The 230,686-nt window shown below is 31.9% G+C and carries 208 protein-coding genes and 1 tRNA gene (1 of these 209 cut by a window edge); 99 read left to right on the top strand and 110 right to left on the bottom strand.

Features of this window, described 5'->3' with window-relative positions; translation table 11 throughout:
• Positions 1–31: 31 nt before the first annotated feature.
• The 10 genes from DFQ07_RS05845 to DFQ07_RS05800 all read right to left on the bottom strand — a co-directional run bounded on the left by DFQ07_RS05845 (position 32) and on the right by DFQ07_RS05800 (position 12,373).
• Positions 32–1,012: an acyl-ACP desaturase gene (locus DFQ07_RS05845; protein WP_133535329.1), complete on the bottom strand. Its 981-nt coding sequence runs from the start codon at positions 1,010–1,012 to the stop codon at positions 32–34.
• Between the two features lie 40 nt (positions 1,013–1,052).
• Complete coding sequence (locus DFQ07_RS05840; RefSeq protein WP_133535328.1) at positions 1,053–1,781, bottom strand: lysophospholipid acyltransferase family protein; 729 nt, start codon at positions 1,779–1,781, stop codon at positions 1,053–1,055.
• Positions 1,782–1,844: 63 nt separating this feature from the next.
• A complete protein-coding gene (locus DFQ07_RS05835; RefSeq protein ID WP_133535449.1) occupies positions 1,845–2,267 on the bottom strand; it encodes a hypothetical protein in 423 nt (140 codons plus the stop codon).
• Between the two features lie 97 nt (positions 2,268–2,364).
• Positions 2,365–4,908, bottom strand: a complete 2,544-nt coding sequence (locus DFQ07_RS05830) for a TonB-dependent receptor (RefSeq protein ID WP_133535327.1) — start codon at positions 4,906–4,908, stop codon at positions 2,365–2,367.
• 205 nt (positions 4,909–5,113) lie between these two features.
• Positions 5,114–6,685, bottom strand: a complete 1,572-nt coding sequence (gene pgi / locus DFQ07_RS05825) for a glucose-6-phosphate isomerase (protein ID WP_133535326.1) — start codon at positions 6,683–6,685, stop codon at positions 5,114–5,116.
• Positions 6,686–6,687: 2 nt separating this feature from the next.
• Positions 6,688–7,965, bottom strand: a complete 1,278-nt coding sequence (locus tag DFQ07_RS05820; RefSeq protein WP_133535325.1) for a peptidoglycan DD-metalloendopeptidase family protein — start codon at positions 7,963–7,965, stop codon at positions 6,688–6,690.
• A 96-nt stretch (positions 7,966–8,061) separates the two neighbouring features.
• A complete protein-coding gene (locus DFQ07_RS05815) occupies positions 8,062–8,835 on the bottom strand; it encodes a DUF3108 domain-containing protein (protein ID WP_208107675.1) in 774 nt (257 codons plus the stop codon).
• Between the two features lie 101 nt (positions 8,836–8,936).
• A complete protein-coding gene (locus tag DFQ07_RS05810) occupies positions 8,937–9,854 on the bottom strand; it encodes a tryptophan 2,3-dioxygenase family protein (protein ID WP_133535324.1) in 918 nt (305 codons plus the stop codon).
• A gap of 180 nt (positions 9,855–10,034) precedes the next feature.
• Positions 10,035–11,195: a 4-hydroxyphenylpyruvate dioxygenase gene (hppD, locus tag DFQ07_RS05805; protein ID WP_133535323.1), complete on the bottom strand. Its 1,161-nt coding sequence runs from the start codon at positions 11,193–11,195 to the stop codon at positions 10,035–10,037.
• A gap of 20 nt (positions 11,196–11,215) precedes the next feature.
• Positions 11,216–12,373, bottom strand: coding sequence for a homogentisate 1,2-dioxygenase (locus DFQ07_RS05800; RefSeq protein WP_133535322.1), 1,158 nt, complete (start codon positions 12,371–12,373; stop codon positions 11,216–11,218).
• 359 nt (positions 12,374–12,732) lie between these two features.
• Here DFQ07_RS05800 and DFQ07_RS05795 point away from each other — a divergent pair, with 359 nt between their 5' ends.
• The 4 genes from DFQ07_RS05795 to DFQ07_RS05780 all read left to right on the top strand — a co-directional run bounded on the left by DFQ07_RS05795 (position 12,733) and on the right by DFQ07_RS05780 (position 19,018).
• Positions 12,733–15,141 carry a TonB-dependent receptor gene (locus DFQ07_RS05795; RefSeq protein ID WP_133535321.1) on the top strand — a complete coding sequence of 803 codons (2,409 nt, stop codon included), beginning with the start codon at positions 12,733–12,735 and terminating at the stop codon, positions 15,139–15,141.
• A gap of 419 nt (positions 15,142–15,560) precedes the next feature.
• Positions 15,561–15,863 carry a hypothetical protein gene (locus DFQ07_RS05790; protein WP_133535320.1) on the top strand — a complete coding sequence of 101 codons (303 nt, stop codon included), beginning with the start codon at positions 15,561–15,563 and terminating at the stop codon, positions 15,861–15,863.
• Complete coding sequence (locus tag DFQ07_RS05785) at positions 15,863–17,938, top strand: PepSY-associated TM helix domain-containing protein (protein WP_133535319.1); 2,076 nt, start codon at positions 15,863–15,865, stop codon at positions 17,936–17,938. The genes DFQ07_RS05790 and DFQ07_RS05785 overlap by 1 nt, the downstream gene beginning before the upstream one ends.
• A gap of 111 nt (positions 17,939–18,049) precedes the next feature.
• Complete coding sequence (locus DFQ07_RS05780; RefSeq protein WP_133535318.1) at positions 18,050–19,018, top strand: helix-turn-helix domain-containing protein; 969 nt, start codon at positions 18,050–18,052, stop codon at positions 19,016–19,018.
• Here DFQ07_RS05780 and DFQ07_RS05775 read toward each other — a convergent pair.
• The 19 genes from DFQ07_RS05775 to DFQ07_RS05685 all read right to left on the bottom strand — a co-directional run bounded on the left by DFQ07_RS05775 (position 18,990) and on the right by DFQ07_RS05685 (position 37,691).
• Positions 18,990–19,955, bottom strand: coding sequence for a sterol desaturase family protein (locus DFQ07_RS05775; RefSeq protein ID WP_208107674.1), 966 nt, complete (start codon positions 19,953–19,955; stop codon positions 18,990–18,992). The two genes, DFQ07_RS05780 and DFQ07_RS05775, sit on opposite strands and share 29 nt — an antisense overlap.
• A 2-nt stretch (positions 19,956–19,957) precedes the next feature.
• Positions 19,958–20,986: an alpha/beta hydrolase gene (locus tag DFQ07_RS05770; protein WP_133535317.1), complete on the bottom strand. Its 1,029-nt coding sequence runs from the start codon at positions 20,984–20,986 to the stop codon at positions 19,958–19,960.
• Between the two features lie 2 nt (positions 20,987–20,988).
• Positions 20,989–22,089, bottom strand: a complete 1,101-nt coding sequence (locus DFQ07_RS05765; protein ID WP_133535316.1) for a heparan-alpha-glucosaminide N-acetyltransferase domain-containing protein — start codon at positions 22,087–22,089, stop codon at positions 20,989–20,991.
• A complete protein-coding gene (locus DFQ07_RS05760; protein ID WP_133535315.1) occupies positions 22,090–23,922 on the bottom strand; it encodes an IucA/IucC family protein in 1,833 nt (610 codons plus the stop codon). It abuts the gene before it with no gap.
• On the bottom strand, positions 23,912–24,502 hold the full coding sequence (locus tag DFQ07_RS05755; protein ID WP_133535314.1) for a GNAT family N-acetyltransferase: 591 nt from the start codon (positions 24,500–24,502) through the stop codon (positions 23,912–23,914). The genes DFQ07_RS05760 and DFQ07_RS05755 overlap by 11 nt, the downstream gene beginning before the upstream one ends.
• A 2-nt stretch (positions 24,503–24,504) precedes the next feature.
• Complete coding sequence (locus DFQ07_RS05750) at positions 24,505–26,922, bottom strand: GNAT family N-acetyltransferase (RefSeq protein ID WP_133535313.1); 2,418 nt, start codon at positions 26,920–26,922, stop codon at positions 24,505–24,507.
• A gap of 3 nt (positions 26,923–26,925) precedes the next feature.
• Complete coding sequence (locus tag DFQ07_RS05745) at positions 26,926–28,119, bottom strand: MFS transporter (RefSeq protein ID WP_243743940.1); 1,194 nt, start codon at positions 28,117–28,119, stop codon at positions 26,926–26,928.
• A complete protein-coding gene (locus DFQ07_RS05740) occupies positions 28,106–29,428 on the bottom strand; it encodes a lysine N(6)-hydroxylase/L-ornithine N(5)-oxygenase family protein (RefSeq protein ID WP_133535312.1) in 1,323 nt (440 codons plus the stop codon). Before DFQ07_RS05740 ends, DFQ07_RS05745 begins: the two co-directional genes overlap by 14 nt.
• A gap of 5 nt (positions 29,429–29,433) precedes the next feature.
• A complete protein-coding gene (locus tag DFQ07_RS05735) occupies positions 29,434–30,942 on the bottom strand; it encodes a pyridoxal phosphate-dependent decarboxylase family protein (RefSeq protein ID WP_133535311.1) in 1,509 nt (502 codons plus the stop codon).
• A gap of 168 nt (positions 30,943–31,110) precedes the next feature.
• Positions 31,111–31,443, bottom strand: a complete 333-nt coding sequence (locus DFQ07_RS05730) for a 2Fe-2S iron-sulfur cluster-binding family protein (protein WP_133535310.1) — start codon at positions 31,441–31,443, stop codon at positions 31,111–31,113.
• Positions 31,444–31,445: 2 nt separating this feature from the next.
• A complete protein-coding gene (locus DFQ07_RS05725; protein ID WP_243743939.1) occupies positions 31,446–32,342 on the bottom strand; it encodes a sterol desaturase family protein in 897 nt (298 codons plus the stop codon).
• A gap of 5 nt (positions 32,343–32,347) precedes the next feature.
• Positions 32,348–32,923: a GrpB family protein gene (locus tag DFQ07_RS05720; protein WP_133535309.1), complete on the bottom strand. Its 576-nt coding sequence runs from the start codon at positions 32,921–32,923 to the stop codon at positions 32,348–32,350.
• A 7-nt stretch (positions 32,924–32,930) separates the two neighbouring features.
• Positions 32,931–33,986, bottom strand: a complete 1,056-nt coding sequence (locus DFQ07_RS05715) for an NAD(P)/FAD-dependent oxidoreductase (RefSeq protein WP_133535308.1) — start codon at positions 33,984–33,986, stop codon at positions 32,931–32,933.
• A 191-nt stretch (positions 33,987–34,177) separates the two neighbouring features.
• On the bottom strand, positions 34,178–34,414 hold the full coding sequence (locus DFQ07_RS05710; RefSeq protein WP_133535307.1) for a NifU family protein: 237 nt from the start codon (positions 34,412–34,414) through the stop codon (positions 34,178–34,180).
• Positions 34,415–34,420: 6 nt separating this feature from the next.
• Positions 34,421–35,551, bottom strand: coding sequence for an Mrp/NBP35 family ATP-binding protein (locus DFQ07_RS05705; RefSeq protein ID WP_133535306.1), 1,131 nt, complete (start codon positions 35,549–35,551; stop codon positions 34,421–34,423).
• Between the two features lie 184 nt (positions 35,552–35,735).
• Entirely contained in the window at positions 35,736–36,281 is a 546-nt protein-coding gene (locus DFQ07_RS05700) for a DUF4269 domain-containing protein (RefSeq protein WP_133535305.1), read from the bottom strand.
• Complete coding sequence (locus tag DFQ07_RS05695) at positions 36,278–36,601, bottom strand: MGMT family protein (protein ID WP_133535304.1); 324 nt, start codon at positions 36,599–36,601, stop codon at positions 36,278–36,280. The genes DFQ07_RS05700 and DFQ07_RS05695 overlap by 4 nt, the downstream gene beginning before the upstream one ends.
• A 184-nt stretch (positions 36,602–36,785) precedes the next feature.
• Positions 36,786–37,457, bottom strand: coding sequence for a tRNA (guanosine(46)-N7)-methyltransferase TrmB (gene trmB, locus DFQ07_RS05690; RefSeq protein WP_133535303.1), 672 nt, complete (start codon positions 37,455–37,457; stop codon positions 36,786–36,788).
• Between the two features lie 12 nt (positions 37,458–37,469).
• Complete coding sequence (locus DFQ07_RS05685) at positions 37,470–37,691, bottom strand: DUF6341 family protein (RefSeq protein ID WP_133535302.1); 222 nt, start codon at positions 37,689–37,691, stop codon at positions 37,470–37,472.
• Positions 37,692–37,733: 42 nt separating this feature from the next.
• Between DFQ07_RS05685 and DFQ07_RS05680 the strand changes: the two genes are divergently transcribed.
• Positions 37,734–38,639 (top strand): DUF6427 family protein, encoded by a 906-nt coding sequence (locus DFQ07_RS05680; protein WP_243743938.1) that lies wholly within the window; start codon positions 37,734–37,736, stop codon positions 38,637–38,639.
• Positions 38,640–38,645: 6 nt separating this feature from the next.
• On the opposite strand, the gene upp is transcribed toward DFQ07_RS05680, so the two are convergent.
• Positions 38,646–39,299, bottom strand: coding sequence for a uracil phosphoribosyltransferase (upp, locus tag DFQ07_RS05675; RefSeq protein WP_133535300.1), 654 nt, complete (start codon positions 39,297–39,299; stop codon positions 38,646–38,648).
• Between the two features lie 40 nt (positions 39,300–39,339).
• Complete coding sequence (locus DFQ07_RS05670) at positions 39,340–40,113, bottom strand: alpha/beta fold hydrolase (RefSeq protein WP_133535299.1); 774 nt, start codon at positions 40,111–40,113, stop codon at positions 39,340–39,342.
• 39 nt (positions 40,114–40,152) lie between these two features.
• Between DFQ07_RS05670 and brnQ the strand changes: the two genes are divergently transcribed.
• On the top strand, positions 40,153–41,436 hold the full coding sequence (gene brnQ / locus DFQ07_RS05665; RefSeq protein WP_133535298.1) for a branched-chain amino acid transport system II carrier protein: 1,284 nt from the start codon (positions 40,153–40,155) through the stop codon (positions 41,434–41,436).
• A 108-nt stretch (positions 41,437–41,544) separates the two neighbouring features.
• On the opposite strand, the gene DFQ07_RS05660 is transcribed toward brnQ, so the two are convergent.
• From DFQ07_RS05660 to DFQ07_RS05645, 3 genes are all read right to left on the bottom strand, one after another.
• Positions 41,545–42,048: a hypothetical protein gene (locus tag DFQ07_RS05660; protein WP_133535297.1), complete on the bottom strand. Its 504-nt coding sequence runs from the start codon at positions 42,046–42,048 to the stop codon at positions 41,545–41,547.
• Positions 42,049–42,264: 216 nt separating this feature from the next.
• On the bottom strand, positions 42,265–44,373 hold the full coding sequence (feoB, locus tag DFQ07_RS05650; RefSeq protein ID WP_166627732.1) for a ferrous iron transport protein B: 2,109 nt from the start codon (positions 44,371–44,373) through the stop codon (positions 42,265–42,267).
• Positions 44,374–44,598, bottom strand: a complete 225-nt coding sequence (locus DFQ07_RS05645) for a FeoA family protein (protein WP_133535294.1) — start codon at positions 44,596–44,598, stop codon at positions 44,374–44,376. It lies immediately after the preceding gene.
• A gap of 122 nt (positions 44,599–44,720) precedes the next feature.
• Between DFQ07_RS05645 and DFQ07_RS05640 the strand changes: the two genes are divergently transcribed.
• The 4 genes from DFQ07_RS05640 to DFQ07_RS05625 are packed head-to-tail and all read left to right on the top strand — an operon-like array spanning position 44,721 to position 48,637.
• Positions 44,721–45,872 (top strand): DNA polymerase III subunit, encoded by a 1,152-nt coding sequence (locus tag DFQ07_RS05640; RefSeq protein ID WP_133535293.1) that lies wholly within the window; start codon positions 44,721–44,723, stop codon positions 45,870–45,872.
• 2 nt (positions 45,873–45,874) lie between these two features.
• Positions 45,875–46,384: a hypothetical protein gene (locus DFQ07_RS05635; RefSeq protein WP_133535292.1), complete on the top strand. Its 510-nt coding sequence runs from the start codon at positions 45,875–45,877 to the stop codon at positions 46,382–46,384.
• 50 nt (positions 46,385–46,434) lie between these two features.
• Positions 46,435–47,847: a sensor histidine kinase gene (locus DFQ07_RS05630; protein WP_133535291.1), complete on the top strand. Its 1,413-nt coding sequence runs from the start codon at positions 46,435–46,437 to the stop codon at positions 47,845–47,847.
• 7 nt (positions 47,848–47,854) lie between these two features.
• Complete coding sequence (locus DFQ07_RS05625; protein WP_133535290.1) at positions 47,855–48,637, top strand: enoyl-CoA hydratase/isomerase family protein; 783 nt, start codon at positions 47,855–47,857, stop codon at positions 48,635–48,637.
• 200 nt (positions 48,638–48,837) lie between these two features.
• On the opposite strand, the gene DFQ07_RS05620 is transcribed toward DFQ07_RS05625, so the two are convergent.
• A complete protein-coding gene (locus DFQ07_RS05620) occupies positions 48,838–49,491 on the bottom strand; it encodes an HD domain-containing protein (RefSeq protein ID WP_133535289.1) in 654 nt (217 codons plus the stop codon).
• Between the two features lie 65 nt (positions 49,492–49,556).
• Entirely contained in the window at positions 49,557–50,564 is a 1,008-nt protein-coding gene (locus DFQ07_RS05615) for an aspartate-semialdehyde dehydrogenase (protein ID WP_133535288.1), read from the bottom strand.
• Between the two features lie 226 nt (positions 50,565–50,790).
• Here DFQ07_RS05615 and trhO point away from each other — a divergent pair, with 226 nt between their 5' ends.
• From trhO to dinB, 4 genes are all read left to right on the top strand, one after another.
• Positions 50,791–51,822 (top strand): oxygen-dependent tRNA uridine(34) hydroxylase TrhO, encoded by a 1,032-nt coding sequence (gene trhO, locus DFQ07_RS05610; protein ID WP_133535287.1) that lies wholly within the window; start codon positions 50,791–50,793, stop codon positions 51,820–51,822.
• Entirely contained in the window at positions 51,822–53,069 is a 1,248-nt protein-coding gene (locus DFQ07_RS05605; protein ID WP_133535286.1) for a peptidase U32 family protein, read from the top strand. Before trhO ends, DFQ07_RS05605 begins: the two co-directional genes overlap by 1 nt.
• Positions 53,069–53,299 carry a ferredoxin gene (locus DFQ07_RS05600; RefSeq protein WP_047787972.1) on the top strand — a complete coding sequence of 77 codons (231 nt, stop codon included), beginning with the start codon at positions 53,069–53,071 and terminating at the stop codon, positions 53,297–53,299. The genes DFQ07_RS05605 and DFQ07_RS05600 overlap by 1 nt, the downstream gene beginning before the upstream one ends.
• 74 nt (positions 53,300–53,373) lie before the next feature.
• Positions 53,374–54,456 carry a DNA polymerase IV gene (gene dinB, locus DFQ07_RS05595; RefSeq protein ID WP_133535285.1) on the top strand — a complete coding sequence of 361 codons (1,083 nt, stop codon included), beginning with the start codon at positions 53,374–53,376 and terminating at the stop codon, positions 54,454–54,456.
• On the opposite strand, the gene DFQ07_RS05590 is transcribed toward dinB, so the two are convergent.
• The 4 genes from DFQ07_RS05590 to rplU form a co-directional block, all read right to left on the bottom strand.
• Positions 54,453–56,375, bottom strand: a complete 1,923-nt coding sequence (locus DFQ07_RS05590) for a tetratricopeptide repeat protein (protein WP_133535284.1) — start codon at positions 56,373–56,375, stop codon at positions 54,453–54,455. The genes dinB and DFQ07_RS05590 overlap by 4 nt on opposite strands.
• Positions 56,375–57,109 (bottom strand): LytR/AlgR family response regulator transcription factor, encoded by a 735-nt coding sequence (locus tag DFQ07_RS05585; RefSeq protein WP_133535283.1) that lies wholly within the window; start codon positions 57,107–57,109, stop codon positions 56,375–56,377. Before DFQ07_RS05585 ends, DFQ07_RS05590 begins: the two co-directional genes overlap by 1 nt.
• Positions 57,110–57,480: 371 nt before the next feature.
• A complete protein-coding gene (gene rpmA, locus DFQ07_RS05580) occupies positions 57,481–57,741 on the bottom strand; it encodes a 50S ribosomal protein L27 (RefSeq protein WP_028891690.1) in 261 nt (86 codons plus the stop codon).
• Between the two features lie 22 nt (positions 57,742–57,763).
• Positions 57,764–58,249, bottom strand: coding sequence for a 50S ribosomal protein L21 (gene rplU / locus DFQ07_RS05575; RefSeq protein WP_133535282.1), 486 nt, complete (start codon positions 58,247–58,249; stop codon positions 57,764–57,766).
• Positions 58,250–58,460: 211 nt separating this feature from the next.
• Between rplU and DFQ07_RS05570 the strand changes: the two genes are divergently transcribed.
• Both DFQ07_RS05570 and DFQ07_RS05565 read left to right on the top strand, forming a co-directional pair.
• Entirely contained in the window at positions 58,461–59,777 is a 1,317-nt protein-coding gene (locus DFQ07_RS05570) for a M16 family metallopeptidase (RefSeq protein WP_133535281.1), read from the top strand.
• A gap of 20 nt (positions 59,778–59,797) precedes the next feature.
• Positions 59,798–61,855, top strand: coding sequence for a M16 family metallopeptidase (locus DFQ07_RS05565; protein WP_133535280.1), 2,058 nt, complete (start codon positions 59,798–59,800; stop codon positions 61,853–61,855).
• 81 nt (positions 61,856–61,936) lie between these two features.
• Here DFQ07_RS05565 and DFQ07_RS05560 read toward each other — a convergent pair whose 3' ends face one another.
• A complete protein-coding gene (locus DFQ07_RS05560) occupies positions 61,937–62,809 on the bottom strand; it encodes a DMT family transporter (RefSeq protein ID WP_133535279.1) in 873 nt (290 codons plus the stop codon).
• A gap of 89 nt (positions 62,810–62,898) precedes the next feature.
• On the opposite strand from DFQ07_RS05560, the gene DFQ07_RS05555 reads away from it, so the two are divergent.
• The 3 genes from DFQ07_RS05555 (at position 62,899) to DFQ07_RS05545 (ending at position 64,931) form a co-directional block, all read left to right on the top strand.
• A complete protein-coding gene (locus DFQ07_RS05555) occupies positions 62,899–63,402 on the top strand; it encodes a cation transporter (RefSeq protein WP_243743936.1) in 504 nt (167 codons plus the stop codon).
• Between the two features lie 87 nt (positions 63,403–63,489).
• A complete protein-coding gene (locus DFQ07_RS05550) occupies positions 63,490–64,500 on the top strand; it encodes a COX15/CtaA family protein (RefSeq protein ID WP_133535278.1) in 1,011 nt (336 codons plus the stop codon).
• Positions 64,501–64,523: 23 nt separating this feature from the next.
• Positions 64,524–64,931, top strand: a complete 408-nt coding sequence (locus tag DFQ07_RS05545) for a DUF3997 domain-containing protein (protein WP_133535277.1) — start codon at positions 64,524–64,526, stop codon at positions 64,929–64,931.
• A 2-nt stretch (positions 64,932–64,933) separates the two neighbouring features.
• Here the strand turns inward: DFQ07_RS05545 and gldD are convergent, their stop codons facing one another.
• Genes gldD through mutY form a run of 4 tightly spaced genes read right to left on the bottom strand, consistent with a single transcriptional unit; the run spans position 64,934 to position 68,350 of the window.
• Complete coding sequence (gene gldD, locus DFQ07_RS05540; RefSeq protein WP_133535276.1) at positions 64,934–65,485, bottom strand: gliding motility lipoprotein GldD; 552 nt, start codon at positions 65,483–65,485, stop codon at positions 64,934–64,936.
• Positions 65,478–66,815 carry a gliding motility-associated protein GldE gene (gene gldE, locus DFQ07_RS05535; protein ID WP_166627729.1) on the bottom strand — a complete coding sequence of 446 codons (1,338 nt, stop codon included), beginning with the start codon at positions 66,813–66,815 and terminating at the stop codon, positions 65,478–65,480. Before gldE ends, gldD begins: the two co-directional genes overlap by 8 nt.
• Positions 66,816–66,834: 19 nt before the next feature.
• Positions 66,835–67,266: a single-stranded DNA-binding protein gene (locus DFQ07_RS05530; RefSeq protein ID WP_133535275.1), complete on the bottom strand. Its 432-nt coding sequence runs from the start codon at positions 67,264–67,266 to the stop codon at positions 66,835–66,837.
• Positions 67,267–67,303: 37 nt separating this feature from the next.
• Positions 67,304–68,350 carry an A/G-specific adenine glycosylase gene (mutY, locus tag DFQ07_RS05525; protein ID WP_133535274.1) on the bottom strand — a complete coding sequence of 349 codons (1,047 nt, stop codon included), beginning with the start codon at positions 68,348–68,350 and terminating at the stop codon, positions 67,304–67,306.
• Positions 68,351–68,482: 132 nt separating this feature from the next.
• Here mutY and DFQ07_RS05520 point away from each other — a divergent pair, with 132 nt between their 5' ends.
• Positions 68,483–68,773, top strand: coding sequence for an HU family DNA-binding protein (locus tag DFQ07_RS05520; RefSeq protein WP_028891679.1), 291 nt, complete (start codon positions 68,483–68,485; stop codon positions 68,771–68,773).
• Between the two features lie 292 nt (positions 68,774–69,065).
• Positions 69,066–70,607: an Rne/Rng family ribonuclease gene (locus DFQ07_RS05515; RefSeq protein WP_133535273.1), complete on the top strand. Its 1,542-nt coding sequence runs from the start codon at positions 69,066–69,068 to the stop codon at positions 70,605–70,607.
• A gap of 58 nt (positions 70,608–70,665) precedes the next feature.
• On the opposite strand, the gene DFQ07_RS05510 is transcribed toward DFQ07_RS05515, so the two are convergent.
• Together DFQ07_RS05510 and uvrC are read right to left on the bottom strand one after the other, a co-directional pair.
• Positions 70,666–72,855: a patatin-like phospholipase family protein gene (locus tag DFQ07_RS05510; RefSeq protein WP_133535272.1), complete on the bottom strand. Its 2,190-nt coding sequence runs from the start codon at positions 72,853–72,855 to the stop codon at positions 70,666–70,668.
• Positions 72,852–74,648, bottom strand: coding sequence for an excinuclease ABC subunit UvrC (uvrC, locus tag DFQ07_RS05505; protein WP_133535271.1), 1,797 nt, complete (start codon positions 74,646–74,648; stop codon positions 72,852–72,854). The genes DFQ07_RS05510 and uvrC overlap by 4 nt, the downstream gene beginning before the upstream one ends.
• A gap of 70 nt (positions 74,649–74,718) precedes the next feature.
• Between uvrC and DFQ07_RS05500 the strand changes: the two genes are divergently transcribed.
• The 5 genes from DFQ07_RS05500 (at position 74,719) to DFQ07_RS05480 (ending at position 80,831) form a co-directional block, all read left to right on the top strand.
• Positions 74,719–76,491 (top strand): MutS-related protein, encoded by a 1,773-nt coding sequence (locus tag DFQ07_RS05500; protein WP_133535270.1) that lies wholly within the window; start codon positions 74,719–74,721, stop codon positions 76,489–76,491.
• 90 nt (positions 76,492–76,581) lie between these two features.
• Positions 76,582–77,574 (top strand): GTP 3',8-cyclase MoaA, encoded by a 993-nt coding sequence (gene moaA / locus DFQ07_RS05495; protein ID WP_133535269.1) that lies wholly within the window; start codon positions 76,582–76,584, stop codon positions 77,572–77,574.
• Positions 77,575–77,746: 172 nt separating this feature from the next.
• The gene (locus DFQ07_RS05490; protein ID WP_133535268.1) at positions 77,747–78,937 is read left to right on the top strand and encodes a molybdopterin molybdotransferase MoeA; all 1,191 of its coding nucleotides are present in this window, start codon (positions 77,747–77,749) and stop codon (positions 78,935–78,937) included.
• Positions 78,938–79,243: 306 nt separating this feature from the next.
• The gene (moaC, locus tag DFQ07_RS05485; protein WP_133535267.1) at positions 79,244–79,720 is read left to right on the top strand and encodes a cyclic pyranopterin monophosphate synthase MoaC; all 477 of its coding nucleotides are present in this window, start codon (positions 79,244–79,246) and stop codon (positions 79,718–79,720) included.
• Entirely contained in the window at positions 79,713–80,831 is a 1,119-nt protein-coding gene (locus tag DFQ07_RS05480) for an NTP transferase domain-containing protein (RefSeq protein ID WP_133535266.1), read from the top strand. The genes moaC and DFQ07_RS05480 overlap by 8 nt, the downstream gene beginning before the upstream one ends.
• Positions 80,832–80,864: 33 nt before the next feature.
• Here DFQ07_RS05480 and DFQ07_RS05475 read toward each other — a convergent pair whose 3' ends face one another.
• Positions 80,865–81,845: a GlxA family transcriptional regulator gene (locus DFQ07_RS05475; RefSeq protein ID WP_133535265.1), complete on the bottom strand. Its 981-nt coding sequence runs from the start codon at positions 81,843–81,845 to the stop codon at positions 80,865–80,867.
• Between the two features lie 139 nt (positions 81,846–81,984).
• On the opposite strand from DFQ07_RS05475, the gene DFQ07_RS05470 reads away from it, so the two are divergent.
• The 5 genes from DFQ07_RS05470 (at position 81,985) to DFQ07_RS05450 (ending at position 85,038) form a co-directional block, all read left to right on the top strand.
• On the top strand, positions 81,985–82,410 hold the full coding sequence (locus DFQ07_RS05470; protein WP_133535264.1) for an SRPBCC domain-containing protein: 426 nt from the start codon (positions 81,985–81,987) through the stop codon (positions 82,408–82,410).
• A gap of 135 nt (positions 82,411–82,545) precedes the next feature.
• Positions 82,546–82,827: a VOC family protein gene (locus DFQ07_RS05465; protein ID WP_208107673.1), complete on the top strand. Its 282-nt coding sequence runs from the start codon at positions 82,546–82,548 to the stop codon at positions 82,825–82,827.
• A gap of 318 nt (positions 82,828–83,145) precedes the next feature.
• Entirely contained in the window at positions 83,146–83,715 is a 570-nt protein-coding gene (locus DFQ07_RS05460; RefSeq protein ID WP_166627728.1) for a Crp/Fnr family transcriptional regulator, read from the top strand.
• 151 nt (positions 83,716–83,866) lie between these two features.
• The gene (locus tag DFQ07_RS05455) at positions 83,867–84,283 is read left to right on the top strand and encodes a 4-oxalocrotonate tautomerase (RefSeq protein WP_133535262.1); all 417 of its coding nucleotides are present in this window, start codon (positions 83,867–83,869) and stop codon (positions 84,281–84,283) included.
• A gap of 80 nt (positions 84,284–84,363) precedes the next feature.
• A complete protein-coding gene (locus DFQ07_RS05450; RefSeq protein WP_133535261.1) occupies positions 84,364–85,038 on the top strand; it encodes a type 1 glutamine amidotransferase domain-containing protein in 675 nt (224 codons plus the stop codon).
• Positions 85,039–85,180: 142 nt separating this feature from the next.
• Here the strand turns inward: DFQ07_RS05450 and DFQ07_RS05445 are convergent.
• Positions 85,181–85,264: transfer RNA gene (locus DFQ07_RS05445), tRNA-Leu, on the bottom strand.
• Between the two features lie 110 nt (positions 85,265–85,374).
• Between DFQ07_RS05445 and DFQ07_RS05440 the strand changes: the two genes are divergently transcribed.
• The 3 genes from DFQ07_RS05440 (at position 85,375) to pth (ending at position 87,618) form a co-directional block, all read left to right on the top strand.
• Positions 85,375–86,316 (top strand): ribose-phosphate pyrophosphokinase, encoded by a 942-nt coding sequence (locus tag DFQ07_RS05440; RefSeq protein ID WP_133535260.1) that lies wholly within the window; start codon positions 85,375–85,377, stop codon positions 86,314–86,316.
• A 21-nt stretch (positions 86,317–86,337) separates the two neighbouring features.
• Positions 86,338–86,913: a 50S ribosomal protein L25/general stress protein Ctc gene (locus tag DFQ07_RS05435; protein ID WP_133535259.1), complete on the top strand. Its 576-nt coding sequence runs from the start codon at positions 86,338–86,340 to the stop codon at positions 86,911–86,913.
• 138 nt (positions 86,914–87,051) lie between these two features.
• Positions 87,052–87,618 (top strand): aminoacyl-tRNA hydrolase, encoded by a 567-nt coding sequence (pth, locus tag DFQ07_RS05430; protein WP_133535258.1) that lies wholly within the window; start codon positions 87,052–87,054, stop codon positions 87,616–87,618.
• A 33-nt stretch (positions 87,619–87,651) separates the two neighbouring features.
• On the opposite strand, the gene DFQ07_RS05425 is transcribed toward pth, so the two are convergent.
• The 4 genes from DFQ07_RS05425 to DFQ07_RS05415 form a co-directional block, all read right to left on the bottom strand.
• Complete coding sequence (locus tag DFQ07_RS05425; protein ID WP_133535257.1) at positions 87,652–88,104, bottom strand: 6-pyruvoyl trahydropterin synthase family protein; 453 nt, start codon at positions 88,102–88,104, stop codon at positions 87,652–87,654.
• A gap of 190 nt (positions 88,105–88,294) precedes the next feature.
• Entirely contained in the window at positions 88,295–88,468 is a 174-nt protein-coding gene (locus DFQ07_RS15510) for a hypothetical protein (protein ID WP_166627727.1), read from the bottom strand.
• Between the two features lie 2 nt (positions 88,469–88,470).
• Positions 88,471–89,238: an enoyl-CoA hydratase/isomerase family protein gene (locus DFQ07_RS05420; RefSeq protein WP_133535256.1), complete on the bottom strand. Its 768-nt coding sequence runs from the start codon at positions 89,236–89,238 to the stop codon at positions 88,471–88,473.
• A gap of 21 nt (positions 89,239–89,259) precedes the next feature.
• Positions 89,260–90,594: an MATE family efflux transporter gene (locus DFQ07_RS05415; protein WP_133535255.1), complete on the bottom strand. Its 1,335-nt coding sequence runs from the start codon at positions 90,592–90,594 to the stop codon at positions 89,260–89,262.
• Between the two features lie 182 nt (positions 90,595–90,776).
• On the opposite strand from DFQ07_RS05415, the gene DFQ07_RS05410 reads away from it, so the two are divergent.
• Positions 90,777–92,699 (top strand): tetratricopeptide repeat-containing sensor histidine kinase, encoded by a 1,923-nt coding sequence (locus DFQ07_RS05410; RefSeq protein WP_133535254.1) that lies wholly within the window; start codon positions 90,777–90,779, stop codon positions 92,697–92,699.
• Between the two features lie 3 nt (positions 92,700–92,702).
• Here DFQ07_RS05410 and mutS read toward each other — a convergent pair whose 3' ends face one another.
• On the bottom strand, positions 92,703–95,312 hold the full coding sequence (gene mutS, locus DFQ07_RS05405; RefSeq protein WP_133535253.1) for a DNA mismatch repair protein MutS: 2,610 nt from the start codon (positions 95,310–95,312) through the stop codon (positions 92,703–92,705).
• 104 nt (positions 95,313–95,416) lie between these two features.
• Here mutS and DFQ07_RS05400 point away from each other — a divergent pair, with 104 nt between their 5' ends.
• From DFQ07_RS05400 to DFQ07_RS05370, 8 genes are all read left to right on the top strand, one after another.
• Positions 95,417–95,947, top strand: a complete 531-nt coding sequence (locus DFQ07_RS05400) for an RNA methyltransferase (RefSeq protein ID WP_133535252.1) — start codon at positions 95,417–95,419, stop codon at positions 95,945–95,947.
• Positions 95,948–96,284: 337 nt separating this feature from the next.
• A complete protein-coding gene (locus DFQ07_RS15820) occupies positions 96,285–96,413 on the top strand; it encodes a hypothetical protein (RefSeq protein WP_262708952.1) in 129 nt (42 codons plus the stop codon).
• A 204-nt stretch (positions 96,414–96,617) separates the two neighbouring features.
• Positions 96,618–98,477, top strand: a complete 1,860-nt coding sequence (locus DFQ07_RS05395; protein WP_166627726.1) for a tetratricopeptide repeat-containing sensor histidine kinase — start codon at positions 96,618–96,620, stop codon at positions 98,475–98,477.
• Complete coding sequence (locus tag DFQ07_RS05390; RefSeq protein WP_133535250.1) at positions 98,446–99,123, top strand: response regulator transcription factor; 678 nt, start codon at positions 98,446–98,448, stop codon at positions 99,121–99,123. Before DFQ07_RS05395 ends, DFQ07_RS05390 begins: the two co-directional genes overlap by 32 nt.
• A gap of 664 nt (positions 99,124–99,787) precedes the next feature.
• On the top strand, positions 99,788–101,272 hold the full coding sequence (glpK, locus tag DFQ07_RS05385) for a glycerol kinase GlpK (RefSeq protein ID WP_133535249.1): 1,485 nt from the start codon (positions 99,788–99,790) through the stop codon (positions 101,270–101,272).
• A 12-nt stretch (positions 101,273–101,284) separates the two neighbouring features.
• The gene (locus tag DFQ07_RS05380) at positions 101,285–101,827 is read left to right on the top strand and encodes a pyridoxamine 5'-phosphate oxidase family protein (protein ID WP_133535248.1); all 543 of its coding nucleotides are present in this window, start codon (positions 101,285–101,287) and stop codon (positions 101,825–101,827) included.
• 85 nt (positions 101,828–101,912) lie between these two features.
• Entirely contained in the window at positions 101,913–102,470 is a 558-nt protein-coding gene (locus DFQ07_RS05375; RefSeq protein WP_166627725.1) for a Crp/Fnr family transcriptional regulator, read from the top strand.
• An 86-nt stretch (positions 102,471–102,556) separates the two neighbouring features.
• Positions 102,557–103,201, top strand: coding sequence for a LysE family translocator (locus tag DFQ07_RS05370; protein ID WP_133535246.1), 645 nt, complete (start codon positions 102,557–102,559; stop codon positions 103,199–103,201).
• A gap of 416 nt (positions 103,202–103,617) precedes the next feature.
• Here DFQ07_RS05370 and DFQ07_RS05365 read toward each other — a convergent pair whose 3' ends face one another.
• Entirely contained in the window at positions 103,618–104,790 is a 1,173-nt protein-coding gene (locus DFQ07_RS05365; RefSeq protein WP_133535245.1) for an acyl-CoA dehydrogenase family protein, read from the bottom strand.
• Between the two features lie 78 nt (positions 104,791–104,868).
• Between DFQ07_RS05365 and rnpA the strand changes: the two genes are divergently transcribed.
• The 4 genes from rnpA (at position 104,869) to purD (ending at position 110,011) form a co-directional block, all read left to right on the top strand.
• Positions 104,869–105,252 carry a ribonuclease P protein component gene (gene rnpA, locus DFQ07_RS05360; RefSeq protein ID WP_133535244.1) on the top strand — a complete coding sequence of 128 codons (384 nt, stop codon included), beginning with the start codon at positions 104,869–104,871 and terminating at the stop codon, positions 105,250–105,252.
• Entirely contained in the window at positions 105,242–106,867 is a 1,626-nt protein-coding gene (locus DFQ07_RS05355; protein ID WP_133535243.1) for a S41 family peptidase, read from the top strand. Before rnpA ends, DFQ07_RS05355 begins: the two co-directional genes overlap by 11 nt.
• A 40-nt stretch (positions 106,868–106,907) precedes the next feature.
• A complete protein-coding gene (locus DFQ07_RS05350) occupies positions 106,908–108,587 on the top strand; it encodes a DUF6909 family protein (RefSeq protein ID WP_133535242.1) in 1,680 nt (559 codons plus the stop codon).
• 149 nt (positions 108,588–108,736) lie between these two features.
• On the top strand, positions 108,737–110,011 hold the full coding sequence (purD, locus tag DFQ07_RS05345) for a phosphoribosylamine--glycine ligase (RefSeq protein WP_133535241.1): 1,275 nt from the start codon (positions 108,737–108,739) through the stop codon (positions 110,009–110,011).
• 36 nt (positions 110,012–110,047) lie between these two features.
• On the opposite strand, the gene DFQ07_RS05340 is transcribed toward purD, so the two are convergent.
• Both DFQ07_RS05340 and DFQ07_RS05335 read right to left on the bottom strand, forming a co-directional pair.
• Positions 110,048–111,094 (bottom strand): sensor histidine kinase, encoded by a 1,047-nt coding sequence (locus DFQ07_RS05340; protein ID WP_133535240.1) that lies wholly within the window; start codon positions 111,092–111,094, stop codon positions 110,048–110,050.
• A 120-nt stretch (positions 111,095–111,214) separates the two neighbouring features.
• On the bottom strand, positions 111,215–111,913 hold the full coding sequence (locus DFQ07_RS05335) for a response regulator transcription factor (RefSeq protein WP_133535239.1): 699 nt from the start codon (positions 111,911–111,913) through the stop codon (positions 111,215–111,217).
• Between the two features lie 174 nt (positions 111,914–112,087).
• Here DFQ07_RS05335 and DFQ07_RS05330 point away from each other — a divergent pair, with 174 nt between their 5' ends.
• From DFQ07_RS05330 to DFQ07_RS05320, 3 genes are read left to right on the top strand one after another with little or no spacing between them, the layout of a single operon-like run.
• On the top strand, positions 112,088–113,848 hold the full coding sequence (locus tag DFQ07_RS05330; protein WP_166627724.1) for a DUF4153 domain-containing protein: 1,761 nt from the start codon (positions 112,088–112,090) through the stop codon (positions 113,846–113,848).
• The gene (locus DFQ07_RS05325) at positions 113,838–114,554 is read left to right on the top strand and encodes a 3'-5' exonuclease (RefSeq protein WP_133535237.1); all 717 of its coding nucleotides are present in this window, start codon (positions 113,838–113,840) and stop codon (positions 114,552–114,554) included. Before DFQ07_RS05330 ends, DFQ07_RS05325 begins: the two co-directional genes overlap by 11 nt.
• Entirely contained in the window at positions 114,554–114,910 is a 357-nt protein-coding gene (locus DFQ07_RS05320) for a hypothetical protein (protein WP_133535236.1), read from the top strand. Before DFQ07_RS05325 ends, DFQ07_RS05320 begins: the two co-directional genes overlap by 1 nt.
• Here the strand turns inward: DFQ07_RS05320 and DFQ07_RS05315 are convergent.
• The 4 genes from DFQ07_RS05315 to DFQ07_RS05300 all read right to left on the bottom strand — a co-directional run bounded on the left by DFQ07_RS05315 (position 114,888) and on the right by DFQ07_RS05300 (position 127,832).
• Entirely contained in the window at positions 114,888–116,750 is a 1,863-nt protein-coding gene (locus tag DFQ07_RS05315; protein WP_133535235.1) for an ABC-F family ATP-binding cassette domain-containing protein, read from the bottom strand. The two genes, DFQ07_RS05320 and DFQ07_RS05315, sit on opposite strands and share 23 nt — an antisense overlap.
• Before the next feature lie 75 nt (positions 116,751–116,825).
• Positions 116,826–121,073, bottom strand: coding sequence for a GEVED domain-containing protein (locus DFQ07_RS05310; RefSeq protein ID WP_133535234.1), 4,248 nt, complete (start codon positions 121,071–121,073; stop codon positions 116,826–116,828).
• 221 nt (positions 121,074–121,294) lie between these two features.
• Positions 121,295–125,062 (bottom strand): M4 family metallopeptidase, encoded by a 3,768-nt coding sequence (locus tag DFQ07_RS05305; RefSeq protein WP_133535233.1) that lies wholly within the window; start codon positions 125,060–125,062, stop codon positions 121,295–121,297.
• A 73-nt stretch (positions 125,063–125,135) separates the two neighbouring features.
• Positions 125,136–127,832 (bottom strand): GEVED domain-containing protein, encoded by a 2,697-nt coding sequence (locus tag DFQ07_RS05300; protein WP_133535232.1) that lies wholly within the window; start codon positions 127,830–127,832, stop codon positions 125,136–125,138.
• Positions 127,833–128,152: 320 nt separating this feature from the next.
• Here DFQ07_RS05300 and DFQ07_RS05295 point away from each other — a divergent pair, with 320 nt between their 5' ends.
• From DFQ07_RS05295 to DFQ07_RS05270, 6 genes are all read left to right on the top strand, one after another.
• Positions 128,153–129,814 carry an ABC transporter ATP-binding protein gene (locus DFQ07_RS05295; RefSeq protein WP_133535231.1) on the top strand — a complete coding sequence of 554 codons (1,662 nt, stop codon included), beginning with the start codon at positions 128,153–128,155 and terminating at the stop codon, positions 129,812–129,814.
• A gap of 56 nt (positions 129,815–129,870) precedes the next feature.
• The gene (locus DFQ07_RS05290) at positions 129,871–130,887 is read left to right on the top strand and encodes a sugar phosphate nucleotidyltransferase (RefSeq protein WP_133535230.1); all 1,017 of its coding nucleotides are present in this window, start codon (positions 129,871–129,873) and stop codon (positions 130,885–130,887) included.
• Entirely contained in the window at positions 130,865–131,863 is a 999-nt protein-coding gene (locus tag DFQ07_RS05285) for a tetratricopeptide repeat protein (protein WP_133535229.1), read from the top strand. The genes DFQ07_RS05290 and DFQ07_RS05285 overlap by 23 nt, the downstream gene beginning before the upstream one ends.
• 26 nt (positions 131,864–131,889) lie before the next feature.
• Positions 131,890–132,657, top strand: a complete 768-nt coding sequence (locus DFQ07_RS05280) for a DUF4292 domain-containing protein (RefSeq protein ID WP_133535228.1) — start codon at positions 131,890–131,892, stop codon at positions 132,655–132,657.
• Complete coding sequence (locus DFQ07_RS05275) at positions 132,657–133,874, top strand: murein hydrolase activator EnvC family protein (RefSeq protein WP_133535227.1); 1,218 nt, start codon at positions 132,657–132,659, stop codon at positions 133,872–133,874. The genes DFQ07_RS05280 and DFQ07_RS05275 overlap by 1 nt, the downstream gene beginning before the upstream one ends.
• A 136-nt stretch (positions 133,875–134,010) precedes the next feature.
• Entirely contained in the window at positions 134,011–135,045 is a 1,035-nt protein-coding gene (locus DFQ07_RS05270) for an AI-2E family transporter (protein WP_133535226.1), read from the top strand.
• 6 nt (positions 135,046–135,051) lie between these two features.
• Here DFQ07_RS05270 and DFQ07_RS05265 read toward each other — a convergent pair whose 3' ends face one another.
• Both DFQ07_RS05265 and DFQ07_RS05260 read right to left on the bottom strand, forming a co-directional pair.
• The gene (locus DFQ07_RS05265) at positions 135,052–135,564 is read right to left on the bottom strand and encodes an acyl-CoA thioesterase (RefSeq protein WP_133535225.1); all 513 of its coding nucleotides are present in this window, start codon (positions 135,562–135,564) and stop codon (positions 135,052–135,054) included.
• Between the two features lie 59 nt (positions 135,565–135,623).
• Positions 135,624–136,523 (bottom strand): HU domain-containing protein, encoded by a 900-nt coding sequence (locus DFQ07_RS05260; RefSeq protein WP_133535224.1) that lies wholly within the window; start codon positions 136,521–136,523, stop codon positions 135,624–135,626.
• Positions 136,524–136,616: 93 nt separating this feature from the next.
• On the opposite strand from DFQ07_RS05260, the gene dprA reads away from it, so the two are divergent.
• Positions 136,617–137,714: a DNA-processing protein DprA gene (dprA, locus tag DFQ07_RS05255; protein WP_133535223.1), complete on the top strand. Its 1,098-nt coding sequence runs from the start codon at positions 136,617–136,619 to the stop codon at positions 137,712–137,714.
• A 48-nt stretch (positions 137,715–137,762) separates the two neighbouring features.
• Here dprA and DFQ07_RS05250 read toward each other — a convergent pair whose 3' ends face one another.
• A complete protein-coding gene (locus DFQ07_RS05250) occupies positions 137,763–139,145 on the bottom strand; it encodes a PKD domain-containing protein (RefSeq protein WP_133535222.1) in 1,383 nt (460 codons plus the stop codon).
• A 60-nt stretch (positions 139,146–139,205) separates the two neighbouring features.
• On the opposite strand from DFQ07_RS05250, the gene DFQ07_RS05245 reads away from it, so the two are divergent.
• Positions 139,206–140,294 carry a hypothetical protein gene (locus DFQ07_RS05245; protein WP_133535443.1) on the top strand — a complete coding sequence of 363 codons (1,089 nt, stop codon included), beginning with the start codon at positions 139,206–139,208 and terminating at the stop codon, positions 140,292–140,294.
• Here DFQ07_RS05245 and DFQ07_RS05240 read toward each other — a convergent pair.
• From DFQ07_RS05240 to DFQ07_RS05195, 10 genes are all read right to left on the bottom strand, one after another.
• Positions 140,291–141,151 carry a DMT family transporter gene (locus tag DFQ07_RS05240; protein ID WP_133535221.1) on the bottom strand — a complete coding sequence of 287 codons (861 nt, stop codon included), beginning with the start codon at positions 141,149–141,151 and terminating at the stop codon, positions 140,291–140,293. The genes DFQ07_RS05245 and DFQ07_RS05240 overlap by 4 nt on opposite strands.
• A 208-nt stretch (positions 141,152–141,359) precedes the next feature.
• Positions 141,360–141,917: an RDD family protein gene (locus DFQ07_RS05235; protein WP_133535220.1), complete on the bottom strand. Its 558-nt coding sequence runs from the start codon at positions 141,915–141,917 to the stop codon at positions 141,360–141,362.
• 11 nt (positions 141,918–141,928) lie between these two features.
• Positions 141,929–145,285: a transcription-repair coupling factor gene (gene mfd / locus DFQ07_RS05230; protein ID WP_133535219.1), complete on the bottom strand. Its 3,357-nt coding sequence runs from the start codon at positions 145,283–145,285 to the stop codon at positions 141,929–141,931.
• A gap of 82 nt (positions 145,286–145,367) precedes the next feature.
• Entirely contained in the window at positions 145,368–147,089 is a 1,722-nt protein-coding gene (locus tag DFQ07_RS05225) for an AIPR family protein (protein ID WP_133535218.1), read from the bottom strand.
• A gap of 549 nt (positions 147,090–147,638) precedes the next feature.
• Complete coding sequence (locus DFQ07_RS05220; protein ID WP_243743935.1) at positions 147,639–147,977, bottom strand: GIY-YIG nuclease family protein; 339 nt, start codon at positions 147,975–147,977, stop codon at positions 147,639–147,641.
• Positions 147,978–148,391: 414 nt separating this feature from the next.
• On the bottom strand, positions 148,392–149,252 hold the full coding sequence (locus DFQ07_RS05215; RefSeq protein WP_133535217.1) for a DUF7477 domain-containing protein: 861 nt from the start codon (positions 149,250–149,252) through the stop codon (positions 148,392–148,394).
• Positions 149,234–149,614 carry a hypothetical protein gene (locus tag DFQ07_RS05210; RefSeq protein ID WP_133535216.1) on the bottom strand — a complete coding sequence of 127 codons (381 nt, stop codon included), beginning with the start codon at positions 149,612–149,614 and terminating at the stop codon, positions 149,234–149,236. Before DFQ07_RS05210 ends, DFQ07_RS05215 begins: the two co-directional genes overlap by 19 nt.
• A 239-nt stretch (positions 149,615–149,853) precedes the next feature.
• Positions 149,854–150,246, bottom strand: coding sequence for a DUF1801 domain-containing protein (locus DFQ07_RS05205; RefSeq protein WP_133535215.1), 393 nt, complete (start codon positions 150,244–150,246; stop codon positions 149,854–149,856).
• Between the two features lie 67 nt (positions 150,247–150,313).
• Positions 150,314–150,943 (bottom strand): C39 family peptidase, encoded by a 630-nt coding sequence (locus tag DFQ07_RS05200; RefSeq protein ID WP_133535214.1) that lies wholly within the window; start codon positions 150,941–150,943, stop codon positions 150,314–150,316.
• A gap of 318 nt (positions 150,944–151,261) precedes the next feature.
• On the bottom strand, positions 151,262–151,771 hold the full coding sequence (locus tag DFQ07_RS05195; RefSeq protein ID WP_133535213.1) for a YybH family protein: 510 nt from the start codon (positions 151,769–151,771) through the stop codon (positions 151,262–151,264).
• 556 nt (positions 151,772–152,327) lie between these two features.
• On the opposite strand from DFQ07_RS05195, the gene DFQ07_RS05190 reads away from it, so the two are divergent.
• A complete protein-coding gene (locus tag DFQ07_RS05190; RefSeq protein WP_133535212.1) occupies positions 152,328–152,924 on the top strand; it encodes a hypothetical protein in 597 nt (198 codons plus the stop codon).
• A 54-nt stretch (positions 152,925–152,978) separates the two neighbouring features.
• Here DFQ07_RS05190 and gltX read toward each other — a convergent pair whose 3' ends face one another.
• The 3 genes from gltX to DFQ07_RS15500 form a co-directional block, all read right to left on the bottom strand.
• Positions 152,979–154,496: a glutamate--tRNA ligase gene (gene gltX, locus DFQ07_RS05185; protein ID WP_133535211.1), complete on the bottom strand. Its 1,518-nt coding sequence runs from the start codon at positions 154,494–154,496 to the stop codon at positions 152,979–152,981.
• 113 nt (positions 154,497–154,609) lie between these two features.
• Positions 154,610–154,774, bottom strand: a complete 165-nt coding sequence (locus tag DFQ07_RS15505; RefSeq protein ID WP_166627723.1) for a hypothetical protein — start codon at positions 154,772–154,774, stop codon at positions 154,610–154,612.
• Between the two features lie 189 nt (positions 154,775–154,963).
• A complete protein-coding gene (locus DFQ07_RS15500; protein ID WP_166627722.1) occupies positions 154,964–155,116 on the bottom strand; it encodes a hypothetical protein in 153 nt (50 codons plus the stop codon).
• A gap of 200 nt (positions 155,117–155,316) precedes the next feature.
• Here DFQ07_RS15500 and DFQ07_RS05180 point away from each other — a divergent pair, with 200 nt between their 5' ends.
• The 4 genes from DFQ07_RS05180 to DFQ07_RS05165 all read left to right on the top strand — a co-directional run bounded on the left by DFQ07_RS05180 (position 155,317) and on the right by DFQ07_RS05165 (position 161,989).
• Complete coding sequence (locus DFQ07_RS05180) at positions 155,317–158,598, top strand: DUF4175 family protein (RefSeq protein ID WP_133535210.1); 3,282 nt, start codon at positions 155,317–155,319, stop codon at positions 158,596–158,598.
• 88 nt (positions 158,599–158,686) lie between these two features.
• Positions 158,687–159,103: an rRNA maturation RNase YbeY gene (gene ybeY / locus DFQ07_RS05175; RefSeq protein WP_133535209.1), complete on the top strand. Its 417-nt coding sequence runs from the start codon at positions 158,687–158,689 to the stop codon at positions 159,101–159,103.
• 28 nt (positions 159,104–159,131) lie between these two features.
• On the top strand, positions 159,132–161,009 hold the full coding sequence (mnmG, locus tag DFQ07_RS05170; protein ID WP_133535208.1) for a tRNA uridine-5-carboxymethylaminomethyl(34) synthesis enzyme MnmG: 1,878 nt from the start codon (positions 159,132–159,134) through the stop codon (positions 161,007–161,009).
• 86 nt (positions 161,010–161,095) lie between these two features.
• Positions 161,096–161,989, top strand: a complete 894-nt coding sequence (locus tag DFQ07_RS05165; RefSeq protein ID WP_133535207.1) for a class I SAM-dependent methyltransferase — start codon at positions 161,096–161,098, stop codon at positions 161,987–161,989.
• Between the two features lie 142 nt (positions 161,990–162,131).
• Here DFQ07_RS05165 and DFQ07_RS05160 read toward each other — a convergent pair whose 3' ends face one another.
• Positions 162,132–162,530 (bottom strand): DoxX family protein, encoded by a 399-nt coding sequence (locus DFQ07_RS05160; protein ID WP_133535206.1) that lies wholly within the window; start codon positions 162,528–162,530, stop codon positions 162,132–162,134.
• 126 nt (positions 162,531–162,656) lie between these two features.
• Between DFQ07_RS05160 and DFQ07_RS05155 the strand changes: the two genes are divergently transcribed.
• A complete protein-coding gene (locus tag DFQ07_RS05155; protein WP_133535205.1) occupies positions 162,657–163,586 on the top strand; it encodes an SPFH domain-containing protein in 930 nt (309 codons plus the stop codon).
• Positions 163,587–163,591: 5 nt separating this feature from the next.
• On the top strand, positions 163,592–163,906 hold the full coding sequence (locus tag DFQ07_RS05150; protein ID WP_133535204.1) for a heavy metal-binding domain-containing protein: 315 nt from the start codon (positions 163,592–163,594) through the stop codon (positions 163,904–163,906).
• Positions 163,907–163,967: 61 nt separating this feature from the next.
• Here DFQ07_RS05150 and DFQ07_RS05145 read toward each other — a convergent pair whose 3' ends face one another.
• From DFQ07_RS05145 to rnr, 3 genes are all read right to left on the bottom strand, one after another.
• Complete coding sequence (locus tag DFQ07_RS05145) at positions 163,968–164,168, bottom strand: twin-arginine translocase TatA/TatE family subunit (RefSeq protein WP_133535203.1); 201 nt, start codon at positions 164,166–164,168, stop codon at positions 163,968–163,970.
• Positions 164,169–164,201: 33 nt separating this feature from the next.
• Positions 164,202–164,879 carry a head GIN domain-containing protein gene (locus tag DFQ07_RS05140; RefSeq protein ID WP_133535202.1) on the bottom strand — a complete coding sequence of 226 codons (678 nt, stop codon included), beginning with the start codon at positions 164,877–164,879 and terminating at the stop codon, positions 164,202–164,204.
• A gap of 90 nt (positions 164,880–164,969) precedes the next feature.
• Positions 164,970–167,165, bottom strand: a complete 2,196-nt coding sequence (rnr, locus tag DFQ07_RS05135; RefSeq protein WP_133535201.1) for a ribonuclease R — start codon at positions 167,163–167,165, stop codon at positions 164,970–164,972.
• 120 nt (positions 167,166–167,285) lie between these two features.
• On the opposite strand from rnr, the gene DFQ07_RS05130 reads away from it, so the two are divergent.
• From DFQ07_RS05130 to DFQ07_RS05120, 4 genes are all read left to right on the top strand, one after another.
• Positions 167,286–168,197 carry a diacylglycerol/lipid kinase family protein gene (locus tag DFQ07_RS05130; protein WP_133535200.1) on the top strand — a complete coding sequence of 304 codons (912 nt, stop codon included), beginning with the start codon at positions 167,286–167,288 and terminating at the stop codon, positions 168,195–168,197.
• A 74-nt stretch (positions 168,198–168,271) separates the two neighbouring features.
• Complete coding sequence (locus DFQ07_RS15495; RefSeq protein ID WP_166627721.1) at positions 168,272–168,439, top strand: hypothetical protein; 168 nt, start codon at positions 168,272–168,274, stop codon at positions 168,437–168,439.
• Between the two features lie 717 nt (positions 168,440–169,156).
• Positions 169,157–169,588, top strand: a complete 432-nt coding sequence (rpiB, locus tag DFQ07_RS05125) for a ribose 5-phosphate isomerase B (RefSeq protein ID WP_133535199.1) — start codon at positions 169,157–169,159, stop codon at positions 169,586–169,588.
• Positions 169,588–170,028, top strand: coding sequence for a GNAT family N-acetyltransferase (locus DFQ07_RS05120; protein ID WP_133535198.1), 441 nt, complete (start codon positions 169,588–169,590; stop codon positions 170,026–170,028). The genes rpiB and DFQ07_RS05120 overlap by 1 nt, the downstream gene beginning before the upstream one ends.
• A 29-nt stretch (positions 170,029–170,057) precedes the next feature.
• On the opposite strand, the gene DFQ07_RS05115 is transcribed toward DFQ07_RS05120, so the two are convergent.
• Positions 170,058–170,969 (bottom strand): DUF2167 domain-containing protein, encoded by a 912-nt coding sequence (locus DFQ07_RS05115; protein ID WP_133535197.1) that lies wholly within the window; start codon positions 170,967–170,969, stop codon positions 170,058–170,060.
• A gap of 61 nt (positions 170,970–171,030) precedes the next feature.
• Positions 171,031–171,606: a pseudouridine synthase gene (locus tag DFQ07_RS05110; RefSeq protein ID WP_133535196.1), complete on the bottom strand. Its 576-nt coding sequence runs from the start codon at positions 171,604–171,606 to the stop codon at positions 171,031–171,033.
• A 115-nt stretch (positions 171,607–171,721) separates the two neighbouring features.
• On the opposite strand from DFQ07_RS05110, the gene recA reads away from it, so the two are divergent.
• The 4 genes from recA (at position 171,722) to DFQ07_RS05090 (ending at position 176,044) form a co-directional block, all read left to right on the top strand.
• Complete coding sequence (gene recA / locus DFQ07_RS05105) at positions 171,722–172,729, top strand: recombinase RecA (RefSeq protein ID WP_133535195.1); 1,008 nt, start codon at positions 171,722–171,724, stop codon at positions 172,727–172,729.
• A gap of 131 nt (positions 172,730–172,860) precedes the next feature.
• A complete protein-coding gene (locus DFQ07_RS05100; protein ID WP_133535194.1) occupies positions 172,861–173,718 on the top strand; it encodes an AraC family transcriptional regulator in 858 nt (285 codons plus the stop codon).
• 27 nt (positions 173,719–173,745) lie between these two features.
• Positions 173,746–175,422, top strand: a complete 1,677-nt coding sequence (locus tag DFQ07_RS05095) for an amidohydrolase (RefSeq protein WP_208107672.1) — start codon at positions 173,746–173,748, stop codon at positions 175,420–175,422.
• Between the two features lie 70 nt (positions 175,423–175,492).
• Complete coding sequence (locus DFQ07_RS05090; RefSeq protein ID WP_243743934.1) at positions 175,493–176,044, top strand: GNAT family N-acetyltransferase; 552 nt, start codon at positions 175,493–175,495, stop codon at positions 176,042–176,044.
• On the opposite strand, the gene dut is transcribed toward DFQ07_RS05090, so the two are convergent.
• Positions 176,041–176,472 (bottom strand): dUTP diphosphatase, encoded by a 432-nt coding sequence (gene dut, locus DFQ07_RS05085; protein WP_133535192.1) that lies wholly within the window; start codon positions 176,470–176,472, stop codon positions 176,041–176,043. The two genes, DFQ07_RS05090 and dut, sit on opposite strands and share 4 nt — an antisense overlap.
• A gap of 95 nt (positions 176,473–176,567) precedes the next feature.
• On the opposite strand from dut, the gene DFQ07_RS05080 reads away from it, so the two are divergent.
• The 3 genes from DFQ07_RS05080 (at position 176,568) to DFQ07_RS05070 (ending at position 179,724) form a co-directional block, all read left to right on the top strand.
• Positions 176,568–177,563, top strand: a complete 996-nt coding sequence (locus tag DFQ07_RS05080) for an NAD(P)H-dependent glycerol-3-phosphate dehydrogenase (RefSeq protein WP_133535191.1) — start codon at positions 176,568–176,570, stop codon at positions 177,561–177,563.
• Positions 177,564–177,792: 229 nt separating this feature from the next.
• Positions 177,793–178,452, top strand: coding sequence for a hypothetical protein (locus tag DFQ07_RS05075; RefSeq protein WP_133535190.1), 660 nt, complete (start codon positions 177,793–177,795; stop codon positions 178,450–178,452).
• A 3-nt stretch (positions 178,453–178,455) separates the two neighbouring features.
• Positions 178,456–179,724 carry an MFS transporter gene (locus DFQ07_RS05070; protein WP_133535189.1) on the top strand — a complete coding sequence of 423 codons (1,269 nt, stop codon included), beginning with the start codon at positions 178,456–178,458 and terminating at the stop codon, positions 179,722–179,724.
• 93 nt (positions 179,725–179,817) lie between these two features.
• Here the strand turns inward: DFQ07_RS05070 and DFQ07_RS05065 are convergent, their stop codons facing one another.
• The 6 genes from DFQ07_RS05065 to DFQ07_RS05040 all read right to left on the bottom strand — a co-directional run bounded on the left by DFQ07_RS05065 (position 179,818) and on the right by DFQ07_RS05040 (position 186,141).
• On the bottom strand, positions 179,818–180,315 hold the full coding sequence (locus DFQ07_RS05065; protein WP_133535188.1) for a hypothetical protein: 498 nt from the start codon (positions 180,313–180,315) through the stop codon (positions 179,818–179,820).
• 91 nt (positions 180,316–180,406) lie between these two features.
• The gene (locus DFQ07_RS05060) at positions 180,407–182,053 is read right to left on the bottom strand and encodes a glycerol-3-phosphate dehydrogenase/oxidase (protein ID WP_133535187.1); all 1,647 of its coding nucleotides are present in this window, start codon (positions 182,051–182,053) and stop codon (positions 180,407–180,409) included.
• Positions 182,054–182,158: 105 nt separating this feature from the next.
• Positions 182,159–182,593 (bottom strand): YHS domain-containing (seleno)protein, encoded by a 435-nt coding sequence (locus DFQ07_RS05055; protein ID WP_133535186.1) that lies wholly within the window; start codon positions 182,591–182,593, stop codon positions 182,159–182,161.
• Between the two features lie 48 nt (positions 182,594–182,641).
• A complete protein-coding gene (locus DFQ07_RS05050; protein ID WP_133535185.1) occupies positions 182,642–183,820 on the bottom strand; it encodes an alanine racemase in 1,179 nt (392 codons plus the stop codon).
• Between the two features lie 4 nt (positions 183,821–183,824).
• Entirely contained in the window at positions 183,825–185,111 is a 1,287-nt protein-coding gene (locus DFQ07_RS05045; RefSeq protein ID WP_133535184.1) for a D-arabinono-1,4-lactone oxidase, read from the bottom strand.
• A gap of 55 nt (positions 185,112–185,166) precedes the next feature.
• Complete coding sequence (locus DFQ07_RS05040; RefSeq protein ID WP_133535183.1) at positions 185,167–186,141, bottom strand: LuxE/PaaK family acyltransferase; 975 nt, start codon at positions 186,139–186,141, stop codon at positions 185,167–185,169.
• A 109-nt stretch (positions 186,142–186,250) separates the two neighbouring features.
• Between DFQ07_RS05040 and DFQ07_RS05035 the strand changes: the two genes are divergently transcribed.
• The 3 genes from DFQ07_RS05035 to DFQ07_RS05025 are packed head-to-tail and all read left to right on the top strand — an operon-like array spanning position 186,251 to position 188,885.
• Positions 186,251–186,655, top strand: a complete 405-nt coding sequence (locus DFQ07_RS05035) for a hypothetical protein (RefSeq protein WP_133535182.1) — start codon at positions 186,251–186,253, stop codon at positions 186,653–186,655.
• The gene (locus DFQ07_RS05030) at positions 186,648–187,199 is read left to right on the top strand and encodes an RNA polymerase sigma factor (protein WP_317126691.1); all 552 of its coding nucleotides are present in this window, start codon (positions 186,648–186,650) and stop codon (positions 187,197–187,199) included. Before DFQ07_RS05035 ends, DFQ07_RS05030 begins: the two co-directional genes overlap by 8 nt.
• Before the next feature lie 3 nt (positions 187,200–187,202).
• The gene (locus DFQ07_RS05025) at positions 187,203–188,885 is read left to right on the top strand and encodes an outer membrane beta-barrel protein (protein WP_133535180.1); all 1,683 of its coding nucleotides are present in this window, start codon (positions 187,203–187,205) and stop codon (positions 188,883–188,885) included.
• A gap of 40 nt (positions 188,886–188,925) precedes the next feature.
• On the opposite strand, the gene DFQ07_RS05020 is transcribed toward DFQ07_RS05025, so the two are convergent.
• On the bottom strand, positions 188,926–189,978 hold the full coding sequence (locus tag DFQ07_RS05020; protein WP_133535179.1) for an isoaspartyl peptidase/L-asparaginase family protein: 1,053 nt from the start codon (positions 189,976–189,978) through the stop codon (positions 188,926–188,928).
• A gap of 113 nt (positions 189,979–190,091) precedes the next feature.
• Here DFQ07_RS05020 and amaB point away from each other — a divergent pair, with 113 nt between their 5' ends.
• Positions 190,092–191,633, top strand: coding sequence for an L-piperidine-6-carboxylate dehydrogenase (gene amaB, locus DFQ07_RS05015; RefSeq protein WP_133535178.1), 1,542 nt, complete (start codon positions 190,092–190,094; stop codon positions 191,631–191,633).
• 75 nt (positions 191,634–191,708) lie between these two features.
• Here amaB and DFQ07_RS05010 read toward each other — a convergent pair whose 3' ends face one another.
• Positions 191,709–192,089, bottom strand: a complete 381-nt coding sequence (locus DFQ07_RS05010; protein WP_133535177.1) for an ankyrin repeat domain-containing protein — start codon at positions 192,087–192,089, stop codon at positions 191,709–191,711.
• A gap of 193 nt (positions 192,090–192,282) precedes the next feature.
• On the opposite strand from DFQ07_RS05010, the gene DFQ07_RS05005 reads away from it, so the two are divergent.
• From DFQ07_RS05005 to DFQ07_RS04990, 4 genes are all read left to right on the top strand, one after another.
• The gene (locus DFQ07_RS05005; RefSeq protein WP_133535176.1) at positions 192,283–192,801 is read left to right on the top strand and encodes a hypothetical protein; all 519 of its coding nucleotides are present in this window, start codon (positions 192,283–192,285) and stop codon (positions 192,799–192,801) included.
• Between the two features lie 72 nt (positions 192,802–192,873).
• A complete protein-coding gene (locus DFQ07_RS05000) occupies positions 192,874–193,635 on the top strand; it encodes a cyclase family protein (protein WP_133535175.1) in 762 nt (253 codons plus the stop codon).
• A gap of 7 nt (positions 193,636–193,642) precedes the next feature.
• Positions 193,643–194,374: a sulfite exporter TauE/SafE family protein gene (locus tag DFQ07_RS04995; protein WP_133535174.1), complete on the top strand. Its 732-nt coding sequence runs from the start codon at positions 193,643–193,645 to the stop codon at positions 194,372–194,374.
• 155 nt (positions 194,375–194,529) lie between these two features.
• Entirely contained in the window at positions 194,530–194,919 is a 390-nt protein-coding gene (locus tag DFQ07_RS04990; protein WP_133535173.1) for a hypothetical protein, read from the top strand.
• 36 nt (positions 194,920–194,955) lie between these two features.
• On the opposite strand, the gene DFQ07_RS04985 is transcribed toward DFQ07_RS04990, so the two are convergent.
• The 4 genes from DFQ07_RS04985 to DFQ07_RS04970 form a co-directional block, all read right to left on the bottom strand.
• Positions 194,956–196,095, bottom strand: coding sequence for an ATP-binding protein (locus DFQ07_RS04985; protein ID WP_133535172.1), 1,140 nt, complete (start codon positions 196,093–196,095; stop codon positions 194,956–194,958).
• Positions 196,096–196,098: 3 nt separating this feature from the next.
• The gene (locus DFQ07_RS04980) at positions 196,099–196,854 is read right to left on the bottom strand and encodes an SDR family NAD(P)-dependent oxidoreductase (protein WP_133535171.1); all 756 of its coding nucleotides are present in this window, start codon (positions 196,852–196,854) and stop codon (positions 196,099–196,101) included.
• A 128-nt stretch (positions 196,855–196,982) separates the two neighbouring features.
• The gene (locus tag DFQ07_RS04975; RefSeq protein WP_133535170.1) at positions 196,983–197,906 is read right to left on the bottom strand and encodes a hypothetical protein; all 924 of its coding nucleotides are present in this window, start codon (positions 197,904–197,906) and stop codon (positions 196,983–196,985) included.
• Positions 197,907–198,007: 101 nt separating this feature from the next.
• Complete coding sequence (locus DFQ07_RS04970) at positions 198,008–198,472, bottom strand: hypothetical protein (protein ID WP_133535169.1); 465 nt, start codon at positions 198,470–198,472, stop codon at positions 198,008–198,010.
• Between the two features lie 162 nt (positions 198,473–198,634).
• On the opposite strand from DFQ07_RS04970, the gene DFQ07_RS04965 reads away from it, so the two are divergent.
• A complete protein-coding gene (locus DFQ07_RS04965; protein ID WP_133535440.1) occupies positions 198,635–199,744 on the top strand; it encodes an NAD(P)/FAD-dependent oxidoreductase in 1,110 nt (369 codons plus the stop codon).
• Positions 199,745–199,772: 28 nt separating this feature from the next.
• Complete coding sequence (locus DFQ07_RS04960; RefSeq protein WP_133535168.1) at positions 199,773–200,222, top strand: GreA/GreB family elongation factor; 450 nt, start codon at positions 199,773–199,775, stop codon at positions 200,220–200,222.
• A gap of 191 nt (positions 200,223–200,413) precedes the next feature.
• On the opposite strand, the gene DFQ07_RS04955 is transcribed toward DFQ07_RS04960, so the two are convergent.
• The gene (locus DFQ07_RS04955) at positions 200,414–201,349 is read right to left on the bottom strand and encodes an ABC transporter ATP-binding protein (RefSeq protein ID WP_133535439.1); all 936 of its coding nucleotides are present in this window, start codon (positions 201,347–201,349) and stop codon (positions 200,414–200,416) included.
• A 187-nt stretch (positions 201,350–201,536) separates the two neighbouring features.
• Here DFQ07_RS04955 and DFQ07_RS04950 point away from each other — a divergent pair, with 187 nt between their 5' ends.
• From DFQ07_RS04950 to DFQ07_RS04940, 3 genes are read left to right on the top strand one after another with little or no spacing between them, the layout of a single operon-like run.
• Positions 201,537–202,067: an RNA polymerase sigma factor gene (locus tag DFQ07_RS04950; protein ID WP_133535167.1), complete on the top strand. Its 531-nt coding sequence runs from the start codon at positions 201,537–201,539 to the stop codon at positions 202,065–202,067.
• Between the two features lie 3 nt (positions 202,068–202,070).
• Complete coding sequence (locus DFQ07_RS04945; protein ID WP_133535166.1) at positions 202,071–202,490, top strand: hypothetical protein; 420 nt, start codon at positions 202,071–202,073, stop codon at positions 202,488–202,490.
• A 13-nt stretch (positions 202,491–202,503) separates the two neighbouring features.
• Positions 202,504–202,722 carry a hypothetical protein gene (locus DFQ07_RS04940; RefSeq protein ID WP_133535165.1) on the top strand — a complete coding sequence of 73 codons (219 nt, stop codon included), beginning with the start codon at positions 202,504–202,506 and terminating at the stop codon, positions 202,720–202,722.
• Between the two features lie 40 nt (positions 202,723–202,762).
• On the opposite strand, the gene rimK is transcribed toward DFQ07_RS04940, so the two are convergent.
• From rimK to DFQ07_RS04920, 4 genes are all read right to left on the bottom strand, one after another.
• Positions 202,763–203,635 (bottom strand): 30S ribosomal protein S6--L-glutamate ligase, encoded by an 873-nt coding sequence (gene rimK, locus DFQ07_RS04935; protein WP_133535164.1) that lies wholly within the window; start codon positions 203,633–203,635, stop codon positions 202,763–202,765.
• Positions 203,636–203,638: 3 nt separating this feature from the next.
• Complete coding sequence (locus DFQ07_RS04930) at positions 203,639–204,052, bottom strand: ATP-dependent zinc protease family protein (protein WP_133535163.1); 414 nt, start codon at positions 204,050–204,052, stop codon at positions 203,639–203,641.
• A 131-nt stretch (positions 204,053–204,183) separates the two neighbouring features.
• Positions 204,184–206,262, bottom strand: a complete 2,079-nt coding sequence (locus tag DFQ07_RS04925) for a M13 family metallopeptidase (protein WP_133535162.1) — start codon at positions 206,260–206,262, stop codon at positions 204,184–204,186.
• Between the two features lie 58 nt (positions 206,263–206,320).
• Positions 206,321–208,480, bottom strand: coding sequence for a prolyl oligopeptidase family serine peptidase (locus DFQ07_RS04920; RefSeq protein WP_133535161.1), 2,160 nt, complete (start codon positions 208,478–208,480; stop codon positions 206,321–206,323).
• Between the two features lie 145 nt (positions 208,481–208,625).
• On the opposite strand from DFQ07_RS04920, the gene trxA reads away from it, so the two are divergent.
• The 6 genes from trxA (at position 208,626) to DFQ07_RS04890 (ending at position 219,021) form a co-directional block, all read left to right on the top strand.
• Positions 208,626–208,985 (top strand): thioredoxin, encoded by a 360-nt coding sequence (gene trxA / locus DFQ07_RS04915; protein WP_133535160.1) that lies wholly within the window; start codon positions 208,626–208,628, stop codon positions 208,983–208,985.
• Positions 208,986–209,291: 306 nt separating this feature from the next.
• Positions 209,292–210,263: a ribonucleotide-diphosphate reductase subunit beta gene (locus DFQ07_RS04910; RefSeq protein ID WP_133535159.1), complete on the top strand. Its 972-nt coding sequence runs from the start codon at positions 209,292–209,294 to the stop codon at positions 210,261–210,263.
• A gap of 170 nt (positions 210,264–210,433) precedes the next feature.
• The gene (locus DFQ07_RS04905) at positions 210,434–212,818 is read left to right on the top strand and encodes a ribonucleoside-diphosphate reductase subunit alpha (RefSeq protein WP_133535158.1); all 2,385 of its coding nucleotides are present in this window, start codon (positions 210,434–210,436) and stop codon (positions 212,816–212,818) included.
• A 143-nt stretch (positions 212,819–212,961) separates the two neighbouring features.
• The gene (locus tag DFQ07_RS04900; RefSeq protein ID WP_133535438.1) at positions 212,962–214,299 is read left to right on the top strand and encodes a deoxyguanosinetriphosphate triphosphohydrolase; all 1,338 of its coding nucleotides are present in this window, start codon (positions 212,962–212,964) and stop codon (positions 214,297–214,299) included.
• 115 nt (positions 214,300–214,414) lie between these two features.
• Positions 214,415–218,344, top strand: a complete 3,930-nt coding sequence (locus DFQ07_RS04895; RefSeq protein WP_133535157.1) for a thrombospondin type 3 repeat-containing protein — start codon at positions 214,415–214,417, stop codon at positions 218,342–218,344.
• Positions 218,341–219,021: a fibronectin type III domain-containing protein gene (locus DFQ07_RS04890; protein ID WP_133535156.1), complete on the top strand. Its 681-nt coding sequence runs from the start codon at positions 218,341–218,343 to the stop codon at positions 219,019–219,021. Before DFQ07_RS04895 ends, DFQ07_RS04890 begins: the two co-directional genes overlap by 4 nt.
• Before the next feature lie 59 nt (positions 219,022–219,080).
• Here DFQ07_RS04890 and DFQ07_RS04885 read toward each other — a convergent pair whose 3' ends face one another.
• A complete protein-coding gene (locus DFQ07_RS04885) occupies positions 219,081–219,653 on the bottom strand; it encodes a DUF3109 family protein (RefSeq protein WP_133535155.1) in 573 nt (190 codons plus the stop codon).
• Between the two features lie 108 nt (positions 219,654–219,761).
• Between DFQ07_RS04885 and DFQ07_RS04880 the strand changes: the two genes are divergently transcribed.
• From DFQ07_RS04880 to DFQ07_RS04870, 3 genes are read left to right on the top strand one after another with little or no spacing between them, the layout of a single operon-like run.
• Entirely contained in the window at positions 219,762–220,343 is a 582-nt protein-coding gene (locus DFQ07_RS04880) for a MarC family protein (protein ID WP_133535154.1), read from the top strand.
• 1 nt (position 220,344) lies between these two features.
• Entirely contained in the window at positions 220,345–220,959 is a 615-nt protein-coding gene (locus DFQ07_RS04875) for an FAD-dependent oxidoreductase (RefSeq protein WP_133535153.1), read from the top strand.
• A 17-nt stretch (positions 220,960–220,976) separates the two neighbouring features.
• Entirely contained in the window at positions 220,977–222,116 is a 1,140-nt protein-coding gene (locus DFQ07_RS04870; RefSeq protein WP_243743933.1) for an endonuclease, read from the top strand.
• 221 nt (positions 222,117–222,337) lie between these two features.
• Here the strand turns inward: DFQ07_RS04870 and DFQ07_RS04865 are convergent, their stop codons facing one another.
• The 8 genes from DFQ07_RS04865 to DFQ07_RS04830 form a co-directional block, all read right to left on the bottom strand.
• Positions 222,338–223,084: a succinate dehydrogenase/fumarate reductase iron-sulfur subunit gene (locus tag DFQ07_RS04865; protein ID WP_133535152.1), complete on the bottom strand. Its 747-nt coding sequence runs from the start codon at positions 223,082–223,084 to the stop codon at positions 222,338–222,340.
• A gap of 9 nt (positions 223,085–223,093) precedes the next feature.
• Entirely contained in the window at positions 223,094–225,109 is a 2,016-nt protein-coding gene (locus DFQ07_RS04860) for a fumarate reductase/succinate dehydrogenase flavoprotein subunit (RefSeq protein WP_133535151.1), read from the bottom strand.
• A gap of 15 nt (positions 225,110–225,124) precedes the next feature.
• The gene (locus tag DFQ07_RS04855; protein WP_133535150.1) at positions 225,125–225,802 is read right to left on the bottom strand and encodes a succinate dehydrogenase cytochrome b subunit; all 678 of its coding nucleotides are present in this window, start codon (positions 225,800–225,802) and stop codon (positions 225,125–225,127) included.
• A gap of 154 nt (positions 225,803–225,956) precedes the next feature.
• Positions 225,957–226,538 carry a hypothetical protein gene (locus DFQ07_RS04850; RefSeq protein WP_166627720.1) on the bottom strand — a complete coding sequence of 194 codons (582 nt, stop codon included), beginning with the start codon at positions 226,536–226,538 and terminating at the stop codon, positions 225,957–225,959.
• Positions 226,528–227,115, bottom strand: coding sequence for an alpha-ketoglutarate-dependent dioxygenase AlkB (locus DFQ07_RS04845; RefSeq protein WP_133535148.1), 588 nt, complete (start codon positions 227,113–227,115; stop codon positions 226,528–226,530). The genes DFQ07_RS04850 and DFQ07_RS04845 overlap by 11 nt, the downstream gene beginning before the upstream one ends.
• Positions 227,116–227,128: 13 nt before the next feature.
• Positions 227,129–227,815 (bottom strand): alpha/beta fold hydrolase, encoded by a 687-nt coding sequence (locus DFQ07_RS04840; RefSeq protein WP_133535147.1) that lies wholly within the window; start codon positions 227,813–227,815, stop codon positions 227,129–227,131.
• Positions 227,816–228,439: a DUF6973 domain-containing protein gene (locus DFQ07_RS04835; RefSeq protein WP_133535146.1), complete on the bottom strand. Its 624-nt coding sequence runs from the start codon at positions 228,437–228,439 to the stop codon at positions 227,816–227,818.
• A gap of 4 nt (positions 228,440–228,443) precedes the next feature.
• The gene (locus DFQ07_RS04830; RefSeq protein WP_133535145.1) at positions 228,444–229,244 is read right to left on the bottom strand and encodes an XRE family transcriptional regulator; all 801 of its coding nucleotides are present in this window, start codon (positions 229,242–229,244) and stop codon (positions 228,444–228,446) included.
• 307 nt (positions 229,245–229,551) lie between these two features.
• Here DFQ07_RS04830 and DFQ07_RS04825 point away from each other — a divergent pair, with 307 nt between their 5' ends.
• Positions 229,552–230,686, top strand: the beginning of a protein-coding gene (locus DFQ07_RS04825; RefSeq protein ID WP_133535144.1) for a hypothetical protein. It continues 2,420 nt past the right edge of the window; 1,135 of the gene's 3,555 nt are visible here — the first part of the coding sequence; its start codon is at positions 229,552–229,554; its stop codon lies off the right edge, out of view.

Genomic DNA, 230,686 nt, shown 5'->3' with positions numbered 1-230,686 from the left:
AAAAGCAACCTAATAGGTTGCTTTTTTATTCTTATGCAGGAATCATCCATTTAAAATTGAACTTTGTATCAGGTACTATGATACGTTCGGTTATTCTATACATTCTGTCTGGTAATTTCATTAAGAAATCACGTGCTTTTTCTGCTTCCGGAGTTAAATTAGTAATCTTATCTATTTCCCAAGTCATATTTAACTTTTTCAAGATATCTACATAATCAAAACCTGTATACACACCTACTCTTTGCGCTACTGTTGAAAAATCATCAAATAAGCTTCCTTTAGCACCAAAAGATTCTCTCAAATGCATTGCAGGCATTATTATTTTGTGTTTCATCATGTGTTGAAACGCCAACATCATTTCACTTGGGTCTATCTTAAAAATTTCTTTAACAAATTCAGTATAAGCCATGTGATGACGCATTTCATCTCCTGCAATAATTTTAGACATTTTAGCCAAGGCTTTATGCCCTTGCTTTTTGGCTATTTTAGCTACATTATTGTGTGAAACATACGTTGCTAACTCTTGAAAACTTGTGTATATAAAGTTTTTATACGGGTCGGTAGCGGTACCGATATCAAATCCATCGGCAATTAAATGCTGTGTAGATATTTCTACCTCACGCATATTTACTCTTCCCGAAAGGTATAAATACTTATTTAACACATCACCGTGACGGTTTTCCTCCGCGGTCCATGCACGAATCCATTTTGCCCAACCATTATCAGGTTGTTGGGTTACTCCATCTAAATCTAATAACCAAGATTCATAGGTTGGTAATGCTTCTTCAGTAATTGTATCTCCTACCAAAACTACCCAAAAATCATCATCAAGCTCTTTTGAAAGCTCTTGAATTTCTTTTACTTCATCAATAAAAGAATCTTGTTGTGAGTTTGGTAAAAAGTCGGTCGGTTGCCAAATTTTTTCTATTGGCATCAAGAATCTGTCTACAAAACTGTCAATGTTTTTTTCCAGCGTTTGCATTACTTCCTTTCTAATGTTTTGTATTGACATAATTTAATTTAAAGGTTATATTTATTGTTGTTTGTTTTGTTTAGTATATTGCTTCTTTTATAGTTGTTTCTACTTTGGCAATTAACTCATCAAACGGTAAGCTATCTACTTTTATTGGTTTGTGAGTTCTTATTTTTATCGGACTTCCAATTCCCAATGGGAATTTTCCGTATTTAAATACTTTCCATGAGTTGTTAATTGAAAGAGGGACTACAAAGGCTTCTGGGTTGTACTTAACAATCATTTTAAGCCCGTTTACAGAGAACGGTTTAGGTTTTCCAGTTCTACTTCTCGTTCCTTCAGGAAAAATCGCTGCAGACCATTTATTTTTATTAATACTTTTGGCGAATTTTCCTAATTCAGATAATGCTTGTTTAGCGTCTTTTCTATCGATTAGAGCAGCACCTCCGTGTTTTAGGTTAAAAGATATACTAGGAATTCCTTTTCCTAGTTCTTTCTTTGATACAAATTTTGGGTAGTGTCTTCTAAGATACCAAATAATTGGCGGAATATCAAATGTACTTTGATGATTTGCTACAAAAATTAGTGTGGTATTTTCTGGTAACTCTTGTTTGTTCTCAAATTGAACACGAATTCCTAGTATTAAAAGTGATTTTATCAGAAACCAATTCATGATGTTTACTACTTTTTGATGCCCTTCATGACCAAAAAGTTTTAGCCCTAACCATTGTAATGGATGGAAAATTAACAGTAAAGAAAAAAACACCAATCCAAAGATTGATGAGAGTATATAACTTAAAATTTTCATTATTAAACTTTTACTAGTTCGCAAAAATAGAAAATCCCGCGAAAGCGGGACTATAAATTTGTCTTAAAACCAATTACTCCAAGGAATTCTTGCTAATATTAGTACTAAAGCCAATCCATAAAAGATGGCAAAGGTCTTAAATTTAGCTTCACTTTTTACTTGTTTTTTATGTTTAGACCACCCTATAGTGATTAACGTAATAGCTATAATCATCATTAAGGGATGTTCAATAGCTAATAGTCGCGCCATAGGCTCACTCATTACTTCTCCACCATTTGTTTTTAAAGCTTTGTACCAAGGTGACATAAAATACCACCCTAAACCTATTAATAATTGAATATGAGCTGTAATTAAAGTAAACAGACCTAAACGGAACTCTTTATGGGTAAATTCTTTTTTTTGTGTTAAACCTATAATAGCTTTTACAACAGTAAAAATTAAAACAGCTAATACAATATAAGCCCAATAAGAGTGCAATGTTTTCATCATGATTTTTAAATTTTGTCTTTGTAAAAGTACTGAATTTTCTGCATAAAAAAACCACCTCAATTGAGGTGGTTTTTGAATATTTAATTTCTAAATATTAGAAGTTAATTCTCATAGATGCATTCCAAGTTCTTCCATAACCGAAACGTCCATTATTACTTGTGTTAATTCCTTTCCAATTTTCAGAAGGGTTAGAAGAAGCAGTTGTTGTACCATTAACTGATTCTAAATACATTTCATCGAATACGTTATCTACATTTACTCTAAACTCAATACCTTTGATATAAGTCTTTTCTTTTAATTGTGGTCTAAATGTAAATCCTACATCTGTTAAATTATATGTTGGTAACTTTAATGCTTTAGAAGTTAAAGAACCTATAGAATATAAATCTTTATAATAGTTCCAATTAGCATCTATAGAGAACTGAGACGAAAACTTATATGTGGCATTGGCCCCTGCTGTTGTTTGAGCAGCACCTCCAACATTGAATCCATCGATTTCAATTTCTGTAGCGGTTCCTATTTCATCTCCTTGATTGTTAAATGTTCTCTGAGTAGCATTTCCTTCTAATTTCCAATCTCCTACAGATACGAAAGCATCTAATTTTAAACCTTCAAAAGGACGAGTCATTAACTCTAACTCTACTCCTTTGTGCACTTGCTTTACCCCTTGAGTTTGATATGACTCATAAGCTGGTGTATCAAAATCTTCTCCATTATTTCTTAACACAGTACGATTCGCCCAAGTAGTATGATAACCGTTTAAATTAACAGACACTTTTTCACTACCGAATTGATATCCTAACTCTAAGCCTGTAATTTCTTGATTTTCTACTGCTGGATCAATTAACTCATTTGAATCTCTAGTATTTTCAAATAAATCATCGTGGAAAGGTTGACGAGAATAGAAACCAGCATTAGCAAATACTTTATGTTGTTCATTTATTTCATAAGCAGCCCCTGTCTTAAGGTTATACCCTAAGTTAGACACTTTCTTTGATTTTTCTGACTTTCCAATATTCTGAGTATATAAAAACTCTTCTCTTTGGTGATCCTGATTAGATAATGCCCCTTGGAAAAAAGCAGAAAGAGCATCTTTAGAATATTCAACTTGACCAAAAACTCCATAGTAAGTAATTACTTCTTCATAGTCATAATATGGTAAACGTTGTTTATGATCGTTATTTGGATTGAATAATAATGACCATGGGTTCACTCCACCAAACACCTTGTCAACTGTAAAAGAACCTGAGTATCCAGTAGTATTATCTATTGAATCTACAGTTATAAATTCATTTGCACTTCTAAAGTGAATTCCGTTATAGGTTCTAACATCAGCACCAACATTTAAGCTTAAGTTTTCGCTTAACTCGTTGTTATAATTTGTTACTAACCCAAACCAGTTATGGTTATTGTTAGACCCTCTAGCATATAAACCTCCATTTGAACTACTTAATGAAGCAAAAGCTCCTCTACCCATTGAACCATATAAAACGGTTGATAAAGAAGATTGATCATTAATAGTATAATCCCAAGTTAAATTTGCAACTGGCTTATGATAAATATTTCTTCCTCCAGGGTAAACTTTAGAATTACCTAAAGTATTTGGACTATCAACATTATCAGTATTCCAGCTATTATAACGAATTCCATTCTCTAAAAATTCTGAAATCCTTCCTCTCCCTGCAGCTGCATGCCACTGAGGTGCACCTGTTAACATAAAGTTAAATGTATGGTTTTCACTTGGCTGGTAACCAACAGATAAGAAATAAGTTTGACCTTGACCGTGAGTGTAATCTACATATCCATCACCTTGCCAGTGACCAAACATTGCTGAAAAAGACCATCCTTTTTCACTTAATCCAGTTGAATAATAAGCAGTCGATTTAGTATAACCGTTGTTACCAACTGTTTGCTTAACATAACCACCTCTTTTGTTATCAATTGTCTTAGTCACAATATTAACCGTACCTCCAACAGAAGAAATTGCTAATTTAGAAGAACCTAAACCACGTTGAACCTGAACAGCGTTAGCAACATCCATTACTCCTTGCCAGTTAGACCAATACATCTTACCATCTTCCATACCATTAATTGGTTGTCCGTTTAATAAGAAAGCTGTATTTGTTTGGTCAAAACCACGTAAATACATCTGACCTTCACCAAAAGCTCCCCCTTTGATGTTTTGTACAGAAGGAGTTGATTTTAAAACTTCAGGTAAATCCCAAGCACCTGACTTAGCTTGAATTTCAGAAGCTTTAATTGTAGACACCGCTACTGGTGTTTTTCTATCTTCAGCTAAATCGATTACACCTGATGCCGTTACAACGATTTCCTCTAACACATTAGAAGGTTCTAAAGCGATTGTTCCTAAATCAGCCGCTCCTGAATAAGGTACTTCTTTTTTGTTGTACCCAACAAAAGACACTACTACTACCCCTGATTCTGAGCTAGCGTTTAACATAAATTTACCATCAAAATCAGTAGCTGATCCGTTTGTAGTTCCTTTTACTACAACGTTAGCTCCTGGCAGTGGTTCCCCCATTTCGTCAACTACTTTACCAGTAAGTTTTGTTTGACCTAAAACTGTAGCTGTTACAAAGAACAAAGCTACGAGTAATACATTTTTAAATGTTTTCATTTTTTAATCTAATTGTTATTAAATGCAGGTGCAAATATCCTGCTTTTACACATTGCTAATATTAATTTAATGTTAAGTTTTAACAATAAATTAAGATAAAACAATTCAATAAAAAAATCGCAAAGAACTAAATATCAACTGGTTACATCTAAGAAAAATTATTAACAAAAAATACCATAACAAAAAAAGGTAGCTTTTAAAATATTTATAAGCAATAAACGTTTTTTTGCGCCAATTCTTTCCCTAATTCTACTCCGAATTGATCAAAAGAATAAATATTCCATATAACTCCTTGGGTAAAAATTTTATGTTCATATATAGCTATAAGCATCCCCAAAGAAAATGGAGTTAGTTTATCAAATAAAATTGAGTTACTTGGTTGATTCCCTTTAAACACTTTATAAGGTAAAAGTTTAGAAATCTTATTTGATTCATTGTTAATTTTTAAATCTAAGTGTGCATCTTCTTTTGTCTTTCCAAAAGCTAATGCTTCTTGTTGAGCAAAATAATTTGCAGTTAGTTTCTCGTGATGATCTTCTAAGTTATGTAAAGATTCTTTAAAACCAATAAAATCAACAGGTATTAATTTAGTTCCGTGGTGTAATAACTGCATAAAGGCATGTTGTGAATTTACCCCAGTGCCTCCCCAAACAATAGTCCCTGTTTGGTAATCAACTTCATCACCATCTCTATCCACATTTTTCCCATTACTTTCCATTGCAACTTGTTGTAAATAGGCAGGAAATTTTTCCAAATATTCACTATAAGGCAAAATCATTTCTGTTTCTGCTCCAAAAAAATTATTATACCACACACTTATCAAAGCTAATATTACTGGTATATTTTTATCAAAACTAGTATTTCTAAAATGGTTGTCTACTTTTTCTGCTCCTTTTAACAATTCTTTGAAGTTGTCAAAACCTATAGCTAAACAGATTGACAAACCTACAGTTGACCATAGTGAAAATCGACCTCCTACCCAATCCCACATTGGAAATATATTTTTCTTATCTATTCCAAAATTATCTACCGCATTAATATTGCATGACACGGCAATAAAATGTTTAGAAACATCAAAAACCGTTGCTGATTTTAAAAACCAATCTCGTATCGTATTAGCATTATTTATTGTTTCTTGAGTCGTAAAACTTTTTGAAACTACAATAAATAAAGTCGTTTCTGGACTTATTTTTTTTAGAATTTCGGAAATATGATCTCCGTCAATATTAGAAACAAAATGGGTGTTTAACTTATTTTTGTAAAACCGTAACGCTTCTACTACCATATTTGGACCCAAATCAGAACCACCAATTCCTATATTAACTATATCTGTAATTGGCTTCCCTGTATACCCTTTCCATTTTCCTGAAATCACTTTATTACTAAAAGCTTTCATTTTTCGTAAAGCGGATTGAATTTGTGGCTTTACATCCTTTCCATCAATAAAAATAGGGTTGTCTGAGCTACTTCTTAATGCAGTATGCAATACTGCTCTGTTTTCAGTTACGTTAATTTTATCTCCTGAAAAATATTTTTCAATCGCATCTTTTAACTCAACTTCTTCAGCTAAAGATAGTAACAGATTAATCGTTTCTTTAGTAATTCGATTTTTAGAATAATCGACAAACAATTCATCTAAAGAAAAAGATAACTCCTCTTCTCTATTCTTGTTTTCACGAAATAATTCTCTTAACTCGTAGTTCTTTGCTTCATTAAAGTGATTTGCTAACTTTTTCCAAGTAGCAGTTTGAGTTGGCTTTATATTTAGTAAAGGCATAATTAATTCGTAGCTAAAATTTCTTTTTCTTTAAATGAAAGTGGTTCAGGTTTTGGCAACTTAATACTGTCTAGCTGTTTTTTAAACGGTTTTATATACTCTAGGTATGTAGGTTTAATTTTAGGATCCAAAGGTTCTGCTGAAGGTAATTTTTCACGAAACGGATCTACTTGTCGTCCATATTTCCAAAAGCGATAACAAACGTGAGGACCACTAGTATTTCCTGTCATACCTACCCAACCAATTATATCTCCTTGTTTTACATAATCTCCAACTCTTACATTTCGTCTTTTCATGTGTAAATACTGGGTTGTATAAGTACTATTATGTTTTACTTTTACATAATTACCATTTCCTCCTCTTCTTGCTGACTCTACAACCGTGCCGCTTGCTGTGGTCATAATTGGCGTTCCATATGGTGCTGCAAAATCGGTTCCTCTATGAGCTTTTACTCTTCCGTATAAAGCTATTTTTCTTCTTAAATTATATCTTGAAGAAATTCTATACTGAAACTTTATAGGTGATTTTAAAAATGCTCTACGCAACATGTTTCCATCTTGATCGTAATACTCTGGAATTTTTTTAATAGAATCAGCAACAAACTTATAAGCATATAAATCCTCTCCTCCATGGGTAAAAATTGCTGCTTTTACCTCTCCATATCCAACAAATGTAGTATCATTTATAAATTTCTCTTCATAAATTAACTTAAAAGTATCTCCTTTTTGTAAACGATAAAAATCTAAAGTCCAAGCATAAATATCCGCAACAGTATTTGTAAGTGTTGGCTTTAGTTTTAAACTATCCATCGTAACAGATAAATTAGAATAAATTTTACCAGCTATTTCTTTTTCAACAACTTTTATTTTTTTTCTGTATTTGTATGCTGAAATGATTGAATCTTTGAAATCAATAATTGTTGCTTCTACTTTATTGTGTTTATAAATAAAAACTTGTGCTTGTTCTAACGAATCTTTAGATGCTAATATTGTATATGCTCTACCTGTCCTAACCCTTCTAACATCAAAAGTGTCTTTAATTTTTGTAGCTATTTCATTAATTTTGGGATACATTACATGATATCTATCCATAATAACCCCAAAACTTTCTCCATTTTTAATTGTATCGTTAATAACTGTATAATCATCTAAATTAAAACCATAAGCTATAACTGGCTTAGGTTTCTCTACTTTAACTGGTTCTTGTACAACGACTTTCTTTTCTTTTTTACAAGAAAAGAAAAGACACAAAATAATAAATGGAAGAATGATTTTTTTCAAAAAAAGCTACTTTAAATTTGAGTTTATGGGCAAAAGTACAAATAAATACTATTTTTCCTTTCACTTTAACAATTCTTAAACAGCTTATATGTTTATTTAATCAACTATTATTTCAAAAGGATTTGCCAATCCTTTATAAGCATCTAGCTCAGCCCGTAATGATCCTACTGCTAAAGAAGCTTTCATTTTTACAGGAATCTTGTTGTCGTCTGCTGAAATCCATATTGTTACGCTTTCATTCGCTTTGAATACTCTACCTGCCTGAACTAAGGGTCTAAATTTTAGTGTTTTTACTTTACCAAATTTGGTTTTTAACGTTTCATATCCTAAAAATCTTAATTTAAAAGGATAACTTTTATTATCGAAAAACATATCAAGCTTAATTTCCTCTCCTTTTTTAAGGTTTTTAATATCTTGACTTCTTAAAAAATAAAAAGTAGAAATCATATCTTGTGGTGATTTCACAGAAATAAGAGTATCTTTTTTCTTTCGAAAATCCTGAACATATGCCGTGTTCTCTTCATGATTAAAGGTTATACGACGGTTCTTTTTATGCCCTCCTTCATCTATTTTTCTTTTGAATACATAAGGCTTTACTTTATCAATTCCAAAATAACTCTCATATCTATCATCAACTTTAAAAAACCAACTGATTACCCCTGTTGTTTTTCCTTTTCCTACAGCATGCAATACTTTTTTATCATCTAGCTTTTTTTCTTTAAGCTCTAAAACAGCAGTTCCAGCTTTTAAAAAACCACTATAACTCATATCAAAACGCAACCATTCACCACTTTTGTAAGCTGTTTTACAACATTGAGCAAAAAAGTTTTGCGCGACTACTAAAAATATAAAAACCAATATTTTTCTCATAATATTCAAACTTATGAAAATTCATAGACAATTACCATTCCAAAAATTAAAAAAGCTGTTTAACAGAACATTAAACAGCTTTTATTTTATTGTTATTGTGGTTAAAAAGTTCCCCAATTTTTTAATTCTTCTTCACTCCATAAATATGGGAAGAAGATTCTTTTTTGATACTTTGGATGCAAATATTTACGCCAGTTACTTCCTCCTGTTGCTTCCAAATCTCCATCACTACCTCCGAGATATTTCCCAGCAGCATTATAATGAGCCATAACCCATTTTACATTTACTGTATAATCATAATGACGCATTGCTTTAATTAGTTCTTGATCTTCTTGAACTTCTTTTGGTAATTGTTTAAATTTTCTAGAAAGATTACAATCGTTATAATCTTCCATAAAATCTATAAAATCACCCATATATTTTTTCTCGAACAAGGTTAACAAAGTAGTTTTTTGACCTGTTGTATAATTTTTTCCTGCTGCTTGCCAGTATAAATGATCATAAGCATTCTTAAATGATGAATTTCTATCTATAGTTTCTCGATAACGAGCATCTATTAAATTGATAAGATCTGTAGAAGCAAATTCAATTTTACGGTATTGTGCACTTTGGAAACCACTAGCTGGAGTTAATGTATTGCGAAATTTTAAATATTGTTCTACATCCATCCCATCTCCCATCACTGTAAACGAGCTACATAGCATATCAAAATAACGACTGATACGCATTAAATGCTTTGAAAACTTTTCTGCAGAAATTTCTGATGATTTAGCTACTTGATCAATTTCCCACAGTACCATTTTAAACAACAACTCATTTACTTGATGATACATAATAAACACCATTTCATCAGGTAATGTCGTCCTAGGTATTTGTAATCCTAAAAGTGCATCGGTTTGTATATAATCCCAATAAGTTATAGGCTCACTCCAAAGCAGTCCTTCTAGCATTGCTTCAACAGGAACTCCTAATTTATCGTATTTTTCTTCTATTGCTTTTAATATTTCCTCTTTACTCATTTTGTATATTCTTTTTATAATTATTTTAAAATTTACCTTTAATGACAGTAAATTTTATGAGAAAGGAGATTTTATATGTAAATATCGATCCATCATCTGAAAACAAAAAAACCAAGAAACAAGACACATATACTGCTTGAATCTAGGTTTTTAATTCGCTTTATCTTATAACTAAAAATTTTATAAAGTTCCTCTTAATTGTTGCTCTCTTTCAATCGATTCAAACAACGCTTTAAAGTTCCCTGCTCCGAATCCTCGAGCTCCCATACGTTGAATAATTTCAAAAAATAAGGTTGGTCTATCTTCAACAGGTTTCGTAAAGATTTGTAATAAATACCCTTCCTCGTCTGCATCTACCAAAATAGATAGCTCTTGTAATTTTGAAATATCCTCTTTCATAATTTCCATATGCTCACCTAAGCGTTCAGGAATCATATCGTAATACGATTGAGGTGGAGGTGGTAAAAACTCAACTCCGTTCGCTTTTAATTGAGATACTGTTTTGATGATATCATCAGTAGCAACTGCAATGTGTTGTACTCCTTCACCTTCATAAAAATCTAAATACTCTTCAATTTGTGAACGTTTTGCAGCTTTAGCAGGCTCATTAATTGGGAATTTTATACGGCCATTTCCGTTACTCATAACTTTACTCATTAATGCCGAATATTCAGTATGGATTTGTTTATCGTCAAAAGATAAAAAGTTTACAAATCCCATTACGTCCTCGTACCATTTTACCCATTTATTCATTTGTCCCCAACCAACATTACCTACCATATGGTCGATATATTTTAATCCTGCTGAAGGCGGGTTATAATCTGATTTCCATTCTTGAAAACCTGGTAAAAATACTCCATTGTAATTCTTACGCTCTACAAACATATGAACCGTTTCTCCGTAGGTATATATCCCTGCACGAACAACTTCTCCTTGTTCATCTGTTTCAACAGTTGGCTCCATATATGATTTTGCTCCTCTTTTGGTGGTTTCTTCCCATGCAGAGCGAGCATCCTCAACCCAAAGAGCTACAACCTTTACACCATCACCATGTTTAACAATATGATCGTTAATCGGTGATTTACTGTTTAAAGGAGTAGTTAATACTAAACGTATTTTGTCTTGTTTTAACACATAACTTACTTCGTCTTTCGACCCTGTTTCTAATCCTTTATACGCATATGATTGGAAACCAAAAGCCGTTTTATAAAAGTGAGCCGCTTGTTTTGCATTACCCACATAAAACTCTACATAATCTGTTCCTAAAAGTGGTAAGAAGTCTTGTGCTCCTTCAAATATTTTTTCTAAACCGTAGTTTACTGATTTTATCTCTTTACTCATGATGTTGTTTGTTAATGTTGTTATTCTAACCAAGATTTGTAATAATCTTCATCTGCTATTTTCATAGCTTCTTCAGTTACTTTTAATGGTTTAAAAGTATCTACCATTACCGCTAATTCTTCGGTTACTGTTTCTCCAATACTTCTTTCTGCAGCTCCTGGATGTGGTCCGTGAGGAATTCCTGCTGGGTGCAATGATATATGCCCTGGTTCAATGTCATTTCTACTCATGAAATCTCCATCAACATAATACAACACCTCATCAGAATCGATATTACTATGATTGTATGGTGCTGGAATTGCTTGCGGATGATAATCATACAAACGAGGCACAAAACTACAGATCACAAATGCATCGGTTTCAAATGTTTGATGTACTGGTGGTGGTTGGTGTATACGCCCTGTAATTGGCTCAAAATCGTGAATTGAAAATGCATATGGATAGTTGTATCCATCGTAGCCAACAACATCAAATGGATGTGTTGCATACACCATTTCAATAATTTCGTCTTGCTTTTTTACATTGATAACGAAATCTCCTTTTTCGTTATGAGTTTCTAACTCTTCTGGTCTGCGAATATCACGCTCACAAAACGGTGAATGCTCTAATAATTGCCCAAACCAGTTTCGGTATCTTTTTGGAGTGTATACTGGACGATACGATTCTACAATAAACAATCTGTTATCTTCTGTATCGAAATCCAATTTATAAATAATTCCGCGAGGAATTACTAAATAATCACCGTACTTGAAATCTAAATTACCTAGCATGGTACGTAATTTTCCTGTCCCTTTATGGATAAAAATCACCTCGTCTGCATCAGTATTTTTATAAAAATAATCTTTAGTCGATTCTTTAGGAGCTGCTAAAATGATATTACAATCGGAATTTGTAAGTACTACTTTCCTACTTTTTAAGTAATCATTTTCTGGTTGAACTTGAAATCCTCTAAAACGATACGATTGAATATTGTTTTCTTTAGCCACTTTTGGCGCAATTGAATATTGCTTACGGATTTCCTTCACCATTGTTGGTCTATATTCATGGTAACTGTTGGTTGACATCCCGTCAAAACCAATCGTACCAAATAATTGTTCGTAATATAAACTTCCGTCTTCTTTACGAAACTGAATATGTCGCTTGTGTGGAATTTTTCCTAATTTATGATAAAAAGGCATCTTTAATTAATTTGATAATTCAACAATGTGTTAATTTTGATAATTAACTTTTCTTCCTTGAGTCAATTCGTATTATATACAAAAGTGACTAAATTCAAAATCAATCAATAATAGCTACTCCGGATTCCGTTTTATCATGAATTTTAAATGCGCTAAAAGATCTTTCCAATGCATTTTAATAGGTTTTTAGTTGCGTTTTACAAATATACCAAATTTAAAAAGATGTTGATATCTCATTAAATTTCAAAATTTTAGTTTTTTTTATTTAAAATTAATCTAAATAAATTTTGATACTCAAACCCTCTGAGATACATTTGCGTAATTAAAACAATTTTTATTCAATCTAAATAAAACAAAAAATGAAAAGAATAATTACAACTTTTCTAATTCTATTCACAATAAATTTAATCGCTCAAAAAAAGCAATTAACAGGTGTTGTACAAGACAATAATGGGCTTCCTTTAGTTGGAGTCACTGTTATGTTCAAAAACACAAACAAAGGAACTCAAACAAATATTGATGGTTATTTTGAGGTTACCCAACCTTCAAAAGCAGCTCAACAAACTTTAGTTTTTTCTTATATTGGTTATAAAACCAAAACAATTACTATTAATGAAACTTCAAACAATTTAAAAATTATCCTTTTCGAAGGAAATGAACTTCTTAGTGAAGTAGTTGTTGACACAAACAGGAAGAATAAGTTTTCTAGAAAAGAAAGCGCTTATGTAGCTAAGTTACCTCTAAAAAACATTGAAAATGCGCAAGTATATAGCACAGTAACCAATCAGTTATTGGTTTCACAGTCTGTTACAAGTTTTGAGGAAGCGTTGAAAAACACTACTGGTGTTGAAAAATTATGGTCTTCAACTGGTAGAAGTGGAGATGGTGCTGGTTACTATTCTATTCGTGGTTTTTCTGTTCAACCTCAATTGGTAAATGGTGTTCCTGGAATTACAAATGGTTTTATAAACCCTGATAATGTAGAAAGAATTGAGGTTATAAAAGGCCCTTCTGCTACTTTATACGGAAGCACCGTAACATCATATGGAGGTTTAATTAATATTGTTACTAAGAAACCATATAAAGGAACTGGTGGAAACATTACTGTTGGTGGCGGTTCTTTTGGTTTTAAGAAATTAACTGTTGACCTTAATACTAACCTTGAAGAAAATGAAAACATCTCATTACGATTAAACGCGGGTTATCAAACACAAGATAGTTTTCAAGATGCTGGTTTTAGAAAGGCTTTATTCTTAGCTCCTGCTATTTCTTATAAAGTAAATAATAGATTGACATTAAATTTTAATTATGAATTATCATCTACAGATCAAACAAATCAAACTTTTCTGTTTTTAAATAGAGGAGCTCCTCTTACTTTTAAAAATTTAGCAGAACTAAATTATGACAGAAATAAATCGTTAACAAACGACGATATTTCTATTAAAAACCCTAACCAAAACTATAGAGGTGAGATTGCTTATAAAATTACAGATAACTGGTCTTCTCAAACAATTGTAGCTGGTAGTAACACAAAATCAAAAGGATATTATACTTACTTATATAATGTTCAAAATGATTTATTTGGATTATATGCTCAAAAAACAGACGCTTCTACTAATACGCTAAGTTTACAACAAAACTTTACAGGAGACTTTAAACTAGGTTCTGTTAGAAACAGAGTGGTGGTTGGTATTGACTATTTAGATTCACAAATTATAGACAATGGTTCTGGTTATCGTGGAATTAATGTTGTGAATCCACAAGGACAACTAATCCCAGTACCTCCAGCATTTGGTTTTGCTAATTTACCTACAACAAGAGCAAGTCTTGATAGCGTTTTAGCTAATGTTGATAGATCAAATTCTGATATAAATCAAAATGTTCTTAGTGGTTATATTTCTGATGTTGTAAACATCTTACCTCAACTATCTGTAATGGCAGGAGTTCGTTATGATAGATTTAATTATAAAGGTGATGCAAACGACCCAAGTGATGACGAAAAAGAATTTACTAAATCAACTTTTTCCCCAAAGTTCGGAATTGTTTACCAACCAATTTTAGATCAGCTATCAGTTTTTGCCAATTATCAAAATGGATTTTCTTACGTAAACCCTGAAAGAGTTCCTGTTGACATTTCAAATCCTAATGGAGCTACTAAAATCCAATCATATGACCTAGAACAAGCAAACCAACTAGAGTTTGGTATAAAAACCAATCTATTCAACAATAAACTAGAAACTTCTTTAAGCTATTATAGTATAACTGTAGAAGATAAAGTTATGGGGTTTGGAGCCAGTAAACAACAAGATGCTACAGTAAAAAGTAAAGGTTTTGAGTTAGAAGTAAACGCAAATCCTATTAACGGACTAAACTTACGTGGTGGTATTAGTTATAATGATGCTAAAGTTACAGAGTCAAAATCACGACCTGATTTAGTAGACAAACGTTTAGCTGAAGCAGGGCCTGAAACTTCTTATAATTTCTGGGCTGATTATAAGTTTCAAGATGGTATTGTTAAAAACCTAGGGTTAGGTTTTGGACTTAATGGTGCTAGTAAATACAACACTATGGTAGGGTACCCATCAGTAGGAGATTTTTACTTACCTGCCTATACTATTTTTAACGCTTCAATTTATTATGAAGTTGATAAATTTAGAATTAGTGTAAAAGGAAACAACTTAACAGACAAAGAATACTATACAGGGTGGAGTACTATAACACCTCAAGCTCCAAGAGCCTTTTTAGGTACTGTTAGTTATAAATTTTAAATATGAATAGCTATTTGAATTATTAAATGTTGCAAACACAAAACTCTGAATTTTTATGTTCAGGGTTTTGCTATTTCAATAAATCACTATGAAAACAATCATCTTTTTTTTTATTTTTATCGGATGCTATACCTTATATAACTCCTCCGAAAAAGCTTATTTATCTGATAGTTTTTCCTTGCAAAAATGGATTCAATCTAATAGATTTTTCACCAAAATAACTGGAGTAATCCTCTTACTTATAGGTTTATTCTTATCCATCGCATTTTTTGGACTTTCTGCAGGAATTATTACATGGATTGTGGCTACTTCACTTTTTTTAAGTCTTATCATTCTCATTACTCCTTTAAGAGTGATAAACCACGTCTCTTTAACTGTCTTATATATGTTAACCTTTTTAATAGAATTCTTCTTTTAATATGCCTGCTAATTCTAAATATTTAAACCAATCACCTTGGCAACAGTTTGCAAAAATATCTGCTGGTTTAATTGGTGGATATATCATAAGTGCCTTGCTACATTTATGTTTAGTCTTATGGTTACCCAACCCTAAAGAAGTACTCATTACTTCTATCTACACCATTTTTATTGTATGGGGAGCTTTGCTAATTGTTCCTTACTTGTTTAAAAATGGGTGGAAAGCTTGGATTTTATATATCATAATTTCAATAATCCTATATATAATCTACTACTTAGGAAACCAACAAAATCCGTTTGTATAATGAGTAACAGAAATTACAATGTGTTTTTCAATACACATACAGTTAGTGGTATTGTTATAAGTGTAGCCTTGTATGTGATTTTTTTCACGGGTGCCTTTGCGCTTTTTAAAGACGAAATTGAAGCCTGGGAAGATGGTAAGCATTCACAAAACATTGCTAGAGAAAACATTGATTATGATTTTTTATTAGAAAAGCTCTCAGAAAATCATCATCTAACGAGTAGAGACATTCGCTTTTACTTAGGGCATAAAAGTGACAACATCTATGTCTTAACTTCAGCAGCAAAAGACACAGTAAATATTCCTGATGAAGCTAAATATCAAAACTATCAGGCAATAAATATTCATACTGGTGAAACAGCATCTTATGTAGAAAAATATGGTTTAGGCGAATTTTTATACCGTTTACATTTCTTTACGCAAATCCCCACTATAGGAATTTATCTTGCTGGTTTTGTATCCTTATTCTTTTTATTTGCCATTGTTACTGGTGTGATTGTACATTGGAAAAAAATCGTCTCAAATTTTTATCAATTCAACCCAAAAGTTTCTTTAAAAAGGGTGTGGACAGATGCTCATACTGCATTAGGTATCATTGGACTTCCTTTTCAGTTTATGTACGCAGTTACAGCAACTTATTTTTGTTTAAGCTTGTTTGTTTTACTTCCTGCAAACTTTTTATACGGTGGAGATCAAGATAAACTAATGGAAGATTTACGTCCTGACCGTACATCATATGAGTGGATTGCTAAAACAGATAAAGAAATTCCTAGTGTAAACCAGTTTGTAAAAGAGAATGCCAACCGTTGGTCTCATTTTAATTCAAACTATGTTTTAATTAAAAACTATGGAGGTACCAACATGAAATATTGCTTGATTGGCGAACTGGATTATAAAGAACGTTTTTTAAGTTCTGGAATGATATTTTATGATTTCGAGACAGATGAAACTTCGATTGTAAGAAATCCTAATGAAAGTAAGTATACAGATGATATTCAACTTTCTGTAAGTCGCTTACATTATGGCAATTTTGGAGGTATTGCTGTAAAAATAATTTACTTTATTCTTGCGCTTATCACTTGTTTTGTAATTATTACTGGTGTACTCATATGGATAGAAGCTCGTAATAAGAAAAGTATGAGTTTAAAACAGCGTTTATACACAGCTAAAATAGGACATATATATCTTGCTATTTGTTTGTCTTTGTATCCTATTATTACTTTATTTTTCTTGGTAGTAAAACTTCTGCCAGAAAACTATCAAACCCAAAAAATGAGTATTTTATATACTTGGTTTTTTGTTATTTGGTTATTAGCTACCATTTACTTCAGGTTCAAGAGAAATAATTACTTTACTAATAAAATCACTCTTCTAACAGGAGCTATTCTTGGATTTTTAGTTCCAATTGCTAGTGGTATAGTTTCCAACAACTGGATTTGGAACACGTATAAGGCTAGACAATTTGATATCCTTACAATCGATTTATTATGGATAGGCATTTCAATTACTGCACTATTCATCTATTTTAAAATTAAACCAGAAGCAAAAGCCAAAAGTGCTTTTACAAAACATCCTATAGATTACAAAAATCGTAAGCAGTTGTTAGCAGAAGAAACTCAAAAAACAACTCAGGTTTTAAATACTGAAAAGAACAATCAATTATTAAAAAATAAAAACCACATACCTATGAGAACAAAAATTATAATACTTTGGATATTTTTAGCAATTGGCTGGATAGTTCACCACATTTACGGACTGTTCAATATATATTACAATGAAACCTTAGTAATGGAGGGTGCAACAGGTGAAGCTCCTTTTGCACATCATATATACCGTATACTATTTGAAGGAATGTGCTTACTTTTTGGTTTACTAACCATTGAGATTTCTAAAAAATGGTTTAAGATAATCTCACTAATTTGGGCAAGTATTGCTGGGTTATACAACGTATACCATTTATTTGAAGCCATTATGCATGAAGCGAGTAACATCTCTGAAATATTCATGCTTCTTTTAGTAGCTATAGCAAGTGTATTTTTAATCATTAATATTTACAAATGGATTAAAGACCACTAACTAAGTCATTAAAACCTTTTAAACACCGTGACACAAGTGACAAGATATTCAAAATAACCTTGTCACTTATTCCATCGGCTTATTCTTCATTTCCTAGTCCCCCTATATTTCATGGAAATTGCTATTGCCAACAGCGAAACACCAGAGTTAAAAAAAATATTGCAGCTACAAACTGAAAGTTTAGATTGCGGTATAAAGACCTCTATATTTACAATTAATCCCGCCTATGGTAAGGGGTTTGTTACTAGTTATTATTTTGATGGTCTATTAATTAATGTTATTAATGCTAGATTTAAAGAGGATTTTCTTTTTATATCAAATGATAACATAAGTATTTTAGAACTTTCTGTTTTAATTGAGGGAGAAAAAATTATCCGTGCTTCCAATTTCAAAAATGACCTTATCCTCGAAAAAAATGAAAGCTGTCTCTTATATAATAGCAATATAGACAATAAAACATTTTTTTATAGAGATAAGCCTATAAACGAGATTAAAATTAGAATGTATGATTATTTCATACAGAAACACCAAATGCAAGCTCTTTTGTCCAATGATAAAGCTCTTGGCTTAAAAAAAAAGGAAAATTTCACTCAACAGTTAACTTCTAATATGGAGAAAATTGTTACCGAAATACTCCTTAATTCACAAAAAGGGTTACTTAAACGTCTTTTTTTAGAATCAAAAATTTTAGAATTGCTACATCTGCAGTTAGCTGTTCGTACAGAAAAAACAAGCAGTTCTAATGAAAACATTCTTAAGAAAATATATAAGGTAGAAACTATACTTCAAACAAATCTACATGAACAAATATCCATACAACAACTTGCTCGTAAAGTATTATTGAATCAAAATGTTCTAAAAAATGAGTTTAAAAAATTGTTTAATGAAACTATTTTTAATTACGCTAAAAAATTAAGAATGGAGAAGGCTAAAAACTTATTAATCCACACTCAAAAACCTATTTATGAAGTAGCTGATATGGTAGGGTATAAAAATCCTACTCATTTTACAGCTGCTTTTAAAAAGTTTGAAAAAGTTACTCCTAAAGAGTTTAGAAAGACTTATTCTCATAACCTTTAAAACTAGGGTCTAAATTTAAACTCTCTTCTTTGTCATATTTATTTACCCAGGCATCATTTCTGTACTCTCTTGCCTTTCTCCCTCCATCAATGTGGTTCCAACCTGGAGGCATGAAAATATACTTTATCTTATCTATCAATCTTGGTGCTTTTTTAATGTCTATCCATAATTCTTTCCATAATAAAAACTGTACATGCCATATATTTTCGCTATTCAACTTGTCATGCATAATTCCATATTGAATTTTTTCATTCTCTAACTCTTTTTGAAAGGTTTTAAATAAACGATCCCAAATACTAAAGGTCTCGCCATAATTTCTATCTAAATAAATATGATTTTTAGCATGATGTACCCTGTGAACTGAAGGAGTAATTAATATCTTATCCAACCATTTTTGATTCCCAATAACTTTTTCATTTATATGTGTTAAAGTAGCATATAATCTTGCTATAGGCTCAATTACAAAAATCATTAATGGGTGAAATCCTATTATTGGAAGCCATATAAAATTGAACGGAGTAAAAAATACATCAAAGATTGACCCTCTTGCAACTACAGTTAAATTCATTTCTTCTGCAGTATGATGTACACCATGAATACACCATAAAACTCGAACTTTATGTCCTAATAAATGAATAAAAAACACTGTAAAGTCGTACAACAAGTAAGCTGTTATCCATATATACCATTGAAACCCCAAATTGAACAACTTATTTTCATATAACAAAAACATGGTGCCTACAATCAATACTTTTGACAATAGAAAATACGGAATACTTTGTACTAAATAAGATACAATACTAACCACACCTTCTTTATTTTTTTCTACATAACTTGTTACAATAAGAATTCCCCATTCAACTAACATTAAAACAAGTACTATTATACTCATATGTTCTAATTGACCTACAAGTGTTTTTATAGATGATAAATCCATTTTTAATTATTCTTATAAAAATTGTTCTTTAAAAAAGTACACACTTGTACTACAGCTGCTTTTGATGTTTCGGTTTCTCTCAAAGCATTTAGTACTATAAAATCATGTATTGTTCCTCCATATCTTGTTGAAACAACTGGTACTTTAGCCATTCTTAACTTTTTAGCATATGCTTCTCCTTCATCTCTTAGCACATCATATTCTGCCGTTATTAAAAGAGTTTTAGGCAAACCTTTAAGTTCTTCTAAACTAGTTTTTAAAGGAGCTACAGTTGTTAGTGATTGTGTACTTTTATCAGGAGCGTATACTTCCCAGAACCATTTCATAGTAGCCCTAGTTAAATAATGTCCTTTTGAAAATTGTTCGTATGATTTGGTGTTTAAATTAGTATCGGTTACAGGATACAACAACACTTGCCCAAGAATTTTAGGAACTCCTTCCTCTTTTGCCTTCATTGCTATAACTGTTGCCATATTTCCTCCTACACTGTCACCGCCAACTATAATTCTGTTTGAATCTAATCCATATCTTTTTCCATATTTCGATATAAATAAAGCTGCTGTATATCCTTCTTCATTTGCTACAGGATACTTTACTTCTGGTGCTCTTGAATATTCTACAAAAACCACTCCTACGTTTGCTTTTAAAGCAATGTCTCGCATTAAACGTTTGTGTGTTTCAAAGCTATTGAACACCCAACCTCCTCCATGAAAGTATATTAATGTAGGGAGTAATTTTTCTGCCTTTTTTGGCTTTATTATTACTGCGTTTATTTTTCGATTCCCTTCCTTAAAAATAGTTTTGGTAAAAGTAACTTTGTTATACGTTAGGGTTGAATCTTTTTGCATATTCTCCATCGCCAACCTTCCTACATCTAACGGTAAATTTTGCAATGGTGGACCTTGATAAGAATGGATAACCTCTAAAAATTCTTGAACAGCGAGGTCTAATCCATAGCTCCCTGCTAGTTTTGCTTGTGCTACGGATTTAAACTGTAATAAAACAACAATAATAACTAATAACTTCCTCATACTTATACCATTTGTTGTACTACTCTTGTTTTTTTACTTCTCTTAGCAACCTTGTATTTGTTAAATAGATACAATAATCCAAAAGTTCCTAAGTTTACAGCTAACATAATGGCTAAAACCATTGGTTCACTATAAGCCGAGAACTCCGAAAACACTAACAACCAGTAAATTAACACCCATTGTATGATATAAAAAGGAGTGACATTTTTACTGCAGTAAAAGAACAACTTACTTACATAATTGTTCTTAGGCAGATTTCGCTCTATTAAATAATACACCCAGAAAAGAACTAAAATACATCCCATTAACCCCATACTTCCTCCTGGACCTAAATGATAATAATCTCCAAAATGGTACTCATAATTATAATCACATAGTAACTTCCCTATTACGAGAAAAACGATACCGATATACAACATTGGTCTGAATAAAGATTTATCAGCGTTTTCAGATGCTTCCTGATATCTTAATCCTAGATATAACCCCATCAGAATAAAGGAAATCCACGGAAATAAAGGGAAGTATACATCAAAGTTATTACCCCAAATAAGATTTAAAACATAATCTACCCCAGGAATTCCTAGTTGAATACCACTTACTACTTTTGAAAGCCACATGACAACCAATGCAATAACTATAAGTATGTTTTTATTTTTAATTAAGAACTTAAACGATATACCTATTAAAAATAATGATATACCAATCAATTGAAACATATCTCCTTTTAAGAAGTAGTTTAGCATGCTATATGAATCACTTACTTGAAGCCCGCTTGCCTTTACAAAGCTTTCTGGGAAACCTCCAAAAAACAAAAGTGGCACTATAAATCTTAAGAAGTTTAAAATGTACCCTAAAGTAATAATGAATAACGCTTTTTTAAGAATTCCTTTTTTATTTGAGTTTCTTGAGAATGCAAATGAAATCCCCATTACAATAAGGAAAACAGGTGATCCTCTTTCTAATAACTGAGCTATATTTCCAGTTATCGAATTTTCCCAAGTATCCATACTTGAAAAAATCATCATCACATGCACTGGAATCATAACAAGAACACTAAACCCTCTTACAAAGTCTACAGCTCTTACTCTATTTTGTTTTTCCATTTAATTCTTTTTAAATTCTATATCTTTAGAGTAACTTTTTACTTCTACTTCTTTTTTAAATTTCGCTAATGGATTTTCTAAAGTTCCTTTCAGTTTTAAGCTCTCGATTGGATTAGCTAAACTCAACATTTGTTTTGTATTGCTTAATTGTAATCTATTTAAACAACAGCGATCAAACTCATCAACAAACAAATCATATCGTTTATATTTTTCTATAAACTCAGGATGCTCTTCCTGATACTCATACACACATTCTGCCACCAATTCCCAGAAGTTTTCTTCTGAAAAGTTTGCATAACTGTCTAATTGTTGTGCCATAAAACGGAAAAAGCAATCGAAAACATCTGTAAAAATGGTTAGCACTTTCATTTTATCAGAAGTTTTAGTAAACAATCTTTCAGCGTGTTCTGGTAAGTGTATTTCTTCATTAAAAACAATTACTTCTTCCGTAATGTCTTTCATTAAAACATGTACAGGAGTGCTTTCTTCTAATACTAGAATAAGATTTTCTCCGTGTGGCATAAACACAAATTCGTACTTATAGAAACAATGCAATAAAGGAGCTAAATAAGCTTTTAAATAACGTTGAACCCAAGTAGTAGTATTATAAGGTGATGCATCTATTAAAGCAGTCAACAATAATTTTTCTTGATAATCTACATGTAATAAAGCAGCCATGGTAAGCACACGTTGATTGGAGCTAATTTTTGTAAACGGACTCTCACGCCACAAGGTCGATAACATTTTATTATGCGGATTCGTTTTTCCTAAAACTTCGTAATAATGGTTGTGATATCCTACCGTTGCTACTTCACCTAACATGGTAAAACCATTATTTTGCAAATACGTATCGTCTACCAACAAATCTGTTATCCATTTTGTGATGTGTGGGGTGCTTTGCATATAATACGGAGATAATCCACGCATAAAGCCCATGTTTAAAATAGATAACGCTGTTTTAGTATATAGCTTTTCTGGATGTGATACGTTAAATAGTGTTCTGATAGATTGCTGTGCTGAAAATTCATCATCACTTTCCCCAACTAAAATGATGTTTTTCTGAGCAATATCAGCCCCAAAAACAGCTATAATTTTATTTTTCCATTGCCAAGGATGTACGGGCATAAAAATGTAATTTTCTAAGGCTACATTTTGCTTCTTTACAACTTCTTTAAATGAGATTAGTTTTTCTTCTCCTAATTCACTTTTTAAAAGTTTTTCATATTCATATCCTTTAACAGCTGTGTAGGTCGCATATTTCTTATGTACTGCGATCCATACTAGTTTAAAAGGATGATTGCTTTCTGGTGCATATGCATGATAATCATCAATATTGAATCCTATTCTACCATTATTTGCTACAAAACAGGGGTGACCTTCAGTCATCGCGTGTTCTATTTCTTGAAAACTTTTCTCTGCTAATTCATCTGCTGAAAATTTCTCATTTACATATTTATATGCTGCTCCTGAAAGTGTACTTGTTATTTCTTCTAAATAGGTTGCTAAAAACTCATTAGGAATACCTAACGTGTTCTGAAACTCTGTTATAAAATGCAATGCATCTAGATAAACTTCTTCTGAAGTACTATTCTTTTTGGTGATACTTTTCGCATCTACCAACCAGTGATCAAGCAAATATTTTTTTGCTTTAAATCGATAGATAAACTTATTATTATCAGAAGTTATTTGGTATGTACATTCATCCTCTTCTTCTGAAATAAATTCAGGAGTTAAAATAAGTTCGTGAGAGAATTCGCTAATTGCTTTTTTTATTAATTGACGATTTACAAACCTCCATACATCGGGTTGTAAATGTGCTATATTATTTGTCATGTTGTTCTAGTTTGGTTAAAGCTGATTGGTACATCTCTTTTGTACAAAAAGCTAGTGCAGCTTTTTTGTGTGGTAACTCAATTTCTTTTTGATATACAAAACCTGCTTTTTTATTTAGCGTATGAATCTTATCGTTGTTCACATCAGGCTCAACGACAATTCTTTCTATTTGTGGCAAACTGAAAAAATAATCGATAATAGTTGAAAATACATACCAAGTAAACTGTGGCATTCTTTTTTCCACTGGAGCTACTAAAACGTGCATTCCGTAATCATTTTCCTGTACATCGTAATAGTTTGCTATAATATCTTTTGATGCTTTGTATTGTTCCATCAAAAACACAGGAGTATCATTTAACATCCCTATATAACTATGATGATGTCGGCTATTTTCAATTTCTTGATATTCGGCACGTACTTCTTCTAAAGATTTTTCCAACATTCCCCAATATTTTGCATACGGTTTTGTTACCCAACTATGCAACATTGGTGGATCAATTTCTAATTGAAACGGACGAATGCTTATTACTCCCAATCCAGTTATTTCTTTGCTAAATACTTTTTGAAACGTTTGAACCATAATTATACTTCCTGAGTTTTAAATACTGCTATTGGATTGTCTAGTTTACCCACAAATTGTAGTAAGGCAACGGGGTCGTCTAAATCAATCATCTGCTTGTGATTGTTTAATTGCAGTCTATTTAAACACGAAAGTTTAAAGTCTTCAGCAAACAAATCATATTGTTCAAACTTCTTCAACAATTCTGGAAACTGCTCTTGATATTCATGAATATTTTCTGCTACTAATTTCCAAAAACGGTTCTCGCTATAACTTGCATGTTCTTCTAAAATTGGAGCTAAGAAACGGAAGAAACCATCAAACATATCTGTAAATATGGATAGTAATTTTACATCTTCTGGCACAGGAGCATACATTCTTTTTAACTCTTCTGGCAGCTCAACTTCCGGATTTAAAACACATGCTTCTTCAGTAATATCCTTTAGTAAAGCATATGCTGGAATGTTATTTTCTAATACCAAAATAATGTTTTCTCCATGTGGCATAAACACCAAATCGTAATAGTAAAAACAGTGCAATAAAGGACTTAAGTACGCTTTTAAATAACTACGTAGCCAGTTGTCTATTGAAATTCCAGAGTCTTTAATAATTTCTGGAAGTAATGCTTTTCCGTGATGATCTATATGTAATAATGCTGCCATCGTTAGTGGTTTTTGATTTTGTTTAACCACTGAATACGGGCTTTCTCTCCATAACGATGCTAACATTTTATTGTAATCGTTGTGCGGACCAAATTCTTCAAAATATGGATTCACATAGCTAACCGAACCTATTTCGCTCAACATTCTAAATCCGTTTTCCTTTATATACGCATCATTATACAACAGGTTTTCTAACCAAACTGCCATTTTAGGAGCAGTTCCTAAATAATACAATGGCAATCCTCTCATAAAGCCCATGTTTAGAATAGACAATGCCGATTTTGTATAAAATTTCTGTGGATTGGTTATATTGAATAAGGTTCTTATTGACTGTTGCGCTAAGTATTGGTCTGGTCCATATCCTAAACAAATTAAATCTCCTTTGGCAACTTCTGAAGCAAAAATTGTAGCTAGCTTGTTAAACCACTGCCATGGGTGAACAGGAATAAATAAATACTCTTTTGGACTAAAGCCTTTTTTTTCAATTATTTTATTGAATTGTGCTATAGTATCGGCATCTAACTCCTGATGTATTAAAGTTTCATAGGGCAATGCTTCTATCGCTGAAAAAACTGCTTTTGATGTATGTCCTGCCAACCATAATAACGAAAAAGAATTTCCTGCTTCTGGCGCATACGAACGATAATCGCTACTATCAAAACCTATTCTTCCATTATTTGCTACAAACCCTGGATGTCCTTCCGTCATAGATTGCTCTATGGTTTGAAAATCAGCTATCGCTAATGCTGCTGCTGTTGGATTGCCTTTAGTTATTTTAAATGCGCTTCCGTATAGTGTGTTTATAATTTCTTCTAAATACACAGGCATTTTTTCATCAACAATTCCTAATGCTTTTCTAAATTCTTTTATAAAAGCAATCGCATCGATTTCTTCTTCAACATCTTTTGCATATTTTTTTATAGAGTTTTCATCAATCATAAAATGATTTAAAGCCATTGGTTTTGCTTCAAACTCATATTGGATTTCAATATCATCTGCATAAACTTTATAAAGTTTATACCCTTTGTTTAGCTCTTGAATTATTTCTGGTTGAATTAATAGTTCATGTGAAAACTCGCACAGCGCTTTTTTCACCAATAATAGGTTCGCTTTTTGCCAAACCTCTGGTTGTATATGTTGGGTTGATTGTTGTGGAGAAACCACATTATCTAAGGTGTTCATGGCACTTCTTTTTGATGGTATAAAAGATTGTATTTGTTGTTGGTAATTGGTTTTGGTTAAAAATGCTAGTTGTGCTGTTTTGTTAGGTAATTCTATTACGCTTCCTAGTTGAAAACCTATGCGTTGACACAGTGCAAACATTTTTTTGTTTCGGATATCGGGTTCTACCACTATTCTGCTAATAGCAGGATTCGTAAAAACAAAATCCATAATAGACCGAAACATAAACCACGTAAAGTTTGGTGTTTTACTGGTTTTTGGTGGTGCTACAATAATATGCACACCACAGTCAGCCGTTTTAGCTTTATAAAAATTATGAATAACGTCTAGTTGCGGATTGTAACGCTCTAATACAAATGCAGGTTCGTCATCAAACATTCCTACAAAAACATCATAATGTTCTGGGGCTATAAGTTGGGTATATTCTTCTTCAACTTCTTTTACCGTTGCGTTTTGCATTCCCCAAAAAACAGCATACTCTTGTGTTACCCATTTTTGTAAAAAAACACTGTCGTTTTTTACTTGAAAAGGGCGAATGGTAATTCTTCCAAAATCTTTGTATTCTTTTGAAAAAGCTATGGTTTCTGTTGTTCTCATAATTTAAGCTTTGGCTAGTTGTTTGTGTACTTTACTTACCGATTTAAACACGATAAAGTACAAGACTAGTGTGAGTGTAAATCCGCCTAAAGCAATAATGAAAGGTATACGTAAACCAAAGCTATCGACTATAATCCCTACGTTTAGCGAAGCTAATAACACACCTAGGTTTTGAAAGAAATGTATTTTACTGTAATCTACCGAGTATGATTCTGGAGAACTCAACTCGAATAATAAAATATCGAATTTCACGACTCCTTGAAAAATTGCCCATCCGTAAATAATTCTTCCTAAAACAACTGCTGCTTCATTAGGTATTCCTTGCAATACCAACCCTATCAAACCTATACACAAGGCGTTTATGATTCCTTCGTGTCCTTTTGATTTTCGTTTGTTATTAATCCATAATGCTATTAAAGCAACAAAACCTGGAATGGCATAGATAGTACCTGAAACCAATTTGCTTTTATGCATTGAAAAACTTTCCCAATACGATGAAAAGAAAGGTCTGATTAAAAAATCACTGAAATACAATATCAATGTAATCAAGCCTAATTTCAAAATAAATCCTTTTGGAATAATTTTTTTATTAGTTACGGCTGACTCTTCTGAAATAATTAAATCAGTAGCATACTTTTTACTTTTTAATAAATAACCACTCATAGCCATTTGAATAAAATCGCCTGCTGCCATGATTATAAAAATACTACTTGGGTTTATATAATCTACTGTTAAACCTCCCAACACCGCTCCTAAAATTCCTCCTAAATGCACCACCACTGAAAGTAATCCGATTGTACTTGGATGCTCTTCTTTTGTAATGATTTTTAAGATGTAAGGGTACACTAACAAGTAACTTCCTTTAAACAGTACCATAACAAGTGATACTATCCAGAAATTAATATATGATGTGGTATAATAGCAATACAATGCTAACATACCTGCAACAGCTTGAGTGTAAACTAAAATGTTTAATTCTGAAACTTTTTTAGAAACATACGCCCAAAAAGGAAATGCAATCATTACCATAAAGCAGATGGCTGCAAAATAGTATCCAACATTTTTGGGATTCTTCATTCCAAAACGAAGCTCAAAAAACTGCGGGTAAAATGGATGCAGTAAATAATCGCTTACTACTGCAACCAGTGTCATTAATATTAAAAATGTTTTCAACTTCATACCTCTATGCAAAGACATTGAGTTCTATTTCCTCTTCTTGTGTAACCTCAAATTGTTGAAATGCAATTTTTTGCTCAATAGGGTAATGTTCTACTCCTGTTATTTCTTTAATAATGTATGAGTTCTTATAAGCAGCCATTCCCAAATCAGGGGTTACAAAACCGTGTGTATGTAGCTCTACATTCTGAACAAAGATTTCGTTGTGATTTTTATCTATACTATAATTGCGTTGTACATCGAAACGATCTTGATAATCCCATAAAATTCGATCTGCAATTCCTTCTATAAAATCAGGTAATTGATATTCATATCCTGTGGCAAGAACCAATCCGTCAGTTTCATGTTTAAAATATTTGTCTTGTTCCACTTGATGAAGTTCAAGTTTAATACCGTCATCTGATACTTTCGTTGTTTTCAATTCCGAATTGGTACGCAATGAAACTTTTAAAGGTTCTTTTGATATAACTCGTTTCGCATATAATGTATCGTGAATAGCCCCTATTAAATCTTGATTGATCCCTTTGTATAAATGCTTTTGATTTTTAATTAATGTATCTCTTTTGGATGCTGGTAAATTGTAAAAATAGTCTACGTATTCTGGAGACGTCATTTCCAACGTTAACTTAGCATACTCTAATGGGAAAAAGCGAGGAGAACGGGTTATCCAGTTCAATTCATATCCTTTAGTGTCTATTTCTTGTAATAAATCAGAAAATATTTCAGCAGCACTTTGCCCACTTCCTAGTACGGTTATTCTTTTTTTATTCTGTAATTGTTCTTTATTAGGTAAATATTCTGATGAATGAACGGCAACATCTTTCAACTTTTTACAACAAGCAGGAATGTAAGGTTGTGTTCCTGTTCCTAACACTAATTTCTTTGCTTTATAAATTTTAATTTCCTGTGTTTTTGTACAAATACTTGTAACCACATAAATTTCGCCTTTTTGATCGTAGTCTACATTCGTAACTTCTGTATTAAAATAAATGTTAGAAAGCTTGCTGATTACCCACTGACAATAGTGGTTGTACTCATTTCTAAGTAACAAGAAATTTTCTCGTATGTAAAAAGAATAAATTCTTCCTTGTTCTTTTATATAATTAAGAAAACTAAAAGGACTTGTGGGGTCGGCTAGGGTTACCAAATCTGCCATAAAAGGCACTTGTAAAGTGGTGTCTTCCAACAACATTCCTGGATGCCAATCAAATTTCTCTTTTTTATCAAGAAAGACTCCATGTAAGTTTTCAATTGGTTCTGATAAACAGGCCAATCCTAAGTTAAAAGGACCTACACCTATGGCTATAAAATCTAATATAGTATTCTTCATCTTTTTTAGTTTGTAGTTTTGTATTGTTCTCCTGTAGTTTTAATCATTTCTATAATGTTTAGGAGATTGTTAATTGTATTTTTAGGATTTAGCAGCGTAAATTTTAGATAGATGTTACCGTCTAATTTTGTACTTGCTATTGATGCTTTTCCAGCTTTGTATAAGGTGTTTTTGATATATAAATTAATTGTGTTATGAATTATATCTTCAGTTATACCTTCTGATTTATATCGAAATACTAGGGTACTTAGTTCTGGTACATGAGCAATTTCAAAACACTCTTCATCTTTTATACTATGATATACTGCTTTTGTTAAAGAGTGTACTTCTTCTAAGTAATTAGCAATGGTTTTAGTCCCCATTGTTTTTAAGGTCAACCAAACTTTTAAGGCATCAAATCGACGTGTTGTTTGGATTGATTTCTCTATAAGATTAGGGCGTTGCGGATCTTTATCTTCAACAGGATTTAAGTAATCTGCATAATACGATACATATTGAAAATGCTGTTTATTATTAACTAAAAATGCACTACAGCTTACGGGTTGAAACAACGTTTTATGAAAGTCTATAGTAATTGAATCTACCAACTCAATCCCTGTAAAATATTCTTTGTGAGTATTTGTAAGTGCATAAACTCCTCCATAAGCGCCATCTGCATGCAACCACATGTTGTGTTCTCTAGTAATTTTCCCTATGGTTTGTATCGGGTCAAAACTGCCATAATCGGTAGTTCCTAATGTTGCTACCACTGCAATTGGAATGTTTCCTTCCTGTTTTGTTCTTTCAATAGCTAACACCAACTCATTAGCATCCATTCGCATTCTCTTATCTACTTTTACAGGAATAACTGCATCATAGCCCATACCTAACAAAGCGGCACTTTTTTGAATGCTAAAATGTGCCTTTTCAGAGCAAAAAACTCTAAACTTACTTATCTCATTACTCCAACCATGTTGCTTAATGTTAATCCCAAAATTTTTAAAGGCATAATTATCTCGAGCCATTAATAATCCCATAAAATTAGATTGTGTTCCTCCGCTTGTAAAAACACCATCTGAATTATTTGAAAGATTAAATACGTTAGTTATCCATTGTATAACTTCTTGTTCTATAAAAGTTGCTGAAGTACTTTGATCCCATGTTTCAACTGCAGTATTTATTGTCGTTGTAATCATTTCTGCAATGACCGAAGGCAATGTAATTGGGCAGTTTAAATGCGCTACATATGTTGGGTTATGAAAAGCGATTGCATTTTTTATGTATAAATTATTTAATTCTTCTAAAACACTATCAATTGTGTGTGTTTCTTCAATGTTTAGCAATTTTGCTTGTTCTTTATTTTTTAGAATCTCTTCAAGATTGTCTCCTTGATAAAAAGTTCTGTTGGATAAAAATTGCTGAATATAGGAGGTTGTTTTCTGAATATACTCTTCGTATAAATTTACCGATTCATCACTAAATAAATAGCTATTTAACGATAACTCCTTTAAAGAAGGGTGTGGTTTAAGAATCATTTATTTTTATTTAGTCTTAATAGTTTCAAGCAAAAATATATTCACCTCAGCCAAACTAAATGACGTAAATGGAAATTAAAATGACGCAATTAGCATTTAATTATAAAAAAAGCGCAGGATCTTAAGTTAAACTTAAGATCCTGCGCTTTTTAATTTTATTCTTGTTTTTTAACTCTCTGGAGCTAATTCAACTTCTAAACCTTCTAAATCTGGTGTCATCTGTATTTGGCAACCTAATCGGCTATTATCTTCTACATAAAAAGCTTCTGCTAACATTGCTTCTTCATCATCTCCCATTTCTGGTAATTCGTGATCTGATTTTACATAGCATTGACAAGAAGCACACATTGCCATTCCACCACAAATACCAATGGTTCCTTCTGGAGCCAGCTCATATGAGCGTACCACTTCCATTAAGTTCATTGCCATATCTGTAGGTGCTTGTACCTCGTGAGTTACTCCGTCACGATCGGTAATTTTTATAGTAATATCTTGTTCCATTATTACAAATTCATTTTTTTTCGAAGTGTTTTCGCTCTTTTATCTTCTCCATCATGGGTCCATCCTGGTGAATTGAATATATAATTCAGTTTATCACTCCATTTATCAGCTCTCTTTACATCATTCCAAATAGCAGTATATTCATGCGTTGCTACTTTTACGGGATTAAAAGTTTCAATATTCACCGTAAGTCCATAAACAGGCTTATCAACATCTTTTAATTCTTCAGAAAAGGTACCAAATATACGATCCCAAATAATTAAAATACCCGCATGGTTACAATCTAAATATCGAATATTTGATGCGTGATGCACTCGGTGATGCGATGGTGTATTGAAAATTAATTCGATTGGTTTTGGCAGTTTATCAACTAGCTCTGTATGTACAAAAAACTGATAGATTAAACTAACTCCCATCATGGTAAACATCATTAATGAATCAAATCCTAACAACGGAATCCACATCCAAAAGAAAAATTTATGAATACGTTCACCAACTCCCTGACGCAATGCTGTTCCTAAATTCATATGCACCGACGAATGATGCGGTACATGACCTGCCCAAAACAAGCGTACCTCATGATTTAAACGATGAAACCAATAATAAGCAAAATCATCAGCCAATAATAATAGAATCCACGCCCACCATTGACGTTGTACTATACCTTTTAACGGACTCATTTCATATAAATAGAAAAAAGCTACAAAGGCTAAAATCTTCGGAATAAATTCAACAATAGCAGAAAACACCATCATTAACAATGATACACCAGTATCTTTACCGTGGTATTTTTCTTTGGCAAATTGATATTCTACCAACATAGAAATGAAAAATATAGGCAATGCGAAGTACAATAATTTATCTTCTGATAGCTGTTGTATGTATTCTACTATAGTCAATGTTATTATTTATTATTATGTAAATTCAACGTTTCTTTTACAAACTGTGTTTTTCCTAAAACATAGGCACCTCTATCATTTCTATATTTCGAAGCTAACTCTATTTTTAATTTTTCATATTCTTTAGCTCTGCTAGGATTCTCAATCAAATAGTCTCTAAACTTTAATTGATTACACATAGCGTTCTCCTTTGGGCACATATGAATATGAAAAACTTGATCTTTTAGTCCTTCAAAATTATAGCCTTTCGCAAAAGACATATAGGCTTCTGCATCTTCTCTTGCTGGAACTTCAAAAAAAGCATACCCTAATTTTTCAAAACTTTTTATCAACTCTTTATCAAACAAAAATTCTTTTGGAATCTCAATAAACAAATCAATATAATTCTTTGCTTTTATATTAGGAATTGAAGTACTTCCAAAATGTTCAATTCTGTTAAAACATGAATTATCAACATTTTCAAGTATTCGCTGCTTTTCTTCTTCAAAAATATGCTTCCAGTCGGTATTATGCTCAGATAATTCAATTGGGAAGAGTGTATTCCAATCTTCCCTTGTTAAATCGTATAAGGTTCTTTTCACTAATCGTTTAGTTAATTGCTTTTACTACTGCCTTTGGTGCTTCTTTTCTAGTTCCATCAAAACCGTCAACACCTCCAACCGTTGTATACTTCATCACATATTTTTTATCTGGATAAATACGTTGGAAAGCACTCTGACACATTAAAGTTGCTTCGTGGAATCCACATAAAATCAATTTCAATTTCCCTGGATAGGTATTCACATCACCAATCGCATAAATACCTTCTACATTCGTTTGATAATCTAAAGCATTGTTTACTTTAATGGCATTTTTCTCAATCTCTAACCCCCAATTTGCAATTGGCCCTAATTTTGGAGACAGTCCGAACAACGGAATAAAATGCTCACAAGGTAATGTAAATGGTTCTTTATCTTTTTGCTCTACTAATACACCTTCAACTTTATCATCACCAATAATTCCTTTAACTTCTGCTGGTGTAATTAACATTAACTTTCCTTCGTCTTTTAACTCTTGTACTTTATCAACTGAATCTAAAGCTCCTCTAAATTCGTTTCTTCGGTGAATTAGAGTAACAGATCTAGCCACATCTGTTAAGAAAATAGACCAATCTAAAGCAGAATCTCCTCCTCCAGCAATTACAACATCTTTATCACGATACAACTCAGGTTCTTTAATCATATATTCTACCCCTTTGTCTTCAAAATTTGAGATATTAGGAATAGGTGGTTTACGAGGTTCAAAACTCCCCAGTCCTCCAGCAATAGCTACTACTGGCGCTTGGTGTTTTGTTCCTTTATTGGTAGTTACAATGAACGTTCCGTCATCTTGTTTTTCAATCGTATCGGCACGTTCACCTAAGGTAAACCCTGGCTCAAATTGTTTAATTTGTTCCATTAATTTATCGGTTAAATCACCTGCTAAAATTTCTGGATAAGCTGGGATATCGTAAATAGGTTTCTTTGGATAAATTTCTGAACACTGCCCACCTGGTTGTGGCAAAGCATCAATTAAATGACAACGTAATTTTAATAATCCTGCTTCAAAAACCGTGAATAAACCTGTTGGTCCTGCTCCAATAATTAATATGTCTGTTTGTATCATTTTAGTTACAAAATTGTCTTTTTATACTGACAATTCCTGCCTTTTACTAAAGACAGGAATGTTTTATGCGTTAGTAATTGAGCACTCTGTTTGAGCTCTACCAATTTTTTAATTGGGAAGCGAGTAACAAAGACACTCTTGAACACCCAAAATTACTGCAATAGTTTAGCCTAAAACCTGACTTTTATCAGTTATGCTACGTTAATTACTTCTTTAATTTCTGGTGCGTATTTTTTTATAGTCGCTTCCACTCCGTTTTTTAAGGTCATCTGATTTACAGAACAACCGCTACAAGCACCTTCTAACTGTACTTTGACTGTATCATTTTCAATTGATAACAGCTTTATATTACCTCCATCACTTACTAAAAATGGGCGGATTTCTTCTAAAGCTTTTTCTACATTATTTCTAATATCTACTGCTGCCATAACTGTTTATTTTGTGCTACAACCACTCATCGTAGTAATTCGTACTACTTCAGTTGGTGGTAAGTTTGCATTTCTTTTTAATAGTTGCGAAACCATTTCTTTAGTTACCTCTGTAAAAGCTTCTGCTAGTGGTGTATTTTCTTGCAAAGCTACTGGATGTCCAACATCTCCTGCTTCACGTATGCTTTGTACTAATGGTATTTCTCCTAAGAAACTTGTTTCTATATCTTCTGCTAAATGTTTAGCACCTCCTTCTCCAAAAATATAATATTTATTATTAGGAAGTTCAGCTGGTGTAAAATACGCCATATTTTCAACGATACCTAACACTGGTACGTTAATACTTTCTTGTTGAAACATTGCTACTCCTTTTTTAGCATCTGCTAAGGCAATATTTTGTGGAGTACTTACAACTACTGCTCCATTAATTGGCACAGCTTGCACTATCGACAAGTGTACATCACCTGTTCCTGGAGGTAAGTCGATTAGTAAGAAATCTAACTCTCCCCAATCGGCATCAAAAATTAATTGATTTAAGGCTTTTGAAGCCATTGGTCCACGCCAAATTACTGCTTGGTTTGGGTTGGTGAAAAACCCTAAGGATAATAATTTTACTCCATAGCTCTCAATAGGTTTCATTTTTGAACGCCCATTTACATTTACCGCTAATGGTTTTTCTTGTTCTACATCAAACATTAAATGTTGTGATGGTCCATACACATCAGCATCTAACACTCCAACTTTGAAGCCCATTTTAGCCAATGAAACTGCCATATTTGAAGTGATAGTAGATTTTCCTACCCCTCCTTTTCCTGAAGCAATGGCAATGATATTTTGAATATTTGGAATTTCTTTCCCTCTAATTTGGTTTGGATTTTCCTTTGGTTGAACTTCTACTTTCACATTCACCTTTACATCAATCTTCTGATCAACGTGTTGATGAATTGCTTTCATAATCTCAACTTCAACTTTCTTTTTTGCTTGTAACGATGGATTTGCTATTGTAACATCTACAATCACCTCATTACCAAAACTCACTACGTTGGTTACATTTTCGTTTTCTACTAAACTTTTACCTTCTCCTGGTGCCGTAATTGTTTCTAACGCCTTGTATATATCTTGTTTTTTAAAACTCATGTTTTATGCTATATGCTTTAAGCAGCAAGAGGTACTCTTGTTGCTTATTTTTATTTAATCTTAACTGCAAAGATACGTTTTAGCCCCCAGAAAATAAAGTCTTTAGATTGGTAATATTTATAGAGTGATAAGTTGGTTTTATAGACACAGATTTTGAAGATTATCGCTAATTATTTTTGAAAAATTAGAAAATATAACCTTTCTCAAGCCCGTAATTTAATAGCGCTTCATACGGATTTCCTTCTAAACCTAAAAGTTTTGCAAATGCAGGCTCGGTTTTGACTCCTTGCTTTTTTAAGGCAATGATTTTTGATTTAAATTCTTTGTCTTTTTCTAACAAAACCTCATACTCAATAAGCATGTGCAAGTAAGAATCTTGCTGTTCTGAAGGTTTATTTTGCACAAAAATTTCTATAGGAAAGGTTTTATACTTAAACGTAACGATTATTGTTTTTAAATTTTTATACGACGGAATTGTCTTTACTTCAAATCCTGAAAGCTCACCATATTTCTCACTTACAATTTTTATAAACTCTTCATGGTTTTCACTTTGACAAACGATATCTAAATCACTTGATTCTAAATCAATATCAATAGGTATTGTACCAACTAAAATTGGATTAAATTCTTTTAAAAACTCAAAAAAATCGAGTTCTATCAATACTTTGTAGGCTTCTTTTTGCCTAGAAGTTCCTCTTTTTAAGTATGATATATCTTTAAAGTTTATCACAGCTCATCATTCGGATTCCAAAATATATTTTCAAAATCTTGAATTTGATTATCAACTACCTTAATTCCTTCACTTTCTAGTAATTGTTGCATTAAGTTAGTTCCGTCAAAATGATGTTTTCCTGTTAGCAATCCTTTTCTATTAACTACACGATGCGCTGGCACTTCCTTTTCTGAAGAATTATTCATTGCCCATCCTACCATACGTGCTGAACGAGCTGCTCCTAAATACGTAGCAATGGCTCCGTAACTCGTTACTCTTCCGTGTGGAATTAAACGCGCTACTTCGTATACCTTTTCAAAGAAATTTTTATCTGTCATACAATGTAAATATAAGAATTTACCCATACTAGAAGAGGCTTTAAAAAACAGGGGGCAATTCACTCGAAATGAAACTTGCTAAATTCTAACTGCGTTAGCGATTGCAGCAAGTTACCGTGTAACGCGGAAAGCGCGACCCAAAGGGAAACGCCAAAAAACAAAAAATCCTGCAAATAACGCAGGATTAATAATTAAGTTTAAATTTTATATAGGTAATCGGTTTTCCGATTTCTAAATATTGTTTTTCATAAAAAGTTTGTGTCCCTGTCACTTCCTTTGGACTGTACACATTTTTGTACACATCGTGGTTGGCATGTAAAACCTCATGACCTTCTCCGTGCAACAAACCTAAGGTGTATCCGTGCATAAATTCGCTATCGGTTTTTAGGTTTACAACACCTTCTGAATTTAAAATGTGGTGATATTTCTTTAAAAATTCAGAGTTCGTCATACGATGTTTGGTACGCTTGTATTTAATTTGAGGATCTGGGAAGGTAATCCAAATTTCAGAAACTTCGTTTTCAGCAAAAATATAATCGACCAACTCTATTTGAGTTCTGATAAAAGCCACATTATTCATCTCATTCTCTAACGCTGTTTTAGCTCCTCGCCAAAAACGTGCTCCTTTAATATCAATCCCTATAAAGTTCTTATCTGGATTTTTTTCTGCTAAGGCTATCGTATACTCTCCCTTACCACAACCTAGTTCTAAAACTATTGGGTTATCATTCTGAAAAAAAGCACTCCATTTTCCTTTATGTGAAAAATTATTGACTACTTCTTCTCGAGTTGGTTGAATAACGTTAGCAAACGTTTCATTTTCTTTGAAACGTTTTAATTTGTTTTTACTTCCCAAAGTGTATAGAAATTAGGCTCTATCTTCAGTTCCTTCGCGTAAAAATTTCGCTGATTCTTTCATCCAATAAGCGAATAACACAAATAGAACTACTAAAAACAACCAGTTAATGGCATTTGAAGACCACCATCCTCCGTCACCTTTAGCAACAGTTAAGCGTAACCAGTTAAACGGTAAGAATAAAAAGTCGGTAAATAAACTACCAATCCATTTAAAAATATTGCCTGCTATCATATCTTAAGTATCTTTACAACTGCAAAAATATAAAAAGAAACCATGTTAGCCAATTTTTTCGGCAAATCTAAGCCTGTAAATTTTATTGTACTCTTTGTACTATTTTTAGGGTACTTTTTTTTAAGTCTTTTTTCTAAAGAATTGTCTTTTAATATTGTAAAAGAATTAGGATGGTTCTTAGTTGTTTTTTCTGTTTACAATTTTATTATTGCTAAAAACTTATTAACTTTTGACAACTCTTTTGCTTTTTTGTTTTTTGTAATATTGATTGGTTTTTTTCCTGACACAATAGCCATTAATAAAACCTTTTATGCCAATTTAACAGTATTACTTTTTTTACGGAAAGTATATAGTTTGCAATCTTCTAAAAATATTTTTCATAAACTTTTTGATGGAGGCTTATGGCTTGGGATTTCATTTTTAATAGAGCCTTATACAGCTTTGCTAATCATATTGTTTTACTTGTCTATATTTTTGCATCAGCGATTCACATATCAAACATTATTAATTCCTGTAATTGGTCTTTTCGGACCTATTTTTTTATATTTTACATATAATTTCTGGTATGACCAAACAGCAAATTTTTTGTTGCTTTTTAACTGGGATTTTTATCCAGATTTGAGTTTTTACTCTCATCAAAAGTCGTTATTCCCTATTCTTTTTATCGGTTTCTTTTTAGTCGCTTCTGTTTTTTTAAAAAGCCCAAAAGCATTTTCTGTTAAGAATAAATTTAGAAAAAATTGGATATTAATTCTTACCCATCTTGTTATTACAACGGTAATTTTAATTTTAGTTGAAGATGGTTCTGGAAGTGAATTTTTATACGTATTCTTTCCTGTTTCAGTTATTTTAGCTAATGGAATAGAGTTCTTTCAGAAGAAATGGTACGCCGATGCTATTATTATTTTATTCTTAATAGCTTCTTTTACTGTATGTGCTTTGCTTTAATTTAAGTTATAATTTCGCTCCATATGATAAATCACCTGAGTCTCCTAAACCTGGTACGATGTACCCTTTATCATTTAGCTTCTCATCAATATCTCCAATCCATAAATTAGTATCTTCTGGAAAATGTTTAGCCACATACTCAACACCTTCTACTGAGCCTATAACAGAAACTATAATTATTTCTTTTGGGTTTCCATATTTTTTTATTCCTTCATAAACTTCTACCATTGAGCGCCCTGTTGCTAACATTGGGTCTACTAACAACAAGGTTTTTCCTTCAATAGAAGGCGAGGCAAAATATTCAATCACAATTTCGAATTCTTCATCATTATTAGGATGATGACGGTAAGCAGAAATAAACGCATTTTCCACATCGTCAAAATAATTCAACATTCCGTTATGTAATGGCAATCCTGCTCTAAGAATTGAGCACACCACTATATTATTGGTAAGTAAATTCGTTTGTTTTATACCTAAAGGAGTTTTAATTTCTTTAGTAGTATAATTTAGTTCTTTGCTAAGTTCGTACCCTAAAACTTCACCAACTCGTTCGATATTTCTTCGAAAACGCATCGAGTCTTTTTGAACGGAAACATCTCTAAGTTCGGCTAAAAATTTATTAAGAATAGAGTTTTGTTTGGCTAAATGATGAACTTTCATGAAATACTTTTTTGTGTTCTGCAAAAGTAACAGAAATTTATCAGGATTTTACGAACTCGGTTAATACCTTTAAAAGTTCATTTTTAGCTTCTATGTGACTCATATGTCCATTAGGCAGTTCAATTAGCGGAGTATTTGTTCTTTTTGCTTCATCTTCAACAATCTTATAATTCAGTATTGGGTCTTGTTTTCCTGCAATCATTAATCGTTTGTCTATTGCTTGTAAAACAATTTCTTTATTTTCTCGCAAACGCATCCCTTCAGTTGCTGCAATATATCCTCTTACAGGTATTTTTAAAGCTTCAACTCTTACTTTTTCTATTTCTTTTGAGAGTACTAATCGCATATTCTCAGCAAATAAATTAGCTATCGACATTTTCACCAGTGTCTCATAATTTTTTTTCGCCATCTCTTTGGCTCTGAGTCGCAACTTATTTCGCTCTTCACTATCTGCTTGGGAAGTGGAATTCATTAAACATATTCCTTTTATGCTTTTAGGATATTTTTCTGCAAAAGCTAAAGCCACATACCCTCCCATAGAATGCCCTACAAAGGTAGCTTTTCGAATTTTTAATTCTTTTAATACTGCTTTTACTGTCATTGCCATTTCTTCCATAGAATGTATATACCCAATGCATCCTGTATTTCCATGACCTAACAAATCAATACAAACTACTCTATTTCTTTTAGAAACCTCTTCGACCACAGCATTCCACATCGTACTGTTTTCCAAAAAACCATGTAGTAAAACAACACAACTTCCCTTACCTGTATCTGTATAAAAAACGGCAGTTTCTTTAAATTTTACAATCATTTTTTAATGTATATTCGTTTGCTATTAATTTGTTAAGCAATGCACAAAACTAAGGAGATATTTATAAACGGTTTTGCTTTATTTTCAATGTTTTTTGGAGCAGGAAATTTGATTTTACCTCCCTTTTTAGGAAAAGGTGCAGGGAGTTTATGGTTATGGGTTACTCTAGGCTTTTTTATTACTGCGGTTTTTATCCCTATGCTAGGAATATTAGCACATGCTAGGTTGCAAGGTACCATGTACGATTTTGGCAAAAAAGTGTCTCCAATATTTAGCCTTATATATTGCTTTATCATGTATGCAATTTGTATTGCATTGCCAGCACCCAGAACCGCATCTGTAACTCATGAAATGGCCATAGCTCCTTACTTTAATAGTAGCTCTTTGGTTACCAGTAGTATTTATTTTGGTCTTGTTTTTATATTCACTATGAACAGATCGAAGGTATTGACTTTATTAGGAAAGTTTTTAACACCGCTTATCATTTTTATTTTATTAGCAATTATTTTTATTGGTATTTTTTCGGCTCCAGAGACTATAACTTCATCTGCTTTTAAAACTCCTTTTGTTGATGGACTTTTAGAAGGATATCAGACTTTTGATGCAATTGCATCCATAGTGGTAGGAGGTGTTTTGGTAATTTCGATGAATTTTAACACCAATACTTCTTTTGAAGAAAAAAAGGAATTAATAACCAAAGCTGGGTTTATAGCTGGTTTAGGTTTACTCATTATCTATGCAGGACTTATTTACAATGGTGTTTTATTTAGCTCTACTTTTGGTGAAAGTGCTACTAGAACAGAAATTTTAACCTCTTTAAGTAATCAGACCTTAGGAAATATTGGAAGTGTTTTTCTTAGTGTTTTAGTTGCTTTGGCTTGTTTTACTACCGCTGTAGGAATCATTACTGGTACTGCAGATTATTTTAAAGGAATTAATAACAACTCTCAAAAGGTTTTTACAATCACTGCCATTATCGGGTGCTTATTAGGTATTGCTGTAGGTCAATTTGATGTGAAATACATCATTAATATTGCACTACCTGCTTTAATGTTTATCTACCCTATTACCATCATATTAATTATATTAAACGTTTTGCCAGAAAAATACACCTCAACTACAGTTTTTAAAATTGTTATTGGAGTAACTTTTCTATTCAGCATTCCTGATTTTTTAGGATTTGTTATAAATCCTGAATATTTATTAGGATTAAAAAACAGCATTCCTTTTGCTAACCAAAATCTAGGATGGATTTTACCTACCGTCTTAAGTTTTGTCATTGCTAATTTAATTGAAAGAAAAAAGCTAAATTCAACTGAATAAGCACCATAATTCAATAAGACTTTTATTTCCTCTCGAAATGATTTTTCATTATAAACTAAAAAAGCTCGCAATTGCGAGCTTTTAATTTTTAAATATCTATTAAATATTTTAAAATCGATACCCTAGATTTATGCCTACTCTCGGAACGATTGAACGTGATTCAGAAGTAAATAAGTTTCTACCCAAACCTCCGTAAAGATCAAGCACAAAACCTCCTGGTGACACATATTTTGATCCAAATGCTAATCCTAACGCTCCATCTGTGTAATCTTTGTATTCGTAGTTATTGGTTCCTGCAATAATAGTTTTTCTTTCTCCTGTGTTTATTCCCATAAAAACCTCTCCAAAATAATTCCAAGTACTACTATTGGTAAAATAATGACGAAAAAACGGAGTAAACATACTCTTTTCGTTGTATCTAAAATCTGCTGATCTTTTTTCAAAATTAAACAAAACTGAAACTCCAATTGATGAGCGTTCTGTTGTATAATGTTCATATGATACTTCGAAAGTTTTTAATGCTAAGGCATCAAATATATCTACTTTAATTTCCTGCTGTGCGTAAGCAAAAGAGTTTATAAAAACTACCGTTGCTAAGAGTATTCTCTTCATATAAAATTTTATTGATTATCTTTTTTACTTATCAAGTATGATACCACAAACATACACCTCTTGTTAAATGGCCCATAAAAAAGTTGCTTTTTAATTCGCCTTTCTATGAACAATTACAATTGGTATCACAATTGCTTTTTTTAGTGTTAAAAAAGAACTTTTTAACTAAAAAAATAACTGCTCCACAAACAACTACATATGTTATAATTTCTTGCATTAGCTTAAAATTTGATAGGCTGCAAAGGCACATAAGTATGCTAAAACTCCCATACTTACTAATTGTACTACTGGCCATTTCCAACTTTTGGTTTCACGCTTTACAATTGCTAAAGTTGCCATACATTGCATTGCAAAAGCATAAAATAGTAATAAAGAAACCCCGGTAGCAAAATTAAAACGCTTTTCGCTAGTACTTGGGTTTATTTCTGACGCCATTTTTTGTTTTATTGTGGTTATGTCTTCCCCATCATCTTCAACACTATAAATAGTAGCCAAAGTACCAATAAAAACTTCTCGAGCAGCAAAAGAACTAATCAAGCCTATACCAATTTTCCAATCGTAGCCTAACGGTTTTACTAATGGTTCAATTGTTTTACCTGCAATTCCGATATATGAGTTTTCTAATTTTGCTGAAGCTACTTTTTTTGACAACTCTGCTTTAGGTAATTCTTGATTTGCTACATTTTTAACTACACTTTTTTCTGCATTTTCAAATGACGATGGTCCATGAGATGCCAAAAACCACAATACAATTGAAATTGCTAAAATGATTTTTCCCGCTCCAAAAACAAATGCTTTTGTTTTTTCTATTACATCAAACAACACATTCTTTGCTGATGGTAACTTGTAATTAGGCATTTCTACTACAAAGAACGAAGTGTTTTTAATTTTTAATGTTTTGTGTAGCACATATGCAGCAATTATGGCTGCTGCAAAACCAAGCGCATACAATACTAGTAATGTAAATCCTTGCAAGCTAAAAAAACCAAATAATTTAGTATCAGGTATAATTAATGCAATTAAAATAGCATAAACCGGTAATCGAGCCGAACAAGTAGTAAAAGGAGTTACTAAAATAGTAATTAAGCGCTCTTTCCAACTCGATATAGTTCGGGTAGCCATGATTGCAGGTATAGCACAAGCCGTACCTGAAATTAATGGAATAACACTCTTACCGCTCATTCCAAATCGGCGCATAATTTTATCCATTAAAAATACCACTCTACTCATATATCCTGTTTCTTCTAAAATAGAAATGAATAAAAATAAAATAGCAATCTGCGGAATAAAAATTACGACTCCTCCTACACCTGGAATTACTCCATCAGTTAACAAATCGGTAAACATTCCTGCAGGCAATTGTGCTTTGGTAAATTCGGCAATATCAGCAAATAACCCATCAATAAAATCCATAGGTGTGGATGCCCAATCGAAAATAGATTGAAAAATCAACAATAACAATCCGAAGAAAATAACATATCCGAATATTTTGTGAGTAAAAACACGATCTAGTTTACTTCGTAAATCAGTTGCCTTTGAAGCATCAACATAGTATGTTTTCTTTAAAACTGTATTTATTTTCTGATATCTATATATCGTTTCTTTATGCTGATATTTTTTTTGTTTTGCTATTTCATTTTCAAAAGGCTCAATAGCTTCTTTTTCTTCAGCAGAAAGCAACGAATTGTGCTTTTTTGTAAGCATCATCCACTGCTCATATGCTGTGAATTCTTTACTTATACTAGACAATTCATTGAAATAATCTGCGTCAATTTTTTGAGCTAATTCGTTAAAGTTTGAATGTACTTTTAACGATTCATAGTCAGCAATTATTTTTTTTAAATCATCAATACCTTCATTATTTCTCGCAGACATTAGTACCACTTTGGTATCTAATTCTTTTTCTAATGCAGGTATATCTATCGAAATTCCTTTACGTTGTAATTGATCAGCCATATTTAAGGCTAAGACTGTTGGAATTTCTAAATCTTGAATTTGAGAAAAAAGTAATAAGTTTCTCTTTAAATTCTCTATATCAGCCACCACTACAATCACATCAGGCTTCTCATCTCGATGAGCTGTCATTAGAGCTTTTAAAACAATACTTTCGTCTAAAGAAGTTGGGTTGATACTGTAGGTTCCAGGTAAATCGGTTATCGTTGCGGTTTTATTTTTAGATAATTTACAAGTCCCTTGCTTTTTATCAACCGTAACACCAGGGTAATTTCCTACCTTTTGATTTAAACCAGTTAATTGATTAAATAACGATGTTTTTCCTGTGTTGGGATTTCCTATTAACGCTACTTTTATGCGATTGCTCATCAGTTATATTTTAGTAATTAAAATTTGACAAGCCGTTTCTTTTCGAATCGCTAAATGACTCCCATTCACGCATATATACATAGGATCCTTTAAAGGAGCTATTTGAAGTAGTTCTACTTCAGTTCCTGGTAAGCACCCCATTTCTAACAACTTTAATGGAATTCTATCTAAACACTCCTCAGATATGATTCCTCTTTCCCCTATATGTAATGATGCAATTGTACTCAAAAACATGTATATTTTAGCTTGCAAATATACTAAAATAGAATCATTCTAAACAATATATCAAAACAATATATCATTTATTTGCTATAAGTTGTTCTCTTTACTCGATGTCTTATATTTGTGGTATGACTTTCGACGATATTATTGGACAAGAACATATTAAAAAACACTTACAGCAATCGGCTGATAATAATAGAATTCCGCATGCACAACTCTTCGTAGGTAAAGAAGGATGTGGAACTTTGTCTATGGCTATAGCCTACGCTCAATACTTATTATGCAATTTTTCTAATAATGCTGAAGCTTGTAATATAAAATGTAACAAACTACAGCATCCAGACTTACATTTTGCTTTTCCTGTTACCACCAATGATTCAATAAAAAAACACCCTGTTAGTAATTTATTTTTAGAAGACTGGCGAACTTTTGTTGAAAAACAACCTTACGGAAGTTTGTTTAATTGGCTACAGCAAATTGGCGTAGAAAATAAACAAGGTCAAATTGGCGTTGATGAAGCTGAAGATATTGTAAAAAAACTACAATTAAAGTCTTATGAAGGTGGCTTTAAAGTAATGATTATTTGGATGGCTGAAAAAATGAACGTTGCTGCTTCTAACAAACTGCTAAAGCTTATTGAAGAGCCACCTAGTAAAACAGTTTTTATACTTGTTACTGAAGATGAAGAACAAATTATAAATACCATAAAATCTCGATGTCAGGCATTGCATTTTCCTGTATTAAGTGAAAGTGATATTGCTAATGCTTTGATACAACAAAACAATATTTCAGAAAATGAGGCTATTAAAATAGCACATCAATCAGAAGGAAATTATAACAAAGCTCTTCATGTTTTAAACAACAACTCAAACGATTTAATTTTTGAACAATGGTTTATCACTTGGATTCGTGCTGCTTTTAAAGCAAAGGGAAATGCTGCCGTTATTCAAGACTTAATCGGTTGGTCAGAAGAAATTGCCAAAACAGGTCGTGAAACTCAAAAACAGTTTTTACAATATTGCTTGCAATTTTTTAGACAGGCATTATTACTCAATTTCGGAACTCCAGATTTAGTATTTTTAGAAACTCAGTCAGCTAATTTTGAATTGGCAAAATTTGCTCCTTTCATACATAGCAGTAATATCTTAGTTATTGAAAAAGAAGTGAGTGATGCCCAATACCATATTGAAAGAAACGGAAATGCTAAAATTATTTTGCTTGATTTATCTATTAAACTAACACGTTTATTGCACACTAAAGAAGAAAAACTTCAATCATAATAATGAGAACTATATATTTTATCACAACTCTAATTTTCGGAATACTTTTTGTTTCCTGTAAACAAGAAAAAAAAGAAAACATTAAAAATATAGTAGATAAAGTAAGCACAACAAAACCTTTGTTAAAAGATTATATTGTTGGCAACTGGGAAACTACTTATTTAAAGATTAAATATTTAACCGCTAACGAAACCGATAGCACTTCAGTTTTTGAAGATGATTTTAGTACCCCAAGCTCGGGTAAAGCACAATCAAGCTATAAAAATGATGGCACATTTACAGCATGGTTTATAAAAGCTGATGGTGAAAAAGTGGATGAAACAAGCGGAGTGTGGAAAACAAGAGGAGATAGCCTTTTTGTTGACTACCCTTATTTAGGAAAACAAGTACAAGCTTGGTATTTAATAACACAAGCCAAAGACGGGTTTATGGCTACCTCTACATACGACTGGGACAATGACGGAGAAAACGATGATATTTTGCTAATGAAAACCAAAAAAATAGAATTATAAAATTGCGATTATTTAACAACATATCATTACGAATTAGAATCTTCTTGTCAATGATTCTACTGGTTTTATTGGCATCTATTCTAATTGTTATAATTACGATTTATCAATATGATGAACAAACCAAAGATTATAACATTTCACGATTTGAACGTAAAGAATCTTCTACAAAACAAGATATTGAAATAGAGTTAAAACGTAGAACAACCTATCCTGTAACTACACATAATTTAGCTAAAATATTTCAAGATAGAATTTACGATATTGCCTACGTGCATAAACTTACCATATCTATGTACGATATGGATGGAAATTTGTTGAAATCCTCTATCCCATACAGTTTCGATAAAAAAGAAGGTTCAAACTTACCTAAAGAAACCATAAGAGATCTTGCAAATAATTCAAATCATAAAATTTTAAAAAGCAGAAAAGAAAAAGGAATTACTTATCAATCTTCATACTCATATATAAATGATCCTCGCTTTAAACGAATAGGTATTTTAGAACTACAAATAGCACAAGACAACGAAGAACAAAAACATGAACTCCGTGAGTTTATTTCGCGTTTATCATTAGTGTACTTACTAATGCTTATCATTGCTATTGTTTTGGCTTATTTCTTATCAACATATATCACTCGTTCAATACAAACAATTTCAGAAAAAATTAAAGAAACACGTTTAAACAAACGAAACGAAAAAATTACACTAAACTCTGCAAGTTCTGAAATTAACTCGCTCGTTGACGCTTATAATAATATGATTGATCAACTAGAAGACAGTGCTGCTAGACTTGCTAAAAGTGAACGTGAACAGGCTTGGAGAGAAATGGCAAAACAAGTAGCACACGAAATTAAAAATCCGTTGACCCCCATGCGATTGTCGGTGCAAAGTTTTGAAAGGAAATTTGACCCTCAAGATCCAAATATCAAAGAAAAAATGGCTGAATATAGTAAGTCTCTTATTCAACAAATCGATGTAATGAGTTCTATCGCTTCCGCTTTTTCAGATTTTGCAAAGATGCCTACACAGCGTCGTGAAAAACTGAATGTTGTTGATGTTGTTAAACACTCGTTAGATATTTTTACTGAAGATTATATAGAATATCTTCCGGAAGAAAAAGAGTTGTACGCGAGCCTTGACAAGACGCAATTAATACGAATTGTTACCAACCTTGTTAAAAATTCAATACAAGCAATAAAAGACACTAATAAAAACCCTAAAATAGAAGTTAAGGTTGCTTCAGAAGGAACTCGTGTAAAAATTACCGTTGCTGATAACGGCAAAGGAATTAGCGATCAAAACAAAGAACTCATTTTTGAACCTAAATTCACCACCAAGACAAGTGGTATGGGCTTAGGATTATCTATGATAAAAAATATAATTGAAGCCTATGACGGATCAATCTCTTTTACATCTACCAAAGGAGTAGGAACCGTTTTTACTGTAATTTTACCTAAAACATAAACATAATATGAATTTTGAAAATATTTTAGTTGAACAAACTAACGGATTAGCTACTATTACGATTAACCGACCAAAAAAATTAAACGCTTTAAATAAAGCTACTATTGAAGAACTACATAATGCTTTTAAAGGTTTAGAAAGTGATGCTGCTGTTAAAACAATTATTATAACAGGAAGTGGTGATAAAGCTTTTGTTGCTGGTGCCGATATTTCTGAATTTGCACATTTTTCTGTAGAAGAAGGAGGAATGTTAGCTAAAAAAGGACAAGAAATTTTATTTGACTTTGTTGAAAATTTATCAACCCCAGTCATTGCAGCTGTTAATGGCTTTGCTTTAGGAGGAGGTTTAGAATTAGCGATGGCTTGTCATTTTAGAGTAGCATCTGACAATGCAAAAATGGGACTGCCTGAAGTATCTTTAGGGGTAATTCCTGGTTATGGTGGAACCCAACGTTTACCTCAATTAATAGGCAAAGGAAAAGCGATGGAATTAGTCATGACTGCTGGAATGATTACTGCTGATGAAGCAAAAGAATATGGTTTAGTTAATCATGTAACATCTCAAGAAGAGTTGCTTCCTCTTGCTGAAAAAATTGCATCGAAAATTATGCGCAATTCATCTGTAGCTATTAGTGCAGCGATTAAAGCTGTTAATGCTAATTTTAAAGACGGCATTAATGGTTTTGAAACCGAAATTACTGAATTTGGAAATTGTTTTGGTACCGAAGATTTTAAAGAAGGAACTAATGCCTTTTTAGAAAAGCGTAAGCCTGAATTTCCTGGAAAATAATTTATTTTAATCAATCTTTTTATAAATAAAAATAGCATCTGAATAAATTTAGATGCTATTTTTCTACAATAAGGGGATTATATTAATAAAAAGGGGGTTATTAACTGAAGCAAATATATATTAAATTCAATAAGAACCAAATTTTAACGTTAATTTTTTATTAAATTAACCTAAAATTTACATTATTAATGTAAAACATATTATTTTTTTCCATTCCATTCATCATAGAATTGTTCTAAAAAACCTTCCATATAAACATGCCTTTTTTCTGCAATAACTTTTCCTGTTTGAGTATTCATCTTGTCTTTCAACAATAAGAGTTTCTCATAAAAATGGTTAATGGTGGGAGCAGTCGATTTTTTGTATTCTTCTTTAGTCATATTTAAGTTTGGAAGAATATCTGGATTGTACAATTCTCTATTTTTAAATCCACCATAGTTAAAACAACGTGCTATCCCAATAGCCCCAATTGCATCTAATCTGTCTGCATCTTGAATTACATCTAATTCTGGTGAGATAAACTTTTGCTCAAAATTTCCCCCTTTAAAAGAAATGTTTGTGATAATTTTTTCAATATGAATAATTATTTCTTCTGAAACTTTTTGGCTTTCAAGAAAAGTTCTCGCTCTTTGGGGACCCACAGTTTCATTACCATTGTGAAATTTACTGTCTGCTATATCATGTAACAGTGCACCTAACGAAACCACAAATTCATCAACATTTTCATCCCTCGCAATCAACAAAGCATTCTTATACACTCGCTCAATATGAAAAAAATCATGTCCGCCTTCTGCTCCTTTCAAGGTATCTTTTACAAACTCAATAGTATTCTGTATTATTTGTTCTCTATTCATATTTCAAAAATAAAAATCCTGCACATACAAGCACAGGATTTTAAATGTATTATTATAATTTATGACTAAGCAGTAACCGATGGTTTCACCAAGTTATTAGCTACTAGATATTCTGCTATTTGAATTGTATTGGTCGCTGCTCCTTTACGCAAATTATCAGCAACTATCCACATATTTAATGTATTTGGTTGAGATTCGTCTCTTCTAATTCTACCCACAAAAACCTCATCTTTATTATTTGCTAAAATTGGCATTGGGTATACATTATTTTGTACATCATCTTGTACAACTACTCCATCAGTTTTACCTAACAATTCACGAACTTTCTCTAATTCAAAATCATTTTCAAATTGAACATTTACTGATTCTGAATGACCACCAGCTGTTGGTATTCTAACTGCTGTTGCTGTTATTGCAAAAGAATCGTCTCGTAAAATCTTTTTAGGTTCTTTTACCAACTTCATTTCTTCTTTGGTATATCCATTTTCTAAAAACACGTCACAATGTGGTAAAGCATTTCTTCCGATAGGATGTGGGTATGCCATTTCACCTTCAATTCCCGCTTCTTCATTATCTAATTGCTTAACAGCTTTAACACCAGTTCCAGAAACAGATTGATAAGTTGAAATCACCACACGTTTCATTGTATATTCTTTATGTAACGGAGCTAACGCCATTACTAACTGAATAGTAGAACAGTTTGGATTTGCTATAATTTTATCTTCACTAGTTAATACATCTCCATTAATTTCAGGAACTACTAACTTCTTTGTTGGATCCATTCTCCAAGCAGAAGAATTATCAATTACAGTTGTCCCTACTGCAGCAAATTTAGGAGCCCATTCTAAAGAGGTGTCTCCTCCAGCTGAAAACAATGCAATATCTGGTTGCATAGCTACTGCGGTTTCTAAACCAACTACCGAATAATTCTTTCCTTGAAACTCTATTTGATTTCCTACTGAACGTTCTGACGCAACAGGAATTAACTCTGTTACTGGAAAATTACGTTCTGCTAATACTTGTAACATTACATTACCTACCATACCGGTAGCGCCTACCACTGCTACTCTCATTTTTTTGCTATTTGAGTATAAAATTTATTGTTTGTATGCTACAAAGGTTTAAAAAAAACAAATTGGTTGTATCTCTTTTGCTAGAAAAAATACGTTAAAATTTAAAAAATATACCATTTTAGCTTAAATAGTATTGTTTTAAACACTAAAACTCAAAAAATCAGTACATTTGCATCGATTTTTTATTAAAATCATAACATAATTGTTTAACTTAAAAAAGTATAGCATGCAACTGTACAACAAGTTAAGCGCAGAAGAGCGCGCTAAATTAATTGACGACGCGGGTAAAGACCGTATTACTATTTCATTCTATCAATATCATAAGATAGAAAATCCAACTTTATTTAGAAATAAATTATTCCTAGAATGGAATGAACTAGATGTATTAGGAAGAACCTACGTTTCTTACGAAGGTATTAATGCCCAAATATCTGTTCCCTCAGAAAACTTTCTAACTTTAAAAAAACAGTTAGATAGTATTTCTTTTTTAAATGGAATTCGCTTAAACGTAGCTATTGAGCACGATAATAAATCCTTTTTAAAACTAAAAGTAAAAGTTCGTAACAAAATTGTTGCTGACGGATTAAATGACGACACTTTTGATGTAACTGATAAAGGAGTACATTTAAATGCAAAAGAATTTAATGACATGCTAGCAAATCCTAACACTATTTGTGTAGATATGCGTAACCATTACGAAAGTGAAATTGGGCATTTTGATGGAGCTATAACTCCAGATGTTGATACGTTTAGAGATTCTTTAGATATTATTGAAGAAGATTTAAAAGACCATAAAGAAGATAAAAACTTATTAATGTATTGTACAGGTGGAATTCGATGTGAAAAAGCATCTGCCTATTACAAACACAAAGGTTTTAAAAATGTTTTTCAGTTAGAAGGAGGGATTATTGAATATACTCGTCAGGTAAAAGATGAAGGTTTAGAAAATAAATTTTTAGGTAAAAATTTTGTCTTTGACCACCGAAGAGCTGAAAAAATTTCTGATGATGTAATTGCCAATTGTCATCAATGTGGAAAACCTTGTGACACGCATACCAACTGCGCCAACGAAGGTTGTCATTTATTATTCATTCAGTGTGATGATTGTGCTGAAAAAATGGAAAATACCTGTTCTCCTGAGTGCCAAGACATCATTCATTTACCCTACGAAGAGCAAAAAGAATTACGTAAAGGAAAACACGCAAGCAATAAAATATTTAAAAAAGGACGTTCAGAAGCTTTAAAATTTAAAAAGTAATGCAAAAGATTGAGTTAATGGCTCCTGCTGGTAATTTTGAATCGTTACAAGCAGCTTTAGATAACGGATGTGATTCAGTATATTTTGGTGTAGAACAATTAAATATGCGTGCTCGAGCATCTATCAATTTTACCTTAGATGATTTAGAGGAAATTTCACGTAGATGTTCTGAAAAAAATGTTCGTACGTATTTAACATTAAATACAATTGTGTACGATCATGATTTATCTATCGTAAAAACCTTAATCAAAAGAGCTAAAGAAGCGAACATTACTGCTGTGATTGCAATGGATCAAGCTGTAATTGCCATGGCAAGAGCAGAGGGTATGGAAGTGCATATTTCTACGCAAATTAATATTACCAATATCGAAACGGTTAAGTTTTACGCCATGTTTGCTGACACGGTAGTATTGAGTAGAGAACTAAGTTTACGTCAGGTAAAAAAGATTACTGAGCAAATTGGAAAAGAAGAAATCAAAGGACCCTCTGGTCGTTTGTTAGAAATTGAAATTTTTGGTCACGGTGCTTTATGTATGGCTGTTTCAGGAAAATGCTATATGAGTTTACACTCGCATAATTCATCTGCAAACAGAGGAGCCTGTAAACAAAATTGTCGTAAAAAATATACGGTAATTGATCAGGAATCTGGTTTTGAAATGGAATTAGACAATGAGTACATCATGTCTCCTAAAGATTTATGCACCATTGATTTCTTAGATCAAGTTGCAGATGCGGGCATTAAAATTTTAAAGATTGAAGGACGCGGTCGTGCTCCTGAATATGTCGCTAAAGTTATCAAGTGTTATCGTGACGCTATCGACAGTTTATATAATGGAACTTATGACAAAGAGAAAGTAATTAGCTGGATGCAAGAGCTTGAAAAAGTGTACAATCGCGGTTTCTGGAATGGATATTATTTAGGTCAGAAATTAGGAGAGTGGAGTAAAGAACCTGGTTCGCATGCTACTCAAAAGAAAGTGTACTTAGGAAAAGGAATGCACTATTTCCCTAAAGCTGAAATTGGTGAGTTTAAAATAGAAGCATACGATTTAGCTGTGGGTGACACCATTTTAATTACAGGACCTACCACTGGTGCTCAAGAAATGGAATTAAAAAGCATGTTTGTGAATGACAAAGAAGCACAAACCGCCACCAAAGGAGATGAAGTTACTATGAAACTAGATTTCAGAATTCGTCCATCAGATAAGTTATACAAAATTGTAAAAACCGAATTTGCTAAAAACTAATGGTTGTAATTACCTTACAAAGAAACAAATGTATTGGCTGTAATTATTGTGTGGAGTTAGCCCCAGCACAATTTCAAATGTCAAAAAAGGATGGGAAATCTGTTTTATTACATTCCACAGAAAAGAAAGGTTTCTTTACCATAAAATCACACGATGACAGTATTTTTGAGGCTTCTCACGAAGCTAAAAAAGCGTGTCCTGTTAAAATTATTGAGGTAAAACAAGTATAATTTTTATATAAAAAGAACTAAGACTTATTACAAAGCTCTCTTAATCTTAAGAGGGCTTTTATTATTTTTACAGAATGGAACTTCAACCTCCTTTTCGTAAAATTATTCATGTAGATATGGATGCCTTCTATGCATCTGTTGAGCAATTGGATAATCCTGAATTACAAGGAAAACCTGTTGCTGTTGGAGGTAGCGAAGTTAGAGGTGTGGTTTCTGCTGCCAGTTATGAAGCTCGAAAGTTTGGAGTACGTTCGGCCATGAGTGGTGTTTTGGCAAAACAAAAGTGCCCACATATTATATTCGTCCCTCCAAGATTTGATCGCTACAAAGAAATTTCATCTAAAATTAGAAAGATTTTTTACGATTATACCGATTTGGTAGAACCTTTATCGTTGGACGAAGCCTACTTAGATGTTACTGAAAACAAAAAAGGAAATCCATCGGCTAGTATGATTGCCCAAGAAATTCGTCAACGAATTTGGGATGAATTGGAATTACGAGCATCCGCAGGGATTTCTATCAATAAATTTATCGCTAAAGTAGCTTCAGACATTAATAAACCCAATGGGCAGAAAACCATCAACCCAGAAGAAGTTCTTGAATTTTTAGAACAACTTCCCGTGAATAAGTTTTATGGAGTGGGTAAAGTAACCGCTGCCAAAATGCATAACCTTGGCATTTTTACTGGATTAGATTTAAAACAAAAATCATTAGAAGAACTTTCCAAATTATTTGGAAAGTCAGGAGTACATTATTACAATATTGTTAGAGGCATTCATAATTCAGAAGTAAAGCCAAACCGTACAAGAAAATCAATTGCTGCCGAAACCACTTTTCGTGAAAATTTATCTTCGGAAGTTTTTATGTTAGAACGTCTTGAAAAAATTGCTGATGAATTGGAGCGTCGCATGAAAAAGTCGAATACCAAAGGAAAAACAGTTACTCTAAAAATCAAATACAGCGATTTTACGCTACAAACTCGTAGTAAAACAACCAACCATTATCTTCAGCTAAAAAAAGAGTTCTACCCTATTGTAAAAGAGTTACTATATCAAGATACTCTTAACAATTCTGTTCGTTTATTAGGAATTTCATTTAGTAATTTAAATACTGAGAAAAAGGAACCTGTTTGGGTGCAGTTACGATTTGATTTTTAACATATAGGAATTATTAACGAAACTTTTGTCCCGATAACCTTCCCTTCTTTATTGGTCAAATCCGTATAAACTATAGTATATTTATTTTTAAACTCATTCGTAAAGTTTTGCAATCTTTCTTTTGTCAAATCTACCCCTATTGATTTTCGGTTTAAAGACTTACTCTGTTTTATATTCATAGCCGCATTACGTCCAATACCATTATCAATAATATCAATCTGAATAAACTCGTCAGATATTTTATTTACAGACAATTCAACTTCCTTTTTCCCTTTTTTTGATGATAAACCATGCCAAATTGAGTTTTCTAAGAAGGGTTGTAAAATTAAAGGTGGCACTTTTATCCTTTCTATATTTACATCAGAATCAACCTTTTCTATATAATTAATTTCATTAGAAAATCGAATATTTTCTATACTCATGTATAAGTTCATTGTTTTTAACTCTTCACTTAAAGTCACTTCTTTTACAGATGAAGATTCTAAAATACTTCGTATTAACTTTGAAAACTTATTCAGATAATGAACAGCATTCTTTTGTTCATTGTTAATAATATATAACTTAATTGAATTTAAAGCATTGAAAACAAAATGAGGATTCATCTGAATTCTTAAAGCTTCTTGTTCTAACTTCAATATTTTCTTATCATTATTCAACAATCGCTGTCTATACATAGAATACAATAAAACACCTAACAAGGCTATAGAAACAAGTGTTATTATTAAAATATTTCTATTTCTTAAAAGCTTTAGCTTGGCAATCTCATTTTCTTTTGCTAAACTTCTAATCTTATTACTACTTACTTCGTTATCGTATTTATTAATTAAGTTATTTACATACGAAATATTCTTATCATTAAAGGTCTTTTTCTCTCCTTCAATTGCCCTTTTATAAAATTCATATGCTTTTTTGTACTCTCTCTTTTTCTCGTACAATTCAGCCAGATATAGGTTTGATTGATTGATTCCTGAAGGAATTTTATGTTCTTTAGCTATTGCTAAGCCTTTTTCTAAATTTACCTTCGCTTCATTTAAACTATCTAGCTTTAATTGTACGTTCCCTAAAGTAGCGTACACTTCAGAAGTGTAATATTGGTTCCCTACTCTTTCAGAAATTGGCACAACTTCACTTATGTATTTATATGCCTCATCATACTTCCCTTGCAATATTAAAACCTCACTAATACTTTGGTGACATATAACAATTCCTAAGTCTGATTTAATTTCTAGGTTGTATGCTAATGACTTATAATAATGTTCTAGTGCAGCATCGATATCCCCTAAATTTTTAAAGGCAACCCCCATGTTTTGGTAATTAATCGCAATTCCTCTTTTGTTATCAAACTTTTCTTGAGTTATTATTGCTTTTTTAAACTTTTCAAGCGCTAGTTGATATTGTTTCAACGCAAGATATATATTACCAATACTGTTATTTGAGATACTAATACTTATCTTCGTATCTTCATCAGGCATTTCAATTTTATCAGCTAATTCTAATGCCATTTGATGGTAGTTTAACGCACTTCTAATCTTATCTTGTCGCCTATATACTACTCCTATTTGATTTAGTGTAACAACCTCTGCATTGACATTCTTTATTGCTCTAGACAGTTCTAGCGCTTTCATATAACTTTCTACAGAAGCGTCGAAATATGCATTATTCCTATAATTTCTACCAAATAAATTATATGCATAAATTTCACCAAGCTTGTAATCACTTTTTATACTCTCCTCTAAAAGAAAATCTATTTCTGTTTTAGAAAATCGTTTTTTTTCAAAGAAACGGTGCAAATCATAGTAATCATCAATTTTTTTTGTAACGGCTATATGAATTAAGCTATCTATACTTTTGCTTTCTTGTTGTGAATAACATAAAAACACTGTATAAAAAAGGAGTATAAAATTTATTAGCTGTTTCATTAAAATTTTTCTAAGAAGTCTGATTTTCTTTGACGGGACACTGGAATTTTATGGTTATTTTCTAGCACAACATAACCATCAGATTTTAAAAACTCTTTAATTTTATTTAAGTTGATAATGAATGAATTATGTATTCTAAAAAAATAATCGTCAGGAAGTAATAAACCTATCTCTTTAAGTTTTTTGGTAACCACTATCTTCTTATTTCCAGAAGTATGTATCGTAGAATAGTTACCATCAGATTCGACAAACAATATTTCGTCTTCAGATAAAAAGACTAACTTTCCATCTGTATTGATTGTTATTTTTCTCCTATTAAACTTTTTATTGAAGTTTGACAGAATTTTCTCAAACTTTTCGGTATTATCATATTTTTTATGATAACTCTTAATCCTAGTTATTGTTTCTTCTAAATCGTCAGAATCTATAGGCTTAAGCAAATAATCTATTGCTTGGTTTTTTAATGCTTTAATAGCATATTCATTATATGCCGTGGTGATAACAATAGCGAAATCTCTATTCTCTAATTTTTCCAATAACTGAAAACCATCCATTGTTGGCATTTCAATATCTAAAAAAAGACAATCAATCACATTTTCATTAATATATTTTATTGCCTTTTCTGCCTCAGTAAATGTTTCAATAATTTCTATATCATTATTAAAACTCGACAATTCCCAAGAAAGTCCTTGGATTGCTTTTGGTTCGTCATCAACAATTACAGCTCTTAACATCATACATACATTTAACCCAAATGTAACAGATAATATTTTAATAATAAAATATATAAATTGTGATTTTAATAAAAGAGTAATATTAAATCAGGGCAGAAACATAATCTGTTTACCATTTATACAAAAAAACACACCATTTATACAAATCACTTACTAAAACACGTATTTAACATCGATATTTGTAGTGTAATACACAAGGGGAATCATATTGATAAATTGGGGGATTAATCAATAATGATATTAAGTTACAAAACACCACTTTTTTGAGTGGTGTTTTTTTTTTTGCAATAAACACAACTCTATTTCTACAACAACAAAAAAGCTCAAACATATAATGCTTGAGCTTTAATTTATCTTAATCAGTTAGTTTCTTAAGCCTCGAATGGAGTTACAGAAACATATGATTTGTTATCTCTTTTCTTTTGGAATTTTACAACACCATCAACTTTAGCATGTAAAGTATGATCTTTACCCATGTAAACATTTTCACCTGGATTATGTTGAGTTCCTCTTTGACGAACAATAATGTTACCTGCAATTGCAGCTTGTCCTCCAAAAATCTTTACTCCTAATCGTTTCGATTCCGATTCACGACCGTTCTTCGAACTACCGACACCTTTCTTATGAGCCATCTTTGTAAGTTTTTAAAGTTAATTATTTACTTAACGCTTCAATTAATTCAGCCTTCTTTAAAGATGTGTATCCTGAGATACCTTTTTCTTTAGCTAAAGCTTTTAATTCTGCAACAGTCATAGAACTTAAATCATTCGATTCAGCTTTTACCTCTGCTTTAGGAGCTTCTTTTTTAGCCGCTGCCTTTTTAACACCAGAAGTAGCAATTCCTTCAATTTGGATTTCAGTTAAATACTGTCTGTGTCCATTTTTCTTTTTGTAACCTTTTCTTCTTTTCTTTTTGAAAACGATTACTTTATCACCTTTTAAGTGACCTAAAATTTTTGCAGTTACTCCTGCACCTTCTATAGCTGGGGCGCCAATAGTAACGTTTCCGTTATCTTCAACAAGCATTACTTTATCAAAAGTTACTTCTGATCCTTCTGCTTCTGGTAAACGGTGTACGTATACTTTTTGGTCTTTTGCTACTTTAAATTGTTGCCCTGCTATCTCTACGATTGCGTACATACTATTTGTTTTGCGTTTATACTTTTTTCACACTTTCTTATTGAAAATGCGGGTGCAAATATACATTTTTTATATCAACAAACAATCTATTGTTCAGAAAATTACTATTTTAACACAAAAAAACAACTTCTTTTTTCTTCTTTTTAATTGTAACAAAAAGTAAGATTTCACGTCACATAGGTTAAAGTTAATAAAAATTAAATATCAATCAATGAAAAAAACTGTTATCACTCTTACTTCTGCTTTATTAGTAGGTTTTTCTACTAATGCGCAAAAAGTGGAGTTTGAAGAGTACGACTTAAACAACGGAATGCATGTCATTTTGCATCAAGATAACACCGCACCAGTTGTAACTACTTCTGTAATGTACCATGTAGGAGCAAAAGATGAACAACCAGACCGCACAGGAATGGCTCACTTTTTTGAACACTTATTATTTGAGGGAACTAAAAACATTAAAAAAGGAGAGTGGTTTAAAATAGTTTCTTCTAATGGAGGAACAAATAATGCCAACACTACAGATGACAGAACTTATTACTACGAAGTTTTTCCTTCTAACAACCTTGAGTTAGGTTTGTGGATGGAATCTGAAAGATTACTTCACCCAATTATAAAACAAGAAGGTGTTAACACTCAAAACGAAGTTGTAAAGGAAGAAAAACGTCTTAGAGTTGATAACCAACCATATTCTCGTTTTTTAGAAAATGTGAAAAAACACATGTTTAAAAAGCATCCATACAAAGGTACAACCATTGGTAAAATGGAACATCTAGATGCCGCTACTTTAGATGAGTTTTTAGCTTTTAATAAAAAATTCTATGTGCCAAATAACGCTACCCTAGTTGTTGCTGGAGATATTAATATTGAAGAAACAAAAAAGCTAATTGATGCTTATTTTGGATCAATTCCTAGAGGAAATGATATTAAAAGAAACTTCCCTAAAGAAGCCCCAATAACAAAAGAGTTTACAGCTAAAGCTTACGATCCTAATATTCAAATTCCTGCTATTGTAGAAGCTTACAGAACTCCATCTATGAAAACTAGAGATGCTAGAGTTTTAGATATGATTTCAACTTACTTAAGTAGTGGTAAAAGTTCTGTATTGTATAAAAAACTTGTCGATAATAAAAAAATGGCATTACAAGCAGGAGCTTTCAACTTAAGCCAAGAAGATTATGGAACTTACATTTTATACGCTCTTCCATTAGGAAAAACTTCTCTTACCGATTTAGTAAAAGAAATAGATGTAGAAATCGCTAAACTACAAAACGAGTTAATCTCTGAAAAAGACTTTCAAAAGCTTCAAAACCAGTTTGAGAATAATTTTGTAAACTCTAATTCAAGTGTTGAAGGTATTGCAAACTCATTAGCTCGTTTTAATGTATTGTATGGTGATACTAATTTAATCAATACAGAGATTGAAATTTACCGCTCTATTACAAGAGAAGAAATTAGAGAAGTAGCAAAAAAATATTTAAACAAGAACCAAAGATTGATAATGGAGTATTTACCAGAATCTAAAAAATAATTCAGTAACAAGACATAATTATGAGAAAAACAATTTTATCAGCATTAGTAGTTGTAACCATGTCTTTTGCTGTATCAGCCCAACAAATAGATAGAAGTATTCAACCTAAACCAGGGCCGGCTCCTAAAGTTAAATTAGGAAAAGCAGAAAAATTCGACTTACCCAATGGTTTAAAAGTAATCATGGTAGAAAATCACAAACTACCTAGAGTATCTACTTCTTTAACTATTGATAATCAACCTGTATTAGAAGGCAACAAAGCTGGTTTATCTAATTTAATGGGAGATTTACTTGGAAACGGTACCTCTAAAATATCTAAAGATGATTTTAACGAACGTATAGATTATTTAGGTGCATCTGTATCATTCAGAAGCAATGGAGCTTCTACTCGATCTTTAACAAAGTACTTTCCTGAAGTATTAGAGTTAATGGCCAATGGAGTAAAAGACCCTCAATTCACTAAAGAAGAATTTGATAAATCGGTTGAAAGAACTTTAGAAGGAATAAAGTCTAACGAAAAAAATGTAAAAGTAGTAGCTTCTAGAGTGGAAGACGCTTTGGTTTACGGTAAAAATCATCCATACGGTGAATTCATAACCAAAGAGAGTATCAAAAACATCACATTAGAAGATGTAAAAAACAACTACAATACCTATTTCAAACCAAATAACGCTTATTTAGTTGTTGTCGGTGATATAAATCTTGAGGACACTAAAAAGATGATAACAAAGTTATTTGGAGATTGGACTAAAGGAATCATTCCTTCCTATACATTACCAACACCTAAGAATGTAGACACTACAGAGATTGACTTTATTAATATGCCAAATGCTGTACAGTCTGAAATTGCTGTTGTTAATTCTGTTGATTTAACTTTAGGAGACAAAGACTATTATGCTGTATTATTAGCTAACAACATCCTTGGTGGTGGTGGAACTGCACGTTTATTTATGAACCTTCGTGAAGACAAAGGATATACCTATGGGTCATATTCAAGCATTTCTCAAAACAAACTTGAAGGAGCTGGTAAATTTAAAGCAGGAGCAGCTGTAAGAAACATGGTTACTGATAGTGCAGTAGTTGAAATTCAAAAAGAGATTAACAAAATCAGATATCAAAAAGTAACTGAAGAAGAACTAAAAAACTCTAAAGCAGAATACATTGGTAGCTTCGTTAGAAATGTTCAAAAACCAACAACTGCCGCACGTTATGCTCTTAACATTGCTCGTTATAATTTACCTGAAAATTTTTACGAAAAATATCTTGAAAACATCAACGCTGTAACATTAGAAGATGTTCAAAATGCAGCCATCAAATACTTTAGAGGAGATAAAGCTCGTATTATTATCACTGGAAAAGGAATTGATGTTTTAAAGAATTTAGAAAAAACTGTTGATTATAAAATCAACTATTTTGATAAAAACGGTAATCCTACTGAAAAACCAGCAATGAGTTTACCTATTCCTGAAGGGGTAACAGCTATTTCAGTAGTAGACAATTATTTTAACGCTATTGGTGGAAAAGACAAAGTGGCTTTAGTTAAATCTTTATTTATTACAGCAAATGCAACAATTCAAGGAACCCCTATTACTTTAGAAATGAGAACAGCTGCTCCAAACAAAAAGGCTGTTGCAGTTTCTGTTATGGGTAACGTAATGCAAAAAGAGGTTTTTGATGGAGAAAAAGGCTACAAAGAAGCTGGAGGTCAAAAGAAACTATTAAATGGTGAAGAGTTAGAAAAAGCCAAAATGGAATCTGCTCCTTTTGATGACGAAGCTAATAGAAAAGGTAGTTTAGACAGAGTTGAACCTATTGAAGGAAAAAATGCTTATGTTATTAAAATAGGTAAAAAAGAAGTTTTTTACGATGTTGAGTCTGGTTTAAAAGTAAAAACTGTAACTACAACAAAAACACCGCAAGGTGAAATGACTGTTCCTATTGAGTTTTCTGACTATAAAGAAGTAAATGGAATTAAGTTTCCTCATAAAATGATTCAAACAGCTGGACCAATGAAAATGGAATTCATTACCAAGGAAATCAAAATAAACGAAGGTGTTTCTGATGCTGATTTTAAATAAGTATTAAACTTAGGTTTGTAAAAACTGAAAGAGCCAAAATATTATATTTTGGCTCTTTTTTATTTTAAGTAATTTTTAAAATTATCTTGCTTTATTTACTAACCAAACTCCAAGCAGAATAATTCCTCCAGCTAACAACTGAATTAAACTTAATTTCTCTCCATCAATAACTCCCCACATTACAGCAACAGCAGGGATTAAATACGTTACAGAAGCCGCAAAAACTGGAGATGATAAATGCACCATTTTATTAAACAATACTTTTGCTATTCCCGTTCCTACTACGGCTAAAATTGTAATATATCCTAATGCTGAAATCGTTTCTGTTGTTACTTCAAAAGTTGAAAAGAACCCAGAAAATATTAAAACTATAAATGCTGGTATTATCAACAATAAAAAGTTTCCTGTTGTAATTGCCAATGCATCTAAATCATCTAAATATTTTTTAATCATATTTACATTAAAAGCATACCCTATTGAAGCTATTAGTATTAAAACGGCGTACCAATAGTTTTGATTTGGATTTAACTCAGCTCCTTTCAAAATAAGAATTAAAGTTCCTACTAACCCAATTAAAACTCCGTAAAACTGTTTTCTTTTAAAAGTAAACCCAAATACCAGCGCCCCAAAAATAAACGTATTAAAAGGCGTTAACGAGTTTAAAATGGCCGGTATAGAACTGTCTATTTTACTTACAGCAAAAGCAAATAGAAACACTGGAAAAAAAGTACCTAAAACTGCCGTGTAAGCAACATACTTCCAATGCTTCTTTTGTATTCTCTTTAAACTCTTAAATCCAACTAACAACAAAAAAACCGCTGTAATTAGCATCCGTAAAGCCCCTACCTGAACAGGGGTTAAACCAATAAGTGCCTTTTTCATTAAAATAAAAGAGCTTCCCCAAACCAGTGAAAGCACTATTAAAAACAACCATTTTTGTTGTTGACTATTCATTCTCAGCATATTTAGTTGCAAAAATCGTGTATTTCTATTTTACATTTTGTTTTTATTGATAAATTTGCCGAATAACTCAATAAATAAAAATGATGAAATTTTTAAAAATATTTTTTGTTGCTGCTTTCGTAAGTTTAGCTATGGTTGCTTGTAAAAATGAAGCTAAAAAAGAAGAAGCTCCTAAGACTGAAGAAGTAGCTGCAAATGTGCAAGAAGCTAGTTTTGCTATCTCTGGAATGACTTGTGAAATAGGGTGTGCTAAAAAAATAGCTTCCGATTTAAATAAAAAAGAAGGTGTTTTAGAAGCAAACGTAATATTTAACGATAGTATTGCTAACGTAAAGTTTGATGCTAACAAAACTAACAAAGCTGAGTTAATGGCATTTGTTAATGGTATTAACGAAGCTTACAAAACTTCTGAAATAAGTAAAGAAGCGTGTAAAGCAGATTGTAAAATGGAGTGTTGCGCTAACAAAACAGATGCAGAAAAAACTGCTTGTGAAAAAGAATGTTGTGCAAAAACTGAAACTGAGAAAAAAGCTTGTGCTACAGATTGTGAAAAGCCTTGTTGTGCTGAAACTAAAAAAGCATAATTATCTTATAAACATACACACTAAGCTCCTCTAAAGAGGGGCTTTTTTTTATGTGTTTATTGTATCTTTGCTAAAACTTTTCGTAGCATGAAAAAACACTTTCCTCTCATTGTAAAAATTGCGTTAATCTCTGTATATGTTATATTTTTAGCAGGCTCTGTTGTTCGTATGACAGGTTCTGGAATGGGATGTCCTGATTGGCCTAAGTGTTTTGGATATTACGTTCCACCTACCTCAGAAGAACAAATTACATGGCAACCAAATTCTGAGTATAAAAAAGGGATGATTATTGTAAAAAATGAAGCGCTGTTTGTTGCTGAACACAATATAAAAACTACCGAAGAATTTAACGCTAACAACTGGGAGAAATACACCAAACACAACTACGCAAAGTTTAACAAATACCATACTTGGACAGAATATATCAACCGATTAAGTTCTGCTTTAGCGGGAATTCCGTTTTTGTTTTTAATTTTTGTTTCTGTTAAGTTTTGGAAAGAAAATAAGCAAATCACCCTTTTATCATTCGGAGCTTTCTTTTTGATGTTGTTTGAAGCGTGGCTAGGAAAAACAGTGGTAGATTCTAACTTAAAACCTGCCATTATTACCATTCACATGGTTGGAGGTTTAATTATTATAGCATTATTGTTATGGTTACTCTATATCCTTTCTGACAGAAAAAAGGGGGCTTATAACTCATTGTTTAGTAAACTGGTTATTATTTCTGCAGTATTTTCACTAATTCAAATTGCTTTAGGTACACAGGTACGACAATTTATTGATGAACAAGTTAAACTACACGGATTTGAAAACAAGCATTATAGTTTAATGGACCCTAGCTTAAAGTTTTATATCCACCGTTCATTTACCATAGCTATTGTATTGGTAAACTTAGGATTATTTTACCTAAATCAGGTAAAAGGTTTGGGCTATAAATTGGTGAATTGGATTATCGCTTTAATATTTTTAGAAACCATCACTGGTATTCTAATGTATTATGCTGAATTCCCTTTAGGAACCCAAGCGGTACACTTATTATCGGGTGCTATTTTATTTGGATTGCAATTTTATTTGTGGTTGCAGAGCAGGAAGGATTAATAAAATTCTTTTTAACTATAATAATGAAAAAAATAATTATAATTTTTCTGTCTTTTATTTTACAATCCTGTTATTTCGGAGCAGGATTAGTTGAAAAAGAAATTACTGGCAACTATTTTTTATTTGCTAATAATAAACTTGATGAAATGAGTATTTTGTTTTATTCTGAAAAATATTCTTACCAATTAATAGTTCCAGAAACAGTTTTTGCTGTTGGAGAAAATGGAGACTACATCATTGCAAAAAGTCATCCAAAAAACCCTAAAACTGGTATCAATAAAAGTGTTATATTTTATCATATAATTGAAGTAAACAAAAAAGACATTAAACAATGCTCTAATCTAAATTTAGAGCAATTCAATACAGAAAGGAAAAAGCTAAACATTCCTAACAACTTAGATTTTAAAACTATCTATAAAGAATTGGAATAAAACTACTTCCATTCCAACGTTTCCATCATATGAATCATGTCATTTTTGATATATTCAACTGCTGGTAAAATAGAATCGTAATTAGGTTTGGTATAAAAGAATAAAGACCCTTTTAAAAAGTGTTTAGAACTATCAGTCGCATGAAACTGTACTTGTGAAGCTGCGTTTCCTAGAATTTGATACACACTACCGTATACTTTTTTATCTGGATTTGCATATTCAACTGGTGCCGTAATTTGATCTGCTTTTATCGCATGCTCAAACACTAATTTTTCTGACTCCATTAACAACTCTCTTAAATTTCCTTCAATAGGGCGATACGTAATATCTACAGAAGCTTTTAATGTTGGATACTCAACATTCATCCAATTCTTTGGTAGGTCTTTAGATTGGGTTATTTGTGCTGTTTCAAACGAATACGGTTTATGAAGCATTATTCTTTTATAGGTTTTCTCTGGATATTCTAAACTTAAATATCCTTTGGGTTTGGGTAACATTTCTTCACCACAACTAATTAAAAATATTGCTGATACCAGCAAAAATAATTTACGCATTTCGGGTAACTTTTACTTGTTTTATACGTTTTTTAGCCAACGCTTCAATAGTAAACGTATAATTACTGAAGTTTATTCTTTCGCCTTTTTTGGGAAACTTTCCTGAGACTTCTAAAATAAAGCCTGCTAACGTTTCACTTTCTCCTTTAGCCTCTTCAAACTTTTCATCATCATCATCGTCTAATACTCGGCAAAAATCTTTAATGGTTATTTTTCCTTCAAAAATATAATTATTTTCATCGAGCTTCGAGTAAGTTAAATCCTCATCGTCAAACTCATCATTAATATCTCCTACAATTTCCTCAATAACATCTTCTAAGGTTACAATTCCACTAGTTCCACCGTACTCATCAACCACAACTGCTAAGTGCTTCTTCTTTTCCTTAAACTCTATTAACAAATCGTCTAGTTTTTTGTTTTCTGGTACAAAAAAGGGTTCACGTAATAGCTTCTGCCACTTAAATGTTTTCTTACTCAAATGTTCTAATAAATCTTTAGCATATAAAACCCCAACTATTGTATCCATATTTTCACGGTACACAGGGTTTCTTGAATAACCATTCTTTAAAACTGTTTGCAATACCTCCTCATAACTCGCATCTTCAGCAATCGCACACACATCTGTTCGAGGTTTCATAATCTGTACGGTTTCGGTATTACCAAAGCTTACAATTCCTTCTAATATTTTTTGTTCTTCTTTGGTTGTAGCATCATCAGAAGTTAGCTCTAATGCTTGTGATAAACGCTCAACAGAGAGATTGTTGTTCTTGTTCCCTAACTTATTTTCAATAATACTAGTTAACTTAATAAGTGGCAAACTCAAAGGTGTCAATAAAGTATTTAATACTTGAATGGGCTTCGCCATCAATCCTGCAAACTGCAATGATTTTCGACTTGCATACACTTTAGGTAGCACTTCACCAAACAATAAAATTAAAAAGGTTACTAAACCAATTTCAATTAAGACTTTAACCAACGATGCTGGTATTGCAAAAAATATAAAATTTATTGAAAAGTTGGTGCCTCCGAACATGAAGTCTTCCAAAGAAGCAAACAACAACACAATAAGAATATTGATAAAGTTGTTAGTGATTAAAATGGTACCTAAAAGCTTTTTAGGATCGTTTAGTAGTTTTACCACAGTGTTCTCTTCTTTAGAGTTTGCTGAAAGTTCATCTAACTCAGTTTGAGAAATTGAAAAAAATGCTACTTCAGTTCCTGAAACCAAGGCTGAACAGATTAACAAAAACAGTAAAAGCAAACAGTTAACGGTAGTTAACCAATCAAAACTTGATAATAATAAAAATAAAGGTTCGGGTTCTGGATCCAATTTTTAAAATTTAATTAAACTAAAATGGTAAATCGTCATCTTCTTCAGGAGTTACACTTGATGATGTAGGGTTTCCTTGTGTTGGATTTACATTTGAAGCCGTATTATCTGTATCTTTTTTAGTTGATAAAAACGTCATGTCTTGCACATGAATTTCGGTAGCATACCTTTTTTGACCATCTACTTCATATTGACGTGTTTTTATTCGACCTTCACAATACACACGATCTCCTTTGGTTAAATATTTTTCACAAATTTCTGCCAATTTATTGCGCACCACTATATTATGCCACTCTACATTGGTTACTTTTTCTCCTGTCTGACGATTGGTATAGGTTTCGTTAGTTGCTAACGGGAAACGACCTATCGAGTTTCCGCCTTCAAAATAGTGCATTTTAACCTCATCGCCTAAGTGTCCTATTAAAATAACCTTATTAATTGTTCCTGCCATAGCATTATAGTTTAGTGTAAAATCAAATATACAAAAATTAGGATTCCTTGTTTAAATATTCCTCCAAAAACTTATCAATCAACACTGGTACTGGTTGCTTTTTAACTGCTGACCAACTCATCGTTTTTTCATTCACTTCCCTAGTTTTCACAACCCAAAACTTTGTAATTAAATGTTGATGTGATAGTTTATGAACAATGTCTTTATTGTTAAAAAGTGAAATGATGGTTTCTTCAGGAAACAGCTTTATAAATTGCTCGTGTTGGATTAGTTCTTTTTCGTCAATTTCATTTTTGGCTTCTAAAAGAGGAAATTGATACAACCCTTGCCAAATTCCTTTTCCTGTTCGTTCTTCTAAAACCGTTTGGTTATCGTCAGTAATTGGAACCAAATAATTAAAGTATCTTTTTTTTATTTTGATTTTCTTTTCCTTTACTGGAAGTTCTTTGATACTATTTTTTGCTAACGCCACACAACTTTCCAATACTGGACACTCATTACACAGCGGATTTTGAGGTTTACAGTGTAATGCTCCAAAATCCATAATCGCTTGGTTATACACTCCTGGTTGTGATACATCAATTAATGTTTGCGCTAACTCTTTAAACTCTTTGATTCCTTTGGTAGAATTAATAGGGGTGGCTATTCCAAAATAACGCGATAAAACTCTGTATACATTCCCATCAACAACCGCAACAGGTTCATCATAACAAATAGAAGCAATTGCTGAAGCAGTATAATCTCCTATGCCTTTTAATTGTAATAATTCTTTATAGTTTTTAGGAAATACCCCGTTCAATTCTTTTGCGATGTACTTAGCTGTAAAGTGTAAATTTCTAGCTCGTGAATAATACCCAAGTCCTTGCCATAATTTTAACACTTCATTTTCATCTGCTTTGGCTAAATCGAATACTGTAGGAAAAGCTTCAGTAAATTTTAAAAAATAGGGTAAGCCTTGCGCCACGCGTGTTTGCTGCAACATAATTTCGCTTAACCAAACACGGTACGGATCTTTAGTTTTTCGCCAAGGAAGTTCTCTTTTGTTATGTAAATACCAGTAAATTAGTTTGTTAGCTAAAATCATTTACGTAAATTGTGCCTGCAAAATTAACATATTTTATTTAGATATTTTTATTCTTATTTTTTTCGGAATAGATTAATTATCATATATTTGCACCCTCAATTTTTTAAGAAAACAAAACAAAATATATTTATAATGACAAAAGCAGATATCGTATCTAAAATTTCAGATAAGAGTGGAATTGAAAAAGCGGATGTTTTGGCGACTGTTGAAGCATTTATGGACGAAGTAAAGGATGCATTAGAGAATGGAGATAATGTATATTTAAGAGGTTTCGGTAGCTTTATTATTAAAACTAGAGCAGAAAAAACTGGTAGAAACATTTCTAAGAATACAACTATCAAAATACCTGCACACAACATACCTGCTTTTAAACCATCTAAGGTATTTACTGAAGGTGTAAAAACTAAAGTAGCCGTAAAATAATTTAAAAAGTATTAACCAAAAGTCTTAACTTGTAAGACTTTACAAAACATTTTAACTATGCCAAGTGGTAAAAAAAGAAAGAGAGCTAAGATCTCTACACACAAAAGAAAGAAAAGAGCAAGAGCAAACCGTCATAAGAAAAAGTAAGCAGTAGCTTACTTTTTCGTTGCTTTTATAAGCTACGTTCATTGACATTGAGGTTTTAACACCTTAAAATGGTATAAATTATACCTGTTTACAAATTTTAATCCGTCTTCGTAAGTAATTACGTTGGCACAAAACCATATTCAGAATGAAAACAGAATTAATAATTCGTTCCAATTCTTCTGATATTGATTTCGCCTTACTAAGAGATGGTAAACTTATTGAATTAAACAAAGAAACAAGCGGCAACAATTTTTCTGTCGGTGATATTTTTCTAGCTAAAATAGGAAAAGTAATGACCGGTTTAAATGCTGCTTTTGTAAATGTTGGTTATCCTAAAGATGGTTTTTTACACTACCACGATTTAGGCCCACAAGTACAATCTTTAAACAAGTTCATTAAAAAAGTAAGCACAGGTAATTATAAAGAATTCACTTTAAAAAACTTTCGCTTTGAAGAAGATATTAACAAAGACGGAAGTATTAATGATGTACTAAAATCAGGTCAAAATTTATTAGTACAAATTGTAAAAGAACCCATATCTACCAAAGGTCCGCGTATTAGCTCGGAACTTTCTATTGCAGGTAGATTTTTAGTTTTAGTTCCTTTTTCTGATCGTATATCTGTATCGCAAAAGATAGCAGATCCAAAAGAAAAGGAGCGTTTGAAAAAATTAGCAAAAAGTATCAGACCAAAAGGGTTTGGACTTATTTTACGTACTGTTGCCGAAGGTAAAAAGGTAGCAGAACTTGACAAAGACTTACAAAACTCGCTTGATCGTTGGAAAACCATGTGCAAACGTATCCCTAACAACAATGCTCCAACAAAAATATTGAGTGAGTTAAATAGAGCATCTTCAATCTTGAGAGATGTTATGAACGATTCTTTTACAAGTATAGTAACCAATGATGAAACATTAAAAGTTGAAATTAAAGAGTATTTACAAGAAATATATCCTGAAAAGGAAAACATTGTAAAACTTCATGCTTCAGACGTACCTATTTTTGAAAAATATGGTATTGAACGTCAAATAAAAACATCATTTGGTAAAACAGTTTCAATGAGCAAAGGCGCTTATTTAGTTATTGAACATACCGAAGCTTTGCACGTAATAGATGTAAATAGTGGTAACCGTTCTAACAAAGCCTTAAACCAAGAAGAAACTGCTTTAGAAGTCAATTTAATTGCTGCTAGTGAAATAGCTCGTCAGTTACAACTACGAGATATGGGCGGCATTATAGTAGTTGACTTTATTGATATGAAATCTGCCGAGAACAGGCAAAAATTATATCAACATTTAAAAGACGCAATGGCTTTAGACCGTACTAAACATAAAATTTTACCTCCGAGTAAATTTGGTTTAGTGCAAATTACAAGACAACGCGTACGACCTGAGTTAGAGATAAAAACACGTGAACCAAATCCAAATAAAAACGGAGAAGTAGAAGCTCCTATTGTTTTATTAGATAAAATAGAAGCCGAATTAGAACGCATTATAAATAGCGGTAAAAATTATAAGGAAATCACTTTAAATGTGCATCCTTTCATTGCTGCTTATTTAACAAAGGGCGTAAATTCTATCCGTTTTAAATGGTTTGTACAACACAAAAAGTGGATTAAAATATTACCTAGAGATGCTTATCAGTACTTACAGTACAAATTCTTTTTTAAAAAAAAGAAAAATAAGTAAGGCAATCTTATTATGAAATAAAAAACCATATCAACAGTTGATATGGTTTTTTTTATGTCTAAAACCAAAATCCAAGATTGAACAACCAGTGCTTCTCTGAATGATCTGGAGACCAACTATATTTTAATTCAATCGGTCCTAAAAAAGTTTCTACACTATATCCAATCGCATACCCTGATTTAGTGTTTTTAAATAAATTTCCTCCTTCAAAAACATCTTCTTCTACACGAGCATAATTAGCTATAAACATTGCGTAATGATTCTTTAAAACTTCATAACGAAAATTAAACTCAGATCTTAAATATGACTGTTCATTTAATCCTCCTATCTCATAACCGTACATAGGAATAAAGTTATTAATGTAATTTTGGTTATATCCTCCCAAACGATAATCAAATATGTCAGAATCTTTTTTACCTAAAGTATATCCTGCTTGAGAAGTATATTGAAAAGTCAACTTATCATAAAAAGTTGTAGCAAAACCTAATGTTCCGCCTAATTGTGAAAATTGATGGAACGGTGCGCTATTTTCTATCAATTCATCAAGCCTATTGTTTCTATCAGACCATATAAACCATTTAAAACCCAGATCTACATAAAACCCTTTTTTGGGAAACATTTCTTTATCATATGTATCTAATTTTGCGTAAGAATACGTGTTGATATAATTGCTCTTGTCGAAAAAATCTTCTTTACCATCTACTGAAATATTTTGTGTGCTTGCGTTTAAATTTTTATGCTCAGCACCAATACCTATTGCAAACTTTTTATCGAATGTCGTTTGTAAATATATCGAGCTTGAAAAATCAGTATACTTTCCTGTAATTAAACCGGTATCATATAAAAGACTACTGTTAAAACTATTGTATCTTGACCTAATTCCATAACTAGGTAACAAGCCCTTGTCTACAAAATATTCAACATTATATCTTATTTTATCCCCTACAACAACATCTAAGGAGAATTCATCATTTTGAAAAAATAATTTTTTATGGTTATAATTTAACAATACGGCCGATTTATATAATAAATCATAATGTAAACCCAATCGGAAATAAGACAAGATTTTTTCTTCTTTTACCGTGAGCTCTAACTTTTTACCTTGAAATGATTTTTCAAAGTGATAATCAATTCTATTAAAGTTTTTTGAAGCTGTTAACGTATTTATTTTTTTTGAAATTTCTTGATACGACACACTATCTCCAGCTCTTAATTGTAGCTTTCCTAAAATGTAGTTATTAGTATAATTTTTGTTTCCTTTAATAATAATTCTATCAACAATAAACTTTTTTTCTTGTAAAGCTATTTTAGGTCGCTTTTTCTTATAGGGTTGCATTTTGGCTATGCTATCAAAAACCACTTTAAATCTTTTTGCTTTTTTTTCTCCTTCTACTAAAATTCCTATTTTCCTATCAAATGAAATCACACTATATTCAATAACATCTGGTCGAATATAAACGTTTAACAACTCAACCTGTTCATCTGATTTTTTATACATCTGAAAGTTTATGATTTGTAGTAACAACGAGGCTACCGAAGTTAACTCTTCTCTTTTCAACAACTCTCCTTGAACACTAACTCCTATAATGATATCTACTCCCTTCTTTTTCATAACATCGACTGGAAAGTTATTTACAACCCCTCCATCTACCAACAGTTTCCCATCAATATCTACTGGGTTTAATAACGAAGGGAATGCAGCACTTGCTCTTAAAGCTAGCGGTAATGATCCATTTTCTAAAATCTCTTCTTCACCTGTTTCAATATTCGTCGCAACACAATAAAAAGGTATTGGAAGTTGAGAAAAATCATCTATTTCATCGACAGGAGCCAATAACTCAGTTAAAAAATTTAATACATTCTGCCCTTTCGATAAGCCTAAGGGTAATCCTAAATTCCCATTCTTAATAGGCAAAGTAACTGCATACTTCTCTCCATGTTGTTTGCTAAAAAATGGCTTTTCCCTTCTAGAAACTTTGTCTTGCAGCAAACTCATAAAATCTGCTTTTAAAACGATTTCTTTAATTTGATCTGCAGTGTAACCCGAAGCATATAATCCACCAACAACAGCGCCCATACTAGTACCTCCTATATAATCAATTTGTACCCCTGCTTTTTCTAATTCCTTTAAAACTCCAACATGAGCAAACCCTTTGGCTCCACCACCACTAAGCACCAACCCAACCTTGGGCTGATTTTGTGCCAACATTAATGCTGGGAATAATAGTAGTATTAGCAACTTTTTCATTCTTCTTTTTTTTGATAATATTGATATATTTTTTGAGCTCTTGAGTTTCCAACAACTTCTTCTAATTCTTCTAAACTAGCACTTTTAACACGTTTTGCTGATTTAAATTTACGCAATAAATTGGTGATTGTTTGCTTACCTATATCAGGAATTTGCTCTAACTCGGACTGAATAGCGCTTTTACTTCGCTTGTTTCGATGAAAAGTGATTCCAAAACGGTGTGCTTCGTTACGTAAATACTGGATTATTTTTAGCGTTTCTGACTTTTTATCTAGATACAGCGGAACAGAATCTCCTGGATAATAAATTTCCTCTAAGCGTTTTGCAATACCTATAATGGCTATTTTTCCTCTTAAGCCTAAAGCGTCTAAGCTTTTTAAAGCTGAAGACAATTGCCCTTTTCCTCCATCAATAACTATCAATTGAGGCAGCGGTTGCTCTTCATCTAACAGTCGTTTATATCTTCTGTATACGACCTCTTCCATTGATGCAAAATCATCTGGCCCTTCAACTGTTTTGATGTTAAAATGACGGTAATCTTTCTTACTTGGCTTTCCATCTTTAAAAACTACGCATGCTGCTACCGGATTGGTTCCTTGTATGTTTGAGTTGTCAAAACACTCAATATGACGTGGTTCTTTTCCTAATCGCAAATCCTTTTGCATTTGTGCCATAATTCGCTTTACATGACGATCAGGATCTACAATTTTTATTTGTTTAAATTGTTCTTGACGATAGAACTTTGCATTGCGCTCAGACAGTTCTACAATTCGTTTTTTATCTCCTAGCTTAGGAACAGTTACCTTAATATCTTTACCTATATTAACTTTAAAAGGCACAAAAACCTCACGTGATAAAGAATTAAAACGCTGTCGAGTCTCAATAATAAATAACTCTAATAGTTCCTTGTCGGTTTCATCTAATTTCTTCTTAATTTCTGTGGTATATGATTGCACTATAGAACCATTCATCACCTTAAAAAAGTTCGCATACCCATGTGATTCATCAGAAATGATAGAAAACACATCTACATTGTTAATCGATGGATTCACAATCGTAGATTTTGCTTGATAGTTCTGTAAAGATGCTAATTTTTCTTTAATCTTCTGAGCTTCTTCAAAGCGCATATTATTAGCAAAATCGAGCATTAACTTTTCAAATTGTTGTAAGCTTTCTTTAAAATTACCTTTGATGATGTTTCGAATTGCCCTTATATCTTCTAAATAATCCTCTTCAGATTGATACCCTTCACAAGGTCCTTTACAATTTCCTAAATGATACTCTAAACAAACTTTATATTTATCTGCATCTATCTTTTCTTGACTTAAATCATAATTACATGTACGTAACGGGTACAACTCTTTAATTAAATCTAATAAAGCATGTACAGTTCGCATATTGGTGTACGGACCAAAATATTCAGAACCATCTTTTACAACTCTTCGCGTAGAAAACACACGTGGAAATCGCTCCTTCTTAATACAAATCCACGGATACGATTTATCATCCTTCAACAACACATTGTATCGTGGTTTGTATTTTTTTATCAAATTATTTTCGAGTAGTAAAGCATCTGTCTCTGTATCAACCACCACATGCTCAATCCGAACAATTTTTTTTACTAAAACTCGAGTCTTACCATTCTCATGATTCTTGGTAAAATACGATGAAACACGCTTTTTTAAGTTCTTAGCTTTTCCTACATAAATAATCACATCCTCTTTATCAAAATATTGATAAACTCCTGGTGAATTGGGCAATGTTTGTATTTGAAGTTCTAATGGTGTAGGCATACAACGAAAATACGACTTCTAAAAAATATATTCCCAGTAAAGATGTACTTTTACCTTTATTTATTTTACAATGCAAAAACCTTTAGACTTTTATAAATCTCAACTTATTGAATTAGAAAAAAAAAGTGCAGTCCTTTCTAAGAAAATTGTAACCATTCGAATATTGAGGTTTACTGTATTTTTAGCTACTTCAATCGGAATATATTACACTTTTCGAGTTCCAAATCTTCCTTTGATTATTGGTTTTACCGGAATTACTCTTTTTGTTTTTTTAGTAATACTCCATCAAAAATTAAAAGAAAATAGGAAAATAATTGACACAAAAAAAAGCATCAACATTACCGAAATAGCTGTTTTAAATGGAAAATACAACTCTTTAGATACAGGGAAAGAATTTATAAATCCTCTTCATTTTTTTAGCAACGATATTGATTTATTTGGAAAAGGATCTTTCTTCCAATTCATTAACAGAACAGTAACCAATGATGGTAAAAAATTACTTGCGAGAATTTTATCAAGCAACCATATTTCCAATATCTCTGAAAAACAAAAGGCATTACAAGAACTCTCATTAAAAATAGAATGGCGACAACATTTTGCTGCCTTAGAAAGTTTAGCGTCTTCTAAAAAAGACACCTCAACAATTATTTATTGGATACAAAATTACCACTCAAAACTCCCAAGTTTCCTTTCAACTATTATCAAAGTTTTTCCATTAATTTCTATTGGTTTAATTACACTACTAATATTCAAAATTATTAGTTTTTCAGTGCTTTTAATATGGTTTTTTATCGGATTAGCAATAACATTAACTTCTTTAAAAGCTACACAAAAACTATATACCGACGCCAATCAGGCAAAAGATATTTTTAAGCAATATTATTTACTGTTAGAACAAATAGAAAACCAACAATTTTCTTCTGCTATACTACTAAAAAAACAAAACGACATAGCTTCTGAAGAAGAAAAAGCTTCGGTTATTTTTAAAAAATTCTCAAAAATATTAGACGCTTTCGATCAACGAAACAATTTGCTAATTGCGGTAATAGGAAATGGTTTGTTTTTATGGGACATTCTAAATGCAACTAAAACAGAACAATGGATTGCCAAATATAAAAACGTAGTAGCTCAATGGTTTGAAATCGTTAGCTTTTTTGATGCGCAAAACTCACTAGCAAACTTTGCGTATAATCACTCGAACTATACTTTTCCTAAGGTTCAAAAGGAAACAAACATTATTGAAACTAAAAACTTAGGACACCCGTTATTGAATGCTTCTAAAAGAGTCGATAACAGCTTTACAATAAACAACGAACAGTTTTTTATAATTACTGGAGCAAATATGGCTGGAAAAAGCACTTTTTTACGAACCATATCTTTATCAATAATCATGGCTAATTGTGGACTCCCCGTTTGCGCCGAAAGGTATAACTACGCTCCTATTAAACTAATTACAAGTATGCGTACCTCTGATTCGTTAACCGATGATGAATCGTACTTTTATTCAGAATTAAAGCGTTTGAAATTTATTGTTGATGAAATCACTAGTGAGAATTATTTCATTGTATTAGATGAAATTTTAAAAGGAACCAATAGCAAAGACAAAGCTTTAGGCTCTAAAAAGTTTATTGAAAAACTAAGTAACTCAAACTCTACAGGAATTATAGCCACCCACGATGTGAGTTTATGTGATTTGGTAAATAAATATGCACCACAAATAGAAAACCATTATTTTGACGCTGAGATTATCAATGATGAGTTGTTTTTTGACTATAAAATGAAAAGCGGCGTATGTAAAAACATGAATGCATCTTTTCTTCTTAAAAAAATGGAGATTGTGTAATTTTTGGTTTTGAGAAAGCTTGTATTTTCTTTCAACAAAACCATGATAAATGACAGGAAAAGTTGATTGATTAATCCGTACCTTTACGCTATGAGTACACTCATCGATAATTTTGGTAGGCAAATTAGCTATGTAAGGCTAGCTGTAACTGACCGTTGTAACTTACGTTGTCAGTATTGTATGCCTGCGCAAGGCATTGACATTGTGCCTCGTAAAGAACTACTTACCTACAAAGAAATGTACCGCATTATCAGAGTACTTACCGAGTTAGGTGTAAACAAAGTTCGTTTAACAGGAGGTGAACCTTTTGCCCGTAAAGACTTTATGTCGTTTTTAGAAATGTTATCGTATAACGATTTACTAGATGATATCAATATTACTACCAATGGTGCACTCGTTTCTAAACACATTAAAGATTTAGAAAGACTTAAGAAAGTAAAAACTATCAACTTAAGTATTGACAGTTTACATGCCGATAAATTTGCGAAAATTACACGTCGTGACGTATTTTCTGAAGTATATAAAACATTTGAATTGCTAGAAAAAAGTCCACTCAATTTAAAATTGAATGTAGTGGTGCAGTCAGGTTTTAATACTGATGAAATAGTTGATTTTGTTGCGTTGACCAAAGAGAAGAATATTGCAATTCGTTTTATTGAAGAAATGCCTTTTAACGGAAAAGGGCAACGAAACACTAAAGAAATATGGAACTACAACAAGATTTTAAACGAGATACAATCAAATTATAACGTTACACAACTCATCTCCGAAAAATCTTCTACCTCACGAAATTTTGCTGTTGAAGGTCATCTAGGAACCATAGGAATCATTCCTGCTTTTACTCGTACCATCTGTAATGATTGCAACCGAATTAGAGTTACCTCAACAGGAACTTTTAAAAACTGCTTGTTTGATGACGGCGTTTTTAATCTGCGAGATTTTATCAGAAATGGTGCTAGTAATGAAGATTTAAAAGAATTGTTTTTATCACTTATAAAAGAAAAACCTGAAAATGGTTTTGTAGCCGAAGCCAATCGTAAACAAGGGAATGTTTCTGAAAGCATGAGTACAATAGGTGGATAATTATGATATACAGTTTGCTTTTTATTTTAATTGGAATTGTAGTTTTATTTTATGTTTTTAAACTTAGTAAAACAGATAATAACCTATGGGATATTTCAACTTCTTTTAAAGGTCTTATAGGTGGATTAGGTTTTATCATCGTAGGTTTAATAACTTTATTTAAAGGATGGAAATGATTACAGTAGAAGAAGCTAAACATATAATTTTAGAAAACACACAAAATTTCGGAATTGAAGAAATTCCATTTTTAGAAGCTGTTGGAAGAATTTTAAAGGAAGATATTGTTGCCGATAGAGATTTTCCTCCATTCAACCGAGTGGCAATGGATGGTATTGCGATCAATTATCGTTTTTTTGAGTACGGTGTTCGTGATTTTAAGATTGAAGGCATTCAGCCTGCAGGAGCACCTCAACAAACAATGGTAAATGCTTCAAACTGTTATGAAGTAATGACAGGAGCCTGCTTACCTAACAATACTGATACGGTAATTCGTTACGAGGATGTAGACATCAATACCTTAATGGCAACTATCAATATTGATGAAATTACCGAGGGACAAAATATTCATGTACAAGGTTCCGACAAAACCAAAGAAGACGTTCTTATTAAAAAGAACACGATTATTTCTGCGGCTGAAATAGGGGTTTTAGCTACTGTAGGTAAAGCTATGGTTAAAGTAGCCAAACAACCTAAAGTAATGATTGTTTCTACTGGTGATGAATTGGTTGATGTAAATGAAAACCCGTTAGATCACCAAATTCGCAGAAGCAATGTATATACATTAGTTTCTTTATTGAATGATTTAAAAATTCCCGCAAAAACAGCTCATATAGCTGATAAAAAATCAGTTTTAAAAGAAAAAATAGCGTCTTTCCTACAAGAATATGATGTGCTTTTATTTAGTGGTGCTGTAAGCAAAGGGAAGTTCGATTTTTTACCTGAGGTTTTAGATGAACTGGGTGTTAAAAAGTTATTCCATAGAGTTTCACAAAGACCAGGCAAGCCTTTTTGGGCTGGTGTTACTGATAATTGTAATGTGTTCGCTTTTCCAGGGAATCCAGTTTCAACATTTGTAAATTGTCTGGTGTATTTTTATCCTTGGTATAAAAAATCTGTTGGGGTTTCTTCTGAAGAAAAAACAGCAATTTTAGCAAAAGACCTCACTTTTAAACCCAATTTAAGCTGTTTTTTACAAGTAAAATTAACTTCAAAAAAAGGACAAGTATACGCAACTCCAATTAAAGGGAATGGTTCTGGTGATTTAGCAAGTTTGATAGAGGCTGATGGTTTTATTGAACTCCCCAAAACAGAAGAAACAGAGTTTAAGAAAGGAAGTGTTTTTCCTATAATTAGATATAGATAATGAAACTAATAATTAAAACAACTCCCATTTTTCTTCTTTCATTAATATTTATACCTTTATCAATATTTGGTTCAATTTATTATACCTTTTTTGATAACAAAGGAGGCATGGCTTTAGCTGGGACATTATTTATAGGTATTTTAATTTTTAATCTCATTATTTTATTTGTAGAACAATCTTTAATTAAAAAAGATTTTAATCGTATTAAAGTTTGGCTTATTGAAGTTATCATAATCTTATTGATTGTCTTATATTTTTATTTCTTTCGATAATTTCAACTAATAATAATTTTAAACCTTATACAAAGTGAGCAACTTTTCCCACATAAACGAACAAAACCAGCCTAAAATGGTGAATGTTTCTGATAAAAAAATCACGAAACGTACTGCTATTGCCAAAGCTACTATGTTTTTAGGTTCAGAAATTGTGAGTCATTTTACCAATGATGAGCTCATCACTAAAAAAGGACCTGTTTTTCAAACCGCTATTATTGCTGGAATTCAAGCAGTGAAAAAAACTTCTGATATTATTCCAATGTGTCACCCTTTGTTAATCAACGGAGTGGATATTGACATCAATATTATAGATGATGAGCATGTGGAGGTTTTTTGTAAAGTGAGCATTGAAGGAAAAACGGGGGTAGAAATGGAAGCACTTACAGGAGCTTCTGCAACTTGTTTAACCATTTACGATATGTGCAAAGCTATCAATCAAAAAATGGTGATTCAAGAAGTTAAGTTAGTAGAAAAGACAGGTGGAAAATCAGATATTAAAAATGGGTAAAAAACATACTAAACATACGAGTCTAGAAAAAAAATATAACGATAATTTTGCACCTAATGAAGTTGCTATACTAGGAACCCAATGTGGTACCATAGCAAACCTTGTTCATCAAGTTTCTGAAAAATTATCACAATATAATTTAGGCTATTTTGACGCTTCTCATGCTAAGGATATTGAACAAAATGTCATATCAGAATACACTTTTCACCATGAAGGTAATTTACAAATAAAGACATCTTCTTCTGTAAACAAATACGAACAACGTTTACAGTTTTACAATCACGATTTAGTATTCATTAATGGAAATCATTACCAAGGAGCAAAGCAAATATTAATCTTAGATGACGAAAAAGAAGCTTCTGTAAAAAAGAGGTTAGACCAACTAACCAGTATTCAATTTGTAATTAAGTTGAATGAAAACTCAAGATATTTTGATTGTTTACTAGAACGTTTTCCAAACATCAAAAACATCACTTCTTATACAATTAATGAGATTGATAAAATCTCTAATCATATTCATAATCTCATTAAACAAAACATAGCCCCCATAAAAGGACTGGTATTAACTGGTGGAAAAAGTACTCGAATGGGACGTGATAAATCGGAGTTAGTGTATTATAAAAAACCTCAAAAAGAACATGTAAAAGAGTTGCTAGAAAATAACAATCTAGAAACTTTTTATTCTGTAAGAGATTTATCCACTTCTTCAGAAATAACAAATGAGATTCCCGATGTCTTTTTAAATTTAGGGCCTTTTGGAGGTATTTGCTCTGCTTTTCAAAAAGATCCAAACTCAGCATGGTTAGTTATGGCTACTGATGTTCCGTTTGTAAATAATGAGCTTATTCAACTCTTATTACAAAAGAGAAATCCTGCTAAAGTAGCTACGGCTGTTAAAGGAAAAAATAAAGAATTTCCTGAACCTCTAATCACAATTTACGAGCCAAAAGCTTACGGAAAATTATTAGCCTATTTAGCACAAGGATATTCATGCCCTCGTAAAATGCTAATCAATTCTGATGTTGAAATTATTGAGGTTGATGACAACTTAATAAGAAACATTAACACACCCGAGGAATATGAAGCAGGAAAAGCTGACATATCACTTTAATTGAATGTATAATTAAATCTATCCATAGTACCTTTAAAAAACGGAAGACATCTTATTGTACTTGTTTCTGTATTCTATAGGAGTAAGACCTGTTATTTTTTTAAAAGTTGAGCGAAAAGCCTTGGTATCTGTATACCCTACACCATACATTACTTCGTTAATATTTTTTCGACTTGATTCGAAACTTCGTTTAGCAGACTCTACTTTAACTCTATTGATATATTCTAAAACTGAGTTGTTTGTTGCTGCTTTAAATCGCCTCTCAAAACTTCGTCTACCAACCGAAACCAAATCTGCCAATTCATCAATTGTAATTCTCTCATGAATATTTTTATCAATAAATTCCTGAGCTTGCTTAACAGCTTCATCTGTATGATTTTTCTGCCCTTGAAACATAGCAAAAGCCGATTGACTTTCTCTGTCAATATCAATAGCAAAATACTTAGAGGCTAATATAGCTGTCTCTCTATCGGTGTATTTTTCTAATAAGTAAAGTAATAAATTCCAGTAAGACATTGCTCCTCCACTAGAATAAAGTCGATCTTCTTCTGTTACAATGCTACCATCTACTACTTCAACATCAGGAAACATTTCGCGAAATTCGTTTTGGAACCCCCAATGTGTAGAACATTTTTTCCCATTAAGCAATCCTGTTGAAGCCAGTAAAAAAGCCCCTACACATAACGAAGCAACTTCAGCTCCTTTTTCGTATTGCTCATTTATCCATGGTAATAACTCTTCATTTGATTCAATGGCTTTTTTCATATCGCCAAACAAAGCTGGAATAATTACCAAATCGGTTTGCTCAACTTCATTCAAACGTTGTGAAGTATTGATAGAGAATAGTCCTTCATTGATTTTAACTTCCTTTTTTAAACCAACTAACTGAATATTAAATAACGGATTTTTACCATTAGCAACCATAAACTGGTTGGCAGCAGAAAATAAACACTGAGGATCTGCTATAGCTTGCATTACCGAGCTTTCAGGTACTAGAATACTTACATTTTTCATTTTCTTTTAGCTTATAATATCTTTCATAAAGATAAAAATTTTGTCGTAATCCACCCTTTTCTTGTCACTTTCATATATCATAATTCTTAAAAACTCGTTGCACCTTTGTATTAGTAAGTAACCTTTAAAAAATAAAAAAATGATCACAGAAAAAACAATCATCACAGTAAAAGCAATAGTAAATACTCCAATAGCAAAGGTTTGGGAACTTTACACGGATCCGAAACATATTGTTAAATGGAATACTCCATCTAAAGATTGGCATACCACAAAAGCAGAAAATGATTTAAAAATAGGTGGAAAATTTCTTTCTAGAATGGAAGCTAAAGATGGTAGTTTCGGTTTTGATTTTAGCGGAATTTATAATGATGTGAAACTTAACGAAACTATTGTGTATACCATTGATGACGGAAGAAATGTTTCAGTAAACTTTACAGAGGATAAAAACACTACAACAGTTGTTATAAAGTTTGAAGCTGAAACCCAAAATTCAATTGAAATGCAAAAAGGAGGTTGGCAATCTATTTTAAATTGCTTTAAAAGCTACGCAGAGACTAATGATTAAGCTACAAGTAAATCCATACCTTACTTTCAATGGTAATTGTAGGGAAGCTATGAAATTTTATCAACAATGTTTAGGGGGAAGCTTATTTTTCAAACCATAGGTGAATCCCCTCTATCCAAAAAATTGCCAAAAAAAATGAAAGATTACATTTTACACGCTACTCTCGCGAAAGAGAACTTTATATTAATGGGGTCTGATATGGTAAGTGATGAAGGTTTGGCTAAGGGAAATAATATATCCTTACTACTAAATTGCTATAGCGAAGTAGATATTAAATCTTGTTACACAAAGCTCTCTAAAAATGGCAAGCAAAATCACCCTTTAGAAGATAGTTCTTGGGGTGCTTTATTTGGTGAACTTACTGATAAATTTGGGTACCGTTGGATTCTTAATTTTAATAAAAAGAAAAGTCGCTAAAATTATCTTTTGGCTTGCTGTTTATGGAACTTTTGTTAACTGTATCGGAATTTTAATAACTGCCATTTTTAATACTGGAAAAATGTTAGGGATAATGGCAAATGGTCAAAAAGGCGACCTCATAACTGAAAGTATCATTGAATTTTCTTTAATTTCACTTTCCATTGCTATGATTATTGTCTATATAGCAGTCTTAATAGGGTTGAAAAGGAATGTTCAATAAAAAACTCTTCAATTAATACAGAAAACAATGTTATATGACAATTTTTTAACCATTATTATGTAATACCTTCGACTTTTTTGAATAAATAGATCAAAGTGTATACAGAATTAGAAAACTATATAAAAGCTCGTACAGTCATAACTCCAAAAGATTTAGACCAAATTATTTCTTGTTTTAAACCTATTAAAACAGTTAGAAATGAAATACTTTGTAATTTCGGACAAACGTGTAATCACTTTTATTTTATAAAAAAAGGCTGTTTGAGACTCTACGAAATAGATGATAAAGGCAATGAAATAACAGGATATTTTGCTTTAGAAGATAGTATTATTTCTGCTAATACTAGTTTTATCCTCCAAAAGCCATCAAGAGACTGTTTGGTCTCATTAGAACCTTCTGAATTATTAACCATCAATCGTAATGATTTTTACAACTTAGTAAACAACTCAACTCCTTTTGCTAATATTTATCATCAATTTATGGAATTTGCATTTATTCATTCACAAATGAGAATCTATAGCTTTTTAGGAATGGAAGGTATAGACAAGCTTAAATGGGTAATGGAACATGAACCTAAACTACTCACTCGTATTTCTAGTAAAGCTGTTGCTTCCTATCTTGGAATGACTAATTCTACCTTAAGTAAATTAAGAGCTAAGCTATAAGAGATTCTTATATCATTAAGAACAATGCAACAATTATACAAAGTATGATGGCTATTTAAACCGTTGTCATAAGACAATTTTTGTATTTCTTTTATTCTACAATTTTGCACTGTTATTGAACAACAAAGTTCATAACCTAAATAATCTTATTATGCCAATAACAGTAACATTAACAGAAGGAACTGTTCCTTCACAGAAACGAGAAAAAATTGTCAAAGAAATTACAAATGCCTTTCTAGCACACCATGGTTTAGGAGGAAACACTGTAATGACTCCAAATGTAACCGCACAATTACATGTACAGCCTAAGAATGAAACCTTTTCGGCAGGAGAACCTATAGAAGGGGCTTGGATAGAAATTAAGTCTCCTTCGTTTGCATTAGCTGACAGAAAAGTTCAAAAAAATTTCTTTGCTGAAGTAACAGAAATTGTCCACAAACATTCAGAAGGTAGAATTCCTAAAAAGCACATATGGACAAACTCAATACATACAGTAGATGGTACCTGGAATATGGATGGCATTGCTATGACCAATGAAGAATTGGGAGAAGCCATTGCTAAAGGATAGTTATTCTTAATTATTAAAACAATAAAAACCTTGGTTGTACAGCTATATACCAAGGTTTTTGTTAATTAAAAACTCATAAAATGAAGCACATATTATTTATTGTAACAAGCACCAATAAAACAGGCACAGAAAAACGAGCAGCAGGGTACGAATTTTCAGAAATTGCTGACCCTTATTTTCATTTTATTCATAATAATATCACAGTCGATTTCGCCAGTATTCTAGGAGGATCTCCTCCATATGTTGGGTATAATGAAAATCATGAAGTTAGTAAAACTTTTAAAAAAAGTAACGGATTTAAAAGACTTAACTTCAGTCATAAATTAAGTAATATTGATGTAACAGCATACGATGCTATTTTCTTCCCTGGAGGGTTAGGTTTGATGAATGACATGGTTAACAACCCATTGGTTAAGTCTGTTATCCGAAACACTTATGAAAATGGAAGAGTTATAGGAGCAGTTTGTCACGGACCAGCTGCCTTACTCAATGTCAAACTAACAGATGGTAGTTATTTGTTAGCGGGTAAAAAAATCAATTCTTTTACAAAAGCTGAAGAGAAAATAGATAAACACACACTTGGAGGCATAATTCCTTTTATGCTTGATGAAGAACTAATAAAACAAGGTGCTGTTTTTTCATATACTAACCCTTTTGAACCCTACGTAATACATGATGGTAATTTAGTTACAGGGCAAAACCCAGCATCTGCTCCTGGTGTAGCTCTTAAAATGATAGAACTATTATCTAAATAAAGAATATTCTTAACCTATAACAAATAATGTACACTATATAAACTAGGATATACTTAATTACTTCAAAAACTATAAGGTGTAAACCATTTAAAATGAAACAACTCTCTTAACTTGAAGTTTAAGAGAGTTGTTTTTATTATAGTACCAAAGGTGGGACTCGAACCCACACGCCCTTGCGAGCATCGGATTTTGAATCCGACGTGTCTACCAATTCCACCACTTTGGCTTTGGTGAGTGCAAATCTATAAAATATTTCATTTAAAATATCTTTTAAACTCTTAAAATAGTTTTATTTTTGCCTCAACAACAACACTAACTATAAATATCTTTTTGTAAATGGCTACAAATCAATTAAGCCCAAAAATTTTTGCCTGTTCACAAAGTATTGAATTAGCAGAAGAAATTGCTAGAGAATACGGAGTTGAACTAGGAAATGTAATTACTACACACTTTAGTGACGGTGAGTTTCAGCCTGCTTTTGAAGAATCTGTAAGAGGTCGTAGAGTATTTCTTGTAGGATCTACTTTCCCTTCAACAGATAATTTAATGGAAATGTTACTTATGTGTGATGCTGCTAAACGTGCATCTGCAAGACACATTACAGCAGTAATGCCTTATTTTGGATGGGCTCGTCAAGACAGAAAAGATAAACCGCGTGTAGCTATTGGTGCTAAATTGGTAGCAAAACTATTGGAAACTGCTGGAGCTACTAGAATTATGACCATGGATTTACATGCTGATCAAATTCAAGGTTTCTTTGAAAAGCCAGTAGACCACTTATTTGCTTCTACTATCTTTTTACCTTATGTTAAAAGCTTAAATTTAGATAACTTAACCATTGCTTCTCCAGATATGGGTGGTTCAAAAAGAGCCTATGCATATTCTAAATATTTAGAAAGTGATGTGGTTATATGCTACAAGCAACGCCAAAAAGCCAATGTAATAGCACATATGGAATTAATTGGTGAAGTAAAAGGTAAAAACGTAATTCTTGTTGACGACATGATTGATACAGGAGGAACCTTAACCAAAGCTGCCGATTTAATGATAGAAAGAGGTGCAAAAAGTGTACGTGCTATTTGTACACATCCAATTCTTTCAGGAAATGCTTACGAAAGAATTCAAAATTCGCAATTAACTGAGTTAATTGTCTCAGATACAATTCCTTTAAAAAGGAACATTTCTAAAATAAAAGTTGTATCTTGCGCCGCTTTATTCGCTGATGTGATGCATAAAGTTCAAGACAATACATCTATTAGCGATCAATTTTTAATGTAAATAAATTTAATAAACAAAGTAATGAAATCAATTACAATCAAAGGATCTCAAAGAGAAAGCGTAGGTAAAAAAGCTACAAAAGCCTTACGTAATGCTGGAAAGGTTCCTTGCGTATTATACGGAGGAGACAAGCCTGTTCACTTTTCAGCAGATGAAAAAGCGTTCAAACCATTAGTATATACTCCAGATGTATTTACTGCTACGATTGAATTAGATGGTGTAACATACAATGCTGTATTACAAGACATCCAATTTCACCCAGTAAACGATAGTATTTTACACGTAGATTTCTATCAGTTATTCGAAGACAAAGCAGTAACTATGGAAATTCCAGTACGTTTAGTAGGTAGTTCTAAAGGTGTTATGATTGGTGGAGCTTTACGTCACAACTTACGTAAATTAAGAGTAAAAGCATTACCAGCTAACTTACCAGATTTTATCGAAGCTGATATTACTGAGTTACAAATTGGTAATAAGTTATATGTTACTACGTTAAAGAACGATAACTATACAATTTTACACCCAGATAACACAGTAGTTGCTCAAGTTCGTATGTCTCGTAACGCGGCAAAAGCAGCAGCTGAAGCAGAAAAATAAGACTTCCTTAGTTAAGTTTACAAAAAGCGTTACCATGTGTAGCGCTTTTTTTATTTTTGCCTCATGATTTTTTATGCCTTTTTGAAAAAAACATTTGGCTTTTCTAAAACACAATCAACAGCTATAGAAAACAATTTGATGAAGAAATTTTTAATCGTAGGTTTAGGTAATATTGGTGAAAAATATCACAACACACGTCACAATATTGGTTTTAAAATCGCTGATGCTTTTGTAAAAGAGCACGGAGGTTCTTTTGAGACCGAAAAACTAGGTGATATTGCTAAACTTAAAATTAAAGGAAAGACAGTTCTTGTTTTAAAACCAAACACTTATATGAATTTAAGTGGAAAAGCGGTTAAATACTGGATGCAAAAAGAAAATATTCAGGTAGAAAACTTACTGGTTATTACTGATGATTTAAATATCGACTTCGGAAAACTTCGTATCAAAGGGAAAGGAAGTTCTGGCGGACATAACGGATTAAAAGACATCCAAGATAAGTTTAATACTGGCGCATACCCTCGTTTTCGCTTTGGAGTTGGTTCAGACTACTCTAAAGGGCGACAAGTTGATTATGTATTAGGAGAATGGACTCCAGAAGAAGAAAGCGTTATGATTGAACGCATACCAATTTCTGTTAATGCAGTTACTTCATTTATCAATGCAGGTTTGGCAAATACAATGAATGAGTTTAATGGGAAGTAATTATAATATTCCTCATTAATTAACTTGATTTATTTACTCATTATCTGCAGCATACCACTCTGCAAAACTAGTTTCTGTTTCTTGTAGTTTAATTGCGTGTAGTTTAATATTTCCTGGTAAACGACTCTGAATTTTCTTAGCAAAATCAATTACCATCATTTCGCTGGTTGGCTGGTAATCTACCAAAATAACGTGGTGATCACGATCTTTTAACTCTTTTGCTAACTCTACATGTGGCGTGTTCTTATTAAACACGGTAGCATGATCAAAAACATCAACGATTTCTTCTTTTACAATCTTTTTTAGATCTCCAAAATCTATAACCATACCATACTTAACATTCGATGTATCTGTGATTGGTGAACCTATTACTGTTACCGAAAGTTTATAACTATGTCCGTGAACATTTTTACACTTTCCATCATAACCATACAACGCATGTCCAGTTTCAAAATTAAACTGCTTGGTAATTCTAATCTTGCTCATAAGTTCCCTATTTCAAAAGAAGTGATGAAATAAATTTTAAAAAAGATTATTTTTCTCTAAGTATCGAATTGTACTAATCTTATTTTCTTTTAAATTTCTTGTTTGCTCTATACTTGTTAAAGAAATACACAACAGCTACACCTGCTGCTAAAATGGCAAATAAATAATCCCCGCCCATAATATTCTATTTTTATTCGCCGAAAATACGAATTTGTTTTACAACTTTTGTTAAAACCCATACAAAACCTACTGAAAACACTGCTCCAGTCAATACCGCTAATATAGGATTATGGGCTATCCATTGTCCTACCACATACCCTGTTTTATAGGTAATTGTATTTTTTACATCTTGAAATAAAAACATTCTTATTTTTTAAATTTTTCTAATGCCTTTTTCGTAAATTCTGATAATACAAGCTTACCAGAGGTTTCAGCACGTTCTATTAATAACTCTTCCCAATGTTCGGTTCCTTTCCAGAGTGCCTTTTTCATTTCTGCTAACGCTTCAGGATTATAAGAAGCTAATTTTTCTGATAAAATTTCTACTTCTTTATCTAATTCACTTTGTGTTTCAAAAACACGTGCATACAAGCCTTTTTCTTTTGCCCAATACGCATTTTTCCAACTAGTAGCATCTAAGGTTAGCTCCGCTAATCCACTTACGCTTATTTTACGTTCAACAGCAGGCGCAATTACAAATGGACCAATACCAATTGTAAACTCAGAAAGTTTAATAGCGGCTTGTTCTGTAGCCAATACATAATCACAAGCAGCTGCTAATCCTACTCCACCACCTACAGTTTTTCCTTGTACTCTACCTACTATTAGTTTTGAACAACGGCGCATCGCATTGATTACATTCGCAAAGCCTGAGAAAAAAGCTTTTCCATCCGTTAAATTATCAATCGCTACCAATTCATCAAAAGAAGCTCCAGCACAAAAAGCCCTATCTCCTTCTGATTTTAATACGATTACAGAAACCTCATCATTAATAGAAAGTTTATCTAATTCATTAGCTAAACGCTCTAATAGTACACTAGGAAAAGAATTACTTGCAGGATGTCCAAATTCAACCGTTGCTACTTTATTTTCAATATGAGTATATAAACTTCCGTTTTCTCTAGTTGTAGTCATTTGCTTATTGTTTGTTCAAAATTACGCTTTTTGAGCAAGTGGTAAAAATTTACTTCTAAACTTTATAATGAGCGGAACAGCTCTGGCAATCATCCATAAGAAAAAAGCAATCCAAATAGCATACAGTTTATAGTCCAAAGAATCAAAAAATAATAACGTTGGAATAAATGCAAGTCCTGTTGCTAATAACAATACATTTCTCAAGTATTTCATTTCTCCCATTCCTTTAAACATCCCATCATAAATAAAGGCAATAGCACATACTGGTTGCATAAGTAAAACAATCCAAAACACATTGTAAAACTGTTCCAATACCTCTGGTTCTTTAGTAAACACTCTTCCTATAAATTGATATAACACAAAGCCAACTATTGCTAAAAACAAACCAAAAAGCAATCCGTAAGTAATTAATCGATTTCCCAAAATTACCAGAGTTTTGTAAGCTTTTGCTCCCAATAATTTTCCTGACAACATATTTCCTGCGGAAGAATAACCATCAATCATAAAAGCTCCCATTAACCACAAGTTAAAACCAATTGTATACGCTGCAATATAGGCATCACCATAGTTGGTTGCGTAAGAGGTTCCGAAATACAACGCGACATTTAGCGCTATTGTTCTTACAAAAAGATTCAATACCATTACGATAAACTTAGGTATTTCTGAGTTAAACGGCAGGCTAAATTTTAACGGAATATCGGTCTTCTTTAGTAATAATACTGTCGAAATTGATGCCATAACAATTTGTGCAATTACACTAGCATAAGCTGCCCCTTGAATGTACATTGCTGGAATGTATCCTTCTACACCATACACCAATACAACATCTAATCCAATATTTATAACAGTACCTATCAAAGCAATTACCATCGGATAATAGGTGTTTTGCAAGCCTCTAAATGTACCAAAGATTGCAATGGTAAAAAGCGTAAACGGAAACCCAAAAACACGAATTTTATAATATTCTACTGAGTATTCTAAAATCGTTCCAGAAGCATTATAAAGCTCAAAAATTTCTTTGGAAAACGGATAACTCAACCCTAAAATAAGAGCACTTACTCCTAATACAATAACAATAGCTTGAGCAGGTAAATTTTTAACTTCGTTGAGTTTATTCGCTCCTAGATATTGAGAAACAATGGAAGAAATTCCACTACGGGTTTGTCCAAACACCCAAATTAACATCGATAAAAAAGCTCCTACAATACCAATCGCAGCAATACTTTCAGTAGCGTCGTACTCTATATTTCCAACAATAGCTAAATCGGTTGTAGAAAGTAACGGCTCAGCAACACCTGCCACCAAAGCAGGAAATGCTAGTTTATTGATATGTTTAAAGCTAATGTCGTGATTCATAATACAGAAATCAAAAATAGTAATATTCAATATTGATTCTGTAGCTTTAACAATACTTATTTTTGATTAGCAAATAGGCTTTTATAATGTAATCTTACTAGTAATACTTACTTATTAATTAAAAATAAATGACGGAATAAAATTTAAAAACCTATTTTTAGATCACTTATTTTAATAAAAATATGCGATTACTATTTCTAACATTTTTTTTAATTTTTACTACTATTTTTTCCCAAGAAAAAGACTCCACAATTATTGTATTTAAAAAAGAACTTATAGAAAATGGAAGACAAGCTTTTTTTAACAAAAAACTTCCCTTATTAAAAAAAATTACGCTGCAAGTTGATTCTTTATATAAAGAAACCAAAGACTCTATCTTACTTGCCAAATATTTTCATTTTAAAGCTTTAGAAAATAAACTCACTTATACCAACGATAGTGCTTTTTATTATTATCATTTTTCCAAGGATATTTCCAAACAATTAAATGATTCCTTAGCTGTTGGTAGGCGTCTGTTAAGTTTAGCCAATTTACAAAGAGAAACAAAAGATTATTTAGGTGGTGAAATCAGTGCTATAGAGGCTCTGAATTATTTAGAACCTATAAAATCATTAACTTATTTAGAAAGGGTATATAATAATCTTGGACTTACTTCTGAGGCACTCAATCAAAAAAAAGACGCCTTAAAATATTACAGAAAAGCCCTTGAAATTAACAAAGTAAACAAGAATGATACAGGTTTTCTTTTTATAGTAAATAACATTGGTATACTATATCAAAGAAGAAATCAACATAAAAGAGCGATAGAATATTTTAAAAGAGGTTTGGCTTTTGATCGGATTCAAGAAAGGTATCCTGTAAATTATGCTTTATTATTAGAGAACGTAGCCGCTAGCAATTTTCTATTAGAAAAAAGAGAAAATGTATTAGCACAATATAATGAAGTTCTTGGTATTTGGGAAAAATTAAAAAATTATTATGCGCTAAGTACAACTCACATAAACTTAGCAGATTATCACAAAGACCATAACCAAATAAAAAAAGCTATATTTCACTCCAAAGAGGCTTTAAAATATGCCAAACATACCCACAATAATAAAAAATGGTTAGAAGCTCTACAAAACCTTTCAGACTTAACAACAGGAAAACAATCAAAACAATATTTACAAGAATATATTACTTTAAATGATAGTTTATTTCAAAACGAACGACAATTAAAAAATCAGTTTGCTAAAATTCGATACGAAACAGATATAAAAGAAAAAGAAAACACACTTTTAAAATCAGAAAACAAAAGAACTAAAGAAGAAATAACTCGACAAAAACAACAAAAACTAATAGGCTGGTTACTAGCTATTATAAGTTTGTTAGGCTTAGCTATTGGTTCTTTGTTTTTTGCTCTAAGAAAGAAACAATTACTATATCAAACTCAATTACAAAAAACAAAAGCAAAATATTTAGAAAGAGACAGGATAGCACAAGAACTACACGATGGTGTTTTAAGTAAGTTATTTGGAACACGACTTAGTTTAGGTTTTTTAAATTTAAAAGGAGATTGTGAAGAGCTCAATAAACATCAACACTTATTAAACGAACTTCAAAACATAGAAAAAGAAATAAGACTCGTTTCACATAAACTGAGTTATAACATTAACGAATCTGACAATTTCAAGTTAGTACTTATAGAGCTATTCGAAGAGAAAAGTAAGATAGGGAGTTTTGAATACAATATAGATATTGCTAAGACTATTATATTGACGGATATTAATGAGAAAATTAAACATAATATCTACCGAATTCTTCAAGAAATTCTTCAAAACTGTATTAAACATGCCAAAGCTACCAATGTAGAGCTTAGTATTTATAAAGAAAGTACAAATTTGGTAATTGATGTAAAAGACAATGGAATTGGTTTCGATTCTACTAAAGAAAATAATGGAATAGGATTAAAAAATATCCATTCAAGAGCGAAAAAACTAAATAGTAAAATTGAAATAACCACAAAACTAGGAGAAGGCACTTGCATAAAAATATCAATTCCCATAAATTTCAATACACAATTAACAGACTATTCCTCTCTAGGTTTTGTTCATAATCATGTTTAAATGTTACTTTTTCGTCAACATTCGTTTTATTTCATTCAGTTTCATCAACGCTTCAATCGGTGTTAAAGTATCAATATTAGTTGTTAGAATTTCTTCTCGAATGTCTTCTAATAACGGGTCGTCTAACTGAAAAAAGCTCATCTGCATATCTTGATGCTGTGCTTCTTTCAAGGTTTCTTTTACCTCTTGATGCTTATGACTTTCTTCTAATTCTTTTAATATTTTTTGCGCTCTATGGATTACCATATTCGGCATACCTGCCAGTTTTGCTACGTGAATACCAAAACTGTGATCGCTTCCTCCTGTTACCAGTTTACGTAAGAAAATAATACTGTAATCCAACTCTTTTACCGACACGTTAAAATTCTTGATACGTTCAAAAGTCGTAGTCATTTCATTTAACTCGTGATAGTGTGTTGCAAATAAAGTTTTTGCTTTTGATGGATGTTCGTGCAAATATTCTGCAATTGCCCAAGCGATAGAAATTCCGTCATAAGTAGAAGTTCCTCTTCCAATTTCATCTAACAATACCAAACTACGGTCAGAAATGTTATTTAAGATAGACGCCGTTTCGTTCATTTCAACCATAAATGTCGATTCTCCCATCGAAATATTATCACTAGCTCCTACTCTGGTAAAAATCTTATCTACAATTCCTATTCGAGCATTCTGTGCAGGCACATAACTCCCCATTTGTGCCAGTAACACAATCAATGCGGTTTGACGTAAAATAGCCGATTTACCCGACATGTTTGGACCCGTAATCATAATAATTTGTTGCTGATTACAGTTTAACACCACATCATTAGCGATATATTCTTCCCCTATTGGCAACTGCTTTTCAATTACAGGATGTCGACCATTTTTGATTTCAATATCGGTACTTTCATCTAGTAGCGGACGCACATAATTATTCTCCATTGCCAAAGTTGCAAACGATAATAATGCATCAATCTTAGCTACATTTTGTGCATTTTGCTGAACAGGTTGTACAAAGCCAATAATGAATTGTACCAATTTGGCAAAAATCTCAGTTTCTAATTGCTGAATTTTCTCTTCTGCTCCTAAAATTTTAACTTCGTATTCTTTTAACTCTTCGGTAATATAACGCTCAGCATTTACCAAGGTTTGTTTACGAATCCACTCTTCAGGAACTTTATCTTTATGTGTATTTCTAACTTCAATATAGTACCCGAATACGTTGTTAAAGGCAATTTTTAAACTCGGAATTCCTGTTCGTTCCGTTTCACGAGCTAGCATGCTATCTAAATACTCTTTTCCTGAATTAGAAATATTGCGAAGTTCATCTAATTCTTCAGAAACTCCACTTGCAATCGCATTTCCTTTATTGATATTTACAGGAGCATCCTCTAACACTGTCTCTGTAATTTTATCAATCAACACCTTACAATCGTGTAATTGTTTCCCTATTTCTTGAACAACTGTATTCTTACTTTTTTCTGCGGAAATTTTTATGGGAAGAATTGATTTTAGTGAGTTTTTCAACAAGATTACTTCTCTTGGAGAAACTTTACCTGTAGCAACTTTCGAAATCAATCGCTCAATATCAGAAATTTGTTTCAGCTGATAACTTACCGTTTCAAAAAAAGCATCATTATCAATTAAAAACTTCACCAACTCATGTCGTTGTTGAATCTGCTCTAAATCTTTTAACGGAAGTGCTAACCAACGTTTTAACAAACGTCCTCCCATCGGAGAAATCGTTTTGTCAATCACATTTAATAGTGAGACAGAATTCACCGAATTACCACCGTATAATTCTAAGTTTTTTACGGTAAAACGATCCATCCACACATAATTATCTTCTGCAATTCTACTGATAGACTGTATGTGCTCTATCTTGTTATGCTGAGTTTCCGACAGGTAATACATTGCAGCACCACCGGCTACAATTCCGTATTCCAACTCCTGAACCCCAAAACCTTTTAGATTTTTTACCTTAAAATGATTTCGGAGTAATTCATCTCCATAATCTTTTTGAAATACCCAATCCTCTAAATAAAAGGTATGAAAACGGTTAGTAAAAACTTCTAAAAATCGTTGTTTGTTCTTTTTTTCAACCAATACTTCACTTGGCGTAAAGTTTTGCAAGAGTTTATCAATATACTCTTCGTTCCCTTGAGCGATTAAAAACTCTCCTGTAGAAACATCTAAAAAAGAAACTCCTAACAATTTTTTTCCAAAATGAACAGCTGCTAAAAAGTTGTTCGATTTCGATTGTAATACCTCATCATTCAAAGCAACACCTGGTGTTACCAACTCCGTAACTCCTCTTTTTACAATCGTTTTGGTCATTTTTGGATCTTCCAACTGATCGCAAATTGCCACACGTAACCCAGATTTTACTAGCTTGGGTAAATAGGTATTTAAAGAATGATGTGGAAAACCTGCCAAGGCAGTTTCACTTTCACTTCCGCTTCCTCTTTTGGTTAAAATAATTCCTAAAACTTTGGATGCTTTTACGGCATCTTCTCCAAAGGTTTCATAAAAATCGCCTACTCTAAAGAGCAACATTGCATCAGGATATTTTGCCTTGATTCCGTTATACTGTTGCATTAATGGAGTTACCTTTTTTGCCTTTGTTTTTGCCAAGTTTGTGGATTTTTTGGGTTAGTTTTGCGAAGATATAAAAGTTTAGAGTTTCTTTTGTTTCAAGTTATCCACAACTTTAAACTTTTGAACCTGAAAACCAATTTATGAGGAAATTAAAAAACAGCGAATTAGGCAGAAAAACAGTTGAGGAATTTAAACAAACTAACAAAACCCCAATAATTGTAGTGTTGGATAATATTCGTAGTTTGAATAATATAGGTTCTGTTTTTAGAACTTCGGATGCTTTTTTAATTGAAAAAATTTATTTGTGTGGTATTACCGCAACTCCGCCTAATAAAGAAATTCACAAAACTGCTTTAGGTGCTACTGAATCGGTAGATTGGGAATATATTGAAAACACTATCGATTTGGTAAAAAAACTACAAACTGAAAATGTAAAAGTATTAAGTATCGAGCAAGCTGAAAATAGTACTATGTTAGATACTTTTACTCCAGAAACTAACCAAAAATATGCAGTAGTATTTGGTAACGAGGTGAAAGGTGTACAACAAGAAGTAGTTTCTTCTTCTGATATGTGTATCGAAATTCCTCAGGTAGGAACTAAGCACTCCTTAAATATATCGGTTAGTTGTGGTGTGGTTTTATGGGATTTATATACTAAAATAAAAAAATAACGTCATTCCAATAACTCAAAGCGTCATAGTGAGGAGTGGTAACGACGTAACTATCTCTCACTCTTAACAAAAAGATTACTTCATTTCACTTCGCTACATTTGCAACGACAGTTACAACACGTCATTACGAGGAGCAATAGCGACGAAATAATCTGTTTATTGATAACTTATAACTTTAAGATTGCCACGCTCCACTCACAATGACGATATCATTATTTATAGTCCTTTTTAAAATTAGATAGTTAATTTTTTGACTTTTCAGTAAAAACCTACTACTTTAGACACTTGATTACCCCCCCCATCCCCAAAAGTTGTTTAATTAAAAACCTTAGTTAATATGGAAAACAAGTACTTAAAAGAAATGACAATGAATTTAAACCCTGGTGGAGATAATGATCTAACTGAAGGAGGCAGTGACACTGGAGGAACTGGTGGTAGTGATGGAGGTAATCAAGGAGGTGATTAAAAAATCAGAACAAACTTGTTAACTACTAAAATTAAATTTGTAGAAATTATTTTTTACTCTAAGTATTATTTATAATGATTGAATTAAAAAGAAGTAAAATGATAGTGTTTGTAGGTTTTAAATTTATAGTTATTTGACATCATGTACAACTTAAGGTTAAAACCATTACTTTTGAAAAGTGATGGTTTTACTTTATATATAGTAATGAAAAGTTTCTTTTATATTATTCTATTTTGTTCATCTTTTATCTTTTCTCAAGAAAACAAAAGCTATTTTTCTATACGAGATTCTTTAATAGAAAAGGGAAGACAAGCCTACTTTGACAAAAAACTTCCTCTATTAAAAACAATTACCACACAAGTTGATTCTTTATATACAGAAACTAAGGATTCTGTTTTACTGGCAAAATATTATCATTTTAAAGCATTACAAAAGAAACTTACTTATTCCAATGACAGTGCTTTTTATTATTACCACTTATCCAAGGATGTATCTAAAAAAATATATGATTCTTTAGCAATTGGAAGACGTTTGTTAAGTTTGGCTAATTTACAACGAGAAGCCAAAGATTTTTTAGGAAGTGAAATTAGCTCTATAGAAGCCTTACAATACTTAGACCCCATTAACTCTACTATTTATTTGGAAAGTGTTTATAACAACTTAGGGTTAGTTTCAGAGGAATTAGGTCAGAACAATGGTGCTCTTCATTATTATGTTAAGGCTGTTGAAAATAATAAATTAAATAAAAATAATATAGGCTATCTATACATTATAAACAATATAGGTGTATTATATCAAAAACAAAATAAACACCAAAAAGCCATCTCATATTTTAAGAAAGGCCTATCACAAAGTAATGTCAAAGAAAAATTTCCTATCCAATATGCTTTATTGTTAGAAGGTTTTTCTTTTAGTAACTATTCGCTAGGTAATAAAAAAGATGTATTACAACAATATAATGAAGTTTTATCAATTAGAAAAAAACTCAATAATTATAGTGGTATGAGTACAACTCATATCAACTTATCTAATTATTACAAAGACCTAAACCTAAATCAAAAAGCTTTATTTCATGCTAATAAAGCCTTACAATATGCAAAACAAACCCACAATAATAAACGTTGGTTAGAAGCCTTGAAAAACCTTTCAGATTTAACCAGTGGTGAGCAGTCTAAACAGTATTTAGACGAGTATATAACTCTGAGTGATAGCTTATTTCAAAACGAACGTCAATTAAAAAACCAATTTGCTAAAATTAGGTACGAAACCGATAAAAAAGAAAAAGAAAATGTAGTTTTAAAAACTGAAAATCAACAAAAGCAAGCAGAAATACTTTATCATAAACAACAAAAAACGATAGGGTGGCTAGCTGCTGCTGTTGGCCTTTTACTATTTGGTTTTAGTGTTATGTTTTATTTTCAACGCAAAAGAAAATTATTGTATCAAGCACAACTACAACAAATACAAGTACGTGAACACGAACGTCAGCAAATAGCCAAATCGTTACACGATGAAGTGGCTGGCGACCTGCGTTTGTTGTATCAAAAATTACAAAACTCAAATTTAGTAGAAGAAGCTCAAAAATTAGACACCGTTAAAGAAAATGTTCGTAATCTGTCACATCAATTAAGTAGTATAAGCTTTGATAAAGTTTCTTTTAAAAACCAAATCATCAATTTAGTTAGTGACTATTTTGAGATTGGCTTTAAGATAAAAGTTAACGGGTTACAAAGCTACGACTGGTCTAGAGTAGACAACTCTATAAAACGGTTATTGTACTTAAGTATTCGTGAAAGCATACAAAACTGTAAAAAATATGCCAAGGCTAGTACTTTAACAATTGATTTTTTTGTACACAAAAAATATGTACATTTGGGTATTGCTGATAATGGTATTGGTTTTGACACCAACATTAACAAAAAAGGAATAGGTTTACAAAACCTACAAGAACGTGTTGAAGAGTTAAATGGAACATTAACTATTAGCAGTGAGGAAGGTAAAGGAACACAAACCAGTATTCAAATACCCTTAAATGGCTGGACAAACAAAAATACTCCTAGTTGATGATCATCAACTGATAATTGAAGGAATCTTGTCTTTTTTAAAAAAGATAGACGGTTTAGAAATTGAAACAGCTAATTCTTGTGATGAAGCATTCTCAAAAATAAAATCGAGCTTACATACTAATCCTTTCCATATAGTATTTACCGATTTAAGCTTTGACAATCAAAACAGGAATGTCACTTTAGATGATGGAGAATCATTGATAAAAACAATTCAAAAAGAAGCAATTCCGATTAAAATTGGTGTTATTACAGGACATTCAGAAACCAATAGAGTTTTTAATGTAATTCATAATTTAAATCCTTCAGCCTATATTTTAAAAGGAAACTGCAGTGTAGATGAGTTAACCTTTGCTATTCAGAAAATGCTGAAAGATGAGGTTTACTATACTCATGAAATTCATCAAAAACTTCTAAAAAGAGCTTTGGTTGAAATTCAGATGGATGATGTTGCGGTTCAAATATTAAAAGAACTTCCTAAACATGCTAAAATTTCAAACCTAGAAGGTTTGGTAAAAAAAAGTGATGGTTCAATACTTAAAGTACGATCAATAGAAAGCAAACTTTCTAAACTACGCACTGACTTACAAGCTAATAACAATACCGATTTAGTACTTAAGGCAAAAGAGTTAGGAATTATAGATTAACCCCATTGCGGAAACACACCTTTCTTTCTGCGGATATCCCTTTTCAAGCCCAAAAGATGACATTTATCTTTGCAATATGATTCAATTCTTGTTGGGAAGAATCTTGAAAAAGAAGAAAAATAAAAAGACTTTTAGAAATCTAAAAGTCTTTTTTATTTATACGAGAAAAATTAGCTTTTGCAGAAATCCGCACTTTTTATTACGGAAATACCCTTTTTATAAACAAACTTAGCCTCTATATTTGTAATATCTTCTTTTCAAGATTAATTGAAAAAAGACATTTAAGGGGAAAAATAACCTTCTAGACTTTCTAGAAGGTTTTTTTATGCCTTTTCGGAAAACAACATTTGTTTTTTCGGTAATCCCTTTTTAATTCCTTGATTATCAGTGTACTTTTGAAATGTTATTCTTTAATAACAATTAATTAAAAGGGAATTAATTAAAATTTTTAAAAATGGGGAAATTACTATTACGTAAAACAAGCAAAGGTTTAAACACCTTATTTTCAGTTTTAGCCGAATTCGGTAAAGGAGCTGGATACGCTTTAAGAAACTAAAAGTTTACTAACCGAACTTAACGTGTAAAACCTTCTAGAAAATCTAGGAGGTTTTTTTGTTACTATCACTAAAGTTGTAAATTAGGCGTTTAATCGTTTTATGTATAAATGACTCATAAATATATCATTGCTTTAGATCAAGGAACCACTAGCTGTCGTACAGTAATTCTTAACAAAGAAGAAAAGATAGTTGCTAAAACTCAACAAGAATTTCAACAAATTTTCCCACAGTCAGGATGGGTAGAACACGATGCTAATGAAATTTTACAAACACAACTAAATACTTTACAAGAAGCTATTACACTAGCTAAAATCTCACCTTCAGAGATTGCAGGCATAGGAATTACCAACCAACGAGAAACTACGGTTGTTTGGAATAAAAGCACTGGAAAACCAATATATAACGCTATTGTTTGGCAAGACAAACGTACCGCAAATATTTGCGAACAACTCAAAGAAACAGGTCTCGAAAACTATGTTCGTAAAACTACTGGATTGGTTATTGATAGTTATTTTTCTGCCACCAAAATTCATTGGATATTAAACCATGTACAAGGGGCCCAAGAAGAGGCTGAAAAAGGGAATTTGTTATTTGGAACTATTGACACTTGGTTATTATGGAATTTAACCAAAGGAAAGGTTCATGCAACCGATTACAGTAACGCTTCTCGTACTATGTTATACGATATAAAAAACCTCTGTTGGGATGAAACTTTAATAAAAGAACTCCAAATCCCTACTTCAATGTTGCCTGAAGTAAAACCTTCTTCTTTTCATTTCGGAAATTATGAACTGGGTGGTATTCCAATTCCTATTGCAGGAATTGCAGGTGATCAACAATCAGCTTTATTCGGACAAGCTTGTTTTAGTATAGGAGAAGCTAAAAACACCTATGGAACAGGTTGCTTTATGTTGATGAACACAGGTGAAAACTTAAAGTATTCAGAAAATGGTTTAATTTCTACTATTGCCTGGGGAATTAACAACAAAGTTTATTATGCTCTTGAAGGAAGTGTGTTCGTTGCTGGATCTGCCATTCAGTGGTTACGAGACGGATTACAGATAATTAACAATGCAGAAGAAAGTGAACTCTTTGCTGAAAAAGTAACCGACGAAAACCCTGTGTATGTTGTTCCTGCCTTCGCTGGTTTAGGGGCTCCTTATTGGGACATGTATGCTCGTGGAGCAATTTTTGGATTGACACGTGATACGGGTAAAAATCATTTAATTAAAGCTACTTTACAATCACTTGCCTATCAAACTAAAGATATTTTAGATGTAATGCAAAAAGATAGCTCTGTAACACTTACTTCTTTAAAAGTTGATGGTGGTGCCTGTATAAATAATTTACTCATGCAATTTCAAGCAGATATATTAAATGTAAATGTAGAACGCCCAGAAGAAATTGAAACTACCGTCATGGGTGCTGCCTATTTAGCAGGAATTTGTGTTGGTTTATGGCAGCAAAACGATATTGTAAATAGAAGAAAAATAGACAAAACGTTTATACCTTCGTTCACAAACGAAAAAAGAGAAAAATTATATAAAAAATGGCAAAAAGCCGTTGAACGTACTAAAGACTGGATTGATTAAAAACAAATATGTATGGCAAAATTTTACGATAAAATCACAACTCGAGTTCAAAAATTTATAGAAGCTCAAAAGCTCTTTTTTGTAGCTACAGCTTCTAAAAATGGAAGAATTAACCTTTCTCCTAAAGGAATGGATTCCTTTAGAGTTATTAATGAAAATACCGTTGCTTGGTTAAGTGTTACAGGTAGTGGAAATGAAACATCTGCACATTTATTAGATAACAACCGAATAACCATTATGTTTTGTGCTCTTGAAGGTGCTCCTAATATTCTTCGTTTATATGGAAAAGCAGAAGAAGTACTTCCTACAAATAACAAGTGGAAAGAATATATTGATTTATTCCCTAATTTTCCTGGTACACGTCAAATCTTTATTGTAGAAGTAGAAAGTGTACAAACTTCATGTGGAATGTCGATTCCATTTTATGAGTATCAAGGAGAACGAAATCAATTAAATGATTGGGCTACTGAAAAAGGCGAAGAAGGGATTGAACAATATTGGAGTGATAGAAATCAAACTAGTATTGATGGGTTAGAAACGTTGCTAAAAGAGTAAAATAATAACTACTTAATTAGTTCATAAAAAATTCGAAACTAACCTTTAAAATAATTTTTTATCGAATATGTCTAAAAACCCGTTAATGCTTCATATCAATAATTTTATCCCAATTACCTCAGAAGACATTGACTTTATGCTTCCAATGATGGCATTTAATATGGTGAAAAAAAATGAAATGGTTCTAACCTCTGGTAATATTTGCAATCACTTATTTTTCATCACAAAAGGATGTCTTAAAAAATACTATATCAATACCGAAGGTAAAGAACGTGTATTCTCTTTTGCTACAGAAATGCAATGGGTTGGTGACATGAACAGTTTATGGAAAAAAGAAAAAACAATATTTGATATTAAGGCATTAGAAGATACTGAGTTCATTACCATTTCAAAAAATAATTTGGAAATACTCATGGACGAATCTCTTAAGTTTAATCGCTATTTTAGGTCTGTTTCATACGATTTAATCTACAAACTAGAAAGGCGTGTTAATCAGTGTTTATCTTGTTCAGCAGAAGAAAGATATGGTGATTTTATAATGGATTACAAAAATTTAGAACAACGTATTTCACAAAAAGAAATTGCCTCTTTTTTGGGTATTACTCCGGAGTTTTTAAGTGTATTAAGACGTAAAAAAAAATAAAACTCCGCTTTCTTAATCTACATTAAGAGTCCTCTTTTTAAAAGGGAATAATTTTGTCGATGACAATATTATAAACCCTATTATACATGTACACAAATATTCCAGAACTCTCAAATATTTTATGGTTTGCACTAAGCGCCCTTATGCTAGTTATTATGCCTGGTCCCGCTTTTATTTATATAATGACAAGAACAGCACAAGAAGGTTTTAAAACAGGTATTCTTTCCATTCTCGCTATTGAAACAGGCACCTTATTTCATGTATTATCAATTACTTTTGGGTTCTCTTTTTTAATTACTAAATACAGTTTCCTTTTTATTATAATAAAATATGGGGGTGCAATTTATTTAGCTTACTTAGGCGTTCAACAACTATTGAATTCATTAAAAAACACCTCAAACTCTAATAAAGAAGAAAAAGTAACTTCTAAAAATATTTTTGTAGATGGTTTGATTTTAAGTGTTTTCAATATCAAAACACTCATTTTTCTACTCGCTTTTTTACCACAGTTCATCAATGTTTCAAAAGGAGATAAGGCTATACAAATGTTCTTTTTAGGAATTGTTTTTATCACTATTGCTCTCTGTTGGGGAGGAATAATGGTATATATCGTTCATCGATTTAAAAAATTACTAGATATAAAAATTATTTCGTCAAAAATACAGAATAGTATTGTAGGTATTATTTATATACTATTAAGCATTATATCAATAGTCAGCTTTACTAATTAATATAATGTAGATATAAATGGCTGAAAAAATATAGTTGCAAAATTAAAATCCTGACAAAAATCATGTTTTTAGCAAAACTATGCCTGTATATTTGAAACATGAAAGTATAAGTAATCGTATGGTACAATTAATAAACCCCCCTTTAGTGTCTTGGACAAACGGAACCATAATGATGGTTATTTTCGGTTTAGTTTGTATTGGTTTGGTAGCTGCGCTTTTAATTTTTGTTAATAGTGGCAAGAAAAAGGGTAAGTAACCGCACAAAATTTTAGACTAAAAAACTTAAAATATTTTTTGAAAGTGTTGGGATATTTCAAACCCATATAATGGGTAAATTTAGTTTTAATAGTTGATTGAAGAAGTACTCGGTAATAATGTGTTAGTGGTTTAACGTTAGAGTACTTCTTCTTCTTTTTTTATTTAAATGCATTCAATCCAGTAATATCTAATCCGGTGATTAATAAATGAATGTCATGTGTTCCTTCATAGGTGATTACACTTTCTAGATTCATCGAATGTCTCATTATTGAATACTCTCCCGTAATTCCCATACCACCTAACATCTGACGTGCTTCTCTGGCAATTTTAATAGCCATATCTACATTATTTCGTTTTGCCATAGATATTTGTGCCGATGTTGCTCTACCTTCATTACGTAATACTCCTAGCCTCCAAGCTAATAATTGTGCTTTAGTTATTTCAGTAATCATTTCTGCCAATTTCTTCTGTTGTAGCTGAAACTGACCTATAGGTTTGCCAAATTGAGTACGTTCTTTAGCATAACGTAACGCCGTATCATAGCAGTCCATTGCAGCACCAATAGCACCCCATGCAATTCCATAACGAGCAGAATCTAAACAACCTAATGGAGCCCCTAAACCAGATTTATTTGGTAATAAGTTTTCTTTTGGAACTTTAACGTTATCAAAAATCAATTCACCTGTTGCAGAAGCTCTTAACGACCATTTATTGTGTGTTTCAGGAGTTGAGAACCCTTCCATACCACGTTCAACGATTAATCCGTGAACACGTCCTTCTTCATTTTTAGCCCACACCACCGCTACCTGAGCAAATGGCGCATTAGAAATCCACATTTTAGCACCGTTCAATAAATAATGGTCGCCCATATCTTTAAACTTCGTTTCCATTCCTCCAGGGTTACTTCCGTGGTTTGGCTCAGTTAAACCAAAACACCCTATCCATTCACCAGAGGCTAATTTTGGTAAGTATTTTTTACGCTGCTCTTCATTTCCGTATTTATATATTGGATACATCACCAATGAAGATTGAACAGATGCTGTAGAACGTACCCCAGAATCTCCTCTTTCTATTTCTTGCATAATTAAACCATATGAAATTTGGTCTAATCCTGCTCCTCCGTACTCTTCAGGTATATACGGGCCAAAAGCTCCTATTTCTGCTAAACCACCAATAATTTGTTTCGGAAACTCTGCACGTTGTGCATACTCTTCAATAATTGGTGAAACTTCTCTTTTTACCCATTCTCTAGAAGCATCTCTTACAAGCTTGTGTTCATCGTTTAATAAATCATCAATATTGTAATAATCTGGAGCTTGAAATAAATCCATAGTTAATCGAGTTTTAGAATTCTCCCAAATGTAATTAAAAAAATGATTTTTATCTAGGGTTTCCGTATGTTTGTACCAATGAGATTTACTTTAGGAAAAGAGGAACGGTTAAAAAGCAAAAAGCTAATAGGAAGGCTTTATGAGGAAGGAAAAGTGATTAAGGTTTTCCCTCTTCGAATGGTATATATACAAACCGAACATACTTCAAAATTTCCGGCACAAGTGGGAGTTTCTGTACCCAAACGAAATTTCAAAAGAGCAGTTGATAGAAACAGAATAAAACGCTTGTTACGAGAAACCTACCGAAAAGAAAAACACACAATTTATGAGGCTGTAGATAAACCATATGTGTTTATGATTTCTTATCTTGCAAGAGATGAATGGAAATATGCTGATATTGAGCATAAAATGAAGAAATTATTAACACAGTTTATTACAGAAATTACTCAAGATGAAAAATAGAACAACACTTTTTTTAGGTTCCCTCATTATCATCTCTCTTTTCTTTTCTTTTCAATCTCGTTTTTTTGAGATTGCCAAACAAATTGAAATTTACAATAATCTTTTTAAGGAATTAAACATTAATTATGTTGATGAAATTAACCCTGGTGACTTAACTGACAAAGCAATAAAAAACACACTCAAAAATTTAGATCCCTATACCAACTTTTTCAATGAACAAGATGTTGAAGATGCTCGTATTCGTCGCGAAGGTGAGTATGGTGGCATAGGAATTTCTACTTTTTATGTAAAAAAAGGCATTGTGATTTCTGAAGTTTATCAAGGGTTTTCAGCTGATAATGCTGGTTTAAAGGCAGGTGATGTAATTACCAACGTAAACGGACAAGAACTCTCTAATTTTGAAAGAAATCAATTCTCACAAATGTTAAAAGGAGTTCCAGGCAAGGAACTATCTTTAAAAATTGATAGAAATGGTACTGTTTTAAACATCAATTTAAAATTAGATAAAGTTGTTTTAGACCCAGTTCCTTTCTACGATATGATTGATGCAGAAACAGGTTATATTGTGTTAACACGATTTATCAGTCAAAAAGCTACCGAAAGTGTTACCAAAGCTTTTAAAGAGCTTAAGGAAAAAGGTATGAAAAAATTGGTATTTGATTTACGATATAACCCCGGTGGTTCACTATTCGATGCGGTTAATATTACCAATTTATTCATTCCAAAAGGTCTAAAGGTAGTTGATACTCGTGGAAAAATTCAAAAAAACAGCAGAACCTATAAAACCAATAGAGATCCTTTAGATATTGAAATTCCTATAGTAATTTTAGTCAATGACCGATCTGCTTCTGCTTCTGAAATCGTGTCAGGTGCACTACAAGATTATGATCGTGCTGTTATTATGGGAACTCGTTCTTTTGGTAAAGGGTTAGTGCAACGTTATTTCGATTTAAACTATGGAACTCAAATGAAAATCACTATTTCTAAATACTACACTCCAAGTGGGCGTTGTATTCAAGAATTGGATTATTCAAATAGAGATTCTAAAACGGGAAGAGTACCTAGATTTTCTGAGAATACACTTAATGAATTTACCACTCAAAATGGTAGAAAAGTATACGATGGCGGAGGTATAAATCCTGATGTTACTATAAATTCTTCGAAGAAAACAGAAGAAACAGATGAACTACTAAGATCAAAAGCAGTTTTTAATTTTGTAACAAATTTTACACATCAAAACAAAAATTTAGATACAGAAAACTATCAGTTTACCTCTTCAAACTTCAATAGCTTTAAAACCTATTTGTTAGAGAAAGACACTGCATTTGTATCAAAAGAAGAAGGTTTATTTAAAAATGCCTTTAAAGAAGCCTCTAACAACAAAAACATTAGAACAGAATACAATACTATCATACAAAAACTAAGAAAAGAGAAAGTTGATAAAATTGCACTTAATGAAGATATTTTATCTGAAATGATAGAAGATGAAATTGTAAAACGCTATGTGTATAGTAAAGGAATGTACAAGCATCAGCTAAGAAATGACAAAACAATTCAACAAGCTACTGCTTTGTTAAACAATACTAAAAAATACAACAGTATTTTAAACAAATAGCATCCTTAACATAATTTGTATATTTGCACTTTAAAAACATATGTCAAAACCTATCCAAAAAGAACGTACAAGAGCCCAGGAATCTACAAATGCCATTGAGCGTTTATACATTTCAATGCGACACTTATTTAGTCGTGGTTTTTATAAACCAATGGGGGTTTCTGGAGAAACATTACGTAAATCACTCTTATCATTACGACCAGAAATTTATGGGTCGATTGCAGAGGATAAAACCGAATTAAACGGATTGGTATACGTTATTGAACGTTTACCAGAAGGAATTGAAGAATGTCAATTTATTTATTTAACGGCTGACGAAGGTTATCGTAATTCAAAATTCAAAGCTATAATTCCTCCTAAAAGAAGAAGGAATTGTTATCGCATTGATAAAAACCAAATGAATATTGAAATTACACGCGGTCGTTCTGAAATTTATGATATTCTTACCCACTTGACATTTTTGTTTATTGAATCGCACAAAATTAAAGACCGTGTCGTTATAAATAGCGGTGATAGTTTTATTCGTGAATGGTTGCAATTAGAAGATATTGTACTTAATTACAAAACACTTACCGACGAAGAAAAAGATGTAATTGTAGTGCATCTTGGTAATGTTTTAGGAAGAACCTACGATGAAGTGTATGATGCCTACAATACATTTGCTACAGAAGAAAATCCAAATAGATTTTTCCATTTAATATACTGGTTAGGTAAACTTGCTATTAACGAAGCTTTATTCGACCAAAAACGTTCTGTTAAATTCAGTTCTGTTTTAATTGAAGAAATTGGACACCATTATTATGGAGAAATATGGGCTAACAACATTAAAAAAGTATTGTTAGACAACGGATTAATAGAACGTCCTATTCATATAATCAGTGCAAATATGCATAGTGTAATGAATAGTATCTATGCTCAAAATGCTTTACCAAAAGAAGCTAAAAATCATAAAGATTTTCAACTTTTTGAAGTATTAAGTAATGCTAATAGTAGTGCCTTGCAATCTGCCGTTAAAAATTATGCTTCAGAAAACGGATTGATTTATATTAAAGATACTTCAGGAACCAATATTAACGTACAGGTTATTGACACGGATAAAATTGATTTTGATACCAACTCTTTTAACAAAGTAAATTCGGTTGGAGAAAAACCTGTCATCGTTGTAATGGATTATGCTTTTGGTGAGCAAGCTTTTGAAACTATGGATGAATTGTTAAAGCCTTATAAAACTGGTGGTAAAAAAATTCATTTAGATGTGCAATCCATTTCAATTATGGGTAAAGCAGGTATTTTAGAAGGCGGTAAAGGTGATATCATGATTCCTTCTTCACATATTTTTGAAGGAACTGCTGATAATTATCCATTTAAAAATGAATTGTCAAAAGAAGATTTAGAAGGTTTTGGTGTTCAAGTTTTTGATGGGGCTATGATTTCCGTATTAGGAACATCGTTACAAAATAAAGACTTATTAAAATTCTTCCACGATTCTACTTGGAATGTAATCGGATTAGAAATGGAAGGAGCACACTACCAAAAAGCTATTCAATCAGCCTCAAGAATCAGAGGGAACATTTCAGAAAATGTAAAAGTACGTTATGCGTATTATGCTTCTGATAACCCTCTAGAAACAGGTGCTACGCTTGCTTCTGGTGGACTTGGAATGAGCGGAGTAACACCAACTTACGCCATTACACAAAAAATACTTGAACAAATATTCTAGTCGTAGAGCGACAACCAAAAAATAGAAAAGGGCTTCTTTTAGTTTAAAAAGAAGTCTTTTTTGTTTTTTATGCAATTTTAAAGACTGGTTTTGCTCATAGCCTTTTTTCTTATTTTATATTTGCAGTCACAATACAACAACACACAACAATGAATATTCTAATTTTAGGATCGGGCGGTAGAGAACACGCCTTTGCTAAAAAACTTTCAGAAAGTACTAAAATCAACAATCTTTTTGTGGCTCCTGGTAACGCAGGAACTGATGCAATTGCTAAAAACATTGCAATTAATCCAACTGATTTTGCACAGGTAAAAGAAACCGTATTACAACACAATATCAATATGGTTGTAGTAGGTCCTGAAGCTCCTTTAGTAGAAGGTGTACATGACTTTTTCTTAGCAGATGAAGAGTTAAAAAGCATTCCTGTAATCGGACCTAAAAAAGATGGTGCTTTATTAGAAGGAAGTAAAGATTTTTCGAAGCAGTTTATGGAAAAGCACAACATTCCTACAGCGCGCTATCAATCTTTTACTACTGAAACCTTATCTGAAGGAAAAAAATTCTTAGAAACATTAGATGCTCCGTATGTGTTAAAAGCTGACGGATTAGCTGCTGGAAAAGGAGTTTTGATTTTAAATGATTTAGAAGAAGCGAAAACTGAACTAGAAGAGATGCTTTCCAATCAAAAATTTGGAAGTGCTTCATCAACAGTCGTTATTGAAGAATTTTTAAAAGGAATTGAATTATCTGTTTTCGTGTTAACAGACGGAAAGAATTATAAAATTTTACCTTCTGCTAAAGATTACAAACGTATTGGAGAAGGCGATACAGGGTTAAATACAGGCGGTATGGGTGCTATTTCTCCTGTTCCTTTCGCTACGGATGATTTTTTAACGAAAGTGGAAGAATTGATCGTTAAACCAACAATTGACGGTTTACAAAAAGACGGAATTGATTACAGAGGATTTATTTTCATCGGATTGATGAATGATAACGGAAATCCATCAGTGGTTGAATACAACGTTCGTATGGGAGATCCTGAAACAGAAGTGGTGTTACCTCGTATTCAATCAGACTTAGTAGAGTTATTTGAAGGTGTTGCTACACAAACCTTGGGAGAAAAGTCGTACGAAGTTACTCCACAAACAGCAACAACAGTTATGTTAGTTTCTGGTGGATACCCTGAAGATTACGAAAAAGGAAAAGAAATTACAGGTTTTGAAACAGTAGAAGATTCGATTGTTTTTCATGCAGGAACCACTTTAAAAGACGGTAAAGTAGTTACTAGTGGCGGACGTGTAATGGCAATTACTTCTTTTGGAGATTCTATTGAAAAAGCTTTAGAAAAATCTTACAAGAGCATTGATAAAATAACCTTTGATAAAATGAATTATCGAAGAGATATTGGATTTGATTTAAAATAAATAGCATAAAAAAGGAGTTGATAATCAACTCCTTTTTTATTTCATTGCCTTTTCTAAAGTAAACGAAAACTCTGAGCCTTCTCCGTATTTACTTTTTAAAAGAATGGTTTCATTATGTGCTTCAATAATATGTTTTACGATAGAAAGCCCCAAACCAGATCCTCCTTGCTCGCGAGATCTACTTTGATCAACACGATAAAAACGTTCAAATAAACGTGAAAGATGTTCTTGTTTTATTCCTTCACCATTATCGTTTATTTTAATAATAAGTTTATTCTGGTTATATGGTTCAATACTCACTGTGGTAATTCCTCCTACTCTACCATATTTAATAGAATTTACAATAAGGTTAATCAATACTTGTTCAATCCTTTCTACATCTCCTTTTACCAAATGAGGGAAATCATATACACGATCAAAACGTAACGTGATGTTTCGTTTTTTTGCCTTCATTTCAAACAAATCAAATACATTCTGGATAAGTTCTATAATGTTAAAGGTTTGAATGTTCATTTTCATTCCTTCTGTTTCTAACTTAGCAATCATATCTAAGTCTTTAACAATAGAAGTCAATCGTTCAACTCCTTTATTGGCCCTGTCTAAATATTTGGTAAGAATTTCTTTATCTTCAGCAGCACCTTCAATTAGTGTTAAGATATATCCTTGTACAGTAAAAAGCGGAGTTTTTAACTCGTGGGCTACATTTCCTAAGAAATCACGACGAAAAGAATCTCGTTGTGTTAAATGTGCAATTTCTTCACTTTTTCCTTCAACATATTCTTGAACACTTTTTGTCAATGATTCTACATCAGTAGTTACTTTTTTTCGCTTTAAATCGTTAACGTCTAAAATAGAAATATCTTCATACATTTTCTTTACCCGCTGGTAAATAAAGTATTCTGCTCGATATTGTATAACAAAAAACGACACGATAAACATAACAACTCCAAAAACAATAACTGTACCTACCCCTAAAATATTAAGTAAAAACAAGTATGATAATACTGCAATTATTATAGATAGCAAAGTGGAATACAGTGCCGACCATAACGCATAACTGTATGTTTTTTTTATTTTTTTCATGTGTATTTATTCCTTTTTAAGAATAATTAGTTTTTCTATAATTTATAACTTCTCAGTTTCAATTATAAAAAAAGTAGATTGCTAGTCAGCAATCTACTTATTAATTTTTGAGTTTAAAAATTATTTATCAGCTTCATCTAGCACAAACTTATATCCTACTCCCTTAACTGTTTTAAAATAATTGTCTCCTATTTTTTCACGTAATTTACGTATGTGTACATCTATAGTTCTACCACCAACAACCACTTCATTTCCCCAAACACTATCTAAAATAACTTCTCTTTTAAATACTTTTCCTGGTTTAGAGGTTAGTAATGAAAACAGTTCAAACTCTTTTCTTGGTAAGGCTATTTTCTCTTCTCCTTTAAAAACAACATACTCATCTCTATTGATAACAATATCACCAATTTTTGTTGTAGTGTCTGCTTTTTCTTCCGTCTTTAAACGACGTAGTAATGATTTTACTTTGCTTATAAGTACTTTAGGTTTTACAGGCTTAGTAATATAATCATCAGCTCCAGCATCAAATCCTGCTACTTGTGAATAATCTTCTCCTCTAGCTGTTAAAAAAGAAATCAATACATCTTCAAGAGGTTTTATATTTCTAATTTTTTCACAAGCTTCGATACCATCCATTTCTGGCATCATGATATCTAACAAAATTAAATGTGGAATCACCTTTTTCGCTGTTTTTACAGCTTCTGCCCCATTGTTGGCAGTAAATACCTGATACCCTTCTGATTTTAAATTGTAACCTACAATTTCTAAAATATCTGGTTCATCATCAACTAGTAAAATTTTAACATCGCTAGTATTCATAGTTCTTTTATATTGTGTTATCCAAAAGTAATCATAAAATAATAAACCCTTGATATACACGCTTAACTTAACGTTCATTTAATATTTAATAAACTTTTCCTTAAAAAGGAAACTGGTAAAACACATTGTTTTGTCCTTTTTATGGTTTTTGTATATTTATACAAATTGATTTCTATGAAAATTATACCTTCATTTGGTGAAATTGCTTCAAAAACTAAAAAAGCATTTAAACGATTTCCACTAACCCTTTCTTGGGCAATTATTGGTACTTTATTTACCATATTTACTATTGAATCAGATACTTTCGATAGCGCTTTTAATGGCAGAATTATTTTAACTTTTGTTTTAGGGGTTAGCTGGTTAATTACAACACGCTTTTTTAAAGAACAGTTTAAAAAAGATATCTCTTGGTTATTTATAGGTACCTTTAGTTTTTTAGCCCTTTTCTATTTTAGTTTTGATATTGCTGAAGATAGAATTGATCAAAACTCTATAATACGTTTTGTACTTTATTTTATAGCAGGTCATTTACTAGTTATGGTGGCTCCTTTTATTCTTAAATGGAATAAATCAGCCTATTTTAACTACTTAAAATCTGTTTTTATTGCTCTTGTAAGAAGTCTTTTCTTTTCTCTTATACTCTATTTAGGAATTGTTTTGGCGTTGTTAGCTGTTAAGCATTTGTTCAATATAGATATTAAAGGAGAGCGCTTTTTTCAAGTATTTATAATTTGTATAGGAATTGTAAATACATGGATTTACCTTTCAGATTTTCCTAAAGATATTCACAACCAAATTGCCATTAATTATACCAAGGCTTTAGAGGTTTTGGTAAAATATATATTGATTCCGTTAGTAATCTTATACCTTATCATTTTATATGCATATAGCTTAAAAATTGTAATCAACTGGAATTTACCAAAAGGTTGGGTTTCATACTTGGTTATCGCTTTATCACTTTTAGGCTTTATCGTTCAAATACTCATCAACCCTATTCAAAAAACAATAGATTCTCGCGCTATTAGAAGATTTTACCCTTGGTTTTACTACCTTTTATTTCCTCTAATACTATTGCTTTTTGTAGCTATTTTCAGGCGCATAAATGAATATGGAGTTACAGAAAATCGATATTTTGTACTTACACTAGCCTTCTGGATTTTGGCTATGACTATATACATGCTGATTAGTAAACGTAAAAAAATTAAGGTATTTCCTTTTAGTTTAGCAATTATTGCAATAGTAGTTTCTTTTGGTTTTTGGGGAGCTTTTTCTGTATCGACCAAAAGTCAAGTTCAACGATTTGAAAAAGTATATACTGATATTAAAAACACAGATTTTACAACCACTTTTGAAAAGAAAAATCAACTGCGCTCTATTATTCGTTATCTAAACGAAAAAAATGAATTAGAGAAACTTGAAACTACTATAGGGTACAATCCAAAAACAACTTTTAAAACAGAAAGTCATTGGCAATTACAAAGTAAACTAATAGATAGTTTAAACATTAAAGTAACAGACAAACCTTATAGTACTTATAAGAATAATTATTATAACATTGAAGAGTTTAACTTAACTATAGATATTAAAAATTACGATCTTTTAAAAAGTCTACTTCTTAATAAATATGAAAGGAAAAATACTATTAAAAACTATCGTTTTTCTTTGAATGAAAAAAGTAACATTATCAAAATTTGGAATGGAGACAATTATATTGGTGATATTGATTGCTCTGACATAGTTGAAAAGCTTCAAAATCAAGATAAAAATTACAATTTAGATCCTGATTTAATGACAACAGAGCGTCGTTTTGAAACACTAAATGTTAAACTTATTTTTCAAAACATCAGCCTATCAGAAACCGATGATGATACAACTAAAAAATATTTATCTAGTACAAATGTTTATGTTTTAATTAAAGAAAAAAATGCTGAATAAACTCAACTTACAAAACATCTTGTTTTTAGATATTGAAACGGTTCCTGAAGTGGAGTTATTTGCTGATTTATCGCCTGAAATGCAAGAGCTCTACGCTTTAAAAACGCAATATCAACGTAAAGACGAGTTTACTCCTGAAGAGTTCTACCATCGCGCAGGTATTTGGGCTGAGTTTGGAAAAATTATCTGTATTTCTGTGGGATATTTTGTAGAACGTAAAGGTGAAAGTCAACTACGAATTACTTCTTTTTATGGCGATAATGAGTTTAAACTTTTGCAAGATTTTAAAAATTTGTTAGATACACATTTCAACCATCCAAATCATTTATTATGTGCCCATAATGGAAAAGAATTTGATTTTCCGTACATCGCACGACGAATGATTATTAATCGAGTAGATTTACCAAATAAACTCAATTTATTTGGTAAAAAACCTTGGGAGGTTCCACATTTAGACACGATGGATTTATGGAAGTTTGGTGACTATAAACATTATACTTCGTTAAAATTACTCACTACCATTCTAGGAATTCCCTCTCCGAAACAAGATATTGATGGTAGTGAAGTTGCCAACGTATATTACCAAGAAAAAAACTTGTCTCGTATTGTTGAGTATTGCGAACGTGATACCGTTGCCGTTGCGCAACTTTTGTTACGCTTTTTAAATAAGCCTTTGGTGGAGGATATGGATATTATTAAAATATAATGGGAAGCCAAATTTATTTTAAAGAGAAAAACTTTCCTGAAATTAAAGTTTATCCCTATGCTTTTGAAATTAAAGCGATTGATTTTAATAAGTTTAGAAAATTTTATTTTTCAGACTTAAAGAAAATAGAACATATAAGTCGACATGACAACTGGTTATCTAAACTCTATTTAGTTTTTTCAACTAGAGCAAGGATTTTTATGCCCAAAGATCCATGGATTTTAAGAATTTATATGAAAACTGGAGGTAATTGGGAATACAAAACATCTCACAAAACTAATAGTGAGTTTAATGTAATAATTCAACAATTAAATGATAAAATACTTTCGATTACTACTCCCCCTCCAACTTCATAGAAAGCTCAAACCAACGTTCTTCTTTTTCCTCTAAACTCTCAATAATTTCTTGTAATTCGAGTGATTTTTTGTTGATATCGTCCATTGCAATTTCTCCATTGGTAAATTGCGCTTCGAGTTTTACTTTCTTTTTTTGCAACTTCTCAATGTCGACCTCTAATTGACCGAATTCACGCTTTTCATTATAACTCAACTTTCCTTTTTGAGGTGCTTTTTCAGGCTTTTCAGCTACTATTTTCTCATCTTTAGGTTCTGGTGGCAGAGAACTCTCATACTCTCTATAATCTGAGTAGTTTCCTGGGAAATTATCTACTTCTCCATTTCCTTTAAACACAAACAATCCATCCACTATCTTATCCATAAAATAACGATCGTGCGATACTACCATTAAGTTTCCTGGAAAATCTAACAAAAAGTTTTCTAATACATTTAGCGTCACTACATCTAAATCGTTTGTAGGCTCATCTAAAATTAAAAAATTAGGATTTTGAATTAATACCGCACACAAATACAAACGTTTTTGCTCTCCTCCACTCAACTTCTCCACAAAATCGTACTGTTTTTTTCTATCAAATAAAAAACGCTCTAATAATTGTGCTGCAGAAATTCTTCTTCCTTTAGTTAACGGTATTTCTTCTCCAAATTCTTTAATGACATCAATTACCTTTTGACCTTCTTTAATTTGAATTCCCTTTTGTGTGTAATACCCAAACTTTACCGTTTCTCCAACAATTACTTTACCACCATCAACAGGAATTTTTCCTGTTAATATGTTTAAAAAAGATGATTTTCCTGTTCCGTTTTTTCCAATGATACCGATACGTTCTCCTCGTTTAAAAACATAATCAAATCCGTCTAAAATGACCTTATCACCAAAATTCTTTTTAAGTTTATGAAGCTCTACAATTTTACTTCCTAAACGCTCCATATTAATTTCTAACTGAACTTCGTGTTCTTTTCTTCGTTGATGTGCTTTCTCTTTGATTTCAAAAAAGTCATCAATACGCGATTTTGACTTGGTTGTACGTGCTTTAGGTTGACGACGCATCCAATCTAATTCTTTTTTAAACAAGCTTTTTGCTTTGCCTAAGTTGGTTGCTTCTAAAGCTAATCGCTCTTCTTTATTTTGAAGATAATACGAATAATTTCCTTTGTATTTATACAACTTTCCGTTGTCTAATTCTATAATTTCATTACACACTCGTTCTAAAAAATAACGATCGTGTGTTACCATAAACAAGGTAATTTTTTCTTTAGCAAAGAATGCTTCTAACCACTCAATCATTTCTAAGTCTAAATGGTTGGTTGGCTCGTCTAAAATTAATAAATCAGGTTTATTGATAAGGATGATTGCCAAAGACAATCGTTTTTTTTGGCCTCCTGAAAGCTTTCCTACTTTTTGCGATAAATCATCTAGTTTTAACTTAGAAAGTATCTGCTTGTACTGCGTTTCAAAATCCCATGCATTGTGCTGTTCCATCAACTCAAACGCTTTCTGATACGCCTCAGCATCATCTGGATTTTGTAGAGCTTTTTCGTATTGTTGAATTATAGGAAGAATGGTGCTTTCTGTTGAAAAAATGGTTTCTTCAATCGTTAATTCAGGGTTCAAGTCATCATCTTGAGCTAAATAAGCAATATTGATTCCTTTACGGCTAATTACTTGTCCTTCATCTGGAGTATCTTTTCCAGCAATAATATTTAAAATTGAGGTTTTTCCACTACCATTTTTAGCAACAAAAGCTATTTTTTGATCCTTATTAATTCCGAAGGAAATGTCTTCAAACAACACCTTTTCTCCGTATGATTTTGCTATATTTTCTACTGATAGGTAATTCATCCTCTAAAATTTTATGCAAAGAAACAAAAAACCCAAGCATTTGCTTGGGTTTTGTTATAATTAAAAGAAGCTATTTTATTTCTTCATTAATTTAATCGTTTCTGATTTTTTATCATCATTAGCCTCTAATAAATAAACTCCATTCTTTAAGTTAGAGATATTTATAGTACCATTAATTGTTTTACCTTTCAAGATAACTTTACCAGTTGCATTTGTGATTCTGTAATTCACATTTTCGTTACTTCCAAATCTTATAGTAACATCATTTACAGCTGGATTTGGATATGCTATTAAGCTCGATTTTGCTTCTTTATCTAATGGTTCAGCAAACTCATCACTTGTACCTGATAACACTACTGAAGAAGATGAATTTACGATATTAACCGTATAATCTTCTACTTCTCCATCTCCAAAAGTTTCACAAGCTGTTGATGCTCCGTTATATTTCATAGAAACACGCATTCTTGTTTGACCTAATAATGCAGTTGCTGGAATAGATATATTTGCCGATCTATTTGCTGCTGTACTAGAAGAACCTAAAGAAGTTTGCTCATTACTTTCAAAAGTTCCGTTACGGTTATAATCAATCCAAACTGTAAAATATTCAGTGTAAGAAGAACCACTAAACCCTGCACTTACAATAATTTGATTCGTTGTTCCTTGAGTAACCGTTGCTATTTTACTAGTAAAATCACCATATCCTCCGTTAGCAGAAGTCGTATTCGTCATTCCTCCAAAAGACACGTAATCTATCCATTCGTAAGTAACTCTATTACCTTTTGAGGTACAATATGTAACAACATTATCTAACGTAGTAACATTTACTACATTACTAGCTGTAGAAATATTTCCTGCTGCATCTTTAGCTTTTACTGAGAAAGTATAAGCAGTATTAGCTGTTAATCCTGTCACATTATAAGACGTTCCTGTAACTGTAGTTAATTTAGTTGTTCCTTGGTATACATCATACCCTGTAACACCTACATTATCTGTTGATGCTGTCCAAGATAATGTTAATGTAGTTTGTGCAACATTTGACGTAGCTAAACTACTAGGTGCTGTTGGAGCTTGCGTATCAGCTACTGCTGTTGTAATGTTTACAGTGTAATCCTCAACTTCTCCATATTGAAAAGAGGTTTCACAAGCCGTTGGAGTAGCATTGTATTTCATAACAACTCTCATTCTTGTTGCACCTTCTAAAGCCGAACTTGGTACTGTAAATGATGTACTTACAGGAGTTTCTTTAGATTTAGCTTTTGTCCAAACAGTTTCACCTGCATCAGAAAAATCACCATCTTGGTTATAATCAATCCATACACCATATCCTTCATCATAACTACTTCCGGTCCATTTTGGAGTAATCGTAATGGTACTTGACACACCCTTTTCTAAATCTGTTGAAATAGAAGTGTGATCTGAATATCCATTTCCTCCTGTTGAAGTATTATCTATACTTCCCAACTGTACTCTTTGAATATACTCATCAGAAACACTATTTCCTTTAGAAGTACAATAAGTAATGGTTGCCGCAGTAGTAGTAGCGTTTGCTGTATTACTTGCTGCTGAAACATTACCTGCAGCATCTTTTGCTTTAACAGTAAATGTATATGCTGTACTAGCCGTTAACCCTGTTACATTGTATGACGTTGTTGTAGAGCTTCCTATTTTAATTGTACCTTGATATACGTCATATCCTGTTACCCCTACATTATCAGTTGATGCTGTCCAGTTTAACGTTAAGCTTGTCGCTGTTATAGAACTCGCAGCTAAACTAGTTGGAGCAGTTGGTGCTTCAGTATCGGCAGCTGCATTGCTTGTAAATGAACCTGTAAATACTCCTCTACCATAGGTAGAAGCAATAACTTTATTCGTAACATGATCTCCACTTACATTCCAGTAATCAAATGAAGTTACGCTAACATCACTCATCCCGTTATAAGCTTGTGTCCAGTTAGGATTTGCATCATTAAAGTTAGATGTTGACCAAACTCCTAATTGTGTTGCTAAAATAGCTTCTGTTCTATCCAATGGGTTTTGTAAGATATCTCTTACAGGAATATTTGGTAGGTTTCCTTCTTTGCTTACCCAGTTTGTTCCTCCATCTGAAGTAGCCCAAACACTCGTTACTCCGTAGTTATGTATTGTTACGAAAATATCATTCTCTGTAGCTCCGAATCTTACTGAAGATACTGAACCAACAAAAGGTGTATTTATGTTTGACCATGTAGCACTAGAGTTTGTAACATTTGTTAACTTTAATAGTTTACCATTTGCTAATCCTACAAACCATGCATTATTTGTAAAAGGAGATGCTTGAAAAGCTGTTGGGCTTGCATCTAATAACGCATTGGTAATATTCCCTTTTGAATTTGACGCTACATTAATACTCAAAATTGACTTAGTTGAGCTTGTAGACGCATTAGATAATAAACGGTTTGCTCCATCGTCATACCCCATAGGATTAACAAAATCTCCTGTGTTTTGATCACTTGATAATGTTGTTGCTCCACCTTGTTGTCTACCTAATCCATTCCAAGGTAAGCTGAATCTATATATTACATTATTCACATACGTAGCAATCATATAATCTCCATCTTTATCAACGAAGGTATAAAACCCATCACCATCACTTAAATCGGTTGAGCTATTAATTCCTGCTACTGCATTTCTAAAAGCTTGTGTACCGTTGTCTTGTGCTCCTGCACTGAAAATTCCATTAACATCTCCTGCTCCATCTGGTCCAATACCTGCTTTTACAAACTGGGTTACATTGTACCCTTTATTTCTTGCACTGATTGTACCTCCAGCATTTCCTGAATAGTATATTCCTCCATCATTTCCAAATAACATTCTAGAAGAGTTATTATTTCCAAATGCTATTGAATGTTGGTCAGCATGCACATTTTGATGACTAAAACCTCCATACCAATGTGACAATTGAGACCAAGAAGAACCTCCGTTTGTTGTTTTAAATAAATCGATACCTCCAACATATACTATATTATCATTTGTTGGATCTGCTTCAATTACCAAATCATAAAATGCTTGTCCACGACAAAAATCATTAGCTGCAATATTTGTATCTGCATCATTTGGTAATGATGTTGCACTTGCTGTTGAAAAAGCATTCGTTGTTTTATAAATATGAACAGGTGCAGTACTTGTTGTCCCTTGTGTTAATGCATAAATCTTATTTGCATCGGTAGCAGAAGGTTCAATTTCAACTCTATTAGATTCTGTTAGAGGTGAAGCAGCTGCTTCTGTCCAAGTACCTCCATTTGTAGAGCTAAATACTCTACCTCCTCCTTCTCCTAAAGCAGAAGCAATGGTTCCCATCCATAGCGTATTATTTGCACTTACTTCTAAGTCATTAGCTATATAATAATAGTCTTTTCCACCGAAGGCATACTTCATATTGGCAGATTCTATTCTGTTCCATGTAGCTCCGTCATTTGTAGAGCGATACAGTCCTGCAGACTGTAATCCTAACCAGTTTCTAGGACTAGAAGAGTCTCCATATACATGTGCTCCAACTGCAACGAATAATTCTGTTGAAGTCCCATTATCCCATGCCAATACATCGTTTACATAATGAATTCCCGATAAGAAAACATTACTTGCGTTGTAATTAATAATTGCATCACCTGCAGCAGGAATATTAATTGCATTCCATGTAGTACCTCCATCGGTAGTTACATATACTCCATTTCCTACTACATCACCAGCTGTATATTGTTCTCCTGTACCTACATACCACCTATTAGAGTTTCTTGGGTCTACTGTTATAGACGTTACAGATAGGTTTCCTGGTACATTCTGTACTCTCGTCCATTGAGAATTAGAATTACTAATATCAGTATTCTTCCATAAACCTCCACTTACACCACCAGCATATACTGTATTGTTTGTTGCGTCATTTGGATCGAACAAAACTACTCTTGTACGTCCTCCTACATTATTAGGTCCTCTTTCTATCCATGAATTCCCATTGTCTCCAGGATTTTTTTGTTGTGCTCTTTTTTTTAATAAATCTTCTCTCAGTTTTGCTAAACTACCATCTTCCATCTTTCCTGTAGCTGGATTCATGGTAAGTAATTGCATCTGATCAAAATATCTGTTAGGAGGCAATCCTTTAAGTTTTCTTTCTTTTTTTCCCCATTTTAACGATTCGTTTAAAGGGCTTTCATTTAAAAAAGTACTATGTACTTTACGTCTTTCAGCTAACTTATCAGCAATGTTTTGCTTCTTAAGGTAATCTGAACCAATAATTGAGACTGCTGCAATAGACAGCCCTCCAATTAGAAATTTAAATTTGTTGTTCACTTGAATTAATTTAATTAAATAATTTGTTGTTATCTTCCTAGCTCCTTTTTTATCACCTTACTCTCTCTTTTTTAAATAAATTATCATTGAACTTTTAATTATCTCTTTTGATTTAGTTTTTGTAAAATATTATTGATAAGTTAAGGGGTTCAATTCAATTTAGATTAAGTAAAAAGCCTGGGTAAGCTACTCAGGCTTTTACTTTCATCTTTATTAAAAATTTACTTTTTAAGCAACTTCGTTTTTAATACTTTTTGACCATCGTTTACTTCTAAAATGTACATTCCTTTTTTCAAATTAGAAGTGTTAATGTTTACTGAGTTTGTATAACCTGTTTCAACAACTTTACCGATAGAGTTTACTATTCTATAGGCCATTTTCTCAGATTTTGATCCTGTCACCTTAACCTGCACGAAGTCAATTGTTGGGTTAGGATAAGCTCTCATATCTGGATTACTTTCATTTCCTAAAATTGTACCATCGATATCATTGTTAAATCCTAAGGTTGCTACAACAGAGGCTCCTGAAGAAATATTAACGGTATAATCTTCTACTTCACCATATGTAAATGTTTCACATGCTGTTTGTGCACTATTGTATTTCATAGAAACTCTAAGTCTTGTAGTACCTGAAACTGTTGTTGGTATTGTAAAATCTTGATATAAATCTCCTGCACTTGAAGAAGATCCGCTTAAAACAACTTCGCTATCTTCAAATACACCATTCTTGTTGTAATCAATCCAAGCTTTCCAATATTCAGTATACGAAGAACTACTAAATCCTGCGCTCACATACAATCTGTTAGATCCCTGAGCTACATTCATAGTAAGGTTGGTATAATCTTTATACCCACCATCATTTCCTGTAAGATTATTTACTCCTCCCATAGAAACTCTATCAATCCATTCGTAAGAAGAATTGTTTCCTTTAGAAGCACAATATGTTACTGTTGAAGCATCTTTCGTAGTAAACGTTGCTGTATTACTTGCTGCTGAAACATTGCCTGCTGCATCTTTGGCTTTCACAGTAAAGTCATACGTAGTACTAGCTGTTAAACCTGTTAAGTTCATCGATGTTCCTGTAACAGTTCCTGCGCTGGTAGCACCATTAAACACTTCATAACTTGTTACTCCTACATTATCTGTTGAAGCTGTCCAGCTTAATGTTGCTGTTGTTTCTTCTACATTTGATGCTGTTAAAGCTGAAGGAGCTGTTGGCGCTTGTGTATCTGGTGATTTTGTAGTCACATTTACTGCATTACTTGCTACTGAAACATTTCCTGCTGCATCTTTTGCTTTTACAGTAAATGTATAAGCTGTACCAGCAGATAAACCTGTAACATTTAAAGTAGTAGCAGAAGTTGTTGAACCAATTACTGCACTTGCACTATATACATCATAACCCGTTACTCCTACATTATCTGTTGAAGCTGACCAGTTTAATGTTAATGTAGTTTCTTCTACATTTGACACTGCTAAATTAGTTGGAGCTGTTGGGGCTTGTGTATCTGGTGTAGCATTTATAATGTTAACCGTATAATCTTCTACCTCTCCATAAGAGAACGTTGCTTCACAAGCTGTTGGTGTCGCATTATACTTTAATACAATTCTCATCCTTGTTGCTCCTTCTGTTGCAGAAGCCGGTACAGTAAATGATGTGCTTACAGGAGTGTCTTTAGATGCTGCTTTGGTCCAAACCGTTTCTCCCGAATCAGAGAAATCTCCGTCTTTGTTATAATCTATCCATACACCATATCCTTCACTATATATTGTTCCTGTCCATTTTGGCGTAATTGTTATCGTGTTAGACTCGCCAATTGTTAAGTTTGTTGAAACGGTTGTAAAGTCTGAATATCCATTTCCTCCATCTGAAGTTTGATCAATGCTTCCTAACTGAACTCTTTGAATGTACTCATCAGAAACACTATTTCCTTTCGAAGAACAATAATTAAGTGGTGGTGTACCTGTTGTTGTTACATTTAACGTTGCTGGTGTTCCTGTTCCGCCTGCTGTACATTTCGCAGCTACAGCTACTGTATATTCTGTACCACTTAATAATCCTGTAGCGTTAAATGATGTTCCTGCTACGTTTGTTGTATTACCTCCAATAGTAACATCATAAGATGCTGCTCCTGAAACTGCTGTCCAAGTTACTGTAAATCCATTATCACCAATATTCGATGAATTTAAGTTTGTTGGTGCTGCTAAAGCACATGCTTGTACAAACTCTTCTCCTACATTTACTGCATAAAAAGCATTTGTTGTAGAAATTACTTCTTGAGAGTTTGCTCCGTATAAATCAGTAGCTGCTTGAATAGCTCCTGTTCTAGCATCTGCAAAAGTTGAGCTAGCTGATAAATAGTTTGCCTCAGTACGATAAGCAATTTTAGCTGCTTTAGTCATACCTATTCCAGTTACATTATAGTTATCACTCGCATCATTTGTTCCAGATCCACCAACTGCTAGTAAATAAAACCATTTATTCAAAACTCCTGAATTTGTATGAACTCCACAGTAGTCGTTAAATCTTGTTGGTGTTCCACAGTTAGGGTTTTTCCAATAAGTTCCTCCGTAGGTATCTGGTTGCCCTTGTGATTTTGGATCATTCATAGAACGTAAAGCAGCTGAACCACTACGTCTATCAATTTCGTCTCCTATTAACCAAACTGAAAGGTCTGGGTTTAAATCGTTACCATTTCCTTTTGCAAAATGTTCAACAGCTGCTCCCCAAATATCTGAGAAACCTTCATTTAAAGCTCCTGATTCTCTTTGGTATGCTAAATTTGCTGTATAGGTACATACTGCGTGTCCTATTTCATGAGCAGCAACGTCAATAGAAGTTAAGGCATCAAAGTTACCGTTTCCTTCTGTTCCGTTCGAAGAACCATCTCCATAAGACATTACCGAACCATTCCAAAAGGCATTGTCATAGTTAGTATCAACATGTACATAACTTCTAATTTGAGCCCCACTATTGTCATAACTATTTCTGTTATGCTTTTGTAAAAAATACTCATAGGTCATCATTGCACCCCAATGAGCATCTAACGCTGCATCATCTTTGTTCGCACTGTGCTCTGCTGTAGTCCAATTATTATCATTATCAGTAAACTGATCGTAATTTGTAACATATGGGTATGTAGAACCTGGTGCTTGGTTTTTTGCATCTCTGGTATATATTTTTCTTCCAGAATCACTTAAAATGTAGTTTCCTCCACTTAGTGATGTTTCAATAGTTCTTGTTCCGCTATAACGAGTTTGCGCGGTACCAGATACAAATGCTGCTGTTATAGCCTCTGCAGTTTTTTTGCTTTTTTTAGCATGTTTAGTAAGCTCACCTACATGACCAAACTCATCTACGTGCTTAATAATAGCATTGTAAAATAATGCTTCTCCTGTGTGAGCATCTATATATAAATATCCTCTACTTAATGGTTTTGTCGCAAAAATGTCGAATTTATAAGCTAGTCTCGCTTCTTTTTTCCCTATAACTTCTCTAGGAAGAATTAATAACTCTCCTTCTGGCTTTTTATAATTATCCATTTCTTTGGCAGCCTCGGGAAATTCCCATAAATACTTCTCTGCTCCTGTATGGGATAAAGCATTTTGGAATGCTTGAGCTTTTGAAAGCTTTGGAATTACTTTTACTTTTCCAACATCATAAAATTCACCATTCATACTCATTAAAGTACCATTCTTTGCATGTGCTGTGTAAGTGGCAAACTCTACTTTTACTCCTTTAAATTTTTGTTGAAATTTTTCATGTGTAAAACCTAGGTCATCTCTGTTTGATTTAATTTTTTGTAAGCCATCGTTTTTAAATAGCTTTAATTTTTGTCTAATTAAATCTGGTGCTTTTTGTAATGACACCTTTGAAGATTTGTCGAACTTTACGTGTTTTAACTCTCTTTTTTCTTGGGCGTTCATTACATGAACTCCAGCCAATAAAAAAGCAGATAAAAACACAAATTTTGCGTAATTGTGTTTCATTTTTGAAGGGTTTGTTGATTATAGTTTTAAGTAAAAAGTCTGAGCGGAATGCTCAGACTTTTATGCTGATCAATTACTCTTTAAGTAACTTAGTTTTTAATACTTTTTGACCATCGTTTACCTCTAATATATATATTCCTTTCTTTAGGTTGGAAGTATTTATATTAGATGAGTTTAAACGTCCTGCTTTGATAACTCTACCAATAGAGTTTACAATTTTATAAGTCATATTTTCAGCTTGAGAAGCTAATTTAACTTGTACAAAATCAACTGTTGGGTTAGGGTATGCAGATAAATTAGAGTTACTTTCATTTCCTAATCTCTCTCCACTAGCACTAACAGGATTTTCTAGTCTTGCACTTGAAACAATATTTACAGTATAATCCTCTACTTCTCCGTAAGTAAATGTTTCACAAGAGCTTTGTGAAGAATTATATTTCATAGAAACACGCATTCTAGTTGCTCCTAGTGTAGCCCCAGATGGTACTGATACTGTTGATGTTAAGTTTCCTGCACTTGACGAAGAACCTGTAACTACTTTTTCGCTACTTTCAAAGGTTCCATTTTGGTTAAAGTCAATCCAAACAGCCCAGTATTCTGTGTACGAAGAGCTACTAAATCCTGCACTTACAACCATTTGATTTGAACTTCCTTGCGCTAAAGTTGCTGTTTTTGAAGTAAAATCAGCATATCCACCATTGTTCCCTGTTGCATTTGTCATTCCTCCTAATTCAACATTATCAATCCATTCGTAAGAAGAATTGTTTCCTTTAGATGAACAGTAAGAAACTGTATTTGACAAAGTAGTCACGTTGATTGTATTACTTGAAGCTGAAACGTTTCCAGCTGCATCTTTTGCTTTAACTGAGAAAGTATACGTAGTCGCTGCTGTTAATCCAGTCACATTTGATGTTGTTCCTGTTGTACTTGCAATTAATGTTGCTCCTTGATAAACATCGTAACCTGTAACTCCAACATTATCAGTAGATGCTGACCAATTTAACGTTAATGATGTTTGTGTAACATTACCAGCTGCTAAATTTGTTGGAGCACTTGGAGCAGTTGTATCTGCTGAACCAGCACCTAAAACAACTGTATAATCTTCTACTTCACCATATGAGAAACTAGCCTCACATGCTGTTGGTGTAGCGTTGTATTTTAAAACTACGCGCATTCTTGTAGCTCCATCTGTTGCTGAAGTTGGCACGGTAAAAGTTCCGCTAACTGGCGTATCTTTTGAAGCAGATTTTGTCCAAACAGTTTCACCTGCATCAGAAAAATCTCCATCTTTATTATAATCTATCCAAACTCCATAACCTTCACTGTACACAGTTCCTGTCCATGTTGGGGTAATTGTAATTGTATATGAAGTTCCTTTTGATAAGTTTGTTGAAATTGATGTATGATCAGAATAACCGTTTCCTCCTCCTGAAGAATTATCAATACTACCTAATTGTACTCTTCCAATATACTCATCAGAAACACTATTTCCTTTTGAAGAACAATAAGAAATTGTTACTTCAGGAGTAGTAAAAGTTGAAGAGGCACTATATGCTGAATTTGATCCATCTGAACATTTGCTACGTACTTGTACTTCGTATTGAGTAGAAGCTGATAACCCGCTTAAAGATGTTGAAGTTCCAGAAACCGCATTCGTTGTCCAAGTAGAAGTTCCTGTTTGACGGTATCTAACATCGTATGTAGCTCCTGAAACTGCTGTCCAAGATACTGATGCACCTGAAGAAGTAATACTAGAAACAGTTACTCCTGTTGGCACTGTTGCTGTACATGAAGTAGAACCTCCTGTTTTATCAGATAATGCTAAACTTCTACGTACTCCTCCAGTTTCTAAAACAGCACGCATTCTGTTTTTTTGTCCTAAAGTAAATAGGTTCATACAAGTGTCATCCGAGTAATCCATATAGTTTTCAACCATATCTGCTGATCCACAAGAAGAGTGACTTGAAGCGCACCCGTAGTTTGCAGCATCTGACTCTGGAGTATCAGAAACAAAATCATCAACACCACAACCACCATCACCCCAGATATGTCTAAGGTTTAAAAAGTGACCGACTTCATGTGTTGTTGTTCTTCCTTTATCAAATGGAGACGATAAATAGAAACCTGATCCTTTATCTGAACTACCAAAATATTGAGGTCCCATCACTACTCCATCAGTGGCAGCACTACCTCCAGGAAATTGAGCATATCCTAAGATTCCTCCACCAATATTACATACCCACATGTTAAGATACTCAGAGGTATCCCATGGATCAACTCCTCCTTGTGATGATTTTTTCATCGCATCACTGGTTCCCCATGAAGTTTTAGATGATGATTTTCTTGTAATACCAGTTGTTGGATTACCATTTGGATCTACTTGAGCTAAATAAAATTCTATTTCTGTATCTGCTGCTTGAGACCATTTATTTGTTTTATCTGGGTTAGTTCTTCTGTAATCTTCATTTAAAACATCTATTTGTGACTGAATTTGTGCTACACTAATGTTTTCTTGTGAATTACTATAAATAACGTGTACAACTACTGGAATTTGAATAATACTTCCTACTATTTTTCCTTGATGTTTTTGCTTTTCTACAAGTCTTCTTTGAGTAAAAGACTCTATTTCTTGCATTTTCTCTTTTAAAGAGGGATCTAATGATTGTCTATACTCAAGATTATTCATTGAGTGACAGTTTCTTTTTTCTTGGGCATACGAAGCACCAACAAAAAACAAGCACAGAAGTGCTAGAGTAATTTTGTTTTTCATTTTTGAAGGGTTTAAGTTAATTTAATCATTATAATTAAGAGCTTTATCATCTTTGTTTTTTTGAAAAAAACTCTTAATTATTTGTTAAATCATTCGCAAATATATAAAAAAACATAAAAATTAATACACTTTAAACAAGTAATTAACTGTTTTTCTTCACTTTACAAAACAACACCCTTTGTACACCCCAGTAAAACACTAGGTTTTTTAGAAATTTAAATTTTTTCTTTTTTTTATCTTTTTAGCTTTTGTTAAGCACAAATAATTATTTTTTTATTTTTTGAAAATAATCGTTGTACTTTTATTTAAAATTAGGATAGATGCTTAAAGTAAAAAACTTAGAAATTTCTTTTAAAAACTCTGCACCTGTTGTTCAAGGAATTTCTTTTGATGTTCAAAAAAATAAAACTTTAGGGATTGTAGGGGAGAGTGGTAGCGGAAAATCAATCAGTACATTAGCTATTTTAGGCTTACTACCAAAAACAGCTACAATCAAAGGTGAACTACTTTTTAACCAATGTAATTTATTAAATTATAGTCAGCTTTATTTTCAAAAAATACGAGGAAATAAAATTGCGATGATTTTTCAAGAACCCATGAGTTCTTTAAATCCAACGCTTACTTGTGGCGTTCAAGTTGCTGAAATTTTACAGCAACATACTCAACTATCTATCCATGAAATTAAAGAAGAGGTTATCTCATTATTTTCAAAAGTAAAACTTCCTAGACCAGAAGCTATCTACAATTCGTATCCTCACCAAATAAGTGGTGGTCAAAAACAACGTGTTATGATTGCGATGGCTATTGCTTGTAAACCACAGCTACTTATTGCTGATGAACCGACAACAGCGCTGGATGTAACTGTTCAAAAAGAAATTATTTTACTCTTAAAAGAGTTACAGCAGGAGTTTGAAATGGGAATTATTTTTATTTCTCATGATTTAGCGTTGGTTTCTGAAATAGCTGATGATGTTGTTGTTATGCGCAAAGGAAAACTTGTTGAAAAAGGTACCTCTAAAAATGTTTTTTTGAATCCGAAAGAAAACTATACAAAAGCCTTAATCAACTCAAAACCAAATACAAAAAAGCGATTTAAAGTATTACCAACCGTTGTCGATTTTATCAACGATACTGTTGATTCAACCGTATACACTAATGAAGAACGTACAGCTTTTCATCAAAAAATATACAACCAACCCCCTTTGTTAGAAATTATCAATTTACATAAAGATTATATTGGTAATGCTTCTTGGTTTTCAAAACCCCCTTTGGTCAAAGCTGTAAGCGATGTTTCTTTTAAAATTTATGAAGGAGAAACTTTAGGATTAGTAGGAGAGAGTGGTTGTGGTAAAACTACTTTGAGTAGAACTATTCTGGGTCTAGAAAAAGCTAGTTCAGGTAGTATTTTGTACAAAGGAACAGATCTTACAAAACTTTCTAAAGCGGATTTTAAAAAGCTTCGAAAAGAAATTCAAATCATCTTTCAAGATCCATTTTCATCCTTAAATCCAAGAATTACTGTAGGTGATGCTATTTTAGAACCAATGAAGGTTCACAATATTTTAAATTCGAACAAAGAACGAAAAGAGTACGTGTGTAACTTATTAGAGAAAGTAGGGTTAGAGATTACTCATTTTAATCGTTATCCTCATGAGTTTTCAGGAGGTCAACGTCAACGAATAGGAATTGCTCGTGCTATTGCACTGCAACCGAAACTAATTATTTGTGATGAGTCAGTATCGGCTCTCGACGTATCTGTACAAGCACAAGTACTAAACCTTTTGAATGAATTAAAAACGGAGTTCAATTTTACTTATATTTTCATTTCTCACGATTTATCGGTCGTAAAATACATGGCAGATCAACTAGTAGTAATGAACAAAGGGAGAGTGGAAGAAATAGCTGATGCTGACGAGATTTACCAACATCCAAAATCAAAATATACGCAAACTTTGATTGAAGCTATTCCAAAAGGCTTATAACTTTTTTCAATGCGTTATTAGTGGTATATTGCACCGTTAATAACGAAGAGAAATTTATGAAGATAATTGTACCGATGGCAGGAATTGGGTCTCGTTTAAGACCTCATACATTAACAACTCCTAAACCATTAACTGTTATAGCTGGTAAACCAATTGTTCAACGTTTAGTAGAAGATATTACCTCAGTAGTAAATCAACCTATAGAAGAAATCGCTTTTATTATTGGTCCTGCTGCTAAAGGATTTCCAGCTGACACAGAAGATAAATTGATAAAAATAGCTGAAAACTTAGGTGCAAAAGGTTCAGTATATGTACAAGAAGAAGCTTTAGGTACTGCCCATGCTATTTATTGCGCCAAAGAATCTTTAAATGGCTCGTGTGTTGTAGCGTTTGCAGATACTTTATTTAAAGCTGATTTTACTTTAGATGCTAATGCTGATGGGGCAATTTGGGTAAAACAAGTAGAAGACCCTAGTGCTTTTGGAGTAGTTAAATTAAAAGATGGTATTATTACTGATTTTGTTGAAAAACCTAAAGAGTTTGTCTCTGATTTAGCAATCATAGGTATTTACTATTTTAAAGATGGAGATAAAGTTCGAGAAGAAATAAAATATTTATTAGATAATGATATTAGAGAAAATGGTGAATATCAATTAACAAATGTTCTTGAAAGCTTAAAACAACAAGGAGCTAAATTTATACCAGGAAAAGTAAGTACTTGGATGGATTGTGGTAAAAAAGATCCAACAGTTGATACCAACAAACTTGTTTTGGGCTTTGAACAAGCTGATGGCAACAATTTAGTATCAGACGACGTTGTATTAGAGAACGCAGAAATTATACAACCTTGTTACATAGGTAAAAATGTAGTGTTAAAAAATGCTAAGATTGGTCCTTATGTTTCTATTGGTGAAAATAGTGTAGTTGAAAACTCAACAATTGTTAACTCGCTAATTCAAACCAATGTACAAATATCTAATGCAAATTTAGATAATGCCATGATTGGTAATCATGCAAAATACAATGCTAATTATACATCGGTGAGTATAGGTGATTATACAGAACTTACATAAAATTTTAAAAGAAAAGAGAAGCGAGAAAAGAGAACACGGTTTTTCTATAAGACTAGTATTGTCTTTTTTCTTTCTTCTTTTTTCTTTTTTCCTTAGTGCTCAAGATAGCATTCCTCCCTCTGTTGATATTATTGAAAAAAACAACCTAGAATTTCAACAACATTTTTTCAAAGCGCTTTCAGATAAAGCTATTTTTAATTATCAAAAAGCTATTGAACATTTAGAAAAATGCAATCAAATACTCCCTAATAATAAAGCTGTTTTATTTGAGCTATCTAAAAACTATGATAAATTAGGCAGAAACCCTGAAGCCTTAAACTATATTGATTTAGCGCTTAATGAAGAACCAGATAACTTATGGATGCTTGAGCATAAAGTTACTACTTTGAGAAAAATGGCAAATTTTGATGATGCTATTGTTGCACAAAAAAAAATAGCTGTTACACATCCGAAGAAAAAACAATTATTAGTTTTTTTACATCTTCAAAACAACAATATTAAAGGAGCTAAAAAAGTTTTAACCGAATTAAAAGAGGCAAAACTACTAAACGCCAGATTGCGTAATATTGAAGAAAAACTTGCCAAAAGAGACTCTATTACAACACAAAAAGAAAAAACAGTTGTAAACATAGATACCCGTTCGCAATTTGAAAAAGAAAAATCATTCGATAACTTAAAAGTGTTATTAGAAAAATTGGCACTCAATAACGATGCTGATTTATTAAAATATAGTGAAGAAGGACTAATACTGTTTCCTGCACAACCTTTTGTATACTTAATGAATGGTAAAGCACACAACAATAACAAAGAATTTAAAAAAGCATTAGAAAGCTTACAAAACGGCATTGATTTTGTAATTGACAACAATGAAATAGAAGCGAAGTTTTATTTAGAAATGTCAAAAGCTTATCAAGGATTAAACGATATCAAAAAATCGAATTCTTATAAAAATAAAGCTGCAAAAATTTTAAAGTAAAACCGTTTCGTTTAGTACAAAATTTTATGAGATATATTACACTCTTATTTATATTATTTTTAGGATTTACTTCTTGTAAATCATCCAAAAAAATCACTGACAACACCACTATTAAAGAGCTTTCTGCCCGTAAAGTAGCGAAGAAACACGTAGCTGCTAATTTTAACAAAGAAACGTTAGATGCTCGTTTAAAAGTTAACTATAGAAGCAACAAAGAAGAAGTTGGGTTTTCAGTTCGAATGAAAATTAAAAAAGACAAAATTATTTGGTTAAAAGGCACTAAGCTTATTACTGTTTTTAAAGCCAAAATTACACCAACAAAAGTTCAGTTTTATTCTCCTTATAAAAAGAACTTTTTTGATGGAGATTTTGTGATGCTAAAGGAGTTATTAGGAACCGATATTAACTTTCAGCAATTACAAAGCATGTTGTTAGGCGAGGCCATGATGGATGTGAAATCAGAACGTCAAGAAGTTGCAATTCAAGAAAGATCATATCAATTATCTCCTAAAAATCAATCAAACTTATTCGATTTGTTTTTTTACGTAAATCCACAACACTTTAAACTAAACAAACAATCGATTGTAAATTCAGTAAAAAACCAACGTTTGGATATTAGCTATCCTAAATATCACAAAAAAAATAGTACTTTATTCCCTGAAAGAATCAACATTAAAGCCAAAGAAAATAATAAGTTTACGATTATTGACATAACTACTCGAGCAGTAGAATACAATACTAAAGTAAATATAGATTTTAACATTCCTAACGGATATAAAGAAATTCAATTATAATGAAACATTCTGTTTTTTACATATCTTTTTTATGCCTGTTTTTAATAAGTGTTTCTTCTTTTGGTCAAAGCAGAAAAGAACTTGAAAATAGACGGAAAAAACTTAAGAATGAAATAGAACAGGTTAATAATCTCTTATTTAAAACCAAAAAAAAGAAAAGCAATGCCTTGGATGATTTGAAAGATTTAAATCAAAAAATTACGGTGAGAGAGCGTTTAATTGAAACGATTGAATTAGAATCTAAAGCCTTAGCTAAAGAAATCAAATCAAACGAAAAAGAGCTAAAAAAATACAATGATGAGCTAAAAAAATTAAAAGCTGATTATTCTGATATGGTGGTGAGGTCTTACAAAAGTAAGTCACAACAAAGTAAAACCATGTTTTTACTATCATCAGAAAGCTTTTATCAAGCATACAAACGATTAAAATATATGCAACAGTATAGCGATTTCAGAAGAAAGCAAGGAGAAGAAATTGTTATAAAAACCAAAGAGATAGAGCAATTAAACGATTCGCTAATCGCTCAAAAAAAATCAAAAGAAGCTTTATTATCTGATGAAAAAAATCAGAAAAAAGAAATTGAAGACGATAAAAAAAGTCAGGAGCAATTAATCTCAAAAATTAAAAAGGAAGAAAGCAAATACAAAAGCGATTTACAGAAAAAGCAAAAAGAAGAAAAAAGAATCGCTGAAAAAATTGACAGGTTAATTAGAGACGCTATTGCGAAAGCCAATAAGGGTAAAAAAACAACCTCTGGAAAAACAACTAGTTCAGACTTTATTTTAAACACCGAAGAAAAAGCCTTATTAGCTAATTTTGAACAAAATAAAGGAAAATTACCTTGGCCTGTTAATGGGGTTATTACCAGAAAATATGGAGTACAGCCACATCCTACCTTTCCAGGAATTAGTATTAACAGCCACGGATTGTACATTGCTACCAAGCCAAATACAGATGCTAAAAGTATTTTTAACGGAAAAGTGTTGGTTATTCAATTGCATTCTGATGGACGAAAATCTGTATTGGTACAACACGGAAACTATATTTCTGCATACAACAAGTTAAAAGAAGTGTATGTTAAAAAAGGAGATGTGGTAAAAACTGGTGAGAAGTTAGGAAAAGTGTTTACCAACAAAGTTACTGGTAAAACACAGCTTAGTTTTATGCTGTACAAAAACAAAAACCGATTGAATCCTGCTCAGTGGATTCGTTCATAACACTGTAAAACGAACATTAATAAACTTTTTTCGCAAAGGGTAATATTTAAAATTTTTAATGTGAGAGCGTAGCGGTTGCACACGTTCTCAATTTTATAATTAAATTGTAATCAAATAATTACTAAAATTTAAACGTGTGAAAAACGCTGCTAACTTTATCATTGTAACTATAGCTGTTATTGCAGCCTTGGTAATTGGAAAAGGAATTTTAATTCCGTTTATTTTTGCACTTATTTTTTGGTTTTTAACACGAGAAATTCGAAAAACTATTTATAAAATTCCTTTTGCAAAACGTTTTATTCCTTTTTGGTTGAGCAATGTGTTTGTATTTACACTCATTGTATTAGGTTTTAGTTTTGTTTCTGAAATTATTACCAATAGCATTTCAAACTTAACTACATCTTATTCAAAATACGAACCTAACGTAGGAGCTATTATAAAACGTTTGGATGCCTATTTTCATATTGATATTATTACTTCTGTAAAATCGATTGTTGGAGATTTCGATTATGGCTCTGTTTTAGGCGATATTGCGAACGGAATTAGTGGTTTGCTAGGTGATACCTTTATGATTATTATTTATGCCTTATTTATCTTCTTAGAAGAAAGTAATTTTAAACTAAAACTACAACATGTTTTTACAAATCATCAAGGTAGTTCAAAAAGCTTTCAATCTATCTTAAAAAAGGTAGAAAGCTCAATTTCTAACTACTTACGATTAAAAACCTATGTAAGTTTATTAACTGGTATCTTAAGCTATTTTGTTTTATTAATGGTGGGTGTAGATGGTGCTCCGTTTTGGGCTTTTTTAATCTTCTTACTGAATTACATACCAACCATTGGTTCATTGGTAGCCACCGCATTTCCTGCCATATTTTGCTTGATACAATTTGGAGAGTTTGCTCCTTTTTTAATTGTTTTAGTTGGAGTAGGAGCCATACAAGTTGTCGTAGGGAATGTTGTAGAACCTAAAGTTTTTGGAAAATCGCTGAACTTAAGTCCACTAGTTACCATACTTTCCTTAGCGGTTTGGGGAGAAATTTGGGGAATTACGGGGATGATACTTTCGGTACCTATTACCGTAATTCTAATTATCATTTTTTCTCAGTTTGAAAACACAAAAAACATTGCCATTCTCTTATCCGAAAGTGGCAATGTGGATGAGATATAAGTTGCTTTAATCTAAAAACAACGCTTTTAGCTCATTAGCCTCCTTAGGGTTCATTTTACCTGCTAAAACCAAGCTTAATTGCTTTCTACGTAAAGCCGCAGCATAACGTTGCTTTTCTAATTCTGTTTCTGGTTCTATTTGAGGAATAGGTACAGGTTTTCCTGTTTCATCAACCGCAACAAATGTGTAAATCCCTTCATTTACCTTTGTTTTTTCACCTGATTGACGATCTTCTATCCAAACATCTACATAAATCTCCATTGATGATTTAAACGCACGTGAAACCTTTGCTTCTAAGGTTACCACACTTCCTACAGGAACCGATTTGGTAAAAGCCACATGATTTACCGAAGCTGTTACTACAATTCTTCTCGAATGTCGGCGTGCAGCAATACTACAAGCTCTATCCATACGAGCTAATAATTCTCCTCCAAAAAGGTTATCTAAATAATTGGTTTCTCCTGGTAAAACAAGATCTGTAAGTACCGTTAACGATTCGCTAGGTGTTTTTGCTTTCATCAATTATAATTTGCTGCAAAGATACAGCAAGAAAAAAACTTACCTAAAATAAAAAGGGATTATTTAGCCAATAACCAAGCGTCTTCGCTTACCATTTCTTTAATGGTTTCTAAGGCTTTTCTAGCTTCCGATCGTGTAGCATAACTAGCAAAAGCAACTTGTATTAACCCAAACTTATTCTTACCAATAATGCTAGCATCATATCCCTTTTCTTGTAACTCTGCTAACTTGTTTTCAGCATTGTGTACCTCTTGAAAAGCTCCTGCTATAATATGAAAGTTCTTTGCTTCTTTGGTAACATTTAAGTTAATGGTTGGCAACGGATTGTCAATTACAAAGGTAGCCGATTGAATTTTCTTTTGTACCGATTCTTCCTGGTTTGCTAACAACTCTTGTTGCTGCTGGTTTTGAATACCATTCCACCCTACATACACAACTCCTACAAACACTGCCGCCGCAGCTGCTCTTTTGATATATAACGGAATAGTCTTACTCTTTTCTTCAGAAACTGTAGGCAATGATTTCACCTTAACTTCTTTAACTCTTTCTACCGAAGGAGTAGAAACCTCAGCTAAACCAAAAGACGCTGTTAAGAAATTACTAGTAAGGTTCGGTTCAAAAACTACTTGATTCGCTTCGTTTAACGATAAACTTCCTACAGAAGCTACTTCAACTGCAGTCGTTTTTAAATCTTTATTCCATTTAGCAACCTCTTCAGCAATAAAAGTGGTTGCTTGTTCAAAAGAAATATTTTTGTTTGAAGCTATGTAATTAGCCAATAAACCATCATTATGCTGTAAATACGCATTGAAAGTGAGTTGTTTTTTTGGCGGGTACATCGTATGAGTAGTAGTGTTTACTCTAGCACCGATGGTGTTAGTTACAAATCCTCCAAAATTAGGAACAATTACGCAGTCGTATCTATATAATAAATCGTTAATGTAGTTGGCTAATGTCATAAAACAAATATAGTTTTTTAAATGATTAGTTTCAAGCTATCACATGATTTTTATCAACAGTTTTTTGTATATTGATAATCAAATTATTGCTATATGAATTCTGAAAAATTGCTAGCTATTCTTCGGTTGCAAGTAACCAAAAATGTAGGTGATATCTTGGCAAAGAAGTTAATTACAACTGTTGGAAGCGTTGAAAATGTTTTTAAAGAAAAGATCAACACGCTGCATAAAATTAATGGAATTGGAACACAAACTACCCAACATCTTTTCGATGAAAACAACTTGAAAAGGGCAGAGGAGGAGCTCAACTATATTCAACAAAACAACATTGCTTTTTCTTATTTTTTAAACGATGACTACCCTCAACATTTAAAACATTGTATAGATGCCCCTATCTTAATTTTTAAAGATGGAAACCTCAACCTTAGCAACCAAAAAGTCATTTCTATTGTAGGTACAAGAAACATGAGTTCGTACGGACGTGATTTCTGCAACCAACTCATTGAAAATCTAAAAGAATACAATCCGATAATTGTAAGTGGTTTTGCCTACGGGGTAGATATTTGCGCTCATAAAGCAGCTATAAAAAACAACTTGCAAACCATAGCTGTATTAGCACATGGCTTGGATGAAGTTTATCCGAAAACACATAAAAAATACATTCACGAAGTAAATAACAACGGGGGGTTCATTACCGAGTTTTGGCATAATGAACAACCGATGCGAGAAAATTTTCTAAAACGTAATCGTATTGTAGCAGGGCTATCAAAAGCAACCGTTATCATCGAATCTGCTGAAAAAGGTGGTTCTTTGGTTACTGCTGATATTGCCAATTCGTACAATCGTGATGTATTTGCTCTTTCAGGAAGAGTCACAGATATCTACAGTAAAGGATGCAACAACCTCATTAAAAATAATCAAGCGCATATACTTACTTCTGCTGAAGATATCGTAAAAATGCTCAACTGGGATCTACAGCAGGCTGCTGTGCCCAAACAAAAAGAATTATTTGTTGAGCTTAAACCCACCGAACAAAAAATCTATGATTATTTACAACAAAACGGAAAACAATTGCTCGATGATATCGCCATCAATTGTGAATTGCCTATTTATCAACTGTCTTCAATCTTAATTCAATTAGAGCTCAAAGGAATTGTAAACCCTTTACCAGGAAAAATGTTTGAAGTTTAAATAAAATAAGGTGTTTGATATTAAACACCTTATCCTTGTTATTTATGATTATAAATCTATTAATTCAAGGTTTTCATCTATAGCTCCTATAAATGTTTTGTAAATATAGTTTGAACCATCATAAGTCTTAATTAAAGTAGCAAAATATATATTGTTATTTAGTTTAACAAATTTTGGGGTACGCATCCCTTTGAACCAAAAAGATTTTATCTCAACCCCTTCATTTGTATATTTTCTAATATATTCATTTTGTGTTATTATAAAACCATCGTTAGTTATGGACATACTATTAACATAACTAATATAACCATTATCAGGAAACACTATTTCTTTTACAACTTCTCCTTTATTGGTAATAATTCTTAACTCATTATGACTATAAGCAACATAATTTCCATTATTTAATTTTTTTAAATTGAAGGTTTCTGAAAGATCATTATAATTATCAACAAAACTAGACAAACCAGATTCATATTCCCTGTAACTCAATAATTCTAAGTTGTTATTAAAAAACAATATAATAGGACGATAATTTTCATAGAAGGTAGTACTACTAGGATCTATTTTTCCTCCAAATGCCATATATCCATCATCTGTTTTTAATATCGTTCCTATAAATCCTTGTCCTACATTCTCAAGTATTTTTCTTTCAGTCATTTCTCCTGTCTCGCTTCTAAGTTCAATTGTTGGTATATGAGAGCCATCGACTTGATATGATCCAAAATATATAAACCCATTATCCTTATTTAAAAACCCATAATGTGTTTTCCAACTTAAATGTGATCCCCCACTTATTCTTTGCCAGTTATCATCCACAAAAACATCTTTACAACCATAAATTCTATCCATGGTACTCATAAACACAAAGTTTTTATTAGTATTACTTAAAAAATTGACAAACCCGTATGAAACATTATAATTACTATCAGCTATAAATATTTTTTTAAATGTTTTATTGATTTCATCAAATTCTACAAAGTTTAACTTACCAACAACTCCTTCTCTTTCAATAAAAAATAATTTTTTATTATAAATACCTGTATAAACAGGTAAAATCTGATCACTTGAATTTATAGAAGGAGTTTCTATATAGCTATCTTTTACACTTTTTACAGTTATACTTACTGACTTTTTAAGAAAACCTCCTCTGTCATTTTTAACCGTTAATATTATTTTTTTTTCTCCTTCTTTTTCAAAACTAACTACAGGATTTACTTCTGTTGTACTTTTATTATATCCATACTCAAAAAGATATGAGGCAGCATTTTGAGAACAATTGGTAATTTGAATAGGTTCATTAACTTTAACCGTTAATTTATCGACTTCAAAACAAGCTACTAACTTTCTTTCTAACTCTTCTTCAGATGTACAAGATGTTAATGAAATAAAAGCAACTAGAGGTAGAGCAATTTTTTTAAGATTTTTTTTCATGTTTTTGTTTAAATTTTGGGTAAATTTATAGCTATTTTTTCACTTCTATTCAAAGAATTTATGCCTTCCAAAGAAAAACTCATATCACAAAAAAAACCAGCCTTTCCAGTCAATAAAAAACTAGCGAATTATCTGAAGAGACACAATCGTACCATTCAAATTCCTATTTTTTATGATGATTTGTTACGTTTTCAAGGGTCGATAGTTGTGTACGACAAACACGAGAATGACACCTTGTGGGTTCGTGTGTATTACAATGAGTTTGAACGAGAAGAGATTGATTTAAGTTTAAAAAAAGTATACAACATTTTACACTCTAATGGTTCTGATGCCAGTATTCAACACCTAAATGTTGATGCTGTTGACTATTGTACCTTTGGAAATTCAAAGCCTTTTCGAGTAAAAGTGCGAAATATCTTGAACGATAACTATACCTACTTTTATGTAAAAAAAACGGATGCTTCTCGTATTTACGGTTTGGAATTGGAAGATATTTTATCGCCTTATAACCTGAATTTTTTAGTATATGAAAACACCTTAATTGAAGAACATATTTCAGGAATTCCTGGAGATGTGTTTATCAACGATTATTTAGATAATTGTATTGAAATTGAAAAAGCTCAAATAGCGAAAGAATTTGTCAAATTCAACGAACGCTGTATGATTCGATTGTTAGGTGATATGCGCTCTTATAACTACGTAGTTGTACCCACACACGATTTTGAAAATGTGGTGTATAAAATTCGTCCGATAGATTTTGACCAGCAGTGTTACGAAGGAAAATTTAAAGTGTACTATCCGCAATTTTTTAAAGAAAACTTAAATATGGTTAAATTAGTAGGTGATAAACTTACCTCATCTTCTATAGAGCAATATCAATTAGAAGAGCGATCAATCGTGGCTAAGAGAATTTTAGGATCTCGAACTCGTTTAAACCGCTTGATAAAAGCCATGAAATCTGACTGTATTTCTATTCCAAAAAACATTGAACAATTGAAATCTGAAGTTTTTGAATTTACAGGTGATATTAACTTTAGAGATAGTGATGGAATGGGAGAGATACTAGAAAGTGCCTTAAACTATGTTCGTAGAAATTATGAAGATGTTAGTATGAAAACCATCATTCAACAGCAACAAAAATTGTACTAACGTTTTCTACTTCGAATACTTTCAATAACTACGGTTGCTAAAATCAAACTTCCTCCAATATAAGTGTTCCACGTGGGTACTTCATTTAAGAAAATGAATGCTAATATAATTCCGAAAATTGGTTGAATACTACTAATAATACTTGCTGTCGATGCAGAAAAAAACTGTAGTGAATGTACCATTAAGCTATGTCCGATAGCCGTAGTTAACAAGGCTAATAATAACAAGTAGGGGAGTTGCTCTTGAAAACCAGAAACATCCATAAAAAATAAAACAGGAACTAAGATTATCGTGATTACAAGCACTTGGTAAAACATCAACATTACTCCGTTGTATTGTTCTACGTATTGTTTTAAAATCAAAATTCTAATGGAGTAACACAGTGCAGAAAACAACCCAAATAACACCCCTTGAACCTGTGTGTTTTTAATATCGAAATCAGGAGCTAAAATGTACAAGCCTACTAAAACCAGCAATCCTAACACAATATGAATCGGATTGAATTTTATTTTTAAAAACAAGGGTTCTAAAAATGCTATCATTACAGGGAAAGTGTATAGCGACAACATTCCGATAGCTACATTGGATAATTTTAAGGCATAAAAATAAGTAATCCAATGCGCTGCCATAAAAACACCCCCTATCAAAAAAGGGAGCAAATGTCTACTTGATTGTATGGTTAAATCAATCTTTTTAAATCGACAAAATACATACAAAAATACCATGGCAAATGCCGAACGAAACCACACTATAACTTCCGATGGCATTGCAATATACTTGCCCAGTACCCCAGAAGTACTGATGAAAAAAGTTGCTAAAAGTAGTCCAGAAATATTTTTAATGTGGTTGTTTTGCATGGGCGTAAAAGTATGTCATTTCGAGTGAAACGAGAAATCTTTAGAATATGAGTTACTTCATTGAGTGAGATTTCTCGCTACCGCTCGAAATGACAAATTCTTTGTTTCGTCATTGCGAACGACAGTGAAGCAATCTCTAAGTCGTGAGTTCTTAACAAACAGATTGCTTCGCTCGTTCCTCGCTCGCAATGACGTATTATTTAGTTCATTACAACAGTTTATTTAACCCATAAAAAAACAATCCTCCTAACATTAAAATTCCAATAAAATTTATTTTCATTTTTATATTTTTTAGATCATTCCACATAGATTTTAATTTTTCTTTATCTGATGTGATAACTTTTGTATTTGCAAGAAAATCTCCTAAACGTCTCTGAGGGTTTATTAACCCTACAATTACCTCAATAGGCCAACCAATTATAGTTAAGTTTCTTACAAAACATTGAAATTCACTCGCTGGTTTATTAGTTTTAATATCAATTATTTGATACCCCATAATTCGTTTTGCAGGACTTTTCCCCTTTAGAAAATCTTTGTTCGTGCAGATAAACATCAGGATAAAAAATAAATCATTTCCTATCAACTTATTAGAATCATGTTCAAATTGAGAAACAACCTCTGAAATTATAATAACTAATGGAACTATTGACAAGCATATTATAAAATGGTCCAATAACATACTCAAAATACGACGAACCCTTGGATTACTATACGAAAATTTACTAATTTCCTCATATAAAAGCCCTTTATGTTCTACTTTGTCCATCTTAACTGTTTTTAAACTTTCTGTAAGGTTTCTAACGCCTTGTGTACACTGTCAATTTTTATAAACGTAATGAGTAAACGTAAACCGTTTTTGGTTTTCTTTTCTTTCATTACACAACTCTTCGGGTTGTGCTGTACGTATTTCAACATTTTGGTAAATGCTTCAGTTTGATAAAAAGCACTTTGTTGATCGGCTACAAAATATCCTATTAATCGTTTTTGTTTTAAAATCACCTTTTCTAAACCTAATTCTTTCGCTAACCATTTAATACGAACACTGTCTAATAAATCAGCTACTTGCGTTGGATATTCTCCAAAACGATCGATAATTTCAGTTTCAAAAGTTTGCAATTCTTCTTCTGTAGTTAAGGCTCCTAATTTGTTGTATAAACTCAAACGTTCGGTAACCGAATTCACATAATCGTCTGGGAACAGAATTTCAAAATCGGTATCAATTTGCACCTCTTTTACATACTCTTTTGGTGTATTTTCATCCGTAGGATATAAGTCTTTAAACTCATTTTCCTTCAATTCTTCAATCGCTTCATGTAAGATTTTCTGATAGGTATCAAAACCAATATCGTTGATAAATCCACTTTGTTCTCCACCTAATAAATCTCCAGCACCACGAATTTCCAAGTCTTTCATGGCAATATTCAATCCGCTTCCTAAATCAGAAAACAGCTCTAATGCCTGAATTCGTTTACGGGCATCATCGGTCATATGATGATACGGTGGTGTGATAAAGTAACAGAAGGCTTTTTTGTTCGAACGCCCTACACGACCACGCATTTGGTGTAAATCCGACAACCCGAAATTATTGGCGTTATTGATGAAAATCGTATTCGCATTCGGTACATCCAATCCACTTTCAATAATGGTAGTAGAAACTAGTACATCGAACTCGTTGTTCATAAAACCAAGCATAAGTTCTTCCAGCTTTTTTCCTTCCATTTGTCCGTGACCAATACCAATTTTTGCACTTGGTATCAAACGTTGCAACAACCCTGCTACTTCTTTGATGTTTTCAATACGGTTGTGGATAAAAAACACCTGCCCACCACGTGAAATTTCGTACGAAATCGCATCGCGAATGGTTTCTTCGCTAAAGCGAATCACATTGGTTTCTATGGGGTGACGGTTGGGTGGTGGCGTTTTAATCACCGATAAATCTCGCGCCGCCATTAAACTGAACTGTAGGGTACGCGGAATAGGCGTTGCCGTTAAGGTCAACGTATCTACATTTTCTTTAATCGTTTTTAGCTTGTCTTTCGCTGCTACCCCAAATTTCTGTTCCTCATCAATAACCAACAATCCAAGATCTTTAAACTGTATACTTTTATTGGTTAATTGGTGCGTCCCTATCACAATATCTACACCTCCATTTGCTATCCCTTCTAACACGCCTTTTCGTTGTTTTGCGGTTCTAAAACGGTTTAGGTAGTCAATCGTAACCGGAAAATCTTTTAATCGCTTAGAAAACGTTTTAAAATGCTGAAATGCCAAAACCGTGGTTGGTACAAGTACCGCAACCTGTTTTCCGTTATCTACTGCTTTAAAAGCCGCTCTAATGGCAATTTCTGTTTTTCCAAAACCAACATCACCACACACCAAACGATCCATCGGTTGTTCTTTTTCCATATCGGCTTTTACCTCTTGAGTAGAAGAAAACTGATCGGGTGTATCTTCGTATAAGAAACTCGCTTCCAACTCGTGTTGCATATGCGTATCGGGTCCGAAAGCAAACCCTCTTTGTAGCTTGCGTTTTGCGTATAGCTGAATAAGGTTAAACGCAATTTCTTTAACGCGTGTTTTGGTTTTTTGCTTGACTTTTTTCCAAGCATTCGAACCTAGTTTATATACTTTAGGCGGTTTTCCGTCTTTTCCGTTGAATTTGGAAATTTTGTGTAGCGAGTGAATGCTCACGTACAAAATATCGCGGTCGCCATAAATTAACTTGATGGCTTCTTGCTTTTTGCCTTCTACATCAATTTTTTGAAGTCCGCCAAACTTTCCAATACCGTGGTCGATATGTGTTACATAATCGCCTACCTCTAATTTGGTAAGTTCTTGTAGGGTGATGGATTGCTTTTTCGCGTATCCGTTTTTGAGTCGGAATTTGTAATAACGCTCAAAGATTTGATGATCGGTATAACAAACAATTTTACTATCGATATCCACAAATCCTTGATACAACGGAAACACAATGGTTTCATACGAAACCTCTTCTTCGTGGTCATCAAAAATATCGTGGAAACGTTGTGCTTGCTGTTCGTTAGAACATAAAATATAATTGGTAAATCCTTTGGCCGAAAATTCGTTGAAATTCTGAATTAATAGGTCGAATTTTTTGTTGAAAGACGGTTGGGGGTGGGTATCAAAGTTGATACTTACGTCACCTTTAAAAGATTCCTCACTACGTTCGGAATGACGGTTTTTACCGATGTCAACTGTTGTAAAATCTTGTAATTGATTGCGAATGAGCTCTCCGTTGCAAAATAATTCTTCGGGTTTTGCATGTTTGATTTCGGTAGATAATTCGTTAAACGACAGTTCTGCTTTTCTGTAGAATTTATCCAACGAATCGCTTAATAAGTCTACATTCTTGACAAAAACAGCGGTTTTAGCCGATATGTATTTTAAAAAGCTTTCTCGTGACTCTTGCAATGTTTTGTTTTCTACATTGGGCATAATGCTCACTTTCTTCAGTTTTTCTTTAGAAAGTTGCGTTTCTACATCAAAGGTTCGGATGCTGTCTACCTCATCACCAAAAAACTCTATACGGTAGGGTTCGTCGTGCGAAAACGAAAACACATCGATAATTCCACCACGTACCGAAAACTCTCCTGGTTCGGTTACAAAATCGACGCGTTTAAAATGATATTCGAATAGTACTTCGTTGACAAAATCGAGCGATACTTGCTCGCCTACCACCACTTTTAACGTGTTTTTTTCCAGCTCTTTTTTGGTCACCACTTTTTCGAACAGAGCAGTAGGGTAGGTAACAATAATCGCAGGTTTTTTACGAGAATTGATACGGTTTAACACTTCTGAACGCAGGAGTACATTAGCATTATCGGTTTCTTCTATCTGATACGGTCTGCGATACGAACCTGGATAAAACAGCACGTTTTTATCGCCCAATAACTGCTCTAAATCGTTTAGATAATAAGCGGCTTCTTCCTTGTCGTTAAAAATTAACAAGTAAGGTTTATCGGCTTGTTTAAAAGTTTCGGAAATGACAAAAGACAACGAAGAACCGACCAAATTCGTTAGTTGAAAATGGTGTGGATCTTGTTGAAGCTGACTAACAATCTGTTTTACATTCTCAGATTGTTGATAGTGATTTACAATTGCTTGCTTGCTCAACGTACAAAAATTTTACGCAAATGTACGAGGATTATTTGGGTTTAATAAAATGGACTTTCTTTAATTATTTTATTATAACATTCTACTTATTAAGATCTGATAAAACCTCTTTCATATCTTTTAATTCATTTTGAACTTGTTCTAATACTTCCTTAACAAACTCATTTCCTTTAGCTACTGAATTAGTTCCTCCCATAGCATCATAAACTATATATGTATTTTGAATTGCATTTTTTACTATTTCATCTGTCATTTTACTAATATCTATTTTTCCTATATCTTCAGATGTTGGTTTTATTATATCACATAAAATAGCAGTAACATACATTGCAACGTGGAATTTTATATCACCAATTTGAGGTCTTGAAAGTTTAGGAGAATCATATTCTTTCAAAAGGATTTCAACCTTCTTTTGAATAAGAATTCCTTTATGATACATTTCTAAAGATAAGTTATCCTTGAATATATTTTGATAATCACTATTGTTTTTGATTAAGGTTGAAGGTCTTGCTCTTGCATAATCAGGTTTTTGATTATAAATACCAGTTATTATTTGTGCCAAGTATGGTATACTAATAATTTTATTTACTGGTTTACCTTGGTTTTTATGATAATTTTTTCTTCTATCATAATAATAACCTTTTGAAAATAAAAAATCTTCAATATCTCTATGAATAGGATCAGTAGCTCTTAAAGATGCTGGGGGTATATTTGTTTGACTATTTGTTGCTTTTATTACATTTAGCCTACTTTTTTCATCTTGCACTTTAATAACTCTTAAAAGTACATTTCTTTTCTCTTTTTCTATTTTATTTTCAGAAAAATACTTGTGAATTTCGAAAGAAGTTTGAAGTCCATTAACTATTTGAGGGTCCTCTATATGTAATTTTTTACTTGCAAAAGTTGCATCAATTGCTGTTATTGTAACTCCATTATTTAACCACCAAAAATCTTCATTTTCATTTTGATTAATTAATGTTTTCCTTATTTCTTTATTTACATCAACATTAACCTGATAATCCCTAATATTAGCATCAAAAAAATACCTTATTAAATTAGCATTATCATCTGTAATAAAATCATGGTAGTTTTTTATTGGTACAATTGCTATATATCCTCCATCTTGAGTCGAAATAGGATTATCATTTAAAACTACATCTTTACTTCTTAATTGTTCTTTTCTTGATAAATCTATAAGTTTTTTTGCTGTAACAAAGTCAAATAATACCTCTGCTTTATCAAAATGCTTTTTTATTGAACTTACCAAAATTTCTACTTTTCTTTCTACATTTGGATGTATTTCGGAGCCCTTTGTAATATAAAAATAGTGAAATCTTAAAACTGGAAACTTTGAAGCTAAGTGAAGATATTGCTTTCTAAAAACTTCAACATTTACAAGCAAGTCTGAATTATATACTGTCCTTAAAGAATCTATTGATTTACTTAAATCAAATATATCTATGGCAGAAGAATTACATTTTTCTATTGGTGTCTCACCAAAACTATGTACGTTTTTTGATTGTAATATATAAACATCAATTACTGAATTTCTTTTCCCATCTATCAACTCACTATCTCTTTGTACAAGCTCTTGATTAACAAAAGTATAAATTGAATCAATTCCTCCATCACCTCCATTATCAACAATACCTTCTTCAATTTCATCATAAGAGAGTTCTGCATCTTTCATTACTTGTTCTGTAACAAATAAGTGAAAATAATCATCAACTGATAATTCTGAATATAATTCCTTTCTATTCTGTTCAATCAATGTTTGAAGTACTATCTGGTTATTATCTGCCATATTTTTTAAGTTTTAGTATTATAACTTATAATAAATCTAAAAATAAGTGTCTACAACCACTATTCTTTACGGCAATCCATAAAGAAGTGTTTGTTGTTACTTGTTATTTATAAAAAATAGTTGAGATAAGGGGTAGTACTACTTTTTACTTTTTTTAGCGTGTTAAACATAGTAAAAAAAGAGGAGGGAAGCAAGGGTTATTTATTTGTGTGTGAGTTTGTAAGGGTGTTTGTGGCTTTAGAGAGTATTTGTAACTCCCATGAATGAGATTTCTCGCTATCGCTCGAAATGACAATCTCAACGTCATTTCGAACTGAAGTGCAACGGAAGTGAGAAATCTTACAATCGCGTGTTAGGTAATTTAACAAAGTATTTGTGACTCAAATTAAACAGATTTCTCGCTATCGCTCGAAATGACAATCTTAACGTCATTTCGAACTGGAGTACAACGGAAGTGAGAAATCTTACAATCGCGTGTTGGGTACTTTCAAGAATGTTTCTGACTCTCAGGGGTGAGATTCCTCTCTTCGTTCGGAATGACAGTATTAATTAAAACACTTCATTATTCAAAAAACGCCACTCAGGATTAAAATTGTTAATCAGGGTTTCTTTCTTTTCTCTACGCCATTTTTTTAATTCTTTTTCTCTATAAATTGCTTCATTTATAGTTTCAAAAGTTTCATAGTAAATCAAGTAATAACAATTATACTTTCCTGCAAAGGATTTTTTAGCGTGCTCACTATCAAAATAATGTTGAGATAATCTTTTTTGAAGATTGCTAGTAACACCAATATACAACGTGGTTTTATTTTTGTTTGTGATGATGTATACAACGTATTTGTCTAGCATTTTTCTTTTAAAGATAGAGATAATTTCTTTTAGTGTCATTTCGAAGGAAGGATGACTGAGAAATTTTATAGTTGTGTGTTAGTGACTTTTAAGAATGTTTGTACCTCTCTTTAAAAGATTTCTCCCTACGGTCGAAATGACGGGATACTAAGAATAAAACAACAACTCAAACGTCATTTCGAAGGAGGTACGACTGAGAAATCTTATAGTCGTGTGTTAGTGATTTTTAAGAATGTTTGTAACTCTCTTTAAAAAGATTTCTCGCTGTCGCTCGAAATGACGAAACACCAAAAATAAAAACAACTCAAACGTCATTTCGAACTGGAGTGTAACGGAAGTGAGAAATCTTATTGTTGTGTGTTAGGTACTTTTAAAGATGTTTCTGACTCAAATTAGAAAGATTTCTCGCTATCGCTCGAAATGACAACAAAACATGAAAATTGCTGCATTCTCTTAATTAAGCCCTACAATGCTATATCCTTTGTTATGGATATAATCGTCTATATTACTTTTTTGTGTTTTATAGTTAAACCATGTCCAGTCTGTTTGAGGAGGGGTTTCCCACCACCAAATATTTCCGGTGCCATTTGTTTTTTTAACAGCTTTCTTCTTCGTCATTACCACACACCACGATTTTTTATTTTGATCGTACGTAATGCTGGTTAGCTTATAGCCTTGCGATTTTTTATTGCTTAATAAATCGTGCGGAAAGTCTGCTCTGTATTCTATTAACTGGTCTTCATTGTTTCTTTTTCGAGGCATTAAAACAGAAAATGCAATTCTATTTTTATACTGTATGCTTTTTATGTTTTTGCAAAACCAGCCTTTGTTCCAACCATCTTTCACTTCCTTAGAAATGCTATGGTTGTAGTTAGGACTTCCTGCAAAAAAATATACAGATACAGGATTGACAGAAATCTTCTTAAACAGGTAAAACCTACGTATTGTATTGCTTGATACATACAAAGATATATCTTGTATGGTATAGCCGTCTTTTAGTTTATCTTTTATTTGCTGACTTGATGGACTAAGCATGTATCGCTGAGAAAATCCTTTTTCTGTTTTGTTCATTACCACAAACCATTCATTGGTTTTAAAATTCACATTTTGAATTCTATACCCTGTATCCCACTTAGATTTAATCCAGTCTTTAGGAAAGTTTCCACTCACCTTATATACTTGATTTCCGTTGGTTTTTTCTAAAATCACAATATGATTTTGTTGCGCAAAAGAAACCTCTATAAAAATAAGAGCTATAAAGATTAAATAGTATTTTAACTGCATATCAATACCTATTAATCGTATGATACACATGCTTTTATATAAGCATATGGGTAGGTTCCTCCCCAAAGAGATAAAACATATTCTCCATTAGGTATACTATAAGTGCCATTTTTAAAAAATCTTATACCATTACCTGGAACACTACGAAGCTGAATTTTTTGAATATTTCTACCCAATCTTACGCTTATTTTTCCTTGAGTTACGATAATGTTTGGCTTTTGATACTGTCCGTTCGCCCATAAAATTGTACAATCTGTATGGGCATATGACAATTCTTTATCATTGTCTTTAAAATGCTCTTTATCTTCAAAGTTTTCAATACCTAAATCTTGAAGGTTTTCTCCTTGAGCTGAAAACCCTTTGTACTTTAGTTTTTCTTCACTTTCTTTCATAAAATTGGTGTTTGAATATTTAATATTATACCTGACTTGTAAGTCACTATCGTTTACCACTTATCGTAAAGAAGTGCTTATATTTTTACATTGTATGAATAAAAAATAGTTGAGATAAGGGAAGAGTACTACTTTTTACAATTTTTTCATGTTTAAACTTAGTAAAAAAAGAGGAGAAAGACAAGCATTTCCTTTATTACTAACAAGTTACAAAAACATAAACTGTTTTGTTTTTTATACTATTTTAACCTTTCTAATTGTCCTTTTCTTTTTACAATGTTTTTATAATCCCATTGTATTTCTCTAGATTTTTTTAACCAGCGTTTTAAATCTTTTGTGTCAACTTCTGAAACATTATTGAAAAATATAGAAGCATCTTTAAATTTAGTTCCTTTTACATTTAACTCTTCTTCATCAAAGTCTGAGCCACTCCAAAACATAAGCCTAATCCCTTTTTTTTGTTTACTATAACCAACTATAGGGTTACCCTCTAAAAACCAAACTGGATGTGCATGCCAAATTTTACTTTCTGCTTGGGGTAATTCTTCATTAATTATCGTCGCTAATAAGTCACAAATTTCTTTGTCTGTCACTATTTGTTTGTCATTATATGCTTTTATTTCTTCTTTCATATTTGACTTATTTTATAGTTTTCATATCATAAGTAACAATCTTATTTACAAACAGTTAAAACAACTATTATTTTATAACTCTAATATACCAATATGCCTGTATTTTATTAGCTAAAGCCACTGCTGGATATTCTACACGTCCTAAATTATTAATATTGGTTGGACTAGGCCAAGGGTCGCGAACCACAATTGTTTGTATCATAGGGCCATTCCAAGTATTTATATATGATACAGCAGTAACAACCACCGCATGTCCGCCATTGGGGCTTGATTTATAACCTATTATTACTGGCCTACCATTTGAGAGTTCTTGAATTAAAATAGCAGGACTTGGAGTTCCCATTCCTATTGATGCTCTTACTGTATAAGGATATCCATAATTATCTATTCCCCAATTATTCAAATTACTATGAATTGCTTGAAATGAACCAGGCCAATTAGGAAGATTTCCATAAGGGTCTGTTCCATAAGTTCTAGCAACTATTTGTTGCTGGTTAATATTCACACCATAGCCATTTAAGACCATCTGAATTGAGGCTGCCCAACACCACTGTGAATTGTTTTGTTTTGCTGCAAAATAATTCATCGAATTAGAAGAAATTCCTACATATTTAGCTTGTTGTGCTATAATTTGATTTACAGGTAGAAGAGCAATAAAAATCAACAGGTAAGTAGATACTAAAATTTTATTTTTCATTTTCTTATATTTTAGTTTGAGTTAGTATTAGTGTATTACAGTTTGTTTACATTCCTAACTTTATTCTATTCATTTCTTCTAATTAGCTAATATGTAAACTTGATTTTACCCAATTAAAACTTGGGTATATACAACAACTACTCTTTACAGTTTTCTATAAAGAATAGAATAATTTAATAATCTGTTAATAAAAAATAGTTAAGATAAGGGGAGACTACTTTTTACAATTTCTTTCAAGTTTAAACCTACTGAAAAAAGCAGAGAAAAACAATATAAAATTATTTTAAAATACTAATAACCAAATATTTAAACATAAATCTATTTTTTAAGATGTGCGCACTTAGCTTTTTCAAAATCTTCTTTAGTTATTGTTTTCCCATTTATTATATCGGTATCCCAATCTTGGGCAATTAACCATGTATCATTTTTCTTTTTTAATACTACATGAAATCTTCCATAAGATATATGAGGTTCTTTACCTTTTTCTGTATAGATGATTCGATAATAGCCTACTTCATAACCTATATTTTCATTATAAACTCGTTGATCGAAACAGAAATCAATTTGTCGTTTTCGATTGGTCGGTTTTTGATACGATTTTTCTACCGAATTTTTATATTCAGCTCCTATTCGAATTCCATATTTATTTGCCCTTAATACATCATCGGTATGCAAACTATTAAACGCTTGCCAATCTCTGTTTTCAAAATAGGTTTTGAATGGTTTCCAAACTTGTTCATTAATTTCACTTTCTATTTCTTGTTGGTTTTGAGAAAAACTCAACGTAATTGAAAATAGAAAAATAATAATGGTATATACTAATTTCATTTTTTCTTTACTAAAAAATCCACTTCTTAACAAGTTACTGATTTTTTCGATACTTATTACTAAAATTATAGAAGGTTTCTATTTAATAAGAAAACTTATCTTTTTTAAGTAGCAAAACTTTCATACATCGATTTTAAACAACTATAATAAGCTAAAACAAATACTTGCCTTGATAATTTAAAAAACCTTCTTAAAAGCTTTAAAAAAAACAGTTTTAAATTGTTGTTCTTTATGAAAAACATGTTTTTTATAAGAAAAAATAATACTTTGTTTTTAGAGAGAATTGTTTACTTTCGACAAAAATTTATGATGATTTTGTTTCGAAATCATTTATTGATTTTTTTTAATACGGTGTCGCCAAAGAAGAAGTTGGCATACTCCATAAAATTACATTATTTTGCAACCTTATGTAAAATGAATTAAAGAAACTATCCTTTTGTTTTTTTAACAAGAACAATTCGGATGCTTTTTTACAAATATTAAAATAGAATATCAAACAGATTAATTATACTAAAAACCCTATAAATTAGTTATTACTCATAAACACAATTTCCCCATGAAACACAAAATATTATTCATAGCCATCTTAACTTGTTTAACGACTTCTGTTTTTTCACAAAACTTAAATGATTCTTGGCAAATAGGTGTAGGATTCGGAATCACAAAATTTAATGAAAGTGATGCCGCTTATATTGGTGATCAATATTTATTTCAAGTACCTGTTTTAAGTTTAACCATGCCTCTTGGTGGTCATTTTTCTTTTGACGGTGCTATGTCGTTTAACACCATAGACGATGTTGGATTTATTAAGAATTCAGCAAAATATTTTTCTATGGATGGTTCTTTTCGTTATAACTTCGATGCTATGTTTGATAAGTTTGCTCCGTATGTATTTATAGGAGGTAGTGTAGTAGATTCTGAACGTAAAATGACTCCGACTCTTAATGCTGGAGCGGGAGGAATCCTTTGGGTTAGTGATAACATAGGTATCAATCCACAATTGTATTACAAACATTCATTTGAAGGATATGAAAGTATGCGCTCGCACATTCAGGGAACCTTAGGTATTGTGTTTAAATTAAATTGGAGTAGTATGTCAAAAGGTGGTCATCGCTCAAAATCTTCAGCGTCTTGTTATTATGACCGTATATAAAAAAGATATTTAGAATATAAAAAAAAAGCCGCTTAATAAGCGGCTTTTTTTGTTTTATGATAATACGTTTATCGCATTTTGTATTCTTGTAATCGTGGTTTCTTTACCAATCATTGTCATAATATCAAACAAATCTGGTCCTGCAAGTTTGCCTACTAAACTCAATCGCAAAGGTTGCATTACCTTACCAAAACCTATTTCCTTTGAAGTAATCCACCCTTTAATTTCTGTTTGAGCATTCTCTATTGAAAAGTCTTCGATTGTTGAAATTACTCCGATTAACTCTTGCATTAACGCGCCAGTTTCAGGCTTCCATTGCTTTTTTGCGGCTTTTTCATCATATTCTGATGGGTTTACAAAGAAAAAGTTAGATAATTCCCAAAAATCTGCCACAAACGTAGCACGCTCTTTTATTAAAGAAACTATTTTTTCTACACGCTCTTTATCTGCCTCAATTCCTTTTTCTTCCAAAATAGGCAAGAATAACGTTGTAAGTTCTTCAGAAGATTTTTGCTGTAAATACTGTTGATTAAACCATTTGGTTTTATCTGGGCTAAATTTTGCTCCTGATTTACTTACACGAGATAAATCAAATGCTGCAACCAATTCTTCTAAACTAAAAATTTCTTGTTCTGTTCCTGGATTCCATCCTAAGAAAGCTAACATATTGATAAATGCATCTGCAAAATAACCATCTTCTTTATATCCACGTGAAACATCACCAGTTTCTTCGTTCGTATACTCTAACGGGAAAACTGGGAATCCTAATTTATCTCCATCTCGCTTACTTAATTTCCCTTTTCCTACCGGTTTTAAAATTAATGGTAAGTGTGCAAATTTTGGTGCTTTCCAATCAAATGAACGATATAGTAATTCGTGAAGTGGGAGAGAAGGTAACCATTCTTCACCGCGAATAACGTGTGAAATTTCCATTAAATGATCATCAACAATATTGGCTAAATGATAGGTTGGCATACCATCTGACTTAAACAATACCTTATCGTCTAATGTATTTGTTTCAACTTTAATAGTTCCACGGATTTCATCTTGTAAAATTAAGGTTTCGTCTTGTGGAGTCTTAAAACGGATTACATATTTTTCTCCTGCATTTATTTTTGTAGCAACTTCATCAGCAGAAAGTGCTAATGAATTGTTTAATTTTTGACGATTGTGCCAGTTGTAAATGAATGTTTTTCCTTTTTCTTCATGATCTTTACGATGTGCATCTAATTCTTCAGCTGTATCAAATGCATAGTATGCCCATCCTTTTTCTATCAATTCATCGGCATATTTTTTATATAAATCTTTACGTTCTGACTGACGATACGGTCCAAATTTTTCATTCTTACCCGGACCTTCATCAAACGGAATATTACACCATTCTAATGAGTCAATAATGTATTGTTCAGCATTGGCTACATAACGTGTTTGATCGGTATCTTCAATACGTAATACAAAAGTTCCGTTGTATTTTTTAGCAAATAAATAATTAAATAAGGCAGTTCTTACACCACCCATGTGTAAAGGTCCTGTCGGACTCGGAGCAAAGCGTACTCTTACGTTCTCAGTCATTTTTTAAATCAAATTTGAAAACGCAAAGATAGTTCTATGTTAATAGAAAAGAAAAAGAAGAAGGAGAAATAAAAAAAAGCGAACAAATATTCGCTTTTTACTGTTTACTATTATTAATCATCTAAACTAGGAATACATACCCATGAACCTGTAGCATAATCCATTGCCCATTCCCAACCATCATGACATCTTTCTACTGGTGCTGTATATCCTCCTTTAACAATTTTTTGTTCTTGCTTGTTCAATACTGAACCTAATTTTGAAATGTTCTTTAACATAGTTTAAAATTTAAATATTAATAAAAACGCAATCTATTCTATTTTTAATTTTAAGATTAAAATTTTACCGTAAAAAAAGTGAGGTAAACACATCCTTTTTCAAGTTTTTGAATCTTATTTTCTTAATTAAGAATAATAAAAATTAATTATCAATAAAAAAAAGCGAGTTAAAACTCGCTTTTTGTAATATTATTTATACTGGCAATATCCATTATAACAAAAAGAATCCCAAGGTGGACAATCTTTATCAGTAAAACATCTTATGTTTCTCCAACCTCCATTAATTGTTTTTTGTTCAGTTTTACTTATAGTAATACCTAAATCTGAAATGTTTTTTAACATCTTTAAAGTTTTTAAAATTAGTACTAGCAATTTAATTCAACTTTAAATACTTAAGTCTTATTTACCCGTATAAAAAGTATGGTTTTTCCTTATTTTTTCATATTTATTACGATTTTATTCATTTCTTACAAGACTTACCATCGTTTACACAAATCTTTAACTAAGAGTTCCTTATAAAACTCGTATTTTTATACTTGATTATGGGAAATTTTAATAAAATACAACAAAAGTTACAGCAATTCAGTAGAAAATACTACACAAATGAATTGATAAAAGGAAGCATCTTATTTGTTTCATTAGGGTTAATATATCTTTTTTTTACATTATTCATTGAGTATTTTCTTTGGTTAAAACCTACTTCAAGAACAATCTTATTTTGGTTTTTTATTGCTGTAGAATTGTTTTTGTTATTCCGCTTTATATGCTTTCCTATTTTTAAAATCATGGGGTTGCAAAAAGGAATTTCTTTTGAAGAAGCTTCTAAAATTATCGGAAATCATTTTCCTGAGGTAAAAGATAAATTGTTAAACGTACTCCAATTGCAACAAACAACTCAACAATCGGATTTGTTAGTAGCGAGTATAGAACAAAAATCGAAAGAATTACAACCTATTTATTTCAATAAAGCGATTAATTTTAATAGCAATAAAAAATATCTTAAATACATTTTAATTCCAATTTTTATTTGGATGATTTCTCTGCTTACAGGTACTACAAAAAAACTTTCAGAGAGTTTTAATCGTGTAGTACATCATTCAGTAGCCTACAGCCCTCCAGCTCCTTTTTATTTTGATTTAACAGCAAAAGAATTACGTGTGATTAAAGGAAAGGATATTACTGTGTATTTACAGACAAAAGGCGAAGTAATTCCTCAGGAAGCAAAAATTCATTTTAACAATCAACAGTATTTTTTAAAAAATGAGGGAAATGGATTGTTCTCATATACTTTTTCTGAAGTACAAGCACCTATCACTTTTTATGCTAGTGCTAATGGAATTGATTCGCAAGAATATCAGATTACAATTATCAACACCCCATCCATTCAAAATATTTCATTAAACCTACAATATCCTTCGTATATAAAAAAGGCAAACGAAACCATTCAAAACACAGGAAACTTAATTGTTCCACAAGGAACAATTGTTACTTGGAATATTAAAACTTCTGAAACCGATACAGTTAACTTCATTAATAAAGAAAAAAGAGAGATTTTTTTACAAAAAGAAAACAATCAATTTGAATTTAAAAAACAATTGAATCAAAGTTTACACTATCAAATTACGACATCAAACAATAACTTAAAAGATTACGAACAGCTACAATTTTCAATCAATGTTATTAAAGATGAATATCCTACCATTTCAGTAAATTCAAATATTGATAGTATTACTCGTGGAAATGCACAATTTGTAGGTCAAATTACTGATGATTACGGATTTAAAAATTTAGAAGTGGTATTTTACGATAAAAATAATACACAAAATACTCAAAATCAATCAATTAAAATAAATAAAAAAAACATTCAAACTTTCTATTTTGAGTTTCCTGGGAATTTAAACTTACAAAAAGGTGTGAATTACGAAATGTATTTTCAGGTATATGATAACGATCTTGTAAATGGTAGTAAAAAAACAATGAGTAAAAAGTTTAGTTATCGTCAAAAAACGGAAGAAGAAGTAGAAGAGGAATTACTACAAGAGCAAAAAAACCACATTGAAAACTTTAAAAACTCGTTAGATCAACAGCAAAAAAGTAAAAAAGAATTGGAAAAAATTCAGTTCGATTTACAGAACAAGAAAAATATTAACTGGAACGATCAGAAGAAAATTCAGAATTTAGTAAAGCGTCAAGAGCAATACAAGCAAATGATGCAACGTCAAACCCAAAAACTACAAGAAAATTTCTCTGAAAAGAAAGAAGAAAATCAAACACTTCAAGAGAAAAAAGAAAACCTACAAAAGCGTATTGAAGAGCTTAAAAAATTAGAGAAGCAACAAAAGTTATTGGATGAATTAATGAAGTTAGCTGATAAGCTAAACAAAGAAGATTTGATAAAAAAAACCAAAGAACTTGCTGAACAAAACAAACAACAAGAACGTAGCTTAGAACGTATTTTAGAAATGACTAAACGTTTTTATGTAGAGCAAAAAATGAATCAACTCGCTAATAAACTAGATGAATTATCAAAAAAACAAGAAGAGCTAAGCAAGAAAGACATTTCTAAAGATGAACAAAAGGAGATTAACAAAGCATTTCAAGAAACAAAAAATGAGTTAAAAGAACTTCAAAAAGACAATGAAAAACTAAAACAACCCATGGATATACCTTCTATGGAAAACTTAGAAAAACAAGCTCAAGAAGAATTAAACAAAGCTGAAGAAAATTTAGAAAACAACAAGCAACAAAACGCTAAACAAAATCAAAAAAAGGCTGCTGAAAAAATGCAGCAAATGAGTCAAAAAATGCAACAATCGATGCAATCAATGAGTGCCGAAATGGAAGAAGAGAATATGGAAGGGTTGCGTCAAATCTTAGAAAACCTTATCACATTTTCTTTCGACCAAGAGGCATTAATGAATGTCTTTTCATCATCTACTTCTGCACATCCAGATTTTGGTAAAAACTTACAAAAGCAGTATCAGCTTAAAACTTATTTTGAGCATATTGATGATAGCTTATTTGTGCTTTCAATGCGTGTTCCTAGTATTTCATCAAAAGTACAAGATCAATTAGCACAAGCACATTATAACTTAGATCAATCCTTAGAAAACTTTGCAGACAATTTTTTTCAAAATGGTATCTCTAATCAGCAATATGTAATGACTTCTGCAAACACTTTAGCAGATATGTTAAGTAACACTTTAGATGCCATGCAAAACCCTAAACCAGGTAATGGAAAAGGAAAGGGTAAAGGGAAATCGTTTAGCTTACCTGACATTATTCAACAACAAAATGAGCTCATGAAAAAGATGAAGGAGGGTATGCAAAAACAAAATGAAGGCAAACCAAAAGATGGTAAAGAAGGAAAAAAGGAAGGCGGAGAAGGTGAACAAAATGATGATTTAGATGGTGAGTTATATCAAATTTACAAAGAGCAATCTCAGTTAAGAGAGCAATTAGAAAATGCCATTAAAGAAGGAAATAATGATAATAAAGATGCTAAAAAAGCATTAAAGAAGATGGAGGAATTGGAAAACGAAATTTTAGAAAAAGGGTTTACACAAGAAAGTATCGACAGAATGCAACGACTAAACTACGAACTATTAAAATTAGACAAGGCTACTTTTGAACAAAACCGAGAGAAACAACGTAAATCGAACACCAATTTTCAAGAATTTAATAATACATCTAGCAAAGAACTAAAATTTAAAAAGTTGTTTTATAACCAAACAGAGATATTAAACAGACAATCACTACCTTTGCGCCAAAATTACAAGAAGAAGGTTCAAGAATACTTTAGCCTTCCGAAAAACAAAGAATAACGCATTAAAAAGCCTTTAAACACGTCAAGTACTACAGCTTTTTAATTAGCAGTTATAAGATAATAAGAACAGTATTTGATATAAAGAAATGATTGCATTTAATTACGAAACCGAGTTTCAACTAAACAACGAAGAAAATACTTCAAAGTGGATAGAAACTTGTATAGAAAAAGAAGGTTTTGAGCTAGGAGAAATTAATTATATTTTTTGTGATGATGCCTATTTACACAAAATAAATATTGAGTTTTTACAGCACGATACCTTTACCGATATCATCAGTTTTGATTACACTTTAGGTAAATTAGTAGGAGGGGATATTTTTATTTCTGTAGAAAGGGTAAAAGAGAATGCTAAAGAATTTGATGTTTCTTTTGAAAACGAATTACACCGCGTAATTATTCACGGTATTTTACATTATATGAAATACAAGGATAAAACCGATGAAGAGAAACAATTAATGCGTTCAAAAGAAAATGAATGTTTAGAAATTTTAGAAAAAAATTAAAACCGTTCCACGTGGAACTGAATTAAAAATGAGTTTATTTAATACAACATACGATGTAATTGTAGTAGGAGGTGGGCATGCTGGTAGCGAAGCAGCAGCAGCAAGTGCAAACATGGGAGCACACACTTTGTTAATTACAATGAACTTACAAAATATTGCTCAAATGAGTTGTAATCCTGCTATGGGTGGTATTGCAAAAGGGCAAATAGTACGTGAAATTGATGCGCTTGGTGGTTACAGTGGTATCGTAACCGACAAGACCGCAATTCAGTTTAAAATGCTAAATAAATCAAAAGGACCTGCTATGTGGAGTCCAAGAGCACAATCAGACAGAATGCAATTTGCAGAGTGCTGGAGAACCATGTTAGAACAAACAGAAAATTTAGATTTTTATCAAGATTCTGTAAACGGATTGTTGTTTGATCGTGATACAATCACAGGAGTAAAAACTGCCTTGGGTTTAGAAATAAAAGCAAAGACAGTAATCGTTACTGCTGGTACATTTTTAAATGGATTAATTCATATTGGTGAAAAAACATTTGGTGGAGGTAGAGCAGGTGAAGGAGCTTCTACAGGTATTACCGAAGATCTAGTAGAAAAAGGTTTTGAAGCTGGTAGAATGAAAACCGGAACACCTCCTCGTGTTGACGGACGTTCTTTAGATTACAGTAAAATGACAGAACAACCTGGTGATGATAATCCAGAAAAGTTCTCATATTTACCTGTAACAAAACCACTATCAAAACAACGTTCTTGTTATTTAACATACACAAATCCTGAAGTACATGATTTACTTCGTGAAGGATTTGATCGTTCACCAATGTTTAATGGTAGAATTAAATCTACAGGACCTCGTTATTGTCCTTCAGTAGAAGATAAGATTAATCGCTTTGCAGAAAAAGAACGCCATCAAATATTTGTAGAACCAGAAGGATGGAATACTATTGAAATCTATGTAAATGGGTTCTCTACTTCACTTCCAGAAGATATTCAAGATAAAGCCATACGTTCAATTCCAGGATTTGAAAATGTGAAATTCTTTAGATATGGATATGCTATCGAATACGATTATTTTCCTCCTACCCAGCTAAAACATAACTTAGAAACGAAGTTAATTAACAACTTATTCTTTGCAGGTCAAATTAACGGAACTACAGGTTATGAAGAAGCAGCTGCACAAGGTTTAATGGCAGGTGTAAATGCCGCTTTAAAAGTTCAGGAAAGAGAACCTTTTATTTTAAAAAGAAGTGAAGCGTATATAGGTGTTTTAATTGATGATTTAATTACCAAAGGAACAGAAGAACCATATCGAATGTTTACTTCTCGTGCTGAGTACAGAACTCTTTTAAGACAAGATAATGCTGATTTACGCTTGACAGAAAAATCATATAAGTTAGGTTTAGCTTCACAAGAAAGAATGAACAGAGTAGAGGAGAAGAAAAACAAAACTCAAAATTTAATAGATTTCATTACAAATTTGAGTGTTTCTAAAGAGGAAGTAAATCCTATTTTAGAAAGTAAAAATTTAGCAACAATTAATCAATCAATGAAACTATATAAAATTGCTGCTAGACCTCAATTAACTTTTTCTGATTTTAGATCGATTGAAAGATTAGAGACCTATATTCAAGAAAACAATATTGATCAAGAAATAATTGAACAAGTAGAAATTCATTTGAAATATTCTGGATACATTGAAAAAGAAAAAAACAATGCTGACAAATTGAATAGACTAGAGAATGTTCCTATTCCATCAACTTTTGATTATAGTAAAGTAAAATCTCTTTCATTCGAAGCAAGAGAAAAGCTATCAAAAATACAACCGACTTCAATTTCACAGGCTAGTAGAATAAGTGGAGTATCACCAAGTGATATTTCTGTACTGTTAGTATATATGGGTAGGTAAATTCTAAAATTTTAGAACATAAAAAAATAAAACGTTCCATGTGGAACGTTTTATTTTTTTATGTATAATTGTCCCACCAATAAACAATGTTCCACAAGGAACACTCAACACCAATATTTAATTTGATTACAAAAAAAGAGTTCTATAAGAACTTAACCCCTTATTTAAACTGCATTGATTATACAGTGTCTAAAGAGAGTTACGAGGTAATGAAAAACAACAGTTTTGATATGTTAGTAACTTCTCCAGTTCCTGATAATTTAAACAAATACTATTTAAGTGAAAATTACATTTCACACACAGATAGTAAGAATTCACTTTTTGACAAAGTTTATCATTTAGTAAAAAACTATACATTAAAGAAAAAGCTAAAATTGATTGACTCTTTTAAAACAGAGGAAAAATCAATTTTAGATATTGGAGCTGGAACAGGTGACTTTTTAAAAGTATGTAAAAATAATGGATGGAAAATTACTGGAGTAGAGCCCTCTGAAAAAGCTCGTGAATTTTCAAAAAGTAAAAATATCATTTTACAAGAAGATATTTCCGAAATTAAAAACACACAATTTGATGTAATAACTCTTTGGCATGTTTTAGAACATATTCCTAATTTAATAGAATATGTACAACAATTGAAAAAACTTTTAAAGCCAAATGGTGTTTTAATAGTGGCTGTACCTAATTATAAAAGTTACGACGCTAATTATTACAAAGAGTATTGGGCTGCTTTTGATGTGCCAAGACATTTATGGCATTTTTCACAAACGTCTATTTCAAAAATATTTTCGTTAGTTGAAATAAACGTTGAAAAAGTACTTCCGATGAAATTTGATTCGTATTATGTTTCTCTATTATCAGAAAAATACAAAACAAAAAAATCTCAACCAATAAAAGCTTTTTTAACAGGTTTGAAGTCGAATATGAAAGCAAAACGTACAGGTGAGTATTCATCTCTAATTTATGTCTTAAAAAACAGATAAAACTTTATTTAAAGCTATTATACAAGGTTAATTACTATAAAACGTACAAACACCTTCTAATAAAATAAAAACCTCTTAAAATCAATTTTTTAAGAGGTTTTTTAATAAAATATTTTTATTATCAAGGTATTTAAAATAACTTTTAACTATTTAATAAATACACACCAAAAATGGCTATTAAAAAGTAAACTGCCAAGGTCATTGCTCCTGCATAATCTTTTGCTAAACGTTGCCCTATTAATAAGAAAATTAAAGTCAAAGCACAAAGCTCTGCTCCAATTAAAGCAATATCATTATTTCCAGTTGTAGATAAATGGAAAATTCCAACAAACATTAATGCACCTGCTAACAACTCCATCACTAAAATTACAGCTAATAAAATTGGTACTGAATTTTTTAAAGGTGAGTTTTGAAAATGATCTTTAATAAAAGATAAGTTACCATTCCAATCAGATACTTTATCAATACCAGATTGTAAAAAAGTAACAATTAAAAAAAGTAGAATTAAAATTTCTGTTGCGTTTTGTTGTATAAGTTCCATATAATTGATTTTTCACAAATATATATTTAAAAAAGGACTGTAACAATTCTAAAAAAAATCGTCAAATAGGTAATTATTTAAATAGTATCTTTAACAAAAAAATTACTAATCCTAAAAATTAAAACTATGTCAGTTTACATGTATCCGGTTATTTTTATCGGAATTATCGTCTTTTTATCCTCTTTTTTTATTGTAAAACAACAAACTGCTGCTATTATTGAACGTTTTGGTCGTTTTCAAAGCATTCGTCATTCAGGTTTACAACTAAAAATTCCTATAGTTGATAGAATTGCAGGAAAATTGAGTTTAAAAATTCAACAATTAGATGTAATTGTAGAAACCAAAACGCTAGATGATGTATTTGTAAAATTAAAAGTTTCGGTACAGTATAAAGTAATTCGCGAAAAGGTATATGATGCTTTTTATAAGTTAGATTACCCACATGATCAGATTACTTCTTATGTATTTGATGTAGTTCGTGCTGAAGTACCTAAAATGAAGTTAGATGATGTATTTGTTAAAAAAGATGATATTGCAATCGCTGTTAAGACAGAATTGAATGATGCCATGATGGATTATGGTTACGATATCATAAAAACATTAGTAACAGATATTGATCCAGATGCACAAGTAAAGGCGGCAATGAACCGTATTAATGCAGCTGATAGAGAGAAAACAGCAGCTCAATATGAAGGAGATGCGCAACGTATTTTAATTGTTGAAAAAGCAAAAGCAGAAGCTGAAAGTAAGCGTTTACAGGGTCAAGGTATTGCAGATCAACGTCGTGAAATTGCCCGTGGTTTAGAAGAATCTGTTGAAGTTTTAAACCGTGTAGGTATTAATAGTCAAGAAGCATCTGCTTTAATTGTTGTAACTCAACATTACGATACATTGCAATCGTTAGGTGAAGAGACAAATAGTAACTTAATTTTATTACCTAATTCACCTCAAGTAGGTAGTAATATGTTAAATGATATGGTAGCAAGTTTTACAGCTAGTAATCAGATTGGAGAAGCAATGAAAAAAGCACAAGAGAAAAAAGATAATGAACAATAATTAATATGATTTTATCAACCACACATTCATTAGAAAATAAACCTGCAAAAGATTACTTAGGTGTTGTAACAGGTGAAACGATTATAGGAGCAAACGTTTTTAAAGACTTTTTTGCTAGTATTACAGATATCGTAGGAGGTAGGTCTGGTTCTTATGAAAAAGTACTTAGAGAAGCCAAAGAAATAGCTATGAAAGAAATGAAAGAAAGAGCTCAAGTATTAGGAGCCGATGCTATTGTGGGTATAGATTTAGACTATGAAACGGTAGGTTCTGGTGGTATGTTAATGGTAACTGCCTCTGGTACGGCTATAAAATTATAATCAAACAAAAAAACCGAAACATTAAATGTTTCGGTTTTTATTTTTATAATAAATAATTATCTTATTTTTTCTCTTCTACTTTATTTTTTTCACTATCATCTTCATCAGTTTTAGTAGCATCTTTAAATTCTTTGATACCTGTACCTAAACCTTTCATTAGCTCTGGAATTTTTTTACCTCCAAACATTAATAATACTAATGCAACTACTATGGCAATTTGCCAAGGTCCAATCATTCCTAAAAATATAGTAAGTGAATTCATTTTATTAAATTTTTGCTCTACAAAGATACAAAATTAACTTCGGTGTTCAATTACTCCACCAATTACTTTTTTATCTTTAAAAACTTCTGGTTTTCCTTTGTAAAAAATAGAACCACCAAACGATACTTTAGCATCTAAAGCTTCACCTACTTGAACTTCAATTTTAGACCCAGATCCAGCTTTTGCAATTGTCATATCACTTACTTTTAACTTATATCCGTGATACATTCCTCCTAAATCAGCATCAATCGTTTGGTTTTTACTTGTACCAGAAAGCCTAATAACAGCTCCTGAAGAGCTTTTTACTCTTAAATGCTTAACATCTATAACAAGATTAATATAAGCTCCTTCTTGTGCTTTAATTTCAATATTCTGCTGATTGATATCTTTTCCTGTGATTGCTGACCCTTCATTAGCATCTATAACAACCAAATCATTTGTATAGTATAATTTTACCTTAGCCTTACCATCAGCACTAGTCTCAGGAAATTTTAAAGATATTTTTAGAGTATTATTAACTAGTTTTATTTTTACTTTATCTGCCTTTTCTCCAGTAATAATAAGTTCAGGAGTATCTGACTTTAGTAATTCAACATCAATACCGTTGTACACCTTTAATTCAGAAAATTTGTCAATTTTCTTCGTTATAGTCGTTTGTCCTGATGCTATAACGGTCATCAAAAACAAACTTAAAATAGCTAACTTCTTCATAATAAACTCCATTGGTTGATTGAGTATAACCAATAATTATACCAATACTATAAAGACAAATATTAAAATTTATTGTTGAAAAAATAACATTTAATGTGAAATTAAATGAAAATCAAGATGTTTTCGTTCTAAATCGGTGTTCTTAACCTTTACTACAACTTCATCTCCTAATTGTACCATGTTTTTTGTAGATTGACCTACTATGGCGTATTGTTTTTCATCGAAAATATAGTAATCATCTTTAATATCTTTAATACGCACCATACCTTCACATTTATTAGATTTAATCTCTACATAAATTCCCCACTCGGTAACACCTGATACAACACCTTCAAATTCTTCATCTTTATGATCTTGCATGTATTTAACTTGCATGTATTTAATAGAATCTCTTTCGGCTTTAGAAGCTAATTCTTCCATTTTTGAAGAATGTTTGCACTTTTCTTCATACACTTCTGCTTTTGGTGAATTTCCTCCGTCTAAATAGTGTTGTAACAAACGATGTGTCATTACATCAGGGTAACGTCGAATTGGAGACGTAAAGTGACTGTAATAATCAAATGCTAATCCGTAGTGACCAATATTTTGAGTGGTATATTCAGCTTTACTCATTGAGCGAATAGCCAAGGTTTCTACCATATTCGCTTCACCTTTACCATGAACGTCTGACAATAGTTTGTTTAAACTATCTGATGTTTTTTGACGAGTTTCAGTATTAATTTTATAGCCAAACTTACTAACAATGTTTTGTAAAGATGCTAATTTTTCAACATCTGGTTCGTCATGTACACGATATACAAAGGTTTTATTACTAGGTCTTCCACCAGATAATCCAACAAATTCAGCTACTTTTTTATTCGCCAATAGCATAAATTCTTCAATCAATTTATTGGCATCTTTTGCTTCTTTAAAAAATACTCCAGTAGGATTTGCATTTTCATCTAAATGAAACTTCACTTCAATTTTATCAAAAGAAATAGCTCCTGATTTCATACGTTTTTTACGCATTTTCTTAGCTAATTCATCCAATTTTAGTGTAGCATTAACAATATTTTCATCCACTTCGTAAGTTTCACCTGTTAATGAAACATCTGCTGGAATAATATTTTTTTTAGTTTCAATAATTACCTGTGCTTCTTCATAAGCAAAACGCTTATCAGAATAAGTTACCGTTCTACCAAACCATTGGTTAATAACTTGTGCTTTATCATTCATTTCAAACACAGCTGAAAATGTTAGTTTTTCTTCATTTGGTCGTAAAGAACAAACGCCATTACTTAACATTTCTGGTAACATAGGTACTACTCTGTCTACTAAATAGACTGAAGTTGCTCTATTATACGCTTCTTCATCTAAAATGGTTTTGGGCTGTAGATAATGTGAAACATCAGCAATATGAATTCCTATTTCATAGTTTCCATTTTCTAATTCGGTAAACGATAAGGCATCATCAAAATCTTTAGCATCTTTAGGATCAATAGTAAAAGTTAAATCACCACGCATATCTCTACGTTTTGCAATTTCTTCTTTCGTAATTTCAATTGGTAATTCAGAAGCTTCATTTTCTACCTCAGTAGGAAATTCATATGGTAAACCATATTCTAACAAAATAGAATGGATTTCGGTATCGTGATCTCCTGGTTTACCTAAAACCTGTGTGATTTTACCAAACGGATTTTTAGAGTTTTCTGGCCAATCGGTAATTTTAGCTACCACTTTATCACCATCTTGTGCTCCATTTAATTTACTTTGAGATATAAAAATATCTGCATACATCTTGTTACTATCAGGAATCACAAAACCGAAGTTTTTATTCATTTGTAATACTCCGACAAATTCTGTTTTTGCTCTATCAATAATTTCAACTACATCAGCCTCTTGTTTATTGCTTCGACGTTTGTTGTATATGTATGCTTTAACTGTATCGTTATGTAATCCTTTCCCTAAGTTTACTGAAGGTACAAAAATATCATGCTCAAAATCATCACAAATGAAATAAGCATTTCCGTTAGTTGTAACATCTAAAGTACCTATATGATATTTACGATCTTCATTAATTTGAAACTTACCTCTATCTACTTCTTTTATTTTTTTATTAGCTGTTAATTCAGCTAACTTTTGAATAATTTGGGTCTTTCCATCGGTATCAGAAACTCCCAATTTAGCAGCAATTTGCTTATAGTTATAGTTCTTTTTACTGTCTTCGTTAAGTATTTTGAAAATGTTACGAGTAAGGTTTTTAATAACGTTACCCTTTTTTTTGTAGATTTTTTTCTTTCTAGTCATTAATCTTTCGTCTTATTTAATTATTCAACCAAAGTACGAATAAAATCAATGCTACTTATTTTAAATAAATGTTATAAATTCATTTTTGTAATTTTCTGCACTTGATTTAAAAGTATTAATATGGATAATACATGGTTTATAATAGTAAATCCTGTGGCAGGTAGTTGTAATTTTAATAAGTTTTGGATTGAAATTCAACAAGAATTAAAATTTAATAATATTCATTATGAATATGCTAAAACAACCTATGCTAAACATGAAATACTTTTATTACAAAAAGCTATTAATCAAGGTTTTAAAAAAATAATTTCTGTTGGTGGTGATGGTACTTTACATCATATAATTAACGGAATTATGACTCAAAGTGAAGTTGATACTAGAAAAATTATTGTTGCTGTAATACCGTTAGGTACTGGAAATGACTGGATTAAAACCTATAATATTTCTAAAAAAATAAAAAAAGCAGTTAGTATTATAAAACATCAAAAAACAATATATCAAGACATTGGTTATTTAGAATTGTCAAATACTTCTTCTTACTTTAATAATCTAGCTGGAATTGGTTATGATGGATATGTTGTTAATAAGTTGAACAAATTAAAAAGATTTGGTTCTATTGCTTATTTACTTAGCGGAATAGCTGGTTTATTTTTTTATAAAAAAACTACATTTAAAATAGAAATAGGAAGTAGAATTATTGAAACTAAATGTTTAATGGCATTATTCGGAATCTGTAAATATTCAGGAGGAGGAATGCAATTAACTGATTATAAAGATTCTAGTAATGGCTTATTTGACATAACAATTGCTAAAAATTTTTCTTTTTTGGATTTAATCTTCAATATAAAGAAGCTGTATAATGGTAAAATTCTCCAACATAAAAAGGTAGAAACACACCTATCAAAAGAGTTGTTAATAACTCCGAAAAACATTAGTAAACTACCTTATATTCAAGCAGATGGAGAGTTAATAGGCAAAGGATCTGTTAAAGTAAGTTTAATTAACAAAGCCATTCAATTCGTAATACCTTAAAAGTTAAAAAAAACTTAAAATAATTGTAACATTTCTTAATTTAATACGTCTTTATAGTAATAAAGTCATTATAAATGAAAAGCTTACGTAAAATAATAGCACTTTTTATTTTCATATTTATTACAGGAATTATTGTTACTGTAATAAGTATAAACACGACTTTAAACGATAAAACTTCTACAGAGGTAGTTAAAGCAAAAGATTCTGTTTACCTTATAAAAGCAGCTAAAAAAGCCATTTAAGCCTTTACTTTACACTTATTAGTACTTATTAACAAACCTAGTATTTATAGCTATTTTTTCGGAGTTTGTCTACCGGAAATTCATAAGGAATCTCACTTTTATAAACTTCGTTCTTACAATTCTATTGAATTACTAATTGAGAGAATAACTAAAATTAGACTCAACAACTAAAAATTTAATTTTTAAAAAACTGTTATCAACATATTATATTATTAATATAAAAGATTTTTAAAATTTAAAAAAAGAAATGATTGTTATTATAGTATGTTAATATGTAGAATAAAAAATGGATTTATTTTTAGGATAAGTGACTTATAAAAAAAAATAAACAAGTTATTAGTTAAATAAAATCTTAAAAATCAATTGTGAAGTAGAGTTATTAACAAAAGTTATAAACAGCAATTCACTACTTTTTATGAATAGTTAATTTTATTTTGAATGTAAAAAAAGGGTTAATTTTATGTTGATAAATGTTCATTAAAATCTTAAAAAAAAAGTTGCATAATTAAAACTGATTCTTGTATTGTAAATTTTTTATAAAAAATCAAATTTTCTTTTCAGAATATACTATTAGTTCTTAACAATTTGATAACATCGTTTAACCCCTTAATTTTTAAGAGGTTATTAAGAATACTAAAAAAAGCATTGTTAATTACTGTTGATAACCGTGAATAACTGTATTTTTGTAACTCACAACTGAATTAAAATCAACAAATTATGACAATCGCTGTAGGAAATGATCATGCAGGAACAGAATATAAGTTTGAAATTGTTAAACTTTTAGAAGAATTAGGACATAAGGTAATTAACTTTGGTACGAATGATACTGATAGTATGGATTATCCTGATACAATTCACCCAACTGCAGAAGCAGTAGAGACTGGTCAAGCAGAAATGGGAATTATTTTATGTGGAAGTGGTAACGGAGCACAAATGACTGCTAATAAGCATCAAGGAATTCGTGCTGCTTTATGTTGGAATAATGAATTGGTTGAGTTAACACGTCAACATAACGATGCGAATATTTTAACAATTCCGGCTCGTTTTGTGTCATTACAAGAGGCTTTAGGTTTTGTAAAAATCTTTTTATCAACCGAATTTGAAGGAGGACGTCATGCTAATAGAGTTAACAAAATAGCTTGTGATTAATGAATTTTACAATAAAAAAATTTCAAGAATTAACAACTTCAGAATTGTATGAGCTTTTGCAATTACGTTCTGAAGTTTTTGTTATTGAGCAAGATTGCGTATATCAAGATCTTGACGGTAAAGATGTAAAAGCATTACATGTTTTAGGTGAAAAGGAAGGAAAAATAGTTGCGTACACTCGTTTGTTTAATAGTGGTGAATATTTTGATACCCCTAGTATTGGTAGAGTAGTAGTAAAGGAAAGTGAACGTAAATATGGTTACGGACACGATTTGATAAAAGCATCTATCAAAGCTATTGTTGATAGCTACAGTGAAACTACCATAACCATTTCTGCACAAACCTATTTGCAAAAATTCTACGAATCTCATGGATTTAAACAAGTAGGGGAAGAGTATTTAGAAGATGGTATTCCGCATATAAGAATGATAAAAAAATAAGGCTTAGAATTTTCTAAGCCTTATTTTTACTAAGATATTTGTTTTTTGTCTTCTTCTTTATTTTTAAAGATAAACCTTTTTACAGCAGCATATCCACCTGCTAATGAGATAAGAATCACTTTCCAAAATTTTAAAAGAACAGCAAAAAAACCAACTTTACTTAAAATTTTTCCAGCAATTAAACCAGCAATTCCGTAAGCAGCAACATTATCTATTTCAGGATTAAAATCAGAATACTTGTTACCTTCAGTAAAGGAAACGCTTTTTAAAATTTGATTTACATCTTTTTTAAATTCAGGGAGTATATTAATTGTTCCTATGGCATTTAGAGTTAAATATCCATTTCTACCTAAGACTCTTATATTGTAATTTAATGTATTAGTATCTTCTCCTTCAAATTTAAATTCTTTTGCCCAGTGTAATTTTTTGTTTTCTTGATCGTAAAAAGGAGGAGATGCCCAACCTATCAATTCCATTGTTGGATAACCTAATTTTTTTCTTTCAGGATTTGAAGCATTGGTATCTTCTTGCATTTGATTTAATAAGTCATCATAATTTAAATCTTTAGCATCTTCATCATTTATGTATCCATCATTAGAATAAGTAATTTCAACGGCATAGGTGAAATTTTCGCTTAAAGGATCAATATTTTTAGGAAATAAAAGCCCTAAAACTTCAGATGGAGGATTTCCCCATAGGTCAGTAAGGACATAAGAACTTTGTTTAGCGTCTAAAAATTTATATCCTTCAGGAACAGTAATTTTAGCAATACCTTTTTCTAATGAAATAATACCTTCTTGGTAAGAAAAAGAATTGTTTATACTGTCAATTTTTTTAATGTAATCTTCTTCGGAAATTTGTAAGATGTCTGATTCTACTTCTTGAGAAAAAGAAAAATAATGAGTTAATAAAGTAATAGAAAAAATAAGTAGCTTTTTCATAGTTAATTGAATTTAATAAATTATAGCGGCGCAATAATACAAAATTCAATTTTATAATAAACTAAATCAATTCTTCAACTTCCCTAACTTCACCAACTTGCATATTACCTAATAAAATATCACCTACCCGAACGCGCACTAAACGTAGTGTAGGAAACCCTACGGCAGAAGTCATTTTACGAACTTGTCTAAATTTTCCTTCAGTTAAGGTAACTGATATCCAAGGAGTAGGACCATGACGAGCATCGCGAATTTTTTTAGAACGTTCAGGTAAATCAGGAGTATCAATTAATTTAACTTTACAAGGTTTTGTTATATATTTTTTTCCATCAAAACCAATTTCAACACCATTTTGTAATTGTTCAATAGCTTCTGAAGTAATAGCGCCATCTAGTTGTACATAATATTCCTTTTCAACTTTACCTCTGGTAGTAATATGATCGCTTACTTTTCCGTCGGTAGTAAGTAATAACAAACCTTCCGATTTTACGTCCAATCTACCAACAGCCATTGTTTTTTCAGGAAAATCATACAATTCTCCCAACAATTTGTGTTTACCTCCTTTTATTTGATTGGTTATAAATTGGGAAAGAAAACCGTAAGGTTTGTAAATAATAAAGTGATGATGCTCTGACATCTGTTATTTTTAAGGAGTACAATATTACAAATATGTAACATAAAAAAGATGAGAAATTAAAGTTAGTTTTTCATAACTTAGCCATTCTTATATATTAAAATAATTAGCACGATTTATGGCAGCAGATAAAGAAAAGGAAGCGAAACTAAAAGCGCTTCAACTTACACTAGATAAGTTAGATAAAACTTACGGTAAAGGAACCGTAATGAAGTTAGGAGATAGCCAAGTAGAAGATGTAGATGCAATATCGTCAGGTTCTTTAGGATTAGATTTAGCCTTAGGAGTAGGAGGGTATCCTCGTGGAAGAATTATAGAAATTTACGGACCAGAATCATCAGGTAAAACAACTTTAACAATACATGCGATTGCAGAAGCTCAAAAAGCTGGAGGTATTGCTGCTTTTATTGATGCTGAACATGCCTTTGATCGTTTTTATGCTGAAAGTTTAGGCGTTGATGTTGATAATTTAATTATTTCTCAACCAGATCATGGTGAACAAGCATTAGAAATTGCTGATAACTTAATTCGTTCGGGAGCTATTGATATTGTGGTGATTGATTCGGTTGCTGCCTTAACACCAAAATCTGAGATTGAAGGTGAGATGGGAGATTCTAAAATGGGATTACATGCACGTTTAATGTCGCAAGCTTTGCGTAAATTAACAGGTACCATTAGTAAAACAAACTGTACTGTATTTTTTATTAACCAGTTACGTGAAAAGATAGGAGTTATGTTTGGTAACCCTGAAACAACTACGGGTGGTAATGCTTTAAAATTCTATGCATCGGTTCGTTTAGATATTCGTCGTAGAACACAAATTAAAGATGGTGATAAGGTAATTGGTAACAGTACCAAAGTAAAGATTGTAAAAAATAAAGTAGCTCCACCATTTCAACAAGCAGAATTTGACATTATGTATGGTGAAGGAATTTCTAAAGTTGGTGAAGTTTTAGATATTGGTGTAGAGTACGGAATTATAAAGAAAAGTGGTTCGTGGTTTAGCTATGGAGACACTAAATTAGGTCAGGGTAGAGATGCTGTTAAAGGCATTATTAAAGACAATCCTGAATTAATGGAAGAACTTGAAAATAAAATTAAAGAAGCTATTGAAAATCAAGAATAAGTAATTTAAATTTAAAGTTCAAACTATTACTATTTTTTAAAGCTGTTGAGAAATCAACAGCTTTTTTTGTACATTCTATATTGTCAATTTATGACAAAAATTAAATAAATACTCTCTTTTACATTTGTAATATGAAAGCAAAAGAATTCTATATAAATAGGTTACAACAAGTAGTTTCCTATTTAAGAAATAGATACAATGAAAAGATTTTAATAGAAGATTTAGAAGAGCTGTCTAATTTTTCTTACAGAAATTTACAACGCATATTCAAAGCAGAATATAAAGAAACTATAGGAACTTATGTTATAAGACTAAAGGTAGAAAATAGTGCTAAAATGTTAGTTTTTACATCTGATAAAATTAAAGATATTGCTGAAAAAGTAGGGTATGCAGATGTACAATCTTACAGTAAATCTTTTAAAAAGCATTACGGAATATCTCCAGCTATTTACAGAAATAAAAAAGAAGAACTTTTTAAAAAAGAAACGAAAGAAAATACAAATACATTCTTTTTTGAGGATAAAATAGTAGTTCTAAAATCTAAAAAAGTACTTTATAAAACTGTAAAAGCAAATTATTATAAAAGTGAAATAGAAGAAGTTTGGGATAAATTATTAAAAGAAGCTGAAGATTTACATATAAACTTTAACAAAACAGAATCATTTGGAATTATTTGGGATGAGCCAATTATTTCAGAAAATATTACATTTAATTATGATGCTTGTTTAGTTATTGATGACACGGTAGAAATACCAGATAAAAAATTTAAAGTAAAAACAATTCCAGAACAAAAGTATGCAGTTTTTATCCATACTGGCAGTTATCAATCAATTAGTAAAACGTACGATAAAATTTTCAAAGACTGGTTGTTTACAACACATAATGAAGTTTCTGAACATCCTTTTTTAGAATTTTATACAAAGCACGAAGCTCATACTGATAATGAAAATGAATACGAAACTGAAATTTATGTGCCTTTAAAAGGTTAATTTCACAAGACAAAAAATATGAAGAAAATGAAATTAATAACTATTTTATTTAGTGTAATTTTCACTACAAATTCTTGCTCAACTGACCCTAAAATACCTATAGAAACTAATTCTGAAAAACTATATTATAATGCTAAAATTTTTACTGTTGATGATACCAATCCATGGGCAGAAGCAATTTTAATAAAAGGGAATAAAATACTCTTTGTAGGCTCTAATACTGAAGCTGAAAAAAAAGCAGATAAAAATGCTATAAAAATAGATTTGAAAGGTAAATTAATACTACCTGGTTTTCATGATGTACATATGCATCCTATGGAAGTTGGATCGACCACAACAGCTTTTGTTTTAAATGAAGAAGAAACCAATGCTGAGAATTATATTTCGGTTATAAAAAAAGCATCAAAAGATAATCCTAATGTAGAATGGTTAATTGGTTTTGGACACTCTATAAATACACTTTTTGAAGCTAAAAGAAATCCATTACAAATAATAGATGAAGCTGTTTCTGATAGACCCGTAATTATTATGGAACAGACCTCTCATTCAATGTGGATAAATTCTAAAGGCTTGGAATTAGCAGGGATAACCGAAGCTACCCCAAATCCACAAGGAGGTATTATCATGAAAGAAAAGGGAGAACTGTTAGGTATTTTAATAGATAATGCAGGAGATGTAGTATTCCAACAAGCAGTAACTTCATTAAATGATGCAGATGGAGAGTATGAGGGAATGGTTAGTTATGTACTACCTGAATTAGCAAAACACGGTATAACTTCAGTATCTGATGCTAGAACTTATTGGAAAAGAGATCAACATAAAACATGGAAAAATTTAGCCGATGATAATAAGTTAACAGCACGCTTTAATTTAGGTTTATGGGCATACCCAACAGAAGATGATGCAACGCAAATTTCAAGTCTAAAAAAATTGTTTTCTAATGATGAAAATAGCCTGTTAAAAATTAATCAGATAAAATTATATTCAGACGGAATTACGCACAATACAACAGCAGCATTACATCAAAATTATAAAGAAAATATCTTTGGATTACCAACGAATAATGGATTAAACTATTTTACCCAAGAAAGAATATCAAAATACATTAAAGAACTTGAAAATGTAGGGTTTGATTTTCATATTCACGCTATTGGAAATAGAGGTGTAACAGAAGCTTTAAATGCTATTGAACAAAGTGGAACAATAAAAGGAAGACATCGATTAACCCATGTAGAAATAATAGATGCTACTGATATAAATCGTTTTGCACGATTAAATGTAACTGCCGATGCTCAAGTGGCAGGAGATTTTACCCAACCTGTGTATTGGCATGATAATGATTATTTATTAGGTGCAGAATTAGCAGATAACCAAATTCCTATTAAATCATTAAAAGAAGCTGGAGCAAGAATAACATTGAGTAGCGATTGGAATGTTAGCTCTTTAAATCCGTTTGTTGGGATACAAAATGCAGTAACTCGCTCGCCACAAAATATTTCTTTAGTAGAAGCAATAAAAGCATATACAATTAATGGTGCTTATGTAATGCGACAAGAAGATAAAGTAGGCTCTTTAAAAACGGGTAAATTAGCTGATTTTATAGTGTTAGATACAGATATTTTTACCGCTTCAATAAACGAAATTAACCAAACAAAAGTAGTTTTAACGGTTTTTGATGGAGAAGAAATTTATAAAAGGAGGTAAATATTTGTTTTAATTTTTAAAAAATATTACTAATTATGTGTTTGAATTAGAAAAACATTATAGTTTAATTTTGAGTAAAAAAGTAATTACTGTAACTGAAAGTATACAACTAGAAGAGATACAATTAGAAGATTTCAAAACTCTTTCGACCTTAATGAATGAAGTTTATAAAGCTGCATACAAACATTTTTGGAAAGATGAAGGTAGCTGGTATGTACAAACTCAATTTTCAAAAAATAATTTAGAAAAAGAATTATTAGAAGATAATACCAACTACTACTTTATTCTTTATAACGGAGAAAAAGTGGGGATTTTTAGAATTTTATGGGGTAAAAAGTTAGGAGGATTTGACAACCAAAAAATGGTAAAGCTTCATCGAATTTATTTACACGAAAAGACTCAAGGAAAAGGAGTAGGTAAACAATTGTTAACTTGGTTAGAAGAAGAAGCAATAAAAAAACAATATGAATTGATATGGTTAGATACTATGGATGAAAAACCTCAAGCTTTTGAGTTTTACAAAAAAGTAGGGTACCAATACCATTCACATTGTTTTTTAGATTTTGAATTAATATTTGACAAAATGAGAAAAATGAGTCAAGTATATAAAAAACTTAGTTAAACTCCTGTACTTCCAAATCCACCCGCACCACGTTCAGTTTCATTTAATAATTCAACTTCCTGCCATTGTACACGTTCGTGTTTAGCAATTACTAATTGAGCAATACGTTCACCATCATTTACAATAAAGTCTTCGTTAGATAGGTTTACTAAAATTACGCCGATTTCCCCACGATAGTCAGCATCAACAGTACCAGGAGAATTTAACACAGTAATTCCTTTTTTGGCAGCAAGTCCACTACGTGGACGTACTTGCGCTTCGTATCCAACAGGAAGAGCAATAAACAATCCTGTTTTTATAATAGCTCTTTCCAAAGGTTTTAGAATTACAGGTTCATTTAAATTGGCACGTAAATCCATTCCTGCAGAACCTTCGGTTTCATAAGTAGGAGTTTGGTGTTTAGATTTGTTTATGATTTGTACGTTCATATGTTTCAAATTTTTCAACTTCCAAATATAATAAGCTTAAGGTTTAAAAGAAGAATATAGATTTCTTAATTTTGTACTACAAACAAATATTACTTATGAGCAATCAAACTAAAATAGCTGTGTTAGGAGGAGGAAGTTGGGCGACTGCTATTGTTAAAATGTTATCAGAAAATTTAGAAACTATAGGATGGTATATGCGCAGTGTATATGCTATTGAACATATAAAACGTAACAAACACAATCCAAGTTATTTAAGTTCAGCAGAGCTGCATCCAGAACAACTCGATTTGTCTAACGATATGAATTATATTGTTGAAAATTATGATGTGTTAATTTTTGCAATTCCATCAGCTTTTTTAAACAATGAGTTAGAAAAACTAACAGCATCTTTAACAAACAAAGTTATTTTTTCTGCGATAAAAGGAATTGTTCCTGAATCAGGACTGATTGTTGGCGAGCATTTTCACGATACATTTAATGTTCCTTACGATAATATTGGGGTAATTACAGGTCCTTGTCATGCAGAAGAAGTAGCAATGGAGCGTTTATCTTATTTAACATTAGCTTGTCAAGATCAAGAAAGAGCAAAAGAGTTAAGTAAATTTATTACTGGACGCTATATTAAAACAAAAATTTCTGATGATATTATTGGTACCGAATATGCTGCCATGCTAAAAAACATTTATGCTATCGCTGCAGGAATAGCACATGGTTTAGGCTATGGAGACAATTTTCAAGCGGTGTTAATGAGTAATGGTATTCGTGAAATGAAACGTTTTATTAAAAAGATTCATAAAATGAAACGTAATATTAATAACTCAGCATATTTAGGTGATTTATTAGTTACTGGATATTCTACATTTAGTAGAAACAGAATGTTTGGAAATATGATAGGTAAGGGGTATACTGTAAAATCTGCTATGTTAGAAATGAGCATGGTTGCAGAAGGATATTATGCTACTAAAAGTGCCTACGAAATCAATCAAAAAAATGGTGCAAAAACTCCAATAATTAACGCTGTGTATAATGTATTATACGACAAAAAAGAAGCGAAAGATGAGTTTTTAAAGTTAACAAATAGATTAGATTAGTTGCTTGCATTTGTACAAATAATCCTTCTTAAAATGAATTAAGAAGCCCCATCAATCGCTTCTATAATTGAGTTGTGTATAGGTTTTGTAACGAATTACAGATGCAGCAAATTTAATTTAAAAATCTGATTAGCAAAGATTTTAGTAAAAAATCTTACTATATAAAAATAACGTATAATTTTACTATTAATTGTATTTTTGTTACTTTTAGTTTAAAATTAAACAAAATATGAAAACAATTCAAGAAGCTGTTGAAATTACCATCAGAAAAACTCCTTTTATAGAGGAGGCTTTGAATGAAAAGTTAATCAACGTATCCTCATTAGCAAGAGAAATTTTACCTGAAGTTTCTAAACTTTTGAAAAAAGAAGTAAAAGTAGGAGCCGTTATGATGGCAATTAATAGATTATCACCAGCAAATGAATTGAGAGTTCGTAAAAATATTAAACGACTCGCACTGAATTTGGGAGATGTAATTGTTCGATCAGATTTGTGCGATTTTACTTTTAAAAATACTACCTCATTACTCAAAGAAATTGCTAAAATTTTAAGTAAATCGGCCGATAGTAATGACTACTTTTTAACCGTTTCACAAGGAATTTTTGAAACGAATATCGTTACCAGTAAAAACTTACAACCTTTCGTAGAAGAAATTTTTAAGAAAGAAACTTTAATTAACAATGTAAACGATTTAGCATCAATTACAATTAAGCTTCCGAAAGAAAACTTAGATCAATCAGGGGTTTATTACTTTATATTAAAGCAATTTGCTTGGGCAAATATTGCTGTACAAGAAGTTATTTCTACTACTCATGAAATGACTATTGTAGTTAAAGAAAGAGATGTAAATGAAACCTTTGCTATTTTAATGGACTTGAAATTGAATTAATACATGGAGAAAAAAGATCCGTACGCTTCACTTAGGATTAAAGAGTTTAATATTTTCCTTTTAGTACGTTTTGCATTGGTATTTGCCTGGTCAATGCAGTTTATCATTATAGAATGGCAAGTATATAGTCTCACTAAAAACCCACTTTCACTGGGAATTATAGGACTGATGGAAGTTATTCCAGCAGTATCTATGGCATTGTTTGCAGGTCATATTGTTGATCAAAAAGAAAAACGAAATTTACTTGCGTTGTGTATAGGATTATTTTCACTCATTAGTTTTGGTTTATTCTTTTTAACGCTACCGAGTTTTGTTGAAGGATGGGATAAAATTAAAGTGCTGTATGCTATTTATGCCTTGGTGTTTTTTGGTGGATTTTTACGTTCGTTTTTCGGACCTACTATTTTTTCATTAATAGCATTAATTGTACCTAAAAAATTATACCCAAATGCCGCTACATGGAGTAGTTCTACATGGCAAATAGCCTCAGTATTAGGGCCAGCTTTTGCTGGATTAACTATTTCTTGGATTGGTGTACACTGGTCTTTATGTATTGTTTTTGGGCTAGTTTCAGTGTCATTTTTTACGGTATTTTTAATCAAAAAGAAACCAATTTTAAACCCTAAAATAGGTGAACCTGTAATGAAGAGTTTAAAGGAAGGAGTTCGTTTTGTGTATAAAACCAAAGCTATTTTAGGAGCCATTACTTTAGATATGATTTCGGTATTATTTGGAGGTGCTGTCGCACTGCTACCAGTTTATGCACAAGATATTTTAAAAGTAGGCCCTGAAGGTTTTGGTGCTTTACGCGCTGCACCTGCTATAGGAGCTTTTTTAACGATGTTAGTAACGGCTTATATACCCATCAGTAAGAATGCAGGAATAAAGCTTTTAGGAGCCATTTTTGGCTTTGGTGTATGTATTATCATTTTCGGATTATCTTCTGTATTTTGGATTTCGATTGTTGCCTTATTTTTTAGTGGTGTTACCGATGGTGTTTCGATGGTTATTCGTCAAACTATCTTACAATTGAAAACACCCGACCATATGCGAGGTAGAGTAGCTTCAGTAAATTCAATGTTTGTAGGTTCTTCAAACGAGTTAGGAGCTTTTGAAAGTGGAGTAACAGCAAAGTTAATGGGAACGGTAACTGCAGTAGTATTTGGAGGAACCATGACTTTAATTACTGTAATTACTACTGGAATTATCAATCCAACCTTAAGAAAATTAGATTTGACGAAAGACCTAGAAGAATACGAAAAAGCAGCATAGTTTTTAAATATACATAATACTAAAAAAGCCCAGAGACTCAGTCTCTGGGCTTTTTTTTGTTTTATCATTTATTTGATGATAATCAAAAATAGATTACGACATATCAAAATAATTGATTTTGGTAATAATGTTTGTCGCTTGATCAAATTCTATATTGATAAAAACATCACAACTTTCACATTCAGCAAATAAAATGCTTTTATCGCCATTTCTACCCGTACTGAAATTAACAGTGCCTAATTTACTTATAGGATCTCCTACAGTAATTGTAATACCTTTAATGGTAAAGTTAACTTCGTTAGTAAGTACTACGAAAGATTCTACATAAGGCTTACTTTTTCCAGCGGTAGAAAAATCGAGTTTTAATCCGTTGAATTTATAATAATAATAAAAACCATTATCTTCAAAAGAAGTAGAGGCTCCTAACAAAGATTCTACTTTAGGTTGTTTACCTAAGGTTTTTTTAATGTCACTTAACGTAACATTATTAATTTTACTGTTATCAATTTCTGAGTTTGATAAGGTATTAACCGTTTGACTTTTTACTATAAAACTGGTTAATAAAAATACTAATACTACTACTTGCTTCATTCCACTTTAAAAATTAATTATACTAACCTTTTTGCAGCTAATTTTTAAGAGTGCCAAATATATAATACTAGAATAATTTTATAGCTAATATCTAGTTAAAATTTACTGTTAAATTTATTTTATTTTCTAGCTCTTGTTGATAATATAAAGTAGTTTCTTTATCCCAATTAAAACGTGATGCAAAGTCTTGTATAACAAAGTCTTTATAAGTATCTACACTAGGTTTATCAAAAAATAAACGACCTGTTCGCCTCATGAAAAAGTCGGTAGGAGTACAAACCATTTCATGTTTTATAGTAAACCATATTTCAGCTTGTAACAAACGTTGCTCAAAATTTTCTTCATTTAACTCATCAAACTTATCTAAAATAAGTTCGGTTTGTTTACCATAGTTATGCACCAAATAGCTAGCATCTTTTTCAGAAAAACCATACGGTTTTATACGTTTAAAAACTTGGTTAATGTATAGTTTAACTGATTTATAGTTCTGAAATGGTCCTCCCGCTAATACTATTTCTTCGGTTTGAATTGGGTCGAAATCTACTTCAAAACGACGTTTCATTTTTTTAGCAACAATATCCACAATGCGTTCTGCCATTTTTCGATAACCAGTTAATTTTCCTCCAGCAATGGATATTAATTTTGTATCTGAAACAAAAATTTCATCTTTTCTAGATAATTCCGAAGCTGATTTTCCTTCTTCGTGAATTAACGGACGTAATCCTGCCCATGAAGATTGAATATCATCAATAGTTAAATGAATATCAGGAAACATGTTGTTAACAGCTTCAATTAAATATAAAGCATCTACCATTGAGGTTTCTACAGAATCTTTATCTTGTTGGTAATTGGTATCGGTAGTACCAAAATAGGTTACTTTTCCGCGAGGAATAGCAAACATCATACGACCATCAGGAATATCAAAGTACACCGATTGTTTTACAGGCAATTTTTCATACGGAACCACAAGGTGTACTCCTTTGGTTAAATGTAAACGTTTTCCAATTTTTGAATTGTTTATCTGGCGTAATTCATCTACCCAAGGTCCTGCTGCATTTACTACATATTTAGCTTTGATATCGTAACTTTCATTGGTAAAAACATCGGTTACTTTAGCACCTACAACACGTTTGTTTTCATAGATAAATTCATCAGCATTTGTATAGTTCAGTATTTTGGCATCATATTGACTAGCCGTTTTTAAAACTTCAATGGTTAAACGAGCATCATCGGTACGGTATTCAGCATAAAAACCTGCACCGTTTAAAATACTTTCAGGTAACAAAGGTTCTTTTTCTAAAGCTTCTTTTTTGTCGAGCATTTTACGTTTGTCATCTCCTTCAACAGAAGCTAACACATCATACACCTTTAACCCTATTGAAGTCAACCAAGAACCATAAGTTCCTCCTTCAATTAAGGGTAAAATCATCTTTTCAGGAATTACCAAATGTGGAGCTAATTTGTGAACAATAGCACGTTCAGTCCCCACTTCTTTTACTAACCAAAAATCAAATTGTTTTAAGTATCGTAAACCACCGTGTATTAACTTGGTCGATTTACTTGAGGTACCAGAAGCGAAGTCATTTTTTTCTATCAAGGCTACTTTCATTCCACGAGAAGCCGCATCTAAAGCAATACCAGCACCAGTAATACCACCTCCAATTATTAGAATATCAAATTCTGTATTTTGTATTTCTTGCTGAATATTTGGTCGGTTAAAAAAAGAAAAATTGTTCATAGATGTTTTTTAGCTATCAAAAGTAAGAATAAAAAGAAACGAAAGCACATAAAAAAAGAGCTGAAAACATCAACTCTTTTTCTTACTATAGAATCAATTACTGATTCATTTTCCCCAATTTATATCTGCTTTCTTTTTAAGTTTTTCAGGGCCTTCTTTTAACCATAGGTTAAACGTGTTGGTGCCCCAAGAGTTATAGAATAAATACAATTTACCATCTCTTATTTCATAAGTTTCTGGATCTATACTGACTTTTTCTCCTTTTTTACCCATTGCATAAGCGCAGTAACCACCATATTGTGGAACATATTTTGTAGGATTTTCTTTAAACAACACTAAGTTTTTTTCTGAAGAAAACTTAAATTTTACTCCATCATAAGTGGTAGAAAACTCATTTTTCCCTTTTTTTACTATCTTCTTGAAGTAAGACACCACGTCATACCCCTCAGCTACATATCCTTTTTTAGTGTTGTAATCTGTTTTTTGAGCTATTAACGAAGTTGAAATTATAAGAAAAAGAAGTGTTAGGATATTTTTCATTAATAATAAATTTTATGAGTAGTCGACGAAAAATACATGGCATTACACTTATGTGTTTTTTAACAGTTGCCATGGTTGTTGAATTTTACCATCTCTAACAGGTAAAATTTCTCCGAATTGTAAAAAAACAAATTCACTTTGGTGTGGTCTTAAAAAGACAAAATCATCTACTTGCAAAGATGTGTTTTTAGGAATATTAATCATAGTTTGATTGGTTGAAGCACCAAATAAATTATTTTGTTTTGTGTTTTTAGGATAGTGATAATCTGCTTTCCAAAAACCGCCATAAATAAAAGCAGATTTTTTAGTAAAAATTTGTTTTAGTTTTTCTAAACCTGGAAGTGTTGTATTAGAAAAAGTTTTTAAAACAGGTGTAGCTATAAACGTTGCTGGTTTATATTTTTTTAATGAAGGAATATCGAACGTTGTAGGTTTTACAAAGCATGAACCGATAGCAATATCATTAATAGGAGAGGAGGACGTTTTGTGTAGGTTTAAGGTAGGACTTCCTGCTCCGTTAAAGGTTAAATTTTTATTCCATAGCTCAGGAAAATCATTTAGAACTAAGGTTTGGCATTCTTTATAAAATTGATTCGCTAATTGCAACGCTTTTTTTTGAGACCGAATAATTTTTGGAAGTTTTACCACATGTGGATCATAACCCATAAACCCTGAAAACGCTACAAAATCTTGATTGTTTTCAATAAGTGATAGTTCTTTTTCTAAACTTTTTAAAGAAGAAAAACCACCGCGGTGCAAACCCACATCAATTTCAATATTCAATCGTAATTTTTGATTGAGTTGTTTGGCTAAATCGATGTATTCTTCAATTCGTTTCTCAGTATCTACCAACCATTGAATTTGTGTAAACGGATTAAATTTGTTGTGTTGTTGAGGTAAGTTGTTGTAAAAATATTCCGCAGTTTTTATAGGCATGGGTTTACCGATTAAAACATCTGATTTGTTATGTAATCGAGAAGCTAAATCGGTTAAAAAAGGCTGATGAAAAACCATCAATTTGTTTGAGTTGGTTTTTTGTAAGATGTATTCAATCAATTGAACAGCAGGCAATGATTTTACTACAACTCTGAGCGAAGAATTCTTTCTAAAATTAGAGAGGACCTCATTAATATTTTCATCTAAAATATCTAAATCAACCAATAAACAAGGAATGGCTCGTTGGTAGTTTTTTAGTTCTTTATTGAGTGTTTTAAAATATGCATCCATATAATTAAATACCTAACAGTTTTTGAAGATACGGATTCACAAAGATATTTTCAGGATCATGTTCTTTTCTGAAAGTCAGAAAATCTGCAAATTTAGGATACATTCTTACAATATCATCAGTGGTAAATGTATTTATTTTACCCCAATGAGGTCTTCCGTCATAGGCTTTAAAAATTTCTTCTAAAGCAGTAAAATAAGCACTACTATCTTTTTTATTGTATACATGGCATGCGATATAAGCAGAGTCTCTATTGTAAGCAGGACTCATGTATACATCATCACCTTTTACCCAGCGATTTTCAATAGGAAAATGAATGTTGAATTTTTTAGAATTGACAATTTTTTGTACATCTTTAAATACATCCTGATAAGTTTCTACAGGAACATTATACTCCATTTCATGGAATTTTACCATTCGTTGTGTAGCATATACTTTATGGCTGTGATATACTTTTTTTACATTACTAATACTGGCTGCTGTAATGTTGGCAACTGTTTTGTTTTGTGATGGAAGAACTCTTGCATACTCACACATCAGTTTAAAAACATAGTTTTCGAGTACATATTCAGTCCAATAGTTAAAAAAGTTCACCTTATCAGGCTCAGAATCTTCAACAATGTTTGAAGTTTTTGTCCAAGCAGTATTTGTGTAAGGAATCCAGTAAAATTCAAAATTACGGTTTTGAGAATTTCTTTCATCCAAAGTAGCCAACACATCGCTTAATTTCTCCTTTTTGTTTTGAAGTTTTAGTTTATAGGTAGGAACACATTGTAAAGTTATTTCGGTAATAATACCTAAACAACCTAACGACACTTGGGCAGCTTTGAATAGTTCAGTGTTTTTTGTGGTGGAACACTCAATGATTTCTCCCTTTCCATTTACGAATTTCAATCCAATAACTTGGTTACTGATAGATTTTAGATTTATACCAGTACCGTGTGTTCCTGTACTTATAGCTCCTGCAATTGACTGAACGTTAATATCACCCATGTTTTCCATAGCTAACCCTTCTTTAAAAAGGAGTTCTCCTAAGAGTGATAGTTTTGTTCCTGCTTTTACAGTAGCTTGATTCTTTTCTTTATCAATTGAAATGAGTCCTTGAAAATTATCGAGAGTTACCAATATTTCATCAGTACTACACAAAGAGGTAAAGGAATGACCTGAACCAATAACCCGAATTTTTTGGTTAAACCGAATAGCTTTTAAAACAAGTTGTTGAATTTCATTTTCTGAATGAGGGAAAGCAACAGCTGATGGATTCCACTGTACATTTTCTGCCCAGTTTTTCATAAGACCTTGAACTAATAGAGGTTAATTGTCTGGGAAGATAACAAAAAATAAAAAGTTATAAAACCATTAAATTACAACCACGGATATCTGAATTATCAAAACGTCCTATAATTTCAAAACTATTGTTATCATATACTTTTCCTAAATCTTGTGTCGCAATAAAAGAACAAGAATTGTAGTTTGCTAAGTCGATTACATTAATTCCACCTGATTTTTCCTTAGGCAAGATAGTTAAAGCATCTTCAGGATCACGGGTTAGAATTTGCATCCAAGGCGGACAATTAAAAAGACCATTTCCTTTTGAGTACCCTTGACTTAATAATTCCGTCATTCCATATTCAGAATGAATTTCATTTACTCCAAAACCATCGCTTAAAATCGCATGTAGTTCATGTCTGATTAATTCTTTTCTTCTTCCTTTCATTCCACCTGTTTCCATAATGATGGTATTAGAAAGATTGAAATTGTATTGTTCTACCAAATCTAACAAAGCAAAAGAAACACCTATGAGTAATACTTTTTTTCCTTGTGAGTCTAATTGTGTAAGCTTTTGAGCAAGTTGGTCAAGATTATTAAGATAAAACCCGCTTTCAGAATGTTTAGAACGTTTAATTAAATCATCAACCATATAAATCAAAGAAGATCCTTTTCGTTCCAAGTAATTAGGTAGCAAAGCTAGTACTACATAATCTTCTATATTTCCATAAAAATGTTCAAAACCTTTTAAATAACTGGTTTCGTACCAAGATAAATCGGTAACCAAGTGTTTACTGGTTGTACTTCCAGTAGTTCCAGAACTCGTGAAAGTTTCTTGAATTTCATCTGTAGAAGAAAGTACGTCTCGAGTTTTAAAAAACTGAATTGGTAAAAATGGTATTTGCTCAACAGTATGTATATCTGAAGGATGTACATAGATTAAATCGCAAAATGAGCGATATACTTTGTTATTAGCAAACTGATGTTTGAAAACTTGTAGCGCAGTTGTATTAAAATCTTCGGTAGACTGTATGTTAAAAACGGTGTTTTTCATAAACTTTGACAAAAATAAGGGTATTGTACGCAACCTTTTTAATTTTTTTTCATCTAGTAGATAAATAATGAAAATAAAAAAGTTAATAACCCCCAACAATATATATATCATGAAAAAATTTTTAATTCTTTTTTTAAGTGTATTTACGTTTTATTCTTGTTTAGATGATGATGGTTCTGCCTTTAAGTATGAGTATTTAAAGGTTGATAGTGCTACTACACCAGAAAGTTTCACTTTTGGAGAAGTAGACACTATTAAAATAAAATACACATTGCCTAACAGTTGTTATTCTTTTGACGGATTATACTATCAAAAAGTTGATACAACTAGAATAGTTGCAGGTGTTGCAATAGTAGCTCTTGATGTTGCATGTACTGAAGAGGAAAGACAAGAAGAATATGCTTTTCCTGTAAAAGCAACTCAAGAAGAGGATTATGTTTTTAAGTTTTGGAAAGGAAAAAATGATGACGGAGAAAATGTGTATGAAGAAGTGGTAATTCCAGTAAATTTGTAGTATCAATTTAGAGAAACTCATACAAGAATGCTGTCATCAGAATATAACAGCGCAGGCTCAAGTTTATCAGTTATTTTCTGGTAAACTTTTTGCGCTTTGTTTAAAATATTCGCGGAATTATCAAGATGCCGAAGATACATTACAAGACAGTTTTCTAACCATTTTTAAGAAAATGCCTCAATATCAAAATAAAGGTTCTTTTGAAGGATGGATGAAAAGAATAACAATAAATACAGCATTACAGAAGTATAGAGAAAAATCACCGTTGCAATTAGTAGCAGAAGTTTCAAATGAAGAAATAGAAGAAGATGTAGTAATTGAAACTGAAAATATAAGTGTAGACATGTTATTAAAACTGATTCAAAATTTACCAGATAGGTATCGTTTGGTTTTTAATTTATATGTATTAGATAATTATTCACACAAAGAAATAGCTGCATTATTAAAAATTTCGGAAGGAACATCAAAGTCTAATTTGTCAAGAGCAAAACAGATATTAAAAAAGGAGATGGAGTTGCATCAAAAAAAAGTACAAAATGCATAACTGATGGAAGAAAAAAACATCGATAGATTATTTCAAGAAAGACTTAAAGATTTAGAGGTAACTCCGAATGAAAAGGTATGGAATGCTATTGAAGAAAAACTCAATAAGAAGAAAAAGAAAAGAGTTTTTCCTATATGGTGGTTTTCTGGGGGTATTGCAGCAACACTAGTGTTAGGTTTTTTATTGTATCCTTATGCTAAGGAACAAGAGAATACGAACGAAATAGAGACTATTATAGTTGAGTCGCCCACACAGCAAAAAAATGATAAAAAAGAATTAGAAGATGTTATCTCAACAGAGTTTGAAAAAGAAAATATAAAAGAAACACATATAGTTAAAGAAGAATTTCAAAAGGACGAAATTCTAAACACAGATCATGTTGTAAACATTAGTAAAAAAGAATTACAAGAAAAAGAAGAAATTGAAGCTAGTAGAGAAGTTGAAGGGGCTTTATTAGTTCAAACGAATATTGAAAAAGAAGAGAAAAATTCGAAAAAGAAATTGAAAGAAAAGCTTCATGAGAATGAAGTTTTAACCACTAATCATGTTGTGAAGATTAGTAAAAAAGTGCTAGAAGAAAAAGATAATAACCAAACTAGTAGAGAAATTGAAGGTTCTCTACTAGTTAAAAGTAATGTTGAAAAGAAAGTAACAAACAAAAAAAAGAAATTGAAAGAAAAGCTTCATGAGAATGAAGTTTTAACCACTAATCATGTTGTGAAGATTAGTAAAAATGAGCTACAAGAAAAAGATAGCAACATAGCTAGTAGAGTAGTTGAAGGGGCTTTACTAACTAAAAATGATGTTGTGAAAGAAGAAGAACCTACTGGCAAGCTTGAAAATAGCTTGCCAGTTATTAAAAGTGAAGCTCAAGGTTTTCCAAAGGAGAAAAAAAGCACCCTTAAAGAGGCTTTAAAACCCAAACAAGAGTTATTAGCTGAAACAGAGGAAGAAGAAAGCATTAAAGAGGATAAGAATTCAAAAAAATGGTCTATAGCTCCAGTTTTTGCGATTGTTAAATCCAATTCTTTTTCTAAAGAATCTCCGCTAGACAGTAAACTAATTCAATCACCAACAAATGGGAGTAACAACTTTTCTTATGGTTTAAAAGTTGCGTATCAGTTAAATAAAAGGTGGGAAGTACAATCGGGAGTTCAATTGCAAAACTTTGATTATATAAACGATAATGTTCCTGTAACTAATGGTTTTTCTAGTGAAACGCTTTCTAGTGTAGATTATAAAGATGAATTTAGCAGTTTTGGTTTTGGAACAAGTACAGGTATGATTGGTATGAGTTCTACAGGATTTGGGATAGTCAATGAAAATGCAACACTAACTCAAAGTTTAGGTTATATAGAGGTTCCTGTAGAAATAAAATACACATTTATAGACACTCAAAAGTTCAGTTCTAAAGTAGTAACTGGCTTTAGTTCGTTGTTTTTAAATAAGAATGAGGTTTCTGTTTCTTCGGAAAAAATATCAGAAACATTCGGAAGTGTTAAAAACTTAAATTCAGTAGATTTTAGTGGTAATTTAGGTATTGAATTTGATTATTCTATCAACAAGCAAATCAAGTTCAATTTGAATCCGATGTTTAAAGTACAATTAAATACATTTTCATCTGAAAGTAATGGGTTTAAACCTTATACTTTAGGTTTATATTCTGGAATTAAATATCAGTTTTAAAAATATAATTGATACTCTAAACTAAGAGGGTCTTCATATTTTAATCTGCATAAATTTTAACAATTAAATCACCTTTATCATTCATAGAGGCTCTATACATTCCAGTTGTATTAAACTCAAACGACATGTTTCCTTTTTTGTCAAGAGCTATAACACCACCTGTTCCGCCAAGTTTAGTTAGTTTGTTTTGAATCACATCTTTTGTAGCTTCTTTTAATGATTTATGCAGGTATTCCATTTGAGCAGAAATATCGTGAGCTACTTGAGCTCTTATAAAATACTCACCCCATCCTGTTGAAGAAACACCACAGGTATTATTATTAGCATAGGTACCAGAGCCGATTATGGGTGAGTCACCTATTCGTCCCCAGCGTTTGTTAGTCATTCCACCTGTAGAAGTTCCAGCAGAAATATTTCCATCTTTATCCAGAGCAACACAACCTACGGTACCAAACTTACTGTTTTTAATATCAACATCGTAAAAAGCGGCTTTTTTATCGTCATGATCTAATTCTGTTTTTTCTTTGTCTTTGATTTTTTGTAAAGAATTGAAGCGTTTTTCGGTATAAAAATAACTTGGATCTACTATTTCTAATCCTTGTTCTTTGGCAAATTGAGAAGCACCAGCTCCAGAAAGCATCACATGATCGGAGTTAGTCATTACTCTTCTTGCAGCTTCGATAGGACTTTTAATATCCTTCACACCAGCAACAGCGCCAGCATTAAGTGTTTTCCCATCCATAAAAGAAGCATCTAATTCATTAGTTCCTTCATGGGTAAAAACAGCTCCTTTTCCTGCATTAAATAAAGGAGATTCTTCCATTACCTGAATGGTTTTTACCACCGCATCACCACTCGAGCCACCTTCTTCTAATATTTCATAGCCTACTCTTATTGCCTCTTCTAGTTTGGCTTTATAAACAGCTTCTTTTTCAGGAGTCATGTTCTTTTTTAGAATGGTTCCAGCGCCTCCATGAATAATAATAGCAAATTCATTTACTGAAACTTCACTTAGTTCTTTAGACGCTTTTTTGGGCTGATTACAAGCAGATAAAATCAATAATAGAGAAAATAGGTAATGTATATTTTTCATAACTAATTGTTAATTTTTAAACAAACAGTATTGTTTTTGTTTAATTTATTAATTGTAAAATTATTCGTAGTTTTGAACTTTAAATTTAAACAACTAAAATTACAATATAAAATATGGCAGATTTTGGTATCAAAGAAGCTTTAGCTACTTTAGGATTAAAAGAGATAAATGAAGGAACCTCAACAGGTTCAGTAAACTTTGCAAATGGTGAAATCATTGAATCATATTCACCAGTAGATGGAAAGTTAATAGGAAAAGTAAAAGCTTCTACCAAAGAAGATTACGAAAAGGTAATGGAAGCAGCTACTTCTGCTTTTAAAACTTTTAGAGCGATGCCTGCTCCACAAAGAGGAGAAATAGTTCGTCAATTTGGAAACAAATTAAGAGAATTAAAAGAACCATTAGGTAAATTAGTTTCTTATGAAATGGGAAAATCTTACCAAGAAGGTTTAGGTGAAGTTCAAGAGATGATTGATATCTGTGATTTTGCTGTAGGTTTATCTCGTCAGTTAAACGGACAAGTAATTCCATCAGAAAGACCAGGGCACGTAATGAGAGAGCAATGGCATCCATTAGGAGTTGTAGGTATTATATCTGCATTTAACTTCCCAGTGGCTGTTTGGTCTTGGAACACAGCATTGGCATGGATTTGTGGTAACGTATGTGTGTGGAAAGGTTCAGAAAAAGCTCCTTTATGTTCAGTTGCTTGCCAAAACATTATTGCTGAGGTTTTAAAAGATAACAATTTACCAGAAGGAATTTCATGTATCGTTAATGGAGATTATAAAGTTGGTGAATATATTACTGAAGATGCACGTATTCCTTTAGTATCAGCTACTGGTTCTACAAGAATGGGACGTATTGTTGGTGCTAAGGTTGCTGAACGTTTTGGTAAATCTTTATTAGAGTTAGGAGGAAACAATGCTATTATCATTACTCCAACGGCTGATTTAAAAGTAGTAGTTCCTGGCGCTGTATTTGGTGCTGTAGGTACTTGTGGTCAGCGTTGTACTTCAACACGTCGTTTAATCATTCACGAATCTGTATATGATAAAGTAAGAGATGCGATTGTTGGTGCGTATGGTCAAATTAAAATAGGAAATCCATTAGATGAAAATAATCACGTTGGACCATTAATTGACAAAGATGCTGTAAATACTTATTTAGCTGCTATTGAAAAAGCAAAAGCTGAAGGAGGTAACGTATTAGTTGAAGGGGGCGTTTTAGAAGGAGAAGGTTACGAAAGTGGTTGTTATGTTAAGCCTGCAATTATTGAGGCTGAAAACCATTTTGAAATCGTTCAACACGAAACATTTGCTCCTATTTTATACTTAATGAAGTATTCTGGAGATGTTGAAAACGCTATTGAATTACAAAATGGAGTTGCGCAAGGATTATCTTCTTCAATCATGACAAGTGAAATGAAAGAAGCTGAAAAGTTCTTATCATTTGCAGGATCTGATTGTGGTATTGCTAACGTTAATATTGGTACTTCTGGTGCTGAAATTGGTGGAGCTTTCGGTGGTGAGAAGGAAACAGGTGGTGGACGTGAGTCTGGATCTGATGCTTGGAAAGTATATATGAGACGTCAAACGAATACTGTAAACTATTCTGATGAGTTACCTTTAGCACAAGGAATTAAGTTTGACTTATAAGAAAACACAGTTTTCAAAATATAAAAAAGTCACATCATTATGATGTGACTTTTTCTTTATATAAAATTTAAATAATTATTTTTCTAAAGCAGCAGCAATAACTTTATAGGCTTCGTGTGCTTTTGACATTTTAGCATATTCTAAGGCAGTATATCCTTTTTCAGATTTTACTTTTAGCTTGGCTCCGTTATCAATTAATAACTGAACAATATCTGCTTTGTTATATCTAGCAGCAAACATTAAAGGAGTTAATCCGGTAGATTTTCTATTAATATCCGTTCCGTTTTCAACCATAGCCTTTACAGCCTCAAAGTTTCCAGCCCTAATTAATTTACAAAAAGTACTTACGTTAGGGTATTCTAAGGTAGTTTTAACAGGTGCTTCGTATGAAGTTGAAGCGGTAATAGTTCCAAAAGATAAAGCGATTGCTAAAGCAGTTAATACAAATTTTTTCATGATGTTAAGTTTTGTTTTTTTAAGATTAGGTTACAGCTAAAAGACGTCTATAAAAAAAAAACGTTTCAATAAAAAATGAGACTTAACAATTAATTAAGATAAGCTCTTAAAAATCTCTTAACAGATTAAATAATTTTTAATAAATTAACAATCAATATTTTAATTAACTAAATCAAACTTAAAAAACAGAATTATGAATTGGAGTATATTAATTCCATTAGTAGTAGGAGTCGTTTCTGCTATATTAGGCTATTTATTAGGAAAATTGTTGAGTAAAAACAAAAACGGAAATGAGAAAGTTCTTTTAAAAAATAAAATCGCAAAGTTAGAATCTAGCCTAAGAAATTGTAAAGAAAGTAGATTAATATTAGAAACAGATTTAAAATTAGCAAAAGAATCAAGTGTATTTATATCTTTTGATGCAACTCTTGCTAAAGCGATTCTAGGGAAAAAAATAAAAGAAAATGATTTAAAAATAGTGGAAGGGATCGGACCTAAAATAGAAGGACTTTTCCATAACTTCGGAATTAACACATGGAAAGCCCTGGGTGAAACGTCAGTAGCAAAATGTCAAGAGGTATTAAACAGTGGAGGAGAACGTTACAAAGTACATAAACCAAACACCTGGCCAAAACAAGCAAAACTAGCTTATGAAGGTAAATGGCAAGAACTTAAAGATTGGCAAGATAATCTAGGTGGTGGAAAAGCTTAATAATTGTAAAAATCCCTCAATTTTTGTGAGGGTTTTTTCTTTTATCTTTGTTAGGAGCAACTAAACTTTACTATGAAAATCATCGACCTATCCAAACCTATTCAGTACAATAAACAAGATCCTTGGTTTATGAAAGTTAAAATAAAGCATAAACCACATCATAAAGCAAAATGGCTGATTAGAATTTTAGGATTACCATTCAAACTTTTTCCTAAAAATTTTACAGGTTGGGCAGATGATACAATTCAAAAAATGGGAGTGCATTCAACGACCCATATAGATGCGCCGTGGCATTATTCTCCAACAGTAAATGGAGAAAAAGCAAAAACGATTGATGAGGTTCCTTTAGATTGGTGTTATGGAGACGGTATTGTGATTGATATGAAACATAAGGTAGATTTTGATCCTATTACAGTTGAAGACATTCAACAGTTTTTACAAGAAAACCAGTTAGAAATACAACCAAACATGATTGTGTTAATTAAAACAGGTCGTGATAAATTTAACGGGACGAAAGATTTTCATAAAAAAGGTACGGGAGTAAGTGCAAAAGCTACTGAGTGGTTGATTGATAAAGGAATTAAAGTAATGGGAATTGATTCTTGGGGTTGGGATTTACCACTTCCGTACATGATTCAAAAAGCAAAAGAAACCAATAATTCTGAATTGTTTTGGGAAGGACATTTGGTAGGACAAAATAAAGAATATTGCCATATGGAACAGTTGGTAAATCTAGACGCTTTGCCCTTAACAGGATTTAAAGTAGCGGTGTTTCCTTTAAAAATAGTAGGCGCTTCTGCAGCACCCGCAAGAGTGGTAGCGATGTTAGAATAAAAATGCGATGAAAGATATTAACTTCATATTTTTAGTGTTAGCTTTAATTGCTGAAGTTATTGGAACAATAGGCGGCTTTGGCTCGTCTGTTTTTTTTGTTCCCTTAGGAAATTTTTATTTCGATTTTTATTCTGTTTTGGGGCTTACAGCTATCTTTCATTTGTCGAGTAACCTCAGTAAAATCTTTTTATTTAAGAAAGGGCTAGATAAAAAACTATTGATAAACATAGGAATTCCTTCAGTCGCTTTTGTGATTGTAGGAGGAGTGTTATCAAAACTTTTAAATAGCTCGTATTTAGAAATATTTTTAGGAGTCTTCTTGGTAGGGTTTAGTGCCTTCTTCCTCATTAAAAACAAGTTTACTATCTCACCTAATAGAAAAAATGCCATTATAGGAGGTTCTTTCTCAGGGTTTTCGGCAGGACTGTTAGGAACAGGAGGAGCCATAAGAGGGTTAACAATGGCTGCTTTTAATTTAGAAAAAAGTGTATTTATAGCGACTTCAGCTTTTATAGACTTTATGATAGACTTTTCAAGAACCTTTGTATACTATCAAAACGGCTACATTCACGAGCATGATTTAAAATATGTTCCTTTTTTATTTGTAATAGGACTGGTGGGATCATTTATAGGAAAGAAAATACTAGTATACATACCACAATCTAAATTTAGAAAACTGTCTTTATCTTTTATTTTATTAATAGGAGTTGTTACGATTGTTCAACTAGTGTTGAGATAATTGAAATAATAGATTGGTTTTAATTATTTTAGAATAATTGGTAATCGGAGAATATAAATCATAAATGAAAGTATATTCTTAATCATGTTATAAACAATGTAACGCAACCTTTTACATAATTAAACATCTAATAGTTAAATAAAAACCTAAAAAACATGAAAAAGCAAATATTACTTTTATTATCTATTGGACTAATGTTTTCCTGTAGTAATGACCAAAATAGTTTTGAAACAGAGTTGATAGGAAAATGGAAATTAATTGAGGTTTTAGCTGATCCAGGAGATAGGAGCGGAACTTTCGAACCAGTAGAAGGTAATAAAACTATTGAGTTTAAAAGTGATGGAACTTTGACAACTAATAGTTCTCTATGTGAACCATACTCAGATGAAATAATAAATTCTGGGACGTATGAGAATAATACTATAACAACTGATTGTCAAAACCCTAATATAACAACAATTAGTTTTGAATTAAGTAATCAGTATCTGATTTTGAATTTCATTTCAAATGAAGGATATTCTCAAAAATTCGAAAAAATAAATTAAAGGTCATATATAACCATAAATTCAAGTAAAACTTATCTAATTATACGTCACTTTCCTAAGCACACGCATCGCTTCTTTATATTTGATATAGGTGGTTTTATCTTCTAAGTTTTTAATATAGTTTTTTGCTTTTTTAAGTTGTAACGGAGCATTTAAAAATCCGTTTAAATAGCAAATTAAGTAGGAGGTAGGAAGCCTAAATACATCTTCGTGCTCTGTAACCGAAAGCGGTTTGTTTTTTATAATTTTAGTAACGATACAGTTATTGTTGTTGTAAATGTGTTGTAAAATATTTTTATCGTATTGAGGAGCCTCAAACAAAAACTCTGTAACGATATCGTGCTTTCCGTTATCTTTAAAATTGATGATGGTTTTTTCTAACGGATAGCGTTTTTCGCTTTTATCAATCCCTAGTACGATGTATTCGGTAATAATAAACGATTGCTCGTTATAGCTAATTTGCACATCATCTAACGAAGAAAAAAACAAACGAACTTGTTCGTTTATCAATTCAATATCTACTCGTGTAAAAAATTCTTCGTCATTAATCAGTTTTCTCTTTCCAGCCCAACATAACACAAATTGCTCGTTAAATACTTTGTATTGCGGATTGTACTCTGGTTTATGTCTATCAATAAAATCGAAAACACCATCAAGCGTAAGTTTGATATTGTTGCTGGCATTTTTTTCAATTGCTTCAACAAGTTCTTTGTTTACGCTTTTTAGTTCAAAAACACCTTCGGCAGGCATAGAGTTGCTACCCCTGCGATAAAATACAGTTCCTTTACGGTATTTCCATGCGTTTTTTGCTAATGAAGTAACTAAGTTATTAGGGTAAATAGTTACTAACCCAATTACTTTATGACGTTGTAAACGAGGAAAAGGAACATTTTCATATTCTATTTTTGGAGGGTTGTTCAAATAGGCATTTACCAAATTTTGAATTTTACTATCATCGTAAAAATCTACACCAATAATTTTATTTTTCTCATCTTCAATACCAATGACAATGTACGAGTTGTTTTTAGGGTTTGAGTTAGAAAGTGCACAAATGTGTTTTATAAATTTTGCCTTTCCTTCTTTTGACCCTAAGGATAATTTTTGCTTTTTATCATAAAAACTGTTTTCGTCGTTATGAGACAGCAAGTTTTTAATTAAAAGACGTTTGTTAATCACAACTTAAGCATTTTTGTTCACAATAGTTGCACTAGCTTGCGCTGTTGGATATACGATTAAATCTTCAATATTTACATGATATGGGCGTGTAACTACAAAATGAATGATATCTGCAATATCTTCAGGTTGTAGTGCTTTGTAACCTTGATACACGGTCTTAGCTTTTTCAGAGTCTCCTTTAAAACGAACCTCAGAAAATTCGGTTTCTACCAATCCTGGGTGAATAGCACACACGCGAATGTTATGTTGATTCAAATCAATACGCATTCCTTTGTTTAAAGCGTTTACAGCGAACTTTGACGCACAATACACATTTCCGTTAGGATACACTTCTTTTCCTGCAATAGAGCCGATATTTAAGATAAATCCGTTGTTTCGTTCGACCATTTGAGGAATAACAGCTTTTGAAACATATAAAAGCCCCTTTACGTTTCCGTCTATCATAGCATCCCAGTCATCAATATTTCCGTTTTGAATACTATCTAATCCATGTGCATTACCAGCATTGTTGATAAGAATATCAATTTGTTTGAAATCACTAGGTAAACTATTGATAGCATTTTGTACTTCTTCATTATAGCGAACATCAAACTGTAGGATGTGTACTTTAGTAAATACTGATAATTCTTGTTGTAATTTTTGTAGCTTTTCAATACGTCTGCCACAAATAATTAAGTTGATGTTATTTTTTGCAAAAAGTTGAGCGGTTGCCTTACCAATACCTGAGGTTGCTCCTGTAATTAAAGCAGTTTGTTGCATGGTTTTTTGTTTTGTATAAAGGTAAAGTTTTTTATGTTAAGCTACTATTATAAAATGAAAAACCGCCCCAATGGGGCGGTTCCCTTTCGGTTGGTAACTACACCAACCAAAAATCAACTAACCAAACTTTATTTTAATGTCCTTTTCGGAACTGTTTCTCTTTCAATCTTAGTACGTTTTCTACCACTATTCCTTACAGTTGGTTTTGAAGTACTTGTTTTTTCTCCTTTTAAGTATTGTATAAACCCTCTTCCAGAGAAGATATATGTTGTTCCAGAGCCTATATGATATAACTCTATCGTTTCGTCATTTATAACGGTTAAGTCAAACTCTTCAGTATCTCCGTTATCATAATTAAGTGTTAAATATTTTAAATTTTGTTCACCCTGAACATTTTGAACAATATAGCCTCCAGTAAAATCCCAATTAATGTTATCAATATTTGTGCCAAAAGGATCGTGTGAAGAGTAGAAAGTTACGTCATTTTCAGGAGTAAATTGTAAATAATGTTCATAATCAAACGGGTTTGATGTTCCTCCTGAAGCACCTGTTCTCTCCCAAGCTATATACTCTTGTAAGAAATACTCAATATTGTCATAAAATAGCATGTCATAATCAAAAGTATTTCTTTGATATCCAACTAAATAGTAACTAACGTTTTGCGATAAATCATCAATTCTAATTCTGTTACTAGAAAGTTGCACAACGTCAAACTCATAGTAACCATCAATATCGTGTCTAGTTTCTAAAACGGTTCCAAAGGTACCGTAACTTCCAACAGCAATTCCTAAACCATTTCCTGTTTTGCCTATATCAACAATATTGTTGTTTGCATACATGGTTCCGTTTAAAAAAGAAATAGTAAATGCTCTTGATAAAAAAGGAACATCACCTGTACCTGTTGTTTTGTGATAATCTACATACCATAAATCGTAACTTGAAATATATTGACGTAATGAAAAACCATCATCAACAATATCATTTCTCACAACACACGACGTAAGTGTTACACCACTAATAAGTAGTAATAAAAGTAATTTTATACGTTTCATAAGCATTCGTTTTATGGTTATGCTTATCCGTTTTCAAATTACGTGCCAAAAATAAAAAACACCTCAAAAAGAGGTGTTTTTCAAGTTATATATTGTAGTTTTTATTGCATAAAAACCTTACTCTTTTTTATGATATTTTCCACTTTTACATAGTAAATTTTCTCATTTTTTACATAAGAAACCATAGCTTCATTTTCTTTTAATTCAAACGGAAATTTTTCTGTTGGAGTATTCCCAAATTCCTCTTTGGGGTCAGCATGTAGAATAAGATCTTTTCGATCATCATTAGATGAGGTTTTGTAACGAGCCGCGATATATTGTTTATCGTTATGTTGTTCAACAACAGCATTGGTTATTCTGTTTTGAAAATATACTTTTTGAAAATCAACAGACTCTTCTGCTGTGAAATTGATAATTAAGTTAATAGAGTTATAACTACCTTTTACACCACCAGTTACATGATAGTAACTTGCTGATTCTATCTTAAAAGGGTGTGTATTTTTCGTTTTTACACTTACGCATTGTGTTAAGCTAAATGTGAGTAGTAAGATTCCTATTAGTTTCATCAGTTAAATTTTATTGTTTTTCGGTCAGATGTAATTCGCCATTAAATACCTTAGTTAAATACAAAGACAGAGAAGGCTCATTTCATAGAGTTGCTTTTTATTGTTTATTTTTAGCACTCAAGGAATGTGCCAAGTCACAAATATAATCAGATTTATATGAAGTTGAATTTCAGTTATTGGGAGTTAAAAGAGTGGTTTACAAATGTAGATTTTACAGTTGTAGGAAGCGGAATTGTTGGGTTGAATTGCGCATTACAATTGCGAGAAAAACACCCCAAAGCTAAAATTATAATTCTTGAGAAAGGAATGTTACCACAAGGTGCGAGTACTAAAAATGCCGGTTTTGCTTGCTTCGGAAGTTTATCAGAACTCATAGATGATTTAAACACACATACCGAAGAGGAAGTTTTTAGCTTGGTAAAAAAGCGCTGGGAAGGATTACAGCTTTTAAGAGAAACATTAGGTGATAAAAACATCGATTATCAGCAAAATAAAGGATATGAATTATTCTTAACAACAGAATTATATGAAACATGTTTAGAGCAAAGAGTAGCGATAAACCAACTTTTGAAACCGTTGTTTTCTTCGGATGTTTTTACGATTGAAGAAAATAAGTTTGGTTTTCAAAACATACATCATCAATATATTACCAATCAGTTTGAAGGACAGATTGATACAGGTAAAATGGTAGCAAAATTGTTAGAAAAAGTCGTATCATCAGGTATAAAAATTATAAATAATATTCAAGTTGAGCAGTTTATAGAAGACAATGAACAAGTTGAGGTACAAACGAATCAAATTGCATTTAACACCAAAAAATTGTTTGTTGCTACCAACGGATTTGCAAATCAATTGTTGAAAGAAAATATACAACCGGCAAGAGCACAAGTATTAATTACGAAACCGATTAAAGATTTGCATATCAAAGGAACATTTCACTTAGATAAAGGCTACTATTATTTTAGGAATATTGATGATAGAATTTTGTTTGGTGGGGGAAGAAATCTTGATTTTAAAGCAGAAGAAACTACTGAATTTGGACAAACAACACTTATTCAAAATAAATTAGAAGAACTTTTAAAAACAACAATATTACCAAATTCCAAAGTAGAAATAGAGCATCGATGGAGTGGGATTATGGGGGTTGGAAACCAGAAAAAAGCTATAGTAAAACAACTTTCAAACAATGTGTTTTGTGGAGTTCGATTAGGCGGAATGGGCGTAGCCATTGGAAGTTTGGTAGGTAAAGAGCTTGCAGAACTTATTAATTAAAATTATTTCTACAACATTGAGAAATACTATGAATATAAAAGAAGAATTATACAAGCAATGTGAATTGTATGTAAACAAACGTTTGCAAACAGTAGAAGAAACGATTGCTTCTCATCAAAAAGCATTGCAGTCAGAAACTAAGAGCTCTGCTGGAGATAAGCATGAAACTGGACGTACAATGTTACAGCTAGAAATGGAAAAGGCAAGTCAACAGCTTAGTGGAATTACTCAAATGAGAGAAGTTTTAGCAAAATTAAACATAAATAATACTTCATCAAATGTTTGTTTAGGCAGTGTGGTTGTAACCACCTCAGCTAATTATTTTATAAGTATAAGTGTAGGTTTGTTAACTGTTGATAATAAAAAGTACTTCGCTATTTCCCCATCTTCACCTATTGGAAAATTAATTTTAGGAAAGAAAGCAGGAGAAACCTTTGATTTTAAAGGGATTCAAAATACAATTAAAAAAATTTTTTAAAAAAAGTAGGGTAAAATAAAACTTACTTGTTTTAGTTACAGGAAAGATTGTTATTCCTAAAAGAAAATAAAGAAAAAGAAGTTATATACACTTTTACCTTTTGGTGTTTAATAGGGTGGAAGTGTATTTTTTTAAGACAAAAATTAATTTAAAATAGTTGAGTAATAATTAGTGAGATAATTATTATTGGTTTAGACAGTTTTTTTGAATTTCAAAAAAGCTGTTTTTTTATGCTCAATATTTTTATGATGATTTACAAATACCAATTGGTTATTGTACATTACTTCTATCAACCAATAATATCCTTTAAAATAAGATTTTATAACCGTAGCTTTTAAGTTCGTTGTTTCTTGAGTTATTTCTAGTTGATTCGGATACAGTAGAAGTGTTTGATTATTGATAAAAACCTCATTCACATCATCAAATAAAGAAGCTGTATACTTTTCTTTTGGGTTTTGATACAAATTGGATGGACTATCATATGCAAGCACTTGATGATTACGAATAACCATCATTCTGTCAGCAAAAGATAAAGCATCGTTTCCGTCGTGAGTTGCTATAATACAAGCAATATTTTTCTTTTTTAAATAAGCAAATAATCTTCTACGTAAGGAATTCTTTTTAAAATTATCTATTTGACTAAAAGGTTCGTCAAGAAGCAATAGCTCAGGTTCTTTAGCTAAAGCCCTAGCAATAGCAACTCTTTGTTGTTGGCCACCACTTAAATTTTTAACTTTTTCGTTGGCAAGCCCAGTCATTTCAATAACCTCCAAAAGTTCTTGAGTTCTTTCTTCGGCTTCTTCAGGATAAAATCGGGATAAGAATTTCTTAATATTTTCACTTACTGAAGTAAATGGCATTAAATCGAAATCTTGAGCCACATATTTAAAAAACTCCATTCCAGGAACTAAGTGATGTTCGGGTCCTAAAATTTGAATATCATTCCAAAAGAGATTTCCTTTATCTACATCAAGCAAACCATACACTATTTTTAGAAGGGTAGATTTTCCACAACCACTTTCTCCCATAATACACAAATGTTCTCCTTTTTGTAAGGTAAAGCCTATGTTTTGTAGGGTTTTTTCTTTTGATGGATAAGTGAATGAAATATTATTAACTTGTAGCATAGGTGCAAAAATACGTAAAGGACTAAGATAATTCATCTCATGCTTCTCTGTAAATAATCTTCTTTTTTTAAGAATCAGACCTAAGTATATTTGTTATAAACGATATGAAAAGTTTTTTTTGAAAAAAATGCAATAGAAAATAAAAAGTACGTCTTTATAATTGAGGAGCTATAAAGAAAGCCTGTAAATGAACCAAGAAACGGAAAATAAAAAGAAATTAAAAGCCTTTTTTGATAAAGAATATGGTGCTCTTAAGTCTTATGTTGGAACTAAAATAAAACAAAGTATTCATCAAGATGCAGAGGATATTATTCAAGAGGTTGCTTTAAAATTGTTTTCTGGAGTTAATGGACATTCACCTATAAACAATGTAGCTGGCTTTGTTTATAGGTCCTTAAAAAATAAAATCATTGATAATTTGAGAAAAAAGAAACACGAAGCTTCAGATATTGATGAAATAAAACTGAATGAACTTGCAGAGGTGTTGTATGGAACTCCTGATAATGCTTATTCTGAAGCGATGAAAAAGGAACTAGAATTAAAAATAATGAATCTTAAACCAGTATATAAGGAAATTATTATAGCTATTGATTTTGAAGGATACACATACAATGAACTATCGGAGGAACTTGAAATACCTATTGGAACATTAATGTCAAGAAGACATCGAGCATTAGGAATACTATTGAGAAAAATTGAAAATAAAAATAAAAAATAAAAGATGGAAAATTTGTTTAAAGAACGAAGAGATGGAGAATCTCTAGGAATATTTGTAGGAAGAATAATATTCGGAATAATTGTAGTTTTAGCACTTGCGATGCTTTTTGGATATGCAATTATGTGGCTTTGGAATAACCTTATGCCAGAGATCTTCGGATTACGAGTTATTAACTACTGGCAAGCAGTAGGGTTATTTATTTTATCTAAAATTTTATTCTCATCTAGTGAATGTGGAGGGAAACATAAATCGGAGAAATGCTCAAACAAAAGAAGAAAACACAAACTCAAATCATATTATGAAAAGAACTGTAAGGGAGAGTTTTCAGAGTGGGAACATTATGACAGTTTTTGGGAAGAAGAAGGGAGTGAAGCTTATCAAAAATATGTAGAGAAATTAAATAAAGAAACGGAACAAAAATAAAAATCAATGAGTTATGAAACTATTTATCTATGGAACTGATATTGATACAAAGAAAAAAGAACAATCTATACGTCAGTTATTTAATCAAGATAGTAATATAATTAACTTATCTATTGATATTGAGGATGTTGATAATGTTTTAAGAATAGAGGCAACAGATATTACAGATGAAGCTGACATTATAAACAAAGTAAAACAAAAAGGATTTAACTGTATGGAATTAGCAGACTAAAGATAAAAAAACCGACATTATTTTATGTCGGTTTTTGTTTTTAAGCACTTCTTTCTACATATCGAATAATGCTTTTAGCAATATCTTTACCTGTGGCTTTTTCTATACCTTCCAAACCAGGAGAGGAATTGACTTCTAAAATTAACGGGCCTCTATCAGACTGTAGCATATCAACTCCAGCAACTCCTAATCGCATTGTTTTCACAGCTTTAAGGGCAGCGTTTTCTTCTTCTTCAGTTAATTCGATAATCTCTGCGGTTCCACCTCTGTGTAAATTCGATCTAAATTCACCTTCTTTACCTTGACGTTTCATAGCACCAACAACAACACCATCAACCACAAATGCACGAATATCAGCCCCTTTAGCTTCTTTAATATACTCTTGTACTATTACACGGGCTTGTAAACCGTTAAAAGCTTCTAAAACCGATTCAGCAGCTTTTTTTGTTTCTGCTAAAACAACTCCTAAACCTTGCGTTCCTTCTAGTAATTTAATAATCAATGGAGCACCACCTACTTTTTTAATAATTTCAGAAGTGTCTTTTGAATAATTGGTAAAAACAGTTTTTGGCAACCCTAAATTAGCTCTAGAAAGTACTTGCAAACTACTTAATTTATCTCTAGATCTTACCAAAGCTTGTGACTCTACAACAGAAAAAACTTTCATCATCTCAAACTGGCGTACAACTGCAGTACCGTAAAAAGTTACAGAGGCACCAATACGAGGTATGATAGCATCTACATCTGTTACTAATTCGTGATTGTATACTATAGCTGGCTTTCTTTTTTCGATAATTAAGTCACATTTTGTGTGATCTAACACCAGCATTTCATGACCTCTTTTTTCACCTGCTTCTACTAAACGTTTGGTTGAATATAATTTAGTGTTTCTAGAAAGGACAACAATTTTCATTTTTTATACTTCTTTTGATGCGATGTTTTTTTGTGAAACATCCACGATAAATTTTTTATTTAAAAACTTTCTACCAATTAAAACTGGATAATTCATTTTACCTCTATCAGATAAAGATAGTTTTATTTTATATTTTTTATTGTAAAAAATAACGGATGTTGATACAACATACCTTTTTTGCTTTTTACCATTAGAGCTTCGTATACTTTTTAATTGGTATTTAGTTGTTTGAAGCAATTTGTTATTATACTTTTCAGTTTTTGGACATAATAGTATAAACTTTAACACTCCATCTTTCTCTTCAATATGTTTACAATGTATCGCAGAAGTATAGGCTCCTGTATCTATTTTAGCAGGCAAATCTTCAATTTCCCATTTTAAAAAGGATATTTTTTCAACTCTTCCTATTAGTTTCATTTTTTAGAAAGTTAAGGGGGGCGAATTACTTACTATTTTTTGAATTATACAACACCTATTTTTTTATTTTTAATAATAAAAAAACCAGTGCTTATGCACTGGTTTAAAGGTACTTATTTTTTTGGTTGAATTTACCAAATTCTTACTCGATCTTCTGGTTTTAAATACATTTTATCACCTTCTTTAACATCAAATGCTTTATAAAAAGCATCTACATTTTTAAGAGGGATATATGCTCTGTACATTCCAGGAGCGTGTGGATTTGTCATGATTAAGTTTTTTAATGCTTCATCACGCATTTTAGTTCTCCAAATGGTACCCCAAGAAAGGAAGAAACGTTGCTCAGGTGTAAATCCGTCAATATTTTCAGGACGACCATTCTTTTCTAAGAAAATTTGTAATCCTTCGTAAGCAGCTTGTACTCCTCCTAAATCACCAATATTTTCTCCTAGGGTAAACTCTCCATTTAAATGCATACTATCAATAGCAATAATATCACTGTATTGTTTTATTAGCTTGCTACCAGCCTCTTTAAACTTTTCTGAATCTTCTTCTGTCCACCAGTTTTTAAGGTTTCCATCACCGTCAAAACGAGCACCAGAATCATCAAAACTGTGTGAGATTTCGTGACCGATAACTGCGCCAATTCCTCCATAGTTCACAGCTTCATCAGCTTTGTAGTTATAGAAAGGTGGTTGTAAAATAGCTGCAGGGAATACGATTTCGTTATTTACAGGATTAAAGTAAGCATTTACTGTTTGAGGAGACATTCCCCACTCAGTTCTGTCTACTTCTTTACCTAATTTAGCCATGTCTTTTTCAAAATTCCACTTGCGTACATTAACAGCATTGTCAAAATACGTACCTCCTTGTTCTAACCCTTTTACTTGTAAAGCAGAATAATCTTTCCACTTATCAGGATATGCAATTTTAACGGTTAATTTGTGAAGTTTGTCTAGAGCTTTTTCTTTAGTTTCTTCACTCATCCAAGGCAATTGTGCAATGCGTTTTTCAAAACCTAACATTACGTTGTCAATCATTTCCTTAGCTTTTTGTTTTGCTTCTGGCGGGAATTTTTCATCCACATATAATTTACCTAAAGCTTCACCAATAGCACCATTTAAGTTACTTAAAGCGCGCTCGTCTCTTGGACGTTGTTGTTTAGCACCACGCATTTCTTTGCTGTAAAACTCCCAGTTAGCCTTTTCTAAATCGGTAGATAATAAACCTAAAGAGTTGTTAATAGCATTCCAACGTAATGATAATTTAATAGTTTCGATAGGACTATTTTTAAGTACTTCATTCATTGCTTTGAAATACCCAGGGTCAGTAAGAATAACTTTGTCAATACTATCAACACCAATTCCTTTTAAGTGAGCTTCCCAGTCAATTACAGGAACTAACTCAGTTAATTCAGCAACAGTCATTGGGTTGTAAATTTTACGAGTATCTCTACGCTCTTCTTTTGTCATTCTAGGTTCAGCTAAACTCTTTTCAAAAGCAACAATAGTCGCTGCATTCTTTTTAGCTGTAGCCTCATCATCGCCAAACTCTTGCAACATTTTAGCTACAAAAACTTCGTATTTTTCAAGCTTATCTTTTACCTTTTCATCTACATAGTAATCTCTTGATAAACCAAGTCCGCCAGCTCCCATGTAACCAGCATTCATACTACTGTTTTTAAGGTCGTTAAATACGCCAAAACCGTAAAAGCCAGCACCTCCATAAGGAGCCATGTTGGTAATGAAAGTTTGTACGTCATTTAAGTCTTTAATTTCTTCAATTTTTTGAAGAAAAGGCTGTACAGGTGCCTTACCAGCTTTATTTCTAGCTACGGTATCCATTATGGTTTCGTAGTAGTTCACAGCTTTTTCTTGATCAGAATCTATTTCGTTTCCTTCAGCATCTTTTATTTTTGGGAAGTTACCTTCTTCAATAGCCTTGTTTAAGATAGCTAACACATCTTTAGTGGTAGTTTTTCTTAATTGATTAAATCCACCCCAAGAAGTTTCATCGGCAGGAATTTCGGTTTTATCAACCCAAGAACCGTTAACATATCTAAAGAAATCATCGGTTGGTTTAACCGAGTTATCCATATTTTCTAAAACGATTGCCTGTACTTTTTCTTCAGGCTTTTTATCTGTTTTACAAGCAACGACTCCTAAAGAAGCAACTGCAGTAGTAAACAGCATTTTGTGAATGGTTTTCATTTTTGTGATTTTTGATTTATCTTAATAAGAGTTAGTTTTTATACAATTGTTACAGTTTTTAACTCTTTATTTTTGACTTTGGTGCATTTGGTAATGACTCGAATCCCATATTAAATAAGGTAAATCCGAAAATATCAGCATATTGTTCAATAGTTTTAGCGACAGGAGTACCCGCTCCATGACCAGCATTGGTTTCAATTCTGATTAATACAGGATTGCTCCCTTGTTGTTTGTCTTGTAATTCAGCAGCAAATTTAAAACTATGTGCAGGGACTACACGATCGTCATGATCCCCTGTTGTTACCATTGTTGCAGGATATTTTGCTCCTTTTTTTACATTGTGTACTGGTGAGTACCCTTTTAAATATTCAAACATTTCTTTGCTTTGCTCAGAAGTACCATAGTCGTAAGCCCAACCAGCGCCTGCTGTAAAGGTATGGTAACGTAACATATCTAAAACTCCTACTGCAGGTAAAGCTACTTTCATTAAATCAGGACGTTGTGTCATTGTAGCTCCTACTAATAATCCTCCATTAGAGCCTCCTCTAATAGCTAAATAATCTGATGAGGTATAGTTTTCTTTTATTAAGTATTCAGCAGCAGCAATAAAATCATCAAATACATTTTGTTTTTGTAGTTGAGTTCCTGCCTTATGCCATTTTTTACCATACTCACCTCCGCCACGTAAATTAGGTACAGCATATACGCCTCCTTGTTCCATCCAAACAGCGTTGGCAATACTAAAATTAGGAGTTAAGCTTATATTGAATCCACCATAACCATATAAAATAGTAGGGTTTTTACCGTTTAATTCTAATCCTTTTTTATAGGTAATAATCATGGGAACTTTTGTTCCGTCTTTTGAAGTATAAAATACTTGTTTACTTTCGTAATTATCTGAATTGAAAGAAATAGCTGGTCTCCAGTATACTTCATAGGTTCCATCTTCTGGATTAAATTTATAGGAAGAACTAGGTGTGTTGTAATTAGTAAATGAAAAATAGAGTTCTTTAGCATCTGTTTTTCCACTAAAACCATTAGCAGAACCTACTCCTGGTAATTTTACTTCGCGAATTAATTTACCATCAAAATCATATTGTAAAACCTTTGATACTGCATCTACCATATATTCAGCAAAGAAATATCCTGCTCCTGTTGAAGGAGATAATACATTTTCAGTTTCAGGAATAAATTTTTTCCAGTTTTCAGGTGTTGGGTTTGCAGCGTCTACGGTAACTATTTTTTTGTTAGGAGCATTTAAGTTGGTAACCAAATATAATTTATTATCTCTGTTATCTATTACATGCGTATCACTATCATAATTGTCTAATACTGTAATTAGTTTACTATTAGGCTTGGTTAAATCTTTTAAGAAAAGTTTGTTTCCAGAAGTTGAAGTAGATGCAGAAATAAATAAAAATTTATCATCTTCAGTTAAGTAACCACCAACATATCTGTTTTTTTCTTCTGGAGTAGCTCCAAAAACAACTTCATCAGAACTTTGAGGCGTTCCTAACTTATGGAAATATAATTTGTGTTGATCTGTTTTTGCAGATAATTCACTTCCTTTTGGTTTATCATAACTAGAGTAATAAAACCCTTCGTTTCCTTTCCAAGCAATTCCTGAAAATTTCACATCAACTAAAGTGTCTTCTTTAATTTCTTTAGTTTCAGCATCCATAATAATTACTTTTCTCCAGTCACTTCCCCCTTCAGAAATAGCATAAGCAACTGTTTTTCCATCTTTAGTAAAACTTATAGAGCCTAACGAGGTAGTCCCGTCTTCTGCAAATGTATTAGGGTCTAAGAAAACTTCTTCTTTACCATCGTTGTCTTTTCTGTATAAAACATACTGGTTTTGTAGTCCATTATTTTTATAAAAATAAGTATAGTCTCCTTCTTTAAAAGGAGTTCCTACTTTTTCGTAATTCCATAATTCAGATAAGCGTTCTTTTAATTGTTCGCGGTATGGAATTTTACTCAAGTAGTCGAATGTAATTTCGTTTTCAGCTTTTACCCAAGTTTCGGTCTCAGCACTTCTATCGTCTTCTAGCCAACGATAATTATCGGTCACTTTGGTACCAAAGTATTCATCTACAACAGGTTTTTTAGTTGTTTCAGGGTAGTTCACACTAATATTGTTTTTTAATTGTTTTTCTTCTTTACAAGAAACAAAAATTGTCCCTGCACATACAAGAGGAAGAAGGATTTTTTTCATGGTTTTAAAATTGGTTAATTCGCTCAAATTTAGAAGAAAAACAATGAGAACCATTTATTTTAAGATGATTTTAACAAAAAGAACTCTGTAAAAAGGATGAAATAAAAACGACTACCTTTACACAATTATAATATAGAAAACACAGATGACAGAGAATTTGAATAAAGAAGCTTTTTTCAAAAAGGTTTTTAACTACGAAGAAAATAAGGAATGGAAGTTTGAAGGAGAAGTACCCGCAATTATTGATTTTTATGCTGATTGGTGTGGACCTTGTAAAGCATTGGCACCTGTTTTAGAGCAGTTAAGTGCAGAATATGAAGGAAAAATTAATATTTATAAAATAGATACAGAAGCAGAGCAAGAATTGTCAGCTGCTTTTGGAATTAGAAGTATTCCATCTATGTTATTTTGTCCAGTAGATGAAGAGCCACAAATGGCTCATGGAGCACTACCAAAAAAACAGATTGAACAAATAATTTCAGAAGTTTTAAAAGTTGAAAAATAAAACCTATTTTCTGAGAAAAAGGACGTTTAAAAAGTGATGTAAAATGCATCACTTTTTTTATGTGTAAACACAAAATAAGGAACTCAGTGAGTATCACTTGTCAAGCAAAATTTGTGTTTTTAAATTATTGATTATTAAATATTTATAAAAAGTCTTAAAAATGGATATTTAGTTAAAAAATCACGTTTTGTTAAAAACTTCAAGGGATTTGTGAATAAGTATAGCTTTCAAAATTTAGCAAATTTTTCAATCTTTGTTTCTCCCTCTGGTAATAAAAATAACACACTTAAAAGAGCTTAAAAAAGCATGGCATCTATTGAACCAATTTTACAAGAAAACAAAGACAGATTTGTAATTTTTCCAATTCAACATAACGACTTATGGGAATGGTATAAAAAACAACAAGCTTGTTTTTGGACTGCAGAAGAAATTGATTTACATTCAGACTTAAATGATTGGAATACTAAGCTAACAGATGATGAACGTTATTTTATCAAACACGTTTTAGCATTTTTTGCTGCATCTGATGGAATTGTAAATGAAAATTTAGCAGAAAACTTTGTAAATGAAGTTCAGTATTCAGAAGCGAAATTCTTTTATGGTTTTCAAATCATGATGGAGAATATTCATTCTGAAACCTATTCGTTATTAATCGATACTTATATTAAGAATGAAGAGGAGAAGAACAGGCTTTTTAAAGCGATTGAAGTTTTTCCTGCCATTAAAAAGAAAGCAGATTGGGCATTGAAATGGATTGATTCTGATTCATTTGCAGAGCGTTTAATTGCATTTGCAGCGGTTGAAGGAATTTTCTTTTCAGGATCATTCTGTTCAATTTTCTGGTTAAAGAAGCGTGGGTTATTGCCAGGATTAACTTTTTCTAACGAATTGATTTCTCGTGACGAAGGTATGCACTGTGACTTTGCAGTACATTTACACAATAATCACTTAGTTAACAAAGTACCAAAAGAGAGAATTAAAGAAATTATTATTTCTGCCTTAAATATTGAAAGAGAGTTTATTACCGAGTCACTTCCAGTAAGTTTAATAGGAATGAACGCTACTTTAATGACACAATATTTAGAATATGTAACTGACAGATTGTTACTTGAATTTGGTTGTGAAAAAGAATACGAAGCAACCAATCCGTTTGATTTCATGGAAATGATTTCATTAGAAGGAAAAACCAATTTCTTCGAAAAAAGAGTATCAGAGTACCAAAAAGCCGGAGTAAAATCTGGTGGTACAGGAAGCATCAGCTTTGATGCAGATTTTTAGAAACCAATAAGCTGCTATTTCCCCTACATGCAGTATTACTCAGCTAAAGCACTGTAAAATGTGCTTTAGCTTATATAACGTTTCAAAGAGAAACAATTTATTATCATTTTACAAGTTGTCAATCAAGGGTGTTTTGACGACTCTATTAACCAACTAAAACCAATATCAATATGTATGTAGTAAAAAGAGACGGCAGAAAAGAGCCTGTGATGTTTGATAAAATCACAGCAAGGGTTAGAAAAATGTGTTACGGATTAAACAATATTGTTGATCCGGTTAAAGTAGCAATGCGAGTAATTGAAGGATTGTATGATGGGGTAACTACTTCTGAATTAGATAATTTAGCGGCTGAAGTAGCTGCGACAATGACAACTGCACATCCAGATTATGCAAAGCTAGCAGCAAGAATTGCCGTATCTAACTTACATAAAAATACAAAGAAGTCGTTTTCTGAAACAATGACCGATTTGTATAATTATATCAATCCGCGAACAGGAAAAAAAGCGCCATTATTAGCAGATGATGTGTATAAAATCATTATGGACAATGCTGATAAGTTAGACTCAACAATTATTTATAGTCGTGATTTTAACTACGATTATTTTGGTTTTAAAACATTAGAGCGTTCTTATTTATTAAAATTGAATGGAAACATTGTTGAACGCCCACAACAAATGTTAATGCGTGTTTCTATTGGAATTCATAAAGAAGATATTGATGAGGCTATTGCTACATACGAATTGATGAGTAAAAAATATTTTACGCATGCAACACCTACCTTATTCAATGCAGGAACACCAAAACCACAAATGTCATCATGCTTCTTATTACAAATGCAAGATGATAGTATTGATGGAATTTATGACACGTTAAAGCAAACAGCTAAGATTTCACAATCTGCAGGAGGTATTGGGTTGTCTATTCATAATATCCGAGCTACAGGATCGTATATTAGCGGAACTAATGGAACTTCGAATGGAGTTGTACCTATGTTACGTGTGTTTAACGATACTGCACGTTATGTAGACCAAGGAGGAGGAAAACGTAAGGGTTCTTTCGCAATGTATTTAGAGCCTTGGCATGCTGATATTTTTGATTTCTTAGACTTGAAGAAAAATCATGGTAAAGAAGAGATGCGTGCACGTGATTTATTCTATGCTATGTGGATTTCAGACTTGTTTATGAAACGTGTGGAAGAAGATGCACATTGGACTTTAATGTGTCCACATGAATGCCCGCATTTATACGACACTTATGGGGAAGAGTTTGAGCGCTTGTATACAGGATATGAAGCAGCAGGGAAAGGAAGAAAAACCATTAAAGCACGTGATTTATGGGAGAAAATATTAGAATCACAAATTGAAACAGGTACTCCGTACATGTTATATAAAGATGCTGCAAACCGTAAATCAAATCAAAAGAATTTAGGAACTATCCGTTCTTCAAACTTATGTACTGAGATTATGGAATATACGGCAGAAGATGAGGTAGCAGTATGTAACTTAGCTTCGATTGCAATTCCAATGTTTGTTGCAGAGGATGAAAATGGTAATAAATTCTTCGATCATCAAAAATTATTTGAGGTAACTAAAAAAGTGGTTAGAAACTTAGATACGGTAATCGACCGTAACTACTACCCAGTAAAAGAAGCTGAAAACTCAAACTTCCGTCACCGTCCAGTAGGATTAGGAATTCAAGGATTAGCTGATGCATTTATCATGTTGCGTTTACCATTTACGTCAGAAGGAGCGAAGCAATTAAACCAAGAAATTTTTGAAACCTTATATTTTGCTGCTGTAACCTCATCAATGGAAATGGCTAAAGCAAAAGATCCATATTCAACTTTTAAAGGATCACCAATGTCTGAAGGAGAATTCCAACACAATATGTGGGGAATTGGTGATGATGAATTAAGTGGTCGTTGGGATTGGGCAAAGTTGCGTAAAGAAGTGAAAAAAAACGGGGTTCGTAATTCGTTATTAGTAGCACCAATGCCTACAGCATCTACTTCTCAAATATTAGGAAATAACGAAGCGTTTGAACCATATACATCTAACATTTATACTCGTAGAGTATTATCAGGAGAGTTTATCGTAGTAAACAAACATTTATTAGAAGACCTAGTTGAGTTAGATTTATGGGATAACAATATGAAAGAAGATATTATGCGTGCAAACGGATCAATTCAGCATATTGCAGCAATTCCGCAAGAGTTAAAAGATTTATACAGAACGGTTTGGGAAATGAGTATGAAAGATATTATTGATATGGCACGCCATAGAGGATATTTTATCGACCAATCTCAATCGTTAAACTTATTTATGCAAGACCCAGACTTTGCTAAATTAACATCAATGCACTTTTACGCATGGAAATCTGGGTTAAAAACAGGGATGTATTATTTACGTACAAAATCTGCTGTAAATGCGAAGCAATTCACGTTGAATATAGAAAAGAAAGAAGAAGAAAAACCAATGAGTCCAGAAGAATTTAAGGCAATGGTTGAGGCTTCTAAAAATGCAGGTCCGGATGATTGTTTAATGTGCGGATCTTAATATAAAACACTTTACCTTTTGTAGTATTTCTATCCCCTACGCTTAAGGAGAGAAACCTTATAAAAAGCAAATTAAATTAAAAGTGATAAAGAGAAGCTGAAAGGCTTCTCTTTTTTAGTATTTTCGAAAAAATTTATTGGATGATGAACTGGGAACAACTCCTTTCTTTAAAACGTTTTGGTGATACCCAAAAACGTGAACGTGCAAAACAAGACGAAACTCGTTTAGGGTTTGAAGTAGATTTTGATAGAATTATCTTTTCGTCAGCTTTTCGCAGTCTACAAGATAAAACACAGGTAATTCCATTATCAAAAACCGATTTTGTTCATACACGTTTAACCCACAGCTTAGAGGTTTCAGTTGTAGGAAGAACCTTAGGAAGACGGGTAGGGAAAGTATTGTTAGAACGCCACCCTAAATTACAAGAATTAGGCTATACTTTTAATGATTTTGGTGCGATTGTCGCCGCAGCATCAGTAATGCACGATATTGGGAATCCGCCGTTTGGTCATTCTGGAGAAAAAGCGATTGGAGAATATTTTAAAACAGGAAAAGGACTTCAGTATAAAGAGCAGCTTACCGATTTAGAATATCAAGATCTCATTGATTTTGAAGGAAATGCCAATGGGTTTAAAATACTAACGGAAAGTAGAGAAGGAATTGAAGGAGGTTTGCGTTTGTCGTATGCAACCTTAGGGGCTTTTTTAAAGTACCCTAAAGAGAGTCTTCCTAAGAAACCAACCAAACATATTGTCGATAAAAAATATGGTTTCTTTCAGTCTGAAAAAACAGCTTTTTTAGAAGTAGCTCAAGATTTAGGTCTGCAACAAAAAGAAAGTGATGGAGTATCTTTTTATCGTCATCCATTAGCGTATCTAGTAGAAGCAGCAGATGATATTTGCTATACAATTATCGATTTTGAAGATGGTATTAATCTTGGACTGATTGAAGAAGATTATGCTTTAGAATACATGATTAAGTTGGTAAAAGATACTATTGATAGTAAAAAATATCATTCATTACAGCATCAAAAAGATCGTGTAAGTTACTTACGTGCTTTAGCAATTGGGGTGTTAATTAATGAAGCAGTAACTATTTTTTTAGAGAATGAAGAGGCTATTTTAAACGGAACGTTTGATAAAGGTTTGTTAGATAAGTGTAAGTACGAAGCACAGATTAACGACATTATCAAAATAAGCGTCGATAAAATTTACCGAAGTAAAGAAGTAATAGAAAAAGAGGTGGCAGGTTATAAAATTATAGCTGATTTATTAGATGTTTTTGTAACAGCGTTAAATAATAAGTTTGACAATAAGCAATCGAACTACGATAAATTAGTATTGAATTTACTTCCAGAAGAATATCAACAAGAAAGAAAAAATCTGTATGACAGAATTATGCAAATATGTAGTTACATTGCTGGATTGTCTGACGGATTTGCTATTCGTTTGCATAGAAAATTAATGGGAAATATTAGTTAAATCGTATTTATCAATTGTTTTTTTTCTAATAATTAACAGATTTAACATATTAATCCTAATAAATAGTAGGGTAAAATGAAAACTATTTGTTTTACTTGTCGAGAACAATATTATTATGAGAAAAAAACTACTCTTATTTAGCTTTTTAACAATAGCTATTTGTGGTGTTACTTTTAAAATTTCAGTCAATAACGAAACTGAAATTAGTAAGTTAAGAAAGCAGCATGCAGAATTTTTAAAAAACCATCCTTTTCAAAAAACAGGAGAACTCCCTAAAAAGAAAAGAAAAGCACAAGGATTGCCACCAAATGCCTATTTTGAACAAAAGTATTTAAGTGAAATTAATCCTAATACAGGAAGAACACACAAAGAAAATGTTTATAAACTTCAAGAAGAGCTAAATAAACGTAGAGCAGGACAAAAGGTGCCTGGAGAAGTTGATAATGCTTGGGAAGAAAGAGGTCCTAATAATGTTGGAGGTAGAACAAGAGCATTAATTTTTGATCCAAATGATGCTACAAATGAAACCGTTTTTGCAGGTGGAGTTAGTGGTGGTTTGTGGAAAAACACCAATATATCTAATTCTTCATCAAAGTGGGTTAGGGTAGGAATTCCTGAAAATTTAGCAGTGTCATGTATTGCTGTTGATCCTAATGATTCTAAAGTTTTTTATGTAGGTACGGGAGAGTCGTACGTAAACGGTGATGTAAATGGTGATGGTTTGTGGAAATCTGTTGATAGTGGAAATTCATGGACAAAAGTATTTGGAGGAGTTTCAGGAGCCTCTTTTTTTGACACAAACTCTAAATTAACTATCAATTTACCTTTAGAAATAAAAGGAGACTATACAACAGTATTAACTAAAGCTTTTGGAGGGGATATAACATCTCCAATTACAAGTGATTTAATATTAGCAGATGATGGAACGGGAACAACAGAAGATGGTTGTGAAGCGATTACAAATACTTCGGAATTAAATGGTAAAATTGCTGTTATAAGAAGAGGTACATGTAACTTTTCAGCTAAAGCAAAAAACGCACAAGATGCTGGAGCTATTGCAGTTATTGTAGTTAATAACGCAACTACACCTCCTTTTAATATGGCAGCAGGAGACGGAGCAGGAGAAGTTAGTATTCCAGCAGTGATGATAGGAAAAGAAGATGGTGATGCAATAATTACCGCAATATCTTCTGGTACTGTAAATGGAACATTGATAAAAACGAATAACAATGCTACTAATGCTACAGTTGTTCCAGGTATTCAACACATAAATGATATTGTTGTAAGAAATAATGCAGGTGTATCTGAAGTTTATATTGCTGCTGGAGAAGCGGGGTATACAGGAGGAGTTTCATTAGGAGGAGACCGTATTGGAGTGTATAAATCAACAGACGGTACAAATTTTACCAAAGTAAATTTTCCTAAAACTTCAGGAGGTAATGAATATGAACCTAATAATATTGAAATAGCTTCAGATAATTCAATTTATGTAAGTACGACTCAAAGCTATACTTATGGTGATGGTGGAGGAACTATTTTTAAATCGACGAATGGGAATAGTTTTAGTTTGATACATTCTATTCCAAATGGAATAAGAACTGAGATAGCTTTATCACCAACAAGTCCTAAAACGGTATATGTATTATCTGAAATAAATAGTGAAAGTACACCAGTTAAAATCTTTAAAACAATAGATGATTTTGCTGTAGTTAATGAATTAACATTACCAAATGATGCAGATACCGGTATTGAGGCTAATGATTTTACAAGGGGACAATCTTTTTACGATTTGTTAATTAAGGTAGATCCAAATGATGAGAATACGGTTTATGTAGGAGGAATAGATTTGTTTAAATCTGTTAATGGAGGAACAAGTTGGAATCAATTATCTCATTGGTATGGTGGTTTTAGTATCTCTAATAATGTGCATGCAGATCAACATGGTTTAGCATTTGCCTCTTCTAGTAGAATGGTTTTTGGAAATGATGGGGGAGTTTATTTTTCTAATAATTCAGGAGCTACAATAAACAAAAGAAATAACAATTACAATACAGTTCAGTTTTATACAGTTGGAGTGGCTCCAACAACAGCTTTTGATGGAAAAGAATACTTTTTAGCCGGAGCTCAAGATAATGGAACTCATTTAGTTACCAATGCTAAGACTGGTGTAAATAGTTCTTATGATGTTTCTGGAGGAGATGGAGCAGCCAGTTTTTTCGATACAGATGGGGCAGATAAGTATTATATAGCTAATTATGTTTACAATCAGGCTATCGAATTAAAAAACATGTCAACTAATCAAGTAATTACTATCAACGATGAAGAAGAATCGAATGGAGATTTTATTAATCAAGAAGAGTTAGATTCTCATTTGAATATTTTATATTCAAATTATTCTTCAGGAACAAATTATATTGTTAAAAGATACTCAAATATACTATCGTCAGCTGTAGTAAAGCAATCCTTATCAAATTCATTAATGGATGCCGAACCTTCTACATTGAAAGTTTCTCCTCACACAAAAACATCTAGTAAACTATTTATTGGTTTAAAAAACGGTAAATTACTAAAAGTAGAGAAAGCTAATGTGGGTTCAGGCTCTTGGTCAGAAATTACAGGGGAAGAATTTGTAGGATCCGTTTCTGATATCGAGTTTGGAGAAACTGAAAATCAAATTTTTGTTACGATGCATAACTATGGGGTAAAAAACATTTGGTTTTCTAATAATGGAGGTGTTAGTTGGGTAAGTAAAGAAGGAAATTTACCAGATATACCAGTAAAAGCGATTTTGCAAAATCCATTAAGTACTAATGAAGTGATTATTGGAACAGATTTAGGGGTTTGGAAAACGAAAAACTTTAATGATGCTTCACCTAGCTGGACTCAATCATATAATGGGATGAGTAATGTACCAGTCTTAGATTTAGATTTACGTGATGATAATACTGTTTTTGCTGCTACTTATGGTAGAGGTATTTTCTCTGGAAAGTTTACGTTTGACCCTAATGGTGATGCCGACGGAGATGGTGTTCTAAATGGTGTTGATAACTGTCCGAATACAGCAAATGCAGATCAAGCAGATACTGACGGAAATGGGGTAGGAGATGTGTGTCAAGATACTGATGGTGATGGAATTTTAGATATTAATGATAACTGCCCTGAAGTAGCAAATCCAGATCAAAAAGATACTGATGGAAATGGAAAAGGAGACGCTTGTCAGGACTCCGATGGAGATGGTATAATGGATGATGTAGATAATTGTGTAACTACTAAAAACCCAGATCAGAAAGATGGTAATAATGACGGAATAGGTGATGTATGCGACACAAGCTATAAAAACCCAGATAATATTTCGGTAAAAACAATTTCAGAAACTTGTGTTGATCAAAATGATGGGAAAATAATAGTAGGTGTAAAACAAACATTTGTGAGTTATACAGTAACTGTAAAGGGAACTCCAACAGATTTAACAGAGCAATTAACAACAGCTTCGGTTACTTTTTCCGATTTAGCTCCAGGAACATACGAAGTATGTGTAAAAGTTAATGATAGAGATGATTATGTTCAATGTTACGAAGTTAAGATTGGAGCATCTAATCCAGTAGCATTCAAACTGGTTAAAAATGAAGAATCTCAAAATTATACGGTAAATATAACATCAGGGACAGCGCCTTATACTTTATATTTAAATGGAGATGTGCTGGAAACTTTTAATACATCAGTCTTTGATGTAAATACTAAAAAAGGTGGAGTTTTAGAAGTTAAAACAGCCAAAGCATGTGAAGGAAAGCTCAATGTAATTATAGATAATATTTTCTTAAAAGAGAATCCAGTTTCAGAAGCAATTGATTTGTTATTACCTGATAATGTAGCATCAAGCCTTGATGTAAAAGTTTATGATACAAAAGGAAGAAGAGTGCTGGAAGGAAGTTTTGCGAAACAAGGTAATGAATTATCAATTCCGTTCAATGGTTTTAAATCTGGAACATATATACTCAAGATTGGTAATGATAACACAAACACATTTAAAGTTTTAAAACGATGAGAAAAGTAATAAAAAAAGTAGCCTTATTTTCACTTCCTTTATTTGTTGCTTGTGGAAGTAAAGAACCTGTAAATGAAGCGCCAACTGTAGTAAATTTGGTATATCCTACGCAAAACTTATTGTGCATAGATAATAGTATTTCATTTGATTGGAGCGATGCCACAGATCCAAATAAAGATAAAGTTAGCTATAAGGTTGAAATTGCTAAAAACAGAGAGTTAACCAATATTGCTAAAACACAAACAGCAAACACATCTCAAGCTACAATAATTTTAGAGAAAGACGTTGCGTATTACTGGAGAGTTACTGCAATAGATAGCAAAGGAAAGGAAAGTGAACCTTCATCGGTATTTGCTTTTTATACAAAAGCAGAAGGAGAAAGTAATATAGCTCCTTTTACTGCAGAATTAGTGAAACCAGTAGATGAGAGTGCGGTTGATGGATTAGCAGTTACTTTAGAGTGGAAAGGAGCAGATTCTAATACAGGAGATACACTAACCTATGATGTTTATTTTGGTGAAGATGCCATTCCAACAACAATAAAAGAAGAAGGTATAAGTGTCACAAGTATTCAAGTAACTGTAGAATCTGGTAAAACATACTATTGGAAAGTAAATACGATTGATAATGCAGGAGCAAAGTCTATCGGACAAGTATGGAGTTTTAAAGTGAATTAAAATTGCAATATGTAATAAACAAAAACGACGCTAATTAGCGTCGTTTTTGTTTGTTGAATTTATTTTTTCAAATGTTTTTCTGCAACTTTTTCAAGTTCGTCGTACCAGTTTTGCCCAAACTTTCTTATCAGTGCTTGTTTTACAAACTTGTATACTGGTACTTGTAATTCTTTACCTAAGAAACAAGCATCATCACAAATTTCCCATTTATGATAGTTAACGGCTGCAAATTCACTATAGTCTTTTACTCGAACAGGATATAGATGACAAGAAACAGGCTTTTTCCAATCTACAATTCCTTGATTGTAAGCTTCTTCAATAGCACACAAAGCAGTTCCTTTCTTATCAAAAATTACATAAGCACAATCTGCATCATCAATTAACGGAGTTTCTAACTCACCAAAATCACTCGTAATCCATGTACCTTGTTTTTCAATAGCGGCAATACCTTCTTTTCGTAAAAAAGGTTTTACTTTAGGGTATATTTCTTCTAAGATTTTTGTTTCTTCTTTTTCTAGTGGAGCACCTGCATCACCATCAATACAACAAGCACCTTTACAGGCAGATAAGTTACAGACGAATTCTTTTTCTATAAGGTCTTCTGAAACTATGGTTTTTCCTAATTGAAACATAAAATAAGTTTAAAATTAGAAGTTTATATTAACTTCTCGTAAATTTAAATGCAAAAATACTAGAATATAACATTACTTATATAATTTTGCACACGAAAAACATCAACTATGGACTTTAACTTTAAAGAAATTTTCACAGCCTTTATGGTATTATTTGCGGTAATTGATATTGTAGGTAACATTCCTATTGTTATTGATTTACGTAAAAGGGTAGGACACATTCAATCAGAAAAGGCTTCTGTAATAGCAGGGTTTATTATGATTTTATTTTTATTCGTAGGACAGCGTTTGTTAAATCTAATAGGTATAGATGTTCATTCATTTGCTGTGGCAGGATCTTTCATCTTATTTTTTATTGCTTTGGAAATGATTTTAGGGATTACTTTATATAAAGAAGATGAAGAAGAAGCATTAAGCGCAACAGTTTTCCCATTAGCATTTCCATTAATTGCAGGACCAGGTAGTTTAACGACACTCCTTTCTTTACGAGCAGAATTTAATTTAGAAAATATAATTATTGCGGTTTTATTAAACGTAATAGTAATTTATATTGTATTAAAAACCTCGGCAAAAATTGAAAAACTGATTGGTCCTAATGGAATTAAAATCATTAGGAAGATATTTGGGGTAATCTTATTAGCCATTGCAGTTAAACTATTTGCAACCAACATTAAAATGTTATTAGCATAAAATGATTTACGACACGCTTATTGTAGGAGGAGGGGTTTCAGGAATGCAATGTGCTTTGATTTTAGGATCAGCACTTGCTAAAGAATATGCAAAAGGAAAAAAAGTTGGAATTATTATGCATCAACGAGCATCTCATTTACAAGATGCACTATTTAATAATGTCTTAGGATTAACTTCAGGAACCTTGGGAAAAGATGTTTTAGAAGCAGGAAAAAAGCAATTAAATGAGTTATATCCTGAGGTAACTCAAATAGAAAAAGAAAAGGTAGTAGCAGTTTTAGATGATGAAAGAGGATATAAAGTTACTACAAACAAAAATGAATATTACAGTAAAGTAGTTGTAATAGCATTAAACTATTCAAAGCCTTTTGAAATTACTGGATTAGAGCAATATGTAGAGCGACATATACGAGCAAATGCAATGAAAGATAGAATACAGTTACGTAATTTCAACCATTTGATTAAAGAGGGCTTATATGTTTGCGGAACCTTAGCTGGTTGGAGAAGTCAATTTGCTATAGCAGCAGGTAGTGGAGCAAGTGTAGCTACAGATATTTTAACTGTATGGAATGAAAATGTACCAACAAAGGTGCATGATAAGTATATAAAAGAATAATTATTTAATAGAAGATCATGAAGAAAGTAATTGGACTAATAGCAATGTTAGCATTGTTTATTAATTGTGGAGGGAGTGATAATGAAGTTATACTACCTGAAGAAAAAGATACAGTAATAGCTGTTAATGATTCTTTTCAAGCTGATGAAAATACAGCAACTGTATTGCCAAGTTTTTTAGAGAATGACACTTATACATCTGGAAGTGTAAAAGTGACGTTTGAGACCTCTTCAGCAAGGAATGGGACTATTGTTGAGAGTAATAATATGTTTACATATACTCCAGCACAAGGTTTTGTTGGTACAGATACTTTTAAATATACAATTTGTAGTACAATTACACCTAGTAGTTGTTCTACAGCAACTGTGGTTATTACTGTAAAAGCATTGGCAACAGGTAACACAGGTAATTTCAATATACCTTCTGAGATATCAGAGTATTATAAAGACATAGATTTTACACTAACAGGAAGCTCTTTAAAAGAGGAATTAGCTACTACAATAATAAGTACACATACAACTACTTTATCATACACTCCGGGAGTTTGGGATGTATTAAAACAATCTGATTTAGATCTTACAGACAATAGTAAAGTTGTTTTAATCTATGGGTATGATGATAATGACGGAAATTATGTAACTGATAGAACTAGAGATAAAAATGCTAATGGTGGTACAGCAGGAACTCAATGGAACAGAGAACATGTATATGCTAAATCACTAGGAACACCAGATTTAGGAACTTCTGGTCCTGGGGCAGACGCACATCATTTAAGACCTTGTGATATCACGTTTAACTCTCAAAGGGGAAATAAGTTATTTGCTACTGGTTCAGGTAAAGCAGGAGATGTTTCGGGAAATTGGTACCCTGGTGATGAATGGAAGGGAGATGTAGCCCGTATGATGATGTATATGTATGTACGTTATGGTAACCAGTGTTTACCAAAAAATGTAGCCGTGGGGTCTGTAGCAACTTCTGATAGCAATATGGTTACCTTATTGTTACAATGGAATGCAGAAGATCCAGTATCCGATTTAGAAATGCAACGTAATAATGTGGTTGCAAATGCTCAAGGAAATAGAAACCCATTTATTGATAATCCGTATTTAGCTACAGTAATATGGAGTGGTAGCGAAGCAGAAAATACTTGGAAATAAATACAAACAAAATTAAAATATTAAAAGCCTGAGTGAAAGCTCAGGCTTTTTTTGATTCAAAATAGATAGTCCCCCATAGATTATAATACTCTAATCATCGGCGACAAATGTATATTTTTTCTATTCATCTAAAATAAAAAAGGTATAAGCATATAAATATGAGTTATATAAAAAGACCGAAGCATTGCTTCGGTCTTTTATATCTATAAGTTATAAAAATCTTATCCTTTAAAACTTGCTTTTAAGAACTCAGAGTTCATGCGAGCAATGTTTTCTAAAGAAATTCCTTTCGGACACTCGATTTCACATGCTCCAGTGTTGGTACAGTTACCAAAACCTTCTAAATCCATTTGTGCTACCATGTTTTTAACACGTTCAGTAGCTTCTACTTGTCCTTGTGGTAATAAAGCGTATTGAGATACTTTTGCTCCTACAAATAACATTGCAGATGAGTTTTTACAAGTAGCTACACAAGCACCACAACCAATACAAGTTGCAGCATCCATTGCTTTATCAGCATTTTCTTTAGGAACTAAAATAGCATTCGCATCAGTAGTGTTACCAGAGGTGTTTACTGAAATATACCCTCCAGCTTGTTGAATTCTTTCAAAAGAACTTCTATCAACTACTAAATCTTTAATAACAGGGAAGGCAGCAGCTCTAAATGGTTCAATTGTAATCGTATCACCATCGTTAAACATACGCATGTGTAACTGACAAGTAGTTACACCACGATCTGGTCCGTGTGCTTCACCGTTAATATACATTGAACACATACCGCAAATTCCTTCACGACAGTCGTGGTCAAATGCTACTGGCTCTTCACCAGAGTTTACTAGTTGTTCATTTAATACGTCCATCATTTCTAAGAAAGACATATGCTCAGAAATATCGGTCACCTTATATTCGACCATTTTTCCTTTATCACTTGCGTTTTTTTGACGCCAAATTTTAAGTGTTAAATTCATAATTCTCTCTTATTTGTATGAACGTTGTTTTAATTCAATATCGTTAAACTCTAATTCTTCTTTGTGTAAAACAGCATCAGCTGGCTCTCCTTTATATTCCCATGCAGCTACGTAAGCAAAGTTAGTATCATCACGTTTTGCTTCTCCTTTTTGAGGTCCGTCTAATTCAACAGACTCTTCTCTAAAGTGTCCTCCACAAGATTCTGTTCTGTTTAAGGCATCTTTAGCAAATAATTCTCCTAGCTCTAAGAAATCAGCAACTCTACCAGCTTTTTCTAATTCTGGGTTCATTTCATTCGCATCTCCTGGAACAGTTACGTTCTTCCAGAAATCTTCACGTAAGGCTTTAATTTCAGCCATCGCTTCTTTTAAACCTTGCTCGTTACGTGCCATTCCACATTTTTCCCACATGATTTTTCCTAACTTCTTGTGGTAGTAATCTACAGAATGCTCTCCTTTATTGTTAATGAAGAAATCAATACGGTCTTTAACTGCTTTTTCAGCTTCTTCAAACTCTTTAGTATCTGTTGAAATTTTTCCTGTACGGATATCGTTAGATAAATAATTACCAATTGTATAAGGTAACACGAAGTATCCGTCAGCTAAACCTTGCATTAATGCAGAAGCTCCTAAACGGTTTGCACCGTGATCAGAGAAGTTTGCTTCACCAATAGCATAACAACCATCAATGGTAGTCATTAAGTTATAATCTACCCAAATTCCACCCATTGTATAGTGAGTTGCAGGATAAATCATCATTGGTGTTTTGTATGGATTGTCATCTACAATCTTCTCATACATTTGGAATAAGTTTCCGTATTTAGCCTCTACTACTTTTTCACCTTCCTCAATAATTTTTTCTTGAGTAGGGTTTTTAATTCCGTGTAATTTACACTGCTCTTTACCGTAACGCTCAATAGCTGATTTAAAATCTAAGTAAACAGCTTCACCAGTAGCATTTACACCGTAACCAGCATCACAACGCTCTTTTGCAGCACGAGAAGCCACATCACGAGGTACTAAGTTACCAAAGGCAGGATATCTTCTTTCTAAGTAGTAATCTCTATCTTCTTCAGCGATTTGAGTAGGCTTTAATTTCCCCTCTCTAATAGCTAATACATCTTCCATTTTCTTTGGAACCCAAATACGTCCATCGTTACGTAACGATTCTGACATTAGGGTTAATTTAGACTGATAGTCACCTGAACGAGGAATACAAGTTGGGTGAATTTGCGTGTAACAAGGATTTGCAAAGAACGCTCCTTTTTTGTGAACTTTCCAAGCTGCTGTTGCGTTAGACCCCATTGCGTTAGTTGATAAGAAATACACATTTCCGTATCCACCAGAAGCAATTACTACAGCGTGTGCAGAGTGACGCTCAATTTCACCAGTAACCAAGTTACGAGCAATAATACCGCGAGCTTTTCCATCAACAATTACCAGATCTAACATTTCATGACGATTGAACATTTCAATCTTACCACGAGCAATTTGACGGTTCATTGCTGAATAAGCTCCTAATAATAACTGCTGACCAGTTTGTCCTTTCGCGTAGAATGTACGAGATACTAGTACCCCACCAAACGAACGGTTATCTAATTGTCCACCATAATCACGAGCAAAAGGAACTCCTTGTGCCACACATTGATCAATGATGTTTGCAGAAACCTCAGCTAAACGATAAACGTTCGCTTCACGAGAACGGTAATCTCCTCCTTTTACAGTATCGTAAAATAAACGGTAAAAAGAATCACCGTCTCCTTGATAGTTTTTTGCTGCGTTAATACCTCCTTGTGCAGCAATAGAGTGTGCACGACGAGGAGAATCTTGGTAAGCAAACGCTTTCACGTTGTACCCTAATTCTGCTAAAGTTGCAGAAGCAGAACCACCTGCTAAACCCGTACCTACTACAATTACGTCAATTAAACGTTTGTTGGCAGGGTTTACCAAGTCGATTTTATCTTTATAAGTTGTCCACTTATCTTTTAATGGACCTTTTGGTATTTTTGAATCTAAAATTGCCATATTTAAGTGGTTTTATTAGTGATTGAAATGGTGGAATAATGCAATGATGATGAATCCTACAGGAATTCCGATAGCATATACTTTACCAAATCCTTTCAATCCTCTGGTATATTTATTATTTGCTCCAACTGATTGGAAAGCAGAACTAAATCCATGTAATAAGTGTAATGCTAAGAAAACAAAACCTAATACATACAATCCAACACGCCAAGGAGCTAAGAATTTGTGTTGTAACTCATGGAAGTATCTAAACTCACCATCGTGTAATCCACTCCAATCACCTTGAATAAACTTGGTGTTGATTTCTGGGAACCAAAAATCGATAAAGTGAATGATGATGAATACTAAAATAAAACCACCACTGTAAATCATGTTTCTACTCATCCAAGTAGAGTTCGCAGCTCCGTTATTTTTAGCATAACTTACTTTACGTGCACTGTTGTTTTTCATTTCTAAGATGAATCCCATTACAAAGTGAAAAACTACCCCAAAAATTAGGACAGGTTGCATTACATATTGAATTAACGGATTTGTTCCCATAAAGTGCGACATTTTATTGAATGTAGCTCCATTATCTGGAAAAATTGAAGTAATGTTAATTGCAAAATGTTGTAATAAGAATAACATCAGGAAGAATGCCGAAAGTGCCATGGCAAACTTTCTTCCGATAGAAGATTTTAGTAATCCGCTCATTATTTTGTTTGTTGATTAAATAATAGCACAAATTTAAGCGGAACACACTACTTGAACAAACTTTGCGAATTGTTTTCTTAAATATTTAGAATGGGTTTAAATAGTTAAGTGTTTTTATAAAAGCTTCGTTGCTATTCTTGAATAAGAAGCTGTCTTATTGCTGTTTATTTTGTGTTGTTTTTCTTTTTCTTAATAATTCAGCGGTAGAATTTGTGTGTTCTATAAACCTAGCTGGCTTAAAAATTTGATTAAACACTCTTTTTCCTTTAAGAAGTTGTTTAATAAGTATGTTTTTATCGAAATAATACCTTCCTTCAAATTTTGTTTCTTCTTTAGATGCATCCAAACCTATCCATTCTCCAGAATTATCAAGAATATCCTTGAATTTATTTTCTTTTTGATAAACAAAAAATAACTGATTGTCCTTAAAATAGGATTCTGTTATTAATGATCCATAGGAAGGACCGATCCATTCAGTTATTTTTACTAGTTTATTATTTTCAAAATAACCAGTAAGTTGGCCACCGCCATCAGCCCTATATCCCATAAATTCTTCATTAAATAATTCAATTTTTTCTAATTGATTGTTTGAGTTGATACGCTGGAATTCAGTTCTGATTTTTAGAATTAGGTCGTCTGTATTTTGAGAGATACTCATCAAAGGAGTAATTAAGAATGCAATAAATAATATTATCTTTTTCAAAGAAGTAATAAAAGAAAGTTGTTTAAAAACCATATTTTCTAAACGTTAAATTGATTCTAGGTTTTTGATATTCAGGGTTTACGGGTAAGCTATGTTCATAGTGTTCTTGGCAACCGTCTTTCATAACTAACAAACTTCCGTGCTCTAGAAGTACTTTGTTTTCAATCATCGTTTTGTTTTCTCGAAGATAAAACAAACGCTCTTCCCCTAAACTAATTGATGGAATGATGTCTGTGTCTCCAAAAGCGATTTTATCTGAATGATAGTCTATGCCAGAACTTCCGTCTGGGTAATAAATACATACACAAGTTTTGAACTCTTGATTAGTGTACTCTTCAACTTGTTTTTTTAGTGGTAACATAAACTCTGGCCATTCTATGGTATTTCCCCAAATAGCTTTTGAAAAAGCATCTTTATGTATCAAATCAGAATCGATAAACATCATTTTTCCAAAATTATATTTGATTTTACCACCACCCATAGGGTTTTCTATTTCCATCATATCGGTAAGTTCTGAGTACCTTATCAATTGTTGAAATAGATTTGTAGCATTTTCTTTGGTTAAAAAATTAGGGCTGTAACTAATAACGTTGTTAAGTTTAGTAAACATTTGTATTATCTTGTTAGTTGATGGTTAAGTTTAGTATAGAAGATAACTCTTTATGTTTTTCTAACGGAATCATATGTCCGCAGTTTTTAATGGTAATCTGTCTTCCTTTTAAAGTTTGATTAGCAAATTCTTTAACTTCCGTTGCTTTGACGAGTGCGTCATTTTCTGCAACAATAAAAAGAATAGGAATGTTTAATTTCAAAACTTCTTCTGAAATATTTATTCTTGTAGAAGTTGCTTTTAACTGACGTATTAGTACTTTTTTACCCAAATCAACATCCATTTTTTTGATGATAGAAACAATTGTTGTGTTGTTATGATTATCAAGATGTAAAAATTGTTGAACTCTAGCATGTGAAATACCTTTATAGCTGTGTTTTTCTAAAAAATCAATGGTACTTTTTCGTAGCTGAATTTCTGAATCACTTAATCCGTTGGTATTAGCAGCAACAATAATTAATCTTTTTACTTTTTCAGGATGATGAATTGCAAAGTTCATAGCAGAAAATCCACCTAAGGAAAAACCGACAATGGTAGCAGGTTCTTCAATATGATTTAAAATAATATCATTGATTTCATCAAAAGAGTTTGCCAGAGTAATATCGATATGAATAGGTTGTATGTTTTCTAATTTAGGAAACACGAATTGCCATAAATCTACCGTACACATGGTGCCCGAAATAAAGTATACTTTTTGCATTTATTGTTGGTAATTAGAATTGACTAAACATTTATTGTTTTTCCATTTTCCTAGAAGTGATTTTTCAGGAATTACTTTACCAGCACATGTTAAAAAATTATCCTTTTTGTCTTTTTTGATAATTTTTAGTTTTCCTTGATGAATGGTATTGATTACTCTATAAACTAATCCATTTTTAGGAAGTTTCCCGCCTTTTTCTGAAAGAGACAACCCAATTTCGTTATTAAACAAATCCATTTCCGAAGAAATTTGATCAGGAACAACTCCATCTTCTAATTTTCGCTTTTTATAGGTTTGGTAGTTTTCTTTTTCGTGTGCTTTTCCAAGAGAATGAGCGGCATTTTTACCAATTTCTTGTTGCAATAAAGTCATCCAAAAGGCATGACGAAAAGCATCTACTTTTCCACCATAAAAATCACCGTCTAACAAGGAAGAAGCTCTTATAGAGTCACTTATTCTAGACGCTTCACGTGAAACAATTAAGGCTTTTTTGGCTTTAAAAGGGTGGAGTAGTACCCATGTTTTTTTTGGTGAAGATAATTTTTTGAACTCTTGCCAATTTGATTGCGCTTTTAAAGATAATGTAAAAAAAAGTAAACAAAAAAATAGAGGTTTAGGTGTCAATTAGCTAGTTTTTACGACCAATTTGTTCTTCTAGTTCAACAACTTTACTTTCTAAATCATGCAGTCTATCATAAACATCTATAGGTTCTGGCATTTGTTTAGAAGCAAACATAGTTACATACCATACTTCCATTATTTCATCTACATTTATAGTGTAGGTAGGGTAGTTTCCATCTTTATTATCACTTTTTAAAATAAGTTTTCCTCTTTCTTTTATTCTATTGATAACACGTTTTAAAACAATACCATCATTTTTACTAACAATTACATATATACGACCATCTTTAATATCGTAGAGATTTTCAACATACTTACCAAAAACCAAGTCACCATCAAAAAAAGTGCGTACCATAGAATTTCCTTGGACTTCAAAACATCTAAAGGTTCCATTATTAAGGTGAGGCATATTAAAAGAAGGAAGTTGTTCTATATAATTAGAGTCTCCGTAGCCATTTAAATACCCTGCACGTGCTTGTATAGGAACATAAATAACATTCTCATTTCCTGAGGGGTTTACAGAAACTACTTGTGGGATTCCAGAATATGTTTGATTTTGTGCACTTTCTGATTGTAGCATTTTATCACTTTTCCCAAACAAATATTCTGGGTTAATGTCAAAGACATCAATAATTGAAGAAAGGACATCGTACCCTGGTTTGGTTTTTTTTCTACTGCCATCAGGTTGTGGGCGCCCATTTATTATACTGTCTACAGTAGTTCCGGTAACACCTATTTTTTTAGAGAAGGAAAAATTATTTAAATTAAAATGATCCCTAATAGCAGCTATCTTTTCTGAAATTTCCATAATATATTTTTTACATATTACACAAAAATAAAACTTTTGTTTGTTTGTTTTTGTAAAATGTTGTATATTTGCCTCGTTAATGAATTGCTAATATACGAAAAAACTTTAATAATCAAACATTTGTGTAGTTTTAGCGATTGTCTTTTTAAGATTTCAACTTGATTTTCTTCATTTTTTTGAAATCTATACTCGTTTATTCAAACAATTTTTTGAATAAAAACCAAGATCAAGAAAAAAGAACTGTTAGAAAAGCAACTAAACAGGGCTCTTTTTGAGCTTGATTAAAAATTAATTAAAATTTATTAAAATGAGTAAAGAACCAATCAAATCAAACCTATTTAGGTTTGTAACATTACGTAGTCCACAATTAATTGAAGACAAAGAAACCGGATTTGTTTCATTTCCAGAAGAAAAAAAAGCAGAAAGTTTAGCTTTTCAAGCAGTACAAGGAGCTACTACAGATGAAGAAAGAAAAACAGCCCTAAAAGGAGCTTACAGTACTGGTTTTACACCTATAGCTAGCAGACTTGAAATTAAAAACATGCATGAAGCATTGTATCAGTTTTCAGGATGGTTAATGCGTAATAAGGCAGTATTATCATACGCAGGAGTTGAAGCTAACTTGAATGCAGCACAAGAACTTACCACTAGTGAAGAGTTTGTGTTGTGGGAAAACTTGTTTCACCAAACCATTAGTAAAGAGTCTGTAGCAGTTAGAGAAGGGGTAATTCAGGTATTGGTTGCCAATAAGTTTTTAAAAGCATTTAATGCCTTTGCTAATAGTTTTACGGAAGGTACAGAGGGAGAAATTGTTTTTACCGAAGAAAATGAAAAAGAGTTTGTACGTTTAGCTAATGCAAGTGTTATTATTCCAAAAGAAGTAGTACTTGCTAAACAAAACAAGTTTTCGTATACTGAACCAGCTGTATCAAAGATGTCTCAAGAGTATATGCAAGCTCACTTAGAAGTTGCGTCTGCAAATGATAAAATTCAACAATATGAATCTTCTTTAAAAGAGTTAGAGCAAGCAGAAATTGTATATAAAAAAGCGGAAAATGTAAGGTATAGTACTGAGTTAAAAGCGTATGACGCGACTATTGAGCAAATACGACAAGAAGCTATACCAGATATTCAAACGGTATTTGAAGAAAAAACAGGGTTATTAAAAAAGCACAAAATTTATCCTGATTTAGAATTACCAAAATTTGAGTTTGAAAGTGCTCCTGAAATCGATAGGGATGAATCCACTAGTACATTTTCTGTTAAAACATTAGAGCTATTAAATTCCAATGAACTAAGTACATATGATACTTTTAATGAAATAAAACCTATTTTAAGAGATAAAATTAAAAAAGAAAATGAATTAGTATACAGTAAAACGCCACAAGACGTTCAAAAAGTTAGTTTAGGAGGCACTACATTAACTATTGATCCTATGAGGA

This window comes from Tenacibaculum caenipelagi, from assembly GCF_004363005.1.
Lineage (GTDB): Bacteria > Bacteroidota > Bacteroidia > Flavobacteriales > Flavobacteriaceae > Polaribacter > Polaribacter caenipelagi.
This window is presented reverse-complemented; position numbering and strand designations above follow the sequence as displayed.

What these genes read in the sequence shown, in the direction of transcription:
- trhO (WP_133535287.1), top strand. Translation starts at nt 50,791, where the DNA reads ATGCAACTGTACAACAAGTTAAGCGCAGAAGAGCGCGCTAAATTAATT.
- DFQ07_RS05010 (WP_133535177.1), bottom strand. Translation starts at nt 192,089, where the DNA reads ATGAAAAAATTTGTATTAACTGCTTTAGCAATCGCTTTATCTTTTGGA.
- DFQ07_RS05000 (WP_133535175.1), top strand. Translation starts at nt 192,874, where the DNA reads ATGAAAATCATCGACCTATCCAAACCTATTCAGTACAATAAACAAGAT.
- DFQ07_RS05790 (WP_133535320.1), top strand. Translation starts at nt 15,561, where the DNA reads ATGCCTGCTAATTCTAAATATTTAAACCAATCACCTTGGCAACAGTTT.
- DFQ07_RS04925 (WP_133535162.1), bottom strand. Translation starts at nt 206,262, where the DNA reads ATGAAAACCATTCACAAAATGCTGTTTACTACTGCAGTTGCTTCTTTA.
- purD (WP_133535241.1), top strand. Translation starts at nt 108,737, where the DNA reads ATGAATATTCTAATTTTAGGATCGGGCGGTAGAGAACACGCCTTTGCT.
- DFQ07_RS05835 (WP_133535449.1), bottom strand. Translation starts at nt 2,267, where the DNA reads ATGAAAACATTGCACTCTTATTGGGCTTATATTGTATTAGCTGTTTTA.
- gltX (WP_133535211.1), bottom strand. Translation starts at nt 154,496, where the DNA reads ATGACTGAGAACGTAAGAGTACGCTTTGCTCCGAGTCCGACAGGACCT.
- DFQ07_RS05585 (WP_133535283.1), bottom strand. Translation starts at nt 57,109, where the DNA reads ATGTTAAGAGCTGTAATTGTTGATGACGAACCAAAAGCAATCCAAGGA.
- rplU (WP_133535282.1), bottom strand. Translation starts at nt 58,249, where the DNA reads ATGTACGCAATCGTAGAGATAGCAGGGCAACAATTTAAAGTAGCAAAA.
- DFQ07_RS05040 (WP_133535183.1), bottom strand. Translation starts at nt 186,141, where the DNA reads ATGAAAAACACCGTTTTTAACATACAGTCTACCGAAGATTTTAATACA.
- amaB (WP_133535178.1), top strand. Translation starts at nt 190,092, where the DNA reads ATGGCAGATTTTGGTATCAAAGAAGCTTTAGCTACTTTAGGATTAAAA.
- DFQ07_RS04865 (WP_133535152.1), bottom strand. Translation starts at nt 223,084, where the DNA reads ATGAATTTAACACTTAAAATTTGGCGTCAAAAAAACGCAAGTGATAAA.
- DFQ07_RS05190 (WP_133535212.1), top strand. Translation starts at nt 152,328, where the DNA reads ATGAAACACAAAATATTATTCATAGCCATCTTAACTTGTTTAACGACT.
- DFQ07_RS05055 (WP_133535186.1), bottom strand. Translation starts at nt 182,593, where the DNA reads ATGAAAAATATCCTAACACTTCTTTTTCTTATAATTTCAACTTCGTTA.
- dut (WP_133535192.1), bottom strand. Translation starts at nt 176,472, where the DNA reads ATGAACGTACAAATCATAAACAAATCTAAACACCAAACTCCTACTTAT.
- DFQ07_RS05180 (WP_133535210.1), top strand. Translation starts at nt 155,317, where the DNA reads ATGGGAAATTTTAATAAAATACAACAAAAGTTACAGCAATTCAGTAGA.
- DFQ07_RS05305 (WP_133535233.1), bottom strand. Translation starts at nt 125,062, where the DNA reads ATGAAACACAATTACGCAAAATTTGTGTTTTTATCTGCTTTTTTATTG.
- DFQ07_RS05670 (WP_133535299.1), bottom strand. Translation starts at nt 40,113, where the DNA reads ATGATTGTAAAATTTAAAGAAACTGCCGTTTTTTATACAGATACAGGT.
- DFQ07_RS05745 (WP_243743940.1), bottom strand. Translation starts at nt 28,119, where the DNA reads ATGTCTTTGCATAGAGGTATGAAGTTGAAAACATTTTTAATATTAATG.
- DFQ07_RS05765 (WP_133535316.1), bottom strand. Translation starts at nt 22,089, where the DNA reads ATGGAAAAACAAAATAGAGTAAGAGCTGTAGACTTTGTAAGAGGGTTT.
- DFQ07_RS05470 (WP_133535264.1), top strand. Translation starts at nt 81,985, where the DNA reads ATGATCACAGAAAAAACAATCATCACAGTAAAAGCAATAGTAAATACT.
- DFQ07_RS04930 (WP_133535163.1), bottom strand. Translation starts at nt 204,052, where the DNA reads ATGAAACTAATAGGAAGAGTTGAAAAAATATCCTTTTTAAAATGGGAA.
- DFQ07_RS05160 (WP_133535206.1), bottom strand. Translation starts at nt 162,530, where the DNA reads ATGGAACTTATACAACAAAACGCAACAGAAATTTTAATTCTACTTTTT.
- DFQ07_RS05750 (WP_133535313.1), bottom strand. Translation starts at nt 26,922, where the DNA reads ATGAGAACAACAGAAACCATAGCTTTTTCAAAAGAATACAAAGATTTT.
- ybeY (WP_133535209.1), top strand. Translation starts at nt 158,687, where the DNA reads ATGATTGCATTTAATTACGAAACCGAGTTTCAACTAAACAACGAAGAA.
- DFQ07_RS05640 (WP_133535293.1), top strand. Translation starts at nt 44,721, where the DNA reads ATGACTTTCGACGATATTATTGGACAAGAACATATTAAAAAACACTTA.
- DFQ07_RS05410 (WP_133535254.1), top strand. Translation starts at nt 90,777, where the DNA reads ATGCGATTACTATTTCTAACATTTTTTTTAATTTTTACTACTATTTTT.
- DFQ07_RS05245 (WP_133535443.1), top strand. Translation starts at nt 139,206, where the DNA reads ATGCCTTCCAAAGAAAAACTCATATCACAAAAAAAACCAGCCTTTCCA.
- DFQ07_RS05770 (WP_133535317.1), bottom strand. Translation starts at nt 20,986, where the DNA reads ATGAGGAAGTTATTAGTTATTATTGTTGTTTTATTACAGTTTAAATCC.
- DFQ07_RS05710 (WP_133535307.1), bottom strand. Translation starts at nt 34,414, where the DNA reads ATGGCAGCAGTAGATATTAGAAATAATGTAGAAAAAGCTTTAGAAGAA.
- DFQ07_RS05335 (WP_133535239.1), bottom strand. Translation starts at nt 111,913, where the DNA reads ATGAATACTAGCGATGTTAAAATTTTACTAGTTGATGATGAACCAGAT.
- DFQ07_RS04860 (WP_133535151.1), bottom strand. Translation starts at nt 225,109, where the DNA reads ATGGCAATTTTAGATTCAAAAATACCAAAAGGTCCATTAAAAGATAAG.
- rpiB (WP_133535199.1), top strand. Translation starts at nt 169,157, where the DNA reads ATGACAATCGCTGTAGGAAATGATCATGCAGGAACAGAATATAAGTTT.
- DFQ07_RS05620 (WP_133535289.1), bottom strand. Translation starts at nt 49,491, where the DNA reads ATGAATAGAGAACAAATAATACAGAATACTATTGAGTTTGTAAAAGAT.
- DFQ07_RS05045 (WP_133535184.1), bottom strand. Translation starts at nt 185,111, where the DNA reads ATGAAAAACTGGGCAGAAAATGTACAGTGGAATCCATCAGCTGTTGCT.
- DFQ07_RS15505 (WP_166627723.1), bottom strand. Translation starts at nt 154,774, where the DNA reads ATGTTAAAGAACATTTCAAAATTAGGTTCAGTATTGAACAAGCAAGAA.
- DFQ07_RS05355 (WP_133535243.1), top strand. Translation starts at nt 105,242, where the DNA reads ATGAAAAATAGAACAACACTTTTTTTAGGTTCCCTCATTATCATCTCT.
- DFQ07_RS05120 (WP_133535198.1), top strand. Translation starts at nt 169,588, where the DNA reads ATGAATTTTACAATAAAAAAATTTCAAGAATTAACAACTTCAGAATTG.
- DFQ07_RS05005 (WP_133535176.1), top strand. Translation starts at nt 192,283, where the DNA reads ATGAATTGGAGTATATTAATTCCATTAGTAGTAGGAGTCGTTTCTGCT.
- mutY (WP_133535274.1), bottom strand. Translation starts at nt 68,350, where the DNA reads ATGATTTTAGCTAACAAACTAATTTACTGGTATTTACATAACAAAAGA.
- DFQ07_RS05630 (WP_133535291.1), top strand. Translation starts at nt 46,435, where the DNA reads ATGATTCTACTGGTTTTATTGGCATCTATTCTAATTGTTATAATTACG.
- DFQ07_RS05475 (WP_133535265.1), bottom strand. Translation starts at nt 81,845, where the DNA reads ATGAAAAATGTAAGTATTCTAGTACCTGAAAGCTCGGTAATGCAAGCT.
- trxA (WP_133535160.1), top strand. Translation starts at nt 208,626, where the DNA reads ATGACAGAGAATTTGAATAAAGAAGCTTTTTTCAAAAAGGTTTTTAAC.
- DFQ07_RS05130 (WP_133535200.1), top strand. Translation starts at nt 167,286, where the DNA reads ATGGATAATACATGGTTTATAATAGTAAATCCTGTGGCAGGTAGTTGT.
- moaA (WP_133535269.1), top strand. Translation starts at nt 76,582, where the DNA reads ATGAGTACACTCATCGATAATTTTGGTAGGCAAATTAGCTATGTAAGG.
- DFQ07_RS05420 (WP_133535256.1), bottom strand. Translation starts at nt 89,238, where the DNA reads ATGACTACAACTAGAGAAAACGGAAGTTTATATACTCATATTGAAAAT.
- DFQ07_RS05155 (WP_133535205.1), top strand. Translation starts at nt 162,657, where the DNA reads ATGTCAGTTTACATGTATCCGGTTATTTTTATCGGAATTATCGTCTTT.
- DFQ07_RS05400 (WP_133535252.1), top strand. Translation starts at nt 95,417, where the DNA reads ATGAGGAAATTAAAAAACAGCGAATTAGGCAGAAAAACAGTTGAGGAA.
- DFQ07_RS04960 (WP_133535168.1), top strand. Translation starts at nt 199,773, where the DNA reads ATGAATATAAAAGAAGAATTATACAAGCAATGTGAATTGTATGTAAAC.
- DFQ07_RS04940 (WP_133535165.1), top strand. Translation starts at nt 202,504, where the DNA reads ATGAAACTATTTATCTATGGAACTGATATTGATACAAAGAAAAAAGAA.
- DFQ07_RS04990 (WP_133535173.1), top strand. Translation starts at nt 194,530, where the DNA reads ATGAAAAAGCAAATATTACTTTTATTATCTATTGGACTAATGTTTTCC.
- rpmA (WP_028891690.1), bottom strand. Translation starts at nt 57,741, where the DNA reads ATGGCTCATAAGAAAGGTGTCGGTAGTTCGAAGAACGGTCGTGAATCG.
- DFQ07_RS05020 (WP_133535179.1), bottom strand. Translation starts at nt 189,978, where the DNA reads ATGAAAAATATACATTACCTATTTTCTCTATTATTGATTTTATCTGCT.
- DFQ07_RS05435 (WP_133535259.1), top strand. Translation starts at nt 86,338, where the DNA reads ATGAAATCAATTACAATCAAAGGATCTCAAAGAGAAAGCGTAGGTAAA.
- DFQ07_RS05605 (WP_133535286.1), top strand. Translation starts at nt 51,822, where the DNA reads ATGCAAAAGATTGAGTTAATGGCTCCTGCTGGTAATTTTGAATCGTTA.
- DFQ07_RS05025 (WP_133535180.1), top strand. Translation starts at nt 187,203, where the DNA reads ATGGAAGAAAAAAACATCGATAGATTATTTCAAGAAAGACTTAAAGAT.
- DFQ07_RS05210 (WP_133535216.1), bottom strand. Translation starts at nt 149,614, where the DNA reads ATGAAAGAAAGTGAAGAAAAACTAAAGTACAAAGGGTTTTCAGCTCAA.
- DFQ07_RS04945 (WP_133535166.1), top strand. Translation starts at nt 202,071, where the DNA reads ATGGAAAATTTGTTTAAAGAACGAAGAGATGGAGAATCTCTAGGAATA.
- DFQ07_RS05760 (WP_133535315.1), bottom strand. Translation starts at nt 23,922, where the DNA reads ATGACAAATAATATAGCACATTTACAACCCGATGTATGGAGGTTTGTA.
- DFQ07_RS05570 (WP_133535281.1), top strand. Translation starts at nt 58,461, where the DNA reads ATGAAAAAAACTGTTATCACTCTTACTTCTGCTTTATTAGTAGGTTTT.
- DFQ07_RS05215 (WP_133535217.1), bottom strand. Translation starts at nt 149,252, where the DNA reads ATGTGTATCATACGATTAATAGGTATTGATATGCAGTTAAAATACTAT.
- DFQ07_RS05530 (WP_133535275.1), bottom strand. Translation starts at nt 67,266, where the DNA reads ATGGCAGGAACAATTAATAAGGTTATTTTAATAGGACACTTAGGCGAT.
- DFQ07_RS05265 (WP_133535225.1), bottom strand. Translation starts at nt 135,564, where the DNA reads ATGAAAGCAAAAACACCTAGCGAATCGTTAACGGTACTTACAGATCTT.
- DFQ07_RS05375 (WP_166627725.1), top strand. Translation starts at nt 101,913, where the DNA reads ATGCTTCATATCAATAATTTTATCCCAATTACCTCAGAAGACATTGAC.
- DFQ07_RS05060 (WP_133535187.1), bottom strand. Translation starts at nt 182,053, where the DNA reads ATGAACAATTTTTCTTTTTTTAACCGACCAAATATTCAGCAAGAAATA.
- rnr (WP_133535201.1), bottom strand. Translation starts at nt 167,165, where the DNA reads ATGACTAGAAAGAAAAAAATCTACAAAAAAAAGGGTAACGTTATTAAA.
- DFQ07_RS05205 (WP_133535215.1), bottom strand. Translation starts at nt 150,246, where the DNA reads ATGAAAGAAGAAATAAAAGCATATAATGACAAACAAATAGTGACAGAC.
- DFQ07_RS04830 (WP_133535145.1), bottom strand. Translation starts at nt 229,244, where the DNA reads ATGGAAATTTCAGAAAAGATAGCTGCTATTAGGGATCATTTTAATTTA.
- DFQ07_RS04880 (WP_133535154.1), top strand. Translation starts at nt 219,762, where the DNA reads ATGGACTTTAACTTTAAAGAAATTTTCACAGCCTTTATGGTATTATTT.
- DFQ07_RS05615 (WP_133535288.1), bottom strand. Translation starts at nt 50,564, where the DNA reads ATGAGAGTAGCAGTGGTAGGCGCTACCGGTATGGTAGGTAATGTAATG.
- DFQ07_RS05740 (WP_133535312.1), bottom strand. Translation starts at nt 29,428, where the DNA reads ATGAAGAATACTATATTAGATTTTATAGCCATAGGTGTAGGTCCTTTT.
- DFQ07_RS05165 (WP_133535207.1), top strand. Translation starts at nt 161,096, where the DNA reads ATGTTCCACAAGGAACACTCAACACCAATATTTAATTTGATTACAAAA.
- DFQ07_RS05100 (WP_133535194.1), top strand. Translation starts at nt 172,861, where the DNA reads ATGAAAGCAAAAGAATTCTATATAAATAGGTTACAACAAGTAGTTTCC.
- DFQ07_RS15820 (WP_262708952.1), top strand. Translation starts at nt 96,285, where the DNA reads ATGGAAAACAAGTACTTAAAAGAAATGACAATGAATTTAAACCCTGGT.
- DFQ07_RS05150 (WP_133535204.1), top strand. Translation starts at nt 163,592, where the DNA reads ATGATTTTATCAACCACACATTCATTAGAAAATAAACCTGCAAAAGAT.
- DFQ07_RS15510 (WP_166627727.1), bottom strand. Translation starts at nt 88,468, where the DNA reads ATGTTTTTATTTCAAGATGTAAAAAATACAATTACCTATAAAACAGGG.
- DFQ07_RS05490 (WP_133535268.1), top strand. Translation starts at nt 77,747, where the DNA reads ATGATTACAGTAGAAGAAGCTAAACATATAATTTTAGAAAACACACAA.
- rimK (WP_133535164.1), bottom strand. Translation starts at nt 203,635, where the DNA reads ATGAAAATTGTTGTCCTTTCTAGAAACACTAAATTATATTCAACCAAA.
- DFQ07_RS05545 (WP_133535277.1), top strand. Translation starts at nt 64,524, where the DNA reads ATGAAAAAAATAATTATAATTTTTCTGTCTTTTATTTTACAATCCTGT.
- DFQ07_RS04905 (WP_133535158.1), top strand. Translation starts at nt 210,434, where the DNA reads ATGTATGTAGTAAAAAGAGACGGCAGAAAAGAGCCTGTGATGTTTGAT.
- DFQ07_RS05480 (WP_133535266.1), top strand. Translation starts at nt 79,713, where the DNA reads ATGGGTAAAAAACATACTAAACATACGAGTCTAGAAAAAAAATATAAC.
- DFQ07_RS05440 (WP_133535260.1), top strand. Translation starts at nt 85,375, where the DNA reads ATGGCTACAAATCAATTAAGCCCAAAAATTTTTGCCTGTTCACAAAGT.
- DFQ07_RS04900 (WP_133535438.1), top strand. Translation starts at nt 212,962, where the DNA reads ATGAACTGGGAACAACTCCTTTCTTTAAAACGTTTTGGTGATACCCAA.
- DFQ07_RS04840 (WP_133535147.1), bottom strand. Translation starts at nt 227,815, where the DNA reads ATGCAAAAAGTATACTTTATTTCGGGCACCATGTGTACGGTAGATTTA.
- DFQ07_RS05275 (WP_133535227.1), top strand. Translation starts at nt 132,657, where the DNA reads ATGAAACATTCTGTTTTTTACATATCTTTTTTATGCCTGTTTTTAATA.
- DFQ07_RS05295 (WP_133535231.1), top strand. Translation starts at nt 128,153, where the DNA reads ATGCTTAAAGTAAAAAACTTAGAAATTTCTTTTAAAAACTCTGCACCT.
- DFQ07_RS05730 (WP_133535310.1), bottom strand. Translation starts at nt 31,443, where the DNA reads ATGGAACAAGATATTACTATAAAAATTACCGATCGTGACGGAGTAACT.
- DFQ07_RS05800 (WP_133535322.1), bottom strand. Translation starts at nt 12,373, where the DNA reads ATGCCTTTTTATCATAAATTAGGAAAAATTCCACACAAGCGACATATT.
- DFQ07_RS05370 (WP_133535246.1), top strand. Translation starts at nt 102,557, where the DNA reads ATGTACACAAATATTCCAGAACTCTCAAATATTTTATGGTTTGCACTA.
- DFQ07_RS05785 (WP_133535319.1), top strand. Translation starts at nt 15,863, where the DNA reads ATGAGTAACAGAAATTACAATGTGTTTTTCAATACACATACAGTTAGT.
- glpK (WP_133535249.1), top strand. Translation starts at nt 99,788, where the DNA reads ATGACTCATAAATATATCATTGCTTTAGATCAAGGAACCACTAGCTGT.
- DFQ07_RS05390 (WP_133535250.1), top strand. Translation starts at nt 98,446, where the DNA reads ATGGCTGGACAAACAAAAATACTCCTAGTTGATGATCATCAACTGATA.
- DFQ07_RS05555 (WP_243743936.1), top strand. Translation starts at nt 62,899, where the DNA reads ATGATGAAATTTTTAAAAATATTTTTTGTTGCTGCTTTCGTAAGTTTA.
- DFQ07_RS05465 (WP_208107673.1), top strand. Translation starts at nt 82,546, where the DNA reads ATGAAAGATTACATTTTACACGCTACTCTCGCGAAAGAGAACTTTATA.
- DFQ07_RS05110 (WP_133535196.1), bottom strand. Translation starts at nt 171,606, where the DNA reads ATGTCAGAGCATCATCACTTTATTATTTACAAACCTTACGGTTTTCTT.
- DFQ07_RS05035 (WP_133535182.1), top strand. Translation starts at nt 186,251, where the DNA reads ATGAAAAAATTTTTAATTCTTTTTTTAAGTGTATTTACGTTTTATTCT.
- DFQ07_RS04950 (WP_133535167.1), top strand. Translation starts at nt 201,537, where the DNA reads ATGAACCAAGAAACGGAAAATAAAAAGAAATTAAAAGCCTTTTTTGAT.
- DFQ07_RS05705 (WP_133535306.1), bottom strand. Translation starts at nt 35,551, where the DNA reads ATGAGTTTTAAAAAACAAGATATATACAAGGCGTTAGAAACAATTACG.
- DFQ07_RS05415 (WP_133535255.1), bottom strand. Translation starts at nt 90,594, where the DNA reads ATGAATCACGACATTAGCTTTAAACATATCAATAAACTAGCATTTCCT.
- DFQ07_RS05115 (WP_133535197.1), bottom strand. Translation starts at nt 170,969, where the DNA reads ATGAAAAAGCTACTTATTTTTTCTATTACTTTATTAACTCATTATTTT.
- DFQ07_RS04980 (WP_133535171.1), bottom strand. Translation starts at nt 196,854, where the DNA reads ATGCAACAAACTGCTTTAATTACAGGAGCAACCTCAGGTATTGGTAAG.
- DFQ07_RS05290 (WP_133535230.1), top strand. Translation starts at nt 129,871, where the DNA reads ATGAAGATAATTGTACCGATGGCAGGAATTGGGTCTCGTTTAAGACCT.
- gldD (WP_133535276.1), bottom strand. Translation starts at nt 65,485, where the DNA reads ATGCGTAAATTATTTTTGCTGGTATCAGCAATATTTTTAATTAGTTGT.
- DFQ07_RS04910 (WP_133535159.1), top strand. Translation starts at nt 209,292, where the DNA reads ATGGCATCTATTGAACCAATTTTACAAGAAAACAAAGACAGATTTGTA.
- DFQ07_RS15500 (WP_166627722.1), bottom strand. Translation starts at nt 155,116, where the DNA reads ATGTTAAAAAACATTTCAGATTTAGGTATTACTATAAGTAAAACTGAA.
- DFQ07_RS05550 (WP_133535278.1), top strand. Translation starts at nt 63,490, where the DNA reads ATGAAAAAACACTTTCCTCTCATTGTAAAAATTGCGTTAATCTCTGTA.
- upp (WP_133535300.1), bottom strand. Translation starts at nt 39,299, where the DNA reads ATGAAAGTTCATCATTTAGCCAAACAAAACTCTATTCTTAATAAATTT.
- DFQ07_RS04975 (WP_133535170.1), bottom strand. Translation starts at nt 197,906, where the DNA reads ATGAAACGTATAAAATTACTTTTATTACTACTTATTAGTGGTGTAACA.
- DFQ07_RS05095 (WP_208107672.1), top strand. Translation starts at nt 173,746, where the DNA reads ATGAAATTAATAACTATTTTATTTAGTGTAATTTTCACTACAAATTCT.
- DFQ07_RS05280 (WP_133535228.1), top strand. Translation starts at nt 131,890, where the DNA reads ATGAGATATATTACACTCTTATTTATATTATTTTTAGGATTTACTTCT.
- DFQ07_RS05300 (WP_133535232.1), bottom strand. Translation starts at nt 127,832, where the DNA reads ATGAAAAACAAAATTACTCTAGCACTTCTGTGCTTGTTTTTTGTTGGT.
- DFQ07_RS05330 (WP_166627724.1), top strand. Translation starts at nt 112,088, where the DNA reads ATGAAAATTATACCTTCATTTGGTGAAATTGCTTCAAAAACTAAAAAA.
- DFQ07_RS04855 (WP_133535150.1), bottom strand. Translation starts at nt 225,802, where the DNA reads ATGAGCGGATTACTAAAATCTTCTATCGGAAGAAAGTTTGCCATGGCA.
- DFQ07_RS05200 (WP_133535214.1), bottom strand. Translation starts at nt 150,943, where the DNA reads ATGAAAAATAAAATTTTAGTATCTACTTACCTGTTGATTTTTATTGCT.
- DFQ07_RS04890 (WP_133535156.1), top strand. Translation starts at nt 218,341, where the DNA reads ATGAGAAAAGTAATAAAAAAAGTAGCCTTATTTTCACTTCCTTTATTT.
- DFQ07_RS04970 (WP_133535169.1), bottom strand. Translation starts at nt 198,472, where the DNA reads ATGAAACTAATAGGAATCTTACTACTCACATTTAGCTTAACACAATGC.
- DFQ07_RS05380 (WP_133535248.1), top strand. Translation starts at nt 101,285, where the DNA reads ATGGCAAAATTTTACGATAAAATCACAACTCGAGTTCAAAAATTTATA.
- DFQ07_RS05075 (WP_133535190.1), top strand. Translation starts at nt 177,793, where the DNA reads ATGAAAACAATTCAAGAAGCTGTTGAAATTACCATCAGAAAAACTCCT.
- DFQ07_RS05845 (WP_133535329.1), bottom strand. Translation starts at nt 1,012, where the DNA reads ATGTCAATACAAAACATTAGAAAGGAAGTAATGCAAACGCTGGAAAAA.
- DFQ07_RS05560 (WP_133535279.1), bottom strand. Translation starts at nt 62,809, where the DNA reads ATGAATAGTCAACAACAAAAATGGTTGTTTTTAATAGTGCTTTCACTG.
- DFQ07_RS05510 (WP_133535272.1), bottom strand. Translation starts at nt 72,855, where the DNA reads ATGAAAAAGTTGCTAATACTACTATTATTCCCAGCATTAATGTTGGCA.
- DFQ07_RS05250 (WP_133535222.1), bottom strand. Translation starts at nt 139,145, where the DNA reads ATGAAAAAAAATCTTAAAAAAATTGCTCTACCTCTAGTTGCTTTTATT.
- DFQ07_RS05240 (WP_133535221.1), bottom strand. Translation starts at nt 141,151, where the DNA reads ATGCAAAACAACCACATTAAAAATATTTCTGGACTACTTTTAGCAACT.
- DFQ07_RS05395 (WP_166627726.1), top strand. Translation starts at nt 96,618, where the DNA reads ATGAAAAGTTTCTTTTATATTATTCTATTTTGTTCATCTTTTATCTTT.
- DFQ07_RS04920 (WP_133535161.1), bottom strand. Translation starts at nt 208,480, where the DNA reads ATGAAAAAAATCCTTCTTCCTCTTGTATGTGCAGGGACAATTTTTGTT.
- DFQ07_RS05635 (WP_133535292.1), top strand. Translation starts at nt 45,875, where the DNA reads ATGAGAACTATATATTTTATCACAACTCTAATTTTCGGAATACTTTTT.
- DFQ07_RS05680 (WP_243743938.1), top strand. Translation starts at nt 37,734, where the DNA reads ATGTTAGCCAATTTTTTCGGCAAATCTAAGCCTGTAAATTTTATTGTA.
- DFQ07_RS05660 (WP_133535297.1), bottom strand. Translation starts at nt 42,048, where the DNA reads ATGAAGAGAATACTCTTAGCAACGGTAGTTTTTATAAACTCTTTTGCT.
- pth (WP_133535258.1), top strand. Translation starts at nt 87,052, where the DNA reads ATGAAGAAATTTTTAATCGTAGGTTTAGGTAATATTGGTGAAAAATAT.
- dinB (WP_133535285.1), top strand. Translation starts at nt 53,374, where the DNA reads ATGGAACTTCAACCTCCTTTTCGTAAAATTATTCATGTAGATATGGAT.
- DFQ07_RS05840 (WP_133535328.1), bottom strand. Translation starts at nt 1,781, where the DNA reads ATGAAAATTTTAAGTTATATACTCTCATCAATCTTTGGATTGGTGTTT.
- DFQ07_RS05080 (WP_133535191.1), top strand. Translation starts at nt 176,568, where the DNA reads ATGAGCAATCAAACTAAAATAGCTGTGTTAGGAGGAGGAAGTTGGGCG.
- DFQ07_RS05325 (WP_133535237.1), top strand. Translation starts at nt 113,838, where the DNA reads ATGCTGAATAAACTCAACTTACAAAACATCTTGTTTTTAGATATTGAA.
- DFQ07_RS05225 (WP_133535218.1), bottom strand. Translation starts at nt 147,089, where the DNA reads ATGGCAGATAATAACCAGATAGTACTTCAAACATTGATTGAACAGAAT.
- DFQ07_RS04895 (WP_133535157.1), top strand. Translation starts at nt 214,415, where the DNA reads ATGAGAAAAAAACTACTCTTATTTAGCTTTTTAACAATAGCTATTTGT.
- DFQ07_RS05340 (WP_133535240.1), bottom strand. Translation starts at nt 111,094, where the DNA reads ATGAAAAAAATAAAAAAAACATACAGTTATGCGTTATGGTCGGCACTG.
- DFQ07_RS05425 (WP_133535257.1), bottom strand. Translation starts at nt 88,104, where the DNA reads ATGAGCAAGATTAGAATTACCAAGCAGTTTAATTTTGAAACTGGACAT.
- DFQ07_RS05565 (WP_133535280.1), top strand. Translation starts at nt 59,798, where the DNA reads ATGAGAAAAACAATTTTATCAGCATTAGTAGTTGTAACCATGTCTTTT.
- DFQ07_RS05590 (WP_133535284.1), bottom strand. Translation starts at nt 56,375, where the DNA reads ATGAAACAGCTAATAAATTTTATACTCCTTTTTTATACAGTGTTTTTA.
- DFQ07_RS05455 (WP_133535262.1), top strand. Translation starts at nt 83,867, where the DNA reads ATGCCAATAACAGTAACATTAACAGAAGGAACTGTTCCTTCACAGAAA.
- DFQ07_RS05320 (WP_133535236.1), top strand. Translation starts at nt 114,554, where the DNA reads ATGGGAAGCCAAATTTATTTTAAAGAGAAAAACTTTCCTGAAATTAAA.
- rnpA (WP_133535244.1), top strand. Translation starts at nt 104,869, where the DNA reads ATGAGATTTACTTTAGGAAAAGAGGAACGGTTAAAAAGCAAAAAGCTA.
- DFQ07_RS05715 (WP_133535308.1), bottom strand. Translation starts at nt 33,986, where the DNA reads ATGATACAAACAGACATATTAATTATTGGAGCAGGACCAACAGGTTTA.
- DFQ07_RS05775 (WP_208107674.1), bottom strand. Translation starts at nt 19,955, where the DNA reads ATGGATTTATCATCTATAAAAACACTTGTAGGTCAATTAGAACATATG.
- DFQ07_RS04870 (WP_243743933.1), top strand. Translation starts at nt 220,977, where the DNA reads ATGAAGAAAGTAATTGGACTAATAGCAATGTTAGCATTGTTTATTAAT.
- DFQ07_RS05520 (WP_028891679.1), top strand. Translation starts at nt 68,483, where the DNA reads ATGACAAAAGCAGATATCGTATCTAAAATTTCAGATAAGAGTGGAATT.
- DFQ07_RS15495 (WP_166627721.1), top strand. Translation starts at nt 168,272, where the DNA reads ATGAAAAGCTTACGTAAAATAATAGCACTTTTTATTTTCATATTTATT.
- DFQ07_RS05780 (WP_133535318.1), top strand. Translation starts at nt 18,050, where the DNA reads ATGGAAATTGCTATTGCCAACAGCGAAACACCAGAGTTAAAAAAAATA.
- DFQ07_RS04995 (WP_133535174.1), top strand. Translation starts at nt 193,643, where the DNA reads ATGAAAGATATTAACTTCATATTTTTAGTGTTAGCTTTAATTGCTGAA.
- mnmG (WP_133535208.1), top strand. Translation starts at nt 159,132, where the DNA reads ATGAGTTTATTTAATACAACATACGATGTAATTGTAGTAGGAGGTGGG.
- DFQ07_RS05365 (WP_133535245.1), bottom strand. Translation starts at nt 104,790, where the DNA reads ATGGATTTATTTCAAGCTCCAGATTATTACAATATTGATGATTTATTA.
- recA (WP_133535195.1), top strand. Translation starts at nt 171,722, where the DNA reads ATGGCAGCAGATAAAGAAAAGGAAGCGAAACTAAAAGCGCTTCAACTT.
- DFQ07_RS05515 (WP_133535273.1), top strand. Translation starts at nt 69,066, where the DNA reads ATGAAAACAGAATTAATAATTCGTTCCAATTCTTCTGATATTGATTTC.
- DFQ07_RS05065 (WP_133535188.1), bottom strand. Translation starts at nt 180,315, where the DNA reads ATGAAGCAAGTAGTAGTATTAGTATTTTTATTAACCAGTTTTATAGTA.
- DFQ07_RS05625 (WP_133535290.1), top strand. Translation starts at nt 47,855, where the DNA reads ATGAATTTTGAAAATATTTTAGTTGAACAAACTAACGGATTAGCTACT.
- DFQ07_RS05140 (WP_133535202.1), bottom strand. Translation starts at nt 164,879, where the DNA reads ATGAAGAAGTTAGCTATTTTAAGTTTGTTTTTGATGACCGTTATAGCA.
- DFQ07_RS05235 (WP_133535220.1), bottom strand. Translation starts at nt 141,917, where the DNA reads ATGGACAAAGTAGAACATAAAGGGCTTTTATATGAGGAAATTAGTAAA.
- DFQ07_RS05755 (WP_133535314.1), bottom strand. Translation starts at nt 24,502, where the DNA reads ATGGTTCAAACGTTTCAAAAAGTATTTAGCAAAGAAATAACTGGATTG.
- DFQ07_RS05195 (WP_133535213.1), bottom strand. Translation starts at nt 151,771, where the DNA reads ATGAAATTAGTATATACCATTATTATTTTTCTATTTTCAATTACGTTG.
- DFQ07_RS05500 (WP_133535270.1), top strand. Translation starts at nt 74,719, where the DNA reads ATGCAAAAACCTTTAGACTTTTATAAATCTCAACTTATTGAATTAGAA.
- DFQ07_RS05735 (WP_133535311.1), bottom strand. Translation starts at nt 30,942, where the DNA reads ATGATTCTTAAACCACACCCTTCTTTAAAGGAGTTATCGTTAAATAGC.
- DFQ07_RS05810 (WP_133535324.1), bottom strand. Translation starts at nt 9,854, where the DNA reads ATGAGTAAAGAGGAAATATTAAAAGCAATAGAAGAAAAATACGATAAA.
- DFQ07_RS05220 (WP_243743935.1), bottom strand. Translation starts at nt 147,977, where the DNA reads ATGACACTAAAAGAAATTATCTCTATCTTTAAAAGAAAAATGCTAGAC.
- uvrC (WP_133535271.1), bottom strand. Translation starts at nt 74,648, where the DNA reads ATGCCTACACCATTAGAACTTCAAATACAAACATTGCCCAATTCACCA.
- DFQ07_RS04850 (WP_166627720.1), bottom strand. Translation starts at nt 226,538, where the DNA reads ATGGTTTTTAAACAACTTTCTTTTATTACTTCTTTGAAAAAGATAATA.
- DFQ07_RS05315 (WP_133535235.1), bottom strand. Translation starts at nt 116,750, where the DNA reads ATGAATTACCTATCAGTAGAAAATATAGCAAAATCATACGGAGAAAAG.
- DFQ07_RS05830 (WP_133535327.1), bottom strand. Translation starts at nt 4,908, where the DNA reads ATGAAAACATTTAAAAATGTATTACTCGTAGCTTTGTTCTTTGTAACA.
- DFQ07_RS05050 (WP_133535185.1), bottom strand. Translation starts at nt 183,820, where the DNA reads ATGGATGCATATTTTAAAACACTCAATAAAGAACTAAAAAACTACCAA.
- DFQ07_RS05695 (WP_133535304.1), bottom strand. Translation starts at nt 36,601, where the DNA reads ATGACAGATAAAAATTTCTTTGAAAAGGTATACGAAGTAGCGCGTTTA.
- hppD (WP_133535323.1), bottom strand. Translation starts at nt 11,195, where the DNA reads ATGAGTAAAGAGATAAAATCAGTAAACTACGGTTTAGAAAAAATATTT.
- DFQ07_RS04885 (WP_133535155.1), bottom strand. Translation starts at nt 219,653, where the DNA reads ATGTTTCAATTAGGAAAAACCATAGTTTCAGAAGACCTTATAGAAAAA.
- DFQ07_RS05685 (WP_133535302.1), bottom strand. Translation starts at nt 37,691, where the DNA reads ATGATAGCAGGCAATATTTTTAAATGGATTGGTAGTTTATTTACCGAC.
- DFQ07_RS04845 (WP_133535148.1), bottom strand. Translation starts at nt 227,115, where the DNA reads ATGTTTACTAAACTTAACAACGTTATTAGTTACAGCCCTAATTTTTTA.
- DFQ07_RS05145 (WP_133535203.1), bottom strand. Translation starts at nt 164,168, where the DNA reads ATGAATTCACTTACTATATTTTTAGGAATGATTGGACCTTGGCAAATT.
- pgi (WP_133535326.1), bottom strand. Translation starts at nt 6,685, where the DNA reads ATGCCTTTACTAAATATAAAGCCAACTCAAACTGCTACTTGGAAAAAG.
- DFQ07_RS05350 (WP_133535242.1), top strand. Translation starts at nt 106,908, where the DNA reads ATGTCAAAACCTATCCAAAAAGAACGTACAAGAGCCCAGGAATCTACA.
- DFQ07_RS05795 (WP_133535321.1), top strand. Translation starts at nt 12,733, where the DNA reads ATGAAAAGAATAATTACAACTTTTCTAATTCTATTCACAATAAATTTA.
- dprA (WP_133535223.1), top strand. Translation starts at nt 136,617, where the DNA reads ATGAATTCTGAAAAATTGCTAGCTATTCTTCGGTTGCAAGTAACCAAA.
- DFQ07_RS04875 (WP_133535153.1), top strand. Translation starts at nt 220,345, where the DNA reads ATGATTTACGACACGCTTATTGTAGGAGGAGGGGTTTCAGGAATGCAA.
- brnQ (WP_133535298.1), top strand. Translation starts at nt 40,153, where the DNA reads ATGCACAAAACTAAGGAGATATTTATAAACGGTTTTGCTTTATTTTCA.
- DFQ07_RS05450 (WP_133535261.1), top strand. Translation starts at nt 84,364, where the DNA reads ATGAAGCACATATTATTTATTGTAACAAGCACCAATAAAACAGGCACA.
- DFQ07_RS05815 (WP_208107675.1), bottom strand. Translation starts at nt 8,835, where the DNA reads ATGAGAAAAATATTGGTTTTTATATTTTTAGTAGTCGCGCAAAACTTT.
- DFQ07_RS05070 (WP_133535189.1), top strand. Translation starts at nt 178,456, where the DNA reads ATGGAGAAAAAAGATCCGTACGCTTCACTTAGGATTAAAGAGTTTAAT.
- DFQ07_RS04955 (WP_133535439.1), bottom strand. Translation starts at nt 201,349, where the DNA reads ATGCTACAAGTTAATAATATTTCATTCACTTATCCATCAAAAGAAAAA.
- DFQ07_RS05260 (WP_133535224.1), bottom strand. Translation starts at nt 136,523, where the DNA reads ATGACATTAGCCAACTACATTAACGATTTATTATATAGATACGACTGC.
- DFQ07_RS05600 (WP_047787972.1), top strand. Translation starts at nt 53,069, where the DNA reads ATGGTTGTAATTACCTTACAAAGAAACAAATGTATTGGCTGTAATTAT.